General features: G+C 70.6%; 206 protein-coding genes, 11 pseudogenes and 1 riboswitch (2 of these 218 cut by a window edge). Of the genes and pseudogenes, 115 read left to right on the top strand and 102 right to left on the bottom strand.

The genetic code is table 11. The features are described from left to right. The 3 genes from OG948_RS41130 to OG948_RS41120 all read left to right on the top strand — a co-directional run. Positions 1-4037, top strand: the 3' portion of a protein-coding gene (locus tag OG948_RS41130) for a HAMP domain-containing protein (RefSeq protein ID WP_331770081.1). 538 nt of this gene lie to the left of the window's left edge; 4037 of the gene's 4575 nt are visible here — the last part of the coding sequence; the start codon falls outside the window, past its left edge; the stop codon is at positions 4035-4037. A gap of 54 nt (positions 4038-4091) precedes the next feature. Then, positions 4092-6644: a SpoIIE family protein phosphatase gene (locus tag OG948_RS41125; protein ID WP_331770080.1), complete on the top strand. Its 2553-nt coding sequence runs from the start codon at positions 4092-4094 to the stop codon at positions 6642-6644. Positions 6645-6788: 144 nt separating this feature from the next. Then, the gene (locus OG948_RS41120) at positions 6789-7211 is read left to right on the top strand and encodes an ATP-binding protein (RefSeq protein ID WP_331770079.1); all 423 of its coding nucleotides are present in this window, start codon (positions 6789-6791) and stop codon (positions 7209-7211) included. A 124-nt stretch (positions 7212-7335) separates the two neighbouring features. Here OG948_RS41120 and OG948_RS41115 read toward each other — a convergent pair whose 3' ends face one another. Together OG948_RS41115 and OG948_RS41110 are read right to left on the bottom strand one after the other, a co-directional pair. After that, a complete protein-coding gene (locus OG948_RS41115) occupies positions 7336-7959 on the bottom strand; it encodes a hypothetical protein (RefSeq protein WP_331770078.1) in 624 nt (207 codons plus the stop codon). Between the two features lie 5 nt (positions 7960-7964). Beyond that, the gene (locus tag OG948_RS41110; RefSeq protein ID WP_331770077.1) at positions 7965-8255 is read right to left on the bottom strand and encodes a hypothetical protein; all 291 of its coding nucleotides are present in this window, start codon (positions 8253-8255) and stop codon (positions 7965-7967) included. 491 nt (positions 8256-8746) lie between these two features. Here OG948_RS41110 and OG948_RS41105 point away from each other — a divergent pair, with 491 nt between their 5' ends. Further along, positions 8747-10012 carry a pyridoxal phosphate-dependent aminotransferase gene (locus OG948_RS41105; RefSeq protein ID WP_331770076.1) on the top strand — a complete coding sequence of 422 codons (1266 nt, stop codon included), beginning with the start codon at positions 8747-8749 and terminating at the stop codon, positions 10010-10012. A 44-nt stretch (positions 10013-10056) separates the two neighbouring features. Here the strand turns inward: OG948_RS41105 and OG948_RS41100 are convergent, their stop codons facing one another. Both OG948_RS41100 and OG948_RS41095 read right to left on the bottom strand, forming a co-directional pair. After that, positions 10057-10941, bottom strand: coding sequence for a MurR/RpiR family transcriptional regulator (locus OG948_RS41100; RefSeq protein ID WP_331770075.1), 885 nt, complete (start codon positions 10939-10941; stop codon positions 10057-10059). 132 nt (positions 10942-11073) lie between these two features. Beyond that, positions 11074-12561 carry a SpoIIE family protein phosphatase gene (locus OG948_RS41095; RefSeq protein WP_331770074.1) on the bottom strand — a complete coding sequence of 496 codons (1488 nt, stop codon included), beginning with the start codon at positions 12559-12561 and terminating at the stop codon, positions 11074-11076. Between the two features lie 389 nt (positions 12562-12950). On the opposite strand from OG948_RS41095, the gene OG948_RS41090 reads away from it, so the two are divergent. The 3 genes and pseudogenes from OG948_RS41090 to OG948_RS41080 all read left to right on the top strand — a co-directional run. Further along, positions 12951-13217 (top strand): GlsB/YeaQ/YmgE family stress response membrane protein, encoded by a 267-nt coding sequence (locus tag OG948_RS41090; RefSeq protein ID WP_331770073.1) that lies wholly within the window; start codon positions 12951-12953, stop codon positions 13215-13217. A gap of 752 nt (positions 13218-13969) precedes the next feature. Continuing rightward, the gene (locus tag OG948_RS41085; RefSeq protein ID WP_331770072.1) at positions 13970-15046 is read left to right on the top strand and encodes a hypothetical protein; all 1077 of its coding nucleotides are present in this window, start codon (positions 13970-13972) and stop codon (positions 15044-15046) included. Between the two features lie 143 nt (positions 15047-15189). Continuing rightward, positions 15190-15346, top strand: a pseudogene (locus OG948_RS41080) (TetR family transcriptional regulator); the annotation flags it as partial. Positions 15347-15377: 31 nt separating this feature from the next. Here the strand turns inward: OG948_RS41080 and OG948_RS41075 are convergent. Further along, the gene (locus tag OG948_RS41075; RefSeq protein WP_331770071.1) at positions 15378-17558 is read right to left on the bottom strand and encodes an FUSC family protein; all 2181 of its coding nucleotides are present in this window, start codon (positions 17556-17558) and stop codon (positions 15378-15380) included. A 502-nt stretch (positions 17559-18060) separates the two neighbouring features. Further along, positions 18061-18405, bottom strand: a complete 345-nt coding sequence (locus OG948_RS41070) for an SH3 domain-containing protein (RefSeq protein ID WP_331770070.1) — start codon at positions 18403-18405, stop codon at positions 18061-18063. A 268-nt stretch (positions 18406-18673) separates the two neighbouring features. On the opposite strand from OG948_RS41070, the gene OG948_RS41065 reads away from it, so the two are divergent. Next, on the top strand, positions 18674-19162 hold the full coding sequence (locus tag OG948_RS41065) for an isochorismatase family protein (RefSeq protein ID WP_331770069.1): 489 nt from the start codon (positions 18674-18676) through the stop codon (positions 19160-19162). A 56-nt stretch (positions 19163-19218) separates the two neighbouring features. On the opposite strand, the gene OG948_RS41060 is transcribed toward OG948_RS41065, so the two are convergent. The 4 genes from OG948_RS41060 to OG948_RS41045 all read right to left on the bottom strand — a co-directional run bounded on the left by OG948_RS41060 (position 19219) and on the right by OG948_RS41045 (position 23721). Next, the gene (locus OG948_RS41060) at positions 19219-20928 is read right to left on the bottom strand and encodes a hypothetical protein (RefSeq protein WP_331770068.1); all 1710 of its coding nucleotides are present in this window, start codon (positions 20926-20928) and stop codon (positions 19219-19221) included. Positions 20929-21273: 345 nt separating this feature from the next. After that, the gene (locus tag OG948_RS41055; protein ID WP_331770067.1) at positions 21274-22044 is read right to left on the bottom strand and encodes a methyltransferase domain-containing protein; all 771 of its coding nucleotides are present in this window, start codon (positions 22042-22044) and stop codon (positions 21274-21276) included. A 13-nt stretch (positions 22045-22057) separates the two neighbouring features. Beyond that, the gene (locus OG948_RS41050; protein WP_331770066.1) at positions 22058-22870 is read right to left on the bottom strand and encodes an LLM class flavin-dependent oxidoreductase; all 813 of its coding nucleotides are present in this window, start codon (positions 22868-22870) and stop codon (positions 22058-22060) included. Continuing rightward, complete coding sequence (locus tag OG948_RS41045; protein ID WP_331770065.1) at positions 22867-23721, bottom strand: alpha/beta fold hydrolase; 855 nt, start codon at positions 23719-23721, stop codon at positions 22867-22869. The genes OG948_RS41050 and OG948_RS41045 overlap by 4 nt, the downstream gene beginning before the upstream one ends. A gap of 105 nt (positions 23722-23826) precedes the next feature. Between OG948_RS41045 and OG948_RS41040 the strand changes: the two genes are divergently transcribed. Beyond that, positions 23827-24732 carry a LysR family transcriptional regulator gene (locus OG948_RS41040; RefSeq protein WP_331770064.1) on the top strand — a complete coding sequence of 302 codons (906 nt, stop codon included), beginning with the start codon at positions 23827-23829 and terminating at the stop codon, positions 24730-24732. A 166-nt stretch (positions 24733-24898) separates the two neighbouring features. Here OG948_RS41040 and OG948_RS41035 read toward each other — a convergent pair whose 3' ends face one another. The 3 genes from OG948_RS41035 to OG948_RS41025 form a co-directional block, all read right to left on the bottom strand. Continuing rightward, entirely contained in the window at positions 24899-26401 is a 1503-nt protein-coding gene (locus OG948_RS41035) for a glycoside hydrolase family 6 protein (RefSeq protein WP_331770063.1), read from the bottom strand. A gap of 354 nt (positions 26402-26755) precedes the next feature. Beyond that, complete coding sequence (locus OG948_RS41030; protein WP_331770062.1) at positions 26756-27301, bottom strand: tetratricopeptide repeat protein; 546 nt, start codon at positions 27299-27301, stop codon at positions 26756-26758. Between the two features lie 86 nt (positions 27302-27387). After that, positions 27388-29142 carry a TraM recognition domain-containing protein gene (locus OG948_RS41025; protein WP_331770061.1) on the bottom strand — a complete coding sequence of 585 codons (1755 nt, stop codon included), beginning with the start codon at positions 29140-29142 and terminating at the stop codon, positions 27388-27390. A gap of 588 nt (positions 29143-29730) precedes the next feature. Between OG948_RS41025 and OG948_RS41020 the strand changes: the two genes are divergently transcribed. Then, complete coding sequence (locus OG948_RS41020; protein WP_331770060.1) at positions 29731-30249, top strand: cupin domain-containing protein; 519 nt, start codon at positions 29731-29733, stop codon at positions 30247-30249. A 268-nt stretch (positions 30250-30517) separates the two neighbouring features. After that, on the top strand, positions 30518-33457 hold the full coding sequence (locus OG948_RS41015) for an ATP-binding protein (RefSeq protein ID WP_331773474.1): 2940 nt from the start codon (positions 30518-30520) through the stop codon (positions 33455-33457). 90 nt (positions 33458-33547) lie between these two features. Here the strand turns inward: OG948_RS41015 and OG948_RS41010 are convergent, their stop codons facing one another. Beyond that, positions 33548-35860, bottom strand: a complete 2313-nt coding sequence (locus OG948_RS41010; RefSeq protein ID WP_331773473.1) for an ATP-binding domain-containing protein — start codon at positions 35858-35860, stop codon at positions 33548-33550. Between the two features lie 280 nt (positions 35861-36140). Between OG948_RS41010 and OG948_RS41005 the strand changes: the two genes are divergently transcribed. Both OG948_RS41005 and OG948_RS41000 read left to right on the top strand, forming a co-directional pair. Continuing rightward, positions 36141-37061, top strand: coding sequence for an RNA polymerase sigma-70 factor (locus OG948_RS41005; RefSeq protein ID WP_331770059.1), 921 nt, complete (start codon positions 36141-36143; stop codon positions 37059-37061). Positions 37062-37128: 67 nt separating this feature from the next. Then, on the top strand, positions 37129-37905 hold the full coding sequence (locus OG948_RS41000) for an NAD(P)H-binding protein (RefSeq protein WP_331770058.1): 777 nt from the start codon (positions 37129-37131) through the stop codon (positions 37903-37905). Between the two features lie 282 nt (positions 37906-38187). Here OG948_RS41000 and OG948_RS40995 read toward each other — a convergent pair whose 3' ends face one another. Next, entirely contained in the window at positions 38188-38811 is a 624-nt protein-coding gene (locus OG948_RS40995; RefSeq protein WP_331770057.1) for a helix-turn-helix domain-containing protein, read from the bottom strand. Between the two features lie 114 nt (positions 38812-38925). Here OG948_RS40995 and wrbA point away from each other — a divergent pair, with 114 nt between their 5' ends. Both wrbA and OG948_RS40985 read left to right on the top strand, forming a co-directional pair. Continuing rightward, the gene (gene wrbA, locus OG948_RS40990; protein ID WP_331770056.1) at positions 38926-39534 is read left to right on the top strand and encodes an NAD(P)H:quinone oxidoreductase; all 609 of its coding nucleotides are present in this window, start codon (positions 38926-38928) and stop codon (positions 39532-39534) included. 524 nt (positions 39535-40058) lie between these two features. Further along, the gene (locus tag OG948_RS40985; RefSeq protein WP_331770055.1) at positions 40059-40373 is read left to right on the top strand and encodes a DUF2795 domain-containing protein; all 315 of its coding nucleotides are present in this window, start codon (positions 40059-40061) and stop codon (positions 40371-40373) included. 125 nt (positions 40374-40498) lie between these two features. Here the strand turns inward: OG948_RS40985 and OG948_RS40980 are convergent, their stop codons facing one another. Then, entirely contained in the window at positions 40499-41251 is a 753-nt protein-coding gene (locus OG948_RS40980) for a phosphatase PAP2 family protein (protein WP_331770054.1), read from the bottom strand. A 198-nt stretch (positions 41252-41449) separates the two neighbouring features. On the opposite strand from OG948_RS40980, the gene OG948_RS40975 reads away from it, so the two are divergent. Continuing rightward, positions 41450-42046: a hypothetical protein gene (locus OG948_RS40975; protein WP_331770053.1), complete on the top strand. Its 597-nt coding sequence runs from the start codon at positions 41450-41452 to the stop codon at positions 42044-42046. Between the two features lie 677 nt (positions 42047-42723). Here the strand turns inward: OG948_RS40975 and OG948_RS40970 are convergent. Further along, the gene (locus OG948_RS40970; RefSeq protein WP_406300568.1) at positions 42724-42990 is read right to left on the bottom strand and encodes a hypothetical protein; all 267 of its coding nucleotides are present in this window, start codon (positions 42988-42990) and stop codon (positions 42724-42726) included. A gap of 267 nt (positions 42991-43257) precedes the next feature. Here OG948_RS40970 and OG948_RS40965 point away from each other — a divergent pair, with 267 nt between their 5' ends. Continuing rightward, a complete protein-coding gene (locus OG948_RS40965) occupies positions 43258-44187 on the top strand; it encodes a protocatechuate dioxygenase (RefSeq protein ID WP_331770051.1) in 930 nt (309 codons plus the stop codon). A gap of 331 nt (positions 44188-44518) precedes the next feature. Next, on the top strand, positions 44519-46609 hold the full coding sequence (locus OG948_RS40960; RefSeq protein ID WP_331770050.1) for an ATP-binding SpoIIE family protein phosphatase: 2091 nt from the start codon (positions 44519-44521) through the stop codon (positions 46607-46609). Positions 46610-46768: 159 nt separating this feature from the next. Here OG948_RS40960 and OG948_RS40955 read toward each other — a convergent pair whose 3' ends face one another. Beyond that, entirely contained in the window at positions 46769-47251 is a 483-nt protein-coding gene (locus OG948_RS40955) for a helix-turn-helix domain-containing protein (protein ID WP_331773472.1), read from the bottom strand. Between the two features lie 127 nt (positions 47252-47378). Here OG948_RS40955 and OG948_RS40950 point away from each other — a divergent pair, with 127 nt between their 5' ends. Further along, positions 47379-47873: a PaaI family thioesterase gene (locus tag OG948_RS40950; RefSeq protein WP_331770049.1), complete on the top strand. Its 495-nt coding sequence runs from the start codon at positions 47379-47381 to the stop codon at positions 47871-47873. A 122-nt stretch (positions 47874-47995) separates the two neighbouring features. Here OG948_RS40950 and OG948_RS40945 read toward each other — a convergent pair whose 3' ends face one another. Further along, positions 47996-48892 carry an SDR family oxidoreductase gene (locus OG948_RS40945; RefSeq protein WP_331770048.1) on the bottom strand — a complete coding sequence of 299 codons (897 nt, stop codon included), beginning with the start codon at positions 48890-48892 and terminating at the stop codon, positions 47996-47998. A 167-nt stretch (positions 48893-49059) separates the two neighbouring features. Here OG948_RS40945 and OG948_RS40940 point away from each other — a divergent pair, with 167 nt between their 5' ends. Continuing rightward, entirely contained in the window at positions 49060-49653 is a 594-nt protein-coding gene (locus OG948_RS40940; RefSeq protein ID WP_331770047.1) for a TetR/AcrR family transcriptional regulator, read from the top strand. Positions 49654-49840: 187 nt separating this feature from the next. Next, positions 49841-50845 carry a YdcF family protein gene (locus OG948_RS40935; RefSeq protein WP_331770046.1) on the top strand — a complete coding sequence of 335 codons (1005 nt, stop codon included), beginning with the start codon at positions 49841-49843 and terminating at the stop codon, positions 50843-50845. An 86-nt stretch (positions 50846-50931) separates the two neighbouring features. Here the strand turns inward: OG948_RS40935 and OG948_RS40930 are convergent, their stop codons facing one another. After that, positions 50932-51330, bottom strand: coding sequence for a nuclear transport factor 2 family protein (locus OG948_RS40930; protein ID WP_331770045.1), 399 nt, complete (start codon positions 51328-51330; stop codon positions 50932-50934). Positions 51331-51662: 332 nt separating this feature from the next. Here OG948_RS40930 and OG948_RS40925 point away from each other — a divergent pair, with 332 nt between their 5' ends. The 3 genes from OG948_RS40925 (at position 51663) to OG948_RS40915 (ending at position 54725) form a co-directional block, all read left to right on the top strand. Beyond that, positions 51663-51764 (top strand): putative leader peptide, encoded by a 102-nt coding sequence (locus OG948_RS40925; protein ID WP_395860229.1) that lies wholly within the window; start codon positions 51663-51665, stop codon positions 51762-51764. A 303-nt stretch (positions 51765-52067) separates the two neighbouring features. Continuing rightward, a complete protein-coding gene (locus OG948_RS40920) occupies positions 52068-52691 on the top strand; it encodes a cysteine dioxygenase (protein WP_331770044.1) in 624 nt (207 codons plus the stop codon). A gap of 312 nt (positions 52692-53003) precedes the next feature. After that, entirely contained in the window at positions 53004-54725 is a 1722-nt protein-coding gene (locus OG948_RS40915) for a TraM recognition domain-containing protein (RefSeq protein WP_331770043.1), read from the top strand. Positions 54726-54795: 70 nt separating this feature from the next. Here OG948_RS40915 and OG948_RS40910 read toward each other — a convergent pair. Further along, positions 54796-55577 (bottom strand): annotated as a pseudogene (locus tag OG948_RS40910) (hypothetical protein). Between the two features lie 353 nt (positions 55578-55930). Next, positions 55931-57295 (bottom strand): phosphotransferase, encoded by a 1365-nt coding sequence (locus OG948_RS40905; protein WP_331770042.1) that lies wholly within the window; start codon positions 57293-57295, stop codon positions 55931-55933. Between the two features lie 644 nt (positions 57296-57939). Here OG948_RS40905 and OG948_RS40900 point away from each other — a divergent pair. From OG948_RS40900 to OG948_RS40890, 3 genes are all read left to right on the top strand, one after another. Continuing rightward, positions 57940-59187: a histidine kinase gene (locus OG948_RS40900; RefSeq protein ID WP_331770041.1), complete on the top strand. Its 1248-nt coding sequence runs from the start codon at positions 57940-57942 to the stop codon at positions 59185-59187. Between the two features lie 134 nt (positions 59188-59321). Next, the gene (locus OG948_RS40895; protein WP_331770040.1) at positions 59322-59786 is read left to right on the top strand and encodes an SRPBCC domain-containing protein; all 465 of its coding nucleotides are present in this window, start codon (positions 59322-59324) and stop codon (positions 59784-59786) included. A 252-nt stretch (positions 59787-60038) separates the two neighbouring features. Then, complete coding sequence (locus tag OG948_RS40890; RefSeq protein ID WP_331770039.1) at positions 60039-60260, top strand: hypothetical protein; 222 nt, start codon at positions 60039-60041, stop codon at positions 60258-60260. Between the two features lie 193 nt (positions 60261-60453). Here the strand turns inward: OG948_RS40890 and OG948_RS40885 are convergent, their stop codons facing one another. After that, complete coding sequence (locus tag OG948_RS40885) at positions 60454-61146, bottom strand: TetR family transcriptional regulator (RefSeq protein WP_331770038.1); 693 nt, start codon at positions 61144-61146, stop codon at positions 60454-60456. Positions 61147-61445: 299 nt separating this feature from the next. Between OG948_RS40885 and OG948_RS40880 the strand changes: the two genes are divergently transcribed. Further along, the gene (locus OG948_RS40880; RefSeq protein WP_331773471.1) at positions 61446-62396 is read left to right on the top strand and encodes an endonuclease/exonuclease/phosphatase family protein; all 951 of its coding nucleotides are present in this window, start codon (positions 61446-61448) and stop codon (positions 62394-62396) included. A 100-nt stretch (positions 62397-62496) separates the two neighbouring features. On the opposite strand, the gene OG948_RS40875 is transcribed toward OG948_RS40880, so the two are convergent. The 5 genes from OG948_RS40875 to OG948_RS40855 all read right to left on the bottom strand — a co-directional run bounded on the left by OG948_RS40875 (position 62497) and on the right by OG948_RS40855 (position 70474). After that, a complete protein-coding gene (locus OG948_RS40875; protein ID WP_331770037.1) occupies positions 62497-64878 on the bottom strand; it encodes a serine/threonine-protein kinase in 2382 nt (793 codons plus the stop codon). A gap of 113 nt (positions 64879-64991) precedes the next feature. Further along, the gene (locus tag OG948_RS40870; RefSeq protein WP_331770036.1) at positions 64992-67265 is read right to left on the bottom strand and encodes a serine/threonine-protein kinase; all 2274 of its coding nucleotides are present in this window, start codon (positions 67263-67265) and stop codon (positions 64992-64994) included. 417 nt (positions 67266-67682) lie between these two features. Continuing rightward, positions 67683-67940: a histidine phosphatase family protein gene (locus tag OG948_RS40865; protein ID WP_331773470.1), complete on the bottom strand. Its 258-nt coding sequence runs from the start codon at positions 67938-67940 to the stop codon at positions 67683-67685. 148 nt (positions 67941-68088) lie between these two features. Next, entirely contained in the window at positions 68089-68763 is a 675-nt protein-coding gene (locus OG948_RS40860; protein ID WP_331770035.1) for a hypothetical protein, read from the bottom strand. Positions 68764-69196: 433 nt separating this feature from the next. Continuing rightward, positions 69197-70474 carry a hypothetical protein gene (locus tag OG948_RS40855; RefSeq protein WP_331770034.1) on the bottom strand — a complete coding sequence of 426 codons (1278 nt, stop codon included), beginning with the start codon at positions 70472-70474 and terminating at the stop codon, positions 69197-69199. Positions 70475-70779: 305 nt separating this feature from the next. On the opposite strand from OG948_RS40855, the gene OG948_RS40850 reads away from it, so the two are divergent. Then, positions 70780-72249: a hypothetical protein gene (locus tag OG948_RS40850; RefSeq protein ID WP_331770033.1), complete on the top strand. Its 1470-nt coding sequence runs from the start codon at positions 70780-70782 to the stop codon at positions 72247-72249. A gap of 204 nt (positions 72250-72453) precedes the next feature. On the opposite strand, the gene OG948_RS40845 is transcribed toward OG948_RS40850, so the two are convergent. Then, a complete protein-coding gene (locus OG948_RS40845) occupies positions 72454-73395 on the bottom strand; it encodes a DMT family transporter (protein ID WP_331770032.1) in 942 nt (313 codons plus the stop codon). 38 nt (positions 73396-73433) lie between these two features. On the opposite strand from OG948_RS40845, the gene OG948_RS40840 reads away from it, so the two are divergent. After that, positions 73434-74000 carry a CGNR zinc finger domain-containing protein gene (locus OG948_RS40840; protein ID WP_331770031.1) on the top strand — a complete coding sequence of 189 codons (567 nt, stop codon included), beginning with the start codon at positions 73434-73436 and terminating at the stop codon, positions 73998-74000. Between the two features lie 270 nt (positions 74001-74270). Continuing rightward, positions 74271-74453 (top strand): annotated as a pseudogene (locus tag OG948_RS40835) (VOC family protein); the annotation flags it as partial. Between the two features lie 136 nt (positions 74454-74589). On the opposite strand, the gene OG948_RS40830 reads toward OG948_RS40835, so the two are convergent. Together OG948_RS40830 and OG948_RS40825 are read right to left on the bottom strand one after the other, a co-directional pair. Continuing rightward, the gene (locus OG948_RS40830) at positions 74590-75024 is read right to left on the bottom strand and encodes a VOC family protein (RefSeq protein WP_331773469.1); all 435 of its coding nucleotides are present in this window, start codon (positions 75022-75024) and stop codon (positions 74590-74592) included. A 488-nt stretch (positions 75025-75512) separates the two neighbouring features. After that, positions 75513-75602: pseudogene (locus OG948_RS40825) on the bottom strand (anti-sigma factor); the annotation flags it as partial. On the opposite strand from OG948_RS40825, the pseudogene OG948_RS40820 reads away from it, so the two are divergent. The 4 genes and pseudogenes from OG948_RS40820 to OG948_RS40805 all read left to right on the top strand — a co-directional run. Beyond that, positions 75602-75709 (top strand): annotated as a pseudogene (locus OG948_RS40820) (AraC family transcriptional regulator); the annotation flags it as partial. The pseudogenes OG948_RS40825 and OG948_RS40820 sit on opposite strands and share 1 nt — an antisense overlap. Positions 75710-75919: 210 nt before the next feature. After that, positions 75920-76192, top strand: a complete 273-nt coding sequence (locus OG948_RS40815; RefSeq protein WP_406300889.1) for a hypothetical protein — start codon at positions 75920-75922, stop codon at positions 76190-76192. Further along, entirely contained in the window at positions 76189-76995 is an 807-nt protein-coding gene (locus OG948_RS40810) for a Fic family protein (RefSeq protein ID WP_331770030.1), read from the top strand. The genes OG948_RS40815 and OG948_RS40810 overlap by 4 nt, the downstream gene beginning before the upstream one ends. Positions 76996-77864: 869 nt before the next feature. Beyond that, positions 77865-78203 (top strand): NIPSNAP family protein, encoded by a 339-nt coding sequence (locus OG948_RS40805; protein ID WP_331770028.1) that lies wholly within the window; start codon positions 77865-77867, stop codon positions 78201-78203. Between the two features lie 121 nt (positions 78204-78324). Here OG948_RS40805 and OG948_RS40800 read toward each other — a convergent pair whose 3' ends face one another. Then, positions 78325-78747, bottom strand: a complete 423-nt coding sequence (locus tag OG948_RS40800; RefSeq protein WP_331770027.1) for an ATP-binding protein — start codon at positions 78745-78747, stop codon at positions 78325-78327. 182 nt (positions 78748-78929) lie between these two features. Here OG948_RS40800 and OG948_RS40795 point away from each other — a divergent pair, with 182 nt between their 5' ends. Continuing rightward, the gene (locus tag OG948_RS40795) at positions 78930-79334 is read left to right on the top strand and encodes a nuclear transport factor 2 family protein (RefSeq protein ID WP_331770026.1); all 405 of its coding nucleotides are present in this window, start codon (positions 78930-78932) and stop codon (positions 79332-79334) included. A gap of 147 nt (positions 79335-79481) precedes the next feature. Here OG948_RS40795 and OG948_RS40790 read toward each other — a convergent pair whose 3' ends face one another. Both OG948_RS40790 and OG948_RS40785 read right to left on the bottom strand, forming a co-directional pair. Then, complete coding sequence (locus OG948_RS40790; RefSeq protein ID WP_331770025.1) at positions 79482-80981, bottom strand: MFS transporter; 1500 nt, start codon at positions 80979-80981, stop codon at positions 79482-79484. A 63-nt stretch (positions 80982-81044) separates the two neighbouring features. Beyond that, positions 81045-81659: a TetR/AcrR family transcriptional regulator gene (locus OG948_RS40785; RefSeq protein ID WP_331770024.1), complete on the bottom strand. Its 615-nt coding sequence runs from the start codon at positions 81657-81659 to the stop codon at positions 81045-81047. 445 nt (positions 81660-82104) lie between these two features. On the opposite strand from OG948_RS40785, the gene OG948_RS40780 reads away from it, so the two are divergent. The 3 genes from OG948_RS40780 to OG948_RS40770 all read left to right on the top strand — a co-directional run bounded on the left by OG948_RS40780 (position 82105) and on the right by OG948_RS40770 (position 85180). Further along, positions 82105-82995, top strand: a complete 891-nt coding sequence (locus OG948_RS40780; RefSeq protein ID WP_406300888.1) for an ABC transporter ATP-binding protein — start codon at positions 82105-82107, stop codon at positions 82993-82995. After that, positions 82992-83864: an ABC transporter permease gene (locus tag OG948_RS40775; RefSeq protein WP_331770022.1), complete on the top strand. Its 873-nt coding sequence runs from the start codon at positions 82992-82994 to the stop codon at positions 83862-83864. The genes OG948_RS40780 and OG948_RS40775 overlap by 4 nt, the downstream gene beginning before the upstream one ends. Before the next feature lie 170 nt (positions 83865-84034). Then, positions 84035-85180, top strand: coding sequence for an ABC transporter substrate-binding protein (locus tag OG948_RS40770; protein WP_331770021.1), 1146 nt, complete (start codon positions 84035-84037; stop codon positions 85178-85180). Between the two features lie 216 nt (positions 85181-85396). Here the strand turns inward: OG948_RS40770 and OG948_RS40765 are convergent, their stop codons facing one another. Next, positions 85397-85843 (bottom strand): DUF3598 family protein, encoded by a 447-nt coding sequence (locus tag OG948_RS40765; protein ID WP_331770020.1) that lies wholly within the window; start codon positions 85841-85843, stop codon positions 85397-85399. Positions 85844-86188: 345 nt separating this feature from the next. Between OG948_RS40765 and OG948_RS40760 the strand changes: the two genes are divergently transcribed. The 3 genes from OG948_RS40760 to OG948_RS40750 all read left to right on the top strand — a co-directional run bounded on the left by OG948_RS40760 (position 86189) and on the right by OG948_RS40750 (position 88222). Further along, positions 86189-87070 (top strand): CoA ester lyase, encoded by an 882-nt coding sequence (locus OG948_RS40760; protein WP_331770019.1) that lies wholly within the window; start codon positions 86189-86191, stop codon positions 87068-87070. A 163-nt stretch (positions 87071-87233) separates the two neighbouring features. Beyond that, entirely contained in the window at positions 87234-87842 is a 609-nt protein-coding gene (locus tag OG948_RS40755) for a MarR family winged helix-turn-helix transcriptional regulator (protein WP_406300567.1), read from the top strand. Then, a complete protein-coding gene (locus OG948_RS40750; RefSeq protein WP_331770017.1) occupies positions 87839-88222 on the top strand; it encodes a nuclear transport factor 2 family protein in 384 nt (127 codons plus the stop codon). Before OG948_RS40755 ends, OG948_RS40750 begins: the two co-directional genes overlap by 4 nt. A 243-nt stretch (positions 88223-88465) precedes the next feature. Here the strand turns inward: OG948_RS40750 and OG948_RS40745 are convergent, their stop codons facing one another. Further along, entirely contained in the window at positions 88466-88969 is a 504-nt protein-coding gene (locus tag OG948_RS40745) for a GNAT family N-acetyltransferase (protein ID WP_331770016.1), read from the bottom strand. 131 nt (positions 88970-89100) lie between these two features. Here OG948_RS40745 and OG948_RS40740 point away from each other — a divergent pair, with 131 nt between their 5' ends. Next, a complete protein-coding gene (locus OG948_RS40740; RefSeq protein ID WP_331770015.1) occupies positions 89101-89295 on the top strand; it encodes a hypothetical protein in 195 nt (64 codons plus the stop codon). 241 nt (positions 89296-89536) lie between these two features. On the opposite strand, the gene OG948_RS40735 is transcribed toward OG948_RS40740, so the two are convergent. Next, on the bottom strand, positions 89537-90532 hold the full coding sequence (locus OG948_RS40735) for an alpha/beta hydrolase (protein ID WP_331770014.1): 996 nt from the start codon (positions 90530-90532) through the stop codon (positions 89537-89539). 145 nt (positions 90533-90677) lie between these two features. On the opposite strand from OG948_RS40735, the gene OG948_RS40730 reads away from it, so the two are divergent. Next, the gene (locus OG948_RS40730; RefSeq protein ID WP_331770013.1) at positions 90678-91265 is read left to right on the top strand and encodes a helix-turn-helix domain-containing protein; all 588 of its coding nucleotides are present in this window, start codon (positions 90678-90680) and stop codon (positions 91263-91265) included. A 185-nt stretch (positions 91266-91450) separates the two neighbouring features. After that, positions 91451-92080 carry a hypothetical protein gene (locus tag OG948_RS40725; protein ID WP_331770012.1) on the top strand — a complete coding sequence of 210 codons (630 nt, stop codon included), beginning with the start codon at positions 91451-91453 and terminating at the stop codon, positions 92078-92080. 107 nt (positions 92081-92187) lie between these two features. On the opposite strand, the gene OG948_RS40720 is transcribed toward OG948_RS40725, so the two are convergent. Both OG948_RS40720 and cysD read right to left on the bottom strand, forming a co-directional pair. Further along, positions 92188-93498: a GTP-binding protein gene (locus OG948_RS40720; RefSeq protein ID WP_331770011.1), complete on the bottom strand. Its 1311-nt coding sequence runs from the start codon at positions 93496-93498 to the stop codon at positions 92188-92190. Between the two features lie 2 nt (positions 93499-93500). After that, complete coding sequence (gene cysD / locus OG948_RS40715; protein ID WP_331770010.1) at positions 93501-94454, bottom strand: sulfate adenylyltransferase subunit CysD; 954 nt, start codon at positions 94452-94454, stop codon at positions 93501-93503. Positions 94455-94712: 258 nt separating this feature from the next. On the opposite strand from cysD, the gene OG948_RS40710 reads away from it, so the two are divergent. Beyond that, positions 94713-95261 (top strand): isochorismatase family cysteine hydrolase, encoded by a 549-nt coding sequence (locus tag OG948_RS40710; protein WP_331770009.1) that lies wholly within the window; start codon positions 94713-94715, stop codon positions 95259-95261. Between the two features lie 88 nt (positions 95262-95349). Here OG948_RS40710 and OG948_RS40705 read toward each other — a convergent pair whose 3' ends face one another. Next, positions 95350-95703, bottom strand: a complete 354-nt coding sequence (locus OG948_RS40705; RefSeq protein ID WP_331770008.1) for an anthrone oxygenase family protein — start codon at positions 95701-95703, stop codon at positions 95350-95352. 19 nt (positions 95704-95722) lie between these two features. Beyond that, positions 95723-96574 carry an SAM-dependent methyltransferase gene (locus OG948_RS40700; RefSeq protein ID WP_331770007.1) on the bottom strand — a complete coding sequence of 284 codons (852 nt, stop codon included), beginning with the start codon at positions 96572-96574 and terminating at the stop codon, positions 95723-95725. A 265-nt stretch (positions 96575-96839) separates the two neighbouring features. Here OG948_RS40700 and OG948_RS40695 point away from each other — a divergent pair, with 265 nt between their 5' ends. From OG948_RS40695 to OG948_RS40685, 3 genes are all read left to right on the top strand, one after another. Continuing rightward, a complete protein-coding gene (locus OG948_RS40695; protein ID WP_331773468.1) occupies positions 96840-97454 on the top strand; it encodes an RNA polymerase sigma factor in 615 nt (204 codons plus the stop codon). Continuing rightward, positions 97451-98470, top strand: a complete 1020-nt coding sequence (locus OG948_RS40690; RefSeq protein WP_331770006.1) for a CU044_5270 family protein — start codon at positions 97451-97453, stop codon at positions 98468-98470. The genes OG948_RS40695 and OG948_RS40690 overlap by 4 nt, the downstream gene beginning before the upstream one ends. Before the next feature lie 204 nt (positions 98471-98674). Continuing rightward, a complete protein-coding gene (locus tag OG948_RS40685) occupies positions 98675-100042 on the top strand; it encodes an SMI1/KNR4 family protein (protein ID WP_331770005.1) in 1368 nt (455 codons plus the stop codon). 80 nt (positions 100043-100122) lie between these two features. Here OG948_RS40685 and OG948_RS40680 read toward each other — a convergent pair whose 3' ends face one another. Next, complete coding sequence (locus OG948_RS40680) at positions 100123-100485, bottom strand: DoxX family protein (protein WP_331770004.1); 363 nt, start codon at positions 100483-100485, stop codon at positions 100123-100125. Positions 100486-100665: 180 nt separating this feature from the next. Continuing rightward, positions 100666-101220 (bottom strand): cupin domain-containing protein, encoded by a 555-nt coding sequence (locus OG948_RS40675; RefSeq protein WP_331770003.1) that lies wholly within the window; start codon positions 101218-101220, stop codon positions 100666-100668. 95 nt (positions 101221-101315) lie between these two features. Here OG948_RS40675 and OG948_RS40670 point away from each other — a divergent pair, with 95 nt between their 5' ends. Then, entirely contained in the window at positions 101316-102167 is an 852-nt protein-coding gene (locus OG948_RS40670) for a LysR substrate-binding domain-containing protein (protein ID WP_331773467.1), read from the top strand. A gap of 404 nt (positions 102168-102571) precedes the next feature. Here the strand turns inward: OG948_RS40670 and OG948_RS40665 are convergent, their stop codons facing one another. Further along, positions 102572-103258 carry a hypothetical protein gene (locus tag OG948_RS40665; RefSeq protein ID WP_331770002.1) on the bottom strand — a complete coding sequence of 229 codons (687 nt, stop codon included), beginning with the start codon at positions 103256-103258 and terminating at the stop codon, positions 102572-102574. 382 nt (positions 103259-103640) lie between these two features. On the opposite strand from OG948_RS40665, the gene OG948_RS40660 reads away from it, so the two are divergent. The 5 genes from OG948_RS40660 (at position 103641) to OG948_RS40640 (ending at position 107954) form a co-directional block, all read left to right on the top strand. Next, positions 103641-104057 (top strand): hypothetical protein, encoded by a 417-nt coding sequence (locus OG948_RS40660; RefSeq protein ID WP_331770001.1) that lies wholly within the window; start codon positions 103641-103643, stop codon positions 104055-104057. Then, a complete protein-coding gene (locus OG948_RS40655) occupies positions 103940-104632 on the top strand; it encodes an STM4015 family protein (protein WP_331773466.1) in 693 nt (230 codons plus the stop codon). Before OG948_RS40660 ends, OG948_RS40655 begins: the two co-directional genes overlap by 118 nt. A 477-nt stretch (positions 104633-105109) precedes the next feature. Beyond that, positions 105110-105955, top strand: a complete 846-nt coding sequence (locus OG948_RS40650) for an STM4015 family protein (RefSeq protein ID WP_331770000.1) — start codon at positions 105110-105112, stop codon at positions 105953-105955. A 214-nt stretch (positions 105956-106169) separates the two neighbouring features. Further along, positions 106170-106496: a DUF1330 domain-containing protein gene (locus tag OG948_RS40645; protein ID WP_331769999.1), complete on the top strand. Its 327-nt coding sequence runs from the start codon at positions 106170-106172 to the stop codon at positions 106494-106496. A gap of 198 nt (positions 106497-106694) precedes the next feature. Beyond that, the gene (locus OG948_RS40640) at positions 106695-107954 is read left to right on the top strand and encodes a protein-glutamine glutaminase family protein (protein WP_331769998.1); all 1260 of its coding nucleotides are present in this window, start codon (positions 106695-106697) and stop codon (positions 107952-107954) included. Between the two features lie 340 nt (positions 107955-108294). On the opposite strand, the gene OG948_RS40635 is transcribed toward OG948_RS40640, so the two are convergent. After that, positions 108295-109749, bottom strand: coding sequence for an alkaline phosphatase PhoX (locus OG948_RS40635; RefSeq protein ID WP_331769997.1), 1455 nt, complete (start codon positions 109747-109749; stop codon positions 108295-108297). 287 nt (positions 109750-110036) lie between these two features. Here OG948_RS40635 and OG948_RS40630 point away from each other — a divergent pair, with 287 nt between their 5' ends. The 8 genes from OG948_RS40630 (at position 110037) to OG948_RS40595 (ending at position 117175) form a co-directional block, all read left to right on the top strand. Then, on the top strand, positions 110037-110312 hold the full coding sequence (locus OG948_RS40630; protein ID WP_406300566.1) for a hypothetical protein: 276 nt from the start codon (positions 110037-110039) through the stop codon (positions 110310-110312). Next, positions 110300-110617 carry a hypothetical protein gene (locus OG948_RS40625; protein ID WP_331769995.1) on the top strand — a complete coding sequence of 106 codons (318 nt, stop codon included), beginning with the start codon at positions 110300-110302 and terminating at the stop codon, positions 110615-110617. The genes OG948_RS40630 and OG948_RS40625 overlap by 13 nt, the downstream gene beginning before the upstream one ends. A gap of 371 nt (positions 110618-110988) precedes the next feature. After that, entirely contained in the window at positions 110989-111870 is an 882-nt protein-coding gene (locus OG948_RS40620; RefSeq protein WP_406300565.1) for an STAS domain-containing protein, read from the top strand. Next, positions 111870-112265: an STAS domain-containing protein gene (locus OG948_RS40615; protein ID WP_331769994.1), complete on the top strand. Its 396-nt coding sequence runs from the start codon at positions 111870-111872 to the stop codon at positions 112263-112265. Before OG948_RS40620 ends, OG948_RS40615 begins: the two co-directional genes overlap by 1 nt. Next, the gene (locus OG948_RS40610) at positions 112262-112696 is read left to right on the top strand and encodes an anti-sigma regulatory factor (protein WP_331769993.1); all 435 of its coding nucleotides are present in this window, start codon (positions 112262-112264) and stop codon (positions 112694-112696) included. The genes OG948_RS40615 and OG948_RS40610 overlap by 4 nt, the downstream gene beginning before the upstream one ends. Beyond that, complete coding sequence (locus OG948_RS40605) at positions 112693-113757, top strand: ATP-binding protein (RefSeq protein WP_331769992.1); 1065 nt, start codon at positions 112693-112695, stop codon at positions 113755-113757. Before OG948_RS40610 ends, OG948_RS40605 begins: the two co-directional genes overlap by 4 nt. Next, positions 113757-115523, top strand: coding sequence for an ATP-binding protein (locus OG948_RS40600; RefSeq protein WP_331769991.1), 1767 nt, complete (start codon positions 113757-113759; stop codon positions 115521-115523). The genes OG948_RS40605 and OG948_RS40600 overlap by 1 nt, the downstream gene beginning before the upstream one ends. Then, a complete protein-coding gene (locus OG948_RS40595; RefSeq protein ID WP_331769990.1) occupies positions 115520-117175 on the top strand; it encodes a fused response regulator/phosphatase in 1656 nt (551 codons plus the stop codon). Before OG948_RS40600 ends, OG948_RS40595 begins: the two co-directional genes overlap by 4 nt. 5 nt (positions 117176-117180) lie before the next feature. Here OG948_RS40595 and OG948_RS40590 read toward each other — a convergent pair whose 3' ends face one another. Continuing rightward, positions 117181-117642 (bottom strand): ATP-binding protein, encoded by a 462-nt coding sequence (locus OG948_RS40590; protein WP_331769989.1) that lies wholly within the window; start codon positions 117640-117642, stop codon positions 117181-117183. Positions 117643-118067: 425 nt separating this feature from the next. On the opposite strand from OG948_RS40590, the gene OG948_RS40585 reads away from it, so the two are divergent. From OG948_RS40585 to OG948_RS40570, 4 genes are all read left to right on the top strand, one after another. Further along, positions 118068-119720 carry a helix-turn-helix domain-containing protein gene (locus OG948_RS40585; RefSeq protein ID WP_331769988.1) on the top strand — a complete coding sequence of 551 codons (1653 nt, stop codon included), beginning with the start codon at positions 118068-118070 and terminating at the stop codon, positions 119718-119720. 169 nt (positions 119721-119889) lie between these two features. Next, entirely contained in the window at positions 119890-121284 is a 1395-nt protein-coding gene (locus OG948_RS40580; RefSeq protein ID WP_331769987.1) for a diaminopimelate decarboxylase, read from the top strand. Then, entirely contained in the window at positions 121281-122114 is an 834-nt protein-coding gene (locus tag OG948_RS40575) for a M55 family metallopeptidase (protein WP_331769986.1), read from the top strand. The genes OG948_RS40580 and OG948_RS40575 overlap by 4 nt, the downstream gene beginning before the upstream one ends. 105 nt (positions 122115-122219) lie before the next feature. Beyond that, positions 122220-123647, top strand: a complete 1428-nt coding sequence (locus tag OG948_RS40570; protein WP_331769985.1) for an amino acid permease — start codon at positions 122220-122222, stop codon at positions 123645-123647. A gap of 25 nt (positions 123648-123672) precedes the next feature. Here the strand turns inward: OG948_RS40570 and OG948_RS40565 are convergent. Beyond that, positions 123673-124652, bottom strand: a pseudogene (locus OG948_RS40565) (NAD(P)H-binding protein). Positions 124653-124751: 99 nt separating this feature from the next. On the opposite strand from OG948_RS40565, the gene OG948_RS40560 reads away from it, so the two are divergent. From OG948_RS40560 to OG948_RS40545, 4 genes are all read left to right on the top strand, one after another. Next, a complete protein-coding gene (locus OG948_RS40560; protein ID WP_331769984.1) occupies positions 124752-125063 on the top strand; it encodes a hypothetical protein in 312 nt (103 codons plus the stop codon). A gap of 159 nt (positions 125064-125222) precedes the next feature. Beyond that, a complete protein-coding gene (locus tag OG948_RS40555; protein ID WP_331769983.1) occupies positions 125223-125468 on the top strand; it encodes a hypothetical protein in 246 nt (81 codons plus the stop codon). Then, on the top strand, positions 125455-125931 hold the full coding sequence (locus OG948_RS40550) for a Clp protease N-terminal domain-containing protein (protein WP_331769982.1): 477 nt from the start codon (positions 125455-125457) through the stop codon (positions 125929-125931). Before OG948_RS40555 ends, OG948_RS40550 begins: the two co-directional genes overlap by 14 nt. A gap of 217 nt (positions 125932-126148) precedes the next feature. After that, on the top strand, positions 126149-127309 hold the full coding sequence (locus tag OG948_RS40545; RefSeq protein ID WP_331769981.1) for a serine hydrolase domain-containing protein: 1161 nt from the start codon (positions 126149-126151) through the stop codon (positions 127307-127309). A 129-nt stretch (positions 127310-127438) separates the two neighbouring features. On the opposite strand, the gene OG948_RS40540 is transcribed toward OG948_RS40545, so the two are convergent. From OG948_RS40540 to OG948_RS40530, 3 genes are all read right to left on the bottom strand, one after another. Beyond that, complete coding sequence (locus OG948_RS40540) at positions 127439-128365, bottom strand: hypothetical protein (RefSeq protein WP_331769980.1); 927 nt, start codon at positions 128363-128365, stop codon at positions 127439-127441. An 11-nt stretch (positions 128366-128376) separates the two neighbouring features. Further along, positions 128377-129024, bottom strand: a complete 648-nt coding sequence (locus OG948_RS40535; protein WP_331769979.1) for a SigE family RNA polymerase sigma factor — start codon at positions 129022-129024, stop codon at positions 128377-128379. Positions 129025-129233: 209 nt separating this feature from the next. Next, the gene (locus OG948_RS40530; RefSeq protein ID WP_331769978.1) at positions 129234-129887 is read right to left on the bottom strand and encodes a serine/threonine-protein kinase; all 654 of its coding nucleotides are present in this window, start codon (positions 129885-129887) and stop codon (positions 129234-129236) included. Positions 129888-130382: 495 nt separating this feature from the next. Here OG948_RS40530 and OG948_RS40525 point away from each other — a divergent pair, with 495 nt between their 5' ends. The 5 genes from OG948_RS40525 (at position 130383) to ppk2 (ending at position 134532) form a co-directional block, all read left to right on the top strand. Continuing rightward, a complete protein-coding gene (locus OG948_RS40525; RefSeq protein ID WP_331769977.1) occupies positions 130383-130976 on the top strand; it encodes a hypothetical protein in 594 nt (197 codons plus the stop codon). Between the two features lie 296 nt (positions 130977-131272). After that, positions 131273-131668 (top strand): PRC-barrel domain containing protein, encoded by a 396-nt coding sequence (locus OG948_RS40520; RefSeq protein ID WP_331769976.1) that lies wholly within the window; start codon positions 131273-131275, stop codon positions 131666-131668. 174 nt (positions 131669-131842) lie between these two features. Beyond that, entirely contained in the window at positions 131843-132238 is a 396-nt protein-coding gene (locus OG948_RS40515; RefSeq protein ID WP_331769975.1) for an ATP-binding protein, read from the top strand. A 90-nt stretch (positions 132239-132328) separates the two neighbouring features. Beyond that, positions 132329-133270 carry a YihY/virulence factor BrkB family protein gene (locus tag OG948_RS40510; protein ID WP_331769974.1) on the top strand — a complete coding sequence of 314 codons (942 nt, stop codon included), beginning with the start codon at positions 132329-132331 and terminating at the stop codon, positions 133268-133270. Between the two features lie 293 nt (positions 133271-133563). Further along, the gene (gene ppk2 / locus OG948_RS40505; protein ID WP_331769973.1) at positions 133564-134532 is read left to right on the top strand and encodes a polyphosphate kinase 2; all 969 of its coding nucleotides are present in this window, start codon (positions 133564-133566) and stop codon (positions 134530-134532) included. Between the two features lie 80 nt (positions 134533-134612). Here ppk2 and OG948_RS40500 read toward each other — a convergent pair whose 3' ends face one another. Beyond that, positions 134613-135239, bottom strand: coding sequence for an alpha-ketoglutarate-dependent dioxygenase AlkB (locus OG948_RS40500; protein WP_331769972.1), 627 nt, complete (start codon positions 135237-135239; stop codon positions 134613-134615). A gap of 149 nt (positions 135240-135388) precedes the next feature. Here OG948_RS40500 and OG948_RS40495 point away from each other — a divergent pair, with 149 nt between their 5' ends. Then, a complete protein-coding gene (locus OG948_RS40495) occupies positions 135389-135946 on the top strand; it encodes a DUF3592 domain-containing protein (RefSeq protein WP_331769971.1) in 558 nt (185 codons plus the stop codon). Between the two features lie 55 nt (positions 135947-136001). Here OG948_RS40495 and OG948_RS40490 read toward each other — a convergent pair whose 3' ends face one another. Next, positions 136002-137114 (bottom strand): acyl-CoA dehydrogenase family protein, encoded by a 1113-nt coding sequence (locus tag OG948_RS40490; protein ID WP_331769970.1) that lies wholly within the window; start codon positions 137112-137114, stop codon positions 136002-136004. A gap of 34 nt (positions 137115-137148) precedes the next feature. Between OG948_RS40490 and OG948_RS40485 the strand changes: the two are divergent. After that, positions 137149-137418, top strand: a pseudogene (locus OG948_RS40485) (CGNR zinc finger domain-containing protein); the annotation flags it as partial. Positions 137419-137597: 179 nt separating this feature from the next. Here the strand turns inward: OG948_RS40485 and OG948_RS40480 are convergent. The 6 genes from OG948_RS40480 to OG948_RS40455 all read right to left on the bottom strand — a co-directional run bounded on the left by OG948_RS40480 (position 137598) and on the right by OG948_RS40455 (position 143465). Next, positions 137598-138302 (bottom strand): hypothetical protein, encoded by a 705-nt coding sequence (locus OG948_RS40480; RefSeq protein WP_331773664.1) that lies wholly within the window; start codon positions 138300-138302, stop codon positions 137598-137600. 476 nt (positions 138303-138778) lie between these two features. Next, complete coding sequence (locus OG948_RS40475) at positions 138779-139870, bottom strand: NlpC/P60 family protein (protein WP_331769969.1); 1092 nt, start codon at positions 139868-139870, stop codon at positions 138779-138781. A 9-nt stretch (positions 139871-139879) separates the two neighbouring features. Beyond that, positions 139880-140017: riboswitch (cyclic di-AMP (ydaO/yuaA leader) on the bottom strand. A 387-nt stretch (positions 140018-140404) separates the two neighbouring features. Next, positions 140405-141346: a bile acid:sodium symporter gene (locus tag OG948_RS40470; protein WP_331773464.1), complete on the bottom strand. Its 942-nt coding sequence runs from the start codon at positions 141344-141346 to the stop codon at positions 140405-140407. A gap of 274 nt (positions 141347-141620) precedes the next feature. Beyond that, positions 141621-142331: a cation transporter gene (locus OG948_RS40465; RefSeq protein WP_331769968.1), complete on the bottom strand. Its 711-nt coding sequence runs from the start codon at positions 142329-142331 to the stop codon at positions 141621-141623. Further along, positions 142328-142663, bottom strand: a complete 336-nt coding sequence (locus OG948_RS40460; protein ID WP_331773463.1) for a metalloregulator ArsR/SmtB family transcription factor — start codon at positions 142661-142663, stop codon at positions 142328-142330. Before OG948_RS40460 ends, OG948_RS40465 begins: the two co-directional genes overlap by 4 nt. Before the next feature lie 136 nt (positions 142664-142799). Then, positions 142800-143465 (bottom strand): DNA-binding response regulator, encoded by a 666-nt coding sequence (locus OG948_RS40455; protein ID WP_331769967.1) that lies wholly within the window; start codon positions 143463-143465, stop codon positions 142800-142802. Between the two features lie 67 nt (positions 143466-143532). Between OG948_RS40455 and OG948_RS40450 the strand changes: the two genes are divergently transcribed. Both OG948_RS40450 and OG948_RS40445 read left to right on the top strand, forming a co-directional pair. After that, the gene (locus OG948_RS40450) at positions 143533-144381 is read left to right on the top strand and encodes an oxidoreductase (protein WP_331769966.1); all 849 of its coding nucleotides are present in this window, start codon (positions 143533-143535) and stop codon (positions 144379-144381) included. A 52-nt stretch (positions 144382-144433) separates the two neighbouring features. Then, entirely contained in the window at positions 144434-144772 is a 339-nt protein-coding gene (locus OG948_RS40445) for a VOC family protein (RefSeq protein WP_331769965.1), read from the top strand. Positions 144773-144965: 193 nt separating this feature from the next. Here OG948_RS40445 and OG948_RS40440 read toward each other — a convergent pair whose 3' ends face one another. The 3 genes from OG948_RS40440 to OG948_RS40430 form a co-directional block, all read right to left on the bottom strand. Beyond that, entirely contained in the window at positions 144966-145802 is an 837-nt protein-coding gene (locus OG948_RS40440; RefSeq protein WP_331769964.1) for an NAD(P)H-binding protein, read from the bottom strand. Between the two features lie 27 nt (positions 145803-145829). Beyond that, a complete protein-coding gene (locus OG948_RS40435) occupies positions 145830-147425 on the bottom strand; it encodes an MFS transporter (protein WP_331769963.1) in 1596 nt (531 codons plus the stop codon). Between the two features lie 571 nt (positions 147426-147996). Beyond that, on the bottom strand, positions 147997-148365 hold the full coding sequence (locus OG948_RS40430) for a sensor histidine kinase (protein WP_406300564.1): 369 nt from the start codon (positions 148363-148365) through the stop codon (positions 147997-147999). Between the two features lie 62 nt (positions 148366-148427). Between OG948_RS40430 and OG948_RS40425 the strand changes: the two are divergent. Beyond that, positions 148428-148757: pseudogene (locus OG948_RS40425) on the top strand (ABC transporter ATP-binding protein); the annotation flags it as partial. A 1-nt stretch (position 148758) separates the two neighbouring features. Continuing rightward, on the top strand, positions 148759-149961 hold the full coding sequence (locus tag OG948_RS40420) for an ABC transporter permease (RefSeq protein ID WP_331769962.1): 1203 nt from the start codon (positions 148759-148761) through the stop codon (positions 149959-149961). Between the two features lie 245 nt (positions 149962-150206). On the opposite strand, the gene OG948_RS40415 is transcribed toward OG948_RS40420, so the two are convergent. Then, complete coding sequence (locus tag OG948_RS40415) at positions 150207-150986, bottom strand: ferritin-like domain-containing protein (protein ID WP_331769961.1); 780 nt, start codon at positions 150984-150986, stop codon at positions 150207-150209. Positions 150987-151037: 51 nt separating this feature from the next. Between OG948_RS40415 and OG948_RS40410 the strand changes: the two genes are divergently transcribed. Continuing rightward, positions 151038-151307, top strand: coding sequence for a hypothetical protein (locus OG948_RS40410; protein WP_406300563.1), 270 nt, complete (start codon positions 151038-151040; stop codon positions 151305-151307). Between the two features lie 248 nt (positions 151308-151555). Here OG948_RS40410 and OG948_RS40405 read toward each other — a convergent pair whose 3' ends face one another. After that, positions 151556-152374: an alpha/beta hydrolase gene (locus tag OG948_RS40405; protein WP_331769959.1), complete on the bottom strand. Its 819-nt coding sequence runs from the start codon at positions 152372-152374 to the stop codon at positions 151556-151558. A 552-nt stretch (positions 152375-152926) separates the two neighbouring features. Between OG948_RS40405 and OG948_RS40400 the strand changes: the two genes are divergently transcribed. The 5 genes from OG948_RS40400 to OG948_RS40380 all read left to right on the top strand — a co-directional run bounded on the left by OG948_RS40400 (position 152927) and on the right by OG948_RS40380 (position 156097). Next, positions 152927-153217, top strand: coding sequence for a hypothetical protein (locus OG948_RS40400; protein WP_331769958.1), 291 nt, complete (start codon positions 152927-152929; stop codon positions 153215-153217). A 197-nt stretch (positions 153218-153414) separates the two neighbouring features. After that, positions 153415-153711: a hypothetical protein gene (locus OG948_RS40395; protein ID WP_331769957.1), complete on the top strand. Its 297-nt coding sequence runs from the start codon at positions 153415-153417 to the stop codon at positions 153709-153711. Positions 153712-154097: 386 nt separating this feature from the next. Continuing rightward, positions 154098-154814, top strand: coding sequence for a DUF3152 domain-containing protein (locus OG948_RS40390; protein WP_331769956.1), 717 nt, complete (start codon positions 154098-154100; stop codon positions 154812-154814). Then, positions 154799-154966 carry a hypothetical protein gene (locus OG948_RS40385; protein ID WP_331769955.1) on the top strand — a complete coding sequence of 56 codons (168 nt, stop codon included), beginning with the start codon at positions 154799-154801 and terminating at the stop codon, positions 154964-154966. The genes OG948_RS40390 and OG948_RS40385 overlap by 16 nt, the downstream gene beginning before the upstream one ends. Positions 154967-155320: 354 nt before the next feature. Further along, a complete protein-coding gene (locus tag OG948_RS40380; RefSeq protein WP_406300562.1) occupies positions 155321-156097 on the top strand; it encodes a hypothetical protein in 777 nt (258 codons plus the stop codon). A 261-nt stretch (positions 156098-156358) separates the two neighbouring features. On the opposite strand, the gene OG948_RS40375 is transcribed toward OG948_RS40380, so the two are convergent. Further along, a complete protein-coding gene (locus OG948_RS40375; protein ID WP_331769953.1) occupies positions 156359-156721 on the bottom strand; it encodes a helix-turn-helix domain-containing protein in 363 nt (120 codons plus the stop codon). Positions 156722-156847: 126 nt separating this feature from the next. On the opposite strand from OG948_RS40375, the gene OG948_RS40370 reads away from it, so the two are divergent. From OG948_RS40370 to OG948_RS40360, 3 genes are all read left to right on the top strand, one after another. Continuing rightward, complete coding sequence (locus tag OG948_RS40370; protein WP_331769952.1) at positions 156848-157867, top strand: zinc-binding alcohol dehydrogenase family protein; 1020 nt, start codon at positions 156848-156850, stop codon at positions 157865-157867. A gap of 178 nt (positions 157868-158045) precedes the next feature. Continuing rightward, positions 158046-159788, top strand: coding sequence for an FAD-binding oxidoreductase (locus OG948_RS40365; RefSeq protein ID WP_406300561.1), 1743 nt, complete (start codon positions 158046-158048; stop codon positions 159786-159788). A gap of 467 nt (positions 159789-160255) precedes the next feature. Beyond that, the gene (locus tag OG948_RS40360; RefSeq protein WP_331769950.1) at positions 160256-162598 is read left to right on the top strand and encodes a collagenase; all 2343 of its coding nucleotides are present in this window, start codon (positions 160256-160258) and stop codon (positions 162596-162598) included. A gap of 310 nt (positions 162599-162908) precedes the next feature. Here the strand turns inward: OG948_RS40360 and OG948_RS40355 are convergent, their stop codons facing one another. Both OG948_RS40355 and OG948_RS40350 read right to left on the bottom strand, forming a co-directional pair. Continuing rightward, positions 162909-163967, bottom strand: coding sequence for a hypothetical protein (locus OG948_RS40355; RefSeq protein ID WP_331769949.1), 1059 nt, complete (start codon positions 163965-163967; stop codon positions 162909-162911). A gap of 134 nt (positions 163968-164101) precedes the next feature. Next, positions 164102-164317, bottom strand: coding sequence for a hypothetical protein (locus OG948_RS40350; protein WP_331769948.1), 216 nt, complete (start codon positions 164315-164317; stop codon positions 164102-164104). A gap of 723 nt (positions 164318-165040) precedes the next feature. Here OG948_RS40350 and OG948_RS40345 point away from each other — a divergent pair. Beyond that, positions 165041-165247 carry a DUF6229 family protein gene (locus OG948_RS40345; protein ID WP_331769947.1) on the top strand — a complete coding sequence of 69 codons (207 nt, stop codon included), beginning with the start codon at positions 165041-165043 and terminating at the stop codon, positions 165245-165247. 295 nt (positions 165248-165542) lie between these two features. On the opposite strand, the gene OG948_RS40340 is transcribed toward OG948_RS40345, so the two are convergent. The 7 genes from OG948_RS40340 to OG948_RS40310 all read right to left on the bottom strand — a co-directional run bounded on the left by OG948_RS40340 (position 165543) and on the right by OG948_RS40310 (position 172818). Next, complete coding sequence (locus tag OG948_RS40340; RefSeq protein ID WP_331769946.1) at positions 165543-166724, bottom strand: low temperature requirement protein A; 1182 nt, start codon at positions 166722-166724, stop codon at positions 165543-165545. An 88-nt stretch (positions 166725-166812) separates the two neighbouring features. Next, positions 166813-167274, bottom strand: a complete 462-nt coding sequence (locus tag OG948_RS40335; RefSeq protein ID WP_331769945.1) for a DUF3237 domain-containing protein — start codon at positions 167272-167274, stop codon at positions 166813-166815. 65 nt (positions 167275-167339) lie between these two features. Beyond that, positions 167340-168125 (bottom strand): ATP-binding cassette domain-containing protein, encoded by a 786-nt coding sequence (locus OG948_RS40330; protein ID WP_331769944.1) that lies wholly within the window; start codon positions 168123-168125, stop codon positions 167340-167342. Beyond that, positions 168118-169146, bottom strand: coding sequence for an ABC transporter ATP-binding protein (locus tag OG948_RS40325; protein WP_331769943.1), 1029 nt, complete (start codon positions 169144-169146; stop codon positions 168118-168120). The genes OG948_RS40330 and OG948_RS40325 overlap by 8 nt, the downstream gene beginning before the upstream one ends. After that, positions 169143-170048: an ABC transporter permease gene (locus tag OG948_RS40320; protein ID WP_331769942.1), complete on the bottom strand. Its 906-nt coding sequence runs from the start codon at positions 170046-170048 to the stop codon at positions 169143-169145. The genes OG948_RS40325 and OG948_RS40320 overlap by 4 nt, the downstream gene beginning before the upstream one ends. A 536-nt stretch (positions 170049-170584) precedes the next feature. After that, positions 170585-170989, bottom strand: a complete 405-nt coding sequence (locus tag OG948_RS40315) for a hypothetical protein (RefSeq protein WP_331769941.1) — start codon at positions 170987-170989, stop codon at positions 170585-170587. A gap of 215 nt (positions 170990-171204) precedes the next feature. Further along, positions 171205-172818: a helix-turn-helix domain-containing protein gene (locus OG948_RS40310; RefSeq protein WP_331769940.1), complete on the bottom strand. Its 1614-nt coding sequence runs from the start codon at positions 172816-172818 to the stop codon at positions 171205-171207. A 265-nt stretch (positions 172819-173083) separates the two neighbouring features. Between OG948_RS40310 and OG948_RS40305 the strand changes: the two genes are divergently transcribed. After that, positions 173084-174199, top strand: coding sequence for a serine hydrolase domain-containing protein (locus tag OG948_RS40305; RefSeq protein WP_406300560.1), 1116 nt, complete (start codon positions 173084-173086; stop codon positions 174197-174199). Positions 174200-174304: 105 nt separating this feature from the next. On the opposite strand, the gene OG948_RS40300 is transcribed toward OG948_RS40305, so the two are convergent. From OG948_RS40300 to OG948_RS40280, 5 genes are all read right to left on the bottom strand, one after another. Further along, complete coding sequence (locus OG948_RS40300) at positions 174305-175510, bottom strand: ABC transporter ATP-binding protein (RefSeq protein ID WP_406300559.1); 1206 nt, start codon at positions 175508-175510, stop codon at positions 174305-174307. Continuing rightward, entirely contained in the window at positions 175507-176613 is a 1107-nt protein-coding gene (locus OG948_RS40295) for an ABC transporter ATP-binding protein (RefSeq protein WP_331769937.1), read from the bottom strand. Before OG948_RS40295 ends, OG948_RS40300 begins: the two co-directional genes overlap by 4 nt. Continuing rightward, positions 176610-177608 (bottom strand): ABC transporter permease, encoded by a 999-nt coding sequence (locus OG948_RS40290; RefSeq protein WP_331769936.1) that lies wholly within the window; start codon positions 177606-177608, stop codon positions 176610-176612. The genes OG948_RS40295 and OG948_RS40290 overlap by 4 nt, the downstream gene beginning before the upstream one ends. 109 nt (positions 177609-177717) lie before the next feature. After that, positions 177718-179493 (bottom strand): ABC transporter substrate-binding protein, encoded by a 1776-nt coding sequence (locus OG948_RS40285; protein WP_331769935.1) that lies wholly within the window; start codon positions 179491-179493, stop codon positions 177718-177720. A 70-nt stretch (positions 179494-179563) separates the two neighbouring features. Further along, a complete protein-coding gene (locus tag OG948_RS40280) occupies positions 179564-180568 on the bottom strand; it encodes an ABC transporter permease (RefSeq protein WP_331769934.1) in 1005 nt (334 codons plus the stop codon). 799 nt (positions 180569-181367) lie between these two features. On the opposite strand from OG948_RS40280, the gene OG948_RS40275 reads away from it, so the two are divergent. The 3 genes from OG948_RS40275 to menC all read left to right on the top strand — a co-directional run bounded on the left by OG948_RS40275 (position 181368) and on the right by menC (position 184598). Beyond that, positions 181368-182390, top strand: a complete 1023-nt coding sequence (locus OG948_RS40275; RefSeq protein WP_331769933.1) for a membrane dipeptidase — start codon at positions 181368-181370, stop codon at positions 182388-182390. Between the two features lie 289 nt (positions 182391-182679). Then, entirely contained in the window at positions 182680-183492 is an 813-nt protein-coding gene (locus tag OG948_RS40270; RefSeq protein WP_331769931.1) for a GNAT family N-acetyltransferase, read from the top strand. Further along, positions 183489-184598: an o-succinylbenzoate synthase gene (gene menC / locus OG948_RS40265; RefSeq protein WP_331769930.1), complete on the top strand. Its 1110-nt coding sequence runs from the start codon at positions 183489-183491 to the stop codon at positions 184596-184598. Before OG948_RS40270 ends, menC begins: the two co-directional genes overlap by 4 nt. A 156-nt stretch (positions 184599-184754) precedes the next feature. Here menC and OG948_RS40260 read toward each other — a convergent pair whose 3' ends face one another. The 8 genes and pseudogenes from OG948_RS40260 to OG948_RS40225 all read right to left on the bottom strand — a co-directional run bounded on the left by OG948_RS40260 (position 184755) and on the right by OG948_RS40225 (position 193311). Beyond that, positions 184755-186239, bottom strand: coding sequence for an amino acid permease (locus OG948_RS40260; RefSeq protein ID WP_331769929.1), 1485 nt, complete (start codon positions 186237-186239; stop codon positions 184755-184757). 401 nt (positions 186240-186640) lie between these two features. After that, positions 186641-188500, bottom strand: a complete 1860-nt coding sequence (locus OG948_RS40255; RefSeq protein WP_331769928.1) for a glycoside hydrolase family 15 protein — start codon at positions 188498-188500, stop codon at positions 186641-186643. A 260-nt stretch (positions 188501-188760) separates the two neighbouring features. Then, positions 188761-189099: pseudogene (locus tag OG948_RS40250) on the bottom strand (aldo/keto reductase); the annotation flags it as partial. A 23-nt stretch (positions 189100-189122) separates the two neighbouring features. Further along, complete coding sequence (locus OG948_RS40245; RefSeq protein WP_331769927.1) at positions 189123-190577, bottom strand: aldehyde dehydrogenase family protein; 1455 nt, start codon at positions 190575-190577, stop codon at positions 189123-189125. 419 nt (positions 190578-190996) lie between these two features. Then, complete coding sequence (locus OG948_RS40240) at positions 190997-191596, bottom strand: TetR family transcriptional regulator (protein WP_331773462.1); 600 nt, start codon at positions 191594-191596, stop codon at positions 190997-190999. A 164-nt stretch (positions 191597-191760) separates the two neighbouring features. Next, positions 191761-192207 (bottom strand): annotated as a pseudogene (locus tag OG948_RS40235) (SDR family NAD(P)-dependent oxidoreductase); the annotation flags it as partial. Next, positions 192206-192394 (bottom strand): hypothetical protein, encoded by a 189-nt coding sequence (locus OG948_RS40230; protein WP_331769926.1) that lies wholly within the window; start codon positions 192392-192394, stop codon positions 192206-192208. The pseudogene OG948_RS40235 and the gene OG948_RS40230, both read right to left, overlap by 2 nt. Next, positions 192391-193311, bottom strand: coding sequence for a zinc-binding dehydrogenase (locus OG948_RS40225; protein ID WP_331773461.1), 921 nt, complete (start codon positions 193309-193311; stop codon positions 192391-192393). The genes OG948_RS40230 and OG948_RS40225 overlap by 4 nt, the downstream gene beginning before the upstream one ends. An 89-nt stretch (positions 193312-193400) precedes the next feature. Here OG948_RS40225 and OG948_RS40220 point away from each other — a divergent pair, with 89 nt between their 5' ends. After that, on the top strand, positions 193401-194366 hold the full coding sequence (locus tag OG948_RS40220) for a LysR family transcriptional regulator (protein WP_331769925.1): 966 nt from the start codon (positions 193401-193403) through the stop codon (positions 194364-194366). 214 nt (positions 194367-194580) lie between these two features. Beyond that, positions 194581-195030, top strand: a complete 450-nt coding sequence (locus tag OG948_RS40215) for a DUF523 domain-containing protein (RefSeq protein ID WP_331769924.1) — start codon at positions 194581-194583, stop codon at positions 195028-195030. A gap of 94 nt (positions 195031-195124) precedes the next feature. Here OG948_RS40215 and OG948_RS40210 read toward each other — a convergent pair whose 3' ends face one another. The 7 genes from OG948_RS40210 to OG948_RS40180 form a co-directional block, all read right to left on the bottom strand. Then, a complete protein-coding gene (locus OG948_RS40210) occupies positions 195125-195712 on the bottom strand; it encodes a hypothetical protein (RefSeq protein WP_331769923.1) in 588 nt (195 codons plus the stop codon). 1202 nt (positions 195713-196914) lie between these two features. Next, positions 196915-197763: an alpha/beta hydrolase gene (locus tag OG948_RS40205; RefSeq protein ID WP_331769922.1), complete on the bottom strand. Its 849-nt coding sequence runs from the start codon at positions 197761-197763 to the stop codon at positions 196915-196917. Positions 197764-197954: 191 nt separating this feature from the next. Further along, positions 197955-198566: a hypothetical protein gene (locus OG948_RS40200; protein ID WP_331769921.1), complete on the bottom strand. Its 612-nt coding sequence runs from the start codon at positions 198564-198566 to the stop codon at positions 197955-197957. 130 nt (positions 198567-198696) lie between these two features. Continuing rightward, a complete protein-coding gene (locus OG948_RS40195; RefSeq protein ID WP_331769920.1) occupies positions 198697-200082 on the bottom strand; it encodes a GH1 family beta-glucosidase in 1386 nt (461 codons plus the stop codon). Positions 200083-200324: 242 nt separating this feature from the next. Beyond that, complete coding sequence (locus OG948_RS40190; protein WP_331769919.1) at positions 200325-201164, bottom strand: carbohydrate ABC transporter permease; 840 nt, start codon at positions 201162-201164, stop codon at positions 200325-200327. After that, positions 201157-202149 carry a sugar ABC transporter permease gene (locus OG948_RS40185; protein WP_331769918.1) on the bottom strand — a complete coding sequence of 331 codons (993 nt, stop codon included), beginning with the start codon at positions 202147-202149 and terminating at the stop codon, positions 201157-201159. Before OG948_RS40185 ends, OG948_RS40190 begins: the two co-directional genes overlap by 8 nt. A 124-nt stretch (positions 202150-202273) precedes the next feature. Further along, positions 202274-203599: a sugar ABC transporter substrate-binding protein gene (locus tag OG948_RS40180; protein WP_331769917.1), complete on the bottom strand. Its 1326-nt coding sequence runs from the start codon at positions 203597-203599 to the stop codon at positions 202274-202276. A gap of 380 nt (positions 203600-203979) precedes the next feature. Between OG948_RS40180 and OG948_RS40175 the strand changes: the two genes are divergently transcribed. The 3 genes from OG948_RS40175 (at position 203980) to OG948_RS40165 (ending at position 207351) form a co-directional block, all read left to right on the top strand. Continuing rightward, positions 203980-205218, top strand: coding sequence for an ROK family transcriptional regulator (locus OG948_RS40175; protein WP_331769916.1), 1239 nt, complete (start codon positions 203980-203982; stop codon positions 205216-205218). A gap of 184 nt (positions 205219-205402) precedes the next feature. Next, the gene (locus OG948_RS40170; RefSeq protein WP_331769915.1) at positions 205403-206113 is read left to right on the top strand and encodes an FCD domain-containing protein; all 711 of its coding nucleotides are present in this window, start codon (positions 205403-205405) and stop codon (positions 206111-206113) included. Continuing rightward, positions 206110-207351 carry an MFS transporter gene (locus tag OG948_RS40165; RefSeq protein ID WP_331769914.1) on the top strand — a complete coding sequence of 414 codons (1242 nt, stop codon included), beginning with the start codon at positions 206110-206112 and terminating at the stop codon, positions 207349-207351. The genes OG948_RS40170 and OG948_RS40165 overlap by 4 nt, the downstream gene beginning before the upstream one ends. A gap of 113 nt (positions 207352-207464) precedes the next feature. Here the strand turns inward: OG948_RS40165 and OG948_RS40160 are convergent, their stop codons facing one another. Continuing rightward, a complete protein-coding gene (locus OG948_RS40160) occupies positions 207465-208085 on the bottom strand; it encodes an ankyrin repeat domain-containing protein (protein ID WP_331773460.1) in 621 nt (206 codons plus the stop codon). A 600-nt stretch (positions 208086-208685) separates the two neighbouring features. On the opposite strand from OG948_RS40160, the gene OG948_RS40155 reads away from it, so the two are divergent. After that, positions 208686-209093: a YciI family protein gene (locus tag OG948_RS40155; protein ID WP_331769913.1), complete on the top strand. Its 408-nt coding sequence runs from the start codon at positions 208686-208688 to the stop codon at positions 209091-209093. A 401-nt stretch (positions 209094-209494) separates the two neighbouring features. On the opposite strand, the gene OG948_RS40150 is transcribed toward OG948_RS40155, so the two are convergent. Then, the gene (locus OG948_RS40150) at positions 209495-209845 is read right to left on the bottom strand and encodes a helix-turn-helix domain-containing protein (protein ID WP_331769912.1); all 351 of its coding nucleotides are present in this window, start codon (positions 209843-209845) and stop codon (positions 209495-209497) included. 111 nt (positions 209846-209956) lie between these two features. Between OG948_RS40150 and OG948_RS40145 the strand changes: the two genes are divergently transcribed. Beyond that, positions 209957-210844: an NAD(P)-binding domain-containing protein gene (locus OG948_RS40145; protein WP_331769911.1), complete on the top strand. Its 888-nt coding sequence runs from the start codon at positions 209957-209959 to the stop codon at positions 210842-210844. Between the two features lie 248 nt (positions 210845-211092). Here the strand turns inward: OG948_RS40145 and OG948_RS40140 are convergent. From OG948_RS40140 to OG948_RS40125, 4 genes and pseudogenes are all read right to left on the bottom strand, one after another. After that, a pseudogene (locus tag OG948_RS40140) lies at positions 211093-211351 on the bottom strand (hypothetical protein). Between the two features lie 222 nt (positions 211352-211573). Then, positions 211574-212995, bottom strand: a complete 1422-nt coding sequence (locus tag OG948_RS40135) for an alpha/beta fold hydrolase (RefSeq protein ID WP_406300558.1) — start codon at positions 212993-212995, stop codon at positions 211574-211576. A gap of 680 nt (positions 212996-213675) precedes the next feature. Beyond that, positions 213676-215037 (bottom strand): serine/threonine-protein kinase, encoded by a 1362-nt coding sequence (locus OG948_RS40130; protein ID WP_331769909.1) that lies wholly within the window; start codon positions 215035-215037, stop codon positions 213676-213678. 296 nt (positions 215038-215333) lie between these two features. Then, positions 215334-215939 carry a class I SAM-dependent methyltransferase gene (locus OG948_RS40125; RefSeq protein WP_331769908.1) on the bottom strand — a complete coding sequence of 202 codons (606 nt, stop codon included), beginning with the start codon at positions 215937-215939 and terminating at the stop codon, positions 215334-215336. 323 nt (positions 215940-216262) lie between these two features. Between OG948_RS40125 and OG948_RS40120 the strand changes: the two genes are divergently transcribed. The 6 genes from OG948_RS40120 to OG948_RS40095 all read left to right on the top strand — a co-directional run bounded on the left by OG948_RS40120 (position 216263) and on the right by OG948_RS40095 (position 220932). Next, positions 216263-216703, top strand: coding sequence for a hypothetical protein (locus OG948_RS40120; protein WP_406300557.1), 441 nt, complete (start codon positions 216263-216265; stop codon positions 216701-216703). Between the two features lie 168 nt (positions 216704-216871). Further along, the gene (locus OG948_RS40115; RefSeq protein ID WP_331769906.1) at positions 216872-217735 is read left to right on the top strand and encodes a helix-turn-helix transcriptional regulator; all 864 of its coding nucleotides are present in this window, start codon (positions 216872-216874) and stop codon (positions 217733-217735) included. A gap of 96 nt (positions 217736-217831) precedes the next feature. Then, complete coding sequence (locus OG948_RS40110; RefSeq protein ID WP_331769905.1) at positions 217832-218665, top strand: SDR family oxidoreductase; 834 nt, start codon at positions 217832-217834, stop codon at positions 218663-218665. Positions 218666-218782: 117 nt separating this feature from the next. Further along, on the top strand, positions 218783-219664 hold the full coding sequence (locus OG948_RS40105; protein WP_331769904.1) for a helix-turn-helix transcriptional regulator: 882 nt from the start codon (positions 218783-218785) through the stop codon (positions 219662-219664). Positions 219665-219981: 317 nt separating this feature from the next. Then, the gene (locus tag OG948_RS40100) at positions 219982-220440 is read left to right on the top strand and encodes an SRPBCC family protein (RefSeq protein ID WP_331769903.1); all 459 of its coding nucleotides are present in this window, start codon (positions 219982-219984) and stop codon (positions 220438-220440) included. A 216-nt stretch (positions 220441-220656) separates the two neighbouring features. After that, positions 220657-220932: a hypothetical protein gene (locus OG948_RS40095; protein WP_406300556.1), complete on the top strand. Its 276-nt coding sequence runs from the start codon at positions 220657-220659 to the stop codon at positions 220930-220932. A 617-nt stretch (positions 220933-221549) separates the two neighbouring features. On the opposite strand, the gene OG948_RS40090 is transcribed toward OG948_RS40095, so the two are convergent. After that, the gene (locus OG948_RS40090) at positions 221550-222761 is read right to left on the bottom strand and encodes a hypothetical protein (protein WP_331769901.1); all 1212 of its coding nucleotides are present in this window, start codon (positions 222759-222761) and stop codon (positions 221550-221552) included. Between the two features lie 183 nt (positions 222762-222944). Between OG948_RS40090 and OG948_RS40085 the strand changes: the two genes are divergently transcribed. From OG948_RS40085 to OG948_RS40075, 3 genes are all read left to right on the top strand, one after another. Further along, complete coding sequence (locus OG948_RS40085; protein WP_331769900.1) at positions 222945-223442, top strand: DUF6924 domain-containing protein; 498 nt, start codon at positions 222945-222947, stop codon at positions 223440-223442. Between the two features lie 276 nt (positions 223443-223718). Further along, positions 223719-224873, top strand: coding sequence for a saccharopine dehydrogenase NADP-binding domain-containing protein (locus OG948_RS40080; protein ID WP_331769899.1), 1155 nt, complete (start codon positions 223719-223721; stop codon positions 224871-224873). A gap of 153 nt (positions 224874-225026) precedes the next feature. Next, positions 225027-225680 (top strand): hypothetical protein, encoded by a 654-nt coding sequence (locus OG948_RS40075; RefSeq protein WP_331769898.1) that lies wholly within the window; start codon positions 225027-225029, stop codon positions 225678-225680. A 155-nt stretch (positions 225681-225835) separates the two neighbouring features. Here OG948_RS40075 and OG948_RS40070 read toward each other — a convergent pair whose 3' ends face one another. Beyond that, positions 225836-226825, bottom strand: coding sequence for an MBL fold metallo-hydrolase (locus OG948_RS40070; RefSeq protein ID WP_331769897.1), 990 nt, complete (start codon positions 226823-226825; stop codon positions 225836-225838). On the opposite strand from OG948_RS40070, the gene OG948_RS40065 reads away from it, so the two are divergent. Beyond that, the gene (locus tag OG948_RS40065) at positions 226785-227138 is read left to right on the top strand and encodes a hypothetical protein (protein ID WP_331769896.1); all 354 of its coding nucleotides are present in this window, start codon (positions 226785-226787) and stop codon (positions 227136-227138) included. The genes OG948_RS40070 and OG948_RS40065 overlap by 41 nt on opposite strands. 54 nt (positions 227139-227192) lie before the next feature. On the opposite strand, the gene OG948_RS40060 is transcribed toward OG948_RS40065, so the two are convergent. Continuing rightward, positions 227193-228323: an ROK family protein gene (locus OG948_RS40060; protein ID WP_331769895.1), complete on the bottom strand. Its 1131-nt coding sequence runs from the start codon at positions 228321-228323 to the stop codon at positions 227193-227195. Between the two features lie 291 nt (positions 228324-228614). On the opposite strand from OG948_RS40060, the gene OG948_RS40055 reads away from it, so the two are divergent. Continuing rightward, entirely contained in the window at positions 228615-229928 is a 1314-nt protein-coding gene (locus OG948_RS40055; RefSeq protein WP_331769894.1) for an extracellular solute-binding protein, read from the top strand. Positions 229929-230005: 77 nt separating this feature from the next. Then, positions 230006-230686, top strand: partial view of a sugar ABC transporter permease gene (locus tag OG948_RS40050; protein ID WP_331769893.1) — the 5' portion only. It continues 291 nt past the right edge of the window; only the first 681 of its 972 coding nucleotides appear in the window; it begins with the start codon at positions 230006-230008; its stop codon lies off the right edge, out of view.

The following is a 230686-nucleotide window of genomic DNA, read 5'->3' as shown; positions in this document are numbered from 1 at the left end:
GTCGGCTGGGCGGGCAGGCGCAGGTCCCCGGTGTCGGCGGGGTCTGGCGCGACCTGACGGACTCGGTGAACTTCATGGCCGGGAACCTCACGGACCAGGTGCGCAACGTCGCGCAGGTGACGACCGCGGTCGCGTTGGGCGACCTGTCACAGAAGATCACCGTCGACGCGCGCGGCGAGATCCTGGAGTTGAAGAACACCATCAATACGATGGTCGATCAGCTCTCGGCGTTCGCGGACGAGGTCACCCGGGTGGCCCGCGAGGTGGGCACCGACGGGCGGCTGGGTGGGCAGGCCGACGTCAAGGGCGTCTCCGGCACCTGGCGCGACCTGACGGACTCGGTGAACTTCATGGCCGGGAACCTCACCTCCCAGGTGCGGTCCATCGCCCAGGTCGCCACCGCGGTGGCGCAGGGCGACCTGTCGCAGAAGGTCCGGGTGGACGCGCGCGGCGAGATCCTGGAGTTGAAGAACACCATCAATACGATGGTCGATCAGCTCTCGGCGTTCGCGGACGAGGTCACCCGGGTGGCCCGCGAGGTGGGCACCGACGGGCGGCTGGGCGGGCAGGCCGACGTCAAGGGCGTCTCCGGCACCTGGAAGGACCTGACCGAGTCCGTCAACGTCATGGCGGACAACCTCACCGCGCAGGTGCGTTCCATCGCCCAGGTGACCACCGCCGTCGCACAGGGCGACCTGTCGCAGAAGATCCGGGTGGACGCGCGCGGCGAGATCCTGGAGTTGAAGGAGACCATCAATACGATGGTCGATCAGCTCTCGGCGTTCGCGGACGAGGTCACCCGGGTGGCCCGCGAGGTCGGCACCGAGGGCAACCTCGGGGGACAGGCCACGGTCCGCGGCGCCTCCGGAACCTGGAAGGACCTCACCGACAACGTCAACGTCATGGCGTCCAACCTGACCGGACAGGTGCGCTCCATCGCCCAGGTCGCCACCGCCGTCGCGCGCGGCGACCTCTCCCGCAAGATCACGGTCGAGGCCAAGGGCGAGGTCGCCGCCCTCGCCGAGGTCATCAACACCATGGTCGACACGCTCTCCGCGTTCGCCGACGAGGTCACCCGGGTGGCCCGCGAGGTCGGTACCGAGGGCATCCTGGGAGGCCAGGCCCGGGTCCCGAACGTGGCCGGCACCTGGAAGGACCTCACCGACAACGTCAACTCGATGGCGAACAACCTCACCGGGCAGGTCCGCAACATCGCGCTGGTCACCACCGCGGTCGCCAACGGCGACCTGTCGAAGAAGATCGACGTCGACGCGCGCGGCGAGATCCTGGAACTGAAGACGACCATCAACACCATGGTCGACCAGCTCTCGTCCTTCGCCGCCGAGGTCACCCGGGTGGCCCGCGAGGTCGGCAGCGAGGGCCGCCTCGGCGGACAAGCCGAGGTCGAGGGCGTCTCCGGGACCTGGAAGCGGCTCACCGAGAACGTCAACGAACTCGCCGGCAACCTCACCCGTCAGGTACGCGCCATCGCGGAGGTGGCCAGTGCCGTCGCCGAGGGAGACCTGACCCGTTCGATCACCGTCGACGCCTCCGGCGAGGTCGCCGAACTCAAGGACAACATCAACGCGATGGTGGGTTCGCTGCGCGAGACCACGCTCGCCAACGAGGAACAGGACTGGCTCAAGACGAACCTGGCGCGGGTGTCCGCGCTCATGCAGGGCCACCGCGACCTGGCGGTCGTCGCCGAACTGGTGATGGACGAGCTCACCCCGCTGGTCTCCGCGCAGTACGGCGCCTTCTACCTCGCGGAGGAGACCGGATCGGGAACGGTGCTGCGCCTGATCGGTTCGTACGGCATCGGCCTGGACGACGCCCACGCGTCGGGCATCCCGCTGGGCCGGACCCTGGTGGGTCAGGCCGCCCGCAGCAGGCACACCATCGCCGTGGACGACATCCCGGCCGACTACGTGGTCTCCTCCGGGCTGGGTCGCACCGCACCCACGGCGCTGATCGTGTTGCCCATCGTGGTGGAGGAGCAGGTGCTCGGGGTCATCGAACTCGCCTCGATCACCGCGTTCACACCGGTCCACCGCGGCTTCCTCGACCAGCTCATGGAGAACGTCGGCGTCAACGTGAACACCATCGTCGCCAACGCGCGCACCGACGAACTCCTCGCCGAGTCCCAGCGCCTGGCCGGCGAACTGCGGGCGAGGTCGGAGGAATTGCAACACCAACAGGAGGAACTCCAGCACTCCAACGAGGAACTCGAGGACAAGGCCGCGCTGCTCGCGTCGCAAAACCGCGACATCGAGGCCAAGAACCTGCAGATCGAACAGGCCCGGCAGGAACTCGAGGACCGGGCGCGCCAGTTGACACTCGCGTCGAAGTACAAGTCGGAGTTCCTGGCGAACATGAGCCACGAACTGCGCACGCCGTTGAACAGTCTGCTCATCCTCGCGCAACTCCTGGCGCAGAACCCCACCCGCAACCTCAGCCCCAAGCAGGTGGAGTACGCGGGCATCATCCACTCCGCGGGCTCCGACCTGCTGCAGTTGATCAACGACATCCTGGACCTGTCCAAGGTCGAGGCCGGCAAGATGGACGTGCACACCGAACGCGTGTCCGTGCGGCGACTCCTCGACTACGTCGAGGCGACGTTCCGGCCCATGACCACGCAGAAGAGTCTGTCCTTCGACATCACCACCGGCCCCGGCGTGCCGACCGACCTGCTCACCGACGACTCGCGACTGCGGCAGATCCTGCGCAACCTGCTGTCCAACGCGGTCAAGTTCACCGACCGCGGCCGGATCGCCCTGCACATCGAAACGGCGGGCGGCCACGAGATCCCGCAGGGCGTACACCTCGGCGGCGCGGTCGTGGCCTTCCATGTGCGCGACACCGGGGTGGGCATCGCCGAACACCAACTCGAGACGATCTTCGGCGCGTTCCAACAGGCCGACGGCACCACGAGCCGCAAATACGGCGGGACCGGCCTGGGCCTGTCCATCAGCCGCGAGATCGCCCACCTCCTCGGCGGCGCCATCATCGCCGACAGCACGCCCGGACAGGGCAGTACGTTCACCCTGTACCTCCCCGTCGTGCACACGGTCTCCACCACCACCTCCTCGGCGACCGACGAGCAGCCCGTCGCCCCCTTCGCCCCCGACGCCGACCCCCTGGAACGACGGCCGCTCGAGCACGCCGCGCCGCCGGCGAAGCGCCGCGTACTCGTGGTCGAGGAGCGACCGCACGGCCTGCTGAGCCTGGTCGCGCAAAGCGCCGTCGCCGACATCGCCGCCGGTGGCCACGACGGCGGCGCCGGCCCGGGCGTGGACGTACTGACCGTCGTGGACGCCCAGGAGGCCGCCGGTACGCTCGCCACGGCGCCCTGCCACTGCGTGGTACTGGACCTGGACATGCCCGACGGCCAGGCACTGATCCTGCTCGACGCCCTCGACGCCGACTCCGCCTCGGCGAACGTGCCCGTGCTGGCGCACAACAGCCGTCGACTGCCCCAGGAACAGGCCCGCGCACTCCAGGCCCGCGCGGACAGCAAACCCCTGGAACTGCTGTCCGGACTGGACGAACTCCGCGAACGCATCGCGCTGCACCTGTCCGCGGAACAACCCGGCGACGTACTGCCCCTGGTCCACGCCACCGGACGCACCCAGCACACGGCACCGGCCGTCGACGGCTCGTTCACCGGCCGCACCGTCCTGGTCGTCGACGACGACGCCCGCAATCTCTACGCGCTCAGCGGCATCCTCGAACTGCACGCCGTCAACGTCCTGCACGCCGAGAACGGCCGCGAGGGCATCGCCACCCTCGTCGCCCATCCCGAGGTGGATCTCGTCCTGATGGACGTGATGATGCCCGAAATGGACGGCTACACGGCCACCACCGAGATCCGACGCATGCCCCGCTACGCCGACCTGCCGATCATCGTCGTCACCGCCAAGGCCATGCCCGGCGACCGCGACAAGAGCCTGGCCGCGGGAGCCAGCGACTACGTCACCAAGCCCGTCGACACCGACGACCTGCTCGCCGTCCTGCGACGCTACCTCGTGCACTCCTGAGACAACCGCCCCACCGGCGCCCCTACCGCCACCACCTCGGGAGCGAACACCTCGATGAGCAACATCCCGCCCCCTCGCGAGCCGGCGGCGCACGACGCGGAGGCCCCCGCCGCGGACGCCCGCGCGCACGTCGGCGAGCCCGCCGCGGCACCGTTCCGGGACGGGGGTCGCGCCTCCGCCCCCGGCACCCCACCGTCCGACCCCGCCTCCGGCGCGAACGGCGCCGGCCACGATGCCGCGACCCCCGCACCGGAGTCGACCCCGCGGACCCCACTCGACACCGCGTCCGCGGTGGGCCGACTCGCGGCGACCGTCGAACGCCTGAGGCGCGAGATCCAGGCCGCGCACGCCGCCGCCGACGGCCGAGCCCTGATCGAGCTGGCCAAAGGCATCCTGATCGAACGCCTGCGCTGCGGCCCCACCGAAGCGGCCCGGCAACTCGCCACCCTGGCCGAGCAGTCCGGCGTGACCCGGATGGAGCTCGCCGCCGACATCGTCGACCGCACCGCGGCCGACCGCCTCACCGAAGCCGCCTGCGACTTCGTCACCGAGACCGCCACACCGCCACCGGGGGCGCCCCGCGACGCCGGACCCGTGAGCGTGCGTCTGCGTACCGCGGAAAGCGGCGCGTGTGCCGCCGGCGACACACAGGCCGTCGCCCAGTCCCTCCTCGAACACGCCCTCGCGCCGCTGGGGGCGACCGCCGTCGCGGTCTGGGCCGTCGCGCCCGACTCCTCCCTCACCCTCGCCGGCAGCGCCGGCTTCACCGACCACGAGGCGGCCCGCTGGAGGCACGTTCCGCCCGGAGTGGTGACCATCGCCCGCCAAGCCCTGGCCGACCTCGCCTGGACGTGGACCCCCGCGTTGTCCCAGGCGCAGATCCCCTCCATCGGTCAACACCACCTCACCGGCGCCCGCTCCGCCACGCCGGCCGGCACCGGCGGCCGGGTCCACGGCATCCTGGAGATCTGCTGGCCGCACCCCCTGCCCGAGCAACCCGCGCGCGTGCGACGCCAGATCGAGGCCCTGGCCGAACTGTGCGCGCACACCCTCGAGGCACACCCGGCCCCCGGGGACACCGATACGGCGCACGCCGCCACCGTTGATCTCGTGGAAATCGCGAACTGCCTCCACGACCCCGCGCTGGTCCTCGCGCCCTGGCTCGATCAGGACGGCCAACTGGTCGACTTCCGCGTCCAGCACCTCAACGGCCGCTTCCTCGACCCCGCGGGACGCCCCGCCAACCTGATCAACGGCGCACTCCTCCTCGAGGCGTATCCCCTCGCCGCCACGGCCGGAGGCCTGTACGACATCGTCGAACGCGTCTACGCCACAGGCGAGTCCTACCGGGCCGAAAGCCTCACCCTCACCGCCCTCGTGGACCAGGTCCGCCTCGATGCGATCGCCGACGTCGCCGTCAGCCGCCACGCGAACGCCATCCTGCTCGTCTGGCGCATCGAACGCGAGTCCGCCCGACTCGCGCGTCTGCTCCAGCACGCCCAGCGCCTGGGCCGCATCGGCGGCTTCGAGGAGGATCTCACCACCGGCGTGATCACCTGGAACGACTCGCTGTTCGCGCTTCACGGCCTCCCTCCCACGGCACCACCGGTCGCCCTGACGGACCTGCCCGAGCACGCGCACCCCGACGACGCCGCCGCGCTCACCCGCTTCCTGCGCACCCTGGTGGACCGCCGCCGGCACGCCACGGTCTCCTTCCGCATGGAACGCTCCGACGGGGTCACCCGACGCATTCGCATCGTCGCCGAACCCGTCCTGGGCACGGACGAGCAACTGTTGGCGATCCGCGGCGCCTACCAGGACGTCTCCGCCCAGCACTGGACCGAGGTGGCCCTCGCGGCGACCCGCGACCGCCTCGCGCACAGCGAACAGGAGTCCGGCGAACGCAACCGCCTCGCCCGCCAGTTGCAGCACGCCATCATGCCGCCCACGCACGCCCCGCCGAACGTCGACGGCCTGCACGTCGCCGTCCGCTATCGGCCGGCCGAATCCGACACCGCCGTCGGCGGAGACTGGTACGACACCCTCGTCCTGCCGTCCGAACGGATCCTGCTGTGCGTCGGTGACGTGGCCGGCCACGGCATCGACGCCGCCACCAGCATGATCGTGCTACGCAACGCACTGCGCGGCCTGGCGATCACCGGTGCCGGCCCCGCCCAGCTCCTCACCTGGCTCAACACCGTCACCCACCACCTCACCAACGACGTCACCGCGACCGCGATCTGCGCGCTGTACGACCCGAGCACCCGCATCATGCGCTGGGCCCGCGCCGGCCACCTGCCTCCCATGTGCATTCGCGACGACACCGCCCACTACCTGCCCCTGCTCGCCGGGCCCCTCCTGGGCGCCTTCGCCGAGGCCACGTATGTCGAGGGGGAGATCCGCTTCGAACTCGACGACGCGTTGTTGCTCTTCACGGACGGCCTGATCGAACGCCGCGACCACTCCCTCGAAACGTCCCTGGATCAGCTCCTGACCACCGCCTGCGCGCCCGCACCGACCTTGGACGACCGGCTCGACCGGATCCTCACGCACAGCCGAGCCGACACCGACGACGACACCTGCGTGGTGGGAATCCAGATCACCTGACGGGAGGGAATCGACTCCGAGGCGCGGTGGTGTTCCCCTCGGACGGCTCACGGCGGCCGGGCAGGCGTGGGTCGGACCGTCCAGGGCAGACGCCCTCCGGCGGCCGTCGGCCGTGACCGTCGGCCGTGAAGAGGAGGGAACGACATGGCGGACATGCGTGCCGTGGGGTGGGCGCGATCCTTCCCCGTCTCCGGAGGCATCGAGGCGGGACGACGCTGGACCCGGGACCACCTCAGGTCCCTGCCCTGGACGAAAGACGCACCCGAGACGGTGGACGACGTCCTGCTCACCGTCTCGGAACTGATCACCAATGCCCACGTGCACGCGCACAGCACCGCCCACCTCGTCCTGGCCTGGGACAACCGATGCCTGAACGTCTACGTCAGTGACACCGGCCCCGGCCTGCCCGTCGTACGCGGGGAGGGCGACACGCCGGCGACGTCGGGGCGCGGTCTGGCCATCGTCGACGCGGTCGCCGACGAGTGGGAGACCCACCCCGTTCCGCACGGCAAGGCGGTGATCGCCTGCTTCCATCCGCCGGGACACGATCCGCACGCGGCAGGCTGACCCTCGCGCCGCCGGATTCGGCCCGATCGCAACGATGCCGAGGACTTCGTCGCCGGTGCCGGGTTCCCGGGCCGGGACGCGTGGGCAGCGTCCCGGCCACGGGCCATCGTCGGATGTGCGGGTGCTACGCCGGCTTCGTGCGGACGAACGAGTCGCTCTCGCCTTCCGTCCAGTCGAAGGTGAGCGTCTTCCCGTTGCCGCTCACCACGGCTTTGCCACGGGCCGTCATCCCCTGGCAGTTCAACGTCACGCTCGCGGTCGCGGACAACGTTCCCGAGCACTTCGTCGAGCCCGCCGTCAGTGACACCGCCGTCCCGTCGACGGTCAGCACACCCAGCGCGCCGTCCCCACGCCGCACGGGCACGTACCAGGTGCCCTGGAACGCCGCGCCGGCGCCACCCTCGGCCGGGGCCGAGGTGCGCGGTTTCGTGGTCGTCGGCCGGGACGACGGCGCGCCGGTGGTGCCCGGTCGCGAGGACGCCCTCGGGCTTCCACTCGCGGCCGGTGTCGACTCCCGCGCGTCCGACGGCGGCGTGGATGCCGCGGTGTCGGGGCCCGCCGTCGCGGACGGTGCCACCGGCGGGGGCGTACCGGACGCCTTCGCCCCGCCGCCGTTCCCGTCCGAGCAGCCTGCCACGGCGATGGCCGCCAACACGGCGGCGGCGACCGACGCGCCACGGCGCGCGCGGGTCGCGGATCTACGGTTTCCGGCGGTTCGGGTCCCGGTCGAGCGGGCCTTGCTCCTCACCCGGATCACCGCTTCGACAAATCGGCCTCGCACTGCAAGGCCTGGGATGTCTCACCCCGTTTGAGCGTCTTCTCGTCGACGACCTTGCCGTCCAGACGTACCCGGCACGTGACCGTCTCCTCGGGCGCCTCCGACGCGGAGGCGTAGACGGTCATGTGCATGAGCGTCTCGGGCGTGCTCACCTCGATGCTCTTCGTCCATCCGGACGGGACGGCCTTGGCCTCCTCCCCGTCGGAGTTCGGGTCGTCGATGCTGTACCGCACGTCGACCGGCCCCCGGCCGGCCACTTCGTACACGACGGTGTGCTTCGACGACCCTCCACCACCGTCGTCACTCGAACAACCGACCACAACAAACGACCCCGCAAGAGCGACGGTCGCAGCGATGACTGCGCGCAAAACTCTTCCCCCGTCTTCGTGACTTCTTCGGCGGACTCGCGTGTGGCCCACACTCGAGGGCACGCTGTCCACGGCCGGGACCAGCCGCAATCGGCGATCCCGCAAAGGCCGTTCGGCCCTGACGGCCGAGCACGGCGGCGACGATACACGCAACCTCCGTCAATCCCGCAGCCGTCGTGCGTTTCCCGCTCGCACACTTCGCGAGGCAACGAGGTCGCGACGAACGGCCGGCCCGCGACCGGGACTTGCGCCCACTCGCCCCGTCACGGCCTCCGGGCGTGATGATCGGGTGGCTGTTCGGGATCGATTTCATGCACCCTCTTTTGCATTCTTTGGTTGGATGCAACGCTTGTTGCAGAAAGGTTCCGATCTCGGGGAAGTGATGGACCATGACGAATCATTCGGCGACCCTCGCCATCGACGAACGGCTGCGGGCCCGTCGGGCCGCGGGTGAGAAGGTCCTGCATCTGGGCTTCGGCGAAGCGGGGTTGCCGGTGCCGCCGGCCGTCACCGAGGTGCTCGCCGGTGCCGCCGGCCGGAACGGCTACGGTCCGGTCGCCGGTTCGGTCGAGGCCCGGGAGGCCGCCGCGGGGTGGTTCTCGCGGCGTGGTCTGCCGACCGACGCCGACCGGATCCTGTTCGCGCCCGGAAGCAAGGCACTGTTGTACGCGTTGCTCACGGCCATTCCCGGGGACGTGGTCCTTCCGTGCCCGGCGTGGGTGACCTACGCGGCGCAGGCCGCCCTGGCGGGCAAGCGGGTGATCGGTGTGCCCATTCCCGAAGAGGCCGGCGGCGTACCCGACCCCGCGCTGCTGGAACAGGCCCTGAAGGACGCCCGGGCCGACGGCGCCGACCCCGGCATCCTGATCCTGACCGTGCCGGACAACCCGACCGGGACGGTGGCCCGTGCCGAGCACGTCCGCGACGTCTGCGCGATCGCCGAGCGATTCGGGCTCGCGGTCGTCTCGGACGAGATCTACGCGGAACTGTGCCACGCGGACCGGGAGGCACCGCGAGCGGCGCGACACCTCCCGGAACGGACCGTGGTCACCTCGGGTCTGAGCAAGTCGATGGCGCTGGGCGGTTGGCGGATCGGCTTCGCCCGAGTACCCGACGGGGAGTGGGGAGACCGCCTGCGCGCGGACCTGATCGGGGTGGCCAGCGAGATCTGGTCCGGTCTGGCCGCACCGATGCAGGCCGTCGCGACCCACATCCTGGGCGACCCGCCGGAGATCCTCGCCCATGTCCGGGCCGCCCGTGCCCTCCACGACGTCGTCGCCCGCGCCGTGCACGCCCGGTTCACCGCCGCCGGGGCCCTGTGCCGGCCCCCGGAGGCCGGGTTCTACCTGTATCCGGACCTCGAGCCGCTGCGCCGGAACCTCGCGGCGCAAGGCATCCACGACGGAGCCGCCGTGTCGACGGCGCTCCTGGAGCGACACGGCGTCGGCGTACTGACCGGGGAGGCGTTCGGCGACCGCGCCGGCGCGCTGCGGTTCCGGGTCGCGACGAGCCTGCTCTACGGCGACACCGACGCGGAGCGATGGCAGACCCTGCACAGCGACGATCCGCTGGCCCTGCCCTGGGTCGCCGCGTCGCTGGAACATCTGCGCGACGCCCTCACCGGGCTCACCACGCCCACCGCGAGCCCGCGATGACCACGGACGAGGCGGCCAGTGGATCACGCGCGGCTCACACGCCCCTACCGCCCGCCGTACACGTCGAAGTCCCGGAGCAGCCCCTCCTCCTCCAACAGGATGGCGCGTGCCTGCGGACCCCGGAGTTCGGCGACGCCCGCGGCGAGTGCCTGGATCAGCGACGTGAAGGCGGTCATCGAACGCAATACCGACGGCCCCGCTGCATCGACGTATAGGACGTACTCTCCCGAAGCCGCCAGCGGGGACGCGGGGTTGTCGGTCAGCGCCACGCTCCGCGCCCCGCGTTTGCGCGCCCACGCGGCGGCCCGGACGATCTCGGCGCTGTAGCGGTGGATCGAGATGGCCACGAAACAATCGCCCGCGCGCACCCGACGCAGGCTGTCGATGAGCGTGCCCGCTCCCAGGTCGACGGTCTCGACGTCGTCGTGCATCATCCGCAGCAGATACGCGAGCAGGTAGGCCGGACCATGGCACTTGCGCAGCCCCATCACGTGCACACGCGGCGCTTCGGCCAGTGCGCGCACCGCTCCCCGCCAGGTCTCGGGATCCACCCGTGCGAACGTGCGGGCGATGTTGGCCGTGTCGAACGCGGCGACGCGATCCAGCAGATCCCCGCCCTCGGCGAGACGTTCGAGGTTGTCGTAACGGCGCAGAAGCTGGGCCTGTTCGCGCAAACGTTCCCGACACAGCTCGGTGAGCCCGGGATACCCCCTCAGCCCCACACTCGTGGCGAAGCGCACGACCGTCGCCTCGTTGACCCCCACCGCCGACGCCAGATCGGACACCGTCATGAACGCCACCCCCTCGGGGTCCGCCATGACACGATCCGCGAGCAACCGCTGCGACCTGGTCAGTCCCGCCTCCCGTTCGCGCAGGACGAGCACGAGATCGTCATAGGTGCCCGGCGGGGTGTTCGCGATATCGGCCATGCCCGGGATTCTCCCGCGCCCACGCGCCGGGCGAAACGGAGCACCCCGCTGCGGCTCGGCCCTGCGCGGCTCGCGCCGACGGGCGTGATGCTCGCCGGGCGCCGGGCGCGGTGCCGGCTACGGCGGCGGTTGCTACAGCGGCAGGATCATCAGGGCGGTGTCGTCGGTGGCGCCGTCGGGCGGGAGGAGGTCGGCGAGGAGCGCGTCGGCCAGGGACTCGGGGGCGAGGGTGCGGTGGCGTGCGAGGGCGTGGGCGAGACGGGTGAGGGATGCGTCGATGTCTTCGCTGCGGCGTTCGACCAGGCCGTCGGTGTACAGGACCAGGGTCGCTCCGGTGGGGTACCCGATCGCCGCCTGGGGGCGCGGCAGGTGTTCGGGGTGGGCGCCGAGCGGCGGATCGGTGGCCCGGTCGAGGAAAGTGACCGAGCCGTCGGGGCCGAGCAGTGCGGGCGGGAGGTGCCCCGCACTGCTGTAGAGGAGACTGCGGCGCGCCGGGTCGACGATCACGGCCACCGCGGTCGCGGACTCCGCGCCGGGCACCGAGCGCGCGTGCAGCCCGAGCGCCTCCAGGGCGTGGGCGGGCCCGTCGGCGATGCGCAGGGTCGCGGTGAGGGCGCTGCGGAGCTGACCCATGACGGCCGCGGCCTTCAGGCCGTGTCCGACCACGTCGCCGACCGCGACGGCGGTGCGTCCCCGGGGCAGGTCCACCAGGTCGTACCAGTCGCCGCACACGTTCAGCGCCCCCTGTGCGGGGCGGTACCGCACCGCCGCGGCGGCGAGCCCGGCGTGCGGCGACGGCGCGGGCAGCATGGCGCTTTGCAGGACGAGCGCCACTTCGCGTTCGCGGGCATAGGCCCCGCGCAGGCGTTCGTTGACGTCCTGGAGCTCCCGGGCGCGGTGGTACAGCTCCGCCTCCATGAAGCTCGCGGGGCTTTCGTGGCTCCCGCTCTTGGCTCGTAGGAGTTCGGTGACCTCCTCGACCCGGTGCAGCACCCACTGCACCCGGCCGCCGGAGTCGAGGACCGGGACGTTGAGAATGCTCCAGTACCGCTCGTCCCACACGCCGGGCTCGCCGGGCGGCTGCGTGTCGTACCGCTGTATGGCCATCGCGTCGCGCTGTCCGGTGGTCGCCACCCGGCGCAGCGACGCGGCGAGATTGCGCGTGCCGGTCGCCGACCGGTCGTGGGGATTGTCCGGGAACGCGTCGAAGATGTACCGGCCGATGAGCTCCTCGCGTCGGCGCCTGGCCAGGAGCAGGTACGCGGGGTTCGCCTCCACATAGACCAGCTCCGGCGTCAGCAGTGCCACCCCGGTCGGCAGCGCCTCGTACACCGCGTGGAAATCCACATGCCGGTCGGCCCGGCCGGCCCGGACGGGCGCCGCCGCGTCCTCGCCGGTTCCCGAGCCGACATCGTCGGTGAGGCCCGGGCCGTCGGCCGGGCCGGGGCCGGGTGCGGCGGCGGTGGAACGCGCGGCGGAACCATCGGTCGGATCGAGGTCCGGAACGGCGTCGGGGGGAATACGGTGGCGCGTCGCCCCTGCCCGCGGCTGCCGGCCGGCCCGGTCGTTCGTCCCGCCGTCCATGTTGCCGTCGGCTCGATGGCTCGTGGACGCGCCCATGGCCACCACCCTTCGTTGGTGAAGCCCCGAGCCCGTTCGCCTTCCACCGTACGCGCGCGGAACACCGGCCACATGTGCCGTGCCGGACCCGGGGGCCGCGTCCGGCGCGGGCCGCTCGCACGGCGGCCGGCCTCGTCCGCGGCCCGGGCCCGCTTCCGTGGGCTCCCACACGCGCGGACCCGCCGGCATACCGTTCGCCGAACAGGGCAGTAGCGGGTTGGTCGGACGGTGGGTACGCGCGGCCCGCGCGGCAGCCCCCGTTCGCGGAACAAAGGCGTAGCGACCCGCGTCGGTCGGCGGTTCGTCCCCTGGCCGGCCCGCCGATTCGCGGTGCCGCCCGGGCCCGAGTGGCACCGCTTCGCCGTCGTCTTCGAAGGGCAGGACACACCGTGGGCATCCTCGCGTGGATCATTCTCGGCCTCATCGCGGGAGTCATCGCCAAGCTCCTGCTCCCGGGACGTGATCCCGGTGGGTGTCTGATCACCATGCTGATCGGCGTCGCCGGCGCGGCCCTGGGCGGGTGGATCGCCGCCGAGGTCTTCGACCGCCCCTTCGAGAAGCACTTCTTCGATCTCAAGACCTGGGGTGCGGCGATCGGCGGATCGCTGATCCTGCTGATCCTGTATCGCATCATCTTCGTCCGCACCCGACGTTGAGCGCAGGCGTCCACGAGGACGGCGTCCGTACCCGAATCCCATGCGGGCACGGACGCCGTTCTCGTGCGATCGGACCCGTCCGGATCACCGACGACGGCCGTGGGCGAGATGTCTCCGGGACGCGAGTGACCGACAACCGCACCGGGTTCGTGGGCTTGGAGTGGGCTCGCAATCGTGCACGAGCAGGGCGTGTCCGGCTTGCCTGCCACCGCGGTCCGGCCGTGTCCGGCGACCGTGGGTGGGCTCCAAGCCCGCCCGCCGGAGGTCCGGGTCCACCCGGACCCGGACGAGGCCCGATCCGAGGTTCCGATTGTGAGTACGCACGTTCCGCACGTCGCCGACGACGGTGCCGATCCGCGCACGCTCGCGTCGTTCCGCGGCCGGGTGCCGGGATGTGCGCTCGTCGAGGACGACGACCCCGAGGCAACGGTGATGTCGTCGGACGCCCGTCGTCGCACTCTCCGTGAGCCTTCCGATACCGGATCGGAAACGGCGGCGCCCATATCGTCACGACCGCAACGGGGAGAACATGGTTCGGCAACGCGTGACGTACACCATGAGATACACCGCGACACCCCCGCTCGTCGTCGCCCGGCACGACGGTATCGGCGTTTCGCAAGCCGGACTCGACGTGGCTGGTGGCCACCAGGCGGCCATCGGGGCTGCACGCCACCGACCTTGCCAGACCTCGCCCATGCCGCCCCGACCGCCCGCCGGCGCGGTGGTCGGCGAGGTTCGCTAGCTTCGGGGCCATGTCGATTGCCGCACAACTGCGCGACTCGGTGACGCTGCCGGGTGGCGACGCGCTGGTCAACGGCCGTGCTGTCGAGGGTCGTGCGGACGGGTCGCGCCGTGCCCTGCTCCGGAACGGTTCCGAGCTGGAGGTCTACGACCTGTACCGGGTCTTCGCGGGGGAGCCCGAGCCGATCGCCGTCTTCCCCCTCCCGTGGCCGGAGTGGGACGGCGGTGTGTATTCCGTGGGTCCCGACCGCTCGTTCGCGGTGTTCTCCGGTCGGCACGCGGTACGGGCCGTGAGCCGGGCAGGGAAGACGTTGTGGGATTACCGGCACGGCTGCCGGGGGTCCGAGGTCGACCACCCGCACTCGGGGCGCGGTCGGGAGGCGTGCCGCGGATTCGAGCACGGTTCGTGCCGAGTCTCCGACGACGGCCGGCACGTCTGGGTGCACGTCGTGTTCGCGTCGCAAGAGCACGACCGGCAGGAGTTCCGGGTCGTCCTCGACGCCCGGGACGGACGCGAACTGGCCCGGCTGCCCCTGGACAGCGAAGCCTCCGGCTCACACCACCTCGCGCACCCGGACGGTGTGCACGTCGGTCTCTGTATCGGTATGGGGCAGGACGGCGTCCTGCTCCACTGGGCGCGCCGGGACGGCGAGCGGCTGATCGACTGGAACCTCGACGAGGGACTGGACCGCATCCTGGCCGACGTCCACCCGGCGCACTCGGGCTTCCTGACCGTCGAGCACTACGGAGCGGACCTGCGACTCCACGCGCTGGACGGCACCGTGCTCGCCATCGGAGTGCCCGAGCCGGCCGATGACGAGGAGGATCCGTCCTGCTGGGACCACAACTGCGGCTTCGTCGACGCCGATACCGTGATCGCCACGACCGTCGACTCCGACGGGGAGCCGGAACGAGCCCGGCACTGGCTGCTCGACGCTCGCACGCTGGAAGTACGCGGCCCGCTCGCGTACCCCGTCGGCCCCCTCGACAGCTACGTACGCCCGCTCGGGGACGGGACCTGGCTGACCTACGACGGCGCCGGCGGGAGGCTCGATCGCTGGAGTGAAGCCGCACCTCGAGCCCGATGACGAGACCGATCCCGGGCGGTGGGAGCCGGCCGCGCAAGACCGCGGAAGGCCGTCGCCGGCGCGATCGTCGGGCGACGGTGCCGGTTTCGGTGTGACGAGGACGGCGGCGAGCGCGCATTCCCGGAGGGCCGGTCGCGGCCGGGGCCGCGGCCGAGATCACGTTCGTTCTCGAAGGCGCGCAGGTGAGCACGCACAACGGGAGCATCGATCGCACGGGAGATCGACTGATGCGGATCGTGGAGAGGCATGGTCGATCGGCAGTGCTCGGCCCTCGGCGAGGCCCTGGCGACCACCGACTGACACGATGCCCGCGGGTTGGGGCAGGCGCCGGTCAGCGGCGAAGGAGGCGGTGACGCGTCGTCGACCGCTTCGACACGATCGGGTCGGTGGTCAGCGTGCGCAGCGTGCCGTCGAGGCGTTCGGCGTGCAGGGCGAGGCGGTGGGCCGGGGTGGAGTGGTCGTCGGCGAAGGGTGGTTCGTCGGCGAGCAGGGTCAGTGCGGCGACGTGGGGGCTCGGGGGCTGCGGAGTGGGGGCGTGGACTCCGTGGTTGGTGTGGCGTGTGCGGTGTGGTGCGGCGTGTTCGATGTGGAGGAGGGCGTGGGCCAGGCGGGTGCGATCCGCGGGTTCGATGTTGCCGGCCGCGCACCGGGCGAGAGCGGTCAGGCACCGGGCGTGGTAGACGCACACCTGGACCGCCGCGAACAGCAGTGCTGCGTGGGCGCGTTGGGATCGGTGTGGGTTGAGTGGATGGAGGAGCGGCAGGATCGACCGGTGGAATTCCGCTGCCGCCCGGTCGAGTTCACGGGTTCTGTCGACGGTCGGTGGTTCGTCGGTGAGTTGCTCCGCTTCGCCGATGTCGTGGCGCAGTTCGCGGGTCACCTCGTGCAGCGCGGTGAGGACTTCGCCCAGCCGTCGGTCGCTGTCGCCCCGCGTGGTGGTCGGCAGCAGCACGGCGGCGGCGAGTGTGCCGCAGGCGACGCCGAGCGCGGTCTCCGTGACGCGCAGCACGAGTAGTTCCGGGGCGGGGCCGTGCAGGAGCGTGAGCAGTACGCCCAGTGCGCCGGTGATGAAGAAGGTCACCGCTCCGTACGCGGTGGCCGGAGCGTAGAAGATTCCGAACAGGCACCCGGCCAGCAGCACCGTCGCCACGGTGTCGGCGGAGGCGGCGGGTACCGCCAGGGCGAAGCCGAGGAGAACGCCCGTGATCGTGCCGGTCAGCCGGCGCAGGCTCCGCAGGAAGATCTGGCCCGTGCTGGTCATGTCGACGAAGACGACCCACGCGGTGGCCACGGCCCAGTACCACTGGTGCGCGGAAAGCAGCATGCCGCCCGCGGCGGCGAGAGCGGCGGCCGCGGTGACCTGGTAGGCCTGACGGGTCGTGGGGCGGTACGGGATGTACGAGAAGTGGCGGCGAGCCGTGGGCTGATGGTCGAGGGGCGGGCCTGGGCGAATGCTTACCTGAGCCTGAGCCTGGGGCTTGCGTGCCGAGGGCGGCGAGAGTGGTGAGGCCGACGGTGTGACGAGTGTGTGGGCCAGTTCCCCGATCGCGCGGTAGCCGTGGCGCAGTTCCGGGCTCACGCGCGGGCGTTCGTGCTCTGTGCGATGGCGCTGGAGGCGGTCGAGGCGTCGTCCGTCGGTTGTTCGGTGTTGCGCCGCGTGGGCCAGGGCGAGGAGTTCGGTGATCAGCCGGTCCCGGTCCGCGAGGTGGTCGGTCGGAGCACGTCCCGGCGGGGCGGCGTGGGCTGCGCGCAGGCCGATGACGGCGAGCCGGTGAGCGGCGGACTCGGCGGCGAGGATGCGGCGGTGGGTCGTTTCGGCGTCGGTCACCGCCTGGGCGGGCAGGGTCTCGACGAGACGGGTACAGGCGCGCAGTCGGTCCAGGCTTCGGTTCAGGGCGCGTTCGACGCGGCGGGTGGGCGGGGAGGTACGCAAGAGCGTCGCGGTCTGTCGTACCGTCGCCGCCAGGAGCCGGTCCCACGCGCGAAGCGCCCTTGTGCGCGTCGCCGGGCCGGGTGTCGGGAGCACGGCCACGCGCACGAGCGCGGCGATCGCGATCGCGGCCGGCGCGACGGCGAGCAGTGCCGGGTGTGGGCCGGCCGCGGTTCCGAGGAATTGGGTGAGGAAGAACGTCATGAAGCCGAACACGCCCAAACCGTGGCCGCGTCGGCCGAATCGACGGACGTAGACGGAGCCGAGGATCACCGCGAGGAACGTCGACACGCGGACCGGGGTCGGCGCGGAGGCCAGGAGCCCGCCCGCGACCAGCGCGGCGAGCGACACGAACAAGCCGCCGAACAAGGTGAGCAACTGGTCGCGGGGGCGGAGGTCGCCGACGGCGAGTTCGGTGACCACACCCAGGAAGCCGCCGGCGATCAGCACCGGGCCGGACGCCCCGAAGGCGGTCGCCAGGCCCAGGGTGAGCGCGACGACCAGGACGGCGCGGGCGGCGGCGGTCAGGCGCAGCAGGCCGGGATCGCGGTCGGCGAGGATGGTGACGACTCGGTCCTGCACCGATGAACCGACCTTCCGTGGCGGCGAGGGCGCTCCGCCCGTTGTGGGCCCCGGCTTGTGCCGGGCGTGGGGAGGGTTCGGCGGGAGAGCCGGTCGTCCCCGGTCGGGAGCGGTCGGTGCGGAAGCGGGATTCCACCTGGATCCGACCCCGTCATCCTGGTCGGTGGGGACGTGCGGCGGTATACGTCGGATGACTGCTTCGTGTGGTGCGGCCGCCGTCATCCCGTCCGGTCCGGATCCGGCTCACGCCCCGGATGCCGTCGCCCGCGAGGGCGCGCCATGGCTTCGGTGCGTCGCGCGGGATGGGCGCGGGAGGTGACGCCCGGCCGGCTCACCGGCGCCCCGCACGGCCCGTTGTCCGCGTCTTCTTCCGGTGGGTGGTACGACAGTGTGGGCGGCCCGCGCACGGGTCGGGCCACCCACAACCGGACGAGCCGGCGTTCGGTGCGCGGTCACGGCGTTCGGAGCGCGCGACCGGCCGGGCCGTCGTCCGACGGTCGACCTACGAGACGTAGGAGGCGTAGACCCAGCCCTTGATGCCGGTTGCGTTGTGCTTGACGTAGTACCAGTACTGGAGGTCCTGGTCGGCGGCGACCAGACCCTTGCAGTAGACGGTCACCTTCGCGTTCTTCTGGAGAACGCGGAGGATGGGGGACTTGTATGTCCCCTTGGTCTTGCGCAGACTCACGTTGTCGCCGGTGATCTTCCCCGCGCGGTCCTTGTTGTTGGAAACGTTGCACAGGGGGTGGTCGACGGCTGCGGCCGTCGGCGCCAGGGCGATGCCCGCGCCCACGAGCAGCGAGACCGAGGCCGTCGCGGCGGCCACTCTGCGGCCGAACTTGCTCATCGAGGACTCCTTGGAAACGCGCGCCCGACCCGTGGCCCGACTCGCGGACCTGCCGGACACGCCTTGGCGTGTCGTACGGGGGCCGGCACCGGAACGAAAGACGCCGATCCGGCGACTCGAAACGGATGGTTGCGGACGGTCCTCACGCTCGGTGCCGCCCGCACATCATCGGGAACCAACTGCGGGTACCGCTAGCCGATTCGCGCGGCGAGCGAGCGCGCCCCACGTCATGGAGGGCCGCTTCCGGCCCTGGCCTACCACCGTCTCCGTGACCTCCGCGCTGCTCCTCATCGATCTGATGCCACGCATCATCGCCCTGCCCCTTGCCCCGCACTCCGGGGAGGAGGTCCTGGCACGTTGCCGCCGGTTGGCCGAGGCGTTCAGGGCGAGCGGCCGCCCGGTGGTGGCGGTTCGCGTGGAGAGGCCGAACGTGACCGAGCAGCCGCCGGGCAGCGGCTTCCCCGACGATCTCGTCCGGCCCGGCGATGTCCTGGTCGTCAAGCGCACCGTCGGGGCGTTCCACGGCACCGAGTTGCACGATCGGTTGCGCGATCTGGGCGTGGACGCGCTGGTGCTCGCCGGACTGGTCACCACGATGGGGGTCGAGTCCACCGCGCGGGCCGCGAGCGACCACGACTACGAGGTGGAGTTCGTCGCCGACGCGATGTCCGGGTTCAGCGCTGACGAGCACGACTTCACCGTGGAACGGATCTTCCCCCGATTCGGCGAAGTGCGTGACACGGCGGCCTACACCTGACCGTCATCGCCCGGCCCGAACCCGCCGCCGGAGACCGGCCACAGGCCATGGTCGCGCTACCGGCCACCTTCCTCCACCGGCCTGGCCGAGGGGGTGGTGGGTGCGTCGCCGAGGGCGGGCGCGTGGTCTTCCGTGGTGAGCAGGCCGAGGGCTGTTCTCAGCATGGCCGTGCTCCAGTTCAGCGGTGTGTGGGGTGAGGGCACGATCAGTTCGCTGCCCTGTTCGTCACGGTAGGTGACATGGCATTCCGGGACTCGGTAGGCCGGCACTTCCCGCACGTGGTAGCCGTCGTCCTCGCGGAGCACGGCGTGCCACTGGTTCCCGCCGGTGACGCCGGCCAGCATGCGGTTCAGGTAGCGCACCGCGAATTCGCGGTAATTCCGGGTCTGTTCGGGGTCGGTCCGTCGGGTGCGCAGACTTCGGCGGGCGGCCCACGCGGCCAGTTGGCCGAGCGGGTGCGTCCAGGCGGCCTCGCGCCCCTGCGGCGTCAGGTGGCCGCGCATCTCCTGCTTGCGGTCGAGGTCCGGGTCGCCCCCGCGGGCCTCCGCGTCCGCCTTGATCTCGTTCTTGATGGCGTGGACGGTCGCCTGCACCGCGTGCGTGTGGAAGTTGACGCGCTGGTAGGAGTCCTCCGCATAGCGGATGAGGCCACCGGTGGCCGGGTCCTCCAGGGAGCGCAGCGCGTCGAGGACCACCGTCTCCACTTCGCGCGCGGTCATCGGCCGGGCCGGATCGCCGATGGGGACGCGGCCTTCGGCGAGTAGTTCCGGCAGGCCGTACATCAGCAGGTAGACCAAGGACGCGTCCGCCCGGCGGTGCCGGATCGAATCGGCGTCGTAGTCCGGCGATTCGAACGGGATCCGCCGGCCGATTTCCCGGAGACCGGCGTCCACCATCGTGCCGACGCTCGCGGTGAAATCGTCGCCGTCCGCCAGAAAACCGAGTTCCTCGTGGTCCGCGAGCACCCTGATTCTGTCGAGCAAGGCTGTTTCGACGGCCATCACCGAGGTGCGTCGCGCGGCAACCTCCTCCCACGAGCCGGAGCTTTCGTAGCACGGGAAACCGACCGCCCGGAGAAACGGCACCACGAAGCGCAGGAACTCCTTGTGCGCCGGCAACAGTTCGCCGGTGCCGATGAACCCTCGATCCAGTGCGTCCAGAACGAGGAACGCGAGCATCTGGAACGAATCCTGCTTGTTTCGCCATCCGTTCGGCTTTTCGGCCTCGAGGTCGTCGAACCACAGGGATATGTGGGGCCATTCCTCCTGCCCGGTGTCCCCCCGCTCCACGACTGCGGCGAACCGGGCGAGTTGCGCGGGTGTGGAGATCAGGTGCAGCGCGCTGTGGATCAGCTCGCGCCCGATGGCCCCTTCCGTCGCGTATCGGTCCGGGTCGCTCAGGAAGAGCTCCATCATGGCGCTCGCGGCCTGCACGTGATCGCGCAGATAGAACATCGTCGACATCTCGCCGTGCCGCACGGTGGGGTCGGCGGCGATGTCCGTCGCGGCGACGATGGAGACCCGTCGCGCCTCCCCGTCGACCCGGACGCTCCCGGCCTCGATCACCGGCAGATCGAGCGTGCCCCGCTCCTTCAGCAGCGTCTCCACCCTGCGCAGGTGCGTCGGCGAGCCCTCCGCCGTCACCAGGCGGGCCAACGTCGGATTGGCGAACGGGATCCCGACGGCTTCGGACCCCCGATGCGCGCGATTCCTGGTCATCAGCTCGCGCAACAGCGCCTGGTCGTAATGCCGGTGAAATGCGGGCACACCTGCTCCGTCGTACATGGCCGATACCGGTGCGGCGCGGCTCGATTTCATGAGAACCGTCGCGGCGTAACACCGGACGACGGGCGATCCGCGGAGTCTCACGGTATTTCCGTAAATCGCGTCAACGCCTTGATCGTCCGATTTCGCCGCCCACGGCATGCTCATCCATTGCGGACTTTTGGACACGCACGGTAACCAAATCGATCTGCCTTTGCAAAGCGCAAAGCCGACCGCTGCGACCCTGGTTATATTTTGCCACGCGCAGTGGCGGCATTTGATTCGGGGCAATGGTCCGGCATATCCCGATGGGTGCCCCGCCGGGTCGGTGCGCCCTCGTGCGAGGTGTCAACGCCGGCGCGCGGTGATCAGCCAGGCGCGGGAGTCGAACCACACGCCGTCGCCGGTGTCGTGCGCGTCGAGGGTCGCGCGCAGCCGATCGCGTGCGCGCTCCGCGGACGCGGTGTCCAGGTCGGCGAGCGGGTCCCGGGCGATCAGCAGCCCGAGCACGGCCGCACACGCGTGATCGGCGTCCGGGCCGTAGTAGACGGGCTCGCGGACGTCGACGACATCCACCGCGGTGAAGCCGGCGGCGGTCAGGACGCCGACCGCGAGGTCCGGATCGGCCAGTGCGAAGGCGGCGTCGGCTTCGCCGGCCGAGGTCGACATCGGGTGCCCGGTCGCGAGCGCCGCCCGGATCGCGGTGGCCCACTCCTGGCGGTCGCGGGCCTGCCAGACCAACTGTACGAAGGGCGCACCCGGGCGCAGGGCTCGTCCGATGTTGGCGAACGCGGCGATCGGGTCGGCGAAGAACATCGTGCCGAACCGGCTGACGCCCACGGTGAATTGCTCCGGCGCGAAGGCATGGGCCTGGGCGTCGGCCCGTACGAAGCCGACATTGTCGAGCCCTTCCGCCTCGGCCTGATCGCGAGCCCGCGCCAGCATCCGGTCCGAGACGTCGATACCGAGCGCGGTACCCGGCGACGCGGCTCGGGCCGCGCGCCGGGTGGTCTGCCCGGTGCCGCAGCCGATGTCGAGGACACGATCGCCGGGGTGGATGTCGAGGGCGTCCCACAGCCGTTCCTGGTACCGAGCGAGTTCCGAGTCGTAGTCGAACACGGTGATGGCCTCCTCACGCCGCGGGGCCGTCGCGGAGCACGCCGCGCACGGTGTCGAGCCGAACGCCCGGGTCGAGCTCCGGCAACCACCACGTCGCGCCGGCCCGCACGTACGGCTCGGGATCGACATCGGGCGGCAGAGCGATGGCGATGTCGTACGAGGCCATCTCACCATGGCGCAGTTCGGTGAGGGTGCCGACGGCCTCGGCGAGTTGGTCCGGGTGCTCGAGGTTGACCGGGAAGAAGCCGTCGAGCCGGGCGGCCCGGCGGATCGGCTTGGGGCTGCCCGGGAACGCTGCGGCCCACACCGGCACGCCCGGCCGCTGGACCGGTCGCGGCCGGAACGCGATGTCGTCGACCGTGTAGTGCTCGCCGCGATGGCGCACCGGCTCGCCGGACCAGGCGGCGGCCAGGATCGTCAGGGACTCGTCGAGCATGCGCCCGCGCACCCGGTCGTCGAGTTGCTCGCCGGTCTTGGACAGCTCGCCGCCGAAGCGGTCTCCGCCGAGGCCGACACCAAGAGTGAGGCGGCCGTCGCCGAGCCGATCCAGCGTCGCCGTCTCCCGCGCGACCTTCGCCGGCCGTCGACGGGCAAGCGGTGAGACCATCGGGCCCAGCCGCAGCCGCTCGGTCGCGGTCGCGATCGCCGCGAGCACGATCCACGGGTCGGCGACCCGGCGTACCGGCGCCCGCCAGCACAGGTGGTCCCACACGAAGCAGCCGTCCCACCCGGCCTCCTCCGCGTCGGCGGCGAGGCCCGCCACCACCCGCGGGTCGGCGAGGTCGTCGAAGAGCGGCAGCCACAGTGCCGAGCGCAGCCCGCTCACGATCGGCCTCCTTCCGTGTGCCGCACCAGGGCCGCCACGAATTCGTCCCACACCGGCCTCGGCAGGTCGTGTCCGGCCCCCTCCAGGGTCAGCAGCTCGGCACCGGGGATCGCCTCCCGCAGCGCTTCGCCGTGCGCGAGCGGCAGGAGCGGGTCCCGGTCGCCATGGACCACGAGCGTCGGCACCGCGATGTCGCCGAAGCCGCCTCGGGTCGGCCCGTCGATCTCGATGACGTAGTGGTTGACCAGAGTCGACGCGTAGCTCTTGGCGCGCGCCACATCGTGTTCGACCAATGCTCGAATGGCGTCCTCGTCGAAGTACGGCGAACCACCGGCGTACGCCCGCGCGGCGGCGACCACGTACTCGACGAGCGCGGCGGCATCGGAGGAATCCGGCTCGGCCGGCATGGCCAGGTCGCTCGACGGCGGCGGCAGGTCGTCGGCCCCGGTCGAGCAGGAGAGGAACGTCAGCGACGCGAGCCGTTCGGGATGGTCCACACCGAGGATGAGTGCGATCCCGCCGAACATCGATTGACAGACCACATGGGCGCGTTCGATGCCCAAGGTGTCCAGGAGTCCGAGCACGTCCAGAGCCAGGTCGGTGAACGAGTACGCGGGCCGTCCCGGCGGGTAGGCGGTCGACCGGCCGGTGTCCCGATGGTCGTACCGGACCACGAACCGGCCGCGGGCGGCGATCCGTTCGCACAGATCGGTGTCCCACCACACCATCGAGGCCGACGACCCGGCGACCAGCACAAGGGCCGGGGCCGTGCGGTCTCCGAAGGTCTCGACACACAGTTCGGCGCCGTTGATTTCGAGGAGTTGCTCACCGTGTGATTGCTGAGGGGTCATGTCCGGAACGTTAGAGCCCGTGACTCGATCGCGAAAAGCGATGATTTCCGATCGGTTCAATCGCTTATCGCAATGGTCCTTGCCGGCGGCACTAGGTTGGAGCGCATGACCGATGTCGAGCTGCGCCATCTGGCGGCGTTGGCCGCTGTCGCCGAGGAGGGCTCGTTCGGTCGGGCCGCCACCCGCCTCGGGTACACCCAGTCGACGGTGAGCCAGCAGATCGCCGCATTGGAACGGGCCGTCGGCGGCCTGGTGTTCGACCGGCCGGGCGGCCCCAAGCCGGTGCGGCTCACGCCACTCGGCTCCGTGGTCCTCGACCACGGTCGCGAACTGCTGGCGAAGTCCGAGGCACTGGCCGACGCCGTGGACCGATTCAAGGCCGGAGAAGGCCGCATCGACATCGGCACGTTCCAGAGCGTTTCCAATGTGATCCTGCCGTCGGTCGTACGCCGGCTGCGAGACGAGTACCCCGGTTGCGACATTCGGTTGTCCGAAGACGAGCCGGACCAGCCGCGGCTCGGTGACCTCGACCTGCTGTTCTACGACGGCCGCATCGACGGCGACGTCGAGCAGCTCAAACTGCTCGACGATCCGTACCTGTTGGTGGCGCGCGCCGGGACCTTCCCCGACGGTCCGGTCCCGCCGGCGCTGCTCGACGGCGCACCGCTGCTTGCCTGGCCGCCGACCTGCGACCAGCCCCGATTGGAGGAGGCGATCGCCCGGAGCGGCGCCCGTCCGCAGATCGTTTTCCGCACCGCGGTCAACGACACCCTGCTGTCGATGGTGCGCGCCGGCATGGGGTCGGCGGTACTTCCCTGGCTGGCCATCCGCGGTGCCGACATCGCGTCCGACGACAGGCTCCGCATCCACGAACTGTGGCCTTCCCTGCCGCCACGCGAGATCTACCTGCACTGTCGGGCCGGACGGACCCACTCACCACTCGCCACCAGGGCCATCGAGATCGCCGTGGAAGTCGCCAACGACCTCGCGCCGCCACCGACCACCGACTGAAGCCTCGCAACATGCGGCCGGGCCGCTCGACCCCGGCGCCGGCGGGGGCGTCGATTGCACCGACGACGCGCCCCGCCGTGCTTCCTGCCGACCCGACCCGACCCGACCCGACCCGACCCGACCCGACCCGACGCGACCCGACCCGGCGCGGGTGCGGCCGGCACGGTCAGGTGCCGTCGATCAGGCGGGTGGCGAGGTTCGGGTCGAAGGTTCCGGCCGCGACGCCCGGGGCGATACCGCACGGGCCGTCGGAGTCACCCGGCACCTTGATCCACAGCTCGTACTCGGCACCGCCGGTCCCCGCTCGGGACGGCGTGCCGAGCTTGCCGCCGGCCGGGTTGCACCACGCGCCGTCGGCGCCGCCGTTGCCGTTGCGACTGGTGTCGATCAGGTACTTGGCGGTTCGTGCCCCGCCGTTCGGCAGCGCGGCGCGGACCTTCTCGGCGTAGCCGGCCGAGTCCGCCGTGGTCTTGTAGTTCGAGACGTTGACCGCGAATCCGCGCACATTGGCCACTCCGGCCTGGGCCAGCCGCGAGGCCATGGTGGTGGGCGCGATCCAACCCGCGTTGCCGCCGTCGAGGTAGACCTTGGCGTTGGGTGCCTTGGCCTTGAACTGCTCGGTGGCGTAGCGCAACAGGGCGAAGCGGGCATCCCGCCCCTGAGCCGACATGCAGTCGACGTTGGCGACGGCGTCGGGCTCGATCACCACGATCGCCGAGCGGTCGCCGACCGCGCCCGCGAAGTCGGAGATCCAACGGCGGTAGGCATCCGGACCGGCGGCGCCGCCGCCGGACGCGCCGCCGCAGTCCCGATCCGGGATGTTGTAAGGCACCAGGATCGGCGTGCTCCGGGTGGCGGTGGCGGCGTCGACGTACGTACGCACCGCCTTGCCGATGTCCCCGCTCCAGGCGCCGAACCAGCGGGCGCCGGCCTGCGTGGCGATCGCGGTGCGAATCTTCGCCGCACGCGGGTCGGACCCGTGCTCGCGTACCCACGCCGCCGCGTTGTTCGTCGGGTCGGTGTAGAACTTCTCGCCCGAACTCGCCGGCGGAACCTTGGCGGTGGGCGAGGACGTCGTCGTGCCGGCCGGCGGGGAGGCGGAGGACGGTCGGGCGACGGGGGTGCCGGCCGGCTTCGCGCCGGGGCGGGAGGAGGCCGAGGGTTTCGCGGGCACACCGGGGACCTGCGAACCGGTGGGCAACAGCGACACGTTGTCCAAGGTCGCCTCGAACCCCTTGGCACGGCCCCCGAGTTGGAAGGTGACCTGGGTCGCGTCGATGCCGGGCATGGCCAGGAAGCGCAGCGTATGCCTGCCGGTCTTCTCGGCGAACGTGACGGTGCGATCCAAGACGGTCTTGTAGGGCGGGAGATGCGACTGGACGGTGACCCGAACCTTGGTGGACGTGGTCGCAGAGGCGTCGAAGGAGAGCGTGTACACGGCGAGATTCGTCAGATGCAGACCACCTTGCCCGAGCATCGAATCCCAGGGCACGCGAGTGTGATCGGGAACCGTGACCCGCGCCCGCCCGTCCACGGTCTTGACCGTGGTCGCACCGGTGGTCCACCAATAGGCGGGATTCGGCTCGAAGGCCCCGTTGGTGACGAGGTCCTTGCCGCCGGCCGCGGGCGTGGCCTGCCCGACGCCCGGCAGGCCCACAACACAGGTCACCGCCACCATCGTTGCCAGCGCTGCACGCCGACCATGCATGTGTCCTCCGTGAGCCCGAGCGAACGGTTGGCTTGCCGGCATGCTAGGGCCGGGTCCACGGCACCGCTATCCACCGAACGCGAATCGACGAACCCGGTTGGAGTCGCGGAAGCGGGAGTCGGCGGGCCGCCGGTCTGCTCGCAACGGGCCCAAGGCGAACGCACGTTGCGGCAACACACGGAACACGTGGAACACGCGGTGGACGTGGATCACGCGGTGGACGTGGAGCACTCCGAATACGTCGAACACACCGAGCACGTGAACACGCCGAATGCGCCGAACACGCTGAGCACGCACCAACGCGTGGCAGACGCGCTAGGAGGGGCTCTCGTTCTCGATCGAGTCGTCGGATCGGTCCTCGACGAGGGCCCGCGCGTAGTTGCTCAGCGAGCGGTTGTAGCGGGTCAGGTGTGGCGCGAGCGCGCCGAGGGCGAGCGAGACGGCCTCGCGCTCGCGGCCCGCGTCGACCAGTGACAGGGCGAGGAACCCCGCGATCGCGTCGTCGAGTTCGTCGGTCGCGGCGGCTGCTTCCGCGGTGAGCAGCGCGACGCTCTCGGCCGACTCGCCGAGATTGCGCAACGTACTGGCGAATTGGATGGTGGCGGGTCGACGCAGCTCGGCCGGCAGTCCGGCGGCGAACGCGCGGCGGTAGTGCGGCGCGGCCTGCGCCTCGTACCCGGTCGAGTCGTACGCCGACCCCATCCAGTACGCGGCGACGGCGTCGTCCTCCGGTCGTTCCGCGACCAGCGCGCCTACGGCCGCCACGAAGTCGTCGCCCTCATGGGCGTCGAGGTCGGCCCACAGCGCGTCCATGCGTCGCTGCCAGTCCTGCCTGTCGTTGTCCAGCGGAAGGGAAGTCATGATGCGGACGATCTTTCCACAGGACGAGTGCGAGGTACGAGCAGAAGGTCCCGCGCCGGGCGCCTCGGACGCGCGGTGCGGGGGACTCACCTCGACTTCGCCATGCCGACTCCGGCGGAGAGGGCGTGGGAGGGGTCGTGGGTGGCGATCGATTCCCGGATCCGGTCGGCGTACTCCGTCTCCCACCACGGAACCGTGCGCACCAGGGTCGGGCGCGAACCGCTGATCTGGACGAAGGCACGGCCGCGGGGCATCGACATCAGGTCCGCGGCGTCGAGTACCGCCTCCGGCCGGGAGGACCGGCTGATGCCCCGGTGGTCGCCGAACTTGTGGCTGGTGCTGGTGGTTCGCGGCTCGAAGTTACCGCCGGATTTGGCGAGTTTCTCCAGGAACGAGATGTCGGAGACGCCACCGCCGTACACGCGGATGTTGGCCGCGCCCCACAGCTTCGACATGCCGTTCTCGCCCCACACCGAGACGCCCTGGGCCCAGGACTGGAGGATCACCATGACGATCACGCCGCGCGAGCCGAAGTGCGTGAACTTGTCCGGAAGCGCCTTCCAGGGACACACGTTCGCGGCCTCGTCCAGGACGAACAGCGCCGGAGTGGGCAGCCGCCCGTTGGGCAGGACTCGGGAGTACTTGTCCGCCTCCTCGGCCAGGATCGTGGTCAACGCCATCACCAGCGGAGCCGCGATCTTGTTCGTCTCCTCCGACAGCAGATAGAGCGTGTCCGAGGGAGAGCGCACGAACGCCTTGTGGTCGAATTCGGGCCGTGAGGGGTCGCTTCCCGGGGTGACCCATTCGTTGATGTTGTCGGCCACCAGAAACGAGGCCATCTGGATCGCCGTGCCGTAGACACCCGCGCGCTGCCGGTCCGGCTGGCCGATCACCGACTCGACCGACTCGGCCGGCATCCGGTGACCCGCGTCGCGCAGGATGCGCACGGGGGTGTCGTCGGTGGGACGGGTCAGCCACACGTAGACCTGCGTGATCGGACGCTTGTCGATCGACGCCGCGAGGAGCAGGTTGGCGAACAGGTCCTGGGCGGCGGGCTCGAAGTACGCGTCGCTTCGGGCGTGGCTCTGGCGATTGACCGACACGAACCTGCCGGCGAGCTTGACCGCACTGACGATGCTGTCGCCGACGTAGGTCAGCGGGTTCCACCAGAAGACCGGCTTTCCGCCGGCCTGGTTCTGCGGGTCGAAGATGTAGACGGTGCCCTTGTCCTCGCGGATGGCCCGGGTGGCGTCCACCACGTCACGCTTGTTCGACGTCACCACCACCGCACCCGGCGCCGCGACGATGTTCGGAATGGCCCGGGTCGCCGTCTTGCCGGTACGAGGACCCCAGATGTCGACGTGCATGTCCTCCCAGGAACCCCAGAGTTCCTGGTCGCCGCGAATGGCCCGGCCGATGAACACGCCCGGTGTCGCGCCCTGCGGCACCCCGAGTTTCGCCGCGGTACGGGTCACGCCCGCGGTCGTGGACGCGTGCAGTTCCCTGGACGAGGCCAGATGGCGATTGGCGCGGTCGATGCGTTCGCGCTCGCCCCGAAACCTGGCGAACACCCGCCAACCGACCGCCGCGAGGAACAGCAGCGCGGCGACCTGCAGGCAGAGCAGTACGGTCGCCGCGGTACCCGGCCACCGGTAGTCGCCGATCATCAGCCGCACGCCCAGGACCAGCGGGTTGGACCCGGGCTGTTCGGTCGGTCCGCCGCCCCAGGAAGCCGCGAGCCACAACATCCCGTGCAGGACCACCACGGCGATGATGCCGAACAGGAAGACCAGTGCTTCGAGTTCGACGTTGGGCCCTCTGCGCTTCTGCAGGGAGCTCATCGGTTACCCACCGCCGGCGGCTCGGAGGGCTGCCTCGTCGAGAAGGAAGCTCGCTGGGTAACCGTCGACGGAGGCAAATCCCACACGCGTAAAGCCCTTTCGCATGTCCGGGCAACCCGTGGACAAGGCGGCCCCAACGGTGGGTCGAGCTCGAATGACCGGATCTCGACGCTTGGCTGCATCGACCGTGCCGGCACCAGGTGAACGCTCGGCACCGCGATGCCCGCCGACGAGCGAACTCCGCACGCCGGATTCCGACCTGTAGATGAACACCATTGGGATTGCCGGGACATCGCCGATGTGTCGCGCACCGGATCGGTGATCGGTGTTTTCGGTCAGGCCGTGCTCCTCGCATCGCGACCGCCGGCGGATGGATGAGCGCGAGCGTCTGCGCGCCGCAGCGATGGAACCGGTACAGGTCCGCCGGGCCCGCCCACAGCCGCTCCGCGGGGTCCACGACCGGCCCGGTCGTCCGGCGCGGCAGTACCCGCCGCGTGAGCCGGTCCTGCGAACACGACGCGAAAGGAGCAGACTCGAATATTGGAGGAACACCTTTCCATCGGTAAATCTCCCAAGGAGGCCGCAGCCATGAGTGGCACGACTCCGGCACCTCACCTGACCATCGTCCGGCCCGGCGAAGGCGCCGACGGCGACCTCGGCAGCATCGGCGTCGCCTTCAAACTCTGGGGCCGGGACACCGGCGGAAGCGTTTCGATCGTCGAGCACCCGTTCCCCGTCGGCGCGCTCGTGCCCCCGCACCTGCACACTCGCGAGGACGAGTACTCCATCGTCACCGAGGGCGAGATCGGCTTCCGCTCGGGTGAGCGCGAAACCGTCCTCGGCGCGGGCGGCTACATCACCAAGCCGCGCGGCGAAATGCACACGATGTGGAACGCCGGCCCGACCCCGGCCCGCATGATCGAGGTCATCAGCCCGGCCGGCTTCGAGAACTTCTTCCGCGAAATCGCGGACCTTCTCGCCGACGGCCCGCCCGCCCCGGAGGACGTCGCCGCACTCGGCGCCGCGTACGGCCTCGAGTTCGGCCACCCGGACTGGCTGCCGGACGTCATCGCCCGCTATCACCTCACCCCGCCACCCGGCGGATGACCCGGCCGGACCTCGGGTCCCGGGGTCCGTCAGCGGCCCCGACCGGGGACGGCGCCGGCGTCCCGGCCTGGCTCCCGAGCCTGGGCTTGGGCGCAACTTCCCTGGTGTCGTCGCGTCCGATGGTGCCGCGGGTGCCGCGCCAAAGGGATAGCTTCGGCTGCCGCAGGTGCTCTTGAATGAGGGGACACAGGAGACCTGCCAGGGCGTCCGGTCCGCGCCCGGTGACCTTGGCATGCGCGGACGCGAGGAGAGTCGACGCTTGGAAAGCGTGTATCACGGGTTTCGGTTCCATCAACTGCTCTCCCTGCCGAAGACGACGGCGAATCGGGACCTCGGCGCGATCGGTTCGGGCGCGGCGCGGCATGCGCAGGCGGCGACCTTCGCGGCGTTGACCGCGGCGCACGCGAGGCTGGCCACCCAGCTCGTCGGCCCACCGCCTGCCCTGTCCGTCGCTTGGGTACGGCCCACGCCGGGCGGACCGCTGCGGTTCCTGATGGGCGGCAGACCGTACTTTCCGCCCGCCGGCGGCGCCGAGTCGGTCGGTGGGCACGGCAGGGTCGCGTACCCGCGCGGGGCGCGCGTCATCTCGCTCCCCGAGCGGGAAGTCGCGGACCTGCTCGATGCGTTGCCGTACTGGGTGCGGTGTGTCGGGGCCCCCGACATGTTGTGGACCCAGACCTTGTCGACCTCGCGGCCGGTGGGCGGGCCGAGGCCGATCCTGGACACCGCCGCCACGTACATCGACACGCCGTTCGCGTGGATGGTGATCGCCGAGCCGGTGCCCAGAGAGGTGCTGGACTGGGCGGGCCCCGACCCGGCCGATCTGTTCGTGCCGCTCACCCGGACCGACCACGCGGTCATGGAGCGCGAGGCCGAGCGACGCCGCGCGTTGGCCCGGTCGCGGGCGACCGGCATGTGGGACGTCCGGATCCTGGTCGGAGCCGCGGACCCCGCGACGGCACATGCCGCCGCGGGATTGTTGTGCGGTGCCGCGGATGTGACCGACCAACCGTTCCTGCTCACACCGACGCGCGGTGTGAGCGACCTCGCCGGGAGCTGGGCGGCACCGGAGGATCGCCTGCCCGACCCGGTGAGCGGCGGCACCTGGCCGTTCACCGCCACGACGGAGTTCCTGGGGGCGCTCGCGCGACCGCCGGTCCTGGAGACGGCGGGACTGCACATGTTCCCGCCCAACACCTTCGGTCTCACCTACCCGGAGCTCGATGACGGCGCGTTCCTGATCGGTGACGCGCTCGACGAGACGCAGACCCCGATGGGACCCATGCGGGTCGCGCGGTCGACGCTCAACAGGCACACGTTCGTCTGCGGGGCGACGGGTTCGGGCAAGTCCCAGACCGTACGCTCGCTCCTGGGCGAACTGTCCACGCACCCCCAGCCCGTGCCGTGGCTGGTGATCGAGCCGGTCAAGGCGGAGTACGCCCGGATGGCCGGCCGGCTCGGCCCCGATCACCGGGTGACCGTCATCCGCCCCGGCGACCCCGACACGGCGCCGGCCGGACTGAATCCGCTGGAGCCCGAACCCGGGTTTCCCCTGCAGAGCCACATGGACCTGGCACGGGCACTCTTCCTGGCGGCATTCGACACGCACGAGCCGTTGCCGCAGGTGTTGGCCCGAGCCATGAGCAAGTGCTATCGCGACTCCGGGTGGGATGTGGTCGGCGGGGAGCAACGCCCGCCGTACAAACCCAAGTTCCTGGTGGACGATCCGGACGTCCCGCGCGCCGCGCGCTATCCCACGCTCGACGATCTCCGCACGGCCGCGATCGACGTGGTGCGGACGATCGGCTACGGCAGCGAGGTCACCAGGAATGTCCGAGGCTTTGTGGACGTCCGCATCGCCGGCCTTCGCGAAGGCGCGTGCGGCCGTTTCTTCCAGGGTGGACACCCGCTCGACATCGCCGCGCTGCTGGAGGGCAACGTCGTGCTCCAGCTCGAGAACATCTCCAATGACCAGGACAAGGCCTTCGTCATCGGCACGGTCCTGATCCGCATCGTCGAGCACCTGCGGGTGCGGACCGATTCCGCCGTGCCCGGCCGACTGCGTCATGTCACCGTCGTCGAAGAGGCCCACCGCCTTCTGCGGGCGGGTGGCAACCGGATCTCCCTCGCGGCCGCGGAACTGTTCGCCGGTCTGCTCGCCGAGATCCGCGCCTATGGCGAAGGCGTCGTGGTCGTCGAACAGATCCCCACCAAGATCCTGTCCGACGTCGTGAAGAACAGCGCGTTGAAGATCATCCATCGGCTCCCGGCCGCCGACGACCGCGCGATGGTCGGCGGCGCGGTGAACCTGCAAGGCACCCAGCACGAACGGGTGGTGGCGCTGCCTCCGGGGCATGCGGCGGTGGCCACCGACGGCATGGACGTGCCCGTGCTCGTCGCCATGCCGTACGGCGAAGGGTCCGAGAGCGAGGACGGAGTCGCCACCGACCCACCGCTGCGCGGCCGGCGCAGCGTACTGTGCGGCACCGCCTGCGCCGAACAGCCGTGCACGCTGCGCGTCATGAGCCACTGCGCCGATACGGCCGGCGATCCCGAACTGGTCCTGTGGACGGAGGCCAACGCGGCCGTGATCGTGACCAGGGGGGATTCGTTGCGGCCCGGCGAACCGCTCCTTCGGCGACTGCGCGACCTGGACGACCGCGAGCTGCACTGCACCCTGGTGTACGCGGCCGAACGCGCGGCGGCCGCACGCGTGGACGTCATGTCGGGCGAGATCGATCCCGACGACTTCGCCGGCCGGCTCGTGGCCGTGCTCGCCCACCGCAGCGACCGGGGTCCCGAACCGCAGGCCGTCGATCCGCGAGCCCTCACCTACGGGACCTTCCGCTGGCAGGACATCAACGACGCGCTGGAAGCGGCGAAGGAGGCCGATCCGAGCACGCCGTGGCAACACCCCGACAGCGCCGAGTGGGCCCGCCGGGGCTTGCGGCTGACCAGCGCGACGCCCGCCGGCCAGTTGCAGGAGTTGTGGCAGAAGCCCTACTACTGGTCGGGTTCGAAAATTTCCCGGTACGGGGACCCGTTCCGGAGCGGACTGCGCGACGCGGTCGCCACCGTCGCGGGGGCAGTCAATGCCGCGGCCATCAAGCGGGCATTCCGCATCGCGTGTGCGGACACACCCGAACGCGGAAGGTTCCTGAACTGGACCACGACAAAGCTGGCGGAACGCCTCCAGGCCGACGTGTGACGGATGGCGCGGGATGCATGCGCGCGGGACGCATGCGCGCGGGCGGGACGGGTCTCGCCCGCGCGCATGCGGTCACCTTGCCCGGGCCGGTCAGCCCGCCTGGGTGAGACCGGCGAGCCCCGGCGGGAGGTCGCGGGTGTGCACGACGCCGAGCCGCTGTGTCGCGCGGGTCAGCGCCACATACAGGTCGGCCAGGGCGAACGCGGCCGGCTCCACCACGATCACCGCGTCGAACTCCAGGCCCTTGGCCTGCTTGGGGTCGAGCAGCACCAAGGGCCGGGTGAGGTCCGGCTCGACGCCTCGTTCGGCGTGCGGGACCGCCGTCGCCACCGCGTCGATCAGGTCGCGCGGCGCGATCACCGCGAGGCGCCCCTCGGCCGGAACCTGCGGATCGCGGCCGGCGGTCCCGTCCCCCGAGCCCGACTCCGGGGCGACCCCCTCGTGCGTGACGGCCCACGCCACGGCCCCCGGCAGGTCCCCGGTGTGGCGCGACCACGGCTTCACCCCGGTCGAGCGCACCGACCTCGGCGGTTCGAAGCCCGGGTCGGCGGCACGCATGACGTCGGCGGCGACCTGCATGATCTCGGTCGGCGTACGGTAGTTCACGCCCAGCCGGACCCGCTCCCAGCGACCTTCGACGTACGGCACCAGGATGCGCTCCCAGGATCCGCACCCGGCCGGCTCCGAGGTCTGCGCGGGGTCGCCGACCAGGGTCATCGACCGGGTGGGGCTGCGCCGCATGAGCAACCGCCAGGTCATCGCCGAGAGTTCCTGGGCCTCGTCGACCACGATGTGGCCGTAGGCCCAGGTGCGGTCCGCCGCCGCGCGCTCGGCGGAGGTGCGGTGGTCCAACTCCTCCTGGCGTTCGGCGAGGCGCTCGGCGTCCACGAGGTCGTGCGCGCTCAGCACCTCGGACTCCTCGTCGTCGCGGTCCTCGAACTCCTGCGTGCGCGAGCCGTAGGACAGGTCGAGCACGCCCTGCGCGTAGGCGATCTGCCGCCGGCGCTCGGCATCCGCCGCGGCCCGCGCCAACGAGTCGTCCTCACCCAGGAGTTCGGCGGCCTCGTCGAGCAACGGCACGTCGCCCACCGTCCATTCGTCGGTGGTCCACGTCCCGAAGACCGGGTCGTACCCGGCCGGCCGCCGGATCGCCGCAGCGTCCTCGTCGGACAGGTACACCGGTTCGGCGAGGTAGTCCGAGAGCAACCCCTGCGGGGTCAGGCGCGGCCACAACTCGTCGACGGCCGCCTGCACGGCCGGGCTCTCGGCGACCGACATCGCCAACTGCGCGACCTCCTCCGAGCCGAGGAAGTTCGGCCCGCCGAACGGGTCCGCGCCGAGCCGGTCGACCAACTGCTCGGCGAGGCCGTCGATCACGCGCGACGCGAACGCCGCGCGGGCGAGGTTGTGCGGCAACAAGGTCGCACGCGCCTTGCTCCGGGCGGCCCGAACAATCCCCGCGTCGAGGAGCAGGTCGCCATCGTCGTGTCCGATCACCAACGGCGTCTCCGGCACCGTTTGTTGGTCGGCCACGAAGCGGGCGAGCACCTCGGCCATCGCGGCCCGACCCTTGACCTCGGCCGCCGCGGGGGTGTCGACGGCGGTCGTGGTGACGCCCGGGAACAACTCGCCGGGTGTGGCGAACTGCACGCCCGTCTCGCCGAGCGAGGGCAGGACGTCCTCGATGTAGCCGAGGAAGGCGGGGTTGGGGCCGACCACGAGCACGACGCGGCGGGTCAGCTGCTCGCGGTTGGCGTACAGCAGGTACGCCGCGCGGTGCAGTGCGACGACCGTCTTGCCGGTGCCCGGGCCGCCCTCGACCACGAGGATGCCGTGGTGCGGCGCACGGATGATGCGGTCCTGCTCGGCCTGGATGGTCTGCACGATGTCGTGCATGCGCCCGGTGCGGCGGGCGTCGAGCGACGCGAGCAGGACCGCGTCGGCGTCCGAGCCCTCGAAGCCGGTGCGGGTGTCGTCCGTGAGGTCGAGGATCTCGTCGTGCAGCGCGGTGACCCGCTGCCCGGATGTGGTGATGTGCCGCCGGCGGCGCAGGCCCATCGGAGTGTGCCCGGTCGCGAGGTAGAACGGTCGTGCGACGTCGGCGCGCCAGTCGATGATCAATGGGGTGTGTTCGGCGTCGTCGCGACGGATTCCGATCCGTCCGATGTGATGGTCGGCGCCGTCACGGAACAACAATCGCCCGAAGCACAGGCCGTTGGCGCCGGCGTCGAATGCCGCGCGCAGGCTCGAGTGCTCGAAGACCGCGATGTCCCGCTCGACGCGTGCCTGCCGGGTGCCGTCGTGCTCGCGCCCGAGCGCGCTCGTCACGGCGGCCTCCGCCTGGGCACGCAGGTCCGCGAGGCGTGCGTAGAGCGCGTCGACGAATTCCTGCTCGTATCGCAATTCGGCGTTTGACAATTCGTCTCCCGGACGGGTATTATGCCTTCATTGAGATTCCCGAATGCCGTGAAAAAACCGGTATTCAGAACCATCCAATATACCTTGAAGAAAGGCCCCGGACGTCAGGTCGTCCGGGGCTTTCTCGTTGCCCGGCGGCCGTGGAGACGCCGAGGACGAACGACTCGGTGGCCGGCGGACCGTGGTCGGGTGGTGGGTGCGCGCCTGCGATGTGCCTGCCTGGAATTCGGCGCGGTGGCGGGCCCGGTGGCGCGGGGCTTGTACGGTGGATTTCGTGACGACCGACGCCCTCCCCGACCCGACCGCGGAGTTCGAGGCGCAGCGGGGGCGGCTGTTCGGGATCGCGTACCGGATGCTGGGGTCGGCGGCCGAGGCCGAGGACGCGGTGCAGGACGCGTACCTGCGCTGGCACGCGGCCGATCGGGGACACATCGAGGTGCCGGGGGCGTGGTTGGCCAAGGTGCTGACGAATCTGTGCCTCAACCGGCTGACGTCCGCGCGGGCGCGGCGTGAGGAGTACGTCGGGCCGTGGTTGCCCGAGCCGGTGCGGACGGACGCGGGGGCGCTCGGGCCGTTGGAGACCGCCGAGCAGCGGGACGCGGTGTCGATGGCGATGCTCGTGATGCTGGAGCGGTTGTCGCCGCCGGAGCGGGCGGTCGTGGTCCTGCGGGACGCGTTCGGGTACAGCCATCGGGAGATCGCCGAGGTGCTGGACTGGCCGGAGGCCAATTCCCGGCAGACGTACCGGCGGGCCAGGCGACATCTGGTGTCCGGGCGGCCGCGATTCGAGGTTTCCGCGGAGGTGCGGTCCGACCTGCTGGCGCGTTTCCTGACGGCGGCGGCCGAGGGAGCGCTCGAACAGCTGGAGTCGCTCCTCGCGGACGACGTCGTGACGTGGTCCGACGGGGGCGGCAAGGTCTCCGCGTCGACGCGACCGGTCTCCGGGCGCGACAAGGTGGCCCGGTTCCTGCTGGGTCTGGTGGAGCGCTTCTCGTCCGACATGGAATTCGGCTTCGCCGAGGTCAACGGCGAGGCGGCGCTGTTGGGCTGGGAGGGCGGGGCGCTCACGACCGTGGCGGTGACGCAGGTCGGCGCGGAGGGCATCGCGGGCGTGCGGATCGTCCGGAATCCGGCGAAGCTGAAATTCCTCGAAGAACAATGCCGAGAGTTGTCACGTAACGCATAGCCGCCCGGTTCCTTGCTGACGAGGGCGACGTCGCGGCGGTGCGGCGTCCCCGTAGCGAGGAGGACCGATGAGCGAGAACGTGATCCTGGTGACGGGCGCGACCGGTGTGCTCGGGCGCGAGGTGCTGGATCGGGTCCGGCGCACCGGGCTGCCGGTGCGCGCGATGACCCGCGGGGCGGTGCTGCCCGACGACCCGGGGGTCACCTGGGTGACCGCCGACCTGCGGACCGGCGAGGGTCTCGACGCGGCGTTCGACGGCGTCGCGACGGTCATCCACTGCGCGTCGGACACGCGGAAGCCGAAGCACGACATTCCCGGCTGGCGGCACCTGCTGGGCGCCGCGAAGCGGGCCGGAGTCGGGCACATCGTGAACATCTCGATCGTCGGCATCGACCGGATCCCGTACTCCTACTACAAGATCAAGATCGAGGGTGAGCGGTTGCTCGCCGAGTCCGGTATCCCGTGGAGCAATCTGCGCGCGACGCAGTTCCCCGAGCTGCTGCACAAGGTGTTCGGCGTGTCGTCCAAGACGCCGTTCGTCATCGTCCCGTCGAAGACCGTGTGCCAGCCCGTCGACCAGGGCGAAGTGGCCGACCGACTGGTGGAGTTGGCGCAGGGCGCGCCGGCCGGCCGGGTCGCGGACCTGGGCGGGCCGCGGGTGTACCGGGTGGGGGACCTGGCGCGTTCCTGGCTGAAGGCGGTGGGCAAGCGGCGGTGGGTCCTGCCCGTGCGGGTCCCGGGCAGGGCGGGCGCCGGGCTGCGCGCCGGGGGGCTGGTCACGCCGGAGAACGCGGTGGGTGTCAGGACGTGGGAGGAGTACCTCGCCGCGAAGGTGGCCGGCTGAGCGCGAACCGCCGAGCGCGGCGCGGACTTCGGTCCTGCGGGTCGCTTCGGCTTGCTTTCGGGTCGTCTCGGCCTGCCCGTCCTCGCCGAAGGCGTGACCTGATCGGGCGCGACCCTCCGGCAGGGTGCACGAAGAGCTCGTGCACGAGGGTCCCGAGTCCGTCCACGACTGCCCCGCACATCCTCGAGGAGCTGCTCCGGGCGGGCCCGGGGCGGTGCGAGGCGGGCTCGTGGGCGGGCGTCGAGGGGCGTGGGCGGTTCGTGGCCCGGTGACGCGTGCCCGTCAGTCGAGGCGTGCGTCGAGGCCGTACAGCTCCAGCGTCTGGTCGAGTGCCCGTTTGATCTCCGTGGGCGTCAGGCCTCGGTCGGTGCGCAGGTGGTGCAGCAGGCTCGGTCCGCACGGGCCGAGCACGAAGTCCGCGACGGTCGTGGCGTCGGCGTCCGGGCGCAGCCGGCCGATCAGCATCGCGGTGTGGATGCGCATCGCGCGATAGGGGGCGCTGGTGTAGCGCACGCACGGATCGGCGATCTCCGCCGCCAACAGCATCGCGTGCTGCTCCACGACGCGATCGACGAGTGCGTGCAGGAACGCGCGCAGGCGGTCGGCGGCGGGCGCACCCGGACCCAACGGGGGCGGGCCGGAGAGGAAGGCGGCCTGGAAGACCTGTTCGCGCTCGTCGAGGAGTGCGAACAGCAGGCTCGCCACGTCGCCGAACCGGCGGTAGACCGTGCCGACGCCCATCCCGGTGGCATGCGCGACGGCGTTCATGGTGAGCGCGTCGGGACCCCGCTCGGCGACGATCCGGCCCGCGGCATCGAGGATCCGGCGACGGTTGCGGGCGGCGTCGGCCCGTTCCGGCGGAGGCTGTTCGGCCATCGGGAGATCGATGCGAGGCGATGGGCTCATGGTCGCAGCTTAACGGATAGCCATCCGCTTCCCACTTGCCAAACGGATTGCTATCCGCTTGACTCCTCATCGAAGCGGATAGCAATCCGATTAGTCGCTGCCGGAGGTTTCGCCATGACCACCAAGATCGCCGTCGTCTACTACTCGTCCACGGGCAACGTCCACCAACTCGCCCGGGCCGTCGCGGAAGGCGCGGAGAAGGCCGGTGCCGAGGTACGCCTGCGCCGAGTGCCCGAACTCGCGCCCGACGAGGTCGTCGACTCCGTACCGGCGTGGCGTGCGCACGTCGATGCCACCCGGGACGTCGAGGTCGCCACGCTGGACGACCTCGTGTGGGCCGACGCCTACGCGTTCGGCTCGCCGACGCGGTTCGGCAATATTTCCTCGCAGCTCAAGCAGTTCATCGACACGACCAGCGGGCTGTGGCAGCAGGGCGTGTTCATCGACAAGCCGGCCACCGGTTTCGTCAGCGCGGCGAACCTGCACGGCGGCAACGAGTCGACGCTGTTGGCGCTGTACAACACCCTGCACCACTGGGGTTCGCTGATCGTGTCGCCGGGCTACACCGACCCGGTCGTGTATGGCGCCAACGGCAACCCGTACGGCACCGCGCACGCGTCCGGCGCCGGCGAGCCCGGCGACAACATTCTCGAAGCCGCCCGCTACCAGGGCGCGCGCCTGACCACCGTGACCCGAAAGCTCCTGGCCGGCCAGGCCGCGTAGGCGCCGCCTCGCACCTGCGCACGCGTGTTCGCGCGCGAGCGCGGGATGCGAAATGCGGGACGCCCCAGCCCGGTTGGATGGGTTCGCCGGTCTTTCCCTCGAATTTCGATATTCGTCGTGCATGTCCGCGGCCGACGCGGACAGCCTTGCTGGAGGCGCCCGGGACGGGCGGCCGGCCGGGTGAAGGGACGTGCGTCATGGGGACGAACGGGTTCGATCCGGATCGTTTAGCGGAGCGAGCGGCGGCGGAGTCGGTCGAAGGCGAGGGGATGGCCCTGGCACTGGTGTGGTTGGCGGACGCGTATCGGCGCTCCGCGCCCGCCGATGGGGATCGTCGGGTGACCCCGACGCGGACGCGGTCGAGTGCGGACGGGCCGGACGCTTTGCTGCGGTGACGCCTGGGTGACGACGGGGCCGGGCGAGTTTCCCGTCTTTCCTGGGATCGACCGGTTTGCCGGACCGGATTCCGGATCGGTTTGCCGTACGGGATTCCGGATCGAAGTGAATCGGGTAGGCGTCATGACATGACCACTCACGAGCATGACAACGTCCCCACCGGCGCGCCGGAGGACCTCGTCGAGCGGGCTTCGGGTGTGGGTGGCACGCCATCCGGGATGAGCGCGAGCGACGTGCGGGTTCGGAGTGATCTGGCGCGTTACCTGGGACACGACGTCTACCCCGCCGATCGCGAGGCGCTCCTGGCACGGTTGCGCGGGACGTCGGCCCCCGACCACCTGGTGGACCTCCTCGACGGGTTGCCGGTGGACGGCTTCGACTACGAAAGCGTGCAACAACTCTGCAGGGCTCTCGGCCTGGGCACGGAGGAGCACCACACCTGACGAGACGCGACCGGCGCCGCCACCGTTGTCGGTGAGAGCGCCGGTCGCCGACCGTCGTCCCCGTGGTCCGCCGTCCCCGTCTCGTCGGCGTTCCCGATGCGCGGTCACGATGCCACGTTCGGTGGTCAGTGCCCGGGTTTCGCCGGGTGGATTCCCGGTTCGAGTCCGGCGTCCGTGTCCGGAGCCGGCGGGCCGGTGTCGTGCCGCCACCACGCGAACGCGCCGGAGGTGGCGGCCAGGACGGCGATGCCCAGGATCCAGCCGCCGACCACATCGGAGAGGTAGTGAGCGCCCAGGGCCACACGGGTGCAACCGACCCCGAACGCCGAGACGACGGTCGCGCACCACGCCACCGGACGGGACCGACGGGGAACGACGGGCAGCAGGATCAGCAACAGCAAGCCCGCGCCGACGGTCGCGGTCAACGTATGCCCGGAGGGGAACGATCCGCCCGGGGCGCTCGTGACGGCGTCCTCGGGGCGGGCACGCGCGATCACCACCTTGGTCAGGCCGCTGAGCGCCGCCGCGATCGCCATCGCCGTGATCGCCCACACGACGAGCCGGCGGGCACCGCGCCGCCACAACCACACGCAGAGCACGAGCACCAGAATGCGAAAGACGAAAGGGTCCCAGACCCAGTCGCTGAGCGTGTGCGCCAGTCGGCGCCAACGCGGTCGCGCCGACATCCACGCCTCCATCGTCCGAGCGATGTCGACGTCCAACGCGTGCAATGGCGACCAGGAGTTGCGCACCAGCAGCGCCAGGAGCGTGAAGGGCACAACCCCGACCAGGAAGGCGCCCGCGACCAGGACCAACCTGAGGCCGAATCGTGAATCGGACCGGCGCGGACCATCCCGGGACGGCACGTGGGTGCTCACCGTCGACGCCTTCCCCGGAAGCCCGAGTCGACACGGGCGCGCCGGCACCTCCCACGCCGTCCCGCGCAGACGCCGAGCCCCCGCCCACCCCGGACAGGCGGGGGCGATGTCCGCTTGTCCACGCGGGTGTTCGGGGTGCGCCGTTCGCGACCGCACGACGGCGCGGCCGTGTCGGGCGAGGTGGATAGGTTTGGCGGCATGAGTCTTTCGCTGTCTTTGTTCATTGCAAACCCCGAGACCGTGCGTGCGGTGGTGGGGTCGGGGGATGTGCGCGTGCGCCGGGCCATCGGCGGACGTTTCAAACAGGAGATGGCCCGGGACGACGATTACTTCTCGAGCGAGATAGCGGCCGGCGCGCCGACGCTGTACGAGGCGCTGACCGCGGTGGTGGACGGCGGGCCGTTCGCGGACGGGCACACGTTCCAGTACGGCTACGCGTACCGGATGATCTGCGCCTTCCACGGGCGGCGGATCTACAGCAACAACTTCTCGCCGTTCCGGTTCGGGTGGCTCGAGCGCGTCGACGAAGGGCTCGCGTCGCTCGGCGTCGACGCCGTCCGGGTCTCGGAGTTCGGCTACGGACTCCCCTCGCCGCTCCCGTACACCGACCTTCCGGGGCACGGGGTCTGGTCGCCGGCGGACTGCGCCAAGGCGCTGGAACAGTACGCCGCCGCGACCGGCGAGCAACTGGCCGCACTCGACGGGGAAGTACGCGAGGCCATCGAGGACTGCGCGGAGTGGCTGAACGCGGCACGGGCGAGCGAGGACCGCGGAGTCCTGGGGTTCATGTCCTGAGACCGCTCGCGAGACCGCCCGAACTCCCGTACGGACAACCCGCGATGCCGTCGTTCCGGAACTCGTCGGGGAGATCGCGGTCGAGTCCGCTCCGCGTCCGGGGACCACACGTGGCGCCGGGCCGGCCGTCTGCCGCGCCCGAGGAAGCACCCGGACACGGCGGAAGTGCCGCTGCTCGGTGCGGGAACCCGGCCGGCCTCCGGTGGACACGCCCCGCCGCGACGTGATTCACCCGTTCGGGTGGGTGCGGGTCGCCGCAGGCGGGGCAGGCGTGGGGCGCGGGCGGTTCCTCCCCTTCGGGGGCTCCGGGGGATCGCCGGTGGTGGGTGGGCGTCTCCTCCCGACCGAGGGGGAGGAGACGCCCGACCCGCCGACCAGGGTGCCGGGTCCGAGGTCCCGCGTCGCCCGCTTCGTGAATGGGGCCGGCGGGCGTCGGGGCGGCGGGGTGGGGAAGGGTCGGTGCCTTGGTCGGCCGCTTCCCGCTTTGTGCCTCACGGAGGTGACCAGGTGGGAGACGACGCCGGTCGCGCCCACGCTCGCGAGTCCGACCATGATCACGCCCACCACGTACAGTCCGCTCGAGCATGGCCCCAGTTTTCCCGCCCATGCGAGCACCCGTCAGAGTACGGATACTCGGATCCGGTCGGGCGGCCCGGTTCGGGAGCCGGAGGCCCCGGTCACACGGTCTTGCGTCCGCTGATTCGTGTCACGTGGTGCCCGGCGGCGATGACGACGAAGGGGTGCCCGATTCCGGCGGGCTCGGTGTCCAGGCGCAGGAAGCCCTCGGTGTCGGGCTCCAGGACGGGGCCGTTGTCGATGACCGCGCTCCACGTACGCGCGAGGGTCTCGCCGTTGATCGGCCAGTCGAACAGGTCGAGGGTGACCTCGACGTCCCCGAGGTCGGGGAGGATGAGGTAGCCGCGCGCCGACATGATCTCCACCATTCGAGTGTGCGTCGAACCGCCCGGTCCCGCCGGCCGCGGACCCGGCCGCGTGTGCGGTTCGGGTGCCTCGTGTACAGGGACGGCGACGGTTGCCCTTGTGCGGTGTCCGCTCGCACGCGTGGTGTGCGGGGCGAGTAGGGCGCCGGCAGAGTCGGCGAAGGGTTCGCAGTCGGGACGATCCGTTTCTCATCCGGCTCACATCCGGCTCTCATGCGGCGTTTCTACGCTGCCGATGACCGAGAGTGACTCGGAAGGAGTCGACGGACCATGAGCCATGACCATCACGAAGGTCAACGCGTCAGCCGGCGCACCGCGCTGGCGGGCATCGGCAGCATCGGCCTGGGCGCGCTGCTCGGCGCCTGCTCGGGAGCGAAGAACGGCGGCAGCGCCCGGGCCACCACGACGACGGGCGCGACCGCCACGGTCTCGCCCCAGGCCGGCACCACCCAGGACATCGCGAAACTGTTCGAGGGGGCGGGCACCTGCACGCTCACCCCGCAGACCACCCAGGGCCCGTACTACTTCGACGCCGACAAGATCCGCAGCGACATCCGCGAGGACCGCGCGGGCACCCGGCTGCGGCTGGCCGTCCGGGTCCAGGACAGTGAGACGTGCCAAGCGATCCCGAACGCGGTGGTGGAGATCTGGCACTGCGACGCGGCCGGCCTCTACTCCGGGGCCGAAAGCCTCTCCGGTGGGGGCGGCGGCGGAGGCGGTCCGAGCGGCGGGGGCGGCGGGAGCGGCGGTCCGGGTGGTGGCCCGCCCCCGTCCGGAGCGCCCGGCGGCGCGCCCCCCTCGGGAGCGCCGGGCGGTGGCGCAGGCGGTGGCGGGGGACAGGGGGACCTCACGCCGCAGGACGACAAGCGCTACCTGCGCGGTGCCCAGGTGACCGACAACCAGGGCATCGTGCAGTTCACCACCATCTGGCCCGGCTGGTATCGGGGCCGTACCGTCCACGTCCACGCCATGGTGCACGTCGACAACGAACGCACACTCACCACCCAGCTCATGATGGACGAGGCGCTCAACAGCGCCGTCTTCGCCGAACAGCCGTATGCCAAGCACACCGGCCGGGACACGTTCAACGATGGCGACAACATCTACAAGCCCACCATGCTCCTCAAGGTCGTCCAGGACGGCGACGGCCATCTGGGCGTGATCACCCTCGCTGCGGATCCCGACAAGGACGGCAAGTAGGTCCGGCATCCGGTGCCCGCCGTCGGGCGTCACCGCCGTTCCCGCAGTCGACGGCGGACGGTTTCGTGATCGGGGCGGCGGGGCTCGGCCGGAGCCATGGCACGCCGCCTTCGACCCTGCGGTGAACCCTTTCACCGTCCTCGACGCCGAACGCCGCCTCGTGCGGCGGTATCGGGGGCATCGATCGCTGCGCCCGGCGGCCGGGAGCCCGCACGGCCGAGGGGGGTGGGGCAGGTGTGTCCGGGGCTCTGGTGGCCGGCGATGGTCGGGTGGCGTGAGAATGGAACGTCACGAAGGATTCCGTGGCTCGGGGAGGCAGGGCGGGCCGAGGATGCGGGCGTCGCGTGCCGTCGAAGCGGACGACGAGATCCCCCCTGACCTCGCCGCGGTGCTGTTGGACGCGGACGGCAACGTCCTGATGTGCAGCCCGTCCGCGCGGAGGCAGTTGGGTGATCCGTTGCCGCCGGCCGCCGCCGCGGCGCTGCGCGCGGTGCCCGGGCGCGGGCCGGGCGCGCGGGTGACGATCCCGGGTGCGCTGGGGCCGGTGCACGCTCGTTCCCTGACGACGCCGCTGTCCGATCACGGCCCGGACCGGTCGAACCTCGTCCCCAGCGCCCGACTGGTTCTGCTGCTGCCGGTTCGGCACTCCGCCGGCGATGCGCGCGACCCGGAGGTCCGGGCCCGCGAACACCACGAGTTGGCGCACACGGCGGCGGTCGACATCGGCGCGAGCCTGGACCTGGGCGAGGCGGCTCGGGCGTTCGTCGACGTGCTGGTGCCGGACTTCGCGGACCTGGCCTCCGTGGATCTGACCGAGCCCGTCCTGCACGGGGACGAGCCGCGCCTGACCGGTGAAAACGAGCTCGCCCTGCTGCGGGTCGCGGTCGCCGCCCGGCCGGGCACCCGCTGGCCCGCCCCGATGCTGGGCGTCGGCGACCGGCTGCCGCCGTTTCCGGAAAGCCCGATGCTCGGTCCGCTTGCCGAGGGCGTCCCCGTCCGCGCCACCGACATGGCGCAACTGCGCGCGTCCCTCAACCTGGATCCGGAGACGCTGGACACGATCATTCCGGCGGTGGCGTCCTCTTCCATGGTCGCCACGCTGCTGGTCCGCGGGCTGATCCTGGGCAGTATCACCGTCTGGCGCACCGGCGACCGACCCGCCTTCGACGACCGCGACGCGACCCTGCTCGCGGAGATCGCCTCGCGCGCCGCGCTCAGCGTGGACAACGCGCGCCGCTACACGCGCGAGCACCGCACCGCCGTGGCCCTACAGCGCTCGTTGCTGCCCCGGCTGGTCAACCGCACCCCGGCCGCGGAAACCGCGGGCACCTATCGTCCCGCGGAGGGCGACGCGGGGGTGGGCGGCGATTGGTTCGACGTGATCCCGTTGTCCTCGATGCGCACCGCGTTCGTGGTCGGGGACGTCGTCGGCCACGGGCTGGGCGCCACCGCCGCGATGGGACGCCTGCGTACCGCCGTGCAGACCCTCGCCGACCTGGACCTGGAGCCCGACGAGCTGATCGGACACCTGGACGACCTGGTGCTCAGCTACTGGCCCGAGCACGATCCCGACGACGCGACCGCGGAACTCGCCGCACTCGGCGCCACGTTCCAGTACGCGGTCTACGATCCGATCGGCCGCACCCTCGCCATCGCCAGTGCCGGACACCCGCCGCCGCTGGTGGTGCGCCCGGGCGTGGAGCCGCGGTTCGCCGACGTGCCGCCGGGGCCTCCGCTCGGCGTCGGTGGACTGCCGTTCGAGGCCGTCGAGATCGAGCTGCCGCCCGACTCGCTGCTCGCCTTCTACACCGACGGGCTCGTCGAGCGACGCTACGCCGACCCCTCCGCGAGCCTGGACGAATTCGCGGCGGTCGCGGCCGAGAACCGGGACCGGCCGCTGGAGGAGATCGGCGCCGCCGTGCTGGCTCGCCTCGATCCCCCGCGTGACGACGACGTCGCGTTGTTGCTCGCGCGTACTCGCGGCGTCCCCGCCGACGCGGTGGCCCGCTGGGAACTGCCGGCCGACCTCGCACAGGTCTCCCACGCACGGGAGTTGGTCACGAGCAAGCTCGCGGACTGGGGCCTCGGGGAACTCGCGTACACCTGCGAACTCGTCGTCAGCGAGTTGGTCACCAACGCCATCCGGTACGCGGGTGGTCCCGTCGGTGTGCGGCTCATCCACGACGGCATGCTGGTGTGCGAGGTCTCCGACCCCAGCAACACCCAACCCCGGCTGCGCCGAGCCCGCGACACCGACGAGGGTGGGCGCGGCCTGTTCCTCGTCGCCCAGCTCACCGCCCGCTGGGGCAGCCGCTACCACCGCACCGGCAAGACCATCTGGACCGAACAACCGACCACCCCCGCGCCCCCGACCGCCGCGCCGTCCGAGGACGACCTCCTGGCCGCCTTCGGCGACGGGTGAACCGGGCGATCGCGGGGGCGACTGCGAGCAGCCGCGCATCGGGCCGGGGGATCGGGCCGCGTGACTCGGCTGCGGTGGGTTCCCTTCTCGGGGCTGTTCCGGCCACCCGCCCGGTGTGGCGAAGCGTGTGGTGCGTCGGTGGAGGGTGTGGACGGGTGCTCAGCGGGTGGGTCGGGGGGTGAGGGGACGGGCGGCCGGACCCGGTCGTGCCTTCACGTCACGATGGGTCAGATGCGGGTGCCCCTCGGCGCATTCGACGACGACGCGGACCGGCGCACCGCAGTCGCGGTGCCGCACGTCGAGCATCGGCCCCGCCGGATCGGCCCAGTGCTTCTCGCCGAACTCCTTGAGGGCCAGCAGCACCGGCCACAGGTCCCAGCCCTTGGCGGTGACCCGGTACTCGTTGCGCGTGCGCGCTCCGGGCTCGCGGTAGGGCCGGGTCGCGAGCACGCCGCCGGCGACCAGTTTGCGCAGCCGGTCGGTGAGCACGGCCTCCGACAAGCCGACGTGGCGTCGGAAGTCGTCGAACCTGCGCACGCCGTTGACGGCGTCCCGCAGGATCAACAGCGACCACTTCTCTCCCACCAGGTCGAGCGTGCGCCGGACCGGGCATTGCGCGGGGTCGATGTCCAGCCACTCCAGGTCCATGGGAGTAGTGTGACACCTGGCTTCGGAAAACGCAGTCAGTCGGTGCCGGCCGTGGCGCCGGTCAGGTCACAGGACGGCCCGTCGCGCCACGGCACGGCCGGGTGGGAAACGGAGGACGGGCATGGGCAGGTCGCGGACGTATACGTGGGACGACCCGGCGATCACGGCAGGCGCCGCCGCCTCCATGGCCGGCCTCGACTTTCTGAAGGCGATGATCGCCGGCAGGTATCCGGGGCCGCCGATAGCCGCCACCCTCGACTTCACTCTCGACGAGGTCGAGCACGGGCGCGCGGTGTTCTCCATGACGCCGGGCGAGGAGCACTACAACCCGATCGGGAGCGTGCACGGCGGCGTGTACGCGACCCTGCTCGACTCGGCGGCCGGTTGCGCGGTGCACACGACGTTGCCCGCGGGCATGGCGTACACCTCGCTCGACCTGTCCACGAAGTTCCTGCGTCCGATCACCTTCGACACCGGCCGGATTCGCGCGGTGGGCCGGGTGCGCAGCCAAGGCCGCCGCACCGCGCTCGCGGAGGCCGAACTGCTGGACGCGAACGACCGTCTGCTCGCGCACGCGACGAGTAGCTGCATGATCTTCCCGATCCCGGGGGCGTGACCGCGCGGGGACCGCGCCGGTTCGACCTCGATCACCCGGCGCACCCGCCACGAAAGCGGCCGCGCCGGGATTTCCGGGCCGTGCGGCCCTGCCCGGGTCTCCGCGGTGCCGGTGTGGCCGGCTCAGGCGTCGGCGTAGGCTCCGGTCTCGATGTCTTCGAGCAGGGTCGGTCCGGTGGGGGTCCAGGACAGGGTTGCTCGGGTGGCGTCGGCGGACGCGGTCATCGTCTTGGCGAAGAAGCCGCCGACGATTCCGAAGTGCGCGCCGGCGTCCGGCGGGTCGATCGAGACGGTCGGAATGTCGAGGTAGCGTCCGATGGCTTCGGCGATCGCCCTGGTGGTGACGGCTTCCTCGGCGATGGCGTGCAGGCGCGTCCCGGCGGGTGCCGTTTCGAGCCCGAGCCGGATGAGTCGGGCGGCGTCCGAGCGGTGTACCGCCGACCATGCCGTGGAGCCGTCGCCGATGTAGCCGGAGACGCCGTGCTTGCGGGCGGCGCCGAACAGGAAGGTGACGAACCCCCAGTCGCCTGCGCCGTGAACGCTCGGCGCGAAGCGGCTGATGATGGTTCGCACGCCTTGGTCGACGTAGTCCAGCGCGAGGTTCTCGCTGCCACCCCGGTTCGAGTCCAGGCCCACGGCAGGCGATGCGTCGGACTCCAGCGCGGGTCGGCCCTGGACGAGTCCGGAGATGGGCGCCGCGACCACGAACGGCCGATCGGTGCCGATCAGTGCCTCGGCGAGGGTCTCGACCGAGACGCGCTCGGAACGGTCCGACTCCGCCGGATTGCTCCAGTCGTGCTTGTTGGCCATGTGGACCACGGCGTCCGCCCCGGCCGCTCCTCGGCGCAGGGAGCCGAGATCGTCCAGATCTCCACGAAGGACACCGGCGCCCTTGTGCGCCAGTGACTGCGCGGACTTCTCCGACCGGGCAAGGCCGACGACTTCGTGGCCGGTGGCCTGGAGTTCGTCGACGATGGCGGATCCGATCCAGCCGCCGCCTCCGGTAATGAACACACGCATGTGCGTGACCTCCTCGTAGCCCCGAAGGGGGTGTGGTGTCGGCGGAACGCCGACAGGAAGGGCGGGCGCCGGAAGGGCCCGGCCCGCCCGGCGACGACACAGTTTCGGGTCACCGTGTCCAGAAACCTAGCAGATACGAGACACGGTGTCCATGTATAGTTCCGGGCATGGCGAAAGAGCACGGTCGGGGCGGCCGCCCTCGCAGCGAACAAGCACGCGCGGCGGTCCTGCACGCCGTCGACGACCTGCTGCTCGAGGTCGGCTATGCCGGCGTGACGATGAAGGGCATCGCCGAGCGCGCACGGGTGTCCCGGCAGACCGTCTACCGATGGTGGTCCACCACGGCGGAGATCCTCGTGGAGGCCAGCGCCGAGGACGCGGCCGAGGAACTCGCCGTCCAACCCTCCGAGGACCCCGTCGAAGACCTGGCGACCTACCTGGAGGCGCTGGCCCGCTTCCTCGCACGGTCGCCGGCCGGGGCCGCGTATCGCGCGCTCATCGGCGAAGCGCAACACGATTCGGAGGTCGCGGCGCTTCTCGAGGCCACGGACATCCTCGGGGACAGCGCCCGGGTGGTCGTGGAGCGCGCGCTCGAGCCCGGCCCCGGCTCGCTCCCCATCGACCAGGCCACCGCCTTGCTGGTCGGCCCCACGTTCTTCTGGATTCTCAGCGGGCGCGATCCCGATCAACTCGTCGCGCGAGAGCGGGCGGAGGCGTTCATGCACGAAGTGCATGCGGGGGAAATCGCGGGCACGGCCTGAGGGGTGGAGGTTCACTCGGGTCGGTCCGCGTCGGTTCGCGTCGGTCAGGGCCGGTCGGCGTGGACGCACGCCGATTCATGCCGAGAGCGTTCCGGCGGACCGTGACGGTCGGCCGGTTGCCGTCGCCAACGGCGCCCCGGGTGTGTGCCCTGCGATCGGGGCGGGCCGCGCTGCGTAGGATTCGGCGGTGTTCGCCTACGGCTTTGCCGCGCTGTTCTTTGTGCTCTTCCTCGTCGGAGTCCTGCGGGACCGCCGCCGGTTCGGCAACGCCGTGTACCTCGGCCTGGCCCTCGTCGCCCTCATCGTCGGGCTGATCGGTGAAATGAGCCGGATACCACGGCCGCTCGTGGCGGTGCTGACCGTGCTCCTCCTGCTCGCGCCGGCCGTGGGTGTGCTCGTGCTCGCCGGCGCGCTGGTGTCCAACGGCGTGACGATGGTGCGCCGGGAGGGAATCCGCCCCGCCAACCTGCTCTCGCTGTTGACGGGGCTGGCCATCGTCGCCGTGATCGCACTTCTCGTGACGGCCACGGTCACCCGCTCGCGTACGTTGATCGTGGTCACCGGCACCGTCGTTCTGGTGGTCGGCTACGTGTCCTTCCTGCTTCTGTGCTTCGTCGGGTACGCCTTCCTCTACGAGCGATTGCGGGTGCGCCGCTCGGTCGACTTCGTGGTCGTACTCGGTTCCGGCCTCGTCGGCGGCGACAAGGTGCCACCCCTGCTGGCCGGTCGGCTCGATCGCGCGCGAGCCCTCTTCGAGGCCCAAGTCGCACGCGGGAACCAACCCGTGCTCATCACGTCGGGCGGCCGGGGCCCCGATGAGGACCTACCGGAGTCACACGCGATGGCCGACCATCTGATCGCCCGCGGGTTCCCCGCGGAACGGATCGTGCGCGAGGACCGTTCGCGGAACACCGAGGAGAACCTGCTTTTCAGCAAGGCGATCATGACGGCCGCCGACCCCGTCTACCGGTGCGTCATCGTCACCAACAACTTCCACGCCTTTCGCGCCGCCCTGCTCGCGCGCCGCACCGGAGTCCGCGGCCAAGTGGTCGGCGCGCCGACGGCTTCGTACTTCCGCCCCAGCGCGACGATCCGCGAGTTCGTCGCGGTGTTCCTGACCTACAAGGTCGTCAACCTCGGCGTGTGCCTGCTCATCGCCGTATCCGGAGTGGCTGCCTGGCTGTGGCGCTGAAGGCCGCCTCGCGATGCGGGCCCGGGATCGACGACCCGCGCCGGTGATCCCGCGCCGATCCCGCCGGGCGGATGTGGCCCGGCCGGTCAGACCACGCCGAACGCGCGGGCCAGGTTCAGGCTGTCCTCGTAGGTGACGTAGCGAGTGATCAGGCCGTTTTGCACCGTGAAGCGGAAGGCGAACGGGGAGACGAACAGGTCGCCGGTGGTCACCACCACCTGTCGCATGTAGCCGAGGGCGACCGCGTCCTCGCCGTCCACGACGACCTGGTGGATGCCGAACTCCTCGGCCTTGAGGTGCCGGGGAAGGATGTCGAAGAAGTCGGCGACCTCGGCCCGCGTGGTGCGACGACCGATCCATGGCACCTCCTCGGCACCGTAGACGTCCCAGTCGACCTCCTCGGCGAACAGCTCCGGCATCCGCGCGAAGTCACCGGCTCCGGCGCGATGGAAGAACTCCTCGACGACTGCCCTGGTCTCGCTCATGGCCCAACCTTCCTTCGAAAGGGCACGTGCCGAACCAGGCACCCGCCGCAACAGGATTCGTGCCGTACGGGCACGTGCCGACACCATATTGGATCGCTCAGTACAAAACAAACACCACTCGCACCGGTGCGGATGAGCGACAGGTTTCCGGCGCGCGCGGCAGCGGCCGGCCCCGGTGGGCGGGCCCGTCGGAGAGAGCGAATCGGTCACCCTCAGGAGGAGGACGACTGGGCCTGCGCGCGGACTCGCCTGCCGTGGAGTTGCCGAAAATCGCCAACTCTGCTTCGAAGGCAGGCAGTTGGAGCAAGCCGATTTGACCGCGGTGAACCTGCGTGATTGTGTCCGTGAGCGTGAGCAGTCACGAAATCCTCGTTGGGCGCATCCACCTGGATCTTCTCAGGTACGCCGGGTGTCTGTGTCGCGCTTCGCGCTGACCTGAGCCCCGGCCCCTTCTCGCGCGCCCCACCTGCCGACGCCCGCACCTCGCATCTCGCCGCGGTCCAGTGCATGGACTGATCGGTCCCCAACGAGGATTCGCCTCGCCGCGAAGTGCAAGCGACGTGCCCTCACGCATCTCCTGACGCCGTCCGGCCGACCCGGTTTTCCGGGCGGCCCTTCGGTGCGATGAGACGTCCGCCGACGCCCGACCTCGACCCCGACACGCGACGCGTGTTCGTGGGCGGAAGGGTGGAGGGCATACGGCAACAGGCGCGGAGCACCCCTTTCGAGGACGTTGCATGCGTACAGACTCCGTTGCCTCCGACAACTTCACGCCCCGATCCTCCGGACTACCCGGACTACCCGGACCCGACGTCGACAGGTCGTCGGGCTCACCGACCTCGGCCGCCATGGCCGCCGCAGTTCCATCGCGTGCGTCGACGCGATTGTTCCTGGACTTCGTGCTCACCGCGGTGGGAGACCGGGAACTTGTCTCCACCCTGCCCTTGGACCCCGAGCAACGCACCTGGTCGCGGCTCCCTGTTCCGGGCGGTGGCGAGGCGTGGTTGATCGGATGGCCACCGGGTTCCTCGACCGGCTTTCACGACCACGGCGGGGCACGGGGCGCGTTCGCGGTGGCGCGGGGTGAACTCACCGAGCAGGTCCTGCGGGTACGGAGCCTGCCCATCGTCGTGGGAGGCGCGGTCGAGGTGGAGCCCCGGCAACCGCAAGCGCGGCTTCTGCGCGCGGGCCGAGGGCGGGCCTTCGGCGCATCGCACGTGCACGACGTACGCAACCGTTCCGATGTCGAACACGCGATCTCGGTCCACGTGTACAGTCCCGCGCTTCCCTCGATGCGCCACTATCGGCGAGCCGGCAACCGGCTCACCCTGACCACCATCGAGAACGCGCGGGACTGGTGACGACGGTGGCGGGCAGGCTCGGATCGGGTACGGGCGCGGAGGATCGGCCTCGGCGTTCCCGGCCCTGGTGCCGTGTTCGCGTATCCGCTACGCGCTGTCGCCTTCGCCGTGGCTGTGGCGACAGCTGTCGTCGCCTCGACGCGTAGCCGCCTTCCGTCTCGACTTTCGCCCGCCCGACACGACGCGCTCGCCGCCTCCCTCGCGGTCGAGGGGCCTTCGTGCCGGCGTGATGGCGACGCATCGTGCACCGACTTCCCATGCTGCCGCGCGTCCGCGCGCCGACAGCCGATTCACCGATCGGATCACTCCGCAATGAGCGCTACCACCACCAGACGTGGCTCCTCACCGCACACCGAGATCATCATGCTGGCCGCGCTGCCGGCAGCCGCCCTGCTGGCCTGCGGTTGGCTCTGGTCGGCGGCATTCGTCATCACGTGGGCGGACGGCACCCGGCCACGCCCCGCCGCCTTCCCCCCGAGGTTCGTCCTCGAGTGGCTCACCGGCACCTACCCATGGCCCGGCGTGCCGGCGACGATCGTCGCCGTGGGGGAGTTGTGCCTGCTGGGCGCGGGTGCGACCGCTCTGATCCGCGCTCGTGCCAACCGGCCCAGGGTCGATCGCGCCGCCCGGTACCTGGCGCGAGCCGGCGACCTGCGACACACGACGGGACGCGCCGCCCGCGCGAGGGCACTGCGCATGGGCGTGGCCCGCGATGCCGGCCCCGGACTGCTCGTGGGACGTACGGTGCGCGGCAACCGGGAACTGTGGGGATCGTGGGAGGACATGCACGTCGACATCTGGGGACCGCGCACGGGCAAGACCGCCACCAGGGCGATTCCGGCCGTCGTCGCCGCGCCCGGGAGCGTGGTCGTGACCTCGAACAAGCGCGACATCCTGGACGCGACCCGGGGCGTACGGGCCCGCGGGGGCCCGGTCTGGGTGTTCGACCCGCAAGGACAGGCCGGGGAACCGGCATCGTGGTGGTGGAATCCCCTGACCTTCATCGGCGACAACGTGGTGAAGGCGGTCGTGCTCGCCTCCATCTTCGCGAGCGTCAATCGGGGCTCGCACGTCCGCAGCGACGGCTATTTCGAACCCGCCGGACAGGATCTCTTCGGCCACCTCATGCTCGCCGCCTCGATCGACGACCGGCCCATCACCGACGTGTACGGGTGGCTGACCCGCCCCAACGACGACACCCCCAGCCGGATCCTGCGCCACCACGGCCACCACACGGTGGCGAACGCCGTCGAAAGTGTCCATCAGGCGCCCTCCGCGCAACGCGCGGGCGTGTACGGCACGGCTCAGCAGATGGCGTCGTTCCTGTCCGCGGCCGAGGTCACCCAATGGGTGACGCCGAACGAGGACGCGTCGCGCCCGCAGTTCTCGCACAACGCCTTCGCGTCGACCGTGGGCGGCACCATCTACCTGCTGTCCGAGGAAACGAACAAGATGGCCGCCCCGCTGGTCCTGGCGCTGACCACGGCGATCGCCTACGCGTCGGAGGGCGTGGCGATCGAGAGTCCCGGAGGCCGACTGCCGGTGCCCGCGGTGTTCGTCCTGGACGAGGCGGCGAACGTCTGCCCCTGGAAGGAACTCCCCACCATGTACAGCCACTACGGCTCGCGCGGCATCCTGATGATGACGATCCTGCAGTCCTGGGCACAGGGCGTGGCGGTCTGGGGCGAGCACGGCATGGCCAAGCTGTGGGGCGCGGCGAACGTCCGGGTCTACGGCGGCGGCGTCGCCGATACCCGCCTCCTCGGCGAACTCTCCGCCGCGGCGGGCATGTTCGAGCCGGCCACCACCAGTACGTCGAGTACCTCCCCGGCCCTGTGGACCCAGTCGACCACCCGGGCGTCCCGCCCGGAATCGGTACTCGACATCGCCGACCTCGCCGCGTTGCCACGCGGTCGCGCGCTCGTGCTGATGAGCGGCACCCCTCCGGTCCTGGTCAAGACCGTGCCCTGGTGGGAGGGCCCACGCGCGAACGCCATCCGCGCCTCGCTCGCCCGCCACGCCCCCGGTGGGTGACCGGTCTTCATGGCCCGGCCACCGGTTTCACCGGCGGCCGGGCCATTGTGGGGCGCCGTTCGATCAATCGTCAGCCGCGCACGTACAGCGCCGAACGGCCGGCGTACCGGGCCTGGGAACCGAGTTCCTCCTCGATCCGGATCAGCTGGTTGTACTTGGCCGTGCGGTCCGAACGCGACAGCGAACCGGTCTTGATCTGGCCGCAGCCGGTGGCCACGGCGAGGTCGGCGATCGTGGTGTCCTCGGTCTCGCCGGAACGGTGCGACATCACCACCGTGTAGCCGGCCTTGTGCGCGGCGTCGACGGTGGTCAGCGTCTCGGTGAGAGAGCCGATCTGGTTGACCTTGACCAGGATGGAGTTGGCCACCCCGTCACGGATGCCGTCGCGGAGTCGGTCGACGTTGGTACAGAAGACATCGTCACCGGCAGCAGCCGTGCGCCGGCGCCTCCGACATAGCGGTACAGCGGCAGCCGATGCGCGGCGGCGGCGGCCTTCACGGTGGCCAACGAAGCACCGAGGATCGCGTTGGCACCGAACCTGCCCTTGTTGGGCGTACCGTCGAGGGCGATCATGGTCTCGTCGACCAGGGCCTGGTCCTCGGCCTCGAGCCCGACAAGTGCTTCGGCGATGGCACCGTTGACGGCGTCGACGGCTTGGCGCACGCCCTTGCCGTGGAACCGGGCCTCGTCGCCGTCGCGGAGTTCGACGGCTTCGTTCGCGCCGGTGGAGGCCCCGGAGGGAACAGCCGCACGGCCCAGTGAACCGTCCTCCAGCAGGACGTCGACCTCCACCGTGGGGTTGCCCCTGCTGTCGATGACCTCGCGTCCCACGACACGGCCAATCGCAGTCATGTTCCTTCTCCTACTGTCGTCGGCCGCGCGCACGTCAGTCCGGGTGACGTGATGCCGGTGGTCCGACGGCTTCGTCGCCGCGCCTCGCCATCCACCCTGTCCAGGCCGGTGAACGGAGCTCACGCAGCGGTCGGGGAGGTGCCTTCGGACAGTCGGGACAGCCGGTTCCCGTGCGTTCTTCGATGATGGCGATCGCACCTTGACGGCTCCGCACCCGTCGGGCAGGCCACACTCGCGCGCGGCGCTGCGGAACGCGTGCCCCACGCCGTACACCTCCGCGACGTCCCCGGACGCGGCGCCCCGGACATTCTCGGGCGGAGAGCCGTCGGCGTCCGCCGCGATGCAGACGCCGGTTACGCCTGCCACCCCGAGATGGGGTCGCTGTGCGTGTCTCGCGCCCGCTGCTCGGGAGCGAGTCGAGGGGTGTGGGAAGCGTGTTCCGTCGAACCGGGCAGGACGGGCGATGGCGACGCACGGCGTGGGCTGTCGACCGGCCGGAATCCCACGACCGGGATCATCGCGGGGTTTCGGGGGAGCATGCCGCCGAGGCGGTGTCGGACCCAGGTGGTGGTGACCTGTGCGTCGCGACCGAACTCCAAGGCCGGTGCCACGCAGGCCTGGATCTTTCGGGCGGCCTCGTCGAGGGTGTGTTCAAGACTCGACCGGTCGTGTTCGGCGGCCTCTCGCACGGTCTTGATCACGTTGGGGATGAGCACCGTCGACTGTGTCGCGGAGACCGCAGCCATGGCGGTGGGAAGGTCGTGCTCGATCCCGGACGTTCTGCCGGCGTCCAGCCGACGAGCCCAACCGAGGGCCAGCTCGGCGACCTCGTCCCTCGTGCAGTCGAGCTTGACCGCGGCACACGCGAGGTCCTGTACCGGGTCGCCTTCGGTCACGAACTGCAGGTCCAGCAGGCAGACTCCCCTGCTCGGCATCCGACCGTCGCGCGGCACCGGCCGCACCAGCATGTTGTCGTAGTGCAGGTCGTTGTGCAGGATGCCGGAGGCGCGCGGGGTGAACGCGGCCGCTCGATCGCCAAGGTCGTCCAGAAGGGCGTCGTCGATTCCGAAGGCGGCCGTCCGACGCAGTTGTTCCTCGCCGAAGCGACTGCGGCGCACGGTTCGCGCGCGGTCGATCATGGCCACGGTCGAGTCCACGTTCCGGTGGCGTCGTACCTCTCGCGGGATCCGTATCGTCGTGAAGTCGGTCAACGCCCGGGGCAGTCCCTGCAGGAGCAGTCGACGGACCACGGACCCGGACGGATCGCGGTCCCTCCGCGGGTGTGTCCCGAACTCGAAGCTGGTCACGATCAGCCTCTCGTCCTCGTGGTGGAACAACCGAGGGGTGAGTCCCGGTCGTTGCCCGTTGGCGATGCGGAGCGCCTGCGGCGTCGTCACGATCGGTTCCGCCTGCAGGACGGGATGCGTAGGGCGGTAGTTCTCGCTGGTCCGTTGCCCGATCACATAGCCCTTCGTGGTCAGCGCCACGACCCCGGTACTGAAGGCCCCGCGGACGGGGGGCCTGCCCGGAAGCGGGAAATTCCCCAGCCCCGCACTCTCGTACGCGTCGGTGAGCATCTCCGCGTACGAAGTGGGAGTGCCTTCGCCATGCGGGAAATCGGCCGGCGAGTCGTTGACCGGCATGCCCAGCAGGTGGCGGACGATGTCGATCTCCGGTGGCGAAAGGCCGTCTTCGGGTACGGCCGGCGCCGCTCTCACCACTGCCCCCATCGCCGGGTCCGGAACCGCCGCGCCCGGCCGCGACGACAGCCACGGCCGGTCGTACTCGCCGTGCCGGCGCTCACCTGGTGGCCCTCGCGCCACGGCCGGGGCGTCGGCCGCCCGAGACCCCTGGCACGGCTTGCCGCGAACACCCGCATGATCCCGTTCACCCTCCGGACTTGGGAACCGGCTCTCACGAGACGAGAGAAACCGGAGGAACTGTGACATGGACAAGGCGGCGGGGAGAAGTGACCGAACGGGCGACTCCCCGGGAGCAGACGCGCCCGGACAACCTCTGCGGACACCTCGAGCCGGTGCGCATCCGGGCGCCTGGGCTTGGGTCGACATCACCGGCACACACGAGAGATTCACCCGAACGAGAGCGTCACATCCGTTCGAGAGAGCGGCGCTCGGCGCGCCACGCCACCACCGCGGGAGCCGACCCCCGGGCCCGCCCCGACCGCGTGCGGCCGGGCACGCGCGACTTCGCGCGAAGGGTCCGCCAAGACACGGCACGCGGCGCTGGGTATCGCCGGCCGGGCTCGCACGCTCCGGACCGTGTCTCGCCGTGCATGTCGTCGGGCGGAGGCTTCGGGAGGTCGAGCCGCTGTACGCAGGACCATTGCGTACTTTTGTCGACCATGAAAGATGACACGACGGTGCCGGAGCCACGGGCGTTCGGCGAGCGGCGGTGGTGGCTGCCATCCGCGGTGGTGGACCAGCTCGATCCCGACCCGAGCGGACACGGCCGATCCCGCCGCACGGCCCGCGACTGGATCGTCGACACCTGCGGTTTCCTGGTGGCCGTCGGTATCGGCCTCGCCGCCGTCGACTCGCTGCAGGAGTCGGATCTGCCACGCGGGCTCGTGGTCGCCGACCTGGCGCTGGGTGTTCTGGCGTGTGGCGCGGTCTGGTTTCGCCGCCGGTGGCCGTTGGGACTGGCCGTCGCCATGATCCCGGTCGGTCTCGTTTCCACCGCCGCGGGCGGCGCCGCCCTGATCGCGCTGTTCACCCTCACGGTGCACCGTCCCTTCCGGTACGTGGCCTGGGTGGGCGGCCTGCAACTCGCGCTGGTCCCGGTGTTCTACCGGCTGCGCCCGGATCCCGATCTGTCGTACCTCGGCGTCGTGGTGTTCGCCGTGCTGCTGACCCTGTCGGTCATCGGCTGGGGCATGTTCGTACGCGCCAAGCGGCAACTCATGCTCAGCCTGCGGGACCGGGCGCGCCGCGCCGAGGCGGAGGCGCGGTTGCGGGCCGAGCAGGCGCAGCGCCTTGCCCGCGAGGCCATCGCCCGCGAGATGCACGACGTCCTCGCGCACCGGCTGACCCTGCTGAGCGTGCACGCCGGCGCGCTGGAGTTCCGGCCGGACGCGCCACGCGAGCAGGTCGCGAGGGCGGCCGGGGTCATCCGGGAGAGCGCCCACGAGGCACTGCAGGACCTCAGGGAGATCATCGGTGTGCTGCGCACGGGCGATGCCGACGACCCCGGCGGCCGGCCCCAGCCGACGCTCGCCGCGCTGGACGGCCTGGTCGCCGAGTCGCGCGAGGCCGGCATGAGGATCACGCTGACCCACGAGGTCACCGACGCGGCGACCGTACCCGCCTCCGTCGGCCGCACCGCCTACCGCATCGCCCAGGAGGCCCTGACCAACGCCCGCAAGCACGCCCCCGGAGCCGAGACCACGGTCACGGTCGCGGGCGCACCCGGGGAGGGCCTGACCGTGTGCGTGCGAAACCCGGCGCCGCCGGGCGAGGTGCCGCACGTGCCGGGCTCCGGCCAAGGCCTCATCGGCCTGACCGAACGCGCCACCCTGGCCGGCGGAACCCTCGCCTGCGGCCCCACCCCGGACGGCGGTTTCGAGGTACGCGCCCACCTACCCTGGGGCTGAGCGTGGTGTCACCGTCCATGCCCGTCTGTCGCGGAACCGGCGGGGCGAGCCGCCGCGGGGTGCGATGAGTTCGTGACGGCGCGCGGGTCTACGTTTCGAATGCACGGGACACCGCGAGGATTGAGGAACCTGTCATGACCGGGAACACCGCTCCGGCGACCACGATGACCGGCGACGGCGACGGCGACGGTAGGGTCACGTTCGTGCGTGAGTTCGACGCGCCCTGCGAGGAGGTGTTCGCCGCGTACACCGACCCGGATCGGATCGTGACGTTCTTCGCGCCCGAAGGGCCGTCCGTGCCGCGCGAGAGCGTCACTCTCGAGCCGTGGACGGGTGGGCGCTGCGAACTCACCATGGTCATGGGCGACATGGAGATTTCTTTCAAGGGCGTCTACCTGGACGTCGTCGCTCCGCACAGGCTCGCCTTCCACGTTCCCGGCGAGGCGATGCGGCAGGAACCGACCCTCACCGACCTGGGCGAGGGCCGTGCCCGTCCGACCCTGCGCCAGACCGACGTCCCCGAGCAATTCCGGGGCGAGGGAGCCCACTTGGGTTTCGACTCCGGTTGGAACCTGCCGGCACGGCACCTGGCGGCCTGACCAGGCGGGCGATCGCCGAACCACTCGTGCACGGACACCGACCGGTCGTTCCTTCGCCCGATCGTCCGCGCGACGCCGAGAACGGCCCCGCTCGGGTGTGTTGCCGTGGTCGGGGCCGTACCCCGGAAGGTCTGGACCTTGGTTGGTCTAGACCTTTCCGGTGTTGCGTCCGTAGTATGCGGGTGGCATCGCACCATCTCCGACACGAGCCGACGATCAGGCGGATCGTGTCCAGGCAAAAGGAGTTGGCACGTGAGACAACGCATCGGGTTGCTTGTCGCCGTCGTTGCGGCGGTTCTGTTGCCCATCTGCGCCGCGACCTCCGCGAGCGCCGGCGGCGAGTTCCATGTGAGTGGCGTCTACACCACGTATGCCGAATGCAACGCGGCCGGCCAGGCGGGCATTCAACTCTGGGGCCCGAACTTCTTCTGCACGTCCGGCTCCCAGGGCTGGTTCTACCTCTACACGCACTGATCCTCCCGCGCCGGTTTCTTCCCGTGCCGGGTTCCTCCCGCTCCTTCGGTGGCCGCCGGAGGAGCGGGACAGCGGACCTTGCGAGGCGCGACGAACGCAGGAGAAATCCCCGACCCTCCCGGGGATTCGCAGTCGGCGGCGTCGGGACGGCAGCGGCTACGCGTGCCCGTCGTAGTGCCGGTTGCCGGGTCCGTTACGACGGCTTGCGCGATGTCGGGGGAGTGCCGGGTTCGGCCGGTGGGGTGACCGGGGGCGGGGCGGGCGGTACGAGTAGGGCGACGATCGTGTCGATGACGGCGCCCATGTCCACCGTGGGGTCGATCAGCCACTGGTACTGGATGCCGTCGGCGGCCGCGAGGGCGAGCCGGGCCATGGCGTCCGGGTCGACGTCGGCGCGGACGCGGCCCCCGCGCTGCAGGGCCGCGAGGCTCTCGCGCAGGTCGGCGATGATGTCGGTGGAGCGGACCTCGAAGAAATCGCGTGCCGGATGGCCGGGGAAGCCAGCCGCGGCGGCCATGCCCACGTACAGGCGCACCAGTCCGGGAACGTCGCTGCTGCGGCGCAGGATCTCGGCGCGCGCGGTGAGCGGGTCGCCGAACGAGTCCTGCCGCACGGCCTCGGCGGCCACGCGGTCGCGTTCGCCCAGGACCCAGATCAACAAGCCTTCGCGGGATCCGAAGTAGTGCAGGACGCCGGCCTGGGACATGCCCATGCGGTCGGCGACCTCTTTGATCAGGGCGCCCTTTTCGCCGAGCGTCGCGAAGACGTCGAGTGCCACTTCGAGGATCCGGTTCCGGCGGGCGACACCCTTCGCGTATCGGCCGCGTGGTGTGCGGATGTTGTCGAGGCGAGCCTGCCGTTCGGATTCCCGCCGTTCGGATTCCATGCGCAAAAGCCTAGTCAGGTTCGGTATTTGCATCCAGGCTCCCGGCGGTCGGCCGCGGCGGCGCGAACACGCCGCCCGGACCGATCCCCGACCGACCCGTTGCCGGGTCGACCGGTCGGCTCCCGGCCGCCGGGGCTCGGCGTTCTCGGTCGATCCCGGTGGGGATGCCGACATTCGGGTGAATACCGGGTCGTGGCTCGGCGGTCCTGGGCGGTCGCGAGGGACGTGGTGGGGAAACTGTGCGGGCAGGGGTGAGTGCCGTGCCCGTGGATCGCGTCGTCCGGGAGCCGCAAGTGAAGCTGACGATTGCCACCTGGAATGTGGAGAATCTGTTCCTCGCGGGGGAGGCCGACGGTCCGAAGGACGAAGCGGCCTACCAGGCGAAGTTGGCCTCGCTCGCGGACACCGTCAACCGCCTCGCGCCGGATCTGCTCGGCCTGCAGGAGGTGGGCAACCCCGAGGCGCTGGCCGGGCTGGTCGACCTGCTGGACGGCCAATGGCACACCGCGCTGTCCACGCACCCGGACGGGCGTCGCATCCGGGTCGGGTTCCTCAGCCGCAAGCCCCTCACCGTGGTCGCCGACGTCACCGCGTTCCCGGCGGATTTCGCGCCGCTGCAGACCCAGGACACCGGAGTGCCCCTGAACGCGATGGGCCGCGGCGGCCTCGCGGTGAGGCTGACCCCGAAGACCGGGCACACCCTGCTCGCGGCGGTGTGCCACCTCAAGTCGAAACTGCTCACCTATCCCGGCAACCGACACAGCCCCCGCGACGAGGGCGAACGCGCCCGCTACGCCGCCTACGCGCTGTGGCGGCGCGGCGCGGAGGCCGCCACCATGCGCGCGCTGGCCGACGAACTCCTCGACGGCGACGGACGTACCCGGGACGTGGTGGTGATGGGCGACCTGAACGACACCCCGCAGGCGGCGACCACCCAGATCCTGTACGGGCCGCCCGGCTCCCAGATCGGCACGGGTGGGTTCACCAGGCCCGACAACGGCGACGCTGCCCGGCTGTGGAACCTCGCCCCACTCATCCCCGAGAAGCAGCGGTTCTCCCGGGTCTTCGAAGGGCAAGGCGAACTCATCGATCACCTGCTGGTCAGCCACGCGTTGCTCGCCCGTGTCGACACCGACCAGGTCTTCACCGGCGCGGACGGCCCGCTGCCGTCGGTCAACGGCCAACCCGCCGAACGCCGAGGCGCGCCCGGCTCCGACCACGCCCCGGTGGTCGCCCGCCTGGACTATTGACGGCTCACGTCGCGGGGCGACGTACCATGCGGCTGCTTCTCCGGCACGCCGATGCACCGCACCGGACACCGCGACGGGGCAAACGTTGCCGGGCGCGGCACTAGCCGGCCGCGTCGATCGCGGTGATGCCGAATCCGTGGCCGATGAACACCGTGCCCGCGCCGGCCGCCAGGACCGGGGTGACACCGGCTCCGGAGGAGGGGACCGGGAACGGGTGTTTCCACCGGGTCGTCCCGGTGGCCGCGTCGACCGCCCACAGTATTCCGGCGGGGTCCGCGACGTACACGTTGCCGAAGTCGTAGCGAACCCGGACGCTTTCGGTCGGGAACACCGGCTGCTTCGCGGACCCGCCGGGTATCGAGCTGCGCCAGCGCCGTGCGCCCGTCTTCGCGTCGAGGCAGTAGAGCGTGCTCTGCGTGGTGGCGAAGACCGCACCGCCGTCGGCGTCCGAGGCGCAGTCCGTGAAGGTCTCGCCGGCCGCGGCGGCGGGGAAGGACCACACCTGCCTTCCGCTGTCCGGTTCGACGAGGTGGACCCGGTCGGCGCAGTAGACGAAGCCGTCGCCCGCCCAGCAGACGGCGACCCGGCGGTCGCCCGGAACGACGTACGCCGGCATCGACACCGGCGGCAGGGCCTTGGTCCAGCCGCGCGCGCCCCGGCGCGTCGCGTCGAGCGCCATGAGTTGCCCGTCCGGGCCCTGCCTACCGTCGCCGTGCAGGAGCAGGTTCGGGCCGCGCGGGGGCACGAACAACCCGGAGATGTCCTCGCCCACTGCCTCCCACAGACCGGTCCGGGTCGCGAGGTCGACGGCCCACACGAACCTGGAGGAGGGCGCCCCGGACCCGACGACCACCCGGCCGATGACGAAGGCGGTGCCGTCGACGATGCCGGCCACGCCGAGGGGGAACCATTCGGCATGTGGGACCGGGAGTGTCCACAGTTGCGTTCCGGTGCCAGGCTGGACGGCGCTCAGTACGTATCTCCAGGTGGCGGACACGGTCCCGGTGAGGTAGACGGCCTGGTCGTTTCCGGCGGCGAAACCGTTGCCGTCGTTCCAATCCACGGCCAAGGGCAGGGTCCACCGCGGTCTGCCCGCGCCGGTGTCGAACGCGTCCCGTCCGTTCTTGCCGGAGGCGATGACCGAACCGCCGTACACGGCCAGGTCGGTGATCGGGCCGCCGGCCGTGGCCGTCCACTTCGTCGCGGCCGCGGGCCCGTCGAGCGTGCCCTTCCGGCCGGTCGGCGCGGGCAGCGGCGGGTGCGGAACGATCGCGGGCGGTGCCGGGGCGGCGGGCGGTGCCGCGGATCCGGAGGGGGCGGCGGACGGCGTCGCGGCCGCGCTCTTGTTGCCCGAACCGTCGTTCCCCGACAGCAGGATGGCCGCCGCGCCGCCGGAAACCGCCACCGCCGTGCCCGCGGCGAAGCCGAGGATCAGCCGCCTGCGCGAGGGCTGCCGTCGGTCCGGTGCCGGCGGGCCCTGTGGCGCGGACATCCCGGGCGGTGCGGGAGCGGACGACACGGGCTGGTCGCTCGACTGCGTGACCGTGTGCACGGCCGGGTGCTCGGTCGTCCCCTCGCTCGCCGCGCCCGCGGAGGCCGGCAACCCCGTCAGGACGTCGGCCGCGCGGCCGACGTCGCGCGTCAGCGCCCGGGGCAGCCAACTCGGGCTGTCCGGGTGGGCTCCTTCGCGGCTGACGAAGTCGATCAGCGCGTGCGGCGTCGGACGCCGCGCGGGGTCCTTGTCCAGGCAGGCCGCCACCATGTCCCGGATGGAGGACGGCAATACGGTGGTGTCGGCCTGATCGCCGACGACGCGCCGGAGCACGACGGCGGGCGGGCCTTCGCCGAACGGCCGCTGCCCGGACGCGGCGTACAACATCGTCGAGCCCAGTGCGAACAGGTCGCTCGCCGCGGTGACCGGCCGTCCCAGGGACTGTTCGGGCGACATGTACCCCGGCGACCCCACGATGGTGCCGTCCCGGGTGAAGGAGGTGCCGTCCAGTGCGCGGGCGATGCCGAAGTCGATGACATGGGGGCCGTCCAGAGCCAGCAGGACGTTGCCGGGCTTGAGGTCGCGGTGCACCACGCCCGCCGCGTGGATGCGGACCAGTGCCTCGGCCAGGCCCGCCAGCAGCATGCGCAGCGACCGCTCGGGCAGCGGACCGTGGCGTTGGACGGCGTCGTACAGCGACAGGCCCGAGACGAACGCCGTCGCCATCCACGGTGGGTCGCCGTCGGGGTCGGCGTCCACGACCGGCGCGGTGAAGGCGCCGGACACCCGCCGCGCGGCCGCCACTTCGGCGCGGAACCGGTCCCGGAAGTGGTCGTCGGCGGCGAAGTCGGCGCGGATCACCTTCACCGCGACGGCGCGTCCGGCGGCGGAGCGACCCAGGTAGACCTTGCCCATGCCGCCCGAACCGAGCGGGAGGAGCAGGACGTACGGGCCGACCCGCTGCGGGTCCGAGGCGTCGAGCTGTTCCATGGCCGGTAGCCATCGCCTTCTTGTTCGTGAACACCCGGGCAGTGGCGGGGGGTTCGAGCACGGTTCGCGGATTGCCCGGGCCGATCGCGCCGGTCGCGTGGTGGTTCCGGCGGCTACGCTCCGCTCGCGGCGACGACGACCAGTGAGGTGTCGTTGGCGCCCCACAGCCGGCCGCCGCCGACCGCCGTGAACGGGACGGCGACCGAGTTCTGGACCGGGTCGGTGTACTTCCACCGGCCTTTGCCCGTCTCGGCGTCCACGGCCCAGAGGTTCGCCCGGTCGTCCGCCACGTAGACGTTGCCGTCCGCGATCCGGATCCCGGCCGAGGCCGGGCCACTCTCCTTGAGCGAACCGTTGTGCGGCGCGGTGGCCCACTTCGGTGTTCCGGTCGCCGCGTCGAGGGCGACGAGACCGACGGTGCCGGTGACGTAGACGGTTCTTCCGTCCGGGCTCGCGACCGGTCCGCCGAAGGCGTCGCTCCCGTCGGGGGTGGCCTTGAAGGTCCACCGTGTCCTGCCGGTGAGCGGGTCGACCGCGGTGACCGAGGTTCCCGCGTACACGTAGGCGCCGCCGGCGAAGCACGCCGTCGTGTTCGCCAACGTCGAGAAGGAAACGCCGGGCACCGGGTTTCGCCAGCCGCGCCTGCCGGTGGCCGGGTCCAACACGACCACCTCGCCGTCGAAGCGGCTGAGGTTGCCGGTGCCGCCCGCCAGGATCATCGTCTCGATGCTGGGCGGTACCAGCAGCACCGCCTTCACATCGTCGCCGGACTCCTGCCACAGCGTGTTGCGCGTGCGCGTGTCGACGGCCCACACGAAACCTTGCAGCGACCCGCCGGCGGGGTCGACGCTGCCGGAGACGATCACGGTGTTGCCGACGAGTCCGGCGACGGTGCCCAGGGGCCGGCCGGCGACCGGGGTCGCCACCGACCACCGGAGCTTTCCGGTTGCGATGTCCACGGCGTGCAGGCTGGGGACGTCCGTGGGCCCGGCGTGCCCGAAGAGGTAGAGGGTGCCGTTGTGGACGACGGCGGGCCGGCGCCCGGGCCCACCGACGGGCAGTGCCTTGATCGGCGCCCAGCGGACTTTGGCGTCCAGGGCCAAGCCGGTCGCCTCGAACAGGCCGAAACTGACCAGGACGTCGTCGCTCAGGACGAGGCCGGTGCACGCGGTGGCGAGGTTCGGCATCTTGCGGACCACGGCGTCGGGTGCGGTGAGGGGCGTCGTGGTGAGGCCGGGTGGCGCGGTCGGGGCGGGCGGGGCGGACTTCGGATCGGGGCCGGCCCCGGTTTTCCGGCCGGTGTTCTCGGCGCCGCCCCGCGCCGACAGCAGGGCCGCGGTGACACCTCCGGCCACCGCGAGGGTGCTCGTGCCGCCGATGAGCAGGGCGCGGCGGCTGATCCCGCGTGGGCCCGGAACGGGGGGTTGCGGCGGCGGTTGGGGTGGGGCCGACGGGGTCGGCGGTGTCGGGGGTATTCGCGTGGCCGGGGGCGTGGGAGCGGTGAGGATCGACGCGCGGACCGCCATGATGTCGGCGGTCAGCGGCGCGGGGAGCCAGCTTCCGGCGGTCACGTCGACGCCTTGCCGTTCGATGTCCGCGACCACCCGAGCCGGATCGGGCCGCGCGGCGGGGTCCTTGGCGAGACAGCGCAGGATCAACGCGCGAAGCGGCTCGCCGAGTCCGGCCAGCGGCGCGTGGTCCGGCTCGGTGCCGGCGACGCGGAACATCAGCGCGGCGGCGTTGCCGGTCCCGAACGGCGGCAGCCCCGTCGCGGCGAAATACGCGGTGGCGCCCAGCGAGAAGATGTCGCCGATCGGCGTGAGCGGCTGCTCCAGGGCCTGCTCGGGCGACATGTACCCGGGCGAACCGACCACCGCGCCGCTGCGGGTGTGCGAGGTTCCCTCCGCAGCACGCGAGATCCCGAAGTCGATGACGTGCGGTCCGTCGAGTGCGAGCAGGACGTTCGAGGGTTTGAGGTCGCGGTGGATGAGACCGGCGGCGTGCACGCTCCCGAGCGCCTCCGCCAGCCCGGCGACCAGCATGCGCAGCGACGCCTCGGGCAGTGCCCCGTGCCGGGCGACCGCCGTGGAAAGGGCAACACCGGGCACGAACGCCGTTGCCATCCAGGGGATCGGGCCGTCGGGGTCGGCGTCCACGACCGGGGCGGTGAAGGCCCCGGAGACCCGCCGGGCGGCCGCGACCTCTTGGCCGAAGCGTGCCCGGAACACCGGGTCGTCGGCGAGTTCGGGACGGATGACCTTGACCGCGACGGTGTGGCCGCCGGCCGAACGACCCAGGTACACCTTGCCCATGCCGCCGGCGCCGAGCCGGCCGAGCACGGCGTACGGCCCGACCCGCCGCGGATCGGCGGCGCCCGACAACTCCATGGTTCCCCTATTCAGCGGCAGCACGTCACCATACCCACTCCATGATCATCGTGTGCCGCCCCCGTCGCGCGCTCCGAGCGAGCTCGCGCATCCCGGTGTCGAGCCGCGCGAACGGGCGCTGTTCCCCCTCGCACCGACCGTGCGCAGGTGTCCGTGACGGACATCGTGACAAGTGCCGCGACAAGCGCCGCGACACCTCCCGGTCGGCCCGATCCGGTGGCGGACGACCCATGGCATCCACGGCGCGATCCGGCTGCCGGCTTCCTGTGCGAGGGGACGTCGTTTCGAGACCTTCCGCGATGGGCTCGGGATCGATGCAGCCGGAGGCACCGAGGTGACCACGCCGGGTGCTCGCTCGGGCGAACGTCGCCTGACACGGCAGTGGTTACATCTCGGACGGGACAAGGACAGTCGCCATCACGCCACGTTCCACCCGAGCAGGACCGGCAACTCGTGCTCGTAACCCAGTGTGTTGATCGTCCCCGGACGCGGGTGCCCGAACTGCCGCGCGGCCGACGCGTGGAGCCCGAGCCGGCGCGCGGTGAGGATGCGTGACAGGTGGCCGTGCGCAACGACGGCCACGTCGCCCTTGTCCAGCAGCGGCCGGACCCGGTCGAGGAAGGCGTCGACCCGCATCGTCACGTGCCCGAGGTCCTCGCCGGCGTCGAGCGGCAGGTCGGTACGGCCCGCATGCCGGCCGATCCGGCTTCATGCGGTCTCGCCGTGCCTGATCACTACCGATTCACCCATGGCCGAGAACCCGTATCTCACCTCGAACACGGGGCGACGGTTGCCTGATCCACCAAGATCCGCCGGGCAGGGCCTAGCCCCGGCCCTGGGTCAGCACCAGTTGCTGGACGGGGCGTACCGCTCGGCCCAAGTGGGCGCAGCGCGCCTCGAAACCAGGGGGGAGCCACGTGCCGCCGAGGAGCCGGGGGTGTGACGGGAACGCCGCCAGGGCCGCCAGGGCGAACATCAGGGAGGCCCACGGTGTGGTGACGCGCACGCACATGTAGCCCTTGCCGTACATGTCGTGGTAGCGGGCCTCGAAGACGCCGGGCTCGGGCAGGTCGATCTGGTCGAGACCGGTGAAGCCGAGGCTGAGCGGATTGCGAGGATGCGCGAGGTACGCCGACAGGTGGGTGATGGTCAGTTCGCCGCCGCCGTCGTGCACCCAGCGTGGGACGGTGTCCTGCTGCGCACGCTTGCGGCGCGCCGCGTTGCCCAGCGCGTTCAGGGCCAGCGCGCCCACCACGAACCCCGGCTTGCCGATTGCGGCCACGCCGGTGCTGCGGTAACTGCCGTTGCCCACCGCGCGCAGCCTGTACTGATCCCCCGGCCCGGTCGCGAGTACGCGTTCCCCCGCCTCGATCCGGGCCGTGCTCGCTACGAGCGGGCGGCGGTGCGCCTGGCCGGTGACGACATCGGCCACGATGTCGCAGGTGTACCAGAGGTATTCGTCATTCTGCGTCCACCCGTCGGCCGGTTGGGAGTCCATCCGGTTCCTCACCCTTGTCCCTTGCCCGGCGAGCCCCGTGCTACGCCGCACCTTCGAGTCTAAGCGTGCCTTCCGGGGGCCGGCCGGCCTGTTGTCGCGACCGAGGTCGACGGCAGGCGTCCGGCCGGGCAGTCCCATCCGGGCTCACGAGCGTCCGGGATTTTCCGGGCATGGCACACAAACCGAATCCCGAGGTGCGGAGGTTCGCCACGACTCCGGCAACCGTTCGCGTGGACCTCGCCCGCGCGGCCTGAGGCGCGGCCCGGTCCGTCGTGGTGGGGCGTCGCCCGTTGTACAGCCATTGGCCGAGCTCGGGTACGAGCGAGCGCAAGTCGACCGGCATCCTCGGTATTGCCGGTTCGCCGGTCGACTGCCAGGGCCCGGTGCCTCCGCCGCGGTGTGCACGGGCCGTCTTGCCCACGGGGGACCCGGGCTACTGCTCTCGGGTGCAGTTCTCCAGGTACGGGTCGTCTCGCCAGAGGCAGATCTTGACGGTGACCGCACGGTTGTTGATGACGGTCGGAACAGCCGGAGTGCGCACGTAGTCGCGTTCCTCCGTGGGAAGCGCCTTGCGGCACTCGTGCCACGCGGTTTCGCCGTCGAGCCGCCACAACAGGCGTACGCCGCCGGAGTGCGGGTCGTGGTCGTCGGACCCGGCCCTGCCCCAGTAGTACTTGCGGCCCTGGTGACTCAGGTAGCGGGCTGAGCCGTTCATGGTGTCGAAGTCCAGAGTGGGCAGAACCATCGTGGCCTGGTTGTCGACGAAGACCGTCGCGGGGGATTCGATGATGCCGGCGTCGACGACACCGTCGCGGCAACTCAGCACGGTCGGCGCCGACTCGGAAGCCGGGTCGATGTGCTGTGTCGCCGTGGACCGCGCGTCGGCGGAACCCGACGGCCTCGCGCCCGAGTCTCCCGAGGTGGCCCACCACGTGATTCCCGCGGATGCCGCGGCGACGGCGGCCAACGCGGCGACGGCGGTGAGTCGGGGCGGTTGGCGTCGCCTCGACGCGGTGGTCGGAGGGCCCTCGGACGACGTATCCGGCGATGTGGCCGACCCGCTGTCCGGCGATGTACCCGGCGGTCCGTCCGGCGAGGCAGCCGGTGATCCGCCCGAAGCAGTGTCCGGTACGGCAGCGCCACCGGCGCCCGGCTCGGTGACCGGGTCCGCGGTCGCACCCCCGACCGGGCGTCCCGACGGGCCGACGGTCGGGTCGAGCGGGCGGGCCTTGGCCGCGATCTCCGCCCTCCTGCGGAGCGCGTCGGCATGCCGGGCCGCCGCTGTGTACGTCCGGGCCTCGGCGGCACCGAACTCCTGTCCGGCGATGTGATGGCAGGCGCGGGCGACGGCGAGCACCAGGTCGACGTTGGCGACGCGGCCGGGCCTGCCCTTCAGGGCCTGGTCGATCGGGTTGTGGTCCGGGCCGTCCGTCGGCGACACGGCCAGGTCGTACAGGCGTAACTCGATGACGACCGCCGCGATATGACGCAGCGACCCGGGACGCCGGGGCTTGGCGCTGCCCTTGCGCGGCTCGGGGATCGCGCCGTGCGCGACGGCGCGGTTCTGGGCCTCCCGCAGCAGACGGGCGACGTGCTGTTCCGCCGCCACGGCCGCGGCATGGGCGGACCCTTCGCCGTCGGCGTCCGTACCGCTCGTATCCCCGGCGACGTCCGCGTCCGCGGAACCGCCCGTACCGGTGGTGTCGCTCATGCTCGAGTCCCCGTCCCATCGCGTAGGCGAGCACCGATTCTGCCGCAGCTACGCGCCTCATCTGTTTCGATCCGTCGCGGAAGACACATCGCGCCAGGTCACAGACACGTCATGGGTGCGATGAACGGCCTCTCCATCACTCGATCGTGGAAAGCTCCGTATCGGTGGGGACTGCGGACGGGGCGTCGCGGCGTGCGGCGCCACTCCCACTTCCTCCGCTCACTGTCGGGCCGGTCCTGTGCCGACACCTGTTCTGTTCGCGTGTTTTCGCGGCCCTTGACGAACTCGGAGAAGCCGTGCGGTTGATGTCCAGGAACGTGGCCCTCGCCGGTGCCGTCGCCTTCACGCTCACCCTCGGCGGGTGTTCGGGCGACGGGGACAGCGCGGACGAGCGCCGCCCGGCCGGCGCGAACAGCGATGCCCCGACCGCCGGGGACAGCGCACCGGGCGGCGGCTCGGCGGTCCGCAACGGCCCCGCGTACGCCGGGCCCGCGCTGCCGGGTCTGACCGACAAGCCGCTCTGGTCCGCGGCCGGCGGCAAGGACGGCGCCAAGGTCGACACCTCGACGGGCACGGTGACCGGGCCGGCCGAACCGCGGATCGTCGGCAACACGGTGGCGCTCGTGCGTACCGAACTGGCCGCGAACGCGCCCAAATCGACACCTGCGCCCGGTGCCGACACCATCGTCGGTGACTGGAACACCGTGGAACTGCGCGATGCCGAGAGCGGCGCGGTCCGCGCGACCGTGAACCTGCGTGGCCGCATCGTTGCCGGCACGTGGGCCGGCAAGCCGGTGCTGTACGCCGTCTACACCGAAAAGATCGCGTCCGACGGGTTGAGCACCGCGAAACGCACCACCGTGTGGTTGGCGCTGGACGAGAACGGTCGTGAAGCGGGAAGGGCCGCGCTTCCCGAGGACAGCGACGCCGACACCACGGAGACCGTCGTCGACGGGTGGGTGATGCGTACCGTGCACGACGGCTCCAAGGCCACGGTGAACGTGCGCCCCGCGCAAGGAGGTTCGGCGGGCGCGACGGTCGAGCAGAACATCGCCGACTTCGACGGCGGCAAGGACCGGCAAATCTTCGGCGGCCTGCTGTTCTCCTACGACAAGGCGGACAAGGACGGTGTGAAGCACTTGGTTGCCACCGACATCGCCACCGGGCAGCGCAAGTGGACGACCGCGAGCGTACGCAAGCCCGCCGGCACCCCCGAGGCGTCGACAACCAGCGGTCATGCTCCGGCGATCGTACGGATGATCGGCGGTGACAAGATCGCCATCGCCTGGGACGCGGGCTCGAAGGGCAGCTTCAGCTTCGCGACGCAATGGGGGCTGTACGACCTGGCGACCGGAAACCTCGTCCACGAGGGACCGCGCGTCACCAGCGGCTACTATCGCGCGATCGTCGACCGCGAGGAGTCGCTGATGTTCGTCGCGGCCGGCACCGGCGGCGAAGTGCGAACCACGGCATGGGACCTGAGGACCGGTCGGATCGTATGGCAGCAGCCCAAGCAGGGCGAGTTGCCGATCGAGTCGTTCGTGGTGGTCAACGGTGCCCTGTACGCGAGCAAGCGCGGCTACAGCCCCAGCGGGAGCATGAACGGCGACAACCCGCGCGCCACCGATCCGCTCGTGATCGACGCTCGGACCAAGAAGGTCGTGCTGCCCGAAGGGGTACCGGGCGAGCTGTTCCCCAGGATGACCGCCGACGGCCACGGTCTGGTGAGCACCAAGGACGGCATCTTCGTCTTCGGCGCCAAACCACTCGCATAGCCACCGGCGGTCGGTGCGAGTTTCCGAACCGTCCGGGGTTGGGGTGGGGCGGGGTATGTGATGCCGCGCTCGCGGCGCGGGGACCGGGCCACTCGTTCTCGCGACGGCTCGATCCCGGACTTCACCGGAACCGGTTGCCCGCCGCCGGCTCCGCTTTCCCCGGGCGCGTCACGGCAACTGTCGTTCCCATGTCCCGGGGAGTGATCAGCGGTCGTCGAGTTTGGCCAGGACGACGCCGCCGATGATCAGGAGGCCACCGGCGGTCTGGGTCGCGGTCGGTGCCTCGTCGATCAGCAGCCAGGCGAAGCCCACACTGGCGATGACTTCCAGCAGGGCGATGAAGGAGGCGGTGCGTGAACCGAGGCGGCGGCTCGCCTCGGTTCCCGTCGTGTAGGCCAAGGCGGCGGTGACCAGGCCGAGCAGGAGCACCGGCACCCACCACGGCGTGCTGCCGGTCGTGTAGGAAGCCGGTTCGAGGGTGGCGCGCATCGGCAACAGACCGACGGCCGCGAGGGCGGCGAGGGTGACCGTGCCGATCACGAGGCCGGCACCGGTCAGGGCCACCGGCGGCAGCCCGGTGTCGGTGTCCGCGGCGATGAGGAAGTACGCGGTCAGGCCCACCATCGCGGCGAGCGCCCAGGCCACGCCCGACCATGCCAGGTCGGCGCCGGAGAGCAGGTCGACGGCCAGGACCAGGCCGGCCGCCGCCAAGCCGGCGCCGGCCAGGGTGTACGGCCGCGGGCGCTGACCGCGACGCACCCACAACCACACCACGACGGCCGCCGGAGCGGTGTACTCGATGAGCAACGCGGGCGCGACGTCCATCGTGGCGACCGCGGAGAAGAAGCAGAACTGCGCGCCGGCGAGGCCCAATACGCCGTACACCAGCACGGTGGGCGCCTGCGCCCGCAGCTGTCGCAGGCGTCCGCGCAGGGACGCGACCGCGAACGGCGCCACGGCGAGCGCGGCGATGCCGACCCGGGCCAGCACGATGGCTCCCGGGCTCCACCCGGACGAGAGCAGTCCTCGTGCCAACGACCCCGACATGCCGAAGGACAGCGCGGAGACGAGGGCGAGGAACAGGCCGCCGCCGAGGGCACCGGAGGAGGCGCGTACACGCAGCGTGTCATCGACTACATGGCTCATAGACCATGACGTTAAGAGAGGAGATGTAAGATGTCAAAATGATTTTTGGTCATGACACCGAGGCCGGCCTGCAGGCGGTCGTGGCGCTGGTCAACAGCGCGGAGGGGTCGGACACCCTCACCACCGTCCAGGAGTTGGACGCGTGGTACGCCGAACATCGCTACACCGGGCGCCGGGACCGCGATGCCGCCGAACTCGCGAGCCTGCGCGAGCTGCGGCCGGTTCTGCGCGAGCTGTTGACCGCCGACCGCGACCGCGCCGCGAGCCTGGTGAACACGATGCTCACCGACGCTCGTGCGCTCCCGCAGCTCGTTCGTCACGACGACCAGGACTGGCATCTGCACGCGGTGTCCTCCGCCGCGCCGCTGGCAACCCGCGTCATCGTGGAGACCGCGATGGCCATGACCGACGTGGTGCGCGTCGACGAGCTGTCCCGCCTGTTCCTGTGCGCGGACGAAGGCTGCGCGGGCATCGTCCTGGACCTCACCCGGAACCGTTCGCGCCGCTACTGCAGCACCGCGTGTGCCAACCGCAACGCGGTGGCCGCCTACCGCGCCCGCCTCGGCGCACGCCGGCCCGCGGACAGGCCGAACACGGCGACCTGAACGGCAGCTCCCCTGCTCGTCGTCAGGCGGCAGGACCGGCAGGTCGCGGCGCGTGCGGGCCCGAGCGTCGCGGCTGGGGAGCGGAGCGGGCCGATTCCCGTTCGGCGACGGTTTCCGCGGATGTCGTGGCTGAGCGGATGCCTAGGATCGTTGGCATGGCGCTGCGACCCGTTCAGGTGGACATGAAGGCTCTCGATGGCTTGGCGGTCGGCCGGTTCTGGGCGGAGGCGCTCGGCTGGAGTGTTTTGCGACCCGGCGTACGCGGAGACGAAGACCGTGCCGGACCGCATCCATCTCGACCTGCTGCCATACCCCGGTGACGACAAGGCAGCGGAGGTGGCCCGGCTGCGGGCCCTCGGCGCCACCGACCTCGACGTCGGCCAGGGCGACGTCCCGTGGACGTGCCTGACCGATCCGGAAGGCCACGAGTTCTGTGTCCTCGCCCTGTCCTGACGCGGAGTCTCGACGGTGCCCGGAGTCCGGCGCCCGAGTGACCCCCATCGCGCCTCGTTCCGGTCGAAGGGGCGGGCCGGAGGCTGCCTTTGATGACCGGGCCATCGGGGCGGAACGCGTACACGTTCGCGACCGCTCAGTCGAGACAGAACTCGTTGCCCTCGATGTCCTGCATCAGGATGCACGACTCGTTTTCGGCATCGGCATGCAACACCCGCAGTTGTACCGCGCCGAGCGCGACCAGTCGTGCGGACTCGGCCTCGAGTGTGGCGAGGCGCTCTTCACCCACGAGCCCGGTGCCGGCCCGTACATCGAGGTGCACCCTATTCTTGACGACCTTGCCTTCCGGAACACGCTGGAAGTACATGCGTGGGCCCACACCCGAGGGATCCATGCAGACGAACGCCGCGCCCCGGCGCTCGGGCGGCAGCGAGCGATCGTAATCGTCCCAGGTGGCAAAGCCCTCCGGCGGCGGCGGTACGACGTACCCCAACACCTCGCACCAGAAACGAGCGACGCGCTCAGGGTCCGCGCAGTCGAAGGTGACTTGGAACTTCTTGATCGATGCCATCGGTTCACGGTAGCGGCGCGTGCCGTTCACCGGGAGCCGGACCTCATCGCCGCGTGGGTCGAGGTCTCGTGTGACACCGATAAGGAGGAGTTCCTCCCCCCGCCTGCTCGGGGATGCCGACGGTGGCCGAGGAGCCCTCCGCTGCCCGGCCGTGCCTCACGGTGCGGCGAACCGTGCCCGATGGGTGTGCGAGCGGGTGGGCGGGGACCAGGCCGGTAACCGGTCGGACGGACAAGGAGTTCGTCTTGGCCGGTGATTCGTCCATGTGGGCGGAGTGGAGCTTCATCGTGGTCACGACGTCGGGGGCGCGACCCATCGGGTCGCATCCGTAGCACCACGGTATCGATCACGTCGGTCACGCGGAGCCCTCCGGGATCGGCGGCACCGGATTCACCGGCGGCTCGTCCGTGGACAGATGCTCCTCGGCCGGGTCGGACGAACTCGTGAACGGCCCGATGACGCTGTGACCAGTGCCGCGCCCGGCACTGGCCCGCCGGGTAGAAGAGGAACAGCGTGCATCCGGTGGTGGTCGCGGGGACGTGCCACGAGCCGGCCGGGGCGTGCAGGAAGGTGCCTGATCGCCCTCCGTGTCGGCCTCATCTCCGCCGTCAACCTGCGCCGCCGCTTCCGCGCCCAGGTCGGCACGACCCCGGGCGCCTACCGGCGGGCCTTCCGGGACTTGTGACGCCCATGCGCACCCGTTGTCGGTGGCCGCTTCGAATCGGGGCTTCAGTGCGTACGCCCGCGTGCCACGCCGGCCTCGGTGAGGTTCGACGGACCGCCGCTCGGGTCCATGACGGCACGGTGCTTGGCAAGCGCGTGGGGCCGCGCAAACCGACATAATGGATAGCCGGCGGTACGGAGCTTCGAGACGGCGGAACGGGAGACGGTGGAGATGGTTCCGGAGAGGCCTGAGCCCGGTCGGATCGAGCAAGACGAGGCCGGCCCCGATCATGCCGATTCCATCGACGACGCGGGGAAAAGGCGACGCCGGGCGGCGATCGCCTCGGCCGACGGCTCGTTGCGCGCCGAGAATCTCGTTGCCTCGGCCGAGTCCGATCGCGACGCGGAACTTTGGATCGATGGTCGGATCACGGCGGACGAGGCAGTTCGTCGGGCAATACGACGGCATCACCGTGGTGGTCCGGCTTCGGCTGGGAAGCCGTGACGCAACGACCCGAATTTCAAGACCCGTACTGCTATCCGGGCACCAACATATTGCGCAACAAGCTCTTCATTCAGAACGCCGAAGAACTCGCACAAGCCGAGGCCGACATCACACGACCTGCCGTGGCCGAGTTGGAGACGAAACGATTGCGAGGGAAGTACGACCTGCCGCACCTCCAGTCATTCCACAAGCGAATCTTCGGCCCCCTGTTCACCTGGGCGGGTCAGTTGCGTAACGTCGAGATCGACAAGGAGAGTCCGTTCGCTCTCTCCATGAACATCCTCGCCTATGCGGGGGATATCTTCGGGCGGCTCGCACGCGACGAATTCCTGCGAGGGCGGGATCAGGATTCCTTTGTGGCGGGATTCACGGAACTCTTCGGGGACGTGAATGCGCTGCATCCGTTTCGCGAGGGAAACGGCCGTACCCAGCGGGCATTCCTGGGTCAGCTCTCCCGCGACGCGGGATATCGTGTCGACTGGTCGAAGCTCGACCCGGCGCGAAATCATGCCGTGTCGGTCGCGTCGGTCTCCGGAAACAATGAGCCACTTCGGCACATGCTCGCCGAAATCGTTTCACCGTTGCCTGCCGGATCCGGCAAGAAATCGTCGAGCGGCCGGCAAGCGGGCCGGAGCACAGGGCTGACCGCGACCGGGATGAAGCCCGCGTCCGAAGTGCGCAAGGGCGTGGGGGCGGCGTCGGCCGGCGATGAAGGCACGGCGACCGGCTCGGGCCGCCCGGCGATCCGATACGAGACGCCGTCCAGGAACCAGCAGCGAGGATCGGGCATCGACGGCGCCTGATGGGCAGCCGATGACATCGTCGCCCGCATGATGGGAGCGCACCGGCTCCGCGTGTCGGTGCTCATGATGTCGACGAGGGCACCGACCGCACTCTGGCGGACGAACTCGCCCTCACCACCGCCTGGTGGACGGGGCGGCCGACCCCGAGCATCCGGGCCCGGAACCAGCGCCATGAACCACGCCGACTTTCCGCGCCGGGCCATGGTGCGGCCGTGTGGGGCGGAGAAGGATCGTTGCGCGGCGGACGTGGCCCGCCCAGGTCCGTGAGCACCCTCATACCGCCTTCTCTGCCCAGAAGGCGACACCCCATGCGCTGCCAGCGGAACGCGGGGAGAAGCACGGATGCTCCCGGCACCGGGTGAGGGATCGACGGGGCTCGTTGTCTCGCGCTGTCGTCGGGGAAGGCGACTGATCCGCAACCTAGGCGACTGAGCCCCAACGCATGTGCTGCGCGCGCCGGTTGCGGGCCCGGTGGCTCGAGGCGGAGGCGCGGGACGTCAGTTGCGCTTTCTGTTCCTGGTCCACAGGCCGACGGCGAGTATCCCGAAGAGGAGGATGAGAATGGCGACCGCCAACACGGTTCCGGGCGTTCCGTCGGGCATCCATCCTCCGCGCGCGAGCGTCATCCAAGCTCTCCTGTCTCGGCGGAACGAACGGCCGGCAGCCGTACGTACAGCCGGTTCGGTGTCGGCGCACCCGACCGCGCGAGTGACCGACAAGGCGTTCTCCAAGTCTTACCGCGACGCCGCCGATCATGCCGCCCGGCCACCACTATCGACAAACGACGTCCGGAAGCCTCTGCCTCGGTCGCTACGCCGCGCTGCCGGACGACCGTGACTGGAAGCTCTGCGGAGGGGAAGGATGTTCGGGTGATCACTTGCGTCGTCGACTACACGATCGATCCCGCCAAGATCGAGGCGTTCGAACGGTTCGGGCGTTGTTGGATGGAACTGGTCGGTCGCCACGGTGGAATCCATCATGGCTACTTCCTGCCTGCCGAGGGGGCGAGCGACCGGGCCCTGGCCCTGTTCACCTTCCCGAGCCTGGCCGCCTACGAGCAGTACCGCGACCTGTTCGGAGTGGATCCGGACTTCGTGGCAGCGGACCGCATTCGGGACGAGAGCGGTTGTGTCGTGCGCTACGAGCGCACGTTCATGCGGCCGTTGCTCCCGGGGGACGTCGGTCCCGAAGCCGCGCCCCGGGATTGACGGACTCGGCGCCGGATCGCGGACAACGGCCGACCGCCGTCGTGGTCCTTCCGGGCGAGGACGTGCGATCTCGCAGGCCCCGGGTGTGTGGCCATCCTGCGTACCGCACTGGGGAGTTGCCTCACGGTGTCGTCGACTCGCCCGGTGTCGGAGGGCGGAAGCAGGTGTCGATGGTTTTGCCGTGGCGGTGGGGGTGGATGTTCCAGTCGTCGGTGACGGCGTCGACCAGGGCGAGGCCCCGTCCGCCGGGGGTGAGGGTGTCGGGGGTTCGTGGTGTCGGCAGAGTGGGGTCGTCGTCGCACACGTGGACATGCAGGCAATGGCCGTCCCAGGAGATGACCACGTGAGCGCGAGTGTGGGCGTGCAGGTGAGTATTGGTGACCAGTTCGGTGACCACGAGCAGAATCGCGTCCACCGTCTCGGGGGCGTCCTCGGTCCATTCCAGCATGGCCAGGCGTTCCCTGGCCCATCGCCGCCCGGCGCCGACTCCCGTCTCCACGGGGAACGCCCGTGCCCATCCCTTGGCCCGCATCGCCTCGCTCAAAACCGGCCTCCCGGATCGTGTTGTCGCGGGTGCCTACCCGGTGAAGGCCACGCCATCCGTTCCGGGACACCCACGATTACTCGGCCCGGAGCGCGCGCGGTTTCCCGGCCACGGCACGGCCGTAGTATGTGTGCCGGACCGCATCGGCGATGCAATCGCCCTGACGGAAAAGGCCGAACCACATGACAGCAGAGTCGCCGGCGCAGACCGTTCAACGCTTGTTCCCGCTGCTCGCCGAGGGCAAAACCGCAGAGGCGGCAGGGCTGTTCGCCGACGCGGTGTCGTTCTCGATCCCGCACCCGCCGGGCATTCCGTGGGTACCGGAGGTCGACTCGGCGGAGGGTATGCGGACGTTCTTCGAGCTGCTGGGGACGCACGTGCAGCCCAAGGAGTTCGACCTCCGCCAGGTCGTCACCGAGGGCGACGACGTGGTGTTGATCGGACGCATGGTCTCCGAGGTCAAGAAGACGGGCCGGGACATCGACACCGCGTTCGTCCTGCACACCACGGTCCGGGACGGGCGAATCACCCGCTACCACCTCTACGAGGACACTTACGCGGTCGCAAGGGCGTACTTCGACGACTGATCGCCCGTGATCGTGTCGACCTGCCTCATCGCCCTGTTCCCCTCAGCCGGAGCGTTGTGAACCATGCCCGGCTTCGCACCCACCACATGCGGCTTCTTTGACGAGCTCGCAGGTCGGGTCTTGTGCGATGGGCGCGTGGGCTGTGGGTTACATGTGCACGGTGGGGGCCGCGTTCGGGTCGACCACGGGGGCGCCGCGACGGAAGAGCAGGGCTGTGGCGACCAGGCCGACGGCGAAGAACGCGGCGGACCAGCGGTAGGCGGTGGCGTAACTCTCCAGCGCGGCGCGGGCGAAGGTCTCCGGGCCGGCCCGATGGTCCTTCAGGTAGTCCGAGCCGGCCGACGCGGACAGCGTGCTCAGCAGCGCGATGCCGACCGAACCGCCGACCTGCTGCACGGTGTTGACCGCGGCCGAGGCCACCCCGGAGTCCTGCGCGCGCACGCCGAACGTGGCCGCGCTCATGCAGGGGGCGATGACCAGTCCCACGCCCGCGCCGAACACGATCAGACCGGGCATCAGGTCGGTCGCGTACGCGCTGTCCAGGTCCAGGCGGGTCATGTGGAGCAGGGCGAGCGCGGCCAGGCCCATCCCGGTCGGCACGATCGGCTTGGGCCCGAAGCGCGGCAGCAGCACGACGGTCGCGCTGGTCGCGGTGAGCATGATGCCGAACACCATGGGCAGGAAGGCCAGTCCGGTCTTCACCGGGCTGTAGTGCAGGGTCTGCTGCATGTAGTAGGTCAGGAACAGGAAGATGCCGAACATGCCGGCGCCGGCCACGAGCATGCCGATCAAGGCGGCGCCCCGGTCGCGGTCCAGGAGTACGCGCGGCGGCAGGAGCGGGTTGGCCACGACGGTCTGGATGCGAGCGAAGACGGCGAGCAGTACGACGGCCGCGATCAGGCAGCCGTAGGTGATCGGGTCGCGCCAACCGTCGCTCTCCGCGTGCGAGAAGCCGTAGACGAGCGCGAACAGACCGGCGGAGACCGCCAATGTGCCCGGCAGGTCCAGGCGGGGGCGGTCGGCGGCGCGCTCGTGCCTGCCGAGCAGCAGGGCCCCGCCGACGATGGCGAGGCCGGCCAGGATCAGATTGACGTACAGGCACCAGCGCCAGTCGAGGTGTTGGGTCAGTACGCCGCCCAGGAGCAGTCCCACGCCGCCGCCCGCGCCGGCGACGGCGCCGAACACGCCGAAGGCCTTGGCGCGTTCGGCCGGGTCGGTGAACGTGGTGGTGAGCAGCGACAGTGCGGCCGGGGCGAGGAGCGCGCCGAAGACGCCCTGGAGGGCCCGGGCGGCCACCAGTACCTCGAAGTTCGGCGCGGCGCCGCCGGCGGCGGAGGCCAGCGCGAAGCCGAACAGGCCGATCAGGAAGGCGTTTCGGCGGCCGAACAGGTCGGCGATCCGGCCGCCGAGCAGCAGCAGGCTGCCGAACGCGAGGGCGTAGGCGGTGACCACCCATTGGCGATTGCCGTCGGAGAAGCCGAGGTCCCGCTGTGCGGAGGGCAGGGCGATGTTGACGATGGTGGCGTCCAGGACGACGGTGACCTGGGCCAGCGCGATCACCGCGAGGATCCACCAGCGGCGGGGTACGGCGGCGGCAGCGGCCGGGATCGGTGGTGCCACGGCCGGGGCGGCGGTGTTTTGTGGCATGGCGAAACTGCTCCTGTCGGGTGGGAGAGGACGCGCTTCGGGAAATGGCCTGCGGCCGGCGGTTCAGTGCCGGAGCAGCGCCGGGAGCACGACGGCGTCGAGGTAGCGCTGTAGGTATTCCTCGTCGGCGATACAGCCCTCGATCAGCGGTCGGCCGGTCACCGCGCCGATCAACAGGTGTGCCAGCAGGCCCACCGCCGGGTTGTCCGGGGCGACTTCGCCGCGCGCGACGGCGTTCGCGAGCACCCGGTCGAGCACCGCCGCCTCGGGATCGACGATGGCTTCCCGTACCGCCAGACCGAGTTCGGGATCGCCCAGGATGGCGTGCGCGACACTCGCGAGCAGCGCGGTGTCGGGGGCGGCTCCGTACGCGATCCGGTGCACGGTCTCGTACAGGTCGCCGCGCAGCGAACCGGTGTCCAGGCCGACCAGGGACGCGCCCTTGTTGTGCCGCAGCGCCGCCGCGACCAGGCGCGGCTTGCTCTGCCACTGGCGGTACAGGGTCGCCTTGCTGGCCTTGGCCCGCGCGGCGATGGCCTCCATGGTCAACGCGGCGTAGCCCGTCTCACGGAGCAGGTCGAGCGTGGCCACGTACAACTCGGCCTCGCGCTCGGGGGTCAGCCGCGAACGCCGGCCGGAGGGCGCCGAGTCGGTGGTCCCGGTCGGGTCGGTGTGCATGCGAGGGTACCTCGTCGGTTGAATTAGCGAAACGACGTCGTTTCGCTAACGCTAGAGGTGTTGTCATCGAAACGCAACCGTTTCGATAGTGACGGTGGGTGGGGACGGATGCGGCCGGTCGTGAATATCGGTTCCACGGCCGGATTCGCCGCATCGAGCCTGTGCGAAGACGACGCTGACGGCACTGTCGGGCACGCCAGAGACTCCGTCGGGTCTCGTGGCGGACACATCTCATGATCAATGTCATCTTGTCGATTCGATCGATTGAGAAATCTGACGCATCGTCATATCGTCACGCCGGTCGAACGGAATGATCGACTCCGGTGGGGACACCGGGTGCGCTCGAACACGGACGCATACGGGCGCCGGACGCAGACGGATCGCGACGGATCGACGGATTGCACGGACCGCACGGACTTCAGGGGTGAGACACGTGGGCCAGGAGCTGCCCGAACCGGCCGCGCAGGCCGGCAGGATCCGAGCCGCAGGGGTCGAGCGCCGATTCGGTCGCGGCGCGAGCCGGGTGCACGCGCTCGGCCCACTCGATCTGGACGTCGAAGCCGGGGAATTCTGCTGCATCGTCGGCCCGTCCGGGTGCGGCAAGTCCACGTTCCTGCGGATCGTGGCCGGCCTGGTCAAGCCGACCGCCGGCCGGGTCGAGGTGACGGCGGCGACCGCGAACCCCGCCGCGATGGTGTTCCAGAACTACGGCATCAGCCCGTGGAAGACGGTGTTGGCCAACGTTCGGTTCGGCTTGGACCTGCGCCGGGTGCCACGCAAGGAGGCGAACGCGCGAGCGCGCGACTGGCTGGGTCGACTCGGCCTCGCGGACTTCGCCGACCGCTATCCCGCGGCTCTGTCCGGCGGGATGCAGCAGCGTGTGTCGATCGCCCGCGCGCTCGCGGTCGAGCCGGAAATCCTGCTCATGGACGAGCCGTTCGCGGCCTTGGACGCGCAGTTGCGGACGATCCTGCAGGACGAACTCCTGGAGATCTGCCAGGCGGACAAGCGCACCGTCCTGTTCGTCACGCACAGCCTGGAGGAGGCGCTGGTGCTGGGCGACCGCGTCCTGGTGATGTCCGCGCGGCCGGGTCGAGTGATCGCCGAGCGGGTACCGCCGTTCGTCCGCCCGCGTACCGGAGAGGTGCGCAGGTCACCGGAGTTCGCCGCGATGCAGGCCGAACTGTGGGAACTGCTGCGCGGGGAGGTCGAGACGACGACCACCCGCGAGCAGGAGACCAGCCGGGAGCAGGACCGGGACCCGAAGCAGGGCGGCAAGCAGAAGCAGGACCGCAAGAGGGACCAGGAGAAGGACAAGGAGGAGGTCGCGTCGTGACGGTCACCGTAAAGGACAACGCGTCGATCCGGGTGCTGGTCCGCGAGCCGGGCACCGCCGAACGCGACCCGGGCCGGGCGCGGACGCGACGGCGACTCCTGGAGATCGGCCTGGCCGTCGCCGTTCCCGTGGTGCTCCTGCTGTGGTGGCAACTCGCCGCGAACCAGGGGTGGATCGACGACCGGCTCTACCCCGCGCCCTCGACCATCGTCGCGGACGGCTGGACCGACGCCACCGACGGCAAGCTGTGGCCGGACGTGTGGGCCACGCTGGCCCGGGTGCTGCCCGGCTACGCGATCGGCGCCCTCGGCGGATTCGTGGTCGGCCTCCTGATGGGTACCAACGCGCTGGTCCGGGCCGCGCTCGAACCCACCCTGGACGCCCTGTACGTGGTGCCCAAGCTCGCGCTCCTGCCGATCTTCATGACCATGTTCGGTCTCGGCGAGGCACCGCACATCGCGCTGGTCGCGGTGACGGTGTTCTTCTTCGTCTGGATCGCCACGATGGCCGCGGTCATCGCCGTGCCCGACGGCTACCGCGAGGCCGGGGCGGTCTTCGGCGCCGGTCCCTGGCAGATGTTCCGACACGTGTTGCTGCCCGCGTCGCTGCCGCAGGTGATGGTGGGCCTGCGGATCTCGGCGGGCGTCGCGGTCCTGGTCATCATCGCCTCCGAGGGGATCGCCTCGCCCGACAACAAGGGCCTGGGCTACGTGATCTTCAATTCGCGCCAACTCTTCGACAACCGCGCGATGTTCGTCGGGATCATCGTGGTCGCGATCGTCGGCGTGCTCTTCTCCGAGCTGATCCGCTACGTGGGCCGACTGTGCACTCCGTGGGCACCCCGCGACCGCGGTCCCGGGCAGTCCTGACGCGACGTCAACCTCGACGCAGCCCCGAGGCGATACCACCACCTCGACCCGGTTCCGACGCAATACCACCACCTCAGCGCAGTTCCGACGCGACGCCACCACCTCGGCCGGGCCGCTTCGTGCGCGGCCTCCCGACCACACCTCGGCGCACCGACCCCGAAAGGCACATCATGGCGAGACGCGGATTCCTGACGACCACCGCACTGTTGGCGTGTAGCGTGCTGCTCGCCGGATGCGGCGGTTCCGCCGACTCCGGTTCGGACCGGGACAAGACCCCGCAGCCCAAGCGCCCGATCGAGGCGGTCGCGGGATGTGAGCACGCCTGGACCGATCCGGCCGACCTGGCTCCGACCCGCAAACCGGCGCGCTGCGCGGCGGGTTCGCCCGCCGCCAAGCCGCTCGCGCAGAAGGCGAAGATCACCGTGACGGCGGGATCGTTGTCGGCCGAATACCTCGGTCCGCTGCGCACCGCGATCGCCAAGGGCGAGTTCGCGAAGGAAGGCCTGGACGTCGAGCTCAAGCAGATGCCGGCCACCGACGCGATCACGCTGCTCGCCAAGGGCCAGGTGGACGTGCTGTATTCGGCGCCCGAGGCCGGCATGGTCAACGCGGTCAAGCAGGGCTTCGACATCAAGTGGGTCGCGGGCAACTACTCGGTGGCTCCCGAATCCAAGACCGGGGTCTGGGCCCGGGTCAAGGACGGCAAGACCGGGGACGCGGTCGACCTGAAGAACGCGCGCTTCGGCACGCTGGTGGGCAAGACGTCGGTGATCATGTACCCGATCGAGAGCGTGCTCGCCCAGCACAAGACCAAGCCCACCGATGTCTCCTTCCAGCAACTGGACGGCGCGGGCGTGCCCGAGGCATTCAAGAACGGCGGCATCGACGCGGCCTGGCTGCTCGACCCGATCTGGAAGGACTTCGAGGGCAAGCCCGAGTACACCTTCCTGGGCGGTCAGCCGGTCGGCGAGCCGCTCGGCGGAATGCTCTACGGGCAAAACCTCCTGGCGAAGAACCGGGACGCCGGCGTCGCGTTCCTGCGCGCGCTGATCCGCACCGTGAACACGTACTTCGCGGGTGACTACAAGCAGGACCCGGCGTTCGTCCAGGAGTTGGCGGTGACGTTGGGCAGCAAGCCCGAACTGCTCAGGTCCGTGCCCGCGCAGGTGGTCGACTGGGAGATCCGCGGCGGCACGACCGACCGGGTCCAGAAGATGTACATCGAGGGCAAGGTGGTCGAGGCACCGGCGTTGCCGGAGGACAAGCTCGTCGACCGCTCCTTCTACGCGGAGGCCGTGGGCCACACCGGCCCCTGAGCACGACGGCCGCTCACGCGGGCGGCCGGATCGAACGCGGCCTTCCCGTGCGGGCGGCCGCGTTCGATCCGGAGCCACGGCGGCGTGCGTTCTCCCGCGGTTCGTCGGCGGCCCCGAGCCACGCGGCGCCGTTCGCGGGAACTCGCCTGCCTCCGAAGGCGGGAACTCGCCGCCGATCGTGGGAACTCGTCTCCGATCGTGGGAATTCGTCGCCGTTCAAGGGCGGATGCGGCGCTCGTTGATGAGGACCCGCCGGGTGCACCGGCCGTCCTGGATGAAGTGCCATGTGCGGCAACGTGCGTTGCCGTCCTCGGAAAGGTGGATCATCTCGTAGAAATAGCCCGAGGGGTCGTGGGTGTACGTCCAGGTCAAAACCGTGATCCTGTCGTCGACGTCCCAAGCGTGGCCGCTCATCCGCTCGGTGTCGAAATGGATCCGCCCGTCCTTGTAGGTGGCAGGGAAGAGGAACTCCTCGGAGCGGCCGTCGTCCCAGCGGTACCGGTTCGTCTGCAGGTACGGGTGGGCGCCGTCCTCGGGAAACGCACACGTCAGGTGGGCGTGGTGCCGGTCGGTCACCGTGCCGTCCTCGTCGATGTAGACGTAGGTGCCTTCCCACTCGCCTTCGTGTCGGACGAGGGTGGTCATCTCTTCGCGGATTCCCATGCGAGCGCGGTCCCTTCCCGGTGGGCGTTCGGTGTCGAGGAGTCGTGGCGCGGTGGTGGCGGGCGGCGGACCGTCCCGTGGTCCACGTTACGGTCGCCCGGAGGTAGGTGCCGGCGTGGTCGGTTCACCCGGCGAATCGCAACCTTGATCCTGGGAACGACCGCGCCTATGGTGGCGAAGCATCCCGCTCCCGCCGCACGACTGCGCAGTCCGCCCACAATCGTGCCTTGCGCGCCCGCGAGGAGACATCATCACCGTCATCGAGCACGTCCTCCCGAAGCCCGCGGCCGGCCCAACTGCCGTGCTGGGTGGCCGAGTCCACCGCGAGTCGGACAGGCGGAGCGGATGACCGGCCGTTCATGGCTCTACGTTCCCGGGGACCGACCCGCCATGCTCGAAAAGGCACTGTCCCGAGGTGCGGACGCCGTCATCGTCGACCTCGAGGACGCCGTGCCCGCCTCGGCCAGATCCGCCGTGCGCGCCGAGGTCGCGCGTTGGCTGACCCGGCAGGACCCCGAAGGACGATGCGCGATCTGGGTCCGCGTCAACTCCGGTACGCCGGGCCTCGCCGACGCCCGTGCCGTCGTCACGCCCGCCCTGCGCGGTCTGGTCCAGGCCAAGTGCGCGGGTCTCGACGAACTGCGCGCACTGCACGACGTCCTCACCGAGCGGGAACACGAAACGGGCATCGACGTGGGCCGGACCCAGGTATCCCCGCTGCTGGAGGACGCGGCGGCGATCCTCGCCGCACCTGCCATCGCCCGTGCGCCCCGCGTGACTCGACTCCAGGTCGGCGAGGCGGACTTGTGCGCGGACCTGGGCATCGAACCCGGTGACGACGAATCGGAACTCCTCCCGATCCGGTCCCGGATCGTGCTCGCTTCGGCGGCTGCCGGCATCGCTCCTCCGGTCGGCCCCGTGTCGACCGACTACCGTGACCTGGACGCCCTGCGTCGTTCCACCGAACGGCTGCGTCGTCTCGGCTACCGATCGCGTGCATGCATCCACCCCGATCAACTGGGTGTCGTTCACGACGTCTTCACCCCCTCGCCGGAGGCCGTCGAGCGCGCCGGACGACTCGTCGCACGCTTCGAGGCCGGGCTTGCCGCGGGACAGGCGGTCTGTGTCGGCGAAGACGGCAAGATGATCGACGAGGCGGTGGTCCGCAACGCCCGCCGGATCCTGGCCGCGGGAAACGTGGCATCGGGGGGATCGGCGTCCCGATAGGGCACGTGCAACTCGGCGACCACGGCGCGCAGTCGGCCGTCCGGGACGCGGGCGATCCTGATCGCGGTCGGGCAGCGCCGACGGCAGAGCCGACGCCCGATGCGAGGCCGGCCACCGCCTCCTGTCCTCGTCCTCGTCCTCGTCGACCCGAGGGTCGGTGCCGTTGACGCGGATCGTGGTGATGGAATACAACTTCATTATGAAGGACGTAAGTAAAACGCAGAGGCTGTCGGCGGATGCCGACGGGCTGCTCTTCGATCCTCAAGTACGCTCCGCCATGGTGGAGTTCGCCGTGGACGGGGACACGCTGCGGCTGGAGGCGGCGGCCGCCGCGCGGTCCGCGCACAACGCGGTCGAGCGGTTGCGGGCGCACGGTTCGGAGGGGCGCGGGCTCAGTGCCGGGGCGCTCGACGTGCTCGCGAGGCTGGGCGGTGCGGGGGAGGCCGGCGTGAAGCCGGGTGAACTCGCGCGGGCCGCCGGGGTCAGCCCCCGCAACGTCACGGGACTCCTCGACACCCTCGAACGCGACGGACTCGCCGAGCGCGTACCGGACCCGCACGATCGGCGCGCCGTGGTGGGCCGCATCACGCCGGCAGGTCGCGCGTGGCTGGACGACTTCCGCGCGCCGACCCAACGCGCCATGTCGGCCGTGTTCCACGGATTCACCGACACCGAACTCGGCCTGCTCCGCCACCTGTGCCTGCGCGTCGTGGAGAACCAACAACGCATCGCCGCCCACCTCGACGGCCTCGGAAAGGAGAACCTCGCATGAGCGCGACCGCCGACCGCACCCGCGACACCGTCCGCGCCTACCACCGGGCCCGATTCCGAGGAGACGTGCCCGCCGCGGCCCGGACTCTCGCCGACCGGTTCCACTTCGACAGCCCGCTGATGGCCTCCGACGACGCGGAGCAACACCTCGCGGGACTCGACATGTTCGTGGCGATCGTCGAACGGGTGGAGGTGATCAGCGAGTTGTTCGCGGACGACCGGGCCACCCTGGTCTACGACGTACACACCACCATCCCCGTGGTCGGCATCCAGCGCACCGCCGAACACTTCCGGGTGAGCGACGGACGCATCACCGACATCCGGTTGATTTTCGACGCCACTCCCTGGCACACCGTCATGCGCGCGATCCCGCAGCCCTGACCGAGGCCCCGTGTCGCATCCGCCGCGCACATCGCAGAATTCGACGCCGGCGCGGGTCGCTGGATCAGGATGGCGCGTCGAGGAGACGTTCCAGGCGAGCCAGGGCCTGGCCGGCCTCGACGAACACCGGCTTCGCCACCACCGAGCCCGATCCCGAGCCGGCCACCACTGCCCTCAAGTCGCGTGTGCTGCCGGAGCGCACTCGATCATGTGAGCACGCAGCCCCGGGAGTACGATCCCGCGTCACGGCAACGAGCGTTTGAGCCATACCACTTCACCGCTGTCTTCCGTGGAGACGCGATCCCGCTCGAACCCGAGCTTCTCGAGGACACGCAACGACGGTGTGTTCCACGCGCCGACGGTCGCCCAGAGCCGCTTTCGCCCGGTCGCGGTGGCGGCATCGACCACCGCGCCGGCCGCCTCGGTGGCGTAGCCGCACCCATGCGCGCGCTGGAACAGCTCATACGCGATTTCGGGCTCCTCCACGGTGGAGCGGCCGATGATCAACCCGCAGTAGCCGATGAAGTCGCCTTCGTCACGGCGCCGGATGGGCAGCAGGGCGATTCCCGTGGTCTCCGTCGCGGTGAGCAGCTTCGCGATGTCCGTCCGGGTGTGCTCGACCGTGGGCGTCTCCTTGCCGCGTTCGGAGAGGAGGGCGCAGAACTCGGCAGCGTCCGACTCGGCCCATGGCCGCAGGGTGAGCCGCTCGGTCTCAAGGTGGAACGACATCGTCTCGTACGTGGACATGCCCCTACTCTGCCCGACGGATGATCACGAACTACAGCCGGAATATCAGTACTCCGGACTCCGGCGGTGTTTCGTGTCCTGAGCCGCGGGTTCGTCATCGGTAGCGGCTCTGGCCACATCCTGACCCCGAAGTGTCCGCAGCCCGCGCTTGCGGAGCCGACGTCAGTCTCGAGACGCTGACCTTCGAGGACCTCGGTGGGCGCACCCGCGTGCACACCCACTCGGTGTTCCCGTCGGTGGCAAGTCGTGACGCGATGATCGAAAGCGGCATGGAGCACGGCGTCCGCGACTCGATGACTCGCCTGGACGAACTGCCGGCCCGATGACCGGCCGGACGGGTGCGGCGCGACGACGTCTTGATCGCGCGCGGTCCCCGGCGCTCACGGACCGCAAGGACGCGCGCAGCCGCACCGCCCCCGTCCGACACCGCCGACCGGTTTCGACCAAGGAGCTCCCGGCGCAGGGATTCGGCCCCGCAGGGCCCCAGGTTGTCGAGCCCTCGACCCGGGCGCCGCGCGGCGGCGGAAGTCGCGGTGGGTCGAGAGGGTGCCTGGGGCGAGGGACGGGTCATGCGGCCGGGGGCAGGGAGTCGAGCCAGGAAACCAGGAGATGGTTGACCTCGTCGGGGCGTTCCTGCTGGATCCAGTGGCCGCAGCCGTCCACGATGTGCGAGGAGACCAGGCCGGGAAGCGTGGACGGGTACGCGCCGATCGCGTCGGCCATCCAGGTCGTGGAGGCGTCCAGGCCGCCGCCGATGAACAGGGACGGCTGCTTGATGGGGGCGCCGGCGTAGGAGGCGAGGTCCGCCCAGTCGCGGTCCATGTTGCGGTAGCGGTTGAGAGCCCCGGTCATGCCGGTGCGCTCGAACTCTCCGGCGTACACGTCGAGGTCGCCCTCGGTCAGCCAGGAGGGCAGCCGACCGCTCGGGAAGCGGTCGCGCAGCCGCCCCCCGCCGCGGCTCACGAAGTGCGGGTCGGGTTCGCCCCGCGCCGGCATGGTGTCGGCGGACAGGGCCGCGAAGAAGCCCGCGAGCCAGCCGCGGACGTCGGGTTCCATCTCCGCCTCGGCGCGGCCGGGCTCTTGGAAGTAGGAGACGTAGAACTCCGCCTCCCCGCCCATTCGGGAGAACACGTCGGTGGGGCGGGGGCCGCCGGGCGGTGCGTAGGGGACGCTCAGCAGCCCGACCGCGCGGAAGATCTCGGGGTGGAGCAGGGCCGAGCCGGCCGCGATGTTCGAGCCCCAGTCGTGTCCGACGATCACCGCCGCGTCCTCGCCGAGAGCGTGCACCAGGGCGACGTTGTCCTCCACCAGGGCGAGCATCCGGTAGTCCTGCGTCGCGGCCGGCTTGGAGGAGCGGCCGTAGCCGCGTACGTCGAGTGCGACCGCCCGGTATCCCGCCGCCGCGAGTGCCGGGAGTTGGTGCCGCCAGGAGAACCAGGACTCCGGGAAGCCGTGGACGAGCAGGACCAGCGGCCCGGTGCCCTGCTCGACCAGGTGCAGTCGGCCGGCGGGTGCCTCGATGGTGCGGTGGCGCAGGTCTGCGGCTGGTACGGGCTGGTACATGGCCCCTCCTCGGGTTCCCGGGTGGTTGTGGTGACGCACCGATCATGCGGTGCCGCGGTCGACCGACGCGACCTTCCCTTGCCATCCTGGCAAACTGGGAGGCCAGGGCAGTGAACACGGCCAGACCGGAAGGGGTGAGGCGAGAATGACGGACGACGGCACAGCCGACGCACTGGCGGCCATGGGCCCGCGGCTGCGGACCGTGCGCGAGCGGCACGGTGCCACGCTCACCGACGTGAGCCGAGCAACCGGCATCTCCCTCAGCACGCTGTCGCGCTTCGAGAACGGACGGCGCAAGCCGACCCTGGATGCGCTGCTGAGCCTGGCCAAGACGTACGGCGTCACGCTCGACGAGCTCACCGGCACCGCGTCCGCCACGGCGGAGAGACCGCGAAGTGCCGCGCCGCGGCGCCCCGGGCAGGACAAGACGATGTTGCCGCTGACCCGGTACGTCGGGGGCCTGCACGCCCACAAGCACATCCTGCCCGCCGACGGCGAGCAGCCCCTGCGCCCACGACAGGTATCCCACGAAGGCTACGAATGGCTGTGCGTGTTGTACGGGCGGCTGTGGCTGGCGCTCGGCGAACAGGACCTCGTCCTCACCGCCGGGGAAGTCGTCGAGTTCGACACCCGTACACCTCACGGAGTCGCCAACGCCGCCCCTGATGGACCGGTCGAATACCTGATCATGTTCGGGCCGCAGGGCGAACGGCTGCGCCCGCGCGCCGTCTAGGAACCGGGTACCGGCGCGTGCGGAGGTCGTGCGGCGCGGAACTCCCGAAGCCGGCGCGTCGCGGCAGCCGAGTCCCTTGCGCCGGTTGGCTCAGTTGCGATCGCCGCACGATGTGGGCCGCCGTGCAATGGAAGCCGCCGCACGAATCCCGGCGGGCCTTGCTGCCGGGTCGAGAACAGGGATGGATGGCAATGCAAGAGACGCTCTACGTCCGAAGCATGTACGCGATGGGTGACCCGGCCAAGATCGACGCCGCTCTGGACGGGCTCGTTCGTGAGGCCCCGGGCATGTTGTCCGACAACCCCGGCTACCGCCGCTTCGGACTGTTCGCCGACCGTGATCTGGGCAAGATCCAGATGAGCTCGTGGTGGGAGACCGCGGACGCCCGTGCGCAAAGCGACACGCGTCTGCGCGAGCGCCGGATGGAACTGCTCCGGCCGTTTGCCGACTCCGTGACCACGGACCAGTGGGAAGCACCGTCGTACACGTCGATGCCCGACGTTCCCGAGGGCGCCTTCATGCGCCTGGGCCGTACGGAGCTCGACCCCGCCGACGCCGAGCTGTACGTGCGGACCTTCCAGGACTTCGGACGCGCGAAGCTCGAAGCCATCGACGGACTCGTCGCGGCGGCACTGTTCATCGACCGCGCCGCCGGTCGGGCCGCGGTCGGCACACTCCACCGGGACGAGGCCGCGCTGGCGTCCTCCCGCGCCGCGCAGTCCGCGGTGCGCGGCGAGGCGCTCCGGAAGGCTCGGGTCAGCCTGCGCAGCATCGAGGAGTTCGAGGTCGTCATGCTGCATCGGCGGCCGTCGTAACCGGGTAGGGGCTGTTTCGAGGTTCGGTGGACCGCTGACGATCACAGGCGGCCGGTTTGCCGGCGAGGTGACGTCGGGTGGTGGCGCCGCGTCGGTCGTCGGCCGGTTCACGCGTCGTCCAGGAGGATTCCGGCGGCGACGGTGTTGTCGGTTGCCTCGTCGACGAGGATGAAGCTGCCGGTCACGCGGTTGCGGCGGTAGGTGTCGTGGAAGAGCGGGGCGGTGGTGCGCAGGGTGACGCGGCCGATCTCGTTGAGCGCGAGGGCCGTGACGCCGGGTTCGCGGTGTCCGGTGTTCACGTCGAGGCGATGGCGCAGTTCGGCGACCTTGGCCCGGACGGTGCGGGTGGTGTGCTTGAGCGCGAAGGTGGCGCCCGGGCGCAGGTCGCCGTGCTCGGTGAGCCGGCAGACGACGGCCTGGAGGTCCTGGCCGGTACGCGGTCGGTTGTGCGGGCGGCAGATCATGTCGCCGCGGGAGACGTCGAGTTCGTCGGTCAGGCGCACGGCCACCGACATCGGCGGGAACGCCTCGGCGAGCGGGCCGTTCGGGCCGTCGATGGCCGCGATGTGGGTGGTGAATCCCGAGGGCAGGACCACCACTTCGTCGCCCGGGCGCAGCACGCCGCCGGCGACGGTGCCGGCGTAGCCGCGGTAGTCGCGGTGTTCGCCCTCGCGCGGGCGCAGGACGTACTGCACGGGGAAGCGGGTGTCGACGAGGTTGTGGTCGGAGGCGGCGTGCACCTCCTCCAGGTGGTGCAGGAGCGATGTGCCCTCGTACCAGGGCATGTTGGGGCTGCGAGTGACGACGTTGTCGCCGCGGAGGGCGGACATGGGCAGGAAGGTGAGGTCGGGGATGTCCAGTCGTGCGGCGAAGTCGGCGAAGTCGGCGCGGATCGCCTCGAACACGCCCTGGTCGTAGTCGACCAGGTCCATTTTGTTGACGCACAGGACCAGATGCGGGATGCGCAGGAGCGCGGCGAGGAAGGCGTGCCGGCGGGACTGTTCGAGGATGCCTTTGCGCGCGTCGACGAGCACCATGGCCAGGTCGGCCGTCGAGGCCCCGGTGACCATGTTGCGGGTGTATTGGATGTGCCCGGGGGTGTCGGCGATGATGAACTTGCGCCGGGGAGTGGCGAAATAGCGGTAGGCGACGTCGATGGTGATGCCTTGTTCGCGTTCGGCGCGCAGGCCGTCGGTGAGCAGTGACAGGTCGGTGTGGGTGTTTCCGCGTCGCCGGGAGGTGTCCTCGACGGCGGCGAGTTGGTCCTCGAAGATGGCCTTGGCGTCGTGGAGCAGGCGGCCGATGAGTGTGGACTTGCCGTCGTCGACGGATCCGGCCGTGGCGATCCGCAACATCTCGACGGAGCCGGGGGCGGGCGGGACGTTGTGGTCGGGGGCGGTGTCGATGGTCGTGCTCATGGTCAGAAGTACCCTTCGCGCTTGCGGTCTTCCATGCCGGCCTCGGACACGCGGTCGTCGGCGCGGGTGGCGCCGCGTTCGGTGATTCGGGTGGCGGCGATCTCGGCGACGACCTCGTGGGCGTTCGCGGCGGTGGAGCGGACGGCGCCGGTGCCGGTCGCGTCGCCGATGGTGCGGAATCGCACGGTTTCCTCGAACGGTTCCTCGCCGTCGAGGAGGGTGAGGAAGTCGGTGACGCCCAGCAGCATGCCGTCGCGTTCGAACACCGAGCGGCGGTGCGCGTAGTACAGGGCGGGGAGTTCGATGTGCTGGTCGGCGATGTACTGCCAGACGTCCAGCTCGGTCCAGTTGGACAGGGGGAAGACGCGGATGTGTTGGCCGTGCCGATGGCGGCCGTTGTAGAGGCTCCACAGTTCGGGGCGTTGGTTCTTGGGGTCCCACTGGCCGAACTCGTCCCGGAAGCTGAACACGCGCTCCTTCGCGCGCGCCTTCTCCTCGTCGCGGCGCGCGCCGCCGAGCACCGCGTCGAAGCGGTACTTGTCGATGGCGTCGAGCAGCGTGGTGGTCTGGAGCCGGTTGCGGGACGCGCGCGGACCGGTCTCCTCGACGACGCGGCCGGCCGCGATCGATTCCTGGACGGACGCGACGAGCAGTTGTACGCCTGCCTCGGCCGCGCGGCGGTCCCGGAACTCGACGACCTCGGGGAAGTTGTGCCCGGTGTCCACGTGCAGGATCGGGAAGGGCGGCGGGCACGGCGCGAACGCCTTGAGCGCCAGGTGCAGCATGACGATCGAGTCCTTGCCGCCGGAGAACAGCAGCACGGGTCTCTCGAACTCCGCCGCGACCTCCCGGATGATGTGCACCCCCTCGGCCTCCAGGGCATCGAGATGGGTGAGCCGATAACTCACGGGAGGGCTCCGATCCTCGCAGGCGAACCGAGATGCCCCGCCGGGCATCTGACGGCTTGTCAGATGCCTGAAACTAGCCTCTGATGAAGTAGCTTCACAAGAAGGTAACCAAAATAATGCATATGGCCACCATGAGTGAGGGATGGGGAATCGACGACGCCGCGACCGTCGCCGCGCGTCTCGGGCTCGCCGGGAGGGCGGCCTCGGCCTCGGCTACCGGCTGTCGGTGATCGTATGATCGTGGCCGTCGGAGCGGTTGTCGTGCCGGCCGCGGGCGTTGGATACAAGACTGGATGTGGGGCTGTCGTGACCTCCGCACTGATCATCGGCGATATCCAGCAGGGCATCACGAGCGGATACGCGTTCGCCGGGCGTGTCGTGCCGACGCTCACCGAACTGCTTCCCCGTGCCCGCGAGAGCGGTGCTCTCGTTGTCTTCGTACACTTCGCCGTTCGGGGCAATGGGGCCGATCTGCCGCCGGGCAACGAGCTGTTCAGGACGTTCCACGCAGCCGGGGACACCTTCCATGAGGGATCGGTCGGAACCGAGATCGCGCTGCCGGTGGTCGACGAGGACGTCGTCGTGGTGAAACGCCGTGCAAGCGCCTTCGCCGGTACGGATCTCGACCTGGTGCTCCGCGCGAGGGGGGTCGACACTCTCGCGATCGCCGGAGTCGCGACCAGCGCGATGGTGGCCGCGACGTGCTACGACGCGGCGGACCGTGGCTACCGGGTGACCGTGCTCCGCGACGGCTGCGCCGACGGTGACGCGGCGATACACGACTTCTTCATGGACGCGGTCTTCCCGAGTCGGGGATTCGAGGTCGTGCCCTGCGCCGACTGGCCCGGTAGGTAGCGCCGCCACGCCGGACCGGGCAATCGTCGTCTCCCGGGCCGCGGATCGACCGGGAGACGGAGATCGGTGGATTCCGCGCTCCCCACCTTCAGACCCGGTTGCGGCGGTGCAGGCGGATGGCCTTGGCCATCGCGAGGGCGGCGGCGGCGGTGGAGAGGACGGCGCGGATGCCGTTCCAGATGTTCCAGGTGGTCTCGAAGTCGGCGCGGGTCTTGGCCGGGTCGGTGCCGCCGGCGGCGGCGAGTGCCTCGTTGAGGGGGACGTTGATGCCGGAGGTGGTCAGGACGGTGGTGGTGTAGAGGGCGAGTGCGGCGAGTGTCCAGCGCATGAGGGTGGTGCCGCCGCCGCGCTTGCGGAGCTTCCGGGCGGCGATCGCGGGGCCCCGACGTATCGGTCGTGCCGCGAACCGTCCGCCGTGGATCGCGGCACGACCGCGATCCATGGCGGTGGGCGTGGGTCGGTCAGGGCTTGCGTGCCAGGAGTCCGTAGCAGCCGATGTCTGTGGGGTCCGCGAATTCGGTGTCGGGTTCCGGGTGCCAGCGGGATACGAGTTCGACGCCCGGTTCGAGGAGTTCCCAGCCCTCGGGGACGAGTGCCTCGACCTCGGCGCGGCTGCGCAGTTGCATCGAGATGCCCGATTTGCGGTACACGTTGGCGCCGCCGCCGGTGCCGACCGGGTCGAAGTCGCCGGTCAGGTGGGAGAGCAACAGGTGGCTGCCGGAGGGGAGGCGGTGGGTGAGGCGGCGCAGGACGTCCGTGGGTTTCTCGTCGTCCGGGACGAAGTGCAGGATCGCGAGCAGCATGAGGGCGAGGGGCTGGTCGAGGTCCAGGGTCCGGGTGAGCGCGGGGTGGTCGAGGATCGCGTCCGGGTTGCGGACGTCGGCGTCGATGTACGCGGTCTCGCCGTCGGGGTGGCTGCTCAACAGCGCGCGGGCGTGCGCGAGGACGATGGGGTCGTTGTCGACGTACACCACTCGGGATTCGGGAGCGATCCGCTGGGCGGCGTCGTGTGTGTTGCGGCCCTCGACGGGGATGCCGGTGCCCAGATCGAGGAACTGACGGATGCCGAGCCGGGCGAGGTGTTCGACCGCCCGCAGCAGGAACGCCCGGTTCGCTCGCGCCGCGGTGCGCGCGTAGGGGACCGCCGCCAGGGTCTGCTCGGCGGCTTCCCGGTCGGGGGCGAAGTTCGTCTTGCCGCCCAGGAAGTAGTCGTAGATGCGCGCCGAGTGCGGCCTGGTGGTGTCGATCTCCGGCGGAGTCCAGCCTGTGATGAGAGCCTCCTGCTCGGGTGAACGCTCAAACGCGGAGTCCATCGGGTCGTTGCTCCCGTCTCGAGCGGCACCGGGGACGGGCGTGTCGCACTCGTTCGATGATCGCATCCTGCAAACGGCATGCTACTCGGGTGACTTGCCGTGCCGGCGGTCGCCTGCACCCGGCTCCGCCGGGAGGCCGACCGTGCGTGGCGGGAGCGGCGGCGAGGCCCCGATGGGGATCGGCGGCCCGGTTCTCGCGCGGCGTCGCATCATGTGTGGCGGCGGTCACAGGAACCCGCCGATGCCGCCGGACAGGTCCAAGGACATGACGACGAAACTGCGCGCGCGTATTCGCGACGGGGACGACGACGCTTTCGCGGAGTTGTTCGATCAGTACGCACGGTCCGTCTACAACCACGCCTTCCGATTGACGGGGGACTGGTCGACGGCCGAGGACGTCGTGTCCCTGACCTTCTTCGAGGCGTGGCGGCTGCGCGGCCGGTTGGACGCCGAGGGCGGATCGTTGCGGCCGTGGCTGCTGGGGATCGCCACCAACACCGTGCGGAACATCAGACGCGCGGCCCGACGTCACGCCGCCGCGATGTCGCGGCTGCCGCCGGGGGGCGTCCTACAGGACTTCTCCGACGAGGTCGTGGGTCGGATCGACGACGCCGAACTGTTGGACGCGGTACGGCTCGCGCTGGACACGCTGCGCCGCACCGAACGGGAGGTGCTGGCGCTGTGCGTGTGGTCGGGCTGCGACTACGCGACGGCGGCCCGGACGCTGGGCATTCCGGTGGGCACGGTGCGCTCGCGGCTCTCCCGCGCCCGACGCAAACTCGCCGCCGCGGCGGAGAAACGGGAACCGCTTCGCCGCTCGGGACAGGTGAGAGGTGCCCACACATACGCGAGCAGGCCCATCCAGGAAGGAAACGAATGAACGACACGACGTCGCTCCCCGAGAAGGACCTTCCGCCGGGTCGCCATCAGCAGATCAAGGAGCATCTGATGCGCGAGATTCGGCACGAGCACGCCCCGACCGGGAGTCGTTCCCGACGCGCCCCGTGGCTGCGACCCGTCGTCGTCGGACCGGTGGCGGCCGGTGCCCTGGCCCTCGCGGTCCTCGCGGGCGTCAGCCTGAACGGCACGGACAATCCCGGCAGGACGATCGGTCGGGCCGGACCGGCGACGTCCGCCTTCGCCCCGCAGGTCAACGGCGACACCACCGGTGGTGCCGCCGACCTGCTCAACCGCATCGCGATGGTCGCGGCCGAGTCGCACGCGGTGGAGGGCATTCGGGACGACCAGTACATCTATGTGCGCAGCCGGGTCGCCTCGGCGACGGTCGGCGAAGGCATCCCCACCACGTTGGCCCCCCTGCACCTGCGCGAGGCATGGCGGGCCGTGGACGGCTCCCGCCCGGGACTCTCCCGAGAGCCGGGTCGGCCGTTCGGCGCCGCCGAGCAGCCGATCGAGGCCGACGCGCGTCCCGGTGAGCTCGGCTACGAGTCGACCACCAACTACCGACACCTTTCGACCCTGCCGACCGACCTGGACGCGATGTACCGCTGGCTGCGGGCCCAGGGCGACAAGGACGGGGGCGACCGGAACCTGGACCAGGACGCCTTCGTCCTGGTGAGCAGCCTGCTCCGCGAATCCATGATGCCGCCGAACGTGGGCGCCGCGCTCTACCGGGCCGCCGCCAGGATCCCGGACGTGCTCGTCGTACCGGACGCCGTCACCGCCGCCGATCGACACGGCATCGCGATCGTGCGATACGACTCCTACAATCCCGGTGTCCGCGACGAACTGATCTTCGACAAGGACACGTTGCGGTACATCGGTTCGCGCAGTGTCGCGACGAAGGCGACCGACAGCATCGAGGCGGGACAGGTGCTCGACACCACGGCGGTGTTGGAGACCGTGGTGGTCGACAGGCCGGGCATGTTGCCCTGATCGATACCCGACGCGAGTCCCGAGGACCGGCGGAGCCGCCGGCGGATGGTCGACGCGAGCATCCCCGGTGGTGACGCAAGGCCCGGGCGCCGCCGACCGGTTCCGGGGCCCGCTTCGTGCGGGCCCCGGGCCGAGAGCGCGGCAGCCGTTGTCGCACCCCTGTGGTGGGGTGCTGTCGGACGGTCGAGAGCGAGGGCGGGGACGATGGGTGAACGTACGGTCTGGCGACCGTTCTTGGAACAGTGGAGCGAGGAGTGGGTCGCGGGGCATGATCCGGAGCGCGACGGGCCGCTCGCGGAGGAGGTGGTAAGGGACACCTGGCTCGGGTTCGCGCCGGCGGGCGAGGCCGAGGTCGCCGAGGCCGAGGCCCGACTCGGGCGCCGACTGCCGCCTTCGCTGCGGGACTTCCTGCTCGTCACCGACGGGTGGCGGGATGCGGGCAACTTCATCTACCGGTTGGCGGGCAGCGCGGAACTGGAATGGCTGCGGGACACCGACGACAGTGGCTGGATCGAGGTCTGGGAAGAACTCGCGGAAGACGAGGACGAGGACGACGAGGAGGCGTTCGGCGTTCAGGAGGCGAAGGTGCTCGCGCGTTCGCTGCGTCTGTCCCTCGACGGTGACGCCGCGGTCATGCTGCTGGATCCGGACGACGTGGACGAGGACGGCGAGTGGGCGGGGTACTGGCTCGCCTCCTGGTCCGGCGAAGGGCCGAAGCGGTACGACTCGTTCCACGACCTCATGCACCGGCAGTGGGTGTCCTTCCACGCCCTGCGCAAGCCGCCGGGTGCCACTCGGGACCACTGGGACGCGGAGGTCGAGCAGGCTCGCCGGGAGGCGCTCGCCGGGGCGGTGAGCGGGCCGCTCGCGGTGTTCGCGCGGGCGCACGAGTACGGATTTGAGCGCGCCGATGTGCTGAGCACGCAGATGGAGGCGATGCTCGGCGATTGGCGCCGGCACCTCGCGAGCCTGCTGTGGTACGGCCCGAGCAAGGACGATCTCCTGGCCGGCCCGCTGTTCGCCGCGGAACTCCTGCCGCTGCTGGTCCGGCACGACCGGCTCGCCCACGCTCACGACCTGCGGCCCCTGCCGCGGCTCGCAGAGTGCGCGCCCGAACCGATACGGGAGCTCATCGCCGACTACGAGGCCCGTGCCGACGAACCGGGCTTCCGGCTCACCTTCGGCGGCGGCCCCGAGTTCGACGCGGCCGTGCACGCCGTCGCAGACCCTCTCGCCGCGCACCCAGCCTTCCAGGCTCCCGACGAGTCGACGCCGCGTACGGGCCCCATCGTCATCACTGTGTACGCGAGCGGCGACCCGGCGCCCGAAGTCGATCCATGGGCCGATCCCCTGAAGGTGCGGGCGGCCCGCGCGGCCCTCTGCGACGAAGCCTGGCCCGAACTCCGGGCGGCGCTGCGCCTGTGGAGGCCGGTGTGCGAGGACCACATCGCCCCGATATCCCTGTTCGCCGACCCCGTCCTGGCCGAGATGATCACCGAGGCCCGCGGCCGCGAAATCCTGACCATGCCGCGTGGTGCGGGCTCCGGCGTGCGCCGGATCGGGAGGGAGTGAAGGCCGCGGGCCGGCCGGCGGTCGTACCCGGCGGGTCGTACGCTCGGCGGTCGCCTCCAGCGGTCGAGGGCTTGCCTCGATCACAGCCAAGTGGTGGCAAGCCAGATGGTTGCGGCAGCAGCGGTGATGAGCACTATGTTGAGCGTGACTCGGCGGTCTTCGCCGGTCAGGTGGACGGCGATCGCACCGACCTGCAGCAGGGTGAACCCGATGGCCGCGGCCAGGGCCAGCCAGGGGGCGACGCCGGTCGCCGGCGGCAGGAGCAGGCCGACGGCGCCCAGCACTTCGACCGTTCCCAGCGCCCTGACGGCGGGCAGCGGTATGCGGTCCACCCAAGCCATCATCGGGCGGAGCAGATCGGGGCTGCGGACCAGCTTGAGCCCACCCGCGTAGAGGTAGAAGGAGGCGAGCAGCCCGGCAACGATCCAATAGGCGATGTTCATGATCTCCGTTCGGGGTCACCACGTGTGGGTGACCCGCCGGTTCCGGGGTGGCCCGGAAGGTGTCCATAGGCGTGTGTGAGTGACCCGGACGCCGAGGGGTGGTCGACAGGGGGCCGGGGGGGGTGGGAGCGCCCGGGTCATGCCACCTGCCGCATGCCGCCCGGTGCGGGGCCACGGACTTCAGGCGAAGTCGGTGGCGGGCTCGGTGGCGTAGCGGCTCATCGTGTGGAGACCGGCCCGTGGTGTCGGCGGTCGGCCGTCGGCGGTCATGCCCTGAAGGTCTCGGAAGTACTGCACGTAGAGGTCGGGTGTGAACATGCTGAGCATGACGGCGGGTTGGTCGGTCCGGTTGGCGAAGGTGTGCGGGGCTCCGCGCGGGACCATCACGAGTGTGCCCGCGGTCGCGTCGTGCTCCCTGTCCCCGATGGTGAACCGCAGCGTGCCGGAGACGATGTAGAAACCCTCGTCGTGCCGGGCATGGCGGTGTTGCGGCGGCCCGGAGGTGTGCGGGGCGAGGATGGATTCGGTGACCCCGAGACGGTGCTCGGTGTGGCTGCCGTCCTCGAGGACTCGCATGCGCGTGGTGGCCAAGACGATTACCTCGCCGTCGTCGGGGCCGACCACCGACACGCCGGGGTGGAGGGCCGGCGCTTCACCGGTTGTCGCTGCACCGGTTGTCGCTTCATCGGGTGTCGCTTCATCGGGTGTGCTCTCGGATGTGCTCTCGTCGGACATGCTCCAAGTGCACCGCCGGGGCTCGGCCGCTGTCCAAGACCCATTCCGGCACGTCGATACCGCGCGGGTATCGTTGCGGCGTGGAGCTACGTACCCTGCGCTACTTCGTGGCGGTCGCCGAGGAACTCCACTTCGGCCGGGCCGCCGCTCGGCTGCACATGAGCCAGCCGCCGCTGAGCCGGGCGATCAAGCAGTTGGAGGCAGAGGCCGGTGCCGCGCTGTTCGCCCGCTCGTCCGGCGGCGTCGCGCTCACTCCGGTGGGGGCGGTACTGCTCGACGAGGCGCGTGCGCTGCTCGACCAGGCCGACCTCCTCCGCGCGCGCGTGGCCGCGGCGGCCGGCCTGGCCGGCATCACCGTGGGCATCCTGGGCAACGGCACCGATCCCGGCATCACCAGGCTGGCCGCCGCCTTCCGCCGCGGCCACCCCGGCGTCGACATCCGCATCCGCGACACGGACCTGACCGATCCGACCTGTGGGCTGCGCGCCGGGCTGGTCGACGTCGCCCTGACGCGTGCACCGTTCGACGAGACCGCCCTGACGGTGCGCGAGCTGCGCGCCGATCCGGTCGGTGCGGTACTGCGCACCGACGATCCGCTGGCTCGCCGCGACCACCTGGACCTGGCCGATCTGGCCGACCGCCGCTGGTTCCAGTTCCCGCAGGGAACCGACCCGATCTGGCAGTCGTACTGGAACGGTGGCGAGCCGCGCGAGGGCCCGGTGGTGCGGGTCGTCCAGGAATGCCTACAGGCCGTGCTCTGGAACAGCACGGTCGGCCTGGCTCCGCTCGGACACGGCCTGCCGGAGAACCTGCTGCCCGAGAACCTGACCGTGGTTCCGCTGGCCGACATGGCACCGAGCCGCGTGGTCTCGGTGTGGAACGCCGGCGACAACAACCCATTGATCCGCTCGTTCGTCGAAATCGCAACGACCGCATACCGCCACTGAGCCCCCGAGCACCCGAGCACCACGGCCCAGCCGTGCCTGGACCGGTACCCGACCGTCGTCCGTCCGTCCGGCCCTCTGTCCGTCCGGTTTCGGGCGGCAAGGATGCCCTGCCTGCCACAGTGTTGCGTTCTGACGCCGCGGCGGCTGTGCGGGGACACCGGCGCGGTTGCGGCCGGGTTGGTGCCGCGACCCAAGACGGCCTCCCTCTGCACAAACTCGCCGACGCGCTCCCGAATCAGCTGTGAACCCTCCCGGGCACGGCGGCCGGCGTACGGTACCTGGTGTCGTGCCGGCGATCCCCGCCCCGATCGTCGCCTGCGAAGGGCGCCCGCACACCGTTGCCGGCAACCGAAACCCGCTCGCCAGGCCGCGCCCTTCGCGTTCGGTCGCCGCGGTTGCCCGGGTTACCGCGGGTGGGTGGAGGGGCGCCGTGGTCGGGTGTGGCGGGCTCCGATTCGGGGGATGAGCAGGGCCGCGAACACCGCCACGGTGAAAGCCCGTTCGGCCTTCCGCAGGGAAGCGCCCGGTCGGGCGACTCGGCGCTCGGGCACGGTGTCCAGTCGGCCCTTCGGGTCGTAGCGGATACGCAGCGACTGGCCCTTCTTCGCGGCGGCGCGGCTCGTGGTCATGTTGGTCGGGCCGCCCTCGGGGCAGCTCAGTCGGTGGTCGTTGTACGTGTGCGTCGTGGTCGTGGTGTGGCCGTTGGCGTCGGTGGAGGTGGATGTCTCGGTCCGGGCGCGCACGTCGAGGACCAGGCAGGTCGTGGAGACGCCACGCTTGGCCAGTACGGTGTCGCCGACCGCGTCGGACGCGTGGTGGATCGCGACGAACATGGCGAAGAAGACGACGATTCCAGCGACGGCGGCGCCGCCCGACGGACACGACCACACCACTGCGGTGGTGGCGAGGAGCATCGCCATCGAGGCGAGCGCCAACACCACGACGCACACCGACCGCCACCACGTGGCGGGTCCGTAGGCGTTGAGGAACGCGGCGGCAACGACGGTGCCGACCGTCGCCGATGCCAACCCGACGGAGGCCAGGCCCACGAGGAATACGTGCCCGGCGTCGCCTCGCTCGTGCCTGATCATCGCACCTCCCCTGGTCGGTCTCCCACTTCTTCAGGGTGCGGGAACGGTGCTCCGACGCGGGAGTGGAGATCCCTCGGATCACGCGACGAACGCCTGGCGCCGGTGGGATTCCTCCGGTTCGGACACCGAGCCGGGCTCGACCGTTCCGCACCGAAGTCGGACCGGGAGCCGGTGTGCCGCCGCGCATGTTCGGGCCAAGACACGATCCGAACGAGGACATGAACATGACGACTTCGCCGGGAGGAGCTCGAACCGCCCCTGCGCCGCGGGAGTCGGTGTGCTCTGGTAGGCAGGACTCGTCCGTGAGTCGACCGATCCACGCGTGCCACCGCACCCACCGCGCGCCCGCGCGCCCGACGCCGCGAAGGAACGAACCACCACCATGACCTTGAACGGCCACCGACGATTCGGCGGGCTGCCCGTCGCCGAACTGCACGAGATCCCGCACCCCAGGACCACCGAGGCGAACAGCGCGCCCGCCACGCCGCCGGACCCGCTGCCTCGGGCCCGGGACGCCGCGTGGGCACTGCGCGTCGGCAACAGCTACCGCGGCCACAGCATCACCGAATCCTTTCCCGCTCTCTTCGCGCGCTTCCTGGAAACCGCGGACTCCACCGAGGTTTCCGCGATCGTGATCGGCCTGTGGGGCGACCACCACGACTCGGCCGCCGTGCCCATGACCTGCTTGCCGCGGCCGCGGATCGGCTTCCGGGGCTGCGGCACCTGTGCCTGGGCGACATCGTGGCCGAGGAGAACGAGCTCTCCTGGATTCAGCAGAGCGACATCACGCCCCTCCTGACCGCGTTCCCGGCGCTGGAGACACTCGTCGTCGCCGGCGGCGAGCATCTGCACCTGGATCCCGTCGGTCACGACGCTCTGCGTGTCCTGGAGTTCCTGTCGGCCGGGCTGTCCGCCGAGTTCGTCCGCGCGGTCGGCGCATCGCCCTTCCCGGCCCTCCGAGCGCTGGACATGTGGCTCGGTGTCGAGCGCTACTACGGCGACAGTACGGTCGAGGACCTCGCCGGCATCCTGAACGGCGCGGGTCTGCCGATGCTCACCCGGCTCGGCCTGATGAACAGCGAGATCCAGGACGAGATCGCGGCTGCCGTCGCGGTGGCTCCCATCCTCGACCGGCTCACCGAACTCGACTTGTCCATGGGGACGTTGGGCGACGAGGGTGCCGCAGCGCTGCTGGCCGGGCTGCCGGACGCCCACCTCACGCACCTCAATCTGCGTCACCACTTCATCGGCGAGTCCCTGCAACAGCGTCTGCGCGACACGCTGCCCGGGGTCCACGTCGATCTCGACGAGGAAGAGGAACCGTACGAATCGGGAGACGGCGACACCGGACGTTACGTCGAGGTGGCCGAGTAGTACTCGCCGCTTCCCCCGGCCCGCTTCCCCAGTCCCTTCCCAGCCCGATGCCCCGCGCCATCCAGGCACGGCCCGACCTACGCAGGTGACCCACCGGCATGAGCAACCACGACCACCCGGCACACTCCGATGGCGTGCCCGCCGCCGACCCGCGACCGCCGGACTCGAAGCAGCCCACGGCCGTTCCCCGGAGGCAACCCGAGGACGGCCACGGCGCCGAGTCCGCAACGCCGTACGAAATCGCGCCCGGTGACCACCCCGCGGACGCCGTCGCGTGGCGGCTGCGCCACCGTCATCGGAGGGACGATCGGGGCGAAGGCGTCCTTGGCGGCGCTCTCGCGGCCAGGCGACCGGAGGTCTCCGCATGACCATCGAGGACCACCTGACCCGATTCGCCGGCCTGCCGGTCCTGGACGTGACGATCGACCACGCGGGCACGATCGACATCCCCGACGTGACGCACCCGGAGAGATCGGCGTGGCGGCTGCGCGTCCTCGACGTCTGGGACTGCGACTCCCGACGGACGCATGGGTCGAACTGGTGGAGCGGTTCCTGGACGCGGTCGACTCCGCACGGATCACCGCCCTCGTGGTCGGTGACTGGGGCGCGGCCGATCCACCCGACACCGTCAAGGGCCCCGTGGCGCTGCTCGGCCGCTCGGCGGGCCGACTGCCGGATCTGCGAGCCTTGTTCATCGGCGACATCGTTCGCGAGGAACAGGACATCGCCTACATCGAGCAGACCGATCTCGCTCCACTCCTCGGCGCCTACCCTCGGCTGGAGATACTCGGCGCACGCGGCGGCTCGGGCCTGCGACTCCCCACCCGAACGTACCCGCACCTGCGCGAACTCCGGCTCGAGAGCGGTGGTATGCCCCGCGAAGTCGTCCAGGCCGTGGCCGGCAGCGTGTTCCCCGAACTGCGTCGTCTCGACATCTGGCTCGGCATCGGCAGCTACGGCGGCAACGCGACGGTGGAGGATCTCGCGGGCATCCTCGACGGAGCCGGGCTCCCCGCCCTCAGCCACCTCGGCCTCATGGACAGCGAGATCTCCGACGAGATCGCAACGGCCCTCGCGAGCGCCCCCATCGTCGCGCGGCTCAAAGAACTCGACCTCTCCATGGGAACGTTGAGCAACGCGGGCGCCGAGGTGCTGCTGGCCGGGCAGCCGCTCACCCACCTCGCCCGGCTCGACGCACGCCACCACTTCCTCGACGAGGCAACGCAACTGTGCCTGCGCAATGCCTTGGCGGGTGTCGACGTGGACCTCTCCGACACCCGGAACGACTGGGGCGGCAACAGATACGTCGAGGTCTCCGAATGAGGCCGTCGCGGTCCGCCGCACGGCGCCGGTCCGCCGCACGGCGCCGGTCCGCCGCACGGCGCCGGTCCGGCCGAGCCGGATCATGCGGATGCGGAGCAGGGGACGGGGGCGGGAACGATACCTATACGTGACAGATTCCGCGTACGCCGTCGGCACGTAACGTTTCGACCCGTAAGGAACCCGACACGCCCGACACAAGGCCGAGGAGGCCCCCATGACCGCGTACGCGTTCGCGCACCTGCGTTCCGTCGACGTCAACGCCGAGATCGTCGAGTACCTCGAGAAGATCGACGCCACCCTGGACGCCCACGGTGGTCGGTTCCTCGTGCACAACAAGGTGCCCACGGTGATGGACGGTTCGTTCGAGGGCGTGTTGGTCCTCATCGAGTTCCCCTCCACCGAAGTTGCCGAGGCTTGGTACCACTCCGCCGGTTACCAGGAGATCGTCGATTTCCGCGTCAACAACTCGGTCGGCGGCGCGGCCATCGTCGAGGGAGTCGGACCGGACTACCGCGCGGCGGACATGGTTGCGGGCAAGTAGGTCTCGCACGTCGGATGTCCACGGCATCGCACCACGCGCGGGTCGGACGACCGCACCATCGCAGCCCCGAACTGTCCTGCACTACACACGAGTTGGTTCCGAATGTGCAGTGCGCACACAATCGCGATTACCGCGCAGGCGGGCATTTCGGTCAGTACGCTGGCCCGCAGGGTGGAGGGACTTCCCGGGGGAGGATCCATGAAACGCGATCGCGATCTCAAGAAGCCGAGCAGCCAGGGCGTGAAGCCGATCGAGCGGGGGCCGGACGACGACACCAAGCGTCCGAAGCTCACGCGTCCCGCGCCGGACACCGAACCGGCCGGGAACATACCGGTGATCGTGCCCGAGCAGGCGATTGTGCCCGGGGACGGGCCGGGAACCGCGGCGGCCGACACACCGCCGCACCTCGGTGCGGCGGTGCCGGCGACGGTGCCCGCGCCGGAGACCCGACAGACCGACGCGATGCCGGAGACCCAGCCGGCGCCGCAGCCGTACCGCTTCCAACGGGCCCCCGGCTTCCTCGCTGCCGAGAAGGCCGAGGAGGCCGAGGAGGAGCGCAGGAGGCTCAAGGCCGAAGCGGAAGCCGCGGCAGCGGCCAAACCCCGGGGTCCGGGTGCCGTGGCCGAGCGGAAGGTACCGAACGTCCTCGGTTCACGGGCCGGGGTCGGCGAGGAATCCGATGAGGAGCGGGGGCCGGCGCGGTTCGAAGAGCTGAGCCGAACCGCGATCGCCCTCCTGCCACTCGACCGGATCACCGCCGCCATCGAGAAACGCCACGACGACTTTGCCGGACTGACCCCGGATATGGGAGCCCTCACATTTCGTCAGTCCGCGCTCGGCCTGTGCGCCAACCTGTCCTTGGCCAGGAGCGTCGGGTGTGTCGCGCGGGTTCGGTCGTGGCTCGCGACGCAGGCCGACCTGGTCCCCGAGTTGATCGTGCTGTGTGATCAACATGTGGCCGCTCTGGCGTTGCCTGCCGAGCCGCCACCGAGTGTGGCGGAACTGATCGCAGTATGGACGCAACTCACCGATGCGTTGATCGTGCCCGAGGGCAAGTCGCGAGACGGTTGCGAGTTCCTCGCGCACGCCGTCTGTGTATGGATCGAGAGCACGCAGCCGCACTGGGCCCGGTTGCACCTGAGCAAGCGGTGGGTGGTGGCGCCCAACGGCACCATGCACCCGCCGTACAACTGGAACCACCACGTGGCTCCGCAACTCGTCTGTACCGAGGGTACGTTCGTCATCGACCTGCTGCTCGGCCCGACGACGCCGATGGCTGCGGACGCGTGGGCCGTTGCGGCCAAGGGCAAGAGGCCACCCGTCGACGTCTTCGAACAGACCGCCCCGTGGGAATTCCTGGGGGCGCCCGCCTCCACGACAACCGACCTCGATCCGGAGATGTTGTCCCCGTTCGGCGACACCATCCTTTCGAACATCGCGGCCTGCCGCCGGGCTTGACGCCCCGGGGCACAGGGATTCGAGAACCCACCGCGTCGTCGCACCGCATCCCGCGAACCCGGACGGTAACGCCGCACCGTCGGCGTCGCGTTCGGGCGTCGGCCGTCAGCCCTCATTCCCCGGCGGCCACGAACGCGACGACCTTGTCGCGGGGTTCGACGAGCGCGCCGGGGAAGGTGGGCAACACCGATACCGGAACCGCCCCCGAGGGCCGCGCAACACCTCGCGGGGCGGGCGTGGGGCGGCGGCGATCCCGATCCCGACCGCCCACCACCCTGTCGCTCCGCGTCGAGGGCCACGCCGACAAGAATCCCGCCGAACCGCTCGACTTCCTCGCGACTCAGAAGCCTCCCCGGTGCCAGGGCCCCCAGATGGCGATGCTCATCCCCAGCTTCGACTGGATGTTGACATACAGGGTGTGCCCGTCCGGACCGAACGTCGCGCCCGCGAACTCGGCGCCCGGGTCGCCGGTGACCGGCTCCATCCTCGACAGGTCGAAGATGCGGCCGTCCGCGGTCAGGCCGCGCAGGAAGTTGTCCCCGTCGCCGTCCTCACACAACACGAGCGTGCCGCGCGGGCTGACGGTGACGTTGTCCGGAAGGTCGAGCCTGGTCGCGGACGGCGATTCGTACACGAGCCGAAGGCGCCGCGTGACGGTGTTGTACGCCCATACCTGGCCGCGCCCGTCGCCGAAGCCGTCGGGCGCCGCTTCGCCGGGCGCGGTCGCGCCGCCCTGCGTGGATACGAAATAGACGACGCCGCGCTGGTGGTACGCGCCTTCGAGGCGGGAGAAGAGCGCCGCGCCCTGGGCCCGGCCCTGGTTCCCGACGGCCTGAATGGCCTGGTCGTTGGTGGTGCCCGGGGCGAACGTGGGGTCGGGGTCGTCGATGTCGACCCAGGTCACGTCGTACGCCGCGCCGGGACGCTGCGCCGCCGACAGGTCGATCCCGGGACGCCCGCGCACCGCGAGCATCTGGAGTCGGCCGCCGTCGCGCAACCGGTCGCCGACCCAGGGGCTGACGGGCGGCAGGTAGCGGTAGAAGCCGGACGCGAAGCCGAAATTGTCCTCGGTCAGGTACACGGCGCCGCTGATCGGGTCGTACGCCGCCGACTCGTGGGCGAACCGGCCGGCGCTGCGGATCGGCACCCGTGTCGAGACGCCGTCGGTCGGCACCTCGAACAGATAGCCGTGCTTTTGCGTGAGCTTCTTGTTGTCGGCGCCGGTGAAGTCGTTGCCGACATCGGGGCCGTTGACGGTCTCCTCGCAGGAGAGCCACGACCCCCACGGCATGGGACCGCCCGAGCAGTTCATCTGGGTGCCGTTGAGGCTGACGTACGACGTCTGCACGGTGCCGTACCGGTCCACCACCACGGTGGTGGTACCGCCGCCCGTCGCCGGGTCGTAGGCGAGCGCCGCGTCGCCGAACGCGCCCACCGGGCCGTTGACTTCGTGGTTGCGGACGAGGACGGTCGTGCCACGGCGCCCGCGGAAGGCGGCCATGCCGTCGTGCTTGCCGGGGGTCGGGCCGCCATCGGTGAGCGGGGATCCGGCCGGGGTGAAGGAGCGGTAGCGAAAGCCCTCGGGCAGGTGCAGTCGTACCGCGCCGTCGCGTTCGTCGGGGACCGGCCCCAGCGGACCGTATCCGCCGGAGCCGGGACGTCCCCGGTCGGCGCTCGAGGCGGTTCCCGAGGCGGCGTGCGCGGCGCCCGCGACGAGGCCCTGGAAGGGGCCGCCGACGGCGGCGGTACCGGCCGCGATCACAGCGCCGCGGGCGAGGAAACGACGACGGTCCACAGGCGTACAACCTCCTTGACGGCCCGTCAGGCGGGCCGGATGTGCGACCGAACGCCGAAACGCTACTCGCGTAGAGCCGGTGTCGCCAGTGCAGTCGGAGATGTTTCCCGCGCGCCGACGGCCCGCGTGCCGAGTTCCGGTACCACCCACGACGCCGACCGCCGCGGTCGAAGCTCGGGCGCGACCATCCGTCGTTGCGCGCGTGTGTGGGGAAGTCCCTGTGGTGGCCCGGCCGTGCGGGTGCGACGTTGATCCCTCGGACGCGCGATGCGGGGGACGGGGGAGTCGTGGGAAGAGTCGGATGGGGCGTCGTGCCTTTCGCGGTGGTCGGCGTGCTGTTGTTGTCGGGGTGCGCCGAGGAGGACGACAAGCGCGGCACGGGAGATGCCCCGGTGGCGAACCAGCGCGGCGACGACACTCCGGCCCAGGTGTTCAACATGCCCGACGGTTTCGGGAATCTCGCGACCAAGTGCGTCGGCCACGGGTTTCGCGCCTACGTGACCACGAACGCGAGCGGTCCCTCCAACGTGCAGATCGTCCCCGACGGCACGTGCGCGGGCTGAACGCGATGCGGTGCGCGCTGATCGTGGCGATGTGTCTGGCCCTCGGCGGCGTCGCCGGTTGTTCGCAGGAGTACTACGACGAGCGCGGCAAGGCCGACGGACCGGTGCTCGACGGTCGAGGCGAGGACGGCCCCGCGGAGGTGTTCGACTTCCCCGACGGTTTCGGGAATCTCGCGACCAAGTGCGTCGGGCCCGGCAAGCGTGCCTACGCGACGACCAAGGGGTCCGTGTCGATCGGGGAGGACGAGGTGATCATCCCCGCGAACGCGGTGATCGTCGACGATCCGACCTGTACGGGGCGCTGAGTCGGCCCCGGATCGGGGGAGGCGGCCCGCCGGGTTCGATGACTTCCGACCATCTCGGCCCAGCCGGTCCTCGCCACACCCGCACGCGTCGACGGCGCTGTATCCCGACGCGGCCCGGTTCCCTCCCGAGGTATGTATCCCAACTCTCGGGGCAGTCGTCATCCGTCGAGGGAAGCCTGGGCGGTGGATACGCCATCCCCGGTTTTCGGCGATCTGCCGAGGGCCGCGAATCCTCGTGCACGAGCGGTGGGGTGGGTCGTCGGGGGGCGGTCCCGGTTCGCGGTGGGGACGGGGAGCGCCATGCGGGCGGTCGAACCCGATGCCCTAGTCTTTGTTGTCCTGTGACAATCAATCGGTGATGGGAGCGCGGCGTGGCGGAAGACGGCGCCATCGGGGTTCGCCTGCGGGCCCTGGAGTTGTTGAAGTCGAACGAGGTCATCGTGACGGAGCGGTGGTCGGCGAAGGTGGTCGCAACCCTGCGTGGGCGCGTCTCCGGAACCGAGGCGACCGGTGAGTTGCGCGACTTGTTCTCGGCTCTGGTCGCCGGACTCGAGGCCGGTGTGCGCAACGACGAGCCGGAGGACTCCGGGAGCGAGTCGTTCGGCGAGCTGCGAGCCCTGTTGTCGGAGTTGTCCCGCAATCGGGCCCGGCAGGGCTTCACGCCGTCCGAGACCGCCGTCGGCGTGTTCGGGCTCAAGGACGTGGTCTTCGACCTCGTCGCGACGGACCGTGCCTCGCTGTCGAACTACCAGGCGGCGCACCGGCTGGGGCGGCTGCTGGACGGGTTCGGCCTGTACACCTTCGAGACGTACTCGAGGGCGCGCGAGGAGGTCATCGCCGATCAGACCGAGCAATTGTTGGAGCTGTCCACCCCGGTCGTGAAGTTGTGGGACGGCGTGGTCGCGGTGCCGTTGGTGGGCACCCTCGACTCGGCGCGTACCCAGGTGGTGATGGAGAAGCTGCTCCAGGCCCTGGTGGACACCGGTTCGGAACAGGCGATCATCGACATCACCGGTGTCCCGGCCGTCGACACCCAGGTCGCCCAACACCTGTTGAAGACCATCGTGGCCGCACGCCTGATGGGCGCGGAATGCACTATATCGGGCATCAGCCCGCAAATAGCGCAGACCATCGTCGCTCTCGGTATCGAGTTCGGGGACATCACGACCAAGGCGACCCTCGCGGACGCGTTGTCGCATGCCTTGCGCCGGAGCGGGATCGCGGTGCCCCGGCCGCACGCGGGGAGGTCGTGATGGAACGTGTGCCGATCCTGAAGATCGGTGACGTCCTGTTGGTGTCGATCCAGATCGACCTGCAGGACGAGAGCGTGCTCGCGCTCCAGGAGGACCTTTCCGAACGCATCGTGCAGACCGGGGCGCACGGAGTGGCGATCGACATCTCCGCCGTCGAGATCGTGGATTCCTTCATCGGCCGCATGTTCGCCACGATCGCGGCCGTCTCGCGGATGCTCGACGCGGAGACCGTGGTGGTGGGCATGCGGCCCGCGGTCGCGATCACGCTGGTGGAACTGGGGCTGTCGATGGGCGGGGTGCACACCGCGCTCGACCTGGAGAAGGGTCTGGCGCTCCTGGCCCGTCGACGGACGGACCGGCACGGTGACCTCTCGTTCGACGTGTCCGGCGGATGACCGCGCCGATCGCGGGCCCGGCGGGCGGGGAATCGGACGTCCTGTCCCAGCCCATCCGCGGCAACGACGACGTGGTACGGGCACGTCAGGCCGTGCGGGACTTGGCGCAGCGCATCGGCCTGTCCCTGGTCGACCAGACCAAACTGGTCACGGCGGCCAGTGAGATCGCCCGAAACACGCTCATCCACGGCGGCGGAGGAACGGCGCACATGCGTCTCGTGGCCGAGGGTCGGCGGCGCGGGGTGCGGGTGCGCTTCGTCGACGAGGGGCCGGGGATCCCCGACCTCGACCAGGCGTTGACGGACGGCTGGACCAGCGGCGACGGTATGGGCCTGGGGCTCAGCGGTTCACGCCGACTCGTCGACCACTTCCGTATCGACACCGAAGTGGGGACCGGTACCGAGGTGGAGATCGTCAAGTGGTCCCGATGACGCCCGGCGTCGGCGGACCCACGAGCAACGAAGGCCCCGCGTCCCTTGGGCCCGCGTTCGCGACGGACCCGACCTGGTTTCGGCATGGCGAGCCGAGCATGCCGGCGGCGGTACGGCGAGCCGCCGTCGCGCTCGCGCTCCGTGTGGGGTTCGGTGCCGTCCGTGCCGAGGAGATCGGGATCGCCACCCAGGAGACCGCCACGAACCTGCACAGACACGCCGACGACGGCGCGCTGTTGCTCCGGTCGATATCCGTGGGCGAGTCCGTCGCGGTCGAGTTGGTGGCCGCCGACAGCGGCCCCGGGATCTCCGACGTGGCGTGGGCGAGCATGGACGGCAACTCGAGCGGCGGCACTCTGGGGATCGGCCTGGGCGGCATCCTGCGCCTGGCCGACGACGCCGACCTGTACTCGGTGCCCGGCCGCGGAGTCACGCTGGCGTTGCGGTTTCGGGCCGAAGGAGCGCGCGGGGTGCCGTTGGACGAGGTGGGCGGACTGAAGCGGGCGATCGCCGGCGAGACGGTGTGCGGCGACGCGTACGCCGTGCGCGTGGACGACGACGTGACCACCGTCATGCTGTGTGACGGCCTGGGCCACGGTCCGTTGGCCGCGCGCGCCTCGGAAGTGGCGGTGAACGCCTTCGTGGCCGCTCCCGCGGGGCGACCGGACGCGCACGCCGATCGGCTGCACCGTGCGATGGCCGGCACCCGAGGCGGCGCGGTCTCGATCGCCCAACTCGCGCCCGGTGTCGTGCGTTTCTGCGGCATCGGCAACGTCTCCGGCACGATCCTCGGCGACTTCGGCCGCAGAGGCATGACGCCCCTGCCCGGCATCGCCGGCCAACACGCCCGCACCCGGCGGGTGTTCGAGTACGACCTGCCCGACGGCGCGATGGTCGTCCTGCACTCCGACGGCCTGACCGACCGAGGACGCGTCCCCGACGCCCCCGGCCTGACGTCGCACACTCCGCTCGTGGTGGCGGCGACGCTCCTGCGGGACGCGGGCACCCGTTCCGACGACGCCTGCGTCGTCGTGGCGCGAGCACCACGACGGTCCGGCTGATGGTGGACGACGCGGGGTACGAGTGGCAGCCGACGTCGACCACGCTCATCCGGTGTCCACTCGTCGACGCCAACGACGTGTTCATCGTGCGCCAACTCGCGCGCGATGTCGCCGAGGCAGTCGGCCTGGGGCGACAGGATCGCGTTCGGGTGGCCACCGCCCTCAGCGAGATCGGCCGCGAACTCATCGACGCCGTCGGTCCGGCTGTGGTGGACTTCGGCGTCGAACTCGACGGCGTCGCCCCTTCGTTGGTGGTGGAGATCACCTGGGAGACGCCGAGTCCCGACACCCCGAACGCGCCGTTGCCGACGGCGGGTGCCGCGGAACGGCTGGTGGAACGCGTCGAACGCCTCGACGGTCGCATCGTCGTACGCAAGCGCCTGGGCGACTTCCGCCCCGGTGACGTGGAGGGGGCACGGACCGCGGTCGCCGCCGCGAGTCCGCGCGGGGCGCTGGAGGAACTGCGCTCCCAGAACCAGGAATTGATGAGCGCGCTGGACGACCTCCAGGCCCGCCAGGAGGACCTGCTGCGCCTCAACGGCGAACTGGAGGAAACCAACCAGGGCGTGCTCGCCCTGTACGCGGAACTGTCCCGGGAACTCGCGGAGACCAATACCGGCGTGGTCGCGCTGTACGCCGAACTGGAGGACAAGACCCGCCAGTTGCGCGAGATCGCGGAGACCCGCACCCGGTTCTGGGCCAACGTCAGCCACGAGCTGCGCACCCCGGTCAACTCCGTGATCGGCCTCGCCCGACTGCTCCTGGACCCGGCCGGCGACCCGCTCACCGAGGAACAACATCGGCAGACGCGGCTGATCGCCTCGTCCGGTGCGACCCTGTTGACCCTGGTGAACGAACTGCTCGACATCGCCAAGGCCGAGTCGGGTCGGATGGAGCCCTCGCTGGCCCCGGTGGACCTGGTCGAACTGCTCACCCACGTGCACGGCGTGATGCGCCCGATGGCGGCGCCGGGCGTGGCGTTCCGCGTCGACGCCGACGACCGACCGCCCGCGGTGGTCACCGACGAGGTCATCCTCACGCGCGTCCTGCGCAATCTGCTGTCCAACGCCCTGAAGTTCACCCCGCGCGGCGAGGTCGTGCTCACCGCCGAGCACGACGCGCTCGCGAACCGATTGGTGTTGACCGTCCGCGACACCGGCATCGGCATCACCGCCGACCACGCCTCGCGAGTCTTCGAGGAGTTCTACCAGATCCCCGGGCCCTTGCAGGCGCGGGCCGCCGGCACCGGCCTCGGCCTGCCGTACGCCCGCGGTCTCACCCGCCTGCTCGGCGGCACCCTGACCCTGGAGAGCACCCCGCAGGTCGGAACCACCGCCGTGATCCGCCTTCCGCTACACGGCACCACCGCCCCGACCCGAGCCGAACACGCCCTCCTGATCGACGACGACCCCGCCTTCCGGGAGTTGTTCCGCGGCCTGACCCAGGGACTCGTCGCCCGACTGACCGAGGCGGCCGACGGAACCCGCGGACTCGCGCTGGCCGCCGAGGACCCGCCCGACGTGATCTTCCTCGACCTCCACATGCCCGACCCGGACGGATTCGAGGTCCTGCGGCGACTGGCGACGCACGGCACGCTGTCGCGGGTACCGGTCGTCGTGGTGACCTCCCTCGACCGATCGGTACTGCCGGCACAGGCCGCCGTCGCGAACATCCTGTCTAAGAGCGAACTGACCGCCGAACGAATCGCCGACACCCTCACGGCGCGGCGGGCCGATGACGCTGCCGGAGACGGAGACGGCACGTGACCCGAGCCCTCGAACCCGGCGCCGCGACGGAGCACGACCCCGTGCTCGACGACGGCCCCGCCACCGTCCTGGTCGTCGACGACACCGAGACCAAGCGTTACATCATCGGCAGTTGGCTACGGCGCGCCGGACACCGTGTCCTGGAAGCCGAGACGGGCGCCCAGGCGCTGGACGTGGCCTTCGGCGCGGCCGACCACGGCGACCCCGTGGACGTGGCCATCGTCGATGTGCGGCTGCCGGACACCAGCGGTTTCGAGGTGTGCGAACGCCTGAAGTCCGACGCCCGCACAGCCTCCACGCCGGTCGTGCACGTCTCCGCCTCCGCGATCACCGTCAGCGACCGCGCCCAGGGCCTGTATCGAGGTGCGGACGCCTACCTCATCGACCCGATCGAGCCCGAAGTACTGCTGGCCACCCTTCAGGCCGCGCTGCGCTACTCGCGTGCCCGACGCCGTGCCGAACACCGGGTCTTCGTCCTGTCCGAGCTCGCCCGCGCGACCATGCTCGTCAACGCCGCCGCCACCCTGGAGGAACTCGGCAACGCCATCGCGACGGGAGCCTCGCTGATCAGCCGAGCGCCGGCGGCCTCCTACATAGACGGGCCGGGCGACAGCGCCCGTCGCACCGTGATCGGCGAGTACGGCGTCGAGCCGAAGCAGGCCAACGTTCCCCCCGCCCTGTTCGACACCCTGTCCCGCTTCACGGACCTCGGTGAGGCAACGGGTTCGACGTCGGTGGTGATCACCGCCGAGGAGTGGTTGCGCACACTCCCGGACAGCCTCGCCTCGGGCCCGGTCCACCTGTCGATGTGCCGAACGAAGACCGCCCGCCCACCGACCGCCCTCGCCGTCCCGGCGGACGCCGCCCGACACCCCGAGGAGACGCGGGCGCTGCGCGAACTCGCCCGTACCGGAGCCCTCGCCGTCGAGGCGTTCCGCTCCTACGCCCGGGAACACGCGCTGGCCCTGGACCTGCAACGTTCCTTCCTGCCGTCCGTGCTCCCGGTATCCGACCTGGTGGACATCGCGGTGCGCTATCGTCCCGCATCCGACGAAGCCGAGATCGGCGGCGATTTCTACGAAGCCGTCGCCATCGACGACCGCCTGCTCGTGGCCATCGGCGACGTCGCGGGCCACTCCCTGCACGCGGCGACCATCATGGGCGAACTACGCCACGGCCTGCGCGCCTACGCGAGCGACGGCCACGAGCCCGACGCGATCCTGGAACGCCTCAACACCATGTTGACGCGCTACCACCGCTACGAGACCGCGACGGTGTGCGTCCTGATGTTCGACCCCCGCACGGGCGTGATCGACATGGCCAACGCCGGCCACCTGCCACCCTTGGTGCTGACCGAGGACGGCCGCGCGCACTACCTCGTGGCCGGCGGCCCCCTGCTCGGCCTCGAACTGCCCAGACCCGGAACCACTCGATTCGAACTGCCCGAGAAGGCGACCCTGCTCCTGTACACGGACGGACTCGTCGAGGAGCGCGGCAGCGACCTCGACGAAGGCATGGAGCGGCTGCGGGCCGAGACCGTTCGAGACACCGCACCCCGAACCGACCTGGCAGCCCTCGCCGACCACCTCCTGTCCGCGCTCCAAGGCGACGAACGCGACGACATCGCCCTCCTGTTGTTGCGCCGGACCTAGGTGGCTCACCGGGGTGGTGGGGTGTCGGGGGCGCGGATGTGGGCGGTGACGGTCTTGCCGGTGGCGGTGGCGGTGACCACGAGGTCGGCGCTGAGGGCGCGTACGAGTTCCAGGCCGTGCCCGCCGACGCGGAGGGGACCGTGACCCCGGGGAGCGGGTGCCGTGTGTGCGTCGTCGTGGACGGACACCCGCACACCGCGGTCGACATGGGCGAGTTCGAGTCGACACGGCCCGGTCGCGTGACGTATCGCGTTGGTCACCAGTTCGCTGACGACCAGCTCCACGGTGTCGGCCAGGCCGGGAGCGACCCCGGGGCTTTGGGCGAGGAACTCCCGTGCGGCCCGGCGCGCGGCGGCCGCGGCACCGACGCCGGTGAGCGTGATCGAGCGTGGACCCCTTGCCGGTGGTGGCCGCCGCGCGTCGTGCTGTGAGGAATCCCCGGAGCGGAGTTCGAAATCTGCGGCCATGGGTTCCCCCCGGGGTGAACGTCGGTTCAGGCATGGGACATCGCGTGCCGACCACCCGTCTCGGCTCCCCCGTGCGGCAATGGGCCCGGTTCTCGACATCGGATCCCACCGTTCTACCGCGCCGGAACGACGCTCGTCCCGCCGGGCTGTCGTACCGGCGGAGCCCGCGCGCCACCCGACGGGCGCACGGCCGCGCGTGGGCATGTCCTCGTCCCCGGCGGATCCCGGCCCGGAGGGGGCCGGCATCGGCCGGCTCGCCCGCGCGGCATCGACGCGTTCGATCCGACGATCGTTCGCCTCGCCGGCGTCCGACGCGTCCGTGCCGGACCCGGCGAGGTTGCCGGGACGCCTGTCGGGGCGGGCGAGGATGTGGGGGAGCGGTGCCGGTCCCACCGGTGCGTCGCCACGCACGCGATCATGGACGTATGAGCGAGCGTGAATCCTCCGGCCGTCGCGCCGCGGCGACGCTGGCCCGGGTGCTGGATCTGATCGACCCCGGGATCCTCGACGTCGTGGTCGCGCCGCGCGGGACCGAGGTGCCGGTGAACGGGGTCACCCTCTACGACCTCGGCGACGAGGACGCCGACGGGTCGACGCTCGCCGGGATGATCCTGCTCGCGGTCGGCGTGGAGCCGCGCGGGCCCGGTGCGGTCGAGGCCGTGCGGGCGGCCCGGCGCGCGGGGGCGAGCGCGTTGGTGATCCGGCGCGGTGCGGCCGGCGCGGATCCCGCCGCGGTCGAGGCGGCCCAAGACGGCGGGATCGCCCTGCTCACCCGGCATCCCGGACGTGGCTGGACCGACGTGCTCGGCCTGCTGCGCAACGCCTGCGCGCAGAGCAGCCCGTCCGAACTCGCCGCGGTCGACAGCCTGCGCCCGGGCGACCTGTCGGGCCTGGCCAACACGGTCGCCGACCTGGTGGGCGGCGCGATCACGATCGAGGATCCGCAGTCGCGGGTGCTGGCCTACTCCCGGATGGACCACGAACCGGATCCCATGCGCCGGGCGACCATCCTGAACCAGGAGGTGCCCCGCTGGCGGGTGGCCGAACTGCGCGAGAGCGGCTTCTTCCGCACCCTGTGGGGCACCGACGACGTGGTCCGGCTGCCCGCCGACGACCGCTACGCGGAGCGGTTGGCGATCGCGGTGCGCGACGGCGGCGAGGTGCTCGGGTCGATCTGGGCCGCGGCCGACGGGCACCCGCTCGCGCCGGACGCGGCGGCGGCGTTGCGCACCGCCGCGCGGGCGGCCCTGCCGCACCTGGTGCACCACGAGACCCGCGGTCGCGAGGCGGCGCGCCGTCGGGAGGAGGCGGTGCACGCGTTGCTGAGCGGCGGCGCCGGTGCCGAACAGGCGGCCCGGACGGTGGGGGTGCGCCCGGACCGGCCGTACGGAGTGATCGTGGTCGAGGCGTACGAGAGCCCCACGACGGAGTCCGCGTCCGATGCGCCCACGTCCGCCGAGCAGCGGGTGCTCGACGTACTCGCGTTGCAGGCGGCGGCGCTTCGTCCGGGGTGTGTGACCGCGCGGGCCGGTCGACGGTTGTTCGTGCTGACGCCGGCGGGCGAGGCGCACGCGGACCCGGCGCGCGACCTGGTCGCCACGGCCCGGTCGGTACCGGGCACGGTGGTCTTCGCCGGTGTCGGTCCCATCGCGCGTCGGCCGGCCGAGTTGCCCGGTGCGCGCGAGGAGGCCGAGATCGTGGTGCGGGTGCTGCGCGAGCGGGCGACGGCGGCCGGGGTGTCCGCGTCGGCGTCGGCGTCGGCGGCCGACGTGGTGTCGGAGGCGGCCCTGGTGCGCTTGTTGGACCGGGTCGAGCCGCTGTGGCCGATGGCCGGACCGGTGTACGCGATGGTCGAGCACGACCGTCTGCACGGGTCGGGGTACTCCGCGTCGGTCGGCGCCTACCTGGGCGCCTTCGGCGACACCGTGGCCGCCGCGCGCGGGCTCAGTGTGCACCCGAACACCCTGCGCTATCGGCTGCGCCGGGCCAAGGAGCTCTTCGGCGTCGACCTGGACGACCCGACGGGCCGACTGCTCGCCGACATCGGACTGCGCCTGGCCCACCGGGAGCACGGGTGAGTCGCGGGGGTCGGCGGTCGTTTTCATGATCATTTTCTTGTCGAGGCAAACGACCGAAGCGTCCTCCTTTGGTCGCGCCGGACGCTGACGCCCGCTCACGCCCGGATCCAAGCTGTGCATGCGACTCGAACGGGCCGCGAACACTTGAGATCTTCGAGGTGTGGTGGACGTGACTTCCGCAGTGGCCCGACGGCGTCGATCGGCCCGACAGGCGGCCCTGGCCCGAGTCGTCGAGCAGGGCCTGCTGGGCCCCGAGCAGCCCCTGGTGGGTCTGCTGGACGTGGACGGTATCCGGGCGTCGGTCGGCGCGCTGACGGCCGCGTTCGGCGACACGCCCGTGCTGCACACGTTCGCCGCCAAGGCGTGCGGCCTGGTCCCGGTCCTGCGCCTGCTCGCCGACGCGGGGATGGGCTGCGAGGTCGCCTCGCCGGGTGAACTGGAGCAGGCCTTGGCGGCCGGGTTCACCCCCGATCGGCTCGTCCTGGACAGCCCCGCCAAGACGGTCGAGGAACTGCGGTACGCCCTCGCGCACGGCATCGCCGTGAACGTCGACAACTTCCAGGAACTGGCCCGCATCGACGCGATCGTGGCCGAGCGCCCGGCCGCGGGACCGATCGGGATCCGGGTCAACCCGCAGGTCGGCGCCGGCACGATCGGCGCGATGAGCACCGCGACCACCACGTCCAAGTTCGGCATCGCCCTGCGCGACCCGGGCGCCGTCGACGCCGTGGTCGAGGCGTTCGCCCGCAGGCCGTGGCTGAACCGACTGCACGCGCACGTCGGCTCCCAGGGCTGCCCTCTGTCGCTGATCGCCGCCGGCCTGCGCGCGACCTACGAATTGGCCGAGCACATCAACTCCGTCCTGGGCCGCCGACAGATCACCGGCCTGGACATCGGCGGCGGCCTGCCGGTGAACTTCGCCGGCGACGAGGACGACCCGACCTTCGCCGACTACGTCGCCGAACTGCGCACGGCCGTACCCGAACTCCTGAACGGCCGCTACCGGTTGGTCACCGAGTTCGGCCGCTCGCTGCTCGCCAAGAACGGCACGATCGCCTCGCTCGTGGAGTACACCAAGAGCGCCGGCGGCCGACGGATCGCGATCACCCACGCGGGCGCCCAGGTGGCCACCCGCACGGTGTTCATGCCCCAGGCATGGCCGCTGCGGGTGGGCGCGTTCGACGCGCACGGCCGGCCCAAGAACGCGCCGGAGGAGATCCAGGACGTCGCCGGGCCGTGCTGCTTCGCCGGTGACCTGACCGCCGTCGGCCGCGCCCTGCCACTGCTCGAACCGGGCGACGTCGTCGCGCTGTACGACACCGGCGCCTACTACTTCTCGTCCCACTTCGCCTACAACTCACTGCCCCGACCGGCGGTGTACGGCTACCGCGTCGTGGACGACGAGGTGCGCCTGGCCACCGTCCGCGCGGCGCAGACCGTTCGCGAAGTGGTCCAGGAGAGCGGCGCGGCGCACGTGCACGCCCTGGTGGACCTGGTGTCCACGCCTCCCTCGGGGAACCGGTCCGAGCACGACCGTCCCGACCCCGAGGAGGTTGCGGTATGACCCGCGTCCTGATCTCCGCCGACATGGAGGGCGCCACCGGCACGGTGCTGCCCGCCGACGTGCGCGCCGGCAACCCGCGCTACGAACGCTTCCGACGCCTGCTCACCGGCGACGTCAACGCGGCCGTGGCCGGATTCCTGGACGGCGGCGCCGACGAGGTGATCGTCAACGACGCGCACTGCGGGATGGACAACGTGCTCCTGGAGGAACTCGACCCGCGCGCGGTGCTCATCGTCGGTCGCAACAAACCGCTGGGCATGCTGCAAGGACTCGAACTCGACGTGGACGCAGTGGCGTTCGTCGGCTATCACACCGGGGCGGGCGAGGCCGGCGTGCTCGCCCACACCTACCTCTCGCACAGCGTGCTCGCGGTACGCGTCGACGGACGCCCCGTCGACGAGGGAAGCTTCAACGCACTCGTCGCCGCCGAGGCCGGCGTCCCGGTGGTGCTGGTCACCGGTGACGACCTGACCTGCGCCGAGGCCGGACAGTACGCGCCGGGCTGCCGCACGGTCACGGTCAAGACGGCGATCTCCCGCCACGCGGCGATCTGCCGCACACCGGCCGCGACGGCGACCGACATCCGCCGCGAGGCCGCCGCCGCACTGGCGGGCCCGCCGGATCGGCCGACCGCGACGCCCGCCCCGCATCTGGTCGAGGTGGACGTGGACAGCCCCTACCTCGCCGAACGCGCGAGCGCGATGGGCGGGGTCGACGTCGTCGGCCCGCGCACCGTCCGCCTGGAAGCCCCCGACGCCCGTGAGGCGTTGCGCCGGTTCCGGGCACTGACCTGGGTGATCGGCGCCGGCCGCGAGGGCGACTGGACCTGACCGGTCCCGCCTTCGCCGCGTTCGGGCGTCCGTACCGGCTCACCGCTGCACCCCCACGCCGTTGTTTCCCGCTGCCTCCCCGTTCCCCGCCTTGCAGGAGTCTCCATGTCGCAGCACACACCCCCGACCGAGCAACCCCAACTCAGCCGCTCCCTTCGCAATCGGCACATGGCGATGATCGCGATCGGCGGGGCGATCGGGGCCGGTCTCTTCGTCGGCAGCGGCAGCGTCATCAAGACCGCCGGGCCGGCCGCGATCGTGTCCTACTGTCTCGCGGGCGCGCTGGTGTTGTGCACGATGCGCATGCTCGGCGAGATGGTCGTCGCGAGACCGTCCTCGGGTTCGTTCTCGGACTACGCGCGCAGCGCCATCGGGCCCTGGGCGGGCTTCACGATCGGCTGGCTGTACTGGTACTACTACGTGATCATCGTAGCCGTGGAGGCGGTCGCGGGCGCCGCGATCCTGCACGCCTGGCTCGACCTGCCCCTGTGGGTGCTGGCGATGGCCCTGATGGCGGTGATGACCGCGACGAATCTGCTGTCGGTGAAGTCCTTCGGCGAGTTCGAGTTCTGGTTCTCCTCGGTCAAGGTCGCCGCGATCATCGCGTTCCTCGTCGTCGGCGGTCTGCATGTGTTCGGCGCGTGGCCGGGCAGTTCGTTCGACTTCTCCAACCTCACCTCGCACGGCGGTTTCGCGCCGAACGGCTTCACGTCGATCTTCTCCGCCATCGTCGTGGTCATCTTCGCCTTCGGTGGCGCCGAGATCGTCACGATCGCCGCCGCCGAAAGCAAGGAACCCGAGCGCTCGGTGGCGCGGGCCACGACCGGCATCATCTGGCGGATCATCCTGTTCTACGTCGGCTCGATCTTCCTCGTCGTCACGATCGTCCCGTGGGACGGCGCCGAGGTGCTGGCGAGCCCGTACGTCGCCGCGTGGGACATCATCGGCCTGCCCGGCGCGGGCACCGTGATGGACGTCGTGATCCTCACCGCGGTGCTCAGCGTGCTCAACTCGTCGGTGTACGTGTCCTCGCGCATGCTCTTCGCGCTGGCCTCGCACGGGGACGCCCCCAAGTGGTCGGTCAAGACCAGCAAGCGCAACGTCCCGGTCCGGGCGATCCTGGCGGGTACGGTCGTCGGCTGGATCTCGGTGGTGCTCGCCTACCTGTCGCCGGACACCGTGTTCACGTACCTGGTCAACTCCTCCGGCGCGATCGCCATCTTCATGTACGTCATGATCGGCGCCTCGCAACTGCGCATGCGCCGGCGGCTGGAGCGCGAGGCTCCGGAGCGACTGGCCCTGAAGATGTGGCTGTTCCCCTACCTCACCTGGATCGTGATGGCGGGCTTCGTCGCCGTGCTCGTGGCCATGGCGGTGATCGACGACCAGCGCACGCAACTGTTCACCAGCCTGGGCAGCCTCGCGGTCGTGCTCGTCGCGTACGGAGCACGCCGGGCCTACGGCCCCCGTCCGACCGGATCGGGTGACATCCGGGGCGCGAAGGCCGTCCCGGAAGCGATGTCCACTCCGTAGCGAACGGATCCGACGCCCCCGGGCGTTACCGCCGCGGGTCGTCCCCGCCTCGGGCGGCCGGGCGCCGAGCCGCCGGGTCGGCCGGGGCGGCCGCGGTGTCGGCGATCCGGTGCCTGAGATGCTCGTGGGCCCAGGCGGCGAGCGTGGTCGGGGTGGTGGTCCGGATGGTGCGCGGTTGTTCGGGCACGAAGTCGTCACGTAGCCCGGTGGACATGCCGAGCACGGCCTCGACCGGTCCGTCGGTCATCCCGGCTTGGTGGAGCAGGTCGCGCATGGCGTCGTCGGTGATGCGTTCGACGTCGATCCGGCGGCCGGTGGCGACGGTGAGGATTTCGGCGACCTGTCGCCAGGTGAGGTCGGTGGGTCCGTGCACGGCCTGTACGTGGCGTCCGGACCAGTCGGGGGAGAGCAGACGGGTGGCGGCGACCTCGGCGATGTCGTGCGGCGCCACCCGGGCCATGGGCCGGTCGAGCGGAAGGATCACCTGGAGGAGGCCGGCGCGCAGGGCGTCGGGTTGCAGTTCGAGGTTGGTGAAGAAGTAGCCGCAGCGCAGGTGGGTGACGTCGACGCCGGTGTCGTCCAGGGCGGTTTCGGTGTGTGCCAGGCCGTCGATCTCGCCGGCGCCGTGCCGCTTCTCGGCGCCGACGCCGCTTTGGAGGCGACGCGGCCGATCCGGTTGGCGGTGACGGCGCGGACCACGCTTTCGGTGGCGCGGGCGTAGTCGGCGAGAGGATCCTCGCCGCCGGGGGTCGGGTCCACCCGGAACAGTGCGTCGACATCCTTGGTGGCGGCCACCACCGCGTCGACGTCGTATTGGTCGACCCGCACCGCGTCCACCTCCTCCCGGACGTCGGGAGCCGGCCGCCGGCCGGGATCGCGCAGCAGCACGCGCGGCCGGATTCCGGCGCGAATCAACGTCGCCACGACGTGACGGCCGACGTTGCCGGTCGGGGCGGGGCGCCGCCCGTGTGCTCGAAGTCGGTGTATCTGCGTACTGCTCGCCATTGCGGCGCGGGGGACGCTCCTGGGCTCGGTGGCACCGGGTTCGAGGCTGGGAGACCATGGTTTTGGGGCTCCGAGCACTCGACGCCGAGGAGCGCAACCATGAACACCGCAACCATGAACACCAAGCCCGCCTGCGGGCCGGAGCGCGACCCCGACTTCTTCGACGAAGTCGGCAAGCTGTTCGCCAAGTACCCTGAGGCCGCCGGCAGGTACGCGGTGACCTGCAGAAGGTTGGAACTCGACATCTTGAGGATCGACTTCGGCAAGCAAGTAGGGGTCACGCGTGTCGAGGACGGTCGCGTCGTCACGGAGTTCATCGATCGCGACAAGGTCGAGCGATCCGCCCACCACGCCTGCTGCGAATGGCCGCGCGACGATGACGGCAAGTGCAACAGGATCTGTCCCGAGTGATTCCGCGGCGGCCACCACTCCCACTCCGTCCCGCCCAGGGGCATGGGCGCCGCCCCGTCGAACGCCGAGCCCTCCGGAGTGCGTCGACCGCCACCAGACCCGTCCTCATCTTTGGCAACTCGGGTTGACTATCTCCATTGGTCAACTACAGTTGCTTGTATGTCGGCCGTCAAGAATCCCCTTCCTCAGGAGCCCGCCGACAGCCTGGCGGCTGTCGTGGCGTTGCGGCGCCTCGCCGATCAACTGGAGGACGCCGCCGTCGAGCAGGCCATGCGAGCGGGCTGGAGTTGGCCACAGGTGTCCGAGGCGCTCGGTATCACCCGCCAAGCCGTCCACAAGAAGCACGCCAAGCGGCTCATCGCCGCCGGAGTCAAGCTGAGGAGACGCGGCGATGAGCGCGTTTGACAAGTACCTGCACGAGGTCATCGTGCGGGCGACGCACGAGGCCCACGAGGACGGGTCGGCGACGATCGACGCGCACCATCTCCTGATGTCGATCGCCGCCGATCAGGGGTCCACCGCACAGCAGGTGCTGGCCTCGGCCGGGCTCGATCGCGCTGCTGTTCGCGAGGCACTGGACCGGGAGTTCGAGCACAGTCTGGGCATGATCGGAGTGTCTGCGGCCGCCTATGACCTTCCCCGGCCGAGCCACGCTTGCGAGCAGCCCAGGATGGGCGCGTCCGCCAGACTCGCACTGGAGCGGAGCTTCGCCCTCGCCCGCAAGAAGGACCTGCGGTCGACACATCTGCTACTCGGGATCCTGCAAGCCCGAATCGGCACCGTGCCGCGCGCGCTCGCCCTGGCCGGTGTCGATCAGGCCGAACTGGCGGACCACGCGCGGCAGACGCTCGACAGCCGGGACCGCTGAGCACCGAAAGCCGACACGGCTCGCGGGCGTGCCCCGGCCGGAATGTGCGCAGAGCCCGGTAGGCGTACGCGACGGATCGCACGGGCGCCGGGCCCAAGCCTGGGGTGCGAGCCGGTGCGCCCAGGGGCCGGTGGCCAACGGGCCGGTGGGCCAACGAATCACGCCGTGGAGAGGGGCCGGGCGGCCATCTTCGCGTTGCCCGCGACAAGGAGAACGAATGCACCGACACACCGCTCGTACGGATGGCAGCGGACCGGACGCCGAACCGGCCATGGATGTGGGCGCCGTATCCGAGGCCGCGCCGGCATCGGAGGCCGAGGGTTACGAGGCCATCCAGTCCCTGCTTCGGCAAGCCGTGACTCGAGGCGGCCTTCCCGGCATTCTCGCCGAGGTCCGCGACGGCGACCGGCAGTGGTTCGGGACCGCAGGAGTGGCCGACACCCGAACCGGCCGCACACGCTCACGGCAGGACCGGTTCCGCATCGGCAGCATCAGCAAGACGTTCGTGGCCACCGTCGTGCTGCAACTGGCGGCCGAAGGCAGGCTCAGCCTGGACGACACCGTGGAACGGTGGCTGCCCGGCGCAGTTCACGGCCGGCACCACGACGGTGCCGGGGTGGGCATCAGGATGCTGCTCAACCACACCAGCGGGATCTTCAACTACACCGATGACCAGGAAGCGCTGAACCGTTCCGAGACCCACACCCCCGAGTCACTCGTGCGGATCGCCGCATCCCATCCGCCCACCTTCACACCGGGCTCGGGCTGGGCGTACTCGAACACCAACTACGTCCTGGCGGGCATGATCGTCGAACGGGCCACCGGCCGCGCGCTCGCCGAGGAGATCACGGAGCGGATCGCCCGCCCGCTCGGCCTGGCCGGCACGTATCTGCCACGCGGCAGCGACCCGACGATCCACGGGCCGCACTCCCGGCACTACACGAAACTCTTCCGGACCGACCCCGGCGCGCCGGTCCACGACGCGACCGAGTTCGACGCATCGATGTTCTGGGCCGCCGGCGGAATGATCTCCACCGCCGGGGACCTCAACCGATTCTTCGGCGCCCTGTTGGGAGGCCGGATACTGCCGGCGGACCGACAACGCGAGATGTTCGGCACCGTGCCCACCCGCGACTGGATCTCCGACTCCGCCTACGGCCTCGGCGTTTCCTCGGTGAGACTGCCCTGCGGGGAGACGGTCTGGGGCATGGGTGGCGCGCTCTTCGGATCGTGGTCCTACACCTATGGCGCTCGCGATGGCGAACAGATGGTCACCACCAACGTCAACGGCGACTGGAGCGACGACGGGTGGGACGACCCCATCGGTATCTTCACCGATCTACTCCGGGCGCAGTTCTGCCGCCGCCTCCACACCTGAACACCGGAGTGACGACATCGGCCGCGCGGCCCGTGCCACGTCCGTCCGCGAACCCGGCGACGCGGGGCCACCGCACCGACCCCGCGCGAACTCTCCGTCCGCGTAGGGTCGGTGCCGTGGCCGGTGGCGCTACTGCCGGATGGTGGGCGCCTGTTGCCCGGCTGCCGGGGGCACCGGGTCGGTCGGCTCGCAGGTGGGGGTTCGAAACAGGACTCGGCACTCCTCGGGGGTGGTGCGGGTCGACGGGAGCGGCCCGTCCTCGCGGATTCCGGACGGAAGCACGGTGACCGCCCGCGTCGGCGTGGCCGGGTCGATCGCCCGGTCCGAGAAGATCGCCGTGTAGCCCTTGTCGTTCGCCGTACCGGCCCCGATCAGGCGATTCGTCGGCGCCTCGTACAACTCGACGGCGGAACCGGGGGGAGCCCACATTTCCCACGCCGTCCGGCCCGCCTCGAAGACCAGCCGGGAAGCCTCGTTCGCTCGCTCGGCCGGAACGGCTGTATGGCTGCGCCGCCCATAACTGGTGTCGACGAAGTCGACGGTGTCGGACCCTCGGGTGACGCGCAGTACGACCCCGGTCGCGCCGGATCCGAAGGTGCCTCGCCACATCACCCGATAGTTCAGACCGTCGCTGCCGTGCGCCCATTGGTCCACCTGGCACACGATGGCCTCCAGCAGCTTTCGTTGGGCCGCGTCGCGACCCTCGGTCGGCCCGTAGTCCTTGATCGCGCGTGCCAACAGGGCCTTCGTGGCGCCTGCGGGTACGGCCCGTCCGTCCCCGTCCGTCCGGCACCCGCTCCACGAAGCCCGCCGGTCGCCTGCGGGCGAGCCGTCGCCCAGGGCCGCGCCGCTCGAGGTGAAGGCGATGCCGCCGGCCACGGCGATCGCCGCGACGCCCGCGGTACACGCCGCCAATCGGCGCCGCCGGGCCCGCCTGATGTCCCGCCGCAGGCTCTCGTACCCGGGATGGGCGTGCTCGACCGTGTCGGCGTGCGCCCGAAGGGTGGCCGCCAAACGCGTGACGACCGGGTCCGGCACCGCGCTGTTGTCTTCCATGACGTTCCTCCTCAGGTGTGTGCGACGGTCCGCGCGGGGACGGGCCGGGAGCCGGTCGCGCCGTTCGCGGGTTCGGTCGGCCGCGCCGAGGCCGGCGACTCGGCCGACTTCGACGCCGACTGCTCCGCTCCGAGCACGGCGCGCAGCCGGGCCAGGCCACGCGAGTGTTGGCTCTTCACGGTGCCGATCGGAGTGCCGAGGATGCGGGCGACCTCCGCCTCGGACAGGTCCTCGTAGTAGCGAAGGACCAACACCGCCCGGGTACGCGGCGACAGCGTCGCCAACGCGGCCCACATGTCGGTGTGCAACTCGACCAGGGCATGCGCGTTGCGCACCGCCCCCTCGGGCAGTTCGGCCCGACTCTGCTCACGCGAGGACTTGCGCCGCCACCACGAGTTGTGCAGATTGACCACGACCCGCCGGGTGTACGCTTCGGCACCCATGCCCCGGTCGATGCGGCGCCATCGCCGGTAGACCCGGATCAAGGCGGTCTGCACCAGGTCCTCGGCGCGGTGGTGATCGCCCGTGAGCAGATAGGCGGTCCGCAACAACCGGGTCCGTGCGCCGAGCACGAATTCCTTGAACTCGGCGTCGTCCCCGCCGCCCGCTTCGTCCACCGCGCCGTGTGGCCGCCTGTGGTGCCTCTCGGCCCTGTCCATCCGTTCCCCGTTCCGCCGCGTACCGAAGACCTTTCGCCTGTAGTAGCCCGCGAGCAGCCCCAAAGGTTGCAGCCCCGCCCGCCTTTTTCGGACGACACCACTGCGGACATCGGCCACGACTCGACCGAGGGCCCGGGTCCCGCGCGCGGCGGCGGAAGCCGTCGGCCGCGGAGCGGTACGCCGCTACGCCGGCGGCGCGCACGGCCGAATCACTCCCGGGTTCGCCTCCAAGGCCGACACGAACCGATCAGGTCGCGGCCGGCAGGGTCGACGACGAAAACGTCCGTGGCCGGTCCGATCGCGAGCCCGCCACACTGCTCGGGCGACATGAAGCCCGGCGAGCCGACCGTGCTGCCGGTAAGGGTGAGTGCGCTCGCCTCGGACGCCAACGAGATGCCGAAGTCGATCACCACGGGCCCGTCCGGGGCCGGCATGACGTTCGACGGCTTCAGATCCCGGTGGATCACCCCGACCCCGTGGATCGCGGCGAGCGCCTCGGTGAGCCCGGCGCCCAACATCCGCAACTCGGCGCTCGGACACGGGCCGTGGGCCGCCACCGCTTGGGACAACGACATGCCGTCGACGTACACGGTGGCAAGCCACGGACTCGGCGCGTCCGGTGCGGCGTCCACCACGGCGGCCGTGAACGCCCCGCTCATCGCCCGGGCGGCGGCCACCTCGCGCGTGAATCGCCGCCGGAAGTCCGCGTCGTCCGCGAGTTCGGGCCGGCCGACCTTGATCGCCACCGCCCGGCCGGACGGCGACCGGCCGAGGTAGACCCGCCCCATGCCGCCTTGGCCGAGCCGCCGCTCGATCCGGAACGGCCCGATCCGCGACGGGTCGTCAGCCGTCGGCTCGCTCATGCCGCTCCCCACCAGCGCCCGCCCCGCGGCGCACCGGAACGCACGCCGCAGACCATCGACCAACATCCATCGGAGCGAACCCTGGCGTGGGCTTCGGGCAAGCCCCGCCCACGCCGCGGCCTTCCGCGACCGCCGACGCCCGGAGCCGCGTCCGACCGACCTCGCTCCGGGTGCGGACCCTGGCGGGAGGCGACGGTGTTCACCGACGCCGACCGTGCGGCCCCGGAAGCGGCGGAGCAGGGCACCCGCCCGGCCGAAGGAGCGGGCGTCGGTTCGCGCGAAGCCCGGGATACGAGTGGGCGCACGCGTCGCCGCTCCCGCCGGGCCGTGCCGCAGGCGGCCGCGCACGGTTTCCCGCGCATGCGGCCGGCCGGACCGGCCCGGAGGGAACGTGCCGTTCCTTCCACCCAACGCACGGGTGACGGGTCGGGGTATCGAGTCGTTCCAAGTGGGTACCCGGGCCTGACGATGTAGCCCATCCGGAAGGAGCCCCCCATGTCGGATCCGTCGCGGCGACAACCTTCTCGACCGGCGCCACCCACGGCCTTCCAGCAGGCGCGGCGGCGCAAGCACCCCGTGAAGCCGTCCTCCGGCGACGACACCGACGCCGCGCGCCTGCTTCGCATCTACCTGGGTGACCACTTCGCCGGCTCCACCGGCGGCGAAAACCTCGCCCGCCGCATCGCTCGCAACCACAGGGGCCGGGTGCACGGGCCCGCGCTGTCCGCCATCGCGGACGAGGTGGCCCAGGATCGCCGGTCGCTGAAGCGGATCATGAGCGACCTGGGGATCGCGCCACCACCCGCGAAAGCCGCCCTCGCCTGGGCCACGGAACGAGCGGGGAGACTGAAACCCAACGGCCGGTTGTTCGGCCGTTCGCCGCTGAGCAGCGTCATCGAACTCGAGACCATGCGCATGGGCGTCGAAGGCAAGGCGTCGTGCTGGCGAAGCCTGCGCGCCGTGGCCGACCACGACCGGCGTTTGTCCGCACAGGAACTGGACGAACTCCTGGACCGCGCCGAAGCCCAGTCCCGTTGTCTGGAGGACACGCGGACCAGCATCGCCGCGGCAACCTTCAGCCGACCCTGACGGCACCGACTCCGCCACCCGGTGTGATGCGGCCGCCGTCCAGGCTCGCCGCACGGTGGATCCGGCGGAGGACGAGCCCGGTGAAAGGCGCCCCACCGCTCACCCGGGTGAGCGCTGCGCTGGATGAGACCCTCACCGTGGGTCCCGGCGGCGCCCCAGGCCGATGAGGACGCGAACGAGGCATGGAGTGAGGGCTGCGGGGCAGGGGTGCGTCCGACCATTGCATCCAACGAGTTCCGGCCGCATGGTGCTCCGCCACCCGCTGCGGGATTCGTCGAGAACCGAGGAGGGTTCCCATGAGCACCGGGCCCAACGCGTGGGGTCACCGTCCCGAGTCCGGATACACCGCCGGCGCGAGCCTGACCGGCTACAAGGTGGACGCCTTCGACGGCCACATGGGAAAGGTCGACAAGCACAACGACGACGTCGACACCTCGTACCTGGTGGTGGACACCGGTGCGTGGATCTTTGGCAAGCACGTCCTGCTCCCAGCGGGCACGATCGCGAGCATCGACGCGGAGAACAAGGTCGTCCACGTTGCCTACAGCAGGGAACAGATCAAGAACTCACCCGAGTTCGACAAGGACAAGCACCGCGACGACCATGACCACCGCACCCGGACCGGCGGCTACCACGGCAACACCGCCCCGGGCATCTCCGGTATCTCGGATACCACACTCGGTGAGCCGTGAGCGGCAATCGGTCCGGTCCCCTTACCCCACGAGCGTGCCGAGGCGGCGGGCCGTGCCGGACTCCGGGCAGGAGCCGTACAGGGCCGCGCCGTTCGCCGAGTCCCCACGGGCAACGCCGGTGAATCGACACCGCGCACGCCCAACCGAACCACCAGGAGCGGCTGGAGCCAGGACATGACCACCCCGCCCGCCAACCCGTCCGCCGCCACCCGAAGTTGGGTCGTGTCGAACGCCCCCGGCACCCTGGCCGAGGTCCGTGCCACGGTCCGAGACGTCCTCGGCGCTTGGGGATGGACCCAGGACCGCGCGGACGATGTCGTCCAGATCGTCTCGGAACTCGTGGGCAACGTCATCCGCCATGCCTACGGCCAGGCCGAGTTGACGCTGACCCGCACCCGTGACGGAGTCGAGATCGGGGTGGGGGATCGGGCCCGCGATCTCCTCGTACTCCAACGTCCCGCGGACGGCGAGGGTGGTTACGGGCTGCGCCTGCTCGACTTGCTCAGCACAGGGTGGACCGTCGAACAGCACGCCGTGGGCAAGCACGTCCGCGCCCACATCATGCGCTGAATCCCGGCACCGCGTCGGCACGGTGCGTGCACGCGCCGACACTCTCCCTTCCCGAGTGCTGCATTCGTGACCGGCGGGCAGAAGCGGTGCATGGGCACAGCGAAACGAGTTCCACAGACGCGGGACATGAAGGGCGAGGAACTCTCCGCCGACGAGGCGTGGTTGACATTGCGCCGGTACGGCGGCTGGACACTGGTCAGGAACGCGTTCGTGCGCTTTCGCTATGCGGACGGGTTCACCCACTCCCGCGCGCTCGCGCTCCAGACGGTGCTGTCGGTACTGCCGTTCGCGATCGCCGTCGTCGGACTCTCCCGGGTCCTGCACACCGACAAATTCGGCCGGTTCGTCTCCGCCGTGCTCGCCCGGCTGTCCACCGGCCCCAGTTCGGCCGTCGTGCAGGACACGCTGCGCGACGCGGGCGAGGGCAGCGCGGTCGCGCTGTCCCTGGGACTGGTGTTCTCGCTGGTCAACGTCGCGACCGCGATGAGCCAGATCGAGCGCGGCGCGAACCGCATCTACGGCGTCGAGCGTGATCGCCCGTTCCTCCGCAAGTATGGCCGGGCCGCCGTGATGACCGTGGTGGTCGGCATCCCGATCGGCCTCGGCGTGCTGTTGACCGTGGCCGGCCGCGACATCGTCGGGGCCGCCGCCGACGTATACGGCTGGAGCGATACGCAGCGCACGGTGTGGGGCATCCTGTGCTGGCCGGTGGGCGTCGCGCTCGCGCTGATCTCCGCGTCCGCGGTGTTCCGGTGGTCGCCGCGCCGTCGCCAACCCGGCTTCACCTGGCTGGCGTTCGGGGCGGCCGTGTACCTGGTGCTGTGGGTGCTGCTGTCGTGGCTGCTCGGCCTCTACATTCGGCTCAGCGGCTCCTTCGACTCGGTGTACGGCCCCCTCAGTGCGTTCGTGTCCTTGATCCTGTGGGCCTACCTGACCTCGATCGCCCTCTTTCTGGGCCTGGCGTTCGCCGCCCAACTGGAGGCGGTCCGCGCCCACTTGCCCGAGCCGGTGCAACCGGATCCGGGCACCTGAGGACGCGGCGGACGACGACTTCCCGTGGCGGGCGCCGGTTCGAAGCGCTCGGTTGGGTCGCCCTGCCCCGCGCAGGCTCGGTCACCGACCGCCTCGTGCGGCGCCACCGGCCCCGGCCGACCTCCGGGCCCGAAACCCCGCGCGTGGTGCGCCGGGGTTCCGCCGCCGAACACCGAAACACCGGCATCGACGTACGCCGACCTCCTGGTCGTCGGCCCGCTCCCGGATGTGCGGAACATCATCATCCGACTGCCGGCCCGCGTACGAGCCGGTCAGGCGGGCACAGGCAGGGTGTGAATACCGGAGACGTCGACAGCGGCCGAGAGCCGGAGTTGCTCACGGGTCTGACCGTGGATTCCAGCAGGCCGGAGCAGCCCGTGCTGCTGGATGCGAGGGGACAGCCCCTCCGGACCTGGCGGGAGAATTTTCCGTACCAGCGCAAGATCCGCCGGGTGGAGTACGAGCGTGCCAAGCGGGTGCTTCAGATCGAGCTGCTGAAGCTCCAGCGGTGGGTCAAGGAGACCGGACAGCGGTTGGTGGTGATCTGCGAGGGCAGGGACGCCGCGGGCAAAGGGGGCACGATCCAGCGATTCACCGAGCGCCTGAACCCGCGTGGTGCTCGGGTCGTGGCCCTCGGCACACCCACCGAGCGCGAGGCGTCCCAGTGGTACTTCCAGCGGTACACCGGGCATCTTCCCGCGGGCGGGGAGATCGTGTTCTTCGACCGGTCCTGGTACAACCGGGCCGGCGTCGAACCGGTGATGGGATTTTGCACCGAAGAGCAGCATCGGCTCTTTCTCGCCCAGTGTCCGGCTTTCGAGCGGATGCTCGTGGAGGACGGGGTCCTGCTGGTGAAATTCTGGTTCTCCGTCTCGCGGGCCGAGCAACGTACACGCTTTGCGATCCGCCAGGTCGACCCGGTGCGCCAGTGGAAGCTCTCCCCGGTCGATCTGCGGTCGCTGGACCGCTGGGACGACTACACGAAGGCCAAGGTCGACATGTTCCGGGCGACCGACACCGAGCACGCGCCGTGGACGGTGGTCAAGACCAACGACAAACGGCGCGGTCGGCTCGAAGCCATGCGCAGCCTGCTGACGCGCCTGGACTACCCCGCCAAGGACGAGGCGGCGATCGGGGTACCCGACCCGCTCATCGTCGGCGCCGCCGGCACACTCCTGGAACCCGGCGAGGAGAGCAGCGACCTTTCCCCCACCCCTCTCGCGCACCCCGACGGCACACCCGGCGAGCATCCACAGCAGTAGGCCCGTCCGCCTTTCGACCTCGCCGCACGGTGAGGTCGAAAGGCGGTGCTCGGTGCCCGTGGCGGCCGGGTCGCCGCCGGTCAGCCGATGCCGCGTGGCCGGAACTGGATGCTGATTCGCGGCCCCGTGGCCCTGGTCGTCTTGGGGATCGCGTGCTCCCACGTGCGCTGGCAGGTGCCGCCCATGACGATCAGGTCGCCGTGGCCGAGTGGGCGCCGTACCGTTTCACCGCCACCGCGCGGGCGGAGCAGGAGGTCTCGCGGAGTGCCGACGGACGCGATGGCGACCATGGTGTTCTCGCGGGCTCCGCGGCCGTTGCGGTCGCCGTGCCAGGCGACGCTGTCGTGGCCGTCGCGGTACAGGCACAGTCCCGCGCTGACGAAGGGCTCGCCGAGTTCCGCCGCGTAGTGCTCGGAGAGCCGGTCGCGCGCCTCGGCGAGGGAGGGATGGGGCAGCTCGTCGGCGGCGCCGTAGTAGGCGAGCAGGCGAGGAACGTCGACCACCCGTTCGTACATGCGCCGACGCTCGGCCCGCCACGGGACGCTCTCGGCCAGCGCGGCGAACAACGCGTCCGCGCCGGCGACCCAGCCCGGCAGCTCGTCGATCCAGGCGCCGTCGCCCAGCACGGTGCGTCGCAGGCCGCGCGGCGGCCCGACCCGGATGACGTCGCTCTGGTCGAAGAGCGATCCCTGGAGACAATCCGACATTCCGCCACGATACTCCATTGAGCCGAACATGTGTTCGAGACGTGATCGGGGGTGTCGAACGCGGCCGTGAGGATGCCCGTCCCGACTTGCCCCGGTCGGGCGCGGCAGGACGCGAACTCCCGTACTGTCGAAGCGAATCGGGGTCGGGCATGCGATGGAACCTTGATCGTCCGAGCGGACGGCCGGCGAGCGGCGGGTCCAAAGTGCTGGGCATCGGCATGGCCTGCGCGCTCTTCCCCGTGGTCGTCGGCCTGCTGGTGCTGCTCGCCTGGGGGCTGTACTACGGCTTCACGCGGTCACCGACCGCCTCGGCCGGCGGTCTCCTGGTGCTCTGCTCGCTGTCCGGAGTCGCCCGGGTCGTGCTTCAGCTCAGGCTGCTGCGCCGCGGGGTCGCCGTGCCGGGAGTCGTGACGCGGGTCGACCGCAAGTGGATGGACGGCGAGGTGGGCGGCTATTGGGTCTACACCTCCCACGTGCGTTTCTCGGTCCCCGGCAGCGAGGAACGCACGGTCAAGGGGCCCGCCACCGAGCACACCCGGGTCGGCGACCCGTGCACGGTGCACTACGACCCCAGGAGGCCCTCCCGAGCGGCGGTACGCGAGACCCGGGGCGGCCTGGCCGGCCTGATCGTGTTCGTCGCGCTGTTCGTCGCCGCCACCGTCTGGTACGTGCTGTGGGCCGTCGGCGGTGGGCGCTGGTCGCCATAGCCGCCCGCCACCGCCCGCCACCGCCCGGCGGTGGGCGGCGGTGGGCGGCGGAGTCTCAGGGCTGCTCGCCGCCGGTCAGCAGGCCCTTGCCGATCATGTCCCGGCAGACCTCGACCGAGAAGGCCATCAGTGCGCCGGCCTGGGCGTCGCGGAAGTGTCGCTGGATCGGGGAGGATCGCAGAAAGCCCGAGCCGCCGCCGACCCGGAGCCCGAACTCCGCGATCGATTTCGCCACTTCGTTGGCGTAGAGCTTCGCTTCCACGGCGGCGACGAGGGCGCCCGGCGCGTTCCGGTCGGCGAGCCACATGGACCGTTCCGCGAGGGTGCGTGCGGCCAGGAGCTTTACGTGGGCGTCGGCGGCGTCGAAATGGACCCATTGCATGTCGCCGACAGGTTTGCCGGTACTCGGCACGACACGTTTGCGGGCATGGTCGGTCGCCGCGTCGAGCGCGGCCTCGGCGATGCCGATCGACAGCCACGGCAGGCCGAGCGCGATGATGTTCGGCGCCGTCGGGTCGACGATCCGACATCGGTTTTCTCGCCGCAGCAGGGTGTTGCGGAAGTTCACCAACTGGCTGCGGGTGCCGCGCAGGCCCATCGAGTCCCAGATCGACACCATCTCGATGCTGTCGTCCCGGCTCACCCCGAAGAACGCCGGTCCGTCGTCGAGCAGCGCGTTGACGAGGAAGTGGTCCGCGATCTCGCACCCGGACACGAACCGCTTCGCGCCGTCCAGTTCGAATCCGCCGTCCACCGGTTCGGCCCGCTGGAGCGGCATCAGGAAGAGGTTCCCGCCGGTAGGCTCCGACAGCGCGTTCGCGAACCGTTTGCCCGCCGCCAACTCCTCCGCGTAGAACTGCGGTCCGTACCCGACCAGCGCCTGTGCCGAGCCCAGATGCATCATCCAGACGCACGCCGTCGACGGGCACGCCTTGCCGATGATGCCGAGGATCTCTCCGAGCGCCTGGTAGGACAGCCCGGAACCGCCTCGCTCCCGGGGCATCGCGGCCAGGTCCAAGCCGGCCTCGTGTAACGCCGTCAGATTGGCGACCGGGAGGGTGGCCTCATGATCGTGCCGGTCCGCCGTCGCTGCGAACTGCCGGGCCAGATCCCGCGCCGCGTCGACGAACCGCTGTTCTTCCCTGGAAACCGCAAACGGTGAAGTCACCGGCTCAGCCTAGAAGTCTCGTGGGGACGTCGGGGTGGGTTCCCGCGACGCGAGCGGCGGGTGCCGGCCTCGTCGTTTCGAAGGGCGAGCCTCGCATGCCGAAGTCGCGGTCGCAGTCGCGGTACTGGCCCCCGCCATCGGGCCGACCGGGAAGCGGCAGTGGGTTGAAACCCATGGCGGCACGCACCTGGCGGCCACCGTCGCCCGGGACGCGGTCGAGTCGCAGACCGGGCCCTTCGCGGACCGCATCCGTAGCTGCGCCGCCGAGGATTGCCACCTCGTCTACGTCGACACCTCACGCCCCGGCAGCCTCACGATGGCAATGCCGCGTGATCGTCACGGCGAACGGGACCAAACGGTTCGGGCGACGCGGCAGCAGAGCCGACCGCGCTCGCCGACCATCTCGCCGCGCACGGCCCGGGGTTGGCGATGCCAGCCGGCGTGTTTCCGGGTCGCCGCCCGTGCACGGGTGCAACGCTCGTGTCAGGAGCGGGTGTTCGCGGGCGGGATCGCCGGTGTTCTGCCGTCCAGGACCGGCCGGTTCGGCACGGATGCGCGCGGGACCTCGAAGCGCGCGAGCCGGATGTACGGAGCGAGGCATTCCGGTGGGGTGTTGCGATCGGGGAAGCGTACGTCGAGCCTGAGCCGGTTCCCGTTCGCGTACAGCCGGGCGCCCTCGGGGTCGAGGCAACCCGCGTCGATGGTCACGGAGATCACGACGTTGTGGGCGAAGTCGGTTGCGGGGACGGGCTCCGCAGGCCGCTTGGTCGGGGCCCCGGTGAACAGGCCTGCCAGGACGTCCGCATCCTGTGTCGCCGATTCGGCGATGGCGAACACCTTGGGGAGGCCGCGGGCGTCGGCGAAGGAGATGGTCCGCGTGTCGAGGCGGCCGTCGGTGGGTGTGGCGGGTGGTCGGGTGCCGGGTGAAGTGGTGCCCGGCGGCGTAGCGCTCGGGGTGACCGGAGTTCCGGTGGAGCCGGCGGAGGGTGAGGCGACGGGAGTGCCGACCGATGCGGTGACCGGGGTATCGGACGCCGTTCGGATCGGCTCTCCCGCCGTGGGATTGTCGTCGTCGTCTCCTGCGAGCAGGAGCCACAGTCCGATCCCGAGGCAGGCGGCGGCGATCAGTGAGGCGGCGACGACGATGATCGTCCGGGTGGCGGGTGGTCGTGCATTCGACTCGGCCATGGTGATGTGACGTCGGCGCTCGGCGACCGGTTCCCCGATCGCGGAACATGGTGGCGCGGTGGGGACGGCCTGGCGTCGTCCGTGCCGGGAGGGCCGGTTCGGGGCATGCGCGTGGGGCGAGCAGCGGGACCGACACGGGGCACGGGGGCACGGGGCAGGTACAGGGGTAGGCGCCGGCCCGGCCAACTGCCGGGAGCCGTCCGGGCTTCGCCACGCCGGGGTCGACCATGGCAGGGGTTCCGGACGTCCCTCGGCAGCCTCGCGTGTTCGATCGGCGTGGCCGCGCGCGGACTTCGGCGTCGACCGACGTGGGCTGGACAGCCGCGGGTCGGTACGGACCTCGCGGCTGTCCTGATGCGCGCACGCTCACGGCCGATGCTCGCCGAGCGGGCCTGTCGGAACGTGTCCGGGAGAGGACGCTGTGGAGGGATCGGCGCGCGGCCGATCGGCCTGACCGGGTCGAACGGCCGATGGGCCTAACCGGGTCGAACGGCCGCGTAGAACTCCATCGAGAAGACCGGCGCTATGGTCACGTTCTTGCCCGGCCGCGGGGCGTGCACGATCTGGCCGCCGCCGATGTAGATGCCCACGTGCGAGTTGTCCGAGTAGTAGAACACCAGGTCGCCCGGCTGCAGCGCGTCCTTGGAGATCCGCGGGCCGTCGTTGACCTGGGTCCAAGTGGTGCGGCTCAGCGAGACGTTGGCGGCCTTCCACGAAGCCTGGGTCAGTCCCGAGCAGTCGTAGGAGCTGGGACCCACGGCCCGAGGCGAGTACGGCTTGCCGATCTGGGCCTTCGCGAACGCGACCGCGGCCGCGGCCCGGCCGGAGACGGGGACGTTGGTCGCCGGCGGCGGTGTGTCCGGCTTGTCCCGCGAGCTGCGGTCGGTGTCGCCGCGTGGAGCGGCGTCGTTCTTGTGCTCGTTCGAGTCGAGGACTTCCTTCTTCTGCTTCTCGCTGAGCGTGTTCAGCAGTCGTTGGGCCTCGGCGAGCTTGGTCTGGATCTCGGTCTTGTTCTTGTTCAGCTCGGTGCGCAGCTTCTCCAGTTCCGCGAGCTGCGAGGAGGCCTCGGTGCGGTCCTGCTGGAGAGCTCGGGCCTGCGCCGCGATCTGCTTCAGCTTGGCGGCCTGTTGGCCGTCGAGCTGGGACATCATCTGCGACTTCTGCAGGAAGCCTTCGGGGTCGCCGCTGAGCGCGAGCGAGAGCGACGGCGGCAGGCCGCCGCTGCGGTACTGGTTGGCCGCCAGGACACCGATCTGGTCGCGCAGGGCGTTCAGCGCGGCCTGTTCCTCGGCGATCCGGGTCTGCGTCTGGTTCGCGGTGGCCTGTTGCTTGGTGATCTGCTCGTCGACGCCGTTGGCGGCGTCGGTGGCCTTGATCACGTCGCTGTGCAGTTGGTTGACGCGTTCCTTGGTCTGCTGGAACGACTGCGCGGGATCCGCGCTCGCGGTGCCGGCGAAGGTCATTACGCCGGTCATCGTCGCGGCGGCTGTGACGACGGTCGCCGCGGTACGCGCGACGGTGCGCGGTTTGGGCTTGCTGTGGTGCCCGGAACGACGTTGCGACGCCATTGGTGGCGGGTCTCCTTCCTCGGCCGCCTACCGGGTTGGCTGACGGGTTCGGGCGGAAGAAGGCGCCCTACGGTGCCGGAGCACCGATTCACCCCAGGGACTGCGAGGGTCCCCGGTTCCGGCTTCTCGTCGCGACGACTGCGGTCACCCACAGTCACCGAAACGCGTCCCCGAATTCGGCGGTGGCGATCGTGTCGAACGGGATGGTCGACGTGGAACCGATCGCCTTTCGTTGAACTTTAGTCACAGGAGTGTCACGGTCATCATCAGTGATCTCTGCATTGCCAAGTCTTTACCAAATTGACCGTTTCCTTTTCCCTTTATCAAGGGAAAGTCTCCTAAATTCCCTAAAGTCGATCTTGGGTTGTTTTGATAATGATTGGCAACCCGGGCCCGCCGGCGGCCCAACTCCACGGATGTCACCGAACGTATGCGATACGTGAGCCGCCGGCTGAGATCCCGGCGGGGCGGTTCTCACGTCGCGCCGAGTGCCGCCGCTGGGGACGTTCGGGCGTTCGGAGGTTCGGGGGGCTGTCAGTGGGTTGGCAGGAATTTGGGGATCGTGCGGACGTAGACGACCATGCCGACGACCTCGACCAGGGTCTGGGTGACGACGACGAGCGCGGCGAGGGCGAGGCGGTCGGGCAGGGACAGGGCCAGGGGGAGCACGACGAGGGAGTTGCGGGTCGCGCCGGTGAAGACGACGGCCCGTCCTGCGGGCACGTCCAGGCGGAACAGCCGCGCGATCGCGAGTCCGGCGAACGCCATCACGACCAGGAACAGTACGTAGAAGGGCACCACCCGCAGGACCGGGCCGAGGTCGTCGTCAAGCCTGGGGATCTGGGAGGCGACCACGACGAACAGGGTGGCGGCCATCAGCGGCACCATCGTGGTGTTCGCGGCGTCGGTGAAACGTTGCCCGGCGCGTCGTCGCGCGGCCCATGCCTGGGTGGCCCAGGCGAGGGCCAGGGGGATGACGATCAAGACGACGAACGCCTCGACGAACGGTCCCGCCTCGACGGTGTCGGCGAGTTCGGAGCCCATGAACAGGAGCAGGAACAGTGGGAGCAGGAGCATCTGGGCGAGCAGGAGCAGGGGGGTGGCGGCGAGAAGGCGTCCCTTGTCGGCGCCGGCGAGGCCGCTGAAGACGATCACGTAGTCCACGCACGGGCACAGCAGGACCAGGAGCACGCCGATGCGGACGGCCCGGTCGTCGGGCAGGAACGCGAACATCGCCGCGACCACCAGGGGCACGACGGCGAAGTTCACGGTCAGTGCGGCGGCCAGGAATCGGCCCGCGCGCAGGGCGCGCACCAGTTCGGCGGCGGGGACCTGGAGGAACGTCACGAACAGCAGTGCGGCCAGGACCGGATTGATCGCGTGTTCCAGCCCCGGACCCATCGACGGCGACACCCACCCGGCGAGGCCGCCGGCCGCCATCGCCCCCAGGTAGATCGCGACTTGGTGGTCCTCCATGACCGCGACCGGCTCCCGTGGCTCCTGCTGTGACACCCGAACACTCCCGGACCCGATCCGAACCACCGCGCGAACCGGCCGGTTCGAACACCTCCATCCTGCCGGGTGCCGACCCACCGTTCGCGCTGCCCGGCCGGGGTCGGCCGCGGGTGCGTGGGGTTGGTGGCGGCCCGCGTCCAGGAGCACGATCCGGGCCTCGGGCCGTAGGAGGGTTTTGGGGAGGCGGGGTTGGAGGCGGGCGTCGCGGTGGCCGCCGGGGTGGCGCGATGGGTGTTCAGGTGCAGCAGGCGCAGCCGGGTTGGCAGCCGCAGGCGTCCTTCTGCTGTCGCCGGGTGGGGAGTTCGGCGGGCGGGGGCGCGCAGCAGCCCTTGCCCTGCCAGGCGTCGCGGCCTTCCTTCGCGGCGATGGCGGCGATCGCCAGCGCTGCGACGGGGTCGGCCCAGGACCAGCCGAGGGTGGCGTTGAGGACCAGGCCGACCAGGAGCACGGCGGACAGGTACGTGCACAGCAGGGTCTGCTTCGAGTCGGCGACCGCGCTGGCCGAGCCGAGTTCGCGGCCGGCGCGGCGCTGCGCGGCGGACAGGAACGGCATGACCGCGAGCGAGAGCGCGGCGATGACGATGCCCGGCAGGGAGCGCTCCGCCTCGCCGGTACCGGCCAGGGCGCGGACGGCGTCGACGCCGACATAGGCGGCGAGCGCGAAGAAGGACACGGCGATGATCCGCAGGGTGCGCTGCTCGCGCGCTTCGCGCACCGCGTGCTCGCGGGCGGAGAACTGCCAGGCGACCGCTGCCGCCGAGGAGACCTCGATGACGGAGTCGAGGCCGAAGCCGACCAGTGCGGTGGAGGAGGCGAGCGTCCCGGCGGTGATCGCGACGACGGCCTCGATCACGTTGTAGGTGATGGTGGCGGCGACCAGGAGCCGTATTCGCTGGGCGAGCGCATCGCGGCGGGCGGGGGAGGGCTCCAGGGATATCGCGGTCACGGGCAGCAGCCCTTCGCCTCGGCGTCCGGGCACGCCGCGGCCGGGTCCACCGCCAGGACGACGCCCAACAGGTCGCCGAGCGCGTGCGCGAGCCGTGGGTCGGCCAACTCGTAGCGCAATCGACGTCCCTCGGGGATCGCGACGACCAGGCCGCAACCGCGCAGACACGTCAGGTGGTTGGACAGGTTCGTGCGCGATACGCCCAGGGCGTCGGCGAGTTCACTCGGATAGGCCGGGCCCTCGCGCAACGCCAGCAACAGGCGCGAGCGCGTGGGGTCCGAGAGTGCGTGACCGAAACGAGCCAACACCTCACCCTGCGCCGAAACAGTCATCATGCGCTGAACAATACAGTCGACACTGAACAGTCGGGAAGGGGGGTCGCGGGCGTTCGGAACGAGGGCCGGCCCCGATCGGCCCGCCGCTACGCCGCGTCGTTTCGATCGCCGAAGGGCCGCGATCATCAGGGATTCAGCGGGACAACCCCAGTTCGCCGGCTCGCAGTCCGGCCTGGAAGCGGGAGTCGGCCTCGAGTCCGGCCATCAGTTCGGCCACGCGCCGCCGGTAGGTGCGCAGCGAGACGCCGAGGTGTTTGGCCGCCGATGCGTCGGTGAGGCCCGAGCCGAGGGCTTCGAGGATCCGGCGGCCGTCGGCGTCGAGGTGCGGGACTTCGCTGTGCAGGTACGTTTCGAGATCGACGGCGGTGTCCCAGATCGCCCGGAACAGCGAGTGCACGCCGTCGACCAGGATCCGCGACGTCGTCACCGTGTACTCGCGGCCGGTGGGGGTCTCCGGGCCGGCGAGAATCATCACCCGCCGGTCGATGAGGATGGTCTCGTGCGGCAGCGGTGAACGGCTGATCCGAACGAGAGCGCCCTGGCTCCGCACCAGCCGCAGGTGCGCGCGGGCCTCCTCGTCGGCGAGTGCCACCGGGCTGAGCAGCTTCCGAGGGACGAACGCGGCGGGATCCGCGGCGCGCATGCGATTGCGGACCGCGGCTCTGGCGCCCGGGTGCGACCAGGTCTTGAGGTCCCGGGCGGCGCACAGGAATTCGGTCCGCGCGGACTCGAAGAGATGACCCGCGCGCGCGGTCAGCTCCGCGTCTCCGCGTACCGAGAACACTTCTTCGTTCCGCATCCGGCCAGTGTGGCAGCTTGCTGCCACGAGCTCGCCGGGTGTCGTGGCGGCGGACACCATGGGTGCCATGACGATCAAGACTTTCTCCCTCGGCGGGCAACTGACGATCAACCGGCTGGGCTTCGGCGCGATGCGCCTGGCGATGGGTACCTTCGCCGGTCCGGCGCGAGACCCCGAGACCGGAATCGCGGTGCTTCGCCGGGCAGTGGAGCTGGGCGTGAACCACATCGACACGGCCGGCTTCTACGGCAGGGACTCGGTGTGGGCCAACGAGCTGATCCACAGGGCCTTGGCCCCATACCGTGACGACCTGGTGATCGCGACGAAGGTGGGGCCGTTGCGCGGACCGAACGGCGTGCCGAGCGGGCAGGCGACGGCCGATCAGCTCCGCGGCCTGGTCGAGGCGGATCTGCGCTCCCTGGGTCTCGACCGGCTCGACCTGGTCTATCTGCGGGTCGGCGGGATGAGCGGACCGGGCGGCGAGTCGATCGCCGAACGGTTCGCGGTTCTGGCCGAGCTCCGCGCGGAAGGGCTGATCCGGAACCTGGGTGTCAGTAACGTCGACGCCGCCCAGTTGGCGGAGGCCCGGGGGATCGCGCCCGTCGCGGCGGTGCAGAACCGGCACGGCGACGACGCGGTCCTGCCGGCGGACAGCGAGGAAGCGGGCATCGCGTATGTACCGTACTTCCCACTCGGCGGTGGCGTCGGCAGCGGCCCACTCGACGCCGAACGGCTCGGCGAGGTCGCGGCACGCGTGGGCGCGACTACCGCGCAGGTCGCGATCGCCGCGCTGTTGGCGGAGTCGCCGTCGGTGCTGTTGATTCCCGGCACGGGCTCGCTGGATCATCTGGAGGAGAACCTCGCGGCGAACGACCTCACTCTCAGCGTCGAGGACTTGTCCGACCTGCGAGGCTGACGGGTCAGGCTGATTCGGAGAGCGGTCGGCCTCCCCGGCTGGGGTGGATGCCATGTACACCGTCGACTTCGTCGAGTTCCCCTCCGACTCGGCAGCCGCCACCGGCACGTTCTTCCGGGATGCGTTCGGGTGGACGTCCACCCCCTACGGTCCCACCTACACCGACGTCGGCGGAGCCGGGATCGGCGTCGGTGTCCAGGCGGACCCCGACCAGCGGACGGCCGTGGCGCTCGTCGTGGTGCGCACCGACGACCTGGACGCGGCCCGGACCGCGGTCGTGGCCGCGGGCGGGGTGGTCACCGTCGAGGCGTTCGACTTTCCCGGCGGACGCCGCTTCCACTTCCGCGAACCGGGCGGGAGCGAACTCGCCGTCTGGCAGCCCGTCGACTGACGCGCGGCCGACGCCCTTGGACAGTCCGTCCCTTCTCCTCGTGGGAGCACCACCGGCCGAAGTCCGGGGCGGCGATCGCCTCGCCCGCGATCCCGTCCGCTCCGCCGACCGCGGCCGGCGGGCGCACCCGCCGGCCGCGCGCGCCGCTTCTCCGTCGTGTCGTTCGGAGGCCGCGCACCAGGCCGTTGCCGAGTCAATTGCCGGCGGTGGTCCGGGGCGGCGCCTTGAAGCGGTCGGTGTGTTCGGTCACCCACTCGGCGAACGTGCGCGCCGGGCGACCGGTCACCCGCTCGACGGTGTCGACCACGGTCTTGGAGTCCGCGCTCGAAGACGCGTACCAGTCGACGACGTATTCGGCGTCCGCACGGGACACGCCGTCGGCGATCAACCTGTCGACCGCCTGCCGGTGGGTGATCCGGACAAAGGTCACGTCGCGGCCTATCGCCCGGGACAGGATGGCGAGCCGTTCGCGCGAGGTCAGGACTTCGGGCCCGGTGAGGTTGTACGCGCGCCCCGCATGCCCCTCGTCGAGCAGCGCGGCCGCGGCCACCGCGCCGATGTCGGCCTCGTGCACGAGCGCGCCGGGAAAGTCGTAGGGCTCCCGCACGACGCCCTCGGCCCGGATCGACTCGATCCAGGTCAATGTGTTGGACATGAACTCCTGCGGTTCCAGGCGTGTCCACTCCACACCCGAATCCGCCACGGCCTGCTCGACCGGCCCCACCCCGCCGCCCCAGACCACGGTGATGCGTCGTACGCCCGCGTCGACCGCCCGCCGCACCAACTCGGGCCCGACCTCGGTGAGTCCCGCCGTCACGGTGATGTGCAACCGGCTGACGCCGTCGAGGGCGCCGGCCAACTCCCGCGGAGCCGTGTGGGTGCCGGTCACCAACTCCGTGCCCGGCGGAAACCGTCCCTCCGCGGCGGCCGGGTTCCGCGTCAGTGCCCGGACACGCTCGCCGCGTCGGACCAGCTCTGCCACGACGTGCCGACCGGTGTTCCCGGTGGCGCCCGTAACCAGTGTCGTCATGATGGATCTCCAAATTCCGAAGGGTTGTCAGGTGCTCGACAGCGAGTTCTCGGCGGCCTCGGACTTCGCGTTCCGCTCCGGCGCAGCGTTGTCCGAGGGTGTGGCGCCGCGGCTCTTGCGCAGCATGGCGAGGGCGAGGGCCGCGCTGGTCGCGGTGACGACGGCGCACGCGACACCGATGACGTTCAGCCCGTTGGTGTAGGCCTGCGCGGCGGCGGCCAGCAGGTTCTCGGAAGGCTCGGCGGGCAGGTCCCGGGCGGCGGTGACGGCGTTCTCCATGCTTGCCTTCGCGGCATCGGCGGCGCCGGGCGTGGTGTCGGCGGGCAGGTCGAGCGAGTCGCGGTACACGGCCGCGCCGAGGCTGCCGAGTGTGGCGACGCCGAGCGCGTTTCCCAGGTCGCCGCAGATGGAGGAGAGGGCCGCCGCGGAGCCGCCCCGCTCCGGCGGCACGGACCCGACGACCAGGGTGGTGCCGAGCGCGCCGAAGGTCCCGACGCCGATGAAGATGATCACGAACGCGCCCATCAGCAGCGGCAGTCCGCCGACGGGATCGACGAAGACGAGCATCAGGTAGCCGATCGTGCCGATGAGCAGACCCACCCCGATGACGGTGCCGAGCGGATGCCGTTTCGCGAGCACCGGCGCCAGTTGCGCGGCGATGACCGATGCAATCGCCGACGGCACCATCCACAACCCCGCCTCCATCGGCGAGAGTCCCTCCACCATCTGGAGGAAGCCGGAGATGAAGAGGTAGCCGCCGCCGGTGGCCAGCATCGAGACCATCAGAATCAACAGTGCGGCGGTGAACGCGCCGACCTTGAAGAGATTCAGGTCCAGCAGCGGCTCGGCCAACTTGCGCTGTCGCGACACGAACAGGACGCCGACGGCGATACCGACGCCGATCGCGGCGACCGGGGCCGGCGCGAAGCCGTAACGGGCAAGCTCCTTCAGCCCGTGGATGATCGACAGGATCGATGCCAGCGACAGCACCACACTGAAGAGGTCGATCCGGCCGGCCTCGGCATTCTTGTACTCGGGCAGGACGAGGGGCGCGACGATCAGCAGCACCGCCATGACGGGCACACCGAGCAGGAACACCGAGCCCCACCAGAAGAACTCCAGCATCACGCCGCCGATCGCCGGGCCCAGGGCCGTGCCCCCCATGAAGCAACCGGCCCATACCGCGATGGCGCGGCCGCGCTCGTACGGGTCGTGGAACATGGTGCCGATGAGGGCGAGCGTGGACGGCATCAGCGTGGCGGCGGCGACGCCGAGCAGCGCACGGGTGACGATCAAGGCTTCCGCGCTGGTGGAGTAGGCAGCCGCGACGGAGGTGAGGCCCACTGCCGTGGCGCCGATCATCAGCAGCCTGCGGCGACCGATCCGATCTCCCAGCGCGCCCATGGTGATGAGAAAGCCGGCGATCAGAAAGCCGTAGATGTCCATGATCCACAACGTTTGGGTGCCGGTGGGCCGCAAGTCCTCGGCGAGATGCGGCAGCGCCAGGTACAGCACACTCTGATCGAGGGATATCAGCAGCGTGGGAAGGGCCAGTACCGCGAGCCCCAGCCATTCCCGGGGCCCGGCCTTTCGGGAAGGCGTCTCGGGAGCGATCGATGACATCGATGATCTTCCTTGGTCTTGGGTGCTCGGTCTCTGCTGCTTGGTGCGCGTCGTGCTCGATTCGTAGTGATTGCCACCCTGCGCTGTGGCGCTCTCGACGATCTCTCGGTCCGCTCTCGGTCCGCTCTCGACCACGCGGGTGCCGTCAGGCGGAGGGCCGGGTCAGGGCGGCGTCGGGCCAGACCCGGCCGGCGTCACGTGTTGTTCCGCGCTGGGCTCGTCCTGGCCGGCGCGACATCGGGTGATCGGGCCGCCCGACGGCTGCCCTGCGGTGGACGGAGTCCAAGCCGAGCCGACGGGGGCGGGGTGTGTCTGCCGCATGCGCGTGCGGGGCGGGCGGTGCTTGGTGGGGGTGGTGGAGTGGCTTCACCGGCGTGCGTCATCCGGCGGTGTCGAGGACTCTCACGCCGTCCGCCACGCCACGACCCGTTTCACCTGCCGCCGCGCCGGATCCGGCGTCGGCCGCTGCCGTGCAGGCGCCGCCCGTCGCGTTCGGCGTCCCGGTCCGGCTCGCGGCAGGGCCGGGTCGCCGTGAACCGGCCCGGCTCGCGAGACTTGTGCCGGAGGGTTGTCAGGGTGCGGGGGCGCCGTCGCCGGGTTCCTGGGCGGCCGGGAGGGTGACGGTGACCGTCAATCCGCCGCCCTCTCGGGGTTCGGCGTGGACCTCGCCGCCGTGGGCACGGGCCACGGCGCGGACGATCGACAGACCGAGGCCGGCGCCGGGTGCTCGGGTTGCCAGGCGTTCGGCGCCGAGACGGCGGAACGGCTCGAAGAGCGAAGGGACTTCGTACTTCGGCACGGCCGGTCCGGTGTTGGTGACCTCGACGATTGCCGATCCGTCGGCGTCGGTGCGGCTCGTGACGCGTACCCAACCGCCTTCGGGTGTGTTGTGCCTTATCCCGTTCTCGACGAGGTTTTGCACGAGGCGTTCCAACAGCACCGGGTTCCCCGTCGTCGGGGCCTCGGCGGTTTCGGTCCCGACGGTGACGGCCCCCTGGGGTGGGATTCTCGCCGCACGAGCGCCGCCGCATCGCCCGAGCCACCCTCGAACGCGTCGGCCTCGGCGACCGGCTCGACCACGTGCCGCACGAACTCTCCGGCGGGCAACGGCAACGCGTCGCCATCGCCCGCGCCGTGGCGGGCGATCCGGTGCTGCTGCTCGCCGACGAACCGACGGGCAACCTCGACACGGCATCCGGCCGCGGCGTCATGGCGCTGCTGCGCGAACTCCACGCGGCCGGAACCGCGGTGGTGGTCATCACGCACGACCGGGAGATCGCGGCGTCGCTGCCGCGGCAGATCGCGATGCGCGACGGACGGGTGGAGATCTGACATGGGAACCGTTCACACTCCGGCCCGGCTGCGGCCGCGCGATGTCGCCGCGGTCGGTGCCGTCGGACTGCGCACGCGCCCGCTGCGGGTGTTCCTGTCCGCACTCGGCATCGCGATCGGCATCGCGGCGATGACGGCCGTCGCCGGCATTTCCACGTCCAGCCGCGCGGACCTGGACGCCCGCCTCGCCGCGCTGGGCACCAACCTGCTGACCGTCGCCCCCGGCAACTCGCTGACCAGCGGCACCGCGTCGCTCCCGGACGAGGCACCCGCGACGATCGCCCGGATCGGCCCGGTGCGGCAGGTCGCCGCGACCGGTGTCGTCAAGTCCGCGAAGGTCTACCGCAACGACCGCATCCCGGCTGCGGAGAGCGGCGGCATCACGGTCGCGGCCGCGCACCTGGCCCTGCCCGGGACGGTCGGGGCCACCGTCGGGCGCGGCACGTGGTTCAACGGGGCGACCGAGCGCTACCCGGCGACGGTCCTGGGCGGGTCGGCGGCGAACCGGCTCGGCGTCGGGGCGCCGGGCCCGGACGTCCAGGTGTACCTGGGCGGACGCTGGTTCACCGTCGTCGGCATCCTCGACCCGGTGCCGCTCGCGCCCGAACTCGACGCGACGGCCCTGGTGGGGTGGACCGCGGCCGGCACCTACCTCGGCTTCGACGGACACCCGACCACCGTGTACACGCGTTCGGCCGATGCGGCGGTGGCGGCCGTGCGCGACGTGCTCGCGCGTACGGCCAACCCGCGGAACCCGAACGAGGTCAAGGTCTCGCGACCCTCCGACGCGCTGGCCGCGCGGCAGGCGACCGACAAGGCGTTCACCGGCCTGTTGCTCGGGCTGGGCGCGGTGGCACTGTTGGTCGGAGGCGTCGGGGTCGCCAACACGATGGTCGTCACGGTGCTCGAACGCCGCGCCGAGATCGGTCTCCGCCGCGCACTGGGCGCCACACGCGGCCAGATCCGCACCCAGTTCCTGGTCGAGTCGCTGATGCTCTCCGCACTCGGCGGGTTGGCCGGTGTCATCCTCGGGATGGCGGTCACCACCGGGTACGCGAGCACCCGGGACTGGGACGCGGTCATCCCGGCCTGGGCGACGGTGGGCGGCTTCGGCGCCACCCTGGTCATCGGCGCCGTCGCCGGCCTCTACCCGGCCATCCGCGCCTCGCGCCTGCCCCCGACGGAGGCCTTGGCCGCGGCGTGATCCGCCGCCGACCGCGGCTGCCCGTCGGCGCAATTCGTCATCATGATGTGCGGATCGGCGGATGGTTCTGCAGGGGGTCCGCGAACGAGGCTTGTGCCATCGCCACAACGCCACCGACAAGGAGCCGGCCGGCATGCCGACTCCTCCTGGGGACGGACCGGTTGGTCCGTCCCCAGGGCACGTCCGCCGGCTGTCACGGGTGCGGGCGTTCTCGTGCGGGGCGATCGGCGCGCACGAGGGCGGTGCTATACGGTCCGGGGTTCGGTGGGTCTCGGTCCCATGGCGTTGACGCGCTTCGGGGGGCGCAGGTCGACCATGCGGCGTGTGCCCCACAGCCGGTCGTAGGCGTACGCCGCGTGGATGCCGACCTTCAGGGCCAGTCGTCGACCGCGCGACCAGCCGAGCAGCTGACCCATGCGGGCCATCACCGCGAGGCTCACATCGCGGTTCACCTTGATTTCGGCGCGGGCGGTCTTGCGTAGGGCGCGCCCGATGTCCGTCGCACAGTCGCGCGCGGACAGGCGCAGCAGCTCCTCGTGGCAATACGCGAGGTGGTTCTCCTCGTCGTCGCAGATCATCCGAATGCCTTTGCCGATGTCGGGCTCGTCGCCGAGGTATCGGCTCAGCATCCGCATGTCCTCGGCGGCGCGCTGCTCGGTGACGCGGCTGTGCACCAGGTATTCGACGATGTCGGCCTCGGTCATCGGCTCGCCGCGGCGCAGCCGGTCGTGGGCGAGGCCGAAGCCTTGACGTTCGAGCAGCATGCAGTAGTCCGTCTCGGGCGGGACGTCGACCGGATCGAGCCCGCGACGGTGCAGCATGGCGTTGAAGATGCGTCCGTGCTTGTCCTCGTCGGCGCCGTGCCGCGCGATCTTGGGCGCGAGTTCCGGGTCGGAGACCAAAGCGGCGATTCGCCCGTTCTCCCACCCGCCCTGGCTCTCGCCTTTGGCCGCGATGCTGCAGAACAGGCGGAATGCCTCGTCGTCTCGGTGGATCTCCTGAAGGATGCCGCGGGGGCTGAGCATGACCGGGCCCTCCATCTCCGCAGGCACTGCGTGTGCCGCTGAACTCGGTCATTGGACCAGGTACGGGAACAATCGTCGGATGAGCGTGCATACCACCTCGTGCTGAAGCGAAACCGGGTGATCGAGCTACAGCCGTTTGCCGCGATCACCCTCGATGACGGTTCGGCCATCGTTCCCGTCGCGCCGGTTCGGCCCGGCAGCGTCACCGAGAGCAACCGCATCAAGGATGAGCGGCGCTGCGAGGTTGACCTTGGCGTGGCTCGTCGTGGCCGGCGCCTTCTCGAGCATGGCGGCCCGTGTACCGCCCGCTCGGCGCAATGACACCCCCCGAACGCGCGGCCGTCCGAACGCGCGGCCATCACCACCAGGGCGAGGCGTCCTGCTCCATCGGGCAGTAACGTTCGGGCGGCCGTTCCGGCTTGCGCACGGCCGGACGTGTCGGCGGTCGTTTCCGGAACGGTGCCCATCGAGGAGGGAGCGCGCGGTGTCCTGGGTCCGGGAGGATGGGGCGGACCGCTGCTCCCCGGCCTGTCCTCGCGGTGGTGAGGGCCGAGCGCGGGTGGGGTCGGTTACAGAACCTCCCGCAGCCGGACGGTGAATTGTGCGGGGTCGTCGACGAAGCCGGTGTGGTCGCCGGGGAAGAGCACGGGTTCGCCGCCGAGTGCGGTGGCCAGGGCGCGGGAGGTGCGGTCGCAGAGTTGTCCCGCGGAGGCGTCGCCGATGCCGACGATGATGCGTGTGGTCGCCGATCGGAGGCCGGCGGGGTCCGGTCGCCAGTGTGTGGTGGGGCGCAGTTCGTGCGCGAACCAGCGGAGTTCGTCCGCCTCCTCGTGAGGGGCACGTTCGCCGCCGAACATCGCCTCGATCGCGCCCTCGGGCAGTGCGATGCCGGCCTGGGCCATGAATTTGCTCCAGGCGCCGGTGACGTCGCCGGCGAGGCGGGTGGCGATGATGTCGTCGGTCCCGGCGTGCAGGCGCTCGCGGTCGTCTAGGAGTTCGACGAGCGGAGGCTCGTGGGCGACGACGGTGTGCACCTGGTCGGGTCGGGTCCGGGCGAGGGCCAGCGCGGTGACGGCGCCGCCGCTGGAGCCCAGCACGGCGGCCGGCCCGAGGTCCAGGTGCGTGATGAGCCGGGACAGGTCGTCGGCGCGCAGGTCCGGGGTGGAGTCCTGGTCGGGGTCGTCGACCGGGCTGCGGTTGATGCCTCTGGGATCCGTGGTGAGCACGGTGTGGTCGGCGGCGAGCAGGTCGGCCGTCGGTGCGAAGGCGGCCGCGTCCATCGGGGCGCCGACGAGCGCGATCAGCGGGCCGGTGCCGCGCACCTCGTAGTACAGGCGTGCGCCGGGAACCTCGAGGGTGCCGGTCGTGATGCCGACGTCTGCGGTCATGGTGTCCTCCTGGGACGGGGCGGTGTCGCCCGTTCGAACGGGGTTGCGGGGCGATTTCTTCGCCCCTTGCCGTGACGACGAACGGGACTCGGCTCGATCGACACGGTCGTCGAAACTTCTTCGGTCACGTGGGTGACCGCCGCGTGGGACGGTGGCCGGACCGCGCGCACCGACGGCGCGGGACCGACGAGAGCGAGCACTGCCACGCGGGATCGGGGCGCCGTCCGCATCGGCCCCAGCCCTCGTCGTGGACCACCGCCCCGTTCGATCGTGACCGAGCCGGCCGCCGCGCCTGATCCGCACATGCGTGGCGTAGCGGCCGACCAGGCGGCGGCCGCAAGCCCGCGGCCGTCTGCGCACCCGAGGACAGGGTGCCGCGGACGGCCGCTGATCGTGTGTCTCGGTCGCCGGTGCGGAGCCGTCCGCGTACGCCGACCGAAGCCCGCTGCCGCCAGGCGCGTGGCGGGTCGGCGTTCGGAAGTCGGGAAAGATCTTCCCGGTGTCACTCGCGCGCTGTACGGTGCAGGGCCGATGATCTCGGAGGTGAACCCCATGTGGGTCATCCGTGAATGGCGTGACGGCGACGGACACCGCGTCAAGGTGGTCCTGGACCCGTTCCGGGCCGCGCGGTCGGACGCCGAACTCCGGGAACGCTACCGCCACATCCTCGACCACGTCACCGATCCGGAACCGGCCGTGACCGAGCGCGCCGAGCCCGCCGGCGTCGGCGCGTTCTCCTCGGCACGCCGCGAAGTCCCCCGCACCCGTCGCTACCTCGTCGGGCTCGACGACCTCGTACCCGGCCTGCTGCCACCCGACCTCGACCTGCGGCCGTCGGCCTGACGAACCCGGATCCGCTCGCCAACGGCCGTGTGTCCGAAGCCGATCCGATCCACGACGGTCTGCGCCGGCGCCTTGCCGAAGGATCCGGCGGCGAACGGGTGAACCTCGCTGCGGGGGTGGTCGCTTCCCTCGGTGGGTGGGTACCGCGTGCCAGGCGAGTGGATGGTATTCGCGTCGGACCGTTCCGGGAGCCCAGCGTGCGCCGTGCCGCAACGATGTTCGCGGCCTTTGCCGCCACGGGTGCGATCACCCTCGCCGTGCCCGCCTGCGCCTCCGCCGCGAAGGGAACGATCGTGTTCCTCGACACGGGTCGGGTCGTCAACAATCCCGGCGGCTGCTACAACGCCAAGGTGATGCCCCTCGCGGTCGCGAACAGGACCAGCGAATACGTCCTGATCTACAGCGGGCCCAACTGCACGGGAAACCCGGTCAGGGTCGTCCCGCCGGGCGGCCGGGCAACGGAGGAGTTCGGCTCCAGCCTGTACGTCGACTGACCGCGCGGACCCGGCCGCGGGGCGAGCCGGTGAACTCGACGCGGCCTTCGTGCGCGGAGTCACCCGCAGCCCGGGCCTGGACCTGATCCCGCTCCGCGCCCGCCCCGGAGCTGCCGACGGCCCTCGCGGTACGCCGAACGCGTCCGCACGCCGCCTCGCCGCACTCCTCGACGCCGGTCGGATCCCGGCCGATCCGGCACCCCGAGCCCTCGGGCGCTCATGACCGGCGCAGCGCGGGAAGTGTGAGAGTGCCCGGCAAGTCCCCCGCCCGAAAGCGGCATTGGCGCGTGCGAGAGGATACTCATCGTCCCGGACGGGAGCCCCGGCTCGCCTTCGGCGATCGACGGATACCGGAACCGGGCGAAGACGGGGGAGTGGGAGCAACCGTGAACTGGGCACGCAGAACTCTCTCGCCGGCCGTCCTGGTGGCGGGGCTGCTCTTGACGACGGTCGCCTGTCAACCGGAGGACAAGGAATCCGAGAAGTACGTCACCGCCGCCGCGGACACGCGGCCGTACGACCAGTGGCTTGCGGCGCGTTCGGAGATACCGGCCGACCTCGCGCTCTCCGGGCAATTCCTCACCGTGCCGGGTCATGACGCGGCCAAGGGCGGAAATCGGGTGCTGCGTTATCGCGTGCAGATCGAGAAGGGCCTGCAGATCGACGCGCGATACCTCGCCCGTGCCGTGCACGAGACGCTCAACGACGCGCGGAGTTGGGGAGGTGACGGAACGATCGGCCTGGAGCGGGTGAGTTCGGGTGCGTCTTCCTTCACCGTGACCGTGGCCAGTACGGGAACGGTCAACTCGTGGTGCGCCAAGGACGGTTTGGATACCGGTGAACAACGGGTTTCCTGCAACGTCGCCTCCACCCGCCGGGTGATGCTCAACGCGTGGAGATGGGGGACGGGATCCTCCACCTACGGGGATGACCTGGCGAACTACCGACGCATGCTGATCAACCACGAGGTAGGCCATCGACTCGGCCACATGCACGAGACATGTGAACGGTTGGGCGCTCCCGCGCCGGTCATGATGCAGCAGACACTGACCCTCGTCACCGGCGGCGCCACGTGCGCGCCCAACCCGTGGCCACGTCCGTAGTCGGCGCCGTCGGCACCGAACGATTCGAGCGGCAGGCGCGTCCCGACGAGTCGCCCAGGACACCCTCGGTGTTCGTGGGCGGGATGGTCGGCCGGGAGCAGGCCTCGAAGTTGTCGGCCCCACACCCAAGATCTCGCTACCTGGAGTACTAGGCAACGGCCGAACCCGAGCGCAGGATGGTCCGACGGGGTTGGTCAGCCCCTCCGGAGAGCCGCGACAGCGGTGAACCGGCTTTCGGGGCCTGTCGTTCGACAGTGTCGTCGGGCTGTGGGCAGGCTCCGAGCATTCGGCCGGGCAACGGCGCCCGAGCCTCATTCTCGGAGGAAGCAGTGACCGTCACTCATCTCGGTGACAGACTCAACGGCGAGTCCGTCACCATCGCGGCGTCGAACCCCCGGATCAGGGCGTGGTTGCAAGACATCGCGACCGTGGATCGCATTCATCACCACCTGGGAGCACAACTTCGCAACGGGACCACGGATCCGGGTGCGAGACCGCTCCGCGCCATGCGCCTGCACAGCGACGACGCGCAGGCCTCGATCCTCGCGGCCGTTCGCTCGGCCGCGGCGGAGCCGAACAGCGTCTCGCTCGCCAAGGAGGTGAACGACCACGCCTTGCGGTGGGCGGATGCGTTGGCTCGCCTGACCGCGCACGCGGGATGGTTCGGGCACCTCTGTGACGCACTGATCGCGACCCACCACGTCGTGCGAACCGGCGCCACCAAACCCTGCGGTCGCTGCGGGATCCATGGCGAACGCGTGGTGCTCACCAGCCCCTACCCCGGCGTCCTGGACCGAGTGACCGTGTCCTGCCGAACGTGTGGCAGCTCGACCCAGCATCCATACGGCGAACCCGGCCCCGAGATCGACATCCGGGTCCGCTCGGGATCCGGCTCCGCCGTCATCGAGATCGAGTCCGTCGCCGAGGCACGAGCCCTCGACTGTTCGACGATCCACTTCCAGTTCGCGCCCGGCGTCGTCGATGGCGGCCCCTCGAAGCCGCTGCCCATCGACCGGGTCCGGCTGGAACCGAGCGGGCGTTTCGCCACGACGCTGGACCTGCCCGACGTCCCGAGCGCGGGAGCCGAGCTCCAGGCGTTGTGCGTGAGCGGATTCCAGGTCTCGACGCGGCGCTTCGCCGTCTCGGACGCGGCCGCAACCGCTCCTCCTCGCGTCGTGAAGCCCCGCCGAGGAGGCTCCAGCAAGGCCGACCCGAAGCCGGCCGCGGTGGCCGCGGTGGTCGCGGAACAGTCGGTCGACGCCTTGCGCGGCGTGCAGGCATGAACGTCCTCACCAAGGCGCTTCCCGCGCGCGGTGGGTGACGAGGCAGACGGCGTTGCCACGGCCGTCCACACATGGACGGCCGTGGTGCGCTGTGCGGGCCCGCCCATACCCGAGGAGCCCGCGCACGTACTCGACCGGGCGGGCGTACCCGGCTCGGACGACGTCGCGTATGGCGGCCGCCGGCGCGGCGGCCGCCCGGGCATGGATCCGCCCGAGCACAGCAGGTCGTTGTCGCTGATCGGACGGATGGCTGCCCGGTGTTCAGGCGGAAGCGGGGAAGCGGGCTATGTTCTGCTCCACCCAGGTCCGCAGGTGCGCGAGCGGCGCGCAGGCGTCGGTGCCCAACGGGGTCAGGCTGTACTCGACGCGCAGCGGCACCTCGGCGTAGATCTCGCGGTGCACCAGCCCGTGGTCCTCCAGCCGGCGCAGGGTCTGGGTGAGAACCTTCGGGCTGATCCCCTGTAGGCGGGTACGCAATGCGCCGAAGCGCTGCGGGCCCTGTTCCAGAGCGCCCAGGGCGAGCGCGCTCCACTTGTTGGCGAGCAGGTCGAGCATGTCGCGGCATGGGCAGGCTGCCGCGTAGACGTCGACGGGATCGCCGCAGTCGCTGGTCTTTGTGGTCATGGTCTGCATGGTATCCGATGGGTACTTGTTGTCCTTGCGGGTAACCACTTCCCTTCGCCTACCGTGTTTTCGGCCCGGTGGGAATCCGGTCCGGGCCGCAGCCACACTTCGATGCGAGGACTCCTGATGAACGCGATCCCGTCGACGATGCCCGCCGTCGCCTACCGCAAGAACCTTCCGACCGACGACCCGGAGAGCCTGCTCGACCTCGAACTCCCCGTACCTGCACCCGGACCGCGCGACCTGCTCGTCCGGGTCGAAGCCGTGGCGCTCAACCCGGTGGACTACAAGATCCGGCAGAATGCCGACCCCGGCGGCGAGCCACGGGTGCTCGGCTGGGACGCGGCCGGCACGGTCGTCGCGGTCGGCGAGCAGGTGCACCTGTTCTCCGTCGGCGACGAGGTCTGCTACGCCGGGGCACTGAACCGGCCCGGCGCCAACGCCCGCTTCCACGCCGTGGACGAACGCCTGGTCGCCCGCAAGCCGGCCGCGCTGTCCTTCACCGACGCGGCCGCGCTGCCCCTCACCTCGCTCACCGCCTGGGAGGGCTTGTTCGACCACCTGAAACTCGCGGACGCCACCGGCACCCTGCTGGTCACCGCCGCGGCGGGCGGCGTCGGATCGATGGTCGCGCAGCTTGCCCGGGCCCGGACGGGGCTGACCGTCATCGGCACCGCGTCCCGCCCGGAGAGCGCCGACTTCGCGCGTCGGATGGGCGCCCACCACATCGTCGACCACCACCGACCGCTCGCCCCGCAGCTCGCCGAAGCGGCACCCGACGGCGTGGACTACGTGTTCGGCACCACCGGCACCGAACGCAACCTGCCTGTCTACGCCGAAGTGCTCAAGCCGTTCGGCGCGATCGTCGCCGTCGACGACTTCGACTCCTTGCCGATCGGAATGCTGAAGGCCAAGAGCATCGCCTTCCACTGGGAGTTCATGTTCACCCGGTCGATGTTCGCCACCCCCGACCAGCAGGAGCAGCACCGCATCCTCACCGAGGTCGCGCGGCTCGTCGACGCGGGCGCCGTCGTCTCCACCGCCACCCGCGACCTCGGTCCGGTGAACGCCGCCAACCTCCGCGAGGCACACCGACTCCAGGAATCCGGCGGCACGATCGGCAAACTCACCCTCACCGGCTTCTGACGGAACCGAACCCGGCCCACGACATCCGTCCGCCGGGTACGGAAGCGTGAATTCGTGGGTCTCGGGTTCCTGGTCGGTCGGCCCGGAGTGTCGTGGTGGAATTCCGGTGGGGTGATGTTAGCTTCGATTGATTTCCCGGTGAAGAGACCTGGGCATTCGCTGTGGAATTTCCCGGCGGGTGATCGAGGGCGATCTTCCCATACGATTTTCCGAGCTTTGGACGGCGAAGGAGATTTGGCGCATGGGTCAGGATCACGAGGTTTCCCGACGAGGGCTCCTGGGTGTCGCCGGAGCGGTTGTCGCCGGGGCCTCTCTCGGTACGCTCGGCCCGGCCGGAACCGCCGAGGCGGAGCCCGTCATCCCTGCGCCGGGTGGTCCGGCCGACCACGGTGACCTGCGCGTACTCCCCGGGGACGGGCGGTACGAGACCCTGAGCCAGGGATTCAATCAGCGGTGGACCAGCGAGCCGTGCTACATCCAGCTCATCACCGGCGACGCGGACGCGGTCGCCGGAGTGAGCCGCGCGCTGGAGCGAGATCTGCGGCCCACCGTGCGGAGCGGTGGCCATTGCTACGAGGATTTCGTGGAGAACACCGGTGGCGTCATTCTGGATATGAGCACCATGAACGGCGTCTATCGTACGAAGGACAAGTACGGTCGGACCGCCCATTGTGTGGAGTCCGGAACCACCAACTGGGATATCTACAACGAGCTGTTTCGCAAGTACGGGGTGACGATCCCGGGCGGGTCCTGTTATTCGGTGGGGGCAGGTGGTCACATCTGTGGGGGCGGCTATGGCGTGCTCTCCCGGCGTGACGGGTTGACGGTCGATCATCTGGTGCAGGTGGATGTCGTCACGGTCAAGGACGGCCGGGTCGAGGTGACCGCGGCTCACCGTGACGACCGCGATGGCTCGGACACCGAGCACTTGTTCTGGGCGCACACGGGTGGTGGCGGCGGGAACTTCGGCGTGGTCCTGCGCTACTACTTCGCCGAGAACCTGCCGACTCCGCCGCCGCGGGTGTGGCTCAGCAGCATTTCCTGGCCCTGGGCCGACCTCGTGAAGAACCGCTACGACTTCGATCGACTTCTGCGGAACTTCGGCGAGTTCTTCGCCGCGCACAGCGGCCCGGACGAGAAGGTCTACCACCAACTCTTCAGCATCCTGAAGCTCACGCACAAGACGAATGGCAACATCGCCCTGTTCAGCCAGTGGGTCGGTGAGGACGTCGCCCCGCTGGACGCGTTTCTACGGGAGATCGAGTCCGGCCTGACCACCGACTCGGCGATGCAGACGACCAGCGCGGGTGGCCTGTTCCTTCCTCTGCCGGAGAAGCGCCGTCAGATGCCTTGGTTGCAGGCGACCATGACGCTGAACGGGTCGGGGGCGAATCAGCGTGGCAAGTACAAATCCGCCTATCACCGAAAGCCGTTCTCGGACGGCAACATCGCGGGCATCTGGAACTGGCTGACTCGTGACGAGCCGAACGTCGACCTGACCCAGACGCTGGTTCAGGTCGACTCGTACGGGTGCCGGGTCAACGCTGTCGGGTCGTCCGACACCGCCGTTCCGCAGCGGGACTCCAGCATGAAGCTTCAATATCAGACCTATTGGACCGACCCGGCCCAGGACACGGCTCACCTGGAGTTCATCAACGGCTTCTACCGGGAGGTCTACGCGGAGACGGGCGGCGTTCCCGAAGTCAGCGACGCGACTCACGACCTGGGCACGGACGGCGCGTACGTCAACTACCCGGATGTCGATCTGGGCATCGCGACGGACCCTGCACCGCTCTACCCACGGCTCTACTACAAGCAGAACTACCAGCGACTACAGCTTGCCAAGGGCATCTGGGACCAGCGCAACCTCTTCCACCACAAGCAGTCGATCGTGGTTCCGGGCACGACCCACAACGGCTGACGCCCGACCGCCGACCGCCTTTCGGGTGTGGCTGAGCGTCGGCGTCGAAGGGGCGCGGCGGTCTCGGGTGGCCCCGGCGATGAGAACACTCGCCGGGGCCACCGGGTCGCTCGTCGGCGGGCGAGATCCGATCGCGAAGGGCCGAGGGCACAGGACTGTTCGGCGCGCGGGGGTGGTCCGCCGCACGGGAGTCGCCGCAGCTTGCCGGCAACGGACCGCCGTTGGGAACACCCGCCGTACGCAGGCCCGTTCGCGCACCCGACCGGAGAGTCGGCGGCGCCCGCTGCCCAGCCGGCGGACGCGCCTCGTCCCGCTCGGCTTCGCAATATGAGGACGTTTCGGTAGTGGTGGGGCGGCATTCCGCCTCAGGCTCTTCCGGCGCGATGCGACATGTGCCATGTTACATGTCGCATACCGCCAGGCTGCGTTCCAGTTACGCGGCCACAACGCTCCGGAGGCCTCCACAGATGCGTCTCTCCCGGATATCGAAGGCCAACGCGCGCAGAATCCCTGCGCTCGGCGTCGCCTTCTTCATAGCGCTCGGCCTGTTCGCGCCGCAGAGCCAGGCCGCCCCCGCCCCCGCCGGCACCACGGTCGTTGCCGGCGCCACCACCCCGGCCGGGGTAAGCGCCGCCAAAGCCGCGGCCCCGGCGCGGCGGTCGATCCCGGTCCCCAGGTCACCCGATGCCAGGACCGACAGTTTCGGCTTCAAGATCTCCTCGCAGGAAGGCGCCGAGGAGTCCGCCACGCCGGCCGCCCCGACCGCCGAACCCGCCAGGGCGGACGGGCAGTTCTCGGCCGCGGACGAATGCGGCGACCTGTCCGGAGTGATCGACTCCTCGGGCGCCGCGCTGATCCGACAACTCAAGGCCCTCCCCAGGGTCACCTGCACCTACCCGCTGTTCAACCTCACCGGGGAGACCGCGGGCACGGCCTTCCGCGAAGCCAAGATGGTCACCGTCGCCGACGCGCTGCGCGACACCTCCGCGACGTACCCGGGTAGCAACACCACCTCCATCGGACAGTTGGTGATGTTCCTGCGCGCCGGCTACTACGTGCAGGACAACCACGCGGACGCCGTCGGCGACTACGGCCCGGCGTTGGACACCGCGGCCCGCGGCGCGCTGGACGCCTTCTTCGCCTCCCCGCGCAGCAAGGACGTCACCGACGCCAACGGCGAGACCCTCAACGAGGTCGTCACGCTGATCGACAGCACCCACACGGCCGGCCGGTACGCCGGCGTCGTCAAGTGGCTGCTCGCCGGCTACGGCGGCACGTGGCCGGGCCGGATGACCCTTGCCGTGGAGCACGTCGAGTGGGTCGTCGAGAACGGCTTCAAGGCCAAGAACGACGGCCGCGGCTGGCGGGCCGCCCTCAAGGCCGACCCCGCGATCCTGGACACCTGGTCCGACTTCATCATCCGCAACAACGCCCAACTGAACCGCTTGGACGTCGTCAGCAACGTCGGCCGCTTCCTCGGCTACGCCCTCGACGTCCCCGAACTCAAGGACCGGGTCCGGCCGCTGCTCAAGGACCTGATCAACCGCTACCCGAACGTCGGTCCGACCGCGCCGCTCACCATGAACCTGGCCTGGTACACGCGCGAGTTCGACCGGAACAACTGTGCGGCGTACGCCATCTGTGACCTCGCCGACCGGGTGCTCCCCGTGGTCCTGCCGATCCAGCACTCCTGTAACCCGAACCTGAAGTTCCGTGCCCAGGACATGTCCCCCGGGCAACTGGCCACCACCTGCAACAGCCTGATCAACCAGGACGCCTATTTCCACCGGGTGATCGGCGACAAGGGCGCGATCCCGGGTGACGTGAACACCAACCTCGAGGTCGTCGCGTTCGACGACTACACCCAATACGCGCTGTACGCCTGGGCCATCTACAACGTCGACGTCGACAACGGCGGCACGTACGAGGAGGGCAACCCGACCCAGGCCGGCAACCAGGCCCGCTTCATCGCCCACGAGGCGGACTGGCTGCGTCCGTCCTTCGAGATCTGGAACCTCAACCACGAGTACACCCACTACCTCGACGGCCGCTACAACATGTACGGCGACTTCGAGGCCGGCATGACCACGCCGACCATCTGGTGGGTCGAGGGCATCGCCGAGAACGTCTCGTTCGGGTACCGCAACGAGCGCAACGCCGACGCCATCGCCGTGGCCGGCACCAAGACCTACACGCTCGGCGAGCTGTTCGACACCGTCTACGACCAGACCGAGGACCCCGACGTCAACTCGGCCCGGGTCTACCGGTGGGGCTTCCTGGCTGTCCGCTACATGCTCCAGGCGCACCCCGCGGACGTCGAGACCGTGCTGGGCAAGTACCGCACGGGTGACTGGGCCGGCGCCCGCACCTTCCTGAAGCAGACCATCGGCTCCCGCTACGACGCCGGCTTCGCCACCTGGCTGACGACCACCTGCGCGACCGACGACTGCGGCCCCCTGCCGGAGGCCTCGTCCACCCCGCTCTGCACCAACGCCGACCCCCGTCAGTTCGACAAGAACTGCCGCCGGGAGAACCTCGCGGCCACCACCGGCAACTACAGCTACCACTTCCTGTACCTGCCGGCAGGCGCGAAGGAGCTGACCATCACCAGCAGCGGCGGCACCGGTAACGCCGACCTGTACTACGGCGGCAGCACCTGGGCCACCACCGGCAACCACCAGGCGAAGTCCACCAACGCCGGCAACGGCGAGACCTTGACGATCGCCGCCCCGCCGTCCGGCTGGGTCTACTTCACCCTCGCCGCCGCGCAGACCTTCGGCGGCGTGAACGTCACCACGCAGTACAAGTGAGCCGGTCCGCCGGGCATCACCGTGCCCCGGTGAACCGGGATCCGTCGAACCGGGATCCGGCCGGCAAGGCGGGCCCCACCGGTGCGGTACAGCCGGGAATCGGGGCGGCCCAGGCGTGACGAAGGCCCTTGCCATCCGGTCACGGATGGCAAGGACCGTCGCCGGTGGAAACGGACGGCGGGAACGGCCCCGGACCGCGTGCGTGTGGTCGAGGCCGTTCCCGTTCGTCACGCGGGCACTCGTTCGGTGGGGAGCGGTGGGCGCGTCTGCCGGTCTCGGCGCGCCGGCCCGGCTCCGCGAAGATTCGGGTTCAGCCGAGCAGGCGGGTGGTGCTGCTGGGGCGGTTCTCGAGCATCGTGGCCTCCCACGGTTCGAAGTCGATCCGTCGGCGCGGGCCCCGGGTGTCGGGCGGGTCGGCGGGCCGGGTGAGGACGGCCGCCGCGCACAGCGCGGTGAGTGTGCCGGCGCCCAGGGCGATCGGGCCCCACGCGTCGAACCTGCTCCCGGCGTCGGCGACCAGTCGCGGTACGAGCGCGGTGGCGATCGTCACGCACCCCGCCACCAAGGCGGCCAGGCGTGTGCCGCGACCGGCGCGCACGGCCGTGACCCCGGCCAGGAACAGGCACACCAGACCCGACAGCGCGAACCACCCGGCCGCGTATGGGGGTGTGCGGATGCTGGAGGGGATGGCGCTGCCAAGTGCCAGTCCGGATACCGCCAGGCCCACCGCGATGGCCCAGCGCAGAGCCGTCCCCGCGACCTTGTCGGTGGCTGCCGACGGTGTCTTGGCCGGTGACGCGGAGGCGGTGAACGCCGCCGGCAGGGGTGGGGACACGCCGGCATTCCCCGGGCCGGCGGGTCCGCCCGGGTGGTGCGGGTCGCCTGCTTCGACCGGGCGCCTGCCCTGTCTGGCGTGGGTGGGGTTGCTCAACAGGTCCGCGAGGAGCACGAGGTCGCTCACCGGCCGTGTCATCGCGGCTTCCCGCAGGGCCTGGTCGGCGGCCAGTCCGGAACAGTCGCCCAGGATGGCGATCATCCGTGCGACCTCGGGGACGGAGCGATGGGTGGTCGCGAGGCGCAGCAACGTCTCCGCCGCGTCGTCCGGCAAGTCGTCCCTCGTGTCGTGGAAGGGTTCCTCGACCGGGCTGCCCGATGCCGGGTGCGCGAAGGGATCGGAACGCGGCGTCATGGGTGCGGGGGCGGACCACGAAGGCGCCGGGCCGCCCGGGCGGGTCGGCGGCGAGGCGGGTCGCGGGGGAGCGCCGGGCGGGGGCGTCCAGGTGTCGAAATAGGCGCTCGGCGTGGGGGGTTCGTGATGCCTGGGCAGCGGTGCGGGCGTCGATGGTTCGGGGTCTGGTGCGAAGGTCACGGGGTTCTCCCTGCGCGTGGAAACACGGCCGGACCGCGCCTGTACCGGACACGCTCCCGGTCGCCGGACGAGGGCGTGTACCCACTTGCGCAATCGCTCAGTCCCTGCCACCGACGCCCGCCGCGCCGGCCGGCCTATCGCGGGTGGGGTGGGTCGGGTTGGGCGGTGGGGTGCTTGCCCTGTGCGGAGTGGGCGGGGGCGCGCAGCAGTTCCGCCAGTTGTACGAGGTCGCTCACGGGTCGTGTCATGGCCGCCTCGCGCAGGACGTCGTCGGCGGCGGATCCGGGGCAGTCTCTCAGGATCGCGATCATGCGAGCGACGTCGGGGATCGGCCGGTGTGTCGCCGTCATTCGCAGCAACGTCTGCGACGCGTCGTCCGGGGTCTGCCGCGTGCGGTCCAGGGACGGTTCTTCGAACGGATTGCCGGACGTTCCCGCCGTCGGGGGCGCCGATGTGGTCGGTGTCGGGCGCGCGGGGGCGGAACGTGTCAGGGGTGAGTGGGAGGTGGATCGGGACGGGGTCGGATCCCTGCGGGCCGTGCGTGAGGCGTGTCGTGGAGGGAGGACGGGAGGTCCGGGCGGGGGTCCCCAGGTCTCGAATTGCGCGGTGGGTGTGGCGGGTTCGTGATGCGTCGGCGTCGGTGGCGGTGTGGGTGGTCGAGGTTCGGACGCGAATGTCACGGCACTCTCCTTACACGTGGAAACAGGGCCGGATCGCGTCGGTGCCGGACGCGCCCCGGTCGTGGGACAAGGGCGTGTACCCGTATCGACAACCCCTCAGTCGCAGTGGGTTGGCCCTCCGGCACGCGCGAGGTCGATGGCGTCCGCCGCGGACGCGTGGGGGCGCGATCCGGCCCGGTGGCGGCGATCGCCGAAGACCGGCCGGGGCGAGGGGGACGGTGTGCCGGACGCTTACGCAACGCACGTTCTCCGGGGGTGTTTTCCGCTGTGTCGTGGCGATACGGTGGGCTCCGCACCTTGCGCTCCGGACCGGGGCGGCCGAGCGCCGCCCACGCACCACCGGGTCTCCGCATCGAGAGGTCCGGGCATCCAGGGAAGACGAGAGGTGTCGCCATGCGTACGACATCGCACAGCATCCCCGTCGACGAGATCGTCGCCGCCTGGCGCGCGGGCGCCGCATCACCCCGAGGCGTGGAGAACCCGGCCGGTTCCCTCTACGTCGGAGGGGCGGCGACCGAACGAGGACTGACCGAGATCGACGTCGCCGCCCAGACCTGCGGCACCGTGTGCTCGGTCTCCCGCACCCGCATGTGTTGTTGAGGAATCCGCGTCGCTTCGCGGTGTGACGGGTACGGCTCGGGACGGGCGGGCCGGCAGGTGACGATTCGTGGGGCCGGGTCGGACGGTCGGCGGGGTGTTCGGCATCGCCGCGGCCGGCCCGGTCCCGCCGACCGTGCGCGGCTCGGCTGCGCCCGACACCGTGCGTGCCGCCGCGACCGAAGCCCGAGCGGGAGCCGACCGACGCCCGCTCCGCACCGACGCTCCGCCGCCGACGCGCAGCTCGAATCGCCGTCGGCGGCCGCGTTCGCCGTCCGCGACGACACCGAGGATGGGGTCAGCCTGCGGCGTCGGCGTGGTGTCGGTGTCGGTGGCGGGTTTCCAGCGTGCCGCACACGATCAGGATCGTGGCGATGGTGGTGATCTGGGCCAGGGCCGAGCCGAAGCGGCCGATCGGGATGGTGGCGAGCACGGCCAGTACGGCGCCGATCCGGTAGCCGTTCGGGGTGATCCCGAAGGCCCGACGGGTGGCGACGACCGAGGCGAGGAAGAGCGCGAGTCCGCCCACCAGCGTGCCCGCGTGCACGGTGTCGAGGTGGTCCGAGGGATGCGCCATCGCTCCCTTGACGCCGGCCGCGAACAACAGCATGCCGAGCAGTACTCCGTAGTGCACATACCCGTAGATGTTGAGCGCGCGCAGGTTGCGGGCCTTCGATTCCAGCCGTTCCAGGACCGCGATGGCGTGCTCGTCGTCCTCGGCGCCGAAGTACGCCCACCAGATGGCGAAGCACACCGTCAGGGTCGACGCCGCCGTCGCGATCAGGGTCGCGTTCAGCGCGAGCCCCTGCGCGCCGACGCCGATCGCGATCACCGACTCGCCGAGCGCCACGATCACGACCAGACCGTGCCGTTCGACGAAGTGCGGGACGCTCAACCCGAAGCCGTCGTTGCCCGCGACGTACGGCGTGACGATCTGCACGACCAGCGCGGCGGCCCACACCGCGAGTTGCGCGTTGGTGTCGAGGAAGCCGCCGATGACGATCAACGCGGTGCTGGACAGGTTGAACGGCGCGATCCGTACGAACGCCTGCCGGGTGCCGCCGGAGGCCAGGAACATCGCGAAGTGCACGCCGGACAACATCAGATAACCGAATCCGAACGCCTCCCCGGTACCGTCGAAGGCGTGCGGGACGGCCAACGCGACCACGAGGAAGCCCGCCATCCCGACCATCAGGAGGCCGCGCCGCAGGGGCGTGGTCGGCGGCACGGTATTGGTCAGCCACACGTAACCGCTGTACATCCACCAGATCAGCGCGAGCATGAGCACCACCCGGGTGATCCCGGTCGGGTTCAGCTCGTGCGCGATCGAGGTGGTCAACTGGGTCACCGTGAACACGAAGACCAGGCCGAAGAACAGCTCCAACGTGGACACCCGCATGGCGGACTCCGCCGGGGCGGCGAGCGCCGCGGGTGTGGCGGGTGCCGCGAGTGCCGCCGGCTCGGGGATGGGGAGGGTCACGGCGACATTATGGAGACGCGGGCGAGTGGGCGTGTCTTCGGGGCGGCGAACGCGCGCTCGCGCGCCCACCCGGCCAGGCCCTGTCCGGCTAGCCCACCGCGTACATCCTGATCACCACCACGTCTTCCCCGTCCGGGCGGGCCAGGCCGACGAACACGGTCTCGGTGAGGCGGCGGTGGGTCGGGGCGTCGGTGCGGAAGATCGGCGAGGTGCGGTAGTAGTGGCCCTTCTCGGTGACCTGGAGGTCGCCGTCGTACTGGTCGGGGCCCTCCGGTGCCGGGTGGTAGTAGCCGCGGTTGACGATGTCGACGACCGCGCCGTCGTCCGCGCGGATCAGGTAGCGCGCCTCCAGTTCGCAGACTTCGCCGCGCGTGTTGCTCCAGTCGCCGCCGCCGGGCAGCACGGTGCCGGTGAACCAGGGGCCGGCGACCGTGCCGCCGACGATCGGGGTGAACTCGGTTCGCTCGCCGTCGCCATTGCCGATGTGCAGCGTCTCGGCGACGTGGGCGCGGATCTCGAAGGCGAACTCGAGGGCGGGGGTGAAGGTCATGAGGGTTCCTCGGTGGGAGGGAAGGGGACGATGGAATCGGGGACGCGGGTTGTGGTCCGGCGGCGTCACGCCGCGTCGAGGCCGCGCCGGCGCGGCCTCCAGCCGGGTTTGGGGATCGAGTCGATGAGACGGCGGGTGTAGTCGTCCCGGGGTGCGCCGAGAACCCGGTCCACCGGGCCGTGTTCGACGACGCGCCCGGCGCGCATCACCAGCACCTCGTCGCTGACGTACGGGACCGCGCCGAGGTCGTGGGTGATGAACAGCAATGCGGTGCCCGTGCTTTCGCGGATGTGGGCCAACAGATTGAGGATCTGCGCCTGGATCGACACGTCGAGTGCGGCGACGGCCTCGTCCAGGATCAGCACCCGTGGTTCGGCGGCCAGCGCGCGGGCGATCGCCACGCGCTGGCGTTGGCCGCCCGAGAGTCCCTTCGGCAGTGAACGGGCCTGGCGCTCGTCCACGTCGACCATGTCCAGGAGTTCCGCGACCCGGGCGCGCAATGCCTCGCCCTTGAGCGGGCGATGGAGCACGACGGCTTCGGCCACCGCGTCCTCGACCCGTTGGCGGCGGTCGAGTGACGAATAGGGGTCCTGGAAGACCATTTGGATCCGTCCCGCCCGGGTCCGGCGGCCCACGCCGCCCCTTTGTCCGGGCCGGCGGGGCACTCCCGCGACCACGATGCGGCCGCCCGTCGCCGGCTCCAGTCCGGCGATCATGCGCGCGGTGGTGGTCTTGCCGGACCCCGATTCCCCCACCACCGCGAGCGAGGCGCCCGCGGCCAGGGTGAAGCCGACGTCGTCGACGGCGACGAAACCGCCGTAGACCTTGCGCAGGTTGGCGACCTCAAGCACGGCGGTCGGCCTCCTTCGGTGCGGTGGCGTGGGCCGGAGCGGTCGTGTGCGGGAAATGGCACGCGGCCGTGCTCCGGCCGGCGGGGCGCGGTTCGGGCCGGTCGGTGCGGCAGCGCTCGGCGGCCCGCGGACATCGTGCGGCGAACGCGCATCCGGGCGGTATCTCGAAGCCCGACAGCGGCCGTCCGCCGATCGCGCGCAGTTCGGCCTTCGGGTCTCCGACGGCGGGCCGCGAGGCGAGCAGGGCCCGGGTGTACGGGTGCGCGGTGTTCTCGTGGAGCGCCGCGGCGGGCACCTGTTCGATGGTCGAGCCCGCGTACATGACGACGACGCGGTCGCACACGGCCGCCGCGAGTTCGAGGTCGTGGGTGATGAACAGCATGGCGAGGCCGCGAGCCTGTCGGGCCTCGGCGAGGATCGCCATCACCTCCTCCTGGGTGGTGACGTCCAGTGCGGTGGTCGGCTCGTCGGCGAGCAGCAGTCGAGGTTCGGTGGCCAGGGCGGCGGCGATCATCACGCGTTGGAGGAGGCCGCCGGACAGTTCCCAGGGGCGTTGGCGCATGCGGCGTTCGGCGTCGGGGATGCCGACTTCGCGCAGGAGGCTCGCGACCTTGGTCCGGGCGGCGGAGGCGGGCATCCCGCACGCGGTGGTGAGGCCTTCGATGAGGAAGTCGCCGACGCCGCGGGTCGGATTGATGTGCGCGCGCGGGTCTTGGAAGACCATCGCCACCTCGCCCGCCCGGTAGGCACGCAGCCGTTCGCGGGTCATGTCCGGGATCGACTCGCCGGCGAAGCGCAGCGTGCCGTGCAACCGCGCGCCGGGCGGCAGCAGGCGCAGCACCGAACGCGCGGTGAGCGACTTCCCGGACCCCGATTCGCCGACCAGGGCGATCGCTTCGCCTTGCCCGACGCTCACGTCGGCCCGATGCACGACGGTCTCGGGAGTGCCGTCGACCGGGAGGTCCAGGCGCAGGGCACCGATCTCCAGCAGCGGCGCGGTCGGGGGTTCGGTCACGCTCATGTGTTCCCTCCCGGCAGGCGCCGGGAGAGTCCCGATCCCAGCAGGTTGAAGGCGACCACGACGACGAGCACGACCAGTCCGGTGAACAGCGACTGCTGGGGCCGGCCGGCCAGGATGCCGGCGGCGCCGTTGGAGACCATGAGACCCCATTCCGGGTCCGGTGGTTGGGCGCCGAGGCCGATGAAGGAGATCGCGGCGACGTCCAGGAGTGCGTAGCCGAAGCCGATGGTGGCCTGGACCAGGACGAGTGGGGCGAGGTTGGGCAGCAGGTGGCGGAGCCAGATGCGGCGGGTGGGTGCCCCCAGGAGTTGCAGGGCGGACACGTAGGGCAGTGCGCGTTCCTTCATCGCCGCGGAGCGCACCACCCGGGTGACCAACGGCAGGTACGCGATGGAGAGCGCGGCGACCGGGGCGACGAGCCCGGCGCCGAACACGGCCGCGGCGAGCACCGCGAGGATCAGCCCCGGGAAGCCGAAGACGACGTCCAGGAGTCCGGAGACGATGCGGTCGACCCAGCCGCCGAACCAGGCCGCGGTCAGCGCGAGGAGCACTCCGACCGCGGTCGAGAAGGCGACGACCAGTGCCGGTGCGGCCAATCCGGCGCGCGCTCCGCAGATGATGCGGGACAGGATGTCGCGGCCGGTGTCGTCGGTGCCGAGCAGGTGCGCGCCCGATGGTCCCGCGTTGACGTCGAACGGGTCGACGGCGTTGGGGTCGTGCGGTGTGATGAACGGTCCGACCAGGGCGAGCAGGACGAAGGCACCGACGACACAGGCCGCGGTCACGGTGACGCGGTCGCCGCGTCGGGCAGGTGTGGCGGGCGGGTTCTCGGGCCCGGCCTCGGCCGTGATGTCGGAGCCGGCCGTGGGGCCGTCCGTTGTGCCGGCCGTTGTACCGCTCATCGGCTTTCCTTCCGCGCGGTCCGCGGGTCCAGGGCCGCGTTCACCAGGTCGACGAGGGTGTTGACGGTCACGAAGACGACGACGAACAGCAATGACACGGCCTGGACGACCGCGAGGTCCTGCTTGGCCGGGTGACCGAGTGGCCGTCCGGGCGGCCGCCGCCGCGCAGGCCGGCGAGGCCGCCGCGTGTCCGGATCGCACCGCCGGGCACCTGGACGACGCGCAGCGCGCGCTGGTGCGGTGCGTCGTCGACGAGTTGCCGCGTCTGGTCGAGGAGATGCCGGGGCGCACCACAACCTGTAGTCCATCCCGCGACACCCGGCCCGAAAACGCAGTTTGCGGCCCCGATGCCCCGCCGGTCCCGGCTCCCGTCGTCCGCGGGGTCTGCGGGGGGCCGGTGTCCGACGGTGCCCCACTCGTCAACCGAACCGGCAACATTCGTCACCGAATACTCGTCGCGTGGGCGCAGCGAAACGGCCCGCCGGGGCTTGGGTCTTCCGGCGGGCCGTTGGCTGAAATCTGTACGTCGGGTCGGATCAGGCCTTGGCCTTTACCGCACTTTCGGACCAGGCCATGGAGTCACAGTCCCAGGCGACATTGTCCTCGGTCAGGCAGGCTCGGAACCAGACCGTGGCACCTTCGGGGAAGTCCTTGTTGAAGGCCTTGACGCTGCCCTTGCCGCCGTTGTTGACCAGCAGCGGATAGGCGTAGGAGTCGTTGATCCGGTATTGGACGGCCACCCCGTGGCTGTCCGTGGCCAGGTCCTGGGCGTAGAACCAGTCGCCGTCGTGATCGAACCACACCTTGCCGGTGGCGGTGCTGCCCGTATACACGTAATCGGTGTTGTTCGTCCCCGCGTTCGCCGATCCGGCGCCCGCGATCATGCCCAGGCTCATGGTGATCGCACCCAGGCCGACGACGAGCTTGCGCTTGTGCTTCATGGGACCTCTTTCCGGCCGTACCTTGATCACGACGGCTCGAAAAGGATGTTCTCAGTGGCCGAAAAGCGCCACTATCCAGAAAGTGCGGGTGCCTTCGCGCCTTTCGGATGAAAGGGAACCGAAACAAATGCGATACCGGCCGCCACCACCGCGTGTCCGGTGACCGGATGGCCGCCGCGACCCCGTCGTGACGCAGATCCGGTGATGGCGACGGTTCACCAGCCGAGTTGGTCGCCGAGGCGCAACCGCAGCCACAGCACCAGGCGTTCGTCCGGGTCGGCGAGATCGAAACCGAAGATTTCGCCGGCGCGGGAAAGGCGGTAGCGGATCGTGTTCGGGTGCACGGACAGCCGAAGGGAGGCGGCGGCGACATCGCCGTTGGCGTCCAGGTAGGCGAGGATCGTGGACGCGTAGGTGGTGCCGTGCTCGAGGTCGTGGGCGCGGACCGCCGGCCCGAGTCCGCGGGGGAGTACCTCGTGCGTGGCCAGCATCTGGGCCAGTGCGGACAGCGTCGCGCCCGCCCACACCTCGTCGATCGTGGCCACCTGGCACGGCTCCGGATTACCCGGCCGCTCGGAGAGCGCACGCAGGACGAGATCCGCGTCGGCGCGTGAGCTCACGATCGAGCGCAGCCCCTCGACGATCGAGCCGAGACCGGCCCGGACGGGCACACGGAGCGCGCTGTGGGCCCGCCGCGCGATGTAGGCGACGAGTTCCCGGTGCGCGTCCGGCGAAGGCCCGCCCGGCAGCAGCGCATAGACCGTCGCGTCGATCAACGCGCAGCCGTGCCTGCCGTAGCGCGCCTCGCAGTGCAGGCTCACCAAGTCGGCGAGCCGGGTGGCCGCGTGTGCCGTGAGCACATCCTCGGCATCGACCGAGGCGACGGCGAACGCGGCCACCGCGACGGGCAGGTTCGGGTCCAGGCCGAGCTGTGGGGCCACCGCGGTGACACTGCTCGGGTCGGCGAGCAGCCGTCGCAACAGGTCGGCGTACCTGCGCCGGACGGCGGACTCCGTGGTCCGGGCCGCGAGCAGGTGCAGCGCGACGTTGTCCGCCACATCGGAAAGGGCCTGTTCGGCGACGGAGTCCAACTGTTCCCCGGCATTGACGACCCAGATCGAACCCAACACCTCGTTTCCCACCCGGACCGCGACACCGAGACGAGGAAGACCCCCGGCAACGGCGGCGAACCGGCAGGTGCGCTCGACCCGGGTGAGCACCCGGTACTGCTCGTCGTACTCCGGGCCCTCCGGCACCTGGAGGCCGAGGATGCCCTGGCGGCGGCCCTCGTCGACGGCCTGGCCGGGCAACGTCGAATAGGCGAGGATGCGCCGGTGCGGATCCTCGATCACGGTGGCTCCTCCCACCATCCCCGCGATCGCGTTGGCCAGCGCGAACAGATCGCCGACGGCCGGGGCACCCGCGGCCTGCCCGAAACGCACCGTCGGGGTGAGAGCCGAGGAGATCATGGCATCCAAATGGTGCCAGGCCACGGCCTCGTCCGCGGCGAGCAGCACGATGCCGGACTGCCGGGCGGCTTCCACGAGTTGGGTGACCGGCTCGCCGAAACTCTTCACCACCAGACAGGCGTACCCGGCCTCGGCCGCCGAAGCGACCAGCTCCATCGCCTGCGCTTCGACCATCCCCACTCCGACGGCGAGCAGGATCGCGTCCCGGACCGGGGGAAGTGGACGCGGGGCTCGCCGTTCGAAGATGAGGACGCCCGAGACCGGCACCAGACTTTCCGGCGGTACGGTCAACGGCCGCAGCAGCGACGTGCCCAACACTTCCAGGACTTGTCCGAGATCGGGAACCCCGGTACCGAGCATCCTCACCTCTTTAGCCAGTCACACAAAACATTCCGGGAATCTCTGGACGGGTACCGCATGTACCCGGCCAGTCCAGACGCCACGCTGTCCGCATGCACAATCCAGCAAACGTGCGACGGCCACCCCCGGCGACCGTACCCCCCACCGCCCCGTGCAGCACAACCAACCGCGACCGCCCCCGCCGTCCTTCGTACGGCGGCTGCCTTCCCCGGCACCGGGCGCCATCGATTCCGCCACACGCATCAGTACTGCAAAAGGAGAAAGCATGCGATACAGGACGAGTGTTGTCGTGGCCTTGGCGTGCGCGGCCTCTCTAGTGACGGTGCCTACGCAGGCAAGCGCGAAGGCGCAGTGTGACAGCAAGCCCATCCAGACGGCTCTGAAGTCACTGCAAGGTATCGGAGCCTCGGGCATCAGCGTGACGGTGAAGAGCCCGAACTGCGGCGTCTGGAACGGTGGTGTCGGACTCGCCGACCTCAGAACGGGCCGCAAGGTCGTCGGCAACGAGCACAGCCGCATCGGCAGCGACACCAAGACCTGGACGGCCACGGTCGTGCTTCAGCTCGTCGGCGAGGGCAGGATCGGTCTCGACGACACCGTGGACGACTATCTGCCCGGCCTGATCCGCACCAAGCTCTACGACGGGCGCACCATCACGATCCGGCAGCTTCTGCAGCACACCAGTGGCCTGCCCGATTACCTGGACGCGCCGTTCTGGGAGGACGAGGACGAGCACCGCTGGGATCACATCGAGCCCTTGCAGACGGTCCGGCAGGCGCTCGGTCTGCCCAAGCCCGACCGGACGGCGGACGGCTTCGCCTACTCCAACACCAACTACAACCTGGTCGGCCTGATCGTCACCAAGGTCACCGGCCGCGGCATCGGCACCGAGATCAAGGAACGCATCATCAAGCGTCTCGGACTGTGCGAGACCTCCTGGCCCGGCGATCGCACCACGATCCCCAAGCCGGACCTGCGCGGCTACGGGGAGCGCGGATCCACTCTGGTGGACCTGACGGAATGGAACACCTCGGAGGCCGACGCGTCGGGCGCGCTGATCTCCGACGGTGCGGACACCACTGCCTTCTGGACCGCCCTGTTGAGCGGGAAACTGCTGGCTCCGGCCCAACTCGCCGAAATGAAGAAGACCGTTCCCGACGACTTCCCGGGCGAGCGCTACGGCCTGGGAATCGAGCGCCACGAGCCCGCTCCGGGTCTGGTCGTCTGGGGGCACAGCGGCAGCGTGGCCAGCGGCCACAAGTTCAGGAACGCCGTCACCGACGACGGCCGACGGGCGGTGACCCTGCTGATCGGCTCGGAGAAGTTCGACTCGGACAAGGTGGACTCCATCATGGGCAAGCTCATGCGCGACCTCCGCTGACTTCGCTGACGGTGACCATCGAATCCGGGCGGCTCGGAATCGGACGAGCCGCCCGGACCGACGACCGGCCGGTTCCCGTGCCATCGCACGGGAACCGGCCGGTCGTCACCTTCCGGCCGTACCCGCGGCACCGTGCCCGCCGGGTGCGGCCGGCTCCGTGCTCCGCTTCGCGGCCGACAGCAGGATGGTGTCCTGCGGGGCCTGGTCGGCGAAGTTCTCCGGGTGGTGGCAGGCCACCCGCTGACCGGGCCGCAACTCCTGGAGAGGCGGCTCGCTGGTCGTACAGATCCGCGTCGCCTTCCAGCACCGGGTGTGAAAGCGGCAGCCGCTGGGTGGGGCGATCGGCGAGGGCACGTCGCCCTCGAGCAGGAGGCGCTCGCTCGCGGCGTTTCTGCGCCGCGGGTCCGGGATCGGGACGGCCGACATGAGCGCCTTGGTGTACGGGTGCATCGGCGCCTTGTAGAGCAGGTCCCGGTCCGCGAGTTCGACGATCTTGCCGAGGTACATCACCGCGATCCGGTCCGAGACGTGCCGGACGACGGACAGATCGTGCGCGATGATCACGTAGGTCAGGCCCAGCTCCCGCTGCAGGTCGTCCATGAGGTTGACGACCTGGGCCTGGATCGAGACGTCCAACGCGGACACCGGCTCGTCCGCCACCACCAGCTTCGGCCGGAGGGCGAGTGCGCGGGCGATGCCGATGCGCTGCCGCTGGCCGCCGGAGAACTCGTTCGGGTAGCGGTTGTAGTGCTCGGGGCTGAGGCCGACCACCGACAGCAGTCGCTGCACCTCCTTCTTGATGCCGCCCTCGGGTTCGACTCCCTGGAGCCGGAAGGGGGCGCCGATGATCGTGCCGGTGGTGTGCCGCGGGTTCAGCGACGAGTACGGGTCCTGGAAGATCATCTGCACGTCGCGGCGCATCGGGCGCATGCCGCCCACGCCGAGGTGGGTGATGTCCCTACCTTCGAACTCGATCGTCCCCGCGGTCGGTTCCAGCAGCCGGGTGATCAGCCGGCCCATCGTCGACTTGCCGCAGCCCGACTCGCCCACGACGCCGAGGGTCTCGCCCGAGCGCACCTCGAAGTCGATGCCGTCGACCGCGCGCACCGCGCCGACCCGGCGCTGGAAGAGGCCCTTGCGGATCGGGAAGTGCTTCCGCAGCCCGGTCACCCTCAGCAGGATCTCGCCGGGCGCGGCGTCCTTGACGAGGGTGGCCGCGCCGCCGGTCGCGGCCGAGCCGAGATCACCGGCCTGCCCGCCCTCGCCATGTGCAGGGATGCTCACTGCGCTCTCCTCCGCGTTCTCACTCACAACCTCGGCGCAATCTCTTCGGTCCAGATCCGTTCCCGCTGCTCCCGCGTCATGTGGCAGGCGGCCCAGTGCCTATCGCCGACCTCGGTCAGCTCGGGGCGGACCGTGCGGGTGACGTCTCCCTTCGGCACGTCCGCGTACGGGCAACGCGGGTTGAAGGCGCAGCCGGACGGGAGGTTGATCAGGGACGGCGGGGAGCCCTTGACCGGGATCAGCCGCTCCTGCTGCTCGCGGTCCAGGCGCGGCATCGAGCCGAGCAGACCCCAGGTGTAGGGGTGCCGGGGTTCGTGGAACACCTGCTCCGCCGGGCCTCGCTCGACGCAGCGGCCGCCGTACATCACCAGGATGTCGTCGGCGAGTTCGGCGACGACGCCCAGATCGTGGGTGATGACGATGACCGCGGAGCCGAACTCCTTCTGCAGGTCCCGGATGAGGTCGAGGATCTGCGCCTGGACGGTGACGTCGAGGGCGGTGGTGGGCTCGTCCGCGATGAGCAGTTCGGGGTTGTTCACCAGGGACATCGCGATCATCGCGCGCTGGCGCATGCCGCCGGAGAACTCGTGCGGGTAGTCGTCCACCCGCTTGTCCGGCTGCGGGATGCCCACCCGGTCGAGCATCTCGACCGCACGCCTGCGGGCGGTCTTCTTGTCGACGTCGTGGTGGATTCGGTACGCCTCGACGATCTGTTGGCCGATCGTGTAGTACGGGTGCAACGCGGACAGCGGATCCTGGAAGATCATCGCCATCTCGCGGCCCCGCAGCCTGCGCACGTGGTCGGGGCCGGCCGACAACAACTCGGTGCCGTCCAGCCAGATCTCGCCGGAGATTTGCGCCTTGCGCCTGCCGTACTGGCCGGTGGTGTGCAGGCCCATGATGCCCAGCGAGGTCACCGACTTGCCGGAGCCCGACTCGCCGACGATGCCGAGGGTCCTGCCCCTCTCCAGTCGGAAGCTCAGCCCGTCGACGGACTTGACCAGGCCGTCGTCGGTGGGGAAGTGCACCTTCAGGTCACGCACTTCCAGGAAGGCACTCGGGGCGGGCGAGGCGGCGGGCCCGCCCCCCGCGGCTCTGCTCCGGAGGAGCCGCTCGCCGATTTCGGTCATGTGAGCCTCACTCTGGGGTCGATCACGGCGTACAGGACGTCCACCACGAGGTTGGCCAGCAGCACCGAGAGGGAGGTGATCAGGACGACGCCCAGAATGACGGGCAGGTCCTGGTTCCTGATGGCGTTCAGCACGGCCTGGCCGAGGCCGGGCAGGTTGAACGTCGACTCGGTGAGGATCGCGCCGCCGATGAGGGCGCCGAGGTCCATGCCCAGCATGGTGAGGATCGGCGTCATCGTGGAGCGCATGGCGTGCTTTCCGATGACGGTCCGCTCCCGCAGGCCCTTGGCGCGCGCGGTGCGGATGTAGTCCTCGCCCAGCACTTCCATCATCGTGGCGCGGGTGATGCGCGCGTACATCGCCGCGTACAGGAAGGCGAGGGTGATCCACGGCAGGATCATGCCGCCGAACCAGCCGCCCGGGCTCTCGCCGAGCGGCACGTACTGCGCGTCGAACCACTTCAGCCCGAACGCGAAGGTCGCCAGGGAGAGCATGCCGGTGAAGTAGATGGGCAGGGATACACCCGCGAGGGCGACGACCATCGCGCCGCGGTCCCAGAGGGTGCCGCGCTTGAGCGCGGAGAGCACCCCCGCCGCGACACCGAAGGCCAGCCACAACACGGCGGCGCCGAGCGCGAGCCCCAGGGTCACCGGGAAGCGGTCGGTCAACACCGGCCAGACGGCCTGTTCGCTCTTGAACGAGTAGCCGAAGCACGGCGCGGAGCAGTGCACGACGTCACCGCCGGTCGCGTAGGTGCGGCCCGCGAAGATGCCCTTGAAGAATTCCCATGCCTGGAGGTGGATGGGGTCGCTCAGACCGAGCTTCTCCCGCACGGCCTCGACGGCGGCGGGGTCGGCCTGCTTGCCCACGAAGCTCGCGGCGATGTCGACGCCCACCCATTTGGGGACGAGGAAGAAGATGCCGAAGACCACCATGATGATGACCACGAGCATCACTGCGGCGGCGAACAGCCGCCTGATGAGGTAAGTGAGCACAGCTAACGGCCTGCCGCGGATCGCGGGCCGCCGGAGCTTCCGGCGGCCCGCGGTCACGCCGCGCCGGCCTTCACCTGCCTTTCGTGCCGTTCGGCGGGTGTACCGGAGTTCACTTCGAGGGCTTCAGACCGAGGCTGACGAAGTCGTAGCCGTTGTACGCGTCGGTCATGTAGACGTTGGTGAGCCGGCCGGAGCGCCAGTTCAGATATTTCTCGTGGGTGAAGGGCAGGTAGTACGCGCCCTCCATGACCTTGTGGTTGATCTCCTTGGCGATCCGGACCTTGGCGGCCTCGTCGGGCTCCTTGGCGTAGGCGTCGAAGAGGTCGTCGATCGACTTGTCCTCGATCAGGGCGTAGTTGACGTTGCCGCTCTGCAGGATGTACTTGCTGTCCCACAGCGGCCGACCGAAGCCCTGGACGGACGGGAAGTCCGCGGCCCAGCCGTCGATGATGATCCCGTAGCCGTTCTTCTCCACGTTGGTGGGGCTGCCGACGATGCCGGAGGTCTGCGAGCCGTCGTACTGGTCGATCTGCGCGTCGATGCCGATCCTCTTCAACGACGCCTGCAGGGACTGGGCGGTGGCCACCTCGACCGGTCTGTTGTTGCGAACGGCGATGGTGGTGCCGAAGCCGTTCGGCTTGCCGCAGGCGACCAGTTCCTCCTTGGCCTTGGCGATGTTTCCGCTCTTGTCGGCGCCGGCTATCCCGAACGGGTCGTACGTCTGGCCCTCGGTACCCGGAACCGACGCCGGCAGCATGTTGGTTCCGATGTCACCGCCGGCGACGGGGCCACCGCGCGCGGTCTGCAGGGACAGGTGGTCGGCCCCGTAGATGACCGCCTTGCGGCAGTGTTCGTTGTCGAAGGGCTTCACGTTCTTCGGGAAGGCCGCGTAACGGACGTAGCCGGAGATCGGATTGTCAAGGTTGCCCTTGTGCTGCTTGAGCGCGGTTTGGCGGCCCTGCGGCGACAGGCCGGACTGGTTGAGGTCCAAGTCGTAGTCGCCGGCGATCAGTCGTTGGTCCAGGTCATTGGCGTTGGAGAAGAATTTGACGCTGATGGTGTCCGGGTAGGCCTTGCGGACCGGGTCCGAGGCTTCCTTCCACTGCGTGTTGCGGACCAATTCCAGGCCCTTGCCCGGGTCGTACGAGTCGAACCGGTAGGGGCCGCTGGAGAACGGATTCAGACCGTACTTGGACCTGGTGTCCTTGTCCCGGCGCACCGGGGAGGCCGACGGCATCGCGAGCATCTGTGGGAAGTCGCTGTTGGCCTGCGGCAGACGGAAGACGATCGTCTTGTCGTCGGGTGTCTCGATCGCCTTCAGGCCCAGCTTGTCGGCGGACTCGTCCTGGTAGGGGCCGTGGTACTCGCCGTCGGGATCGAGGATGTCCTTGAGGTAGACCGGGCCGCCCGACAGCACGTCCTGCGCCCACTGGCGCTCGATGCCGTACTTGACGTCCTTGGAGGTGATCGGTTTGCCGTCCTCCCAGGTGATCCCGTCGCGCAGGCCGAACGTGTAGGTCTTGCCGTCGGCGGAGACCTTGCCCATGTCGGTGGCGAGGTCGGGCTGGAGCGCCGCGCCCGCCTTGCCCGGCTCGGTTTTGTAGGTGACCAACTGGCGGCTGTAGTACCGCATGAAGTTCCAGGCGAAGCCGTAGTAGCTCCGCGTGGTGTCCCACGAGTCGCCGTCCTGGGCGGCGGCGAACTTCAGGGTGCCGCCCTTGGTGGAACCGGCGTTCAGGACCTTGTTGTTGGCGGCGTCGTAGCCGGCCGCGCTCGTCTTGTCGCCGCCGCCACCACCGCACGCCGCGGTGGTCAGCAGTCCTGCGACCACGGCCGCAGCGGCCAGTGCCTGCTTGCGCCGCCCTGAGGTGCGTTGGGAAGTCACGATCTCGGATCCTCCGGATTTGATGAGAAACCCCGTGTGAAGTGCCGCGGGTCGCCTCGCAATGGGCGGTTCAGCGGGAGCCCTTGGGGTCGAGCGCGTCGCGCACGCCGTCGCCGAAGAGGTTGAAGGCAAGGACGGTGATGAAGATGGCCACGCCCGGAACGATCATGTACATCGGATCCGAGTCGTAGTAGTCGATCGCGTTCGAGAGCATCTGTCCCCACGAGGCGGTGGGCGGCTTGACGCCCACACCCAGGAAGCTGAGCGCGGCCTCGGTCAGGATGTTCGTGGGAATCATCATCGTCGTGTACACGACGATCGGGGCGACGAGGTTGGGCAGCAGCTCCTTGTACAGGATGTAGAAGCGCCCGGCGCCCAACGAGCGGGCGGCTTCGACGTATTCACGTTCGCGCAGCGAAAGCGTCTGGCCGCGCACCACGCGCCCGATGTAGGGCCAGCCGAAGAAGCCGATCACCAGGATCATCACGAAGACGCGGACGCTGGAACCGGTCATGCCCAGCATGTCGCTCGGCATGACCGAGACCAGCGCGATGATGAACAGCAGTTGCGGAAAGGCGAGCAGACCGTCCATGACGCGGCTGATGGCGGCGTCCACCCACCCGCCGAAGAAGCCCGCCAGAATGCCGAGGATCGTCCCCAGCACGACCGCCACCAGGGCCGACAGGAAGCCGACGAGCAGCGAGATCCGGGCACCGTGGAGGATCCGGGCGAAGATGTCCCGGCCGTTGACCGGCTCGACGCCCAGCAGGTGCTCGCCGCTGATGCCGCCCAGCGCCCCCTTGGGGGTGCCGAACAGCGCGTCGATCTCCTCCTCGTGGTAGGCGTTCGGATCCTGTCCGACGAGGTTCGAGATCACGGGCGCGAGCAGCGCGATCACGACGAGCGCGAGGATGACGGCGCCGCCCGTCAGAGCCAACCGGTCGCGCTTGAGCCGTTCCCAGGCGATCCGCCCCAGCGAACGGCCCTGTACAGGCTTGGTGTTGCCGACCGTCGTCGCTTCCCCGGCCGCGCTCGGGGTCGCTTCCGCGATCGGCTCGTGCAATGGTGCCGTCATCTGACAGGGACCCCTCTCAACCGGCGCCGGCCGGAACGTATGTGCCGCCGTGGCGGCGTCATCACTTCGTCGGCGACAAGGGCGGACGCCCCTGCTGTGGAAGTCCTCAACGCGTCGGCGCCGCGCCGACGGGCTGAGGAGTTGGAGTTGTGAACCAGCCGGACCGGGAGATCGGGCCCGGATGGACGTGTGGTGGGCGCCGGACCACCACACCGCTCACAAGAGCTCGGCCACGAGACCGGGGTGCCGGCCCACCGCCGCTGCGCTGGGTACGGCCGCCGGGGGTGCCCGCCGCACTCTTGCTGGTTTGTGCATGCGGACAGCGTGGTCCCTGGACTGGCCGGGTTCATGCGGTATCCGTCCAGAGATTTCCCGGATGCTTTGTACGACTGGCTAAAGTCGTGGACTCCGCTCGGCCGGAATTCTGGACCTCACCGCCATCGACGTCTCCTTCGTCGGCAGGTGGGCATCCACTTCCTGCGGAACACCATGGTGGTGGAGAGTCGTGGACCACGGTGGGATCGCTTCACGCGGGCGCCGAGTGCGGGCACGGCGCCGGCTCCCCGGCGAACTCTGCGGCGGCCGGCGTCGGCGCATCGCCATCACCCGCGCATCGAGCTCCCGATCACGCTGTTCCCGTCGCACAACCTCACGTCGTGTGGGAGGCGTGCGATGCCGCCGCCGTCACGCACCACGGACACCTCATGGGAATCGCACGCCGGCACGAGTACACCCGAATCCCTCCGCACGCGGCGCCACTTCCGGCCCACGTGCTCCCTCCCACGCGAAAGGACCCGCCGTGTCCTTGGACCTGCATCACCGCGCGGTCGTCGCCGATGCCCACAACGACCTCCTCATGGCCGTTGCCGCCCGCCCCCCGCAGCACTGGGGCGGGTTCTTCCGGGACCGATGGCTGCCGCAGTTGCGCGAGGGCGGGATCGACATCCAGGTTCTGCCGGTGTTCATCGACGAACAGTTCCAACCGGAGGGGGCATTGCGGCAAACGCTGCGCATGATCGAGTGCGGTCATGTCCTCGCCGAGGCCAACGCCGAACACGTTGCCCTGTGCGTGAGCGGCGCGGACATCGACAGGGCGCTCGCCGACCACAAGATCGCCCTCGTTCTCGCTCTGGAGAGCGCACCGGGCATCGACGCCTCCGTCGAACTGTTCTCCACCCTTTTCCGGCTCGGTGTGCGTATCGCTTCGATCGCCCACTGGGGGCGCACCCCGCTCGCCGACGGCAGCCGGGAGGAGGCCACCGGCAGTCGGCTGACTTCCCCCGGTGTCCGGGCGCTGCAGGAAATGGAACGTCTGGGCATGCTGTTCGACATCTCCCATCTGGGATCCAGTGGCGTCGGCCATGTTCTGGAACTGGCCACCCGCCCGGTGATCGCCACCCATTCCTGCGCCCGCGCCCTGCGGGATCACCACCGCAACCTCACCGACGACCAGATCCGTGGAGTGGCGGGCACCGGGGGAGTGGTGTGTGTGAACTTCGTCCCGGGCTTCCTCACCGACGACGCGGCGAAGATGAGCATCGACCGGGTCGTCGACCACATCGACCACGTCGTCTCCGTGGCCGGGATCGATCACGTCGGCCTCGGATCGGACTTCCTCCGCGAGGTGATCGCTGACCTCACCCCGCCCTGCTGCGAGGACGCCGACGACGAGGACCCCCTCTTCGACTTCCCCGACCTGGAGGGCCCGGCCGACATGCCCCTGGTCACCGCGGCGATGGTGCGCCGAGGCATGCCCGTGGAGCACATTCTGAAGATCCTGGGCGGGAACATGAGGCGGCTCATGAGCGAGCACATGGGCTGACGCCCGATCGGTTCCCACCGCGCCCGGCGTGCCGGTCTCCCACCGGGGAGCAGCGTTGCCCGCGTCGGGTCCCGGACACGACTTCGGCCGCACGGTTCGGCCCCGGTCCGCCGCGGCGGACGGCCGTGCGGGCGACCCCCGACGACAACCACCCCGCCGGGGTGGGGTGTTCCACGCTCGACGGCCTCGGCGCGGCCGGCGATGCCGCGCACACCGACCACGACCCTGTCAACACCGCCACCATGCCGGCCCGCGCCCGGCCCCTGGCCCACCCAGTCGGAGCACTGCGATGAACGGATCCACAATCCGAGAACTGCACATGATGGAGGACCTCGATGCCGTCAGCCTCCTCTATGCCGACATCTGGGGGTCCCGACCCGGCGCCTCACCCATCTCCGCCGAGGTCATGCGGGCACTCTCGCACGCCGGCAACTACGTGGCCGGAGCCTACGAGGACGGCCGTCTGGTGGGGGCGTCGGTCGCCTTCTTCGGCGAACCCATAGGCACCAGCCTGCACTCGCACATCACCGGCGCCGTGGTCGGGCGCGGCGTGGGCCTTGCCCTCAAGATGCACCAGCGGCAATGGGCGCTTGCCCATCGACTCAGGCGCATCACCTGGACCTACGACCCGCTCATCCGCCGCAACGCCTACTTCAACCTGACCAAACTGGGCGCTCGGCCGGAACAGTACTTGACGTCCTTCTACGGCACGATGCACGACACCATCAACGGCGGCGACGAGTCCGACCGGGTCCTGGTCGCCTGGGATCTCACCGCGCCCTCCCCGCCCCGGGTGATCGAACCGCCCGCCGGCGCCGCTCACCGCCTCCGCAACCGCGAAGGCCGCCCGGAGACCGCCGCGACCGACGCCGAGACCGTACTCATCGACCTCCCCGACGACATCGAGGCGCTGCGCCGCACGGATCCCGGCGCTGCCCGTGCCTGGCGGCTGGCCGTACGAGAATCCCTGGGCGGCCTGCTCGCCGAAGGCGCCCGAGTCATCGGCTTCCACGAACGCCGCCGCTACGTGGTCCAACGCACCACGACCCCGAACGCACCACAACCCACATGTGACCGCCCGCAGAGGAGCCACCAGTCATGAAGACGAAGATTACCGGCGTCGAACTGCGCCGGATCGCGATGCCGCTCGTTGCCCCCTTCCGTACCTCCTTCGGCGTGGAGACCAGCCGCGATGTGCTGCTGGTCCGCGTCGTGACCACCGACCACGAGGGTTGGGCCGAGTGCGGGGCCATGTCCGAGCCGCGCTATTCCTCCGAGTACGTCGACAGCGCCCGTCACGTCCTGCGCAGGTTCCTCATCCCCGCCTTGCCGAAGGACGGCTTGGACGTGCACGCGGTGGGACGCGTCCTGCAACCCTTCACCGGCCACCGGATGGCGAAGTCCGCGCTGGAGACCGCGGTGCTGGACGCCCAACTCCGCGATGCGGAGCAGTCCTTCGGCTCCTATCTGGGTGCCGCCCGGGACCGGGTCCCGTGCGGTGTCTCGGTCGGGATCATGGACTCCGTGCCCGAACTCCTGGACGCCGTGGAGAGGTACATCGCCGAGGGCTACGTCCGGATCAAGCTGAAGATCGAGCCCGGCTGGGACCTGGGCCCCGTGCGTGCCGTGCGCGAGCGCTTCGGTGACGATCTGCTCCTGCAGGTCGACGCCAACGCCGCCTACACGCTCGCGGATACCCAACATCTCGCCGGGCTCGACGACTTCGGACTGCAACTGATCGAACAGCCCCTGGCCAACGACGACATGGTCCAGCACGCCGCACTGGCCAAGCGGCTGCGCACCCCGATCTGCCTGGACGAATCCATCAAGTCCGCCGCCCACGCCGCGGCGGCCATCTCCCTGGGCGCCTGCTCCGTGATCAACATCAAGCCGGGCCGGGTCGGCGGCTATCTCGAAGCCCGCCGCATCCACGACCTCGCCCGCGCCCATGGCATCCCCGTCTGGTGCGGCGGGATGCTGGAGACCGGCATCGGCCGCGCCGCCAACGTGGCTCTGGCCGCGCTGCCCGGCTTCACCCTCCCGGGCGACACTTCCGGCTCCAGCCGGTACTTCGCCACCGACATCACGAAGCCGTTCGTCCTGTCCGACGGACACCTCGAGGTCCCCACCGGCCCCGGCCTCGGTGTCGAGCCCCTCTCCGACGTCCTCGACGAGGTGACCACGTCCAGCGAATGGATATCGATGTGACAACCGCGACGATCGCCCGGGAGATTCGGGATCCGGGGTTGGGCGACGAGCGCGCCGAGGGCCCTGCCCGGGTGTTCGGACAGGGCCCATGCCGTGGTGCCTCGCGGAGCCGCGAGGCCGGCGTCCCGCGCGTCTCGTCGCGGTCGGGGGTCGGCGTCAGGGGTTGTTCGCCGCGCCGCCGACCGGTACCGGGACGCCGGGGGCGACGGGGGTGGCAGCGGTGTCGTCCGGGATTCGACGGGTGCGCCTCTGGTGGACGAACGCCATGATCAGGACGACGGCGGCGGCCAGCAGCGAGAGCAGCATCTGCTTGCGACCGGCGTCGTCGTACAGCATGTAGCCGATCACGAAGAGCAGGAACGCCGTGGTGCCGTAGGTCAGGTACGGGAAGAGCCACATCTTCACGGTCAGCTTTTCCGGCGCCTCGCGCTCCAGGATCCGGCGCATGCGCAACTGGGTGAGGCAGATCGACAGCCAGATGAACAGGGCGATGGCGCCGGAGGAGTTCAGCAGGAAGTCGAAGACGGTCTCCGGCGAGGTGTAGTTGAAGAACACCGCGACGAAGCCGAAGACCACCGAGGCCAGGACGGCGTTGCGGGGGACGCCGCTGCGGCTGACCGCGCCGAAGGCCTGCGGTCCGTCGCCGCGCTTGGCCAGCGAGAAGGCCATCCGCGACGCGCTGTACAGGCCGGAGTTGAAGCACGAGAGCACCGCGGTGAGCACGATGACGTTCATGATCTGGCCGGCGGCCGGGATGTCGAGGTGGTCGAGCACCGCCACGTACGAGCTGTCTCCGACGGCGCTGGAGTCCCAGGGCATCAGCGTGACCACGATCAGAATGGAGCCCAGGTAGAACAGCGCGATCCGCCAGATCACGCTGTTGGTGGCGCGGGTGACCGCTCGGCGGGGGTCCTTGGACTCGCCCGCGGCGAGGGTGACGATCTCGCTGCCCATGAAGGAGAAGGCGACGAGCAGCATGCCGGAGAGGATCTGGCCCCAGCCGTTCGGCAGGAAGCCGCCGTGCCCGGTGAGGTTGGTCAGGCCGACGGGGTCGGTGTCGGGGAGCACCCCGAAGATCGCGAGGCCGCCGATCACCAGGAACGCCGCGATCGCGACGACCTTGATGCCCGCGAACCAGAACTCGAACTCGCCGTACGAGCCCACCGAGATCAGGTTGGTCGCGGTCAGCAGCACCATCACCGCGAGGGTGAAGGCCCACTGCGGCACGGCGGTCACCCAGCCGTGCAGGATCGCGCCGCCGGCGGTGGCCTCCACCGCGAGCACGACGACCCAGAAGAACCAGTACAGCCAGCCGACCGTGAAGCCCGCCCAGCGGCCGAAGGCACGGTCCGCGTACGAGGAGAAGGATCCGCTCGTGGGGTTGGCCGCCGACATCTCGCCGAGCATGCGCATGACGAAGACGATCATCAGACCGGTGAGGGCGTAGGAGATCAGGATGCCCGGGCCGACCTTGTTGACGCCCGAGCCGGAGCCCACGAACAGGCCGGCGCCGATGACCCCGCCGATCGCGATCATCGACAGATGGCGGTTCTTCAGACCGCCGCTGAGGCCCTGCTCGCCGGAAGCCGCCGCCTCGATCGGGTCGGGCGGCGCGGTCTTCCGCGCGGGGACGTGGGACATGCGATAACTCCTCGTGGTGCGGGCGTGCGACGTTCACCGATGCGAAACGCGGTGCGGACCGGGTGTCCCGGAACCGCAGGGAACGTGTGAGGCCTGTCACGGACCCGGAGGAAGGTATGTCTGGTTTGAATAGATGAGCAATGCATTGATCGATGAATATGACTTATGCCACATAGATGGACCAATCGGTGATTGCGTCGTCGCGGAACGTCGGACCCCGACGGACGCGGGCAGGATCGGCACCGCAGCCGGGCTCCACCACCGGGCTCCCGCCTCGCCGTCCGAGGGGCGCCGCCGGGCCGGACGGGCGAGCGGCGCGAGCGGATGAGCGGGCGGCGGCAGGCGGCGTCGCGCCGGTGCGCTCCGCGCGAGCGGCGCCGCCGGTTCAGTGGTTCGGCGGTTCAGCGGTCCAGCGGCCCCCGCGGCTCCGTCGACCCGCCGGCCAGGCGCTCGCGGTCGAGCGCGTCGTCGAGGGTGCAGGCGGCGGTGATGAGCGAGAGGTGGGTGAACGCTTGGGGGAAGTTGCCCAGTTGTTCGCCGCTGGGGCCGACCTCCTCGGCGAACAGGCCCACCGGGTTGGCATAGGTGAACATCTTCTCGAACGTGTAGCGGGCGTTGCGCAGGCGGCCCGCGCGGGCCAGTGCGTCGACGTACAGGAAGGTGCAGAGGCTGAACGTGCCCTCCGAGCCGCGCAGGCCGTCCGGGGACGCGGTCGGGTCGTAGCGGTAGACCAGGCTGTCGGAGACCAGCGTGCCCTCCATCGCGTCGAGGGTGGACAGCCACGCGGGGTCGCGCGGCGCGAGGAAGCCGACGCGCGGCATCAGCAGCAGGGAGGCGTCCAGCACGTCGCCGCCGCCGTAGTGCTGGACGAACGCCCCGGCGCTGTCGCTCCAGCCGCGCTCCATGACCTGTTCGAAGATGGCGTCGCGGGCTTTGGTCCACACCTCGGTGTTCCCGGGCCGGCGGAACGCGTCGGCCAGGCGCAGGCCGCGGTCGAAGGCGACCCAGCACATCACCCGGCTGTAGGTGAAGTCCTTGCGGCCGCCGCGGGTCTCCCAGATGCCCTCGTCCGGCCGGTCCCACCAGTCGGCCAGCCAGTCCAGCGCGCGGGTGAGGGTCTTCCAGCCGACGTAGCCCGCCTGCGGGGCGATCTCGCGGCCTTCGGAGACGCCGTACAGCGCCTCGCCGTAGATGTCGAGTTGGAGTTGATCGGCGGCGGCGTTGCCGAGCCGGACCGGCGCGGAGCCGCGGTAGCCCTCCAGGTGGCCGAGGATCTCCTCGGTGGTCAGGCGTTCGCCGTCGATGCGGTACATGATCTGTAGTGGTTCGGCGTCCCTGCCGACCGAGTCGCCCAGGCGTGCACCGAGCCAGTGCACGAAGTCGGTGGCCTCCTCGACGAAGCCGAGGTCCAGCAGTGCTCGGATGGACAGCGAGCCGTCGCGGATCCAGGTGTAGCGGTAGTCCCAGTTCCGTTCGCCGCCCACCTGCTCGGGCAGACCCATGGTGGCCGCCGCGACCGGGGCTCCGGTGGGCCGGTAGGTGAGCAGTTTGAGGGTGATCGCGGAGCGGTTGACCATGCCGGGCCAGCGGCCGCGGTAGTTCGACCCGCGCACCCATCGCTGCCAGAAGTCGGTGGTGTCCCACAGTTGTTCGATGACGGCGTCGACGTCGGGCGGGGGCGGTGCCGCGCCGTCGGGGCCGCAGAAGGTGAACACGGCGACCGCGCTCTCGCCGTCGTTCAGCGTGACGCTGCCGTACAGGTCGTCGCCGTCGCGTTCCAGCGGGAAGGTGCTCTGGAGGTATGCGGTGGCGCCGGGGGCCCGGAAGGCGGCGGCTTCGGGCCGTACGTCGAGCCGGTGCGCGGCCCTCCCGTAGTCGAAGCGGGGCCGGCACTCCAGGTCGAAGCGCACCGTCCCGCGCACGGTGCGCACGATGCGGACCAGCGTGTGCCGGTCGCTCGGCGTGCGGCCGGTGAGCGGCGGCATCAGGTCGACGACCTCACCGACGCCGTCGGGCGACATGAAACGGGTGACCAGGACCGCGCTGTCCGGGTAGTAGAGCTGTTTGCGAGCGATGTGCCCGCCGTCGACCCCGAGGCGGAAGTAACCGCCCCGCTCGTGGTCGAGTAGGGCGGCGAAGACGCTCGGCGAGTCGAAGCGGGGGGCGGCGAACCAGTTGACGACGCCTTCCGAGGAGACCAGGGCGGCGGTCTGGAGGTCGCCGATGAGTCCGTGTTCCGCGATGGGAGGGTAGCGCTCCATGAGCGTTCGATATCCTTTATGCGGCTTATTGACGGTCTCGAACCACTATCGGGCAGACCCCGCGGCATCGCCTGCCGGGACCGAGTCGCGATGCCGGTGGTGTCGCGGTGGCGGGCGGCTCCCGGGATGCGGCCGACCGGCGCAATGGCACGCCACTGCGCCGGCACGCCACAGGGGACTCGTGCGGGCCGGGCCGCGGGGTCCGCGGGTGGATCGACGGTGGCGCCGACTCTGTTGCGTGTGGGTGATCGGCGCGATGGTCAGTCGTGTCCGAGGACCGGGTGCGGGCGGTACGGCGTCTCGAGCGAGGCCGTCTGTTCCTCGTCGAGGGTGATGTCCAGCGCGGCGATCGCGTCGTCGATGTGGCGCGGCTTGGTTGCTCCGAGCGCGGGTGCGCTCACGGCGGGTTTCGACAGGATCCAGGCCAGAGCGATCTGCGCCGGGGGTCGGCCATGTCCCGCGGCGAGCGTGCGCCGGGTGTCGACGATGTCGAAGTCGGCGTCGGTATACCTCGCGTCGGCGAGCGGGTCGCCGCCGGAGCGTACGGTGCTGCCCCGGCCGCGGCGCTCGCGGGTGCCGGTGAGCAGACCGCGGGCCGGCGGGCGGTACGCGAGGCGGGTGGCTACGCCGGGCGGCTGACGCCCTTGGTCTCGGTGAACTCGCGCAGGCCGGCCAGGCCCTGTTCGCGGCCGAGGCCGCTCTCCCGGAAGCCGCCGAACGGGCCGAGCGCGCGTGCGCCGTTCACGGTCACCTGCCCCGCGCGGATCCGGCGCGCGAGCGCCGCGGCGCGCTCGGGGTCGGCGCCGTGGACCGCGCCCACCAGACCGAATCGCGAGTCGTTGGCCATCGCGACGGCCTCGTCCGGGTCGCGGTACGGGATCACCGCGAGGACCGGACCGAAGACCTCCTCCCGGGCGATCCGCATCGTGTTGCTCACCCCGGTCAGGATGGTCGGCGCGATGTAGTGCCCGCCGTCCGGCCCGTCCACCCGCCCGCCGCCGTGCGCGATCACGCCGCCTTCGGCCACCGCGCCCGCGATGTCGGCCAGTACCCGGTCGGCCTGGGCAGCGGTGATCAGCGGACCCATCTCGGTGGCGTCCGCGCGCGGGTCGCCCACCCGCACCGCCGCTGCCAGGGCGACCAGCCGCTCGACGATCTCCTTCTCCCTGGCGGCCGGCACGAACAGGCGGCTCTGCAGCACGCACACCTGCCCGGCGTGTCGGGTGCAGCCGTCGAACAGGGTCTGCGCGGCGAGCGTGTCGTAGGCCTGCGGGCCCAGGTCGTCGAGGTGGATCGCGGCGGACTTGCCGCCGAGTTCGAGCACGACGCGCTTGAGCGAGAGGGCGGCGTCGCGGGCGATCTCCTTGCCGATCGCCGTGCTGCCGGTGAAGCTGATCATGTCGACGTCCGGATGCCCGGTGAGCGCGCGGGCCGCGTCGAGGGAGGTGGTGGTGACCACGTTGACCACGCCGGCCGGGATGCTCGTCTCGTGGTCGATGATCCAGGCCAGTGCCAGTGCGGCGAGCGGACTCAGCGGGGACGGCTTGAGCACGACGGTGTTGCCGGCCGCGATCGCGTTGGCGACCTTGGTCAGGTTGAGCGTGTGCGGGTAGTTCCACGGCGTCACGGCCGCGACGACGCCGTGCGGCTCGTGCACGAGAGTGCCCACCGCGCCGGGGCCCGTCAGGGGTTCCTCGGCCGGTACGAGCGCCAACCGCGCGGCGCCGGCGGCGATCGAGGCGGCCGCCGTCACCTGGCCCGGGCGGTCGTTGGCGACGCCCCATTCGACCCGGGAGAGGTGATCGAAGAAGTCCTGATGCCTGGTCAGACCCGCGGCCAACTCGGCCAGGCCGGCGGACCTCTCGGCGGGGGACATCCGCGGCCAGGGCCCGGAGTCGAAGGCGGTTCGGGCGGCTCGGACGGCGCCGAGCATGTCCGCGACGCCGCCGTCCGCGATCGTCGCGAGCACCGATCCGTCCCCGGGCGAGACGTCGTCGAACCGGCCGTTGCCACCGGGCGCCCGGGTTCCGTTCACGAACAGCCCGGCTTCGGCGATGGTGCCGATGTCCAACGTCATGGCCACTCCCGTCTCCTGACGGCCCGTCACCCAGGACGCGACACGTGTCGCGATGGCGGGCAGGGGTCGGAGGCTAACGAGGATCGGTCAACTTGACCAGGTCAAGGGATCCGTCGGGGATGTTCCGTGCGCCACGTCACCGCCGGGCGGGCGACACGGTGCGCTTCCGAGGCGCGTTCGTCCGGTCCTGCCACGGGTCTTGCGCCTTCCCGCACGTTCATCGGTTTCGCCGGCCGAACGCCGCACACCGTCGGCGCGCGCCCGCCGCGCGAGCGCCCGACGTACACGCTTCCCATGCCACCCGGACCCAGTCGGCCGAGGATCTCGAAGTCACCGATCCGCCGCGGTCAGCCGGCCCCAACTCGTCCACCGCACCCCGTCCTTCGTGTATCGCCGCCGACCACACGGTGGCATGTGTTTCACGCGCGCCGCGTCGGAACCGCCGCCACCCGGGGGCCGTGCCCGGCAATGGTCGTGCGCAAGATTTCGATCCACCAATCGAGCGCGCGATCTCGCGCGGTCGTGTCGAGTCCGACGCTCCTGCGAAAGTCGTCGCCGAAGAGGGGATCCACCGCGACGGCTTGGTGCAATCCGGCGATCGTCAGTTGGATCGCCTCGCGGGGCGGCGGCGTTCGCCCGTCGGCGGCACACTGTTGCCGCGCCTGAGCGTGCAGCCGATCCACCACCTCGTCGAGCAGGCCGCTGCCGGTGTCGCGCCAACCGGACTGATGCAGAGCCAGCGCCAGTTCGGCATAACCGTCGGCGTAGAGCGCGGACAACGCCCGCACCAGCTCGGCGGGGTCGACCGGGCCGTCGCTCCACGTACTCAGCACGGCGTGCAGTTCGGCCTTGAGTTTCGCCCCGCCGAATCGCAGCAGCGATTCCAATAGCCGGTCACGCGTGCCGAAGTGGTGGTTGACCGCGGCGTCGGTCATCCCGATCTCGGCGGCGACGGCGCGCACCTGTACGGCGGCCGGACCACCTGCGGCGAGCAACCTGCTCGCCGCTTCGAGGATCATCCGCCTGGCGTCTTCGGGGTTGCGTCGTACGCGGGTGGGCACGCACCCACCCTACCTTGACCCGTCAAGGTGGCGTCCTTCGCCCTGACCGGCCCAGGCCGGGAAGAGAGTGGGCGCACGCGCGGAAGTCCGTGATTTCGGCTGCGGGTGTGCGGGACCGGTTGTCAGGCGGATACCGCACCGAGCAGGCCGCCGTCGATGACGAGGTCCTGGCCGTTGACGTAGGACGCGTCGAACGAGGCGAGGAACGCCACGGCCGCCGCGATTTCCTCCGGGCGTCCGAAGCGGCCCGCGGCGATCCGGCCGGTCAGCGCCTTCGCCTCCGCCGGGCTCAGTGCGGCGGACGGGTACATCGGGGTGTCGATGTATCCGGGGCTGATGGAGTTGACGCGGATGCCGCGCGGGGCGAGTGCGGCGGCGAGGGTCCGGGCCAGGTTGTGCACGGCGGCCTTGGTCGCCGAGTACAGGGTGAGGACGCTGTTGCCCCGGTGGATGGTCCACGATGCGTTGATGACGATCGAGCCGTTGTCCGCCAGGAATGGCAGTGCCTTCTGCACGGTGAAGAACACCCCCTTGAAGTTGACGTCGACGCCGTGGTCGAAGTCCGGCTCAGGTGCGCGTGGTGTGGTCGGTGCGGTGGGGCAGCCGGTCGGCCCGTGCGTCGTAGCCGTCTGCGTCGTAGCCGTCCGGACCGAGGCCGACGGGCCCGATGCGTGCGACGCCGACGCCTGCGCCGCCCGGTGCGCACGCGCCGCCGGCGCGTGCGCACCGGGCGGCGGCGAACTCGGTGATGCTCATCGGGTTGCTCCCGTTGTCAGTACGGCCTTGCCCCGTATCCGGCGCTCCCGCAAGTCGACCAGGATGTCGGCGGTTTCCGACCAGGCGGCGATCCGGCCGATCTCCGGGCGCAGCCGCTCCTGCTCGACGAGGCGTACCAGGGCTGCGAGGTCGGAGCCGTAGGGGGCGCCGGCGTAGTGGAAGTGCTGGATCGTGACGCGCTCGGGCCCGCTCAGCAGTTGGAAGAAGTCCAGGGTCACCGGGGTGCGGCTCGCCTGGCCGAACCAGACGAGCAGCCCGCCGGGGCGCACCTTGGTGAGGGCGGCCGGCAGATCGGGCCCGCCCGCGGACTCCAGCACGACGTCGAACGGCCCCTGGGCCGCCGCGACGTCGTGCACCACGCGCGCGCCCAGCTCCGCGAGCCGCCGGCCGCGAGCCGGCGTGGCCGTGACCGCCGTCAGCTCGGCCCCGGCGGCGACGGCCAGTTCGGTGACGTAGTGGCCGACCCCGCCCGCGGCGCCGGTCAACAGCACGCGCCTGCCTGCCAGGGAACCGGCAGTACGCAGCAGGCGCAGGGCGGTGATCCCGGCCAGGGGCAGGGCCGCCGCCCGTACGCTGTCGATACCGTCCGGGAGCACCGCGAGCGAGTGAGTGGGCACGGCGGCGTACTCGGCCCAGCCGCCCTGCGCCGGATGCCCGACCACGCGGGTGCCGATGCCGGGACCCGAGCCGTCGGCCGCCGCCTGCACGACGAGCCCCGCGATGTCCTTGCCGGGCAGCAGGCCCGGCCGGGGGTGTTCGAGGAGGAACGTCTCGCCTCGGTTCGGAGCGAACGCCTCGACCTTGACCAGCGCCTCACCGTGTTCCGGGATGGGCTGGGGAGCTTCGGTGAAGGCGACGGGACGCGCCGCCTCCCCGGTGGGAATCAGTCTTCGCATGCCGAGCATGCAACCTCCACGGCAGCCCGGTGATCCAACAACGCCCACGCACAGCCGACAACTTTCGGTTGTCACCTATGGTGGGAGCCATGGATCTCGACGTGGCACAGGTACGCGCCTTCGTGCGAGCCGCCGATGAACTGCACTTCGGGCGGGCGGCAGGGACGCTCGCCATTTCCCAGCAGGCGCTGTCCAAGAGGATCGCGAGGCTGGAATCCCTGCTCGGCGTCGAGCTTTTCCGGCGCGGCGGCAACGGGGTACGCCTCACCGAGGCCGGACAGCGTTTCCTCCCGCCGGCCCGGCAGACCCTGGCCGTTGCCGACGCCGCGGTCGCGGCGGCGGTCGGCAAGCACCGTCCACTGCGTGTCGATGTCTGGGGGCACCTCTACGCACCGATGCGGACACTGGCCCATGTCGCCGGTCAAGCCGGGGACCTGACGCTGGGGCACGGGCGCGACCTTCCGTCGGTGACGGCGGCACTGCTGCACGGCGACATCGACGCGGCCTTCGGCCGGGTCCACCCCCCGCTGCCGTCCGGCCTCACCCACCGCCTGGTGCGCCTGGAGCCGGTGGACGCCGTACTGAGTACGGACCATCCGCTCGCGGCCGAACCGGCGTTGCGGCCCGACCGGTTGAGCGACAGCGTGCTGTGGGCACCCGGTCGGCTGGACCGGCTCGACTTCCTGCACCGGTTCGCCGACCGATTCGAGATCCGAGACACGGCCACGAGCGTCAACCTGGGCCTGGCCCACTTCCTCGCCGAGGTGGCGCAAGACCCGCGAGGCTTCTCGCTACTGCCCGCGGACGCGCCGCTGCCGGAGATCCCGGGGCTGCGCTCCGTTCCGCTGGTGGACCCCACGCCGCTGTACGCCTGGTCGCTGCTGTGGCGCGCCGGCAACGGACACCCGGGACTGAGCGACCTCACCGCCGCCTGCGCCACCGAAGCGGGGCAACGCCGTTGGCTGGAGTACGACCCGGCGCGCGACTGGCTGCCCGAACCGCCCGCGAACCGCGCCTTCGGCAAGGAGCAGGCAAGCCCAACGGACAGGGCCTAGCGGTACGCGTCGCGATACCGGCGCACCGTTGGCGGTCCGCTGCGGCATTCGTCCTGGCATCGGCCGCGGCGGGATGCGGTGCCGGAGGACCTGACGGTGTGGGACTCGCGATTGCGCGGGCACTGTCGACGGATCAAGGGCGCGGTCCGGGCACGCCGGGCGATCACGAGTGGCCGTGACGGTCCGCGGTGATGGTTGTGGTTGGCTTGGTGGCATGGAGGCGATTCTGGTCAGTGCGTGTCTGCGTGGGGTGCCGTGTCGGTTCGACGGGCGGCACAAGGCGTCTTCGGAGGTCGACGAGGCGGTGACCGGCCGCGAGGTCGTCGCCTTCTGTCCGGAGGCCGCGGGCGGGCTCGCGACGCCGCGGCGACCCGCGGAGTTGGTGGGTGGTGACGGGCATGCTGTGCTCGACGGGACGGCGCGGGTCGTCGAGGACACCGGGCGGGACGTGACGGCGGAGTTCGTGGACGGCGCGCGGCGCGCACTCGCGGCGGCGCGGCACGCGGGCTGCGTGGAGGCGCTGTTGATGCCGCGGAGTCCCTCGTGCGGACGGGGCGTGGTGTACGACGGTTCGTTCGTCGGGGAGTTGGTGCCGGGAGACGGCGTGACGACGGCGCTGCTCGAGCGCAACGGGATCGTTGTGCGGTCCGCACCCGGGGTGTGACGCGATCCCGGGCGCCGGCCCGGTCCATGATGGTGGCGTCGTGCTGCCTGCCCGCGGGGCGTCGCAGGGGGCCCGAGGGCGGACACGGGGCCGGTCAGGGGGTGCGGGCGAGGTTCTTCTCCAGGCAGGCCGGGTAGTTCTTCATCGGGTGGTCGCGGAGGCCGTCGGAGGCCGGCGCGAGGGGGTCGGCGGTCAGGCCCTTGGCGCGGTCCGCCAGGCCCGCGAGCACCGGCATCCTGTCGTGGAGCTTGCCGTCGGCGTCGAAATGGCGCACCGTCTGCCCGTCGGTGCGCATCCCGGCGACGGTGTCGCGGACCTCGGGGTACACCGACGCGAGGGCCTGGTTGAAGCCGTGATGCACGAATCCGGTGCCGCCCGGGCCGGGCACGGGTGGGGTGGTGGCGTCGGAGAGCCAGTCGCGGATCTGGGTGGGCTCGGTGCCGCGGAACGCCGCGACGACCATCCGGTCCGAGCCCATCACGTACGCCTGGGTGTCCTCGATCGGGAACGGCATCGCGTGCGGGGAGGCGAGGTGTCGCACCCGATCGAACCCCCAGTGGTGCGCCCGGGCTTCGACCTCGGCGGGGTCCTTGTAGGCGAGGTCCGCGGCCTGCGCCATCCAGTAGGCGTGGGGCAGGCTGTAGCCGGAAGCGGTGTGGTCCCAAGCAGTGGGCACGGCCATGAAGGGCCTCCATGAGCGCCGATGCGGATACCCGCTCAACGTAAACTCGCGCCCAACCGAACGTACGGAACGGCGCGCGGCACTCACTCGGACGGCATACCGACCTGTCGCCCCGTTACGGGAACCGCCGATTGCGTACCGACCCCGCGGCCAACTCTCGCCGACGCGTCGGGCAGTACGGCCTTCCGGGTCGGATCGTCACCGTTCCCGATGTGGACCGCGCGGGGTCGCTCCGCGAGTCGGAGCCTGTGGGGTTCGCGCGGCGCTGCCGAGAGACGAGGACGGAGGTCTCGGGGTCTGGGTCGGACCACCCGGACCCGTCCTCGGCCCGTCGGCACTGCGGGGCGCGGTCTTCTCGTTCCTGCCGTACGGGCGGACGAGGTCCACGACCGCCGTTTCACCCGGATTCAAGGCAAACCGGGCCGACTCGCCCGGGCCGAGGACATAGTGGTGGTTCGGCGTCTGCTGCTGCACGTTCGGGTCGCGCGTCGCCGACTCGCGCGTAGCCGACGCGAGTGTCCGGGGCGGTGGCAACCTGGGGGACGAGAGGCGATAGCCCTTGGGCGCAAGGTTGTACAACCCGGGGTCGAGGTCGGCAGCGTCGCGGCCTCCACTCTCGGGTGGGTCCATTCGGAAGAGGTTCTTTCCGTAGGTCTTGGCGGGCGCCGGCGGCGCATCAACCCTCTCGATCGTCAAGCGTGTCACCGTGGGATCCGGTGAGCCGTCGGGATTGACGTCCGGTGCGCTCGGATCCGCTGCCGGTCCCGCCCCCGGGGCGCCGGCGGATGGCGGTTGGGCGGCCCGGTCACCGCCCGAAGAGGACGAGGGACCGGACGACGCACCCGGCGGGGAGGGGGTGGTCAAGACAACTCCCATGGTGAGAGCGACAGTTGAAGGGTGTCGTGTGGAGACCGGTCGAGGTAGGGATTATCGGAACGCCCGTCGGAACCTGTCAAACCCCGCCGGTGACGTGCACCACCCTCCGGACGCGTGCCCTCCTTCGGTGAAAATCGCGGTTCCCGCCGGGACACGGACCGCGCGGCTTGCCTATCGTCGGGTTGACCTGCGGGGCGATGGTCATGGGTCCCCGGGACGGATCGTCGCGGATGGGGAGCCGGCGACCCCGTGCGGGTCGGGGGCGCCGGTCCAGGGCGGATCAGGCGTAGTTATTCGAGTGCTGGACGCGGCTCGATCCGCGAACCTCAGTGGGTGTCCGCGGCTCCGAGGCAGAACGCGGCGACCGTGGCACCGATGCCGGCGGGGTCCTTTTCGGGACCGAAGTGGTCGAGCTTGGGGAACAGCCTCAGTTCGGAGCCGGCCAGCGTCTCGTGCAGCCGGGGTGCCGCCCGCCCGGGCCCGGTGGTCTTGACGTCCTTGCCCGCCATCAGCAGGACGGGACTGGTGATTCGGGAGTACTTGGGGAAGTCGCCGTCCTGGGCCGAGGACAGGGCGTGCTCGCGGATCACGGTCTCGAGGAGCGCGTACTTCCGCAGGCGTTCGGGCTTCTTGATGGCCAGGGGGATGATGATCCGCAGCAGCCAGCGCGGGGCCTTGCCGCTGGTCTCCGGGTTGACGCCCTGGATGAACGACAGGAACGCCTCGGCCCGCTTCCCGGCGTCGACCAGCCGTCGACACTCGTCGGCCCAGCCGAACGGTATGGATCCGTCGATGGACACGCCCGGTTCGTAGACGACGACCTTCTCGAAGCCGGAGTCGCGCAGTGCGGATTCCAAGGTGAGGAAACCACCGAAGCTGTGCCCGAAGACGAATCGGGACGCGGTGGCCGTGCGGACCGCCTCGATGTCCGCGCACTCGGTCTCGACGCTGTACGAGTCGCCTTGGGGCCCGCTCGCGCCACGCCCGCGCCGCTCGATCACGTGCACGGTGAATCGGTCGGCGACGGCCGCGGCGAAGGCGTCGAAATCGGCGGCCATGCCGGGGGATCCCGGGATGACGAGAAGTCCCGGGCCCGAGCCGATGCTGCGGTAACTGATGACGGTACCGTCCGCCGACGTTGCCGAACCCACTGTCACTTCACTCGTGACCTGCATGTTCCTGTCCGCCCCCACCTAGATGACCAAGCACGTCGACAACATGCCCGGCACGTGATCCAGCCGATGAGCCGGATGGTAGCGGCACCGGAGGTCTGCCGTTCGATCTTCGGAATCGGTGGGGAGGGGGACGAGTTGCCGGGACGGTGGCGGCCGAAGGTGCGATACCGGGTACGCGCTTGAAGGCGCGCTCAACAGCTCCCCGCTTCCTGACAGTTGCTCACGGCGCCGTTGTGGCCCTCGGCTTTCAGGTCGGCGAGGTGTTGTTGGTAGTCCGCGGGAGTCACGACCTTCACCTTGAGGCGCATGCGGGAGTGGTCGGCGCCGCACAACTCCGCGCACTGGCCGTCGTACTCGCCCAAGGTCGTGGGCACGATCTCGAAAGTCGTCATCCTTTGCGGAATGACGTTGACCTTCTGGAGGAACGACGGCAGGAAGAACGCGTGGATCACGTCCAGCGAGATCAACTCGAACCGCACCTGCTCGCCCTGGGGCAGGTACAGCGTGGGGATGTTCCCGCCCGACCCGACGTCGTAGACCGCTCCGGCCCGATTCGCCGGGCCCTCCAGGTAATTGAACGCCCACTGCCACTGGGACCCGACGACCTTGATCACGCTGACCGGCGCGGGCGCGCCCGTCGACGCGCCCGTCGTCGCCGGGGTCTCGCTCTTGTTCGTGGCGCTCCCTTCCGCGGAGAGCCCGGCTGATGTCGGGCCGTCGGTGCGACGGAGATCCGGTATGCCGTCGCCTCCCGACGAACACGCCGTCGACAGCAGGGGCAGGGCCAAAAGGCCTGTGGCCAACCGGCTCGCATGCGAAGCTCGCCCGAAACGGGGCACGCAGTGCCTCCCTCTGTCGTTTCCGCAATCCCTCATGCGGTCCTGCCGCCCATCCTGGCAGCCCCGAGGGCGCCGGCGACGGGCGGTGGCGGGCCTACCGGGCGGTCGGGAGTCGGGATGCGGACGTGGTTCGGCCGGTGCGTTCGGCGTGTGCTCGGATCAGGGCGGCGTAGCGGTGGCCCGAGGACTTGATGGTGCGTTCCTGGGTGGCGTAGTCGATGTGGACGAGGCCGAAGCGCTTGTCGTAGCCGTACGCCCATTCGAAGTTGTCCAGCAGGGACCACGCGAAGTAGCCCTCGACCGGGGCGCCGCGCTCGATCGCGCGGGCGCAGGCGGCGATGTGGCCTTCCAGGTAGGCGGCGCGCAGTTCGTCGTGCACCTCGCCGGCGGCGTTGCGCTCGTCGGGCCAGGCCGCGCCGGATTCGGTGACGTACAGGGCCCCGACGGGGTATTCGGCGGCGGCGCGGACCAGCAGTTGCTCCAGGCCGTCGGGATACACTTCCCAGTCCATGCCCGTGGTGGGTGCACCGGGGACCGGGACTTGGCGGAAGTGCGGTGCGGGGCCGGCCGGATCGTCGGTGACGACTTGGCGGAAGTAGTAGTTGATGCCCAGGAAGTCGATCGGCTGCGCGATCACCCCGGCGTCCCCGGCTTGTTCGGGCAGATCCACGCCGTACGCCTCGCGCATGTCGCTCGGGAAGCCGCGGCCGTACACCGGGTCGAGCCACCAGCGGTTGATGTGTCCGTCGGCGCGGGTGGCCGCCGCGATGTCCTCGGCGCGGTCGGTGGCCGGCTCGCACGGGCTGAGGTTGACGACGTAGCCGACCGAGGGGGTGCGCGGCGCCGCGGCTCGGACGGCCTGGGTGGCCAGGCCGTGGCCGAGCAGGAGGTGGTACGACGCGCGCACGGCGGCGGTCAGGTCGGTCAGGCCCGGTGCCATCCGGCCTTCCAGGTGGCCGATCCAGGCCGAGCACAGCGGTTCGTTGAGGGTGGTCCAGTCGGTGATCCGGTCGCCGAGCCGACCGGCGACGACGCCGGCGTACTCCGCGAAGCGTTCGGCGGTGTCGCGTACCGTCCAGCCGCCGTCGTCCTGAAGGGTCTGTGGCAGGTCCCAGTGGTAGAGCGTGGCGAACGGCCGGATGCCCGCGTCGAGCAGCTTGTCGACGAGCCGGTCGTAGAACGCGAGCCCCTTGGCGTTGACCGCACCGCTGCCGGTGGGCACGATCCGCGGCCAGGCGATCGAGAAGCGATAGGCGTTCAGGCCCAAGTCGCCCATCAGCGCGACGTCTTCCGGCCAGCGGTGGTAATGGTCGCACGCCAGGTCGCCGGTGTCGCCGTTGTCGATGGTTCCGGGGGTGTGGGCGAACGTGTCCCAGATGGACGGCAGTCGGCCGTCCTCTGCGACGGCTCCCTCGATCTGGTAGGCGGACGTGGCCGCTCCCCAGACGAAGTCCTCGGGGAAGGCGGTCGTATCAGGCATGAGGTTCCTTCGGACGTTCCGGGCATGCCTCGCATCGCGCCCGCGCGTCGTGTCGACACGCGTGCGTCGGGCGCGAATCCGCGAGAGGTGCGATGGGGCTGAATCGGGCTGGTGTGCGGACGTACGGGTGTGCGGATGTAGGGGTGTGTGGGTGTACAGGTGCGTGGTGCGCGTGAGCGGGGGAGTTGTCCGGCGACCGTTGGACCGACCATTCGCCCGGCTGCTCGACGCTTTTCCGGGCGCTACTTGACGGCACCGGCGGTCAGGCCGGCGACCAGGTAGCGCTGGAGGAAGAGGAAACCGGCGACCACGGGCACGCTCACCACGAGCGAGGCGGCCATCACCTGGTTCCAGAAGACGTTGTTCTGCGTCGCGTACCCCTGGAGGCCCACCGCGAGCGTGCGGGTGGACTCGTCGGTCATCACCGAGGCGAACAACACCTCGCCCCACGCGGTCATGAACGCGTACACGGCGACCGCCACGATTCCCGGCGACGCGGCCGGAATGACGACCCGGATCAGCGCGCCGATCGGCCCGTTGCCGTCGACCATCGCGGCCTCGTCCAGGTCGCGCGGAATGGAGTCGAAGTAGCCGACCAGCATCCAGATCGCGAACGGCAGCGAGAAGGTCAGGTAGGTGAGGATCAGCCCGAGTCGGCTGCCGTAGAGCTCGATGCCGGTGGCGTTGCCGATGTTGACGAACAGCAGGAACAGCGGGAGCAGGAACAGGATTCCGGGGAACATCTGGGTCGACAACACCGAGATCGAGAACACCTGCCGGCCGCGGAAGGTGTGCCGGCTGATCGTGTACGCGGCGAAGACCGCGATCGTCACCGAGCAGACGGTCGCGACGCCGGAGACGACCAGGCTGTTCACGAAGTACCGGCCCAGCGGCACCGTGTCCCAGATGTCGGCGAACGGGCGCAGGGTGACCCGCGAGGGGATCCAGCGGAACTCGCGCTGCACGTCCTCCAGCGGCTTGAGCGCGGAGGTGACCATGACGTACACCGGGACGAGCGCGAACACGGTGAGCAGGCTCAGTCCGACCCGGCGCACCCAACGAAACCACCGCGGCTCAAGCATCGGCCCTGCCTCTCAGCCGGCCGACCGCCAGGTAGGCGAGGCTGACCAGCATCAGGAACAGCAACAACAGCACGGACATCGCCGAGCCGGTGCCGAAGTTCCAGGTGACGAACGAGTTCTGGTAGATGTGGATGGAGATCAGGTCGGCCTCCTCCGGCGCCGACTTGCCGAACAGCACGTACGGCGTGTTGAAGTCGTTGAACGTCCACAGGAACAACACCAGTACGACGACCCGGTTGACCGGCGCGAGCATCGGCAGCGTGACCCGGCGGATCTGCTGCCATACGCCGGCGCCGTCCAGCGAGGCGGCCTCGTACAGGTCCTTGGGGATGTTCTGCAACGCGGCCATCAGGCACAGGAACGCGAACGGCCAGGTGCGCCATACGGCGGCGACCACCAGCGCCCAGAAGCTGTTGCCGCCGATCAGCCAGAACGGCCGGTCGTCGACCAGGCCCAGTTGGTCGACCAGGACGTGGTTCACCAGGCCGGTGTCGCGCTGGAACATGAAGCCGAAGGTGATCACGCCGGTGTACACGGGCAACGCGTACGGGACCAGGAACACCGCGCGCAGCACCGCGCGTCCGCGGAACGCGCCCTGCATCAGGATCGCGCCGATCGCGCCGAGCAGCCACGAGATGCCCACGACCAGCGTGGTGAAGGCGACCGTGATCCAGAACGAGTGCAGCAGCGACTTGCCCACCGGGCCGTCGATGTCGATCGCCAGTCGGTAGTTGTCGAATCCGGCGAAGGGCGCGCTGCTCCAGTGTCGGATGTGGAACTGGGTGAGCTTGAGGAAGCTCATCCCGATGCCGACGAACATCGGGACGATGTGGATCAGCAGTTCGAGCAGGATCGCGGGTGCCAGCAGCAGGTAGGGCAGTGCGCCGCGGCGGACGCGAAACGGCCGGCGCAGGCTCCTGCGGGGGCGTGGGGTGGGCGGAGGGTCCTTCGCGGCGGTCGGCTGCCGCGTGGTGATGGCGGCCATCGAGTACTTCCTTCCGTGATCCCGCGCCGACCGCGGTCGTGGTGCACGCGGGTGACCGGCGGGCGGGGCGGGGCGGCCCGGGGACGGGGGAACCGGCCCGCCCCCGAACCGATGTGACGATGGGTCAGCCGGCCGCGAGCATCTTCTGCTGGGCGTCCTTGAGCCGGGAGCGGACCGCTTCCTCGTTGATCGTCTTGCCGGAGGCGGCGTCCGCGACCAGTTGCTTGACGGCGTTGCCGACGAAGGTCTCGAACTGGCTCTCCGACGGCAGTTGCGGCAGCGGACTGGCGGTCTCGGCCAGGACCTTCTGATAGACCCTGACGTTCTCGGTCCGGAACGCCGGGTCGCCGTAGGCGTCCTTGACCGAGGGCAGCGATCCGTAGGCCTTGTTCAGCACCGTCTGGGTCTCGGCGCTCGTCATGAAGGCGAGCAGTTCGGTCGCGGCACCCTTGTTCTTGCTGCCCTTGAAGATGGCCATGTTGATCCCGCTGACCATGCTGTTCATCTTCTCCCCGCCCGGGGGCGGGCTCGCCGGCATCGGGATCGGCACCACGCCGATGTCCTCGGCCTTCATGCCGTTGGAGATCAGCGAGCCGCTCGCGGACTGCCACATGAGCATCGCGGACTTGCCGCCGGCGAAGTCGGCGAGCGACTGCGTGCCCGCGCCGTACTCGGCGTTGCTCGGGTTGACGATCTTGTCCTTGCTCATCAACTCGACCAGGCGCTGTACGCCCCTGACCATCTCCGGCGAGTCGAACCTGGGCTTGTCGCCCGCGAAGATGTCGGCACCGTACTGCTTGCCGAACGTGAAGGCGTGGTGCACCAGTTCGGTGCCGCTGCCGCCTTCGAGCGCGAGTCCCCAGCGGCCGTTGCCGGTGAGCTTGGCACCCACGTCGGCCATCTCGTCCCACGTGGTCGGCGGCTTGAGGCCGGCGTCCGCGAACAGCTTCTTGTTGTAATAGAGCGCGTAGGCGTTGCTGTACACCGGCAGCCCGACGGGCGGCTTGCCGACCGCTCCGGTGGCGGCGTAACTGGGGCCGAGGAAACGATCCTTGCCGCCGACCTTGGCCAGGATCTTGTCGTCGATCGGCACGAACGCGTCGGTGGCCTGGAGCGAGGCCGACCACGTGTTGCCGATGTTGAGCACGTCCGGCCCCTTGCCGGAGGTGGTCGCGGCGAGGACGCGGTTGAGCAGATCCGCCCACGGGACGACCTCGAGGTCGACCTTGATGCCGGTGCGCTGGGTGAACTTGTCCAACTCGGGCCGCAGGACCTGCTTGTCGTGCTCGATGCTGGTGCCCTGGTTGCTGGCCCAGTAGGTCAGGGTCCGGCCCGCGTTCGAGCCCGAGTCGGAATCGCCGGACGACGAGTCGTCGGATCCACCGCACGCGGTGAGGACGGAGGCGGACAGGATCAGCGCCACGGCGGTGGCGACTCTTCGTACACGCACGATGATGAGCTCCTCGGTACGGATGTGTGGTGGGGACGCGGCGGGCGCGGGGCACGGGAGAGTGCGAGAGCGGAGTGCGGGGGTGCGGGGGTGCGGGTGCCGGGAGTGCGAGGAGGTGCGGGGCGGGGCACCGGGCGCGCGGGGGCATGGGCCGCGTGGGGTGTGGGCGGGCGTGGCCCGGTGAGCGGTTCGGTGCGGCGCCGAGGTGGTGGCTTCGGGGGCACGATCGATCGGATCTGCCGGCCGTGGTCACCGAGGACTTCTTTCGAGGTGTGATTTAACTCGGCGGTCACAACACCGTCAAGGGTTTGTTCAACACGTAAATTAAGCGGGGTTCAGCGAAGGTGCGGCCTTGACTGACTTGCTCCATGAGTTGAAATATGTACGAAGCATTGACCGGCATGGGAGTGACGATGGCGCCGAACAAGCTCAGTACGGTCCAGGACCTGCGACGCGGCAACCGCGCCCAGGTCCTGCTGCGGCTGTACTCCGACGGACCGCTCAGCCGACAGGAGCTGAGCGGACTCACCGGCCTGAGTGCCGCGACCGTCAGCAACGTCGTCGGCGAACTCGTCGATTCGGGCATCGTCGGCGAGGCCGGGGCCCTCGACAGCTCCGGCGGTCGCCCCCGGGTACTGCTGCGTGTCGAACCGGGCCATGCCTCGGTGATCGGCGTCGACGTCGGCGAAACCCGGGTCCGGGTCGAGCTGTTCGACCTGTCGATGCGGGAAATCGCCCGCGACGACATGGCCCTGTCCGCCCAGGGCGCGGACGTCGAGGAGGTGGTGCGCCACATCCTCACCGGCATCACCAAGGTGATCGGCGAGGCCGGCGTGGACCCCGCGACCATCATGGGCGTGGGCATCGGCGTCCCGGGCCTGGTCGAACACGGACCCGAACTGCTCGTGCACGGACAAACCACCGGCTGGGACGCGGTCCCCCTGCTGCGCCTGCTCCGCGAGGGCACCGACCTGCCCCTGGTGATCGACAACGGCGCCAAGACCATGGGCCAGGCCGAGATGTGGTTCGGCGCCGGGCGCGGCGCGGAGAACGCGGTGATGATCCTGCTCGGCTCGGGCATCGGCGCGAGCATCGTCACCAACGGCAAGCCCTACCGCGGATCCACCACCAGCGCAGGCGAGTTGGGCCACCTCACCGTCAACGTGCGCGGCCGCCGCTGCCGCTGCGGCGCCCTCGGCTGCCTGGAGGCGTACGTCGGCGCCGAGGCCGTCCTGGACAGCTACCGCGAACTGCGGCCCGACGACGTGCTCACCGGCGCCGACGAGGAGACCCGCCTCGCCGCACTGGTGGCCGCCGCCGACATCTCCGCCGCGGCGGCCGAGGTGCTGGAGACCACCGCGCTCTACCTCGGCGTCGGCATCGGCAACCTGATCAACCTGCTCAACCCGCAACGCGTCGTCCTGGGCGGCTGGGCCGGCCTGGTGGTGGGCGCACGCATGCTCCCGGCCATCCAGTCCCACGCCGCGGAACACTCCCTGCGCCGCCCCTTCGAGGGCACCATCATCGAACTCGCCCGCCTGGGCCCGGATGCGGTGGCCCTCGGCGCGGCCACCCTCCCGATCGAACGTTTCCTGCGCTCGGGAGGCGCCCGCGAGTGACGGCGGCGCAGCCGGGGCCGGTCGCGCGGGTGCGCCACGCCCGCGCGACCGGCCGGCCCGTGCCCCGGGCCGGGCAGGCCGCTTCGACGGTCCCGTCCCGGGTCTGAAGGTGCTTGGCCGAGGGCTACCCGGACTCCGTATGTGTGATGTTCAAATGTCTGACCTTTGTATGTATGCTGTCTCCATGAAGCGCATCAGTACACCGCGGAGGACGGCAAGCCTGTCCTCGCAACTCGTGGACAGCCTCCGCTCGCACATCGAGTCGGGGGGATGGCCCGTGGGAACTCGCATCCCGCCGGAGCAGGCCCTCATCGAGCAGCTCGGGGTCGGACGCAGCACGCTGCGGGAGGCACTCGGCGCGCTCGTGCACCTGGGCCTGCTGGAAGCTCGGATCGGGGACGGCACCTACGTGCGCGCTTCGAGCGAGCTCCAGTCGGTGATGGTGCGGCGAGCGAGTTCCGCGCAACGGGACAACGTTCTCGAACTGCGCACCGTCCTCGAGGAGTACGCCTCGGGGGCCGCCGCCGTGCGTCGCAGCGAGGACCAACTGCGGCAACTGCGAGAGCTGTTGGCCGATGCCGACGCGGCCTGTGCCGGTGCGGACAGGTCCGCGGCCGAGAGCGTCGACGCGTTGTTCCATCGGGCCGTCGTCCGGGCGAGCGGAAACGACCTGCTGATCGAGGTGTACGACTACCTCGGTACGGCCCTCACCTCCGCCCTCGGCGGCCTGCCCTGGGACGCCGCCGGCGCCGAGGAGCACGCCGGCCTGCACCGGCGACTCGTCGACGCGATCGAGGCCCGGGACGAGAGCGGCGCCCGCGACGCGGCGGCTGCGATCGTCCGGCTCACCCGCGACCACGAGGCCCGGGCGCCACGAGCGGCGGAGGGACCGTGAATCCGCGGTCGCCCGCGATATCCCTCCGGCCCGCCACCCCGGAGTCCCCGGCCGAGGACAACACCGGGCCCGCCGTGACGATCGGGCTCGTCTTCGCGATCTGCCTCGTGGCGGCGAACCTGCGTACCGGTCTCACCGGTGTCGGTACGCTGCTGCCGGCGATCGAGCACAGCACCGGCCTGGCGTCGAGCTGGGGCGGGCTGCTGAGCACCCTCCCGCTGCTGACGTTCGCCGCGACGTCGCCGCTGGTGGCCCGAACCTCTCACCGGTTCGGCACCGCACGCCTGCTGGTGGCAGCCCTCGGCGCGCTGGCCGTCGGAACCGTGATCCGGTCGCTTCCCTCCGTGATCTGCCTGTTCGCCGGGACCGTGATCCTTTCCGCGGCCATCGCGTTCGGCAATGTGCTGCTGCCGGCTCTGATCAGGCGGAGCGTGCCCGCACACCGCATTCGCGGCATCAGCGCTCTCTACGTCACCGTCATGGGCGTCACGGCCGCGGTCTCCTCCGGGATCTCCGCGCCGCTCTCGCACACCCTGCCGGGTTCCTGGCACACCGCTCTCGCCTGGGGCATCGCCTTCACCATCGCGGCCTTCCTCTTCTGGCTGCCCCGGATGCGGGGCGACAGGCCGCACGCCGCCGGCGGCGCGACCCGCAGCCCGGTTCCCTGGCGGTCGCGACTCGCATGGCAGGTCAGCATGTTCATGGGCCTACAGTCCCTGGCTTTCTACACCGCCGTCGCGTGGCTGCCCAGCATTTTGATCCACCATGGCGCGACCAGCACCACGGCCGGGTGGATGCTCTTCTACTACCAGTTGATGTCCCTGGCGGCCGGCAGTCTCCTGCCCCTGCTCACCCGGGGCCGGCACGACCAGCGGTGGACCGCGGCGGGGGCTTCGGTCGTCGTGGCCGGCGGCTTCGCCGTACTGCTGTTCGCCCCCGCGCTGTCCGTTTTGGCGTGCACCCTGCTCGGTCTGGGTGGCGGCGTGTGCCTCGTCCTCGCGCTGTCCTTTCAGAGCGAACGCGCCGGCAGCGCCGCCGAAGTCGCCGCACTGGCAGGCATGGCGCAGTCCATCGGCTACCTCGTGGCGGCGGCCGGGCCCCTCCTCCTCGGCATCCTGCACGACACCACCGACAGTTGGACACTTCCGCTCACGGTGCTGGTCGTCCTCGGCCTCGCCATGGCAGGCGCCGGATACGGCGCGGGGCAGGACCGCCAGGTGCGCCATCGCGCCCGTTGACGAGCGTGCGGCGCCCCGGACGGATGCCGGATCCGGCGAGAGCCGATGGCCGACCGATCGCCAACCGCGACAGGCCGCCCCGCACGGCGGGTTCGGCACTGCGCCGCGGTCCCTCAGGGCGCCGCCCGGAGGATGTCGGCGATCACGCGGTATCCGCGCTCCTGAGCGTGCCGCAGGGGTGTGACCCCGCCCTTGTCCGCGATGCGGGGGTCGGCGCCGGCCGCGAGCAGGATCCGGACGACCTCCTGGTGGTCGGGGCCGCCGTCGCCGAGGATGACCGCCTCCAGCAGCGCGGTCCAGCCGAGATTGTTCACGTGGTCGACGTCGATGCGGGTGCCGGCGGTCACGAAGCGCTCGTACTCGACGTGACCTCGCTCGCTCGCGGGGATCAGCGAGGTGCCGCCGTACCGGTTCCGCAGCGTCGGGTCGGGGTCGGCGGGCAGCAGCGTACGGGCCATCTCCACGCTGCCGGTCACACCGGTCACGAGCCACGCGGTGTCGTCGCGGTAGTCGCGCGCGTCGGGATCGGCGCCCGCGGCGACCAGGATGCGCGCGGCCTCGACGTGGTCCTCGATCGCGGCGAGCAGCAGGGGCGTACGCCGGTCGCCGTCGCGCGCCTCGATGTTCGCGCCCCGCTCCAGCGCGGCACGCACCCCGGCGGCGTCGCCCTTGCGCGATGCGTCGAGCAGGGCCCGGTCGTCCTGCGGGGTTCCCCGGGGCGGTGTCGTGGTCATGGTCTCTCCGGGCGGTGGGGGTGTCGCGGGGGTCGCGGATCCGGGGGCCTCGGCGGCGTTCGGCGGCGCGGCAGGTGGTGACGACACGGCCGGACCGGACGGGGCGGCGCTCGCGGACGCGGGCCGCGCCGTATTCGAACCGGAGCCGCCGTCGCCGCTCGCGCAGCCGCTCACCAGCACGGCGGCCACCGTTCCCAGCACCACGACGGACGCGCCGGACCGCCACCGGGTGACCGGGGGAGCGCCGGACGCGGTGTTCGGCTTGGCGTGCGGATCGGTCCCCGCGTTGTCGTCCGGCTTCGGGCTTCGCTTCATGGCAGCCGGTCCTTTCTCTCGCGCCGACTGCCTCCATCGTCACCGCGCGGGCCGGTGGCCGGATCCTCGGAGCGGCTGCCGTCGCGCACCCGAGCGGTTGACCCCCGGATCAGCCGATCGGATGATGCCCGGCCTGGTTCCCTTCGTAGGCCTCTCCGGCCGGCCGAGCCGTGCGGTCCCTGGCGAGAGGCGAAAAACCTCGGCCGGCGATGTCGAGAACCCGTCACCGGCTCCGTCCCCGGTGTGAACGCGACCACGACGGGCGCACCAGCGAGGAGAATCACGATGGCCAAGTACCTGTTGCTCAAGCACTACCGCGGCGCTCCGGCTTCGGTCAACGACGTGCCGATGGAGAAGTGGACGCCGGAGGAGATCTCGGCGCACGTGCGGTACATGAACGACTTCGCGGCCCGGCTGGAGGAGACCGGCGAGTTCGTGGACAGTCGGGCACTCGCCCCGGAGGGGACGTTCGTGCGGTACGACGGCGAGGGGCGCCCGCCGGTGACCGACGGTCCGTTCGCCGAGAGCAAGGACCTGATCGCCGGGTGGATGGTGATCGACGTCGAGAGCTACGAGCGCGCGGTGGAACTGGCCGGGGAGTTGTCGGCCGCACCCGGGGCGGGCGGCAGGCCGATCCACGAGTGGCTCGAAGTGCGCCCGTTGCTGGGTTCGCACCCCACCGTCACCGAGTGACCCCACCCCTGGACCGGGCACCGCTGCGCGGCCCCACCCCCGGTTGCTCGCGATCCCGGTCCGCCGGAGCCGACTTCGCGGCGGTCGAGGACGCGCCGTCCAGGACGCCCTGGCCGAGGCGCCGCGTACCGACGCGGCGGTGACGAGTTTCCCGAATGCGGCTGTGGCCGTATCCAGTACGCGCCGATCGCGTCGAAGTGGGCATTCTCCGGGGGTAATTGGGCGACGGCGCTACCGGCACGTCCACGACGGCGGGCGCCGACCGGGCGCTCCGCTCCGGCCGCGAGCCGCCCCGTACCCACTTTTTTGTGGGTACTTGGCGGCGGGCGGCGGTGAGGAGAGGCTGGTTGCGGGCGGTCGAGAGGCCGCCGGATCGGGCGAGACGTGGGGTGACGGATGGATCACGAGACCGACTGGGTACCGGTGAGCCGCTCCAGGCGGCGGTGCCCCCAGTCGGACAGGGGAGCGAGCGCGTCGGCGAGGTCGCGGCCGAAGTCGGTCAGCGAGTACAGGGTCTTCAACGGCAGCACGTCGTACACCTCACGGCGCACGATCCCGTCGTCCTCCATCTCGCGCAGCGCCTGAGTCAGCACCTTCTCGCTCAGGCCCGGCAGCCGCCGACGCAGTTCTCCGGGGCGCTGCGGGCCGAACTCCATGGCCCACAGCAGCGCCGTCTTCCACTTGCCGTCGATCACCGCGATCGCGGCCGTCACTCCACAGACGTTCGTGTCCCGGGCCCGACTGCGCGTCATCTTCGCCCCTCCATTCGCTGTCGTCGGTCGATCGTCGTCCGTCGACATTTCCACTCGCTCCGTCTATTCCGCTTAGTCCGTTTGTTCCGCTTGTTTCACGGGAGTCGAACCATGTCCTCACACACCGAACAGTCTGCCGTCACCGTGCTCGGTCTGGGTCCGATGGGGCGGAGCCTGGCCGGCGCGTTCGTCGACGCCGGGCTGCGGACCACGGTCTGGAACCGGACGCCGGGCCGGGAACGGGACCTGGTCGCGCGCGGCGCGATCGGCGCCGGATCGCCCGAGGAAGCGGTCGCGGCGAGTGCGCTGACCGTGGTCTGCGTGGTCGACTACGACGCGGCGGATGCCGTACTGCGCCGCGCCGAGGTGGCCGACGCGCTGAAGGGGCGCACGGTGGCGAACCTGACCGCCGACACGCCGGACCGGGCCCGCGATACCGCCGCATGGGCGGCCGAGCGGGGTGTCCGGTACCTGGACGGGGCGATCATGACGCCGACCACGACCATCGGAACGCCGGCTGCGGTGTTCATTTACAGCGGACCGGCGGACCTCTACGGCGAGCACCGGCCGGTACTGGACGCGCTGGGCGGCACCCACACCCACCTCGGCGAGGACATCGGCCGGGCGGCGGCGTACGACGTCGCGCTGCTCGACATCTTCTGGACCGCGATGGCCGGCTACGCGCACGCCCTCGCGCTGGCGAAGGCGGAGGGCATCGGCGCGCGGGAACTGGCGCCGTTCGCCAAGGGCATCGCGGCGATCCTGCCCGCGATCATCGAGCAGTCCGCCGGAGAGGTGGACGACGGTACCTACTCCGGCGAGGGCAACCCGATCCCGTCGGCGGCAGCGTCCATGGCGCACATCGTGCACGCCTCGGAGGCACACGGCATCGACGCAAGCGTGATGCGCGCGGCCGAGGGCATGGCCCGCCGCACCATCGGACTGGGCCACGGCACCGACGGGTTCACCCGGGTCACGGAGATCCTGGGGCGCCGCTGAGCCATGTCCGACGGATCGCCGTGGGCTTCACGGTGCTCGGCGCGTGCGATCGCAGGGCGCGGGGCCGAAACTCGTACTTCGGTGGTACGCGTGAGGCCCCGCAACGCCGCGAGCCTGCGTGCCGGCGCGCCGCGAAGCCCACGGCGCTCCGTCGGACCCGCCCGGCCGGGAGCGTGCGCCCTCGGTCACCTCGGCGAGTTCGACGACCACGGTGGGCCGGATTGTGTAGTTGCGTGTGGAGGAGGGGCTCAACCGGGCGGTGTGAGCGGGGAGCGCACGCCGAACCATTGCTCGGCGCCGTACTCCTCGAACCGCTCCACTTCGGTGAACCCCAGCTTCGTCGCGAGGCGCATCGCGCGGTCGAGGGCCACCGATGTGCGTGCCCACCTCCGGTGAGGCGAACAGCTCGATGAAGCCCGCACGGTCCCGGGCCTCGGACTCGCGGAGTACGAGCCGCTCGGTCCCGATCGGGGCAGGCGGCCAGGCGACGGGTTCGAACTCGGTCATGACCGGCAACCCGTCGCCCGCTCGCCGAGCGGCACACGCTCCCACAACTCACGGCAAGGCCACGGCTTCCCAAGAGGATGCGAGAGGTGGCGGGCGGTCGAAGTCCGCCTGGAGGGTGGCCGGTTCGCCCTCGACCCGTGCATGGTGACCGGGTCGAGGGCGTGGGGCCTCGGGCTCCGTGTGGTTTCTGCTCAGGGGATCTGTGCGTCGGTGGGCGGAGGTTCAGAATCGGCGGTCGGGCTTTCGGGCCTCGATCAGTTCGAGGGCGCGTTCCTCCAGTGATCGGTTCGGCTCCGGTGCCGATCGAGCGGTGGCTCCGTCGGCGGGTACATCCGGCCTCGGAGGACCGGAACAGCTCGCGCGGGAGCCGGGCAGTACGCCGTCGATCAGGTAGTCGTCGATCTTCTTGGTGACGCAGTCGTTGCGGCCGTACAGGCTGTGTGTGCCCTCGTCGGTGACCGTGATCAGGTTGTTGTCCAGTCTGGCGGCCATCGCGGGCCCGCCGTCGTATTGGGTGGCCGGATCGAACTCGGCCTGCACCACGACGCCGATCGGATACCCCTTGCGTTTCAGGTTGGTGAGGCGTTCCTGCGGTGTGAACGACCGGAACGTGCACTCGGTCGGCTCGGTCGCCGCCGCGCCCCTGCCGTACGGGTACCGGTCGCGGAAGATCCGCATCTGCTCGTAGTAGACGTTCAGGTCCGTGGGCCAGTCGGCCTCGCAGGTCACCGCCTGGTAGGTGCCGTTGACCGTCGCGGGGATGGATGTCCTGGCGAGCGCCGCGAGGGCTTTGCCCGCGTCGGCGGAGAGCGTTCCGCCGACCGCCTTCCTGATCTCGCCGACCAGTTCGGCCTCCAGTGCCCAGACGGCACGGGGAACGGTCTCGTGGCCCAGCATCTGGTCGAAGTAGTTGCGGTCGATCGGCGGGTCCTCGGGATGCCCGGGCGACGGTATCGGTTTGACCGCCAGTTGTTCCCCGATCGCGTCGAGGGTGGCCATCACCTCTGCGAGCGAGTTGCCCAGATGGTAGGTGTTGTCCCGTTCGGCCACCCAGGCGGCCCAGGCCTCGACGTTCTGCCGGGATGCGACGGCCTGTTGCTTGAACTGCTCGTAGTAGAGCCAGTCCGGGTGCATCGAAGAGTCGAGCACACTGCGGTTGAGTCTGCCGGGGAACAGCGTGCCGTACACGGCGCCGAGATAGGTGCCGTAGGAGAAGCCGAGGTAGTTGATCTTCTTCTCGCCCAGGGCGGCCCGGATCACGTCCATGTCCCGCGCGGTGTTCGCGGTGTTGACGAACGGCTGCATACCGCCGCCCGCTCGCCGGCAGGCCTGTTCGCGTTGCCGTGCGGCGGCGGCCAGCGCGGCGAACTGCGCGTCCGTCGGGCGGGTCGGCCGCGGTGGGTCCTGCTCCACGGCGTCGCAGTGCAGTTGGGTGGACCGGCCCACTCCGCGCGGGTCGAAGCCGATCAGGTCGAAACGGTCGGCGATCGCCGCGCCGGCCAGTTCGGTCGGCAACGTCAGCCCTTCGCCGCCGGGCCCACCCGGATTCAGCAGCAGGACACCCTTTCGCTTGTCGGGACTGCCGGCCTTGCGGCGGCTGACCGCGATTTCGAGTCGGCCGTCACCGGGTCTGCGATAGTTCATCGGGACGGTGAGCGTGGCGCAATCCAACCCGGCCCACCGCTTGTCCCACTCCTCCTGCGGAATGTCGGGCGGAGGCGGGCCGGGAACGCACGGTGCCCAGGACGCCTGCTGCCCGAGGAATGGAGCAAGTCCGGAATCCTCTGCCGCGGCGGGAACCACCGTTAATCCGAAGGCGACGGACATACAGACCGCCAACACGGAACCGCGGCGCGATCCCACCACCCGATCTCGAAAACCCACGAAGTCACGCTCCATTCAGATGCGTTCGACGATCTCGGACGGCTCCGAACCTAGTGACGCCGATGTTTCGTTTTGATAACCAGCGCTACCGGCGGGTCCGCGACCTCGTGCCGCGCCGTGCGCGAACCCGACCGTGTGTGGTCATGGGCTCTTGGGCCTGTCGGATCCGGGCGGTGGGTCTGCCGGCCGAGCGGGTCTGCAAAGGCACGACTCGGCGACCCACATCCAAAGTCGCCATCCCGGAGGCGGGTCCGGTCGACGCTTGAGGCATGGAGGGGCCCACCTCGCGCTCCGGTGTCGACGATTCTTTTGAACTCTCCCAGCCGTTGGCCGTGTTCGCCGTGTTCGCCGTGTTCGCCGTGTTCGGTGAGAGCGGTGAGAGCGGTGAAGGACCTGGGTCCTCCGGTCGTTGTCCGGAACGGATGCGAGTGGCTGCCGGTCTACTTCTGCGGGCTACCGGGAGATTCGCTGGATTTGCTTCTTTTGTCCTTGGGCTTGGTGTCGGTTCTCGGCTTCTTGGTCGAACCTCGGGTCGGGGACTCCTCGCCGGCTGGTGAGGAGACCTGGTTGTCGACGGGGCGGGTTGTTCCCCGGGGTGGAGGGAGAGCGGTCGCGAGTGTGGGTGGTGCGGAGGACGTCGGGACGGAAGTTGTCGTCGGGGGGACGGTGGGTGGGGCCGGGGCTGGGGCCTGCGTCGAAGGCGGGAGGGGCGCGGTGGTCGGCGCGGGACGGCTGTTGTCCGCGTCCGAGGCGGCGTGATCGTTCAGGACCGCCACGGTCGCCACGGTCGCGCTCAGGATGATGCCGGCCACCAGACCCGCGGTCGTCAGGCGACGTCGTCTCCGTTGCGCCGCCCCCGTACCTGATGCGGCCGGGGGTGAGGCCGAGGCCGACGTCGACGGAAGGACCTCGGTGAGGGCCGCGTGGGCGCTCGCGACGACCGGTGTGCGCGGCGCGCAGGACGCGGGCCGGCACGATGACGCGGCGGCGTCGAGCAGGCGGACGCACTCGGCGGCGCCGGGCCTGGTGGCGGGATCGGCTCGCGTCATCGCCTCGATCACGGAGGCGAGTTCATCAGGCACGTAGGACGGGATGTGCGGCGAGCGCAGCGAGCGAGCCACGGCGGCCTCGATTGAGGTGCCCGGGTATTCGCGTTCGCCCTTCAGCGCCTCCAGCAGGACCAGGCCGAGGGCGTGGATGTCGCACGCGGGCCCGGAGCCCTGTCCGAGGATCTGCTCGGGCGCGAGGTAAGAGATGGTGCCGACGATCGTGCCGGGTGTGGAGCGGGTGGGTTCGTCGACGAGGCGCGAGATCCCGAAGTCCGCCAGGTACGGAGCGTCGCCGGGACCGATCAGGACGTTGGACGGCTTCACGTCCCGATGCACGATGCCGGCCGCGTGTACGTGTTCCAATCCCGAGGCCAGTCGCGCGCCGAGCCTGGCCACCCGGGCGCCGGTCATGGGGCCGCCCAGGATGTGTTCCCGCAGGGTGACGCCCCTGATCAGGCGCATCACCACATACGTGCAACTCTCGTGCCAACCGACATCGTGCACTGTAACGAGGGCAGGATGCGACAACCTGCCCAGCAACACCGCCTCCTGGCAGAACCGTTCCGCTGTCATGGCACACACGCCGGGTCGGAAGACCTTGACCGCGACCTCCCGCCGCAATCGCAGATCGACGGCCCGGAAGACGTCGGCGGTACCGCCCGCGCCCAGCAATTGACCCAGGCGATAGCGACCGTCGAGGATGCCGCCGCTACGCGGAGGGGGACGCCGTATTCGGCGCGGCAATGCCGTCATGCAATCTCCCCGGATAGGTCCCGACAATGCCCGGGCCCCTACCCACTCTTCGCCCCCCCATACCGAGGCGCGACCCGAATGCCGACAACTCCGGGTGCGCGCACGGGACATCCATGCTGGTACGGCACCTGCATCCGGTACCCGGCGTCGTCCGTCGCCATTTATAACTTTCGGTGCTTTTGCCGCGACCGAGGTTCCCCGGCGTCGGTGAGGACGGCTCGGCGACTCGGCCCCGACGGTGACGTGCCATCAGCCGGTCGATCGCCATGGGATTGCCGCGGCAGTTGCGGCCGCGGTCAGCGGGCGGGGAGCCGGGTTCCGACGATCACGCTGAGGTCTGGCGCGAGGCGGAGTTCCGTGGCCCGGAGTTCGGGGTGTTCAAGCCAGTGCAGGCGAGGTCGATCGAGGGCGCCGTCGAAGTGGGGCGGCCACGTGGTGGCGGGGGTGAAGTCGTCGATCACCACCGATCCACCGGGGGCGAGCAGGCGGGCGGGATCCGCGGTGCCGTTGCCCTTGGCCTGACCCCCGCCATCGAGCACGAGCAGGTCGTAGGGTCCATGGTCTGCGATGCGCCGCCAGTCGCCATGGAGGACGTCGACGTGCTCGCAGTCTCGGAAGACCTCCGCCGCGATGGCGGCTCTTTCCGCATCGCGTTCGACGCTGACGAGCCTGGTGCCACTGGCCGCGCCGGAGGCCAGCCAGGCCAGGCCGACACCGTATCCGGTCCCTGTCTCGCCTATGCGGCGCGTGGCCCCTGCGGCCAACACCCGTAACAGGCGGCCTTGTTCGGGCCGACAGGAGAACGCGAAACCGTGCCGGCGTGCCGCCCGCACGGCTCGCCGGACCAATGTGGGGATGGTGTCGTCGTCGTCCTGGTACGCGTCCGTTCCCTGAAGCGACATGCCCTGATTATGGGCCGCGACGCTCGTCGTGATCCGGCGATCGCAGCGTTACGCGACGGCACGCTCCGGTGCTCCGCAGCCTCGGCATGCCGCCGCGATTCGACTGCTCGCCGCGCACGCGGGCTGTTCCCGACGACCGGGGACCCGATGACCGAGCGGTGTAGTACCGCACGAACCTGCGTGGCGGATACGGGGTGGGGGATCGATGACGTTTCCGGCTGTCCGCACGATCGCGTAGGGCGCAGGGTGCAGGGCGTGGGACCGCAGGTCGGGCCGGCGCACCGTTGTGACGCCACCCGTACGTGTGTTCCTAACATGTCGGCATGACCGAGTTCGTGCCCATCCCTTTGCCGTGTCCTTCTTCGCGCACCCTCCGCGGCGTCCGGGCCGGGTATGTGCGGCAGAGCTCCTGTCCGTCCGACTTCGCCTTCGTGACCTTTGACTTCGCGCCGACCACCGGCTGGGGGGACGACTCGCTGTGGGTCGAGTTGGATCCCGAGGTGCGCATCGTCGGCGACGCGTTGCCGGTTGCGTATCTGACCGCGTTCGTCGCCGGGATCGAGGAGGAGTGGGCGCTGCGGTACCCGGACGAGCGCCTGGTGGGGGCGCTGACGATCACCGAGGTCAGGCTGCATGTGGTCGACTCGCACAAGGGCTCGTTCCGGATGGCCGGACGCAAGGCGGTCGACGCGATGCTCGCTCGCCTCCGATCCGATCCGGTCGGCCCCGCGGACCTCACCGACGGAGAAGCTACCGTCGGGTAGATCCGGGTCGGTCCGATCGAGGCGTCCTCCGGAAAGGCCCGGCGCCGCAGGCTCAACCGAGGCGGCGACCGCCGTACCGACGCGGCCCTCCACCGGATCGTCCTCAGCCGCCTGCGCCAAGAAGGCCCGGCCGGGGTTCGAGCGCCCGGGAGGTGGCAGAGTGGGGGGATGACCAGCCCTTCGTCGACTTCCGGCAGCCCCTCGGAACAACGCCGCGAAGCGCTCCGGGACTTTCTGCGGGACCGCCGGGCGCGGCTCACGCCGGGCGACGTCGGATTGCCCCCCGCGGGCCGGCGTCGTACCCCGGGGCTGCGCCGCGAGGAGGTGGCGGTGCTGGCCAGGGTCGGGGTGTCCTGGTACACGTGGCTGGAACAGGGCCGCGACATCACCGTCTCGACCGAGGTGCTCGACGCGATCGCCGGTGCGCTGCGGCTGAGCGATCCGGAGCGCGTCCACCTCTATCTGCTCGCCGGCCTCAACCCGCCGCCCGTCGGCGGCGAGCCGGCGGCCGAGGTGACAGCCGAGATCCGGCAGTTGCTGGACGCGTGGACCCCGCGGCCCGCGGTGCTGCGCGACCGTTCCTGGAACGTCCTGGCCTTCAACGACCCCGCACGCGCGGTCTTCGACTTCGACGGCACCGCCCGTAACTGTCTCGTCACGTACTTCACCAGCCCCCGCTACCGCGCGATGCCCGACCTGTGGGCGGCCGGCGCGCCCGCTGTGGTGGCCGCGTACCGCGCCGACGCGGCCCACGCGCCGGGTGACTCCGCGTTCGCCCGGGTGGTCGACGGACTTCGCGACGCCAGCCCCGAGTTCGCCGAGCTGTGGGCCGGGCACGAAGTCGGCGCCCCCGCCCAGGCCGTGAACGCGCTGCGGCACCCGGAGGCCGGGGAACTGCACTTCGACGCGACGACGCTGACCGTCGCCGACCACCCGTACTGGCACGTCGTCCTGTACAACCCGCAGCCCGGTACGGGCACCGAAGCCCGCCTGGCAACCCTGCGCCACCTGCGGCTCGCCACCCCGGCCTGACCTCCCTCGGGCGGAGCGCGCGGATCATCCTGGTGGTGCCACACCCACGATAAACGCGCACTGTATCGCCGCGAACCGGTCCCGCACGCTGGATCCATGACGCACAACAGCACCCGCTTCGGCGGCAAGATCGTCCTCGTCACCGGCGGCACCAGCGGCATGGGCCTGGAGGCCGCCCGCAGGCTCCTCGACGAGGGCGCCCGGGTGATCGTCACCGGACGCGACAAGGTCCGCCTCGACAGTACCGTCGCCGACCTCTCCGTCGCGCCCGCCACCGCCACCGCCACCGCTTCCGCTTCCGCTTCCGCCGACGCCCCCGCGGACCGCGGCGACCGCGTCCTCGGCATCTCCGGCGACGCGACCGACCCGTCCGACCTGGACGCCTTGTTCGCCGCGATCCGGGAACGCCACGGCCGCCTCGACGCGGTGTTCGCCAACGCGGGCATCGGAGCCTTCCAGCCCGTCGGCGAGGTCACCGAAGCCGAGTTCACCCGCGTCGTCGACGGCAACTTCAAGGCGGCGTTCTTCACCGTACAGAAGGCGCTTCCGCTGCTCGCCGACGGGGGCGCCATCCTGATCAACGCGTCCTTCGCCGTGCACCACGGGGTCCCCAACACCGCGCTCTACACGGCCACCAAGGCCGCGGCGCACAGCCTGGCCCCGACCCTGGCCGCCGAACTGGCGCCGCGCCGCATCCGGGTCAACTCGGTGAGCCCCGGCTACACCGACACCCCGGCGTACCGCGCCGAGGCCTCCGACGAGGCCCAGGCCGGCGTCGGTGCGGTGGTCGCCGCAGGCCGCGTGGGCACCTCGGACGACATCGCCGCGGCGGTGGCCTTCCTGCTCTCCGACGAAGCGTCCTACATCAACGGCCAGGACATCGTCGTCGACGGCGGCCTCACCGCCGCCACCCCCGCCCAACTCCTCTGAGCGCCTGAGGAATCCCGGGACCAGGGCGGGGCCGCGAACCGACCCCGCCCGCAGCGTCCTCGCGGTGGCCGTGCGCCCGGGCCGTGATCGGCGACGGCGCGAGGCTAGGGTTGTGGCGTGTTCGATTCGCCTGACTTCGATCTGGCACCGTACGCAGACTCCGACGTATCCGCTGTGCGGCGCACCTATTGCAGTTGGGGTGAGGCGGGCTGGCGTTCGCTGCTCGTGCAGTGCTTCGACCACGCACCAGAGGTCGATCACCTTCGGCTGCCCGGAGTCTGCGACCTGCATCTGGTGCTCTGTGTGGCCGGAGACACGGTCATGCGCACACAGTCCGGCGGGAGGGCGATTCGCAGTCGCTGGCTTCCGGGCAATCTGGAACTCGTCGTTCCCGGCCGGTCGAGCGTACGCACCTACCGAACGACGTCCGCCATGCGCACCATCCAGGTGCACATCCCGTCTGCGACCGTCGATCGAGCCGCCGCCCACCTGGGCGGTGCGGACCCGGACTTCGAAGCGCTGGCGGCCGCGGCGGGTGCGGGCGATCCGGTTGTCGAGCATCTCGTGCGCGCGCTGCCCGCCGCCGGCGGTGCGAACGATCTGTATGCGGAATCGGCCGCTGCGTTCCTGGCCGCGCACCTGCTGACCCGGGGCCGGCACGAACGCCTGCCCGGTCCGGAACACGCGGCGGTCCGGGTGGGCGTCGCCGTCATGCGCGACCGGATGGCCGAGCCGCTGACGCCGGCCGACATCGCCGCCGAAGCACACCTGAGCGTCTATCACTTCATCCGCGTCTTCCGGGAGTCGACCGGCGAGACACCGCATCGGTTCCTCACCCGGCTGCGGATCGAGCGGGCGCGGCAGTTGCTGGCCGACAACACCCTCACCATCGGACAGATCGCCGAGCGTTGCGGGTTCGCGAGTCCCGGAGCGCTGTCCGCGGCCTTCCTGAGTCGGGTCGGCGTCCGGCCCTCCGTGTACCGCAACACCGATCGGTGATCGTGGCTGGTGCACTGGTGCACTGGTGCACCGGTGTACGGCAGGATGCGATGGGTGATCGCCAGGGGTGTACCGCAAGATCCCACCGGTGATCGGCAATTCGGCGCATGGTCCAGGGCCGGAAGCGTGGCTAGTTTCGGACGGAGTCATACAGCCGCCTCGTCGCCGCACCATCACATTCACCTCGGCCGACGGATCCGGACGCGTCGGGTGTTCGCTCGGACCGTGGCATCGGGCCGACCGCGACACGGCGGTCGCGGTACCGCCGGATGATCCGTTCGCGGGAGTGTGCGGCAGCGAATGAAAGGATTCGGATCTTGCGCAGCTACGACGCGACGGCGACTTCGACCGCATCTCCGGCCGTCGTCTGGCGCCTGCTTGTCGACGCCCGTACCTGGCCGGTCTGGTCGACCGTCGACAGCCTGGACACCGAACGCTCCAGCGGGCTTGATCCGGACGGACGGGATCCCGTCGGAGCGGTTCGCGCGTTCCGTACCGGCCGGACGGTGACCGGAGAGCGGCTGACCGGGCTCGACGAGGAGAAGCAACTGACCTACGAGGACGCGTTCAACTGGGCCATCCGCGACTATCGGGCGGTCGTCGACCTGACACCCGCGGCCGACGGAGGCACGGTCATCCACTGGCACGGCACGTATTCCACCCGTTGGGGCATGGGTTGGCTGATGGAGCGCGTCATGCGAGGCGTCATGCAACGCATGGCCGACGGCCTCGCGGCGCACGCGGCGGCGCAGCCGTCCGGTGCCGAAACCCCGTAGCCGATGGCTCCTGGTTTGGTCACCGGTCATCGGTCACCGGCCCTCGGGTTCGGGGGACTCCGGGTCCTTGGGACGCCTCGCGATCGTGTCTTCCGGGAGGGTGTCCGTCGTGTCCCGTCCTGCCGCGTGGTGCGGGGCAGGCGTGGCTTCGACATCGCGGACGCACGGGGTCGGCCGGCAGCCGACTCCCGGTTCGCTGTCGTCGCCCTCTACACCTTGATCCACATCCCCCTCGCCGAACAACCTCCGCTCTTGGAGCGGATCGCCGCCTGGCTGCGGCCGGGTGGCTGGTTCCTGGTCGTCATGGGGCACCACGCCTGGACCGGGATCGACAAGGACTGGCTCGGCGGCGGAACCGCGATGTGGTGGAGCCAGGCGGATGCGGACACCAACCGCGCCTGGATCACCCGGGCCGGTCTGACCGTCTTGCACGAGGAGTTCGTCCCCGAAGGCGACACGGGGCACGTCCTCTTCTGGGCTCGACGCTCCTGACCGCCGTTGGTGTACCCGCGCGTGTCGCTCGGCCTCTCCTCGGCCACGCTCGGTCACGACGACGTGCGTGGTGTCGGGGGTAGGGCGCGGCCGGCGCCCGAGGGGTGGGCGGCCGGCCGCGACGTGTCGACGGGGTCGTTCGGGCCCACACGCGAACATTCCGCGACACGACCCACGTTCGCGCCCGACCGGCCGGCTGTCCGGAGCCGCGCCGGGTCCGGGCCACGGATTCACCCGATTCGGCGTGCCGCTGCTCCGTCATCGACCGTTGCGGAGGTTCCCGAAGGCTCGAGCGACCCGCCCCGCCGATTCGGCCGGGTCCCGAGGGCCGGCGCCGAGGTGATCCCCGACGCGGGCACACGGCCGGCGTCGTCAAGGTCGGGGGCGAAGTCCACAGGGGTGCAACCGGTGGTGTATCGAACGCGATCGATGGGGCTGCGGGACCGGTCGAGCATGGGTGTACCCATGAGCCTGCCACCTCGGCGTTGCTTCGGGACCCGGCGGCGCCCGCCCGATCCGGCCCGTGCACAGCGCGGCCGGCGAAGTCGCCGATGCCGGCCGAGCGCGACTCCCGGCGGTCACGGCAGGACGTGAACACCCGGTACCGCACCGCGAGGTCACGCCTGTGATCGGCGGGTCCGCGGCACCGGGCCGCCGGCCGATCGACCGGCCGTCTCCAGCAACTCGATCATGCCGCCCTGGAATTCGGGAAGCATCCGCAACGCGACGACCCACGCGTCGACGTGATCGGCGAGGAACTCGTCGGTGAGTGCGCGCAACGTGCGATCGTAGGCGTCCGAGGTCGCGGGCCCGAGGGAGTGGAGGGCTTGCGGTCGGGGCCGCGTCGTGGGCACGGACCCGCGCGGTGTCACCCGGGCACCCGGCGGGACTCGATGCCACCACGGACCGAGGGCGCGATCGGCGTCGGGGGTTCCTGTCGTCCGCACGTCGAACCGGACCGCCTCCGCACGGGACCGGAGTTCGTCGGGGCACCCGGGCTGATCGGCGAGGGTAAGGGCGCCGACCGGTCCCCACGGCCGCGCCTCGTCGGCGCGCAGCACCTCGTCCCATTCCAACGCCGCTCGCGGGGAGAGCAGCAGCAGATGCATTTCCGAGGGGTGGATGTACGCGGCGTAGTAGTAGTGCCCGTCGGGCAGGCCGACGTCGAGGTTGTGCAACCGCCGGACGAGGAAACGTCTCCGGGCTTTGAAGACAGTGAGCCGGTCGAGGATGGCCAGGCCGTCGCGATGGGCGAACGCACGTGTCACCACGTCCCGGTCGGCGTCGTCCATGAGCGGTCCGTGCCTCGTGAACAGCGCGCGGCCGGCTTTCGGGCCCAGGGCGCCCAGCAGATTGTGGGCGGCGCGCAGTACGACGGATCGGGCGGTGGGAGGGCTACCGCGCACGATCAGCCCGCGCAGGCCGTGCACGATGTGTTCGGGATCCGCCGATTCGACGAGCGCGTACCGTTCCGCCACCGTGCGGTCGTACGGAGAGCTGTCGAGCACGGCTCGGCCCGGGTCGGCGATCGCCATCACGCGCAGCATCAGATCTCGATCGACGCGGGGATGGACCGCCAGGCGCCAGGCCAGTCGGCCGTCGGCATGGTCGGCCAGTCGGCGCAGGGTCGGCGGCGCGACGGCCGGATTCTCGGCGAGCAGGTGGCGCGACGCGGGCGAGCCGTGCGCGATCACCGCGTCGACAATGCCGGGATCCGGGGCGCCGGGCCCACCGAGGACGTCGCGCCGGATCTCCGCGCCGCACCGTTCCAGCACCGGCACCATCACCCGGCGCGGCGCGCGGCTCAGCAGCGTGGCCCACTCGCTCATGCCGTACCCTCTCGACGGACAGCGCCAGGCTAGCCACCCGACATGGCGAGCCGCACGTGCGGTTCCGCCGCCTCTGATGCCGAGGTGTCGGTGGCGGGGGTTGTGGTCTCGGCCCGTGGTGTTCGCGGGATTCTCGTCGTGGCGTGGTCGGATCCGGCCCATGTCACGGATCGGGGTTGAGAGATGAGGGCGTTGCCGGTCATCGACGGTCGCGAGGTCTACGGTGCGTTGATTGTCCGGACCGACTACGGCGACGAGGCGGCCTGGCGGGCCGTGATGGCGAAACTGGCGCAGCCGTGGGGACCGGACGGGGAGTACGAGGCGGTCGCGCACGTGATGGATGATCCGGTATGGGCGGACGCGACGCCCGACGAGGTGGCGGCGAGCGCGGACGATCGACTCGGCGCGGTCTTCCTCGCGGACGGGACCACCATGCGGGAGCCCGACCACGCCCTGCTCGCGGTCGAGCTCCGCTTCGGCAAACCGTGGGGCGGCAAGGAGGGCCCGAACGAGTGGGTCGCGCTCGGCCGCCGGTTCCGGACGGAGCCGCGCATGGTCCACACCATTCACGCGAACCTGAGTATCGCGAACATGGACTTCGAGGAATACGCCGCGGCGGCCGGTGCGGATCCGGAAGGTGTGCTTCGCCCGTTCCGTTCGAGCTCACGACCGGGAACGTAGGGCGTGGGATGGGCTTTGGGGAGAATACGTCGTGGTCCACAGCAGTGGGCCTGTGTCGGAACCGGAACCGCTGGACGCCGGCATATGTCGTGACTGCCACGATGGGTGCGTGAGCGGCACTTGTTCCCCTGGTGGCGGGTGGGGGCCCCGGGCCGGCTGTTTGGCGGAGAGCATCCGGTGGGGAGTTGCGAGGAGGCCGACGGCCGAGCAGGGCAACCGGGCAGCCGGGGACGAGCGGCATCCGGGCAGGTCAACCGCGGTGTTAGGGTCCCGTGTATGGGGGAACCGCGGGTGGTCGTCGTGGGGGGAACCGGATTTTACGGCCGGTATGTTGTGGATGACCTGCTGCGTCAGCCGCAAGTCGCGGTGACCGTGGTCGCCCGGCGCCGGCCGGCCGCGGCTTTCGATTCGCCGCGCGTCGACTGGGCGATCGCGGACCACGCGGACGTGCGGAGTCTGGCCCGGATCGTGAAGGGCGCCGCGGCCGTGGTGCACTGCGCCGGGCCCTTCCAGTCGATGGAGCCGGGCGGTACGCCTCCTTGGGGGCCGTTGCGGGCCGCGCTTGCCGCGGGTGTTCCGTACGTCGACATCTGCGAGGACCGGGCGTTCCGGCGCGGCGCGCTCGCGCTGGCGCGGTCGGCTTCGGTTCCGGTACTGACCGGGGCGTCGGTCGTCCCGGGGCTGCAGGCGTTGCTGGTGGCCGACATGGTGCGGGGCCTTCAGCGGGTCGACGCCATCCGCTGCGCGGCGGCGCCCGACACTCGGCGCCACCGGGGACCGGCGATGTTCGCGGCCATGCTGCACGGTGCGGGGCTGCGTTTCGAGGCCCCGCGAGGTGGTGTTCCGACGGTGGTGCACGGTTGGTCGGAGCCGGAGTGGGTGCGGTTCCCGCCGCCGATCGGCAGGCGACTGGTTCATCAGGTGTACGAGATGGCCGATCTGGACGTGCTGCCGGACCTGTTCGGGGCGCGCACGGTCAGTTTCAAGGCAGGCAGCGAATTCCCCGTGCTGAACCGGGCCTTGGGGGCGTTCGCGGCGGTCAGGGCGCGGACGGGCAGGCCCCGTCGTCCGCAGGAGTGGACGTCGGTGGTCCGCGGATTGTCCTGGCTCGCCGGGCGCGCGGGTGACGAGGCGGGGGCGTTCATGGTCGAGATCACCGGCGATCGGGACGGCCGTACGGTGACCCGCCGCGTGGGCATGACCGCACGTCGGCACGGCGGTCGTATGCCCGCCCTGCTCGCGGGAATCGCCGTGGAGAGGCTCCTCACCGGCCGATTGAAGGCCGCCGGAGCCGTCCCCTTGGACCGCTGGCTGCCGCCAAGCGAGCTGTATGCCGCGCTCCTGGAACGTGACATACGTCTGTGGACCTCGTCGGACGACGACTGGCATCCACATTCCCTTCCTTCCCGCCTGGTTGGCGCGGCGCCATAGCGCACGGATGCGGTGGGTCCGTGCGGAGCCCCTGTGGGGCGGGAGGCTCACGCGTCCTCGGACGAAGGGGGTGGCCGTGGTTCGGGGCGCGGCCGTTCGTGTCGTCGGCCGCGTGTAGTTTCCGCCTCGGGGTTGGTTGAGGACTTCGGAGGCATGGTGTCGGAAAGTTTCATGCTGGCCACGCGCATACCGATGGCACGGCGGGATTTCGAGACGTGGTTGGACATTCCCGTACCGGGGACCGAGGTGTTGGCCAACCCCGGTGAGATGTTCACCGGTTGGTTCTGGGACGGCACCGGGTCGGACGACCGTTGGGCGCGGGTGGAAGAGGACACGACCGCACGGGAGTTCTTCGCCGAGTGCGTCGAGCAGGCGTGTGCCGGTGAGCCGACCACGGTGGTGCTGCTGTATCGCGAAGGCGCACTGGAGGCGTACCTGTTCGAGATCGGCTACGACGAACGCTCCATGCACACGGCGCTGCTGCTGCTTGCCGGCGCCGGGCGGTTCGGGTCGGAACCGGGGCGGGAGCACGTGCTCTTCTGGGCGGAGACCAGCGGTGCCCTGCTGAAGCCCTCCGACGACGGGTGGTTGGCGGTGCTGTCGGTGGGCCGCGACGGAGCCCGTTTCACCGGTCGCGCGGATCTGGCCGAGACGGTGGCCGGTCTGCGACCGACCGAGGACCGGTTCTACGCCCTGATCGAGCGCATGGCCGAGGACGAGGAGCGGTGGGACAGCGAGTCGGGCGATTCGTTCCACAGCGACGCCCCGCGCGACCCGCTCTTCATCGACCCGGAGGTACTGCGGTAGCCGAGCCGCGGCAGGGCGCGTAGGGCGGGTGCGCCGACCCGCCGTCCGGCGGCTCGCGCGCCGCGAGGCCCAGGTCCTGGTTCTGTCGGGTCGTTTCGATCCGGCCGCGGACCTGGAGGAGCCGAACCGGCGTGTGTTGCCGCCCCGATCGCGGGTCAGGAGTGTTGGTGTTGTTCGGGGAGGCGGCTGTCCGGGTGGGCCCACAACATGACGTTGTCGGGCATCGAGACCTCGGGGTCTTCGTGCTGCCGTCGGAAGAAGGCCAGAACCTCGTGGTCGGAGTACCGCAGGCTGAAGTGCGTCAATACGAACAACGTCTGCGGGTTCGCCTCCACCACCGGCTTGAGTCGACTCCACACCGTGTGCCCGATTCGATTCGCGCGGTCCAACTCCGAGTCGTCGAGGAAGGTGCACTCGGTGATGACGACCGGATACGTGAGAAGCCACGGGTTCCGCTCGAACACGTTCACGTGAGTGTCGCCCAGGAAGGCGAACAGCGGCCGGGAGATCACCTTGTCCACCTCGACCCCCTGCCTCTTCCGCTCGGCCATCATCCGGCCGAACTCCCGCCCGCGCCCTTCCTGTTCCAGCGTTCGGCGCAGCTCCTCGAAGCGGGGCTCGAGTGTCTTGCGGCGTTCCGAGAAGGCATAGCCCACGCACGGCACCTTGTGCTCGCACTCGACCACCCGCACGCGGTGCCCACCGCGGCCGAACTCGAACTCCTCGTCCTGGCGCACCCCGTGCAACCGATGGCTTGCCAGGGCCGGGTCGAACGCCGCACCGTGGTTCAGTTCGGCGCTTGCACGGAGGTAGGACTCCACGTAGGGCACGGCGTCGGCGGGCAGGTAGATGTCCGGGCCACCGGGCTTGGCGGCGAGGAAGTCGAGGTCCTTGGCATGGTCGTGGTGGGTGTGGGTGAGGAATACGGTGTCGACCTGCCGGCCCTCGCACAGCCCCGCGTCCAAACTGCATCGCAGCTCGGGGATGTGGAAGAACGTCTTGTCGTTGGCGCGCGAGTATCCCGTGAGCGTGAGGTCCGTCCCCGGTATTCGGCAGGTCTTCCACTGCCGGAACGGGTGCCCACGCTCTAGGAGTTCGGGATGCGTGGGCGACGCCGGGGAGGCGGGGCCGGTCGCGGTCGACATGCGGGAGGCTCTCAATCTGCGGCCGGGGCAAGGGGATCGGACGATCTTCGCACGGCACGTGATCGGCAGCGGAATGCTTTTCGGCCCCGTTCCCACATCGACGCGGCGGCGTCGCGCGGCGGCCGAGGAGAGCAGTGAGCAGGGCGACGAACAGGGCGACGAAACCGGAAAGCCCCCTCCGAAACCGGAAGCGACGGTGACCGGGGATGCGGGCAACTCCTCGGTAGAGGTTCCGGAGTTCGGTACCGACACCGGCGACTCGAGCCACGAAGGCGAAACGACGAGCCGACGTCCCGCGAGCCCCGATCCGTGACGGATGGCGCTTCGCGGCGATCTCCGGTGATCGCGCCACGAGTCGACGGCGCGGTCAAGCGAGGATGGCGGCAAGGTGGGGCGAGTCGGTGTCGAAGAGTTCGTTTTCGACATGGTCGAGGGCGAGGCGAACCGCGCCCAGCGCGACGGCGTTGTGGTCGAGGGTCGAGGCGAGGACGGGCACGGGGAAGAGGGTCTTGGCGTCGAGATGTTCCCGGAGCGGGTCGAGCAGGGTCCGCCCGGCCAGGCTGAGGCCGCCGGACACGATCACGCATTCCGGGTCGACGGTGAGCACCACGGCGGCGATGCCCGTGGCCAGGTGTTCGGCGAGCTCTTCGACCCGGGCCCGGGCATCGGTGTCGCCGGCCGCTGCCGCGCGAATGATGGCCTCACGGCCCTGCGGCCACGCGGCCATGGCGTCCAGGGCGCTCCGCCAGCGTGACTCCGGGAGGATGCCGATCTCGCCGGCGGCACCGTGGGCGCCTTGCAGGAGGCGGCCGTTGAGGACGATCCCCGTGGTGATGTGGCGGCCCGCGACGACGTTGACGAAATTGTCGGTGTCGCGGCCGGTGCCCAACCAGCGTTCGGCCAGGGTGGCCAGGCGGGCGTCGTTCCCGGTGACGACGGGTACGTTGGGCAGGGCCAGGTCCGTGGCGAGATTGCGGCCCTGCATCCGCGGGAGTCGGGTGCTGCGGGTCACCCGCCCGCCGCGGTCCACGATGCCGGTGCTGGCGGCGCCGACGGCCAGCACGGCGCTGTCGCCGATGCCGGCGCTGTCGATCGCGGCGCGCATGACGTCGCGGATCGCGCGGATGCGCTGGGTCGCGGAGAGGTCCGGGTCGAGGGGACGGCTGTGTCGCGCCCGTTCCGTGCCGGCGAGATCGGTGACGAGCACGTTGACTTCGTGAACCGCCATGTCCACCCCCAGCACGTATCCGTATTCGGGGCGGAAGCGATACCACTTGGCGGGGCGACCGACTCGACGTGGGTCCGGCCCCGGTACGAACTCCTCGGCGAGGCCGGCGCCGACCAGTGCGACGGCCGCGTCCTCGGCGGTGTTGCGGGACACGCCGATCGCCGCGGCGAGGTCGCGCACGGTCGACTCGCCCCCTCCGTGCAACGTGCGCAGCACTGCCGCCGTGTTGATCCTCTGTAGCAGCGATCCGTCCCCGCCTGCTCGTCCCATCGCGATCTCCCCCTTGACACTCCCGGTCGGCCCGCCGCAGACTCTACCAAAGTTATTTTAGTCAGTGATTCAAAAAACTCGAATCATTGTCGCGCCCGACTCATCCGTCACCGCGAGGCCGACCCACGCACACTCCGGCAGCCGCATCGCCACCCACCGAACGCGGCCGTCGGAGGCACATCTCGGCGAGTCCGCCGCCGCTTCACCCCGATCGACTCCCACGCCGACCACCACCACCACCACCACCACCATCACCACCGCGGCCCGTCCAGCGGGCAGGGAAGGAACACCATGCGCACGAGAGCGTCAGGACGTACCAGAGGAGCACTGGGCGCCGTCGCGATCACCACCGTCCTCGCGCTGGCCGGTTGTGCGGCCGGTGCCGACTCCGCCGAGAGCGACGGGCCCAAGGGCAACGTCACCCTGACGTTCCTGACGTTCGAGACACCGAACCTCACCGCCCGGTACTGGGACGACGCCATCGCTCGGGCCTCGGCGAAGGTGCCCGGTGTGACCATCAAGAAGCTGGTCGCCCCGAGCGCGGACCGCGTCGGCTACGCCAAGCAACTCGCGGCCTCCGGGCAATTGCCGGACGTCATGATCGCGGTCTCGCCGAACGGATTCGCGCAGGCCGGACAGCTCGCGCCCTGGACGGACGCGGAGCTGACCGAGTTCATCGCGCCGCACTCGAACCCGATCGACGGCAAGATCTACCAGTTGCCGTACAACACGCAGCCCACGCCGCTCGTCTACTACAACAAGTCCGACTTCGCCGCGGCCGGGATCACCGCGCCACCGAAGACGTATGCCGAACTGTTGGACGCCTCCGCGAAGCTCAAGGCCAAGGGGATCAACCCGTTCGTGGTCGGCGGTGGTGGCAAGGACACCTGGGCGGACATGTTTCCGCTGATCGGCGCGGTGGCCACCGACACGTACAAGCAGACCCCCGACTGGCTGTCCCGGAAGGCGGCCGGCCAGACCAAGTTCACCGACCCGGCGTTCACCAAGCCCGTGGCCAAGGTCGCCGACCTGGCCAAGAACGGCTACATCGACACCGCGGGACTCTCCCGTCCCTACACCGACGTCGAGCAGGCCTTCCGCGACAACAAGGGCGCGATGTACCCGATGGGTTCCTGGTTCGCGGCCTCGGCGGACGCCGACAAGCCCGGCTTCGACGTCGGAGTGTTCGCCTGGCCATCGGACGACGGATCGCTCGTCGTCCCCGCCTACACCGGCGGCGGCATGACGGTCTCCGCCAAGGCGCCGAAGGTCGACCTGGCCAAGAAGTGGGCGTTGGCGTTCATGCTCGACAAGACCTCGTTGGACAACTCGGTGAAGACCGACGGCTCGATCATCGCGCTGAAGAACTACACCCCGCCGCCCGGCATGGGCCCCGTCTACACCGCGACTGCGAACCTGTATCAGCAGGCGGTCCGGGAGAACGCGATCGTCGACGCCTTCTCCATCGAGACGGGTGACGGCTCCATGCCCCCCGGTCTGCCCGACAAGGCCGCCGCCGGTGTCGCCGACCTGATTACCGGGAGGAAGAACGCCGACCAGTTCGGCTCGTTCCTCGACCAGGAGTGGGCCAAAGCCAATCGGTAGTCGATCGCAATCCTCGCCGGCCCCGTGAGGAGGGGAGGGGCCGGCCGCACCACACCACCGACCTGGAGATCACAACAATGTCCGTGACACTCGCGCGCCCCACGGGCGCGGGTCCCGGCAACGCGGGACGGGGTACGGGCCCGCCACGCGGTGCACGCCCACCACGCGCCGGCCGCCGGCTGACCAAGGCCCTGCACTTCCTGACCTTCGGCGCGCCGGGGCTGATCGTCTACCTCCTCCTCGTCCTGGTCCCGATCGCCATGACGGTCCGCACCGGTTTCACCAACCGCAACCCCGCCAACCCACCGACGCACTGGGTCGGACTGCGGAACTACAAGGAACTGGTCCACGACCCGGCCTTCACCGGCGCGCTGAAGAACACGCTGATCGTCACGCTCATCGTGACGGTCGCGGCCAATGTCCTGGGGCTGTTCATCGCGCAACTCCTGGACCGGAGCGGCTGGTTGTACAACGCGCTGCGCTCGGTCTTCTTCACCCCGGTCGTGCTGTCCTCGGTGGTCGTCTCGGTCATGTGGCAGGCGATCCTGTCCGACGACGGACTGCTGGCCTCGGCGCTGCGCGGCCTCGGTGTCGAGGACCCGCCCGGCTGGCTGTCCGATCCGGACCTGGCGCTGTACTCGGTGGCGTTCATCATCACCTGGCAGGTCCTGGGATTCTGCGTCGTGGTCTACCTGGCCGGCCTGGCGGCCGTCCCGACCGAACTCCTGGAGGCCGCCGAGATGGACGGCGCCGGCCGC

The sequence above is a fragment of the Embleya sp. NBC_00888 genome (assembly GCF_045207655.1).
GTDB lineage: Bacteria > Actinomycetota > Actinomycetes > Streptomycetales > Streptomycetaceae > Embleya.
Note: the sequence above shows the minus strand (reverse complement) of the source record. Positions and strands in the feature narration are given on the sequence as shown.

Excerpts from the sequence above, each read along its gene's own strand:
- OG948_RS40550 (WP_331769982.1), top strand. The coding sequence starts at position 125,455 with ATGAGCGCGTTTGACAAGTACCTGCACGAGGTCATCGTGCGGGCGACG.
- OG948_RS40965 (WP_331770051.1), top strand. The coding sequence starts at position 43,258 with ATGAGCCATGACCATCACGAAGGTCAACGCGTCAGCCGGCGCACCGCG.
- OG948_RS40405 (WP_331769959.1), bottom strand. The coding sequence starts at position 152,374 with ATGACCGCAGACGTCGGCATCACGACCGGCACCCTCGAGGTTCCCGGC.
- OG948_RS40240 (WP_331773462.1), bottom strand. The coding sequence starts at position 191,596 with ATGATCCTCGAAGCGGCGAGCAGGTTGCTCGCCGCAGGTGGTCCGGCC.
- OG948_RS40735 (WP_331770014.1), bottom strand. The coding sequence starts at position 90,532 with ATGTACCAGCCCGTACCAGCCGCAGACCTGCGCCACCGCACCATCGAG.
- OG948_RS40190 (WP_331769919.1), bottom strand. The coding sequence starts at position 201,164 with ATGCTTGAGCCGCGGTGGTTTCGTTGGGTGCGCCGGGTCGGACTGAGC.
- OG948_RS40915 (WP_331770043.1), top strand. The coding sequence starts at position 53,004 with ATGAGCGCTACCACCACCAGACGTGGCTCCTCACCGCACACCGAGATC.
- OG948_RS40450 (WP_331769966.1), top strand. The coding sequence starts at position 143,533 with ATGACGATCAAGACTTTCTCCCTCGGCGGGCAACTGACGATCAACCGG.
- OG948_RS40090 (WP_331769901.1), bottom strand. The coding sequence starts at position 222,761 with ATGAGCGAGTGGGCCACGCTGCTGAGCCGCGCGCCGCGCCGGGTGATG.
- OG948_RS40875 (WP_331770037.1), bottom strand. The coding sequence starts at position 64,878 with ATGGAACAGCTCGACGCCTCGGACCCGCAGCGGGTCGGCCCGTACGTC.
- OG948_RS40680 (WP_331770004.1), bottom strand. The coding sequence starts at position 100,485 with ATGAACATCGCCTATTGGATCGTTGCCGGGCTGCTCGCCTCCTTCTAC.
- OG948_RS40600 (WP_331769991.1), top strand. The coding sequence starts at position 113,757 with ATGGTGGACGACGCGGGGTACGAGTGGCAGCCGACGTCGACCACGCTC.
- OG948_RS40725 (WP_331770012.1), top strand. The coding sequence starts at position 91,451 with ATGGCAATGCAAGAGACGCTCTACGTCCGAAGCATGTACGCGATGGGT.
- OG948_RS40255 (WP_331769928.1), bottom strand. The coding sequence starts at position 188,500 with ATGGAGCGCTACCCTCCCATCGCGGAACACGGACTCATCGGCGACCTC.
- OG948_RS40830 (WP_331773469.1), bottom strand. The coding sequence starts at position 75,024 with ATGGCATCGATCAAGAAGTTCCAAGTCACCTTCGACTGCGCGGACCCT.
- OG948_RS40840 (WP_331770031.1), top strand. The coding sequence starts at position 73,434 with ATGATTTTTGGTCATGACACCGAGGCCGGCCTGCAGGCGGTCGTGGCG.
- OG948_RS41020 (WP_331770060.1), top strand. The coding sequence starts at position 29,731 with ATGAGTGGCACGACTCCGGCACCTCACCTGACCATCGTCCGGCCCGGC.
- OG948_RS40765 (WP_331770020.1), bottom strand. The coding sequence starts at position 85,843 with ATGGGAATCCGCGAAGAGATGACCACCCTCGTCCGACACGAAGGCGAG.
- OG948_RS41040 (WP_331770064.1), top strand. The coding sequence starts at position 23,827 with ATGACCGATGTCGAGCTGCGCCATCTGGCGGCGTTGGCCGCTGTCGCC.
- OG948_RS40120 (WP_406300557.1), top strand. The coding sequence starts at position 216,263 with ATGACCGAGTTCGTGCCCATCCCTTTGCCGTGTCCTTCTTCGCGCACC.
- OG948_RS41070 (WP_331770070.1), bottom strand. The coding sequence starts at position 18,405 with ATGAGCAAGTTCGGCCGCAGAGTGGCCGCCGCGACGGCCTCGGTCTCG.
- OG948_RS40150 (WP_331769912.1), bottom strand. The coding sequence starts at position 209,845 with ATGACGCGCAGTCGGGCCCGGGACACGAACGTCTGTGGAGTGACGGCC.
- OG948_RS40435 (WP_331769963.1), bottom strand. The coding sequence starts at position 147,425 with ATGTCATCGATCGCTCCCGAGACGCCTTCCCGAAAGGCCGGGCCCCGG.
- OG948_RS40885 (WP_331770038.1), bottom strand. The coding sequence starts at position 61,146 with ATGGAATCCGAACGGCGGGAATCCGAACGGCAGGCTCGCCTCGACAAC.
- OG948_RS40610 (WP_331769993.1), top strand. The coding sequence starts at position 112,262 with ATGACCGCGCCGATCGCGGGCCCGGCGGGCGGGGAATCGGACGTCCTG.
- OG948_RS40345 (WP_331769947.1), top strand. The coding sequence starts at position 165,041 with ATGCGTACGACATCGCACAGCATCCCCGTCGACGAGATCGTCGCCGCC.
- OG948_RS40310 (WP_331769940.1), bottom strand. The coding sequence starts at position 172,818 with ATGCTCGGTACCGGGGTTCCCGATCTCGGACAAGTCCTGGAAGTGTTG.
- OG948_RS40525 (WP_331769977.1), top strand. The coding sequence starts at position 130,383 with ATGTCGGATCCGTCGCGGCGACAACCTTCTCGACCGGCGCCACCCACG.
- OG948_RS40795 (WP_331770026.1), top strand. The coding sequence starts at position 78,930 with ATGACAGCAGAGTCGCCGGCGCAGACCGTTCAACGCTTGTTCCCGCTG.
- OG948_RS40640 (WP_331769998.1), top strand. The coding sequence starts at position 106,695 with ATGAAACGCGATCGCGATCTCAAGAAGCCGAGCAGCCAGGGCGTGAAG.
- OG948_RS40245 (WP_331769927.1), bottom strand. The coding sequence starts at position 190,577 with ATGACGTTGGACATCGGCACCATCGCCGAAGCCGGGCTGTTCGTGAAC.
- OG948_RS40690 (WP_331770006.1), top strand. The coding sequence starts at position 97,451 with ATGAACGACACGACGTCGCTCCCCGAGAAGGACCTTCCGCCGGGTCGC.
- OG948_RS41095 (WP_331770074.1), bottom strand. The coding sequence starts at position 12,561 with ATGGGCGCGTCCACGAGCCATCGAGCCGACGGCAACATGGACGGCGGG.
- OG948_RS40845 (WP_331770032.1), bottom strand. The coding sequence starts at position 73,395 with ATGAGCCATGTAGTCGATGACACGCTGCGTGTACGCGCCTCCTCCGGT.
- OG948_RS40480 (WP_331773664.1), bottom strand. The coding sequence starts at position 138,302 with ATGGCCGAGTCGAATGCACGACCACCCGCCACCCGGACGATCATCGTC.
- wrbA (WP_331770056.1), top strand. The coding sequence starts at position 38,926 with ATGACCACCAAGATCGCCGTCGTCTACTACTCGTCCACGGGCAACGTC.
- OG948_RS40960 (WP_331770050.1), top strand. The coding sequence starts at position 44,519 with ATGCGGGCGTCGCGTGCCGTCGAAGCGGACGACGAGATCCCCCCTGAC.
- OG948_RS40785 (WP_331770024.1), bottom strand. The coding sequence starts at position 81,659 with ATGCACACCGACCCGACCGGGACCACCGACTCGGCGCCCTCCGGCCGG.
- OG948_RS40760 (WP_331770019.1), top strand. The coding sequence starts at position 86,189 with ATGACCGGCCGTTCATGGCTCTACGTTCCCGGGGACCGACCCGCCATG.
- OG948_RS40560 (WP_331769984.1), top strand. The coding sequence starts at position 124,752 with ATGAACACCGCAACCATGAACACCAAGCCCGCCTGCGGGCCGGAGCGC.
- OG948_RS40495 (WP_331769971.1), top strand. The coding sequence starts at position 135,389 with ATGCGATGGAACCTTGATCGTCCGAGCGGACGGCCGGCGAGCGGCGGG.
- OG948_RS40160 (WP_331773460.1), bottom strand. The coding sequence starts at position 208,085 with ATGACCACGACACCGCCCCGGGGAACCCCGCAGGACGACCGGGCCCTG.
- OG948_RS40230 (WP_331769926.1), bottom strand. The coding sequence starts at position 192,394 with ATGAGCATCACCGAGTTCGCCGCCGCCCGGTGCGCACGCGCCGGCGGC.
- OG948_RS40585 (WP_331769988.1), top strand. The coding sequence starts at position 118,068 with ATGAGCGAGCGTGAATCCTCCGGCCGTCGCGCCGCGGCGACGCTGGCC.
- OG948_RS40995 (WP_331770057.1), bottom strand. The coding sequence starts at position 38,811 with ATGAGCCCATCGCCTCGCATCGATCTCCCGATGGCCGAACAGCCTCCG.
- OG948_RS40520 (WP_331769976.1), top strand. The coding sequence starts at position 131,273 with ATGAGCACCGGGCCCAACGCGTGGGGTCACCGTCCCGAGTCCGGATAC.
- OG948_RS40530 (WP_331769978.1), bottom strand. The coding sequence starts at position 129,887 with ATGAGCGAGCCGACGGCTGACGACCCGTCGCGGATCGGGCCGTTCCGG.
- OG948_RS40720 (WP_331770011.1), bottom strand. The coding sequence starts at position 93,498 with ATGAGCACGACCATCGACACCGCCCCCGACCACAACGTCCCGCCCGCC.
- OG948_RS40700 (WP_331770007.1), bottom strand. The coding sequence starts at position 96,574 with ATGGACTCCGCGTTTGAGCGTTCACCCGAGCAGGAGGCTCTCATCACA.
- OG948_RS40685 (WP_331770005.1), top strand. The coding sequence starts at position 98,675 with ATGGGTGAACGTACGGTCTGGCGACCGTTCTTGGAACAGTGGAGCGAG.
- OG948_RS40985 (WP_331770055.1), top strand. The coding sequence starts at position 40,059 with ATGACCACTCACGAGCATGACAACGTCCCCACCGGCGCGCCGGAGGAC.
- OG948_RS40615 (WP_331769994.1), top strand. The coding sequence starts at position 111,870 with ATGGAACGTGTGCCGATCCTGAAGATCGGTGACGTCCTGTTGGTGTCG.
- OG948_RS40770 (WP_331770021.1), top strand. The coding sequence starts at position 84,035 with ATGGCGAGACGCGGATTCCTGACGACCACCGCACTGTTGGCGTGTAGC.
- OG948_RS40350 (WP_331769948.1), bottom strand. The coding sequence starts at position 164,317 with ATGACGGCGACACACCGGCCGATCCCCGACGTCGCTCGCATGATCGCG.
- OG948_RS40605 (WP_331769992.1), top strand. The coding sequence starts at position 112,693 with ATGACGCCCGGCGTCGGCGGACCCACGAGCAACGAAGGCCCCGCGTCC.
- OG948_RS40075 (WP_331769898.1), top strand. The coding sequence starts at position 225,027 with ATGGTGTCGGAAAGTTTCATGCTGGCCACGCGCATACCGATGGCACGG.
- OG948_RS40500 (WP_331769972.1), bottom strand. The coding sequence starts at position 135,239 with ATGTCGGATTGTCTCCAGGGATCGCTCTTCGACCAGAGCGACGTCATC.
- OG948_RS40555 (WP_331769983.1), top strand. The coding sequence starts at position 125,223 with ATGTCGGCCGTCAAGAATCCCCTTCCTCAGGAGCCCGCCGACAGCCTG.
- OG948_RS40125 (WP_331769908.1), bottom strand. The coding sequence starts at position 215,939 with ATGTCGCTTCAGGGAACGGACGCGTACCAGGACGACGACGACACCATC.
- OG948_RS40895 (WP_331770040.1), top strand. The coding sequence starts at position 59,322 with ATGACCGGGAACACCGCTCCGGCGACCACGATGACCGGCGACGGCGAC.
- OG948_RS40970 (WP_406300568.1), bottom strand. The coding sequence starts at position 42,990 with ATGGTGGAGATCATGTCGGCGCGCGGCTACCTCATCCTCCCCGACCTC.
- OG948_RS40115 (WP_331769906.1), top strand. The coding sequence starts at position 216,872 with ATGACCAGCCCTTCGTCGACTTCCGGCAGCCCCTCGGAACAACGCCGC.
- OG948_RS40060 (WP_331769895.1), bottom strand. The coding sequence starts at position 228,323 with ATGGGACGAGCAGGCGGGGACGGATCGCTGCTACAGAGGATCAACACG.
- OG948_RS40085 (WP_331769900.1), top strand. The coding sequence starts at position 222,945 with ATGAGGGCGTTGCCGGTCATCGACGGTCGCGAGGTCTACGGTGCGTTG.
- OG948_RS41125 (WP_331770080.1), top strand. The coding sequence starts at position 4,092 with ATGAGCAACATCCCGCCCCCTCGCGAGCCGGCGGCGCACGACGCGGAG.
- OG948_RS40575 (WP_331769986.1), top strand. The coding sequence starts at position 121,281 with ATGACCCGCGTCCTGATCTCCGCCGACATGGAGGGCGCCACCGGCACG.
- OG948_RS40705 (WP_331770008.1), bottom strand. The coding sequence starts at position 95,703 with ATGGATCGCGGTCGTGCCGCGATCCACGGCGGACGGTTCGCGGCACGA.
- OG948_RS40570 (WP_331769985.1), top strand. The coding sequence starts at position 122,220 with ATGTCGCAGCACACACCCCCGACCGAGCAACCCCAACTCAGCCGCTCC.
- OG948_RS40315 (WP_331769941.1), bottom strand. The coding sequence starts at position 170,989 with ATGAAGCACAAGCGCAAGCTCGTCGTCGGCCTGGGTGCGATCACCATG.
- OG948_RS40400 (WP_331769958.1), top strand. The coding sequence starts at position 152,927 with ATGTGGGTCATCCGTGAATGGCGTGACGGCGACGGACACCGCGTCAAG.
- OG948_RS40475 (WP_331769969.1), bottom strand. The coding sequence starts at position 139,870 with ATGGCGTCGCAACGTCGTTCCGGGCACCACAGCAAGCCCAAACCGCGC.
- OG948_RS40645 (WP_331769999.1), top strand. The coding sequence starts at position 106,170 with ATGACCGCGTACGCGTTCGCGCACCTGCGTTCCGTCGACGTCAACGCC.
- OG948_RS40930 (WP_331770045.1), bottom strand. The coding sequence starts at position 51,330 with ATGAGCGAGACCAGGGCAGTCGTCGAGGAGTTCTTCCATCGCGCCGGA.
- OG948_RS40375 (WP_331769953.1), bottom strand. The coding sequence starts at position 156,721 with ATGACCACAAAGACCAGCGACTGCGGCGATCCCGTCGACGTCTACGCG.
- OG948_RS40325 (WP_331769943.1), bottom strand. The coding sequence starts at position 169,146 with ATGAGCGTGACCGAACCCCCGACCGCGCCGCTGCTGGAGATCGGTGCC.
- OG948_RS40110 (WP_331769905.1), top strand. The coding sequence starts at position 217,832 with ATGACGCACAACAGCACCCGCTTCGGCGGCAAGATCGTCCTCGTCACC.
- OG948_RS40055 (WP_331769894.1), top strand. The coding sequence starts at position 228,615 with ATGCGCACGAGAGCGTCAGGACGTACCAGAGGAGCACTGGGCGCCGTC.
- OG948_RS41085 (WP_331770072.1), top strand. The coding sequence starts at position 13,970 with ATGTCGATTGCCGCACAACTGCGCGACTCGGTGACGCTGCCGGGTGGC.
- OG948_RS40360 (WP_331769950.1), top strand. The coding sequence starts at position 160,256 with ATGCGTCTCTCCCGGATATCGAAGGCCAACGCGCGCAGAATCCCTGCG.
- OG948_RS40750 (WP_331770017.1), top strand. The coding sequence starts at position 87,839 with ATGAGCGCGACCGCCGACCGCACCCGCGACACCGTCCGCGCCTACCAC.
- OG948_RS40185 (WP_331769918.1), bottom strand. The coding sequence starts at position 202,149 with ATGGCCGCCATCACCACGCGGCAGCCGACCGCCGCGAAGGACCCTCCG.
- OG948_RS41045 (WP_331770065.1), bottom strand. The coding sequence starts at position 23,721 with ATGACCCCTCAGCAATCACACGGTGAGCAACTCCTCGAAATCAACGGC.
- OG948_RS40135 (WP_406300558.1), bottom strand. The coding sequence starts at position 212,995 with ATGAACTATCGCAGACCCGGTGACGGCCGACTCGAAATCGCGGTCAGC.
- OG948_RS40210 (WP_331769923.1), bottom strand. The coding sequence starts at position 195,712 with ATGGCCGTGCCCACTGCTTGGGACCACACCGCTTCCGGCTACAGCCTG.
- OG948_RS40730 (WP_331770013.1), top strand. The coding sequence starts at position 90,678 with ATGACGGACGACGGCACAGCCGACGCACTGGCGGCCATGGGCCCGCGG.
- OG948_RS40420 (WP_331769962.1), top strand. The coding sequence starts at position 148,759 with ATGGGAACCGTTCACACTCCGGCCCGGCTGCGGCCGCGCGATGTCGCC.
- OG948_RS40920 (WP_331770044.1), top strand. The coding sequence starts at position 52,068 with ATGCGTACAGACTCCGTTGCCTCCGACAACTTCACGCCCCGATCCTCC.
- OG948_RS40695 (WP_331773468.1), top strand. The coding sequence starts at position 96,840 with ATGACGACGAAACTGCGCGCGCGTATTCGCGACGGGGACGACGACGCT.
- OG948_RS40950 (WP_331770049.1), top strand. The coding sequence starts at position 47,379 with ATGGGCAGGTCGCGGACGTATACGTGGGACGACCCGGCGATCACGGCA.
- OG948_RS41030 (WP_331770062.1), bottom strand. The coding sequence starts at position 27,301 with ATGACTTCCCTTCCGCTGGACAACGACAGGCAGGACTGGCAGCGACGC.
- OG948_RS40860 (WP_331770035.1), bottom strand. The coding sequence starts at position 68,763 with ATGGACTCCCAACCGGCCGACGGGTGGACGCAGAATGACGAATACCTC.
- OG948_RS40215 (WP_331769924.1), top strand. The coding sequence starts at position 194,581 with ATGGAGGCGATTCTGGTCAGTGCGTGTCTGCGTGGGGTGCCGTGTCGG.
- OG948_RS40510 (WP_331769974.1), top strand. The coding sequence starts at position 132,329 with ATGGGCACAGCGAAACGAGTTCCACAGACGCGGGACATGAAGGGCGAG.
- OG948_RS40205 (WP_331769922.1), bottom strand. The coding sequence starts at position 197,763 with ATGCAGGTCACGAGTGAAGTGACAGTGGGTTCGGCAACGTCGGCGGAC.
- OG948_RS40790 (WP_331770025.1), bottom strand. The coding sequence starts at position 80,981 with ATGCCACAAAACACCGCCGCCCCGGCCGTGGCACCACCGATCCCGGCC.
- OG948_RS40815 (WP_406300889.1), top strand. The coding sequence starts at position 75,920 with ATGGTTCCGGAGAGGCCTGAGCCCGGTCGGATCGAGCAAGACGAGGCC.
- OG948_RS40070 (WP_331769897.1), bottom strand. The coding sequence starts at position 226,825 with ATGTCGACCGCGACCGGCCCCGCCTCCCCGGCGTCGCCCACGCATCCC.
- OG948_RS40305 (WP_406300560.1), top strand. The coding sequence starts at position 173,084 with ATGCGATACAGGACGAGTGTTGTCGTGGCCTTGGCGTGCGCGGCCTCT.
- OG948_RS40460 (WP_331773463.1), bottom strand. The coding sequence starts at position 142,663 with ATGACTGTTTCGGCGCAGGGTGAGGTGTTGGCTCGTTTCGGTCACGCA.
- OG948_RS40470 (WP_331773464.1), bottom strand. The coding sequence starts at position 141,346 with ATGGAGGACCACCAAGTCGCGATCTACCTGGGGGCGATGGCGGCCGGC.
- OG948_RS40870 (WP_331770036.1), bottom strand. The coding sequence starts at position 67,265 with ATGGAGTTGTCGGGCGCCGCCGATCCGCGGCGGGTCGGGCCGTACGCC.
- OG948_RS40295 (WP_331769937.1), bottom strand. The coding sequence starts at position 176,613 with ATGACCGAAATCGGCGAGCGGCTCCTCCGGAGCAGAGCCGCGGGGGGC.
- OG948_RS40515 (WP_331769975.1), top strand. The coding sequence starts at position 131,843 with ATGACCACCCCGCCCGCCAACCCGTCCGCCGCCACCCGAAGTTGGGTC.
- OG948_RS40380 (WP_406300562.1), top strand. The coding sequence starts at position 155,321 with ATGCGCCTGCACAGCGACGACGCGCAGGCCTCGATCCTCGCGGCCGTT.
- OG948_RS40130 (WP_331769909.1), bottom strand. The coding sequence starts at position 215,037 with ATGACGGCATTGCCGCGCCGAATACGGCGTCCCCCTCCGCGTAGCGGC.
- cysD (WP_331770010.1), bottom strand. The coding sequence starts at position 94,454 with ATGCCCGGCGGGGCATCTCGGTTCGCCTGCGAGGATCGGAGCCCTCCC.
- OG948_RS40145 (WP_331769911.1), top strand. The coding sequence starts at position 209,957 with ATGTCCTCACACACCGAACAGTCTGCCGTCACCGTGCTCGGTCTGGGT.
- OG948_RS40415 (WP_331769961.1), bottom strand. The coding sequence starts at position 150,986 with ATGCTCAGCCCCCGCGGCATCCTTCAGGAGATCCACCGAGACGACGAG.
- OG948_RS40900 (WP_331770041.1), top strand. The coding sequence starts at position 57,940 with ATGAAAGATGACACGACGGTGCCGGAGCCACGGGCGTTCGGCGAGCGG.
- OG948_RS40155 (WP_331769913.1), top strand. The coding sequence starts at position 208,686 with ATGGCCAAGTACCTGTTGCTCAAGCACTACCGCGGCGCTCCGGCTTCG.
- OG948_RS40370 (WP_331769952.1), top strand. The coding sequence starts at position 156,848 with ATGAACGCGATCCCGTCGACGATGCCCGCCGTCGCCTACCGCAAGAAC.
- OG948_RS40220 (WP_331769925.1), top strand. The coding sequence starts at position 193,401 with ATGGATCTCGACGTGGCACAGGTACGCGCCTTCGTGCGAGCCGCCGAT.
- OG948_RS40195 (WP_331769920.1), bottom strand. The coding sequence starts at position 200,082 with ATGCCTGATACGACCGCCTTCCCCGAGGACTTCGTCTGGGGAGCGGCC.
- OG948_RS40260 (WP_331769929.1), bottom strand. The coding sequence starts at position 186,239 with ATGTCCCACGTCCCCGCGCGGAAGACCGCGCCGCCCGACCCGATCGAG.
- OG948_RS40945 (WP_331770048.1), bottom strand. The coding sequence starts at position 48,892 with ATGCGTGTGTTCATTACCGGAGGCGGCGGCTGGATCGGATCCGCCATC.
- OG948_RS40940 (WP_331770047.1), top strand. The coding sequence starts at position 49,060 with ATGGCGAAAGAGCACGGTCGGGGCGGCCGCCCTCGCAGCGAACAAGCA.
- OG948_RS40170 (WP_331769915.1), top strand. The coding sequence starts at position 205,403 with ATGAAGCGCATCAGTACACCGCGGAGGACGGCAAGCCTGTCCTCGCAA.
- OG948_RS41105 (WP_331770076.1), top strand. The coding sequence starts at position 8,747 with ATGACGAATCATTCGGCGACCCTCGCCATCGACGAACGGCTGCGGGCC.
- OG948_RS40660 (WP_331770001.1), top strand. The coding sequence starts at position 103,641 with ATGACCTTGAACGGCCACCGACGATTCGGCGGGCTGCCCGTCGCCGAA.
- OG948_RS40320 (WP_331769942.1), bottom strand. The coding sequence starts at position 170,048 with ATGAGCGGTACAACGGCCGGCACAACGGACGGCCCCACGGCCGGCTCC.
- OG948_RS40175 (WP_331769916.1), top strand. The coding sequence starts at position 203,980 with ATGTACGAAGCATTGACCGGCATGGGAGTGACGATGGCGCCGAACAAG.
- OG948_RS40850 (WP_331770033.1), top strand. The coding sequence starts at position 70,780 with ATGTCCAGGAACGTGGCCCTCGCCGGTGCCGTCGCCTTCACGCTCACC.
- OG948_RS40445 (WP_331769965.1), top strand. The coding sequence starts at position 144,434 with ATGTACACCGTCGACTTCGTCGAGTTCCCCTCCGACTCGGCAGCCGCC.
- OG948_RS41025 (WP_331770061.1), bottom strand. The coding sequence starts at position 29,142 with ATGAGCTCCCTGCAGAAGCGCAGAGGGCCCAACGTCGAACTCGAAGCA.
- OG948_RS40545 (WP_331769981.1), top strand. The coding sequence starts at position 126,149 with ATGCACCGACACACCGCTCGTACGGATGGCAGCGGACCGGACGCCGAA.
- OG948_RS40975 (WP_331770053.1), top strand. The coding sequence starts at position 41,450 with ATGAGTCTTTCGCTGTCTTTGTTCATTGCAAACCCCGAGACCGTGCGT.
- OG948_RS40280 (WP_331769934.1), bottom strand. The coding sequence starts at position 180,568 with ATGACGGCACCATTGCACGAGCCGATCGCGGAAGCGACCCCGAGCGCG.
- OG948_RS40270 (WP_331769931.1), top strand. The coding sequence starts at position 182,680 with ATGAACGGATCCACAATCCGAGAACTGCACATGATGGAGGACCTCGAT.
- OG948_RS40665 (WP_331770002.1), bottom strand. The coding sequence starts at position 103,258 with ATGATCAGGCACGAGCGAGGCGACGCCGGGCACGTATTCCTCGTGGGC.
- OG948_RS41000 (WP_331770058.1), top strand. The coding sequence starts at position 37,129 with ATGAGCGAGAACGTGATCCTGGTGACGGGCGCGACCGGTGTGCTCGGG.
- OG948_RS40535 (WP_331769979.1), bottom strand. The coding sequence starts at position 129,024 with ATGGACAGGGCCGAGAGGCACCACAGGCGGCCACACGGCGCGGTGGAC.
- OG948_RS40675 (WP_331770003.1), bottom strand. The coding sequence starts at position 101,220 with ATGTCCGACGAGAGCACATCCGAGAGCACACCCGATGAAGCGACACCC.
- OG948_RS40855 (WP_331770034.1), bottom strand. The coding sequence starts at position 70,474 with ATGAGCGACACCACCGGTACGGGCGGTTCCGCGGACGCGGACGTCGCC.
- OG948_RS40080 (WP_331769899.1), top strand. The coding sequence starts at position 223,719 with ATGGGGGAACCGCGGGTGGTCGTCGTGGGGGGAACCGGATTTTACGGC.
- OG948_RS41120 (WP_331770079.1), top strand. The coding sequence starts at position 6,789 with ATGGCGGACATGCGTGCCGTGGGGTGGGCGCGATCCTTCCCCGTCTCC.
- OG948_RS40225 (WP_331773461.1), bottom strand. The coding sequence starts at position 193,311 with ATGCGAAGACTGATTCCCACCGGGGAGGCGGCGCGTCCCGTCGCCTTC.
- OG948_RS40440 (WP_331769964.1), bottom strand. The coding sequence starts at position 145,802 with ATGACGACACTGGTTACGGGCGCCACCGGGAACACCGGTCGGCACGTC.
- OG948_RS40540 (WP_331769980.1), bottom strand. The coding sequence starts at position 128,365 with ATGGAAGACAACAGCGCGGTGCCGGACCCGGTCGTCACGCGTTTGGCG.
- OG948_RS40455 (WP_331769967.1), bottom strand. The coding sequence starts at position 143,465 with ATGCGGAACGAAGAAGTGTTCTCGGTACGCGGAGACGCGGAGCTGACC.
- OG948_RS40335 (WP_331769945.1), bottom strand. The coding sequence starts at position 167,274 with ATGACCTTCACCCCCGCCCTCGAGTTCGCCTTCGAGATCCGCGCCCAC.
- menC (WP_331769930.1), top strand. The coding sequence starts at position 183,489 with ATGAAGACGAAGATTACCGGCGTCGAACTGCGCCGGATCGCGATGCCG.
- OG948_RS41100 (WP_331770075.1), bottom strand. The coding sequence starts at position 10,941 with ATGGCCGATATCGCGAACACCCCGCCGGGCACCTATGACGATCTCGTG.
- OG948_RS40745 (WP_331770016.1), bottom strand. The coding sequence starts at position 88,969 with ATGTCCACGTACGAGACGATGTCGTTCCACCTTGAGACCGAGCGGCTC.
- OG948_RS40590 (WP_331769989.1), bottom strand. The coding sequence starts at position 117,642 with ATGGCCGCAGATTTCGAACTCCGCTCCGGGGATTCCTCACAGCACGAC.